The organism is Mycolicibacterium monacense, assembly GCF_010731575.1.
In the GTDB taxonomy this organism is placed as follows: domain Bacteria; phylum Actinomycetota; class Actinomycetes; order Mycobacteriales; family Mycobacteriaceae; genus Mycobacterium; species Mycobacterium monacense.
In genome coordinates this window covers 2122380-2353065 of the sequence record NZ_AP022617.1, presented here as the reverse complement: position 1 = coordinate 2353065, position 230686 = coordinate 2122380, and the positions used below count along the sequence as shown (strand labels likewise).

Annotated in this window: 211 protein-coding genes and 7 pseudogenes (2 of these 218 only partly in view); 141 read left to right on the top strand and 77 right to left on the bottom strand. The window is 67.5% G+C overall.

Going from position 1 to position 230686, the window contains the following annotated elements; translation table 11 throughout:
• The 5 genes from G6N49_RS11170 to mptB form a co-directional block, all read right to left on the bottom strand.
• A protein-coding gene (locus G6N49_RS11170; RefSeq protein ID WP_011855569.1) for a quinone oxidoreductase family protein crosses the window boundary here: on the bottom strand, positions 1–217 show its 5' end (the start). Its footprint begins 758 nt before the window's first position; the window shows 217 of its 975 coding nt (coding positions 1–217); it begins with the start codon at positions 215–217; the stop codon falls past the left edge of the window.
• 846 nt (positions 218–1063) lie between these two features.
• The gene (locus G6N49_RS11165; RefSeq protein ID WP_011855571.1) at positions 1064–2092 is read right to left on the bottom strand and encodes a COX15/CtaA family protein; all 1029 of its coding nucleotides are present in this window, start codon (positions 2090–2092) and stop codon (positions 1064–1066) included.
• A gap of 74 nt (positions 2093–2166) precedes the next feature.
• A complete protein-coding gene (locus G6N49_RS11160) occupies positions 2167–2943 on the bottom strand; it encodes an ABC transporter permease (protein WP_011855572.1) in 777 nt (258 codons plus the stop codon).
• On the bottom strand, positions 2940–3872 hold the full coding sequence (locus G6N49_RS11155) for an ABC transporter ATP-binding protein (RefSeq protein WP_011855573.1): 933 nt from the start codon (positions 3870–3872) through the stop codon (positions 2940–2942). Before G6N49_RS11155 ends, G6N49_RS11160 begins: the two co-directional genes overlap by 4 nt.
• Positions 3869–5599 carry a polyprenol phosphomannose-dependent alpha 1,6 mannosyltransferase MptB gene (gene mptB / locus G6N49_RS11150; protein WP_179967832.1) on the bottom strand — a complete coding sequence of 577 codons (1731 nt, stop codon included), beginning with the start codon at positions 5597–5599 and terminating at the stop codon, positions 3869–3871. Before mptB ends, G6N49_RS11155 begins: the two co-directional genes overlap by 4 nt.
• 132 nt (positions 5600–5731) lie before the next feature.
• Here mptB and G6N49_RS11145 point away from each other — a divergent pair, with 132 nt between their 5' ends.
• Genes G6N49_RS11145 through G6N49_RS11110 form a run of 8 tightly spaced genes read left to right on the top strand, consistent with a single transcriptional unit; the run spans position 5732 to position 12596 of the window.
• Positions 5732–6448 carry a helix-turn-helix transcriptional regulator gene (locus G6N49_RS11145; protein ID WP_011855575.1) on the top strand — a complete coding sequence of 239 codons (717 nt, stop codon included), beginning with the start codon at positions 5732–5734 and terminating at the stop codon, positions 6446–6448.
• A complete protein-coding gene (sufB, locus tag G6N49_RS11140; RefSeq protein ID WP_083045495.1) occupies positions 6445–7908 on the top strand; it encodes a Fe-S cluster assembly protein SufB in 1464 nt (487 codons plus the stop codon). The genes G6N49_RS11145 and sufB overlap by 4 nt, the downstream gene beginning before the upstream one ends.
• Positions 7909–9102, top strand: a complete 1194-nt coding sequence (gene sufD / locus G6N49_RS11135) for a Fe-S cluster assembly protein SufD (protein WP_064917133.1) — start codon at positions 7909–7911, stop codon at positions 9100–9102.
• Positions 9099–9890, top strand: a complete 792-nt coding sequence (gene sufC, locus G6N49_RS11130) for a Fe-S cluster assembly ATPase SufC (RefSeq protein ID WP_083045494.1) — start codon at positions 9099–9101, stop codon at positions 9888–9890. The genes sufD and sufC overlap by 4 nt, the downstream gene beginning before the upstream one ends.
• A 14-nt stretch (positions 9891–9904) precedes the next feature.
• A complete protein-coding gene (locus tag G6N49_RS11125) occupies positions 9905–11158 on the top strand; it encodes a cysteine desulfurase (protein ID WP_083045493.1) in 1254 nt (417 codons plus the stop codon).
• A gap of 3 nt (positions 11159–11161) precedes the next feature.
• The gene (gene sufU / locus G6N49_RS11120) at positions 11162–11623 is read left to right on the top strand and encodes a Fe-S cluster assembly sulfur transfer protein SufU (RefSeq protein ID WP_083045492.1); all 462 of its coding nucleotides are present in this window, start codon (positions 11162–11164) and stop codon (positions 11621–11623) included.
• A 28-nt stretch (positions 11624–11651) separates the two neighbouring features.
• The gene (locus G6N49_RS11115) at positions 11652–11990 is read left to right on the top strand and encodes a metal-sulfur cluster assembly factor (RefSeq protein WP_011559837.1); all 339 of its coding nucleotides are present in this window, start codon (positions 11652–11654) and stop codon (positions 11988–11990) included.
• Between the two features lie 39 nt (positions 11991–12029).
• Complete coding sequence (locus tag G6N49_RS11110) at positions 12030–12596, top strand: hypothetical protein (protein WP_322790267.1); 567 nt, start codon at positions 12030–12032, stop codon at positions 12594–12596.
• A 168-nt stretch (positions 12597–12764) separates the two neighbouring features.
• On the opposite strand, the gene G6N49_RS11105 is transcribed toward G6N49_RS11110, so the two are convergent.
• Positions 12765–14057 (bottom strand): HNH endonuclease signature motif containing protein, encoded by a 1293-nt coding sequence (locus G6N49_RS11105; protein ID WP_163647411.1) that lies wholly within the window; start codon positions 14055–14057, stop codon positions 12765–12767.
• A gap of 113 nt (positions 14058–14170) precedes the next feature.
• Positions 14171–14329 (bottom strand): annotated as a pseudogene (locus G6N49_RS29490) (STAS/SEC14 domain-containing protein); the annotation flags it as partial.
• 63 nt (positions 14330–14392) lie between these two features.
• Here G6N49_RS29490 and trxA point away from each other — a divergent pair.
• The 4 genes from trxA to G6N49_RS11080 all read left to right on the top strand — a co-directional run bounded on the left by trxA (position 14393) and on the right by G6N49_RS11080 (position 17681).
• Complete coding sequence (trxA, locus tag G6N49_RS11095; protein ID WP_011559840.1) at positions 14393–14758, top strand: thioredoxin; 366 nt, start codon at positions 14393–14395, stop codon at positions 14756–14758.
• 18 nt (positions 14759–14776) lie between these two features.
• Positions 14777–15610: an enoyl-CoA hydratase gene (locus G6N49_RS11090; RefSeq protein WP_083045517.1), complete on the top strand. Its 834-nt coding sequence runs from the start codon at positions 14777–14779 to the stop codon at positions 15608–15610.
• Positions 15611–15744: 134 nt separating this feature from the next.
• Positions 15745–17373, top strand: coding sequence for an ABC-F family ATP-binding cassette domain-containing protein (locus G6N49_RS11085; RefSeq protein WP_011559842.1), 1629 nt, complete (start codon positions 15745–15747; stop codon positions 17371–17373).
• A gap of 107 nt (positions 17374–17480) precedes the next feature.
• Positions 17481–17681, top strand: coding sequence for a helix-turn-helix domain-containing protein (locus tag G6N49_RS11080; protein ID WP_011855584.1), 201 nt, complete (start codon positions 17481–17483; stop codon positions 17679–17681).
• On the opposite strand, the gene G6N49_RS11075 is transcribed toward G6N49_RS11080, so the two are convergent.
• Positions 17674–18252: a TetR/AcrR family transcriptional regulator gene (locus tag G6N49_RS11075; RefSeq protein WP_011855585.1), complete on the bottom strand. Its 579-nt coding sequence runs from the start codon at positions 18250–18252 to the stop codon at positions 17674–17676. The genes G6N49_RS11080 and G6N49_RS11075 overlap by 8 nt on opposite strands.
• 24 nt (positions 18253–18276) lie before the next feature.
• Positions 18277–21090, bottom strand: coding sequence for an aconitate hydratase AcnA (gene acnA, locus G6N49_RS11070; protein WP_011855586.1), 2814 nt, complete (start codon positions 21088–21090; stop codon positions 18277–18279).
• Between the two features lie 171 nt (positions 21091–21261).
• Between acnA and G6N49_RS11065 the strand changes: the two genes are divergently transcribed.
• The 28 genes from G6N49_RS11065 (at position 21262) to G6N49_RS10930 (ending at position 57369) form a co-directional block, all read left to right on the top strand.
• Positions 21262–21798 carry an Rv1476 family membrane protein gene (locus G6N49_RS11065; RefSeq protein ID WP_011855587.1) on the top strand — a complete coding sequence of 179 codons (537 nt, stop codon included), beginning with the start codon at positions 21262–21264 and terminating at the stop codon, positions 21796–21798.
• A 224-nt stretch (positions 21799–22022) separates the two neighbouring features.
• Positions 22023–23450, top strand: coding sequence for an NlpC/P60 family peptidoglycan endopeptidase RipA (gene ripA, locus G6N49_RS11060; RefSeq protein WP_083045518.1), 1428 nt, complete (start codon positions 22023–22025; stop codon positions 23448–23450).
• Positions 23444–24169: an NlpC/P60 family peptidoglycan endopeptidase RipB gene (gene ripB, locus G6N49_RS11055; protein ID WP_083045519.1), complete on the top strand. Its 726-nt coding sequence runs from the start codon at positions 23444–23446 to the stop codon at positions 24167–24169. The genes ripA and ripB overlap by 7 nt, the downstream gene beginning before the upstream one ends.
• A 115-nt stretch (positions 24170–24284) precedes the next feature.
• Complete coding sequence (gene moxR1 / locus G6N49_RS11050) at positions 24285–25457, top strand: chaperone MoxR1 (protein ID WP_011559849.1); 1173 nt, start codon at positions 24285–24287, stop codon at positions 25455–25457.
• Positions 25454–26401 carry a DUF58 domain-containing protein gene (locus G6N49_RS11045; RefSeq protein ID WP_011559850.1) on the top strand — a complete coding sequence of 316 codons (948 nt, stop codon included), beginning with the start codon at positions 25454–25456 and terminating at the stop codon, positions 26399–26401. Before moxR1 ends, G6N49_RS11045 begins: the two co-directional genes overlap by 4 nt.
• Positions 26402–26494: 93 nt before the next feature.
• Positions 26495–27502, top strand: coding sequence for a VWA domain-containing protein (locus tag G6N49_RS11040; protein WP_011559851.1), 1008 nt, complete (start codon positions 26495–26497; stop codon positions 27500–27502).
• A 55-nt stretch (positions 27503–27557) separates the two neighbouring features.
• Positions 27558–28322, top strand: a complete 765-nt coding sequence (fabG1, locus tag G6N49_RS11035) for a 3-oxoacyl-ACP reductase FabG1 (protein ID WP_011855589.1) — start codon at positions 27558–27560, stop codon at positions 28320–28322.
• 19 nt (positions 28323–28341) lie between these two features.
• Positions 28342–29151 carry an NADH-dependent enoyl-ACP reductase InhA gene (inhA, locus tag G6N49_RS11030; protein WP_011559853.1) on the top strand — a complete coding sequence of 270 codons (810 nt, stop codon included), beginning with the start codon at positions 28342–28344 and terminating at the stop codon, positions 29149–29151.
• Positions 29152–29164: 13 nt separating this feature from the next.
• Positions 29165–30205 (top strand): ferrochelatase, encoded by a 1041-nt coding sequence (locus tag G6N49_RS11025; protein ID WP_083045520.1) that lies wholly within the window; start codon positions 29165–29167, stop codon positions 30203–30205.
• A gap of 138 nt (positions 30206–30343) precedes the next feature.
• The gene (locus G6N49_RS11020; protein WP_179967746.1) at positions 30344–32770 is read left to right on the top strand and encodes a GcvT family protein; all 2427 of its coding nucleotides are present in this window, start codon (positions 30344–30346) and stop codon (positions 32768–32770) included.
• 3 nt (positions 32771–32773) lie between these two features.
• A complete protein-coding gene (gene solA / locus G6N49_RS11015) occupies positions 32774–33919 on the top strand; it encodes an N-methyl-L-tryptophan oxidase (protein WP_083045522.1) in 1146 nt (381 codons plus the stop codon).
• The gene (locus G6N49_RS11010) at positions 33916–35073 is read left to right on the top strand and encodes an aromatic ring-hydroxylating oxygenase subunit alpha (protein ID WP_011855593.1); all 1158 of its coding nucleotides are present in this window, start codon (positions 33916–33918) and stop codon (positions 35071–35073) included. The genes solA and G6N49_RS11010 overlap by 4 nt, the downstream gene beginning before the upstream one ends.
• 3 nt (positions 35074–35076) lie before the next feature.
• Positions 35077–36567: an aldehyde dehydrogenase family protein gene (locus tag G6N49_RS11005; RefSeq protein ID WP_083045523.1), complete on the top strand. Its 1491-nt coding sequence runs from the start codon at positions 35077–35079 to the stop codon at positions 36565–36567.
• Between the two features lie 19 nt (positions 36568–36586).
• Positions 36587–38152, top strand: a complete 1566-nt coding sequence (locus tag G6N49_RS11000) for an APC family permease (protein ID WP_011855595.1) — start codon at positions 36587–36589, stop codon at positions 38150–38152.
• Positions 38145–39668 carry a GMC family oxidoreductase gene (locus G6N49_RS10995; protein WP_011559860.1) on the top strand — a complete coding sequence of 508 codons (1524 nt, stop codon included), beginning with the start codon at positions 38145–38147 and terminating at the stop codon, positions 39666–39668. Before G6N49_RS11000 ends, G6N49_RS10995 begins: the two co-directional genes overlap by 8 nt.
• A gap of 5 nt (positions 39669–39673) precedes the next feature.
• Positions 39674–41497, top strand: coding sequence for a putative nucleotidyltransferase substrate binding domain-containing protein (locus tag G6N49_RS10990; RefSeq protein ID WP_011855596.1), 1824 nt, complete (start codon positions 39674–39676; stop codon positions 41495–41497).
• A gap of 10 nt (positions 41498–41507) precedes the next feature.
• The gene (locus G6N49_RS10985) at positions 41508–42296 is read left to right on the top strand and encodes an IclR family transcriptional regulator (protein WP_011855597.1); all 789 of its coding nucleotides are present in this window, start codon (positions 41508–41510) and stop codon (positions 42294–42296) included.
• Between the two features lie 88 nt (positions 42297–42384).
• Positions 42385–43743, top strand: coding sequence for a Pup--protein ligase (pafA, locus tag G6N49_RS10980; protein WP_011559863.1), 1359 nt, complete (start codon positions 42385–42387; stop codon positions 43741–43743).
• Between the two features lie 187 nt (positions 43744–43930).
• The gene (locus tag G6N49_RS10975) at positions 43931–44761 is read left to right on the top strand and encodes a hypothetical protein (protein WP_170314012.1); all 831 of its coding nucleotides are present in this window, start codon (positions 43931–43933) and stop codon (positions 44759–44761) included.
• 31 nt (positions 44762–44792) lie between these two features.
• Complete coding sequence (locus G6N49_RS10970; protein WP_082947992.1) at positions 44793–45974, top strand: ESX-1 system-associated protein; 1182 nt, start codon at positions 44793–44795, stop codon at positions 45972–45974.
• A gap of 950 nt (positions 45975–46924) precedes the next feature.
• Entirely contained in the window at positions 46925–48292 is a 1368-nt protein-coding gene (locus tag G6N49_RS29485) for an EspK C-terminal domain-containing protein (RefSeq protein WP_235679512.1), read from the top strand.
• A 314-nt stretch (positions 48293–48606) separates the two neighbouring features.
• A complete protein-coding gene (locus G6N49_RS10960; RefSeq protein WP_041925047.1) occupies positions 48607–49887 on the top strand; it encodes an HNH endonuclease signature motif containing protein in 1281 nt (426 codons plus the stop codon).
• 659 nt (positions 49888–50546) lie between these two features.
• Positions 50547–51527 carry a helix-turn-helix transcriptional regulator gene (locus tag G6N49_RS10955; RefSeq protein WP_011855602.1) on the top strand — a complete coding sequence of 327 codons (981 nt, stop codon included), beginning with the start codon at positions 50547–50549 and terminating at the stop codon, positions 51525–51527.
• Entirely contained in the window at positions 51524–52501 is a 978-nt protein-coding gene (locus G6N49_RS10950; protein WP_011855603.1) for a helix-turn-helix transcriptional regulator, read from the top strand. Before G6N49_RS10955 ends, G6N49_RS10950 begins: the two co-directional genes overlap by 4 nt.
• 29 nt (positions 52502–52530) lie before the next feature.
• Positions 52531–52770: a Sec-independent protein translocase subunit TatA gene (gene tatA, locus G6N49_RS10945; RefSeq protein ID WP_011559870.1), complete on the top strand. Its 240-nt coding sequence runs from the start codon at positions 52531–52533 to the stop codon at positions 52768–52770.
• Positions 52771–52847: 77 nt separating this feature from the next.
• Positions 52848–53798, top strand: coding sequence for a twin-arginine translocase subunit TatC (gene tatC / locus G6N49_RS10940; RefSeq protein WP_011855604.1), 951 nt, complete (start codon positions 52848–52850; stop codon positions 53796–53798).
• Positions 53782–56538, top strand: a complete 2757-nt coding sequence (locus G6N49_RS10935; protein ID WP_011855605.1) for a DEAD/DEAH box helicase — start codon at positions 53782–53784, stop codon at positions 56536–56538. Before tatC ends, G6N49_RS10935 begins: the two co-directional genes overlap by 17 nt.
• Positions 56539–56580: 42 nt before the next feature.
• Complete coding sequence (locus G6N49_RS10930) at positions 56581–57369, top strand: DUF4333 domain-containing protein (RefSeq protein ID WP_011559873.1); 789 nt, start codon at positions 56581–56583, stop codon at positions 57367–57369.
• On the opposite strand, the gene G6N49_RS10925 is transcribed toward G6N49_RS10930, so the two are convergent.
• Both G6N49_RS10925 and G6N49_RS10920 read right to left on the bottom strand, forming a co-directional pair.
• Positions 57366–58316 (bottom strand): 5'-3' exonuclease, encoded by a 951-nt coding sequence (locus tag G6N49_RS10925; protein ID WP_011855606.1) that lies wholly within the window; start codon positions 58314–58316, stop codon positions 57366–57368. The genes G6N49_RS10930 and G6N49_RS10925 overlap by 4 nt on opposite strands.
• Positions 58313–59164, bottom strand: coding sequence for a hypothetical protein (locus tag G6N49_RS10920; RefSeq protein ID WP_011855607.1), 852 nt, complete (start codon positions 59162–59164; stop codon positions 58313–58315). The genes G6N49_RS10925 and G6N49_RS10920 overlap by 4 nt, the downstream gene beginning before the upstream one ends.
• Positions 59165–59189: 25 nt before the next feature.
• Here G6N49_RS10920 and G6N49_RS10915 point away from each other — a divergent pair, with 25 nt between their 5' ends.
• Positions 59190–60332 (top strand): M24 family metallopeptidase, encoded by a 1143-nt coding sequence (locus tag G6N49_RS10915; RefSeq protein ID WP_011855608.1) that lies wholly within the window; start codon positions 59190–59192, stop codon positions 60330–60332.
• On the opposite strand, the gene G6N49_RS10910 is transcribed toward G6N49_RS10915, so the two are convergent.
• Complete coding sequence (locus tag G6N49_RS10910) at positions 60329–60778, bottom strand: F420-dependent biliverdin reductase (RefSeq protein WP_167535181.1); 450 nt, start codon at positions 60776–60778, stop codon at positions 60329–60331. The two genes, G6N49_RS10915 and G6N49_RS10910, sit on opposite strands and share 4 nt — an antisense overlap.
• Before the next feature lie 10 nt (positions 60779–60788).
• Between G6N49_RS10910 and G6N49_RS10905 the strand changes: the two genes are divergently transcribed.
• The 4 genes from G6N49_RS10905 to G6N49_RS10890 are packed head-to-tail and all read left to right on the top strand — an operon-like array spanning position 60789 to position 64235.
• A complete protein-coding gene (locus G6N49_RS10905; RefSeq protein ID WP_011559878.1) occupies positions 60789–61571 on the top strand; it encodes an SDR family NAD(P)-dependent oxidoreductase in 783 nt (260 codons plus the stop codon).
• A 14-nt stretch (positions 61572–61585) separates the two neighbouring features.
• Positions 61586–62758: a bifunctional cobalt-precorrin-7 (C(5))-methyltransferase/cobalt-precorrin-6B (C(15))-methyltransferase gene (locus tag G6N49_RS10900; protein WP_011855609.1), complete on the top strand. Its 1173-nt coding sequence runs from the start codon at positions 61586–61588 to the stop codon at positions 62756–62758.
• A complete protein-coding gene (gene cobM / locus G6N49_RS10895) occupies positions 62755–63507 on the top strand; it encodes a precorrin-4 C(11)-methyltransferase (RefSeq protein ID WP_011855610.1) in 753 nt (250 codons plus the stop codon). Before G6N49_RS10900 ends, cobM begins: the two co-directional genes overlap by 4 nt.
• Positions 63507–64235: a cobalt-precorrin-6A reductase gene (locus G6N49_RS10890; protein ID WP_011855611.1), complete on the top strand. Its 729-nt coding sequence runs from the start codon at positions 63507–63509 to the stop codon at positions 64233–64235. Before cobM ends, G6N49_RS10890 begins: the two co-directional genes overlap by 1 nt.
• Here the strand turns inward: G6N49_RS10890 and G6N49_RS10885 are convergent.
• Genes G6N49_RS10885 through cobG form a run of 4 tightly spaced genes read right to left on the bottom strand, consistent with a single transcriptional unit; the run spans position 64216 to position 68575 of the window.
• Positions 64216–65295: a phosphotransferase family protein gene (locus tag G6N49_RS10885; RefSeq protein ID WP_011855612.1), complete on the bottom strand. Its 1080-nt coding sequence runs from the start codon at positions 65293–65295 to the stop codon at positions 64216–64218. The two genes, G6N49_RS10890 and G6N49_RS10885, sit on opposite strands and share 20 nt — an antisense overlap.
• Before the next feature lie 37 nt (positions 65296–65332).
• On the bottom strand, positions 65333–66808 hold the full coding sequence (locus G6N49_RS10880; RefSeq protein ID WP_041925048.1) for a precorrin-2 C(20)-methyltransferase: 1476 nt from the start codon (positions 66806–66808) through the stop codon (positions 65333–65335).
• Positions 66809–66816: 8 nt separating this feature from the next.
• A complete protein-coding gene (locus G6N49_RS10875; protein ID WP_011559884.1) occupies positions 66817–67443 on the bottom strand; it encodes a precorrin-8X methylmutase in 627 nt (208 codons plus the stop codon).
• A 10-nt stretch (positions 67444–67453) separates the two neighbouring features.
• Positions 67454–68575 (bottom strand): precorrin-3B synthase, encoded by a 1122-nt coding sequence (gene cobG / locus G6N49_RS10870; protein WP_011559885.1) that lies wholly within the window; start codon positions 68573–68575, stop codon positions 67454–67456.
• Positions 68576–68764: 189 nt separating this feature from the next.
• Between cobG and G6N49_RS10865 the strand changes: the two genes are divergently transcribed.
• Complete coding sequence (locus G6N49_RS10865; RefSeq protein WP_011559886.1) at positions 68765–69196, top strand: cyclic nucleotide-binding domain-containing protein; 432 nt, start codon at positions 68765–68767, stop codon at positions 69194–69196.
• A 1-nt stretch (position 69197) separates the two neighbouring features.
• Here the strand turns inward: G6N49_RS10865 and G6N49_RS10860 are convergent, their stop codons facing one another.
• A complete protein-coding gene (locus G6N49_RS10860) occupies positions 69198–70115 on the bottom strand; it encodes a TauD/TfdA dioxygenase family protein (RefSeq protein ID WP_011559887.1) in 918 nt (305 codons plus the stop codon).
• 147 nt (positions 70116–70262) lie between these two features.
• Between G6N49_RS10860 and G6N49_RS10855 the strand changes: the two genes are divergently transcribed.
• The 7 genes and pseudogenes from G6N49_RS10855 (at position 70263) to G6N49_RS10825 (ending at position 78541) form a co-directional block, all read left to right on the top strand.
• Positions 70263–70910: an ABC transporter permease gene (locus G6N49_RS10855; RefSeq protein WP_085976293.1), complete on the top strand. Its 648-nt coding sequence runs from the start codon at positions 70263–70265 to the stop codon at positions 70908–70910.
• Positions 70907–72082, top strand: coding sequence for an ATP-binding cassette domain-containing protein (locus tag G6N49_RS10850; protein WP_011559889.1), 1176 nt, complete (start codon positions 70907–70909; stop codon positions 72080–72082). Before G6N49_RS10855 ends, G6N49_RS10850 begins: the two co-directional genes overlap by 4 nt.
• The gene (locus G6N49_RS10845) at positions 72079–72846 is read left to right on the top strand and encodes an ABC transporter permease (RefSeq protein ID WP_011855615.1); all 768 of its coding nucleotides are present in this window, start codon (positions 72079–72081) and stop codon (positions 72844–72846) included. The genes G6N49_RS10850 and G6N49_RS10845 overlap by 4 nt, the downstream gene beginning before the upstream one ends.
• A 59-nt stretch (positions 72847–72905) precedes the next feature.
• Positions 72906–73863 (top strand): annotated as a pseudogene (locus tag G6N49_RS10840) (glycine betaine ABC transporter substrate-binding protein).
• Between the two features lie 287 nt (positions 73864–74150).
• Positions 74151–77747: a cobaltochelatase subunit CobN gene (gene cobN / locus G6N49_RS10835; RefSeq protein WP_083045354.1), complete on the top strand. Its 3597-nt coding sequence runs from the start codon at positions 74151–74153 to the stop codon at positions 77745–77747.
• A gap of 22 nt (positions 77748–77769) precedes the next feature.
• The gene (locus G6N49_RS10830) at positions 77770–78153 is read left to right on the top strand and encodes a PPOX class F420-dependent oxidoreductase (RefSeq protein WP_011559893.1); all 384 of its coding nucleotides are present in this window, start codon (positions 77770–77772) and stop codon (positions 78151–78153) included.
• Between the two features lies 1 nt (position 78154).
• The gene (locus G6N49_RS10825; RefSeq protein ID WP_011559894.1) at positions 78155–78541 is read left to right on the top strand and encodes a PPOX class F420-dependent oxidoreductase; all 387 of its coding nucleotides are present in this window, start codon (positions 78155–78157) and stop codon (positions 78539–78541) included.
• Here G6N49_RS10825 and G6N49_RS10820 read toward each other — a convergent pair.
• On the bottom strand, positions 78538–79245 hold the full coding sequence (locus G6N49_RS10820; RefSeq protein WP_041925049.1) for a dienelactone hydrolase family protein: 708 nt from the start codon (positions 79243–79245) through the stop codon (positions 78538–78540). The two genes, G6N49_RS10825 and G6N49_RS10820, sit on opposite strands and share 4 nt — an antisense overlap.
• A gap of 49 nt (positions 79246–79294) precedes the next feature.
• Between G6N49_RS10820 and G6N49_RS10815 the strand changes: the two genes are divergently transcribed.
• The 4 genes from G6N49_RS10815 to G6N49_RS10800 are packed head-to-tail and all read left to right on the top strand — an operon-like array spanning position 79295 to position 83890.
• Positions 79295–79768, top strand: coding sequence for an FxsA family protein (locus G6N49_RS10815; protein WP_041925050.1), 474 nt, complete (start codon positions 79295–79297; stop codon positions 79766–79768).
• 21 nt (positions 79769–79789) lie between these two features.
• Entirely contained in the window at positions 79790–81382 is a 1593-nt protein-coding gene (locus tag G6N49_RS10810) for an amidohydrolase (RefSeq protein WP_011855620.1), read from the top strand.
• Positions 81375–83096 (top strand): apolipoprotein N-acyltransferase, encoded by a 1722-nt coding sequence (lnt, locus tag G6N49_RS10805; protein WP_011855621.1) that lies wholly within the window; start codon positions 81375–81377, stop codon positions 83094–83096. Before G6N49_RS10810 ends, lnt begins: the two co-directional genes overlap by 8 nt.
• Positions 83093–83890 (top strand): polyprenol monophosphomannose synthase, encoded by a 798-nt coding sequence (locus G6N49_RS10800; RefSeq protein WP_011855622.1) that lies wholly within the window; start codon positions 83093–83095, stop codon positions 83888–83890. The genes lnt and G6N49_RS10800 overlap by 4 nt, the downstream gene beginning before the upstream one ends.
• A 7-nt stretch (positions 83891–83897) precedes the next feature.
• Here G6N49_RS10800 and rbpA read toward each other — a convergent pair whose 3' ends face one another.
• Positions 83898–84236: an RNA polymerase-binding protein RbpA gene (rbpA, locus tag G6N49_RS10795; RefSeq protein ID WP_011559900.1), complete on the bottom strand. Its 339-nt coding sequence runs from the start codon at positions 84234–84236 to the stop codon at positions 83898–83900.
• 123 nt (positions 84237–84359) lie between these two features.
• Between rbpA and G6N49_RS10790 the strand changes: the two genes are divergently transcribed.
• The 5 genes from G6N49_RS10790 to G6N49_RS10770 all read left to right on the top strand — a co-directional run bounded on the left by G6N49_RS10790 (position 84360) and on the right by G6N49_RS10770 (position 89226).
• Entirely contained in the window at positions 84360–84707 is a 348-nt protein-coding gene (locus G6N49_RS10790; RefSeq protein WP_041309668.1) for a hypothetical protein, read from the top strand.
• A 34-nt stretch (positions 84708–84741) separates the two neighbouring features.
• Entirely contained in the window at positions 84742–86373 is a 1632-nt protein-coding gene (locus G6N49_RS10785; protein ID WP_011855623.1) for a RecQ family ATP-dependent DNA helicase, read from the top strand.
• Positions 86374–86449: 76 nt separating this feature from the next.
• On the top strand, positions 86450–87691 hold the full coding sequence (locus tag G6N49_RS10780; RefSeq protein WP_011559903.1) for an alpha/beta hydrolase: 1242 nt from the start codon (positions 86450–86452) through the stop codon (positions 87689–87691).
• A 62-nt stretch (positions 87692–87753) separates the two neighbouring features.
• The gene (locus G6N49_RS10775; protein WP_011559904.1) at positions 87754–88473 is read left to right on the top strand and encodes a hypothetical protein; all 720 of its coding nucleotides are present in this window, start codon (positions 87754–87756) and stop codon (positions 88471–88473) included.
• A gap of 177 nt (positions 88474–88650) precedes the next feature.
• A complete protein-coding gene (locus G6N49_RS10770; RefSeq protein ID WP_234789198.1) occupies positions 88651–89226 on the top strand; it encodes a hypothetical protein in 576 nt (191 codons plus the stop codon).
• 3 nt (positions 89227–89229) lie between these two features.
• Here the strand turns inward: G6N49_RS10770 and G6N49_RS10765 are convergent, their stop codons facing one another.
• Complete coding sequence (locus tag G6N49_RS10765; RefSeq protein ID WP_011855625.1) at positions 89230–89910, bottom strand: hypothetical protein; 681 nt, start codon at positions 89908–89910, stop codon at positions 89230–89232.
• 76 nt (positions 89911–89986) lie between these two features.
• Here G6N49_RS10765 and G6N49_RS10760 point away from each other — a divergent pair, with 76 nt between their 5' ends.
• From G6N49_RS10760 to G6N49_RS10745, 4 genes are all read left to right on the top strand, one after another.
• Positions 89987–91495 carry a carboxylesterase/lipase family protein gene (locus tag G6N49_RS10760; protein WP_011855626.1) on the top strand — a complete coding sequence of 503 codons (1509 nt, stop codon included), beginning with the start codon at positions 89987–89989 and terminating at the stop codon, positions 91493–91495.
• Positions 91496–91556: 61 nt separating this feature from the next.
• Positions 91557–93560 carry a DUF7064 domain-containing protein gene (locus tag G6N49_RS10755; RefSeq protein WP_011855627.1) on the top strand — a complete coding sequence of 668 codons (2004 nt, stop codon included), beginning with the start codon at positions 91557–91559 and terminating at the stop codon, positions 93558–93560.
• A gap of 67 nt (positions 93561–93627) precedes the next feature.
• The gene (locus G6N49_RS10750; RefSeq protein ID WP_082947949.1) at positions 93628–93966 is read left to right on the top strand and encodes a YnfA family protein; all 339 of its coding nucleotides are present in this window, start codon (positions 93628–93630) and stop codon (positions 93964–93966) included.
• Between the two features lie 74 nt (positions 93967–94040).
• On the top strand, positions 94041–94253 hold the full coding sequence (locus tag G6N49_RS10745; protein WP_011559910.1) for a hypervirulence associated TUDOR domain-containing protein: 213 nt from the start codon (positions 94041–94043) through the stop codon (positions 94251–94253).
• 19 nt (positions 94254–94272) lie between these two features.
• On the opposite strand, the gene G6N49_RS10740 is transcribed toward G6N49_RS10745, so the two are convergent.
• From G6N49_RS10740 to G6N49_RS10725, 4 genes are all read right to left on the bottom strand, one after another.
• On the bottom strand, positions 94273–95160 hold the full coding sequence (locus tag G6N49_RS10740; RefSeq protein ID WP_011855629.1) for an SCO6745 family protein: 888 nt from the start codon (positions 95158–95160) through the stop codon (positions 94273–94275).
• Positions 95161–95273: 113 nt separating this feature from the next.
• A complete protein-coding gene (locus tag G6N49_RS10735; RefSeq protein WP_011559912.1) occupies positions 95274–95825 on the bottom strand; it encodes an RDD family protein in 552 nt (183 codons plus the stop codon).
• A 102-nt stretch (positions 95826–95927) separates the two neighbouring features.
• Positions 95928–96893: a DoxX family protein gene (locus G6N49_RS10730; protein ID WP_011559913.1), complete on the bottom strand. Its 966-nt coding sequence runs from the start codon at positions 96891–96893 to the stop codon at positions 95928–95930.
• Positions 96894–96943: 50 nt separating this feature from the next.
• Complete coding sequence (locus tag G6N49_RS10725; RefSeq protein WP_011559914.1) at positions 96944–97435, bottom strand: DUF6328 family protein; 492 nt, start codon at positions 97433–97435, stop codon at positions 96944–96946.
• A 108-nt stretch (positions 97436–97543) separates the two neighbouring features.
• On the opposite strand from G6N49_RS10725, the gene xylB reads away from it, so the two are divergent.
• Together xylB and G6N49_RS10715 are read left to right on the top strand one after the other, a co-directional pair.
• Positions 97544–98941, top strand: coding sequence for a xylulokinase (gene xylB / locus G6N49_RS10720; protein ID WP_011855630.1), 1398 nt, complete (start codon positions 97544–97546; stop codon positions 98939–98941).
• 121 nt (positions 98942–99062) lie between these two features.
• Entirely contained in the window at positions 99063–100280 is a 1218-nt protein-coding gene (locus G6N49_RS10715; protein ID WP_011559916.1) for an acyl-CoA dehydrogenase family protein, read from the top strand.
• A gap of 3 nt (positions 100281–100283) precedes the next feature.
• Here G6N49_RS10715 and G6N49_RS10710 read toward each other — a convergent pair whose 3' ends face one another.
• Positions 100284–100937: a GntR family transcriptional regulator gene (locus G6N49_RS10710; RefSeq protein ID WP_011559917.1), complete on the bottom strand. Its 654-nt coding sequence runs from the start codon at positions 100935–100937 to the stop codon at positions 100284–100286.
• 304 nt (positions 100938–101241) lie between these two features.
• Here G6N49_RS10710 and G6N49_RS10705 point away from each other — a divergent pair, with 304 nt between their 5' ends.
• The 5 genes from G6N49_RS10705 to G6N49_RS10685 are packed head-to-tail and all read left to right on the top strand — an operon-like array spanning position 101242 to position 105998.
• Positions 101242–102615 (top strand): NtaA/DmoA family FMN-dependent monooxygenase, encoded by a 1374-nt coding sequence (locus G6N49_RS10705; protein ID WP_011855631.1) that lies wholly within the window; start codon positions 101242–101244, stop codon positions 102613–102615.
• A complete protein-coding gene (locus G6N49_RS10700; protein ID WP_011855632.1) occupies positions 102612–103412 on the top strand; it encodes a sulfurtransferase in 801 nt (266 codons plus the stop codon). The genes G6N49_RS10705 and G6N49_RS10700 overlap by 4 nt, the downstream gene beginning before the upstream one ends.
• Positions 103409–104248: an ABC transporter permease gene (locus G6N49_RS10695; protein ID WP_011855633.1), complete on the top strand. Its 840-nt coding sequence runs from the start codon at positions 103409–103411 to the stop codon at positions 104246–104248. The genes G6N49_RS10700 and G6N49_RS10695 overlap by 4 nt, the downstream gene beginning before the upstream one ends.
• A gap of 29 nt (positions 104249–104277) precedes the next feature.
• Entirely contained in the window at positions 104278–105243 is a 966-nt protein-coding gene (locus G6N49_RS10690; protein ID WP_011855634.1) for an ABC transporter substrate-binding protein, read from the top strand.
• Positions 105240–105998 (top strand): ABC transporter ATP-binding protein, encoded by a 759-nt coding sequence (locus G6N49_RS10685; protein WP_011855635.1) that lies wholly within the window; start codon positions 105240–105242, stop codon positions 105996–105998. The genes G6N49_RS10690 and G6N49_RS10685 overlap by 4 nt, the downstream gene beginning before the upstream one ends.
• A gap of 8 nt (positions 105999–106006) precedes the next feature.
• Here the strand turns inward: G6N49_RS10685 and G6N49_RS10680 are convergent, their stop codons facing one another.
• Positions 106007–106636 carry a flavodoxin family protein gene (locus G6N49_RS10680; RefSeq protein WP_011855636.1) on the bottom strand — a complete coding sequence of 210 codons (630 nt, stop codon included), beginning with the start codon at positions 106634–106636 and terminating at the stop codon, positions 106007–106009.
• Positions 106637–106725: 89 nt separating this feature from the next.
• Here G6N49_RS10680 and G6N49_RS10675 point away from each other — a divergent pair, with 89 nt between their 5' ends.
• The 5 genes from G6N49_RS10675 to G6N49_RS10655 all read left to right on the top strand — a co-directional run bounded on the left by G6N49_RS10675 (position 106726) and on the right by G6N49_RS10655 (position 112414).
• Entirely contained in the window at positions 106726–107538 is an 813-nt protein-coding gene (locus G6N49_RS10675) for an acyl-CoA thioesterase domain-containing protein (protein ID WP_083045355.1), read from the top strand.
• A gap of 21 nt (positions 107539–107559) precedes the next feature.
• A complete protein-coding gene (locus tag G6N49_RS10670) occupies positions 107560–109041 on the top strand; it encodes an FGGY-family carbohydrate kinase (RefSeq protein ID WP_011855638.1) in 1482 nt (493 codons plus the stop codon).
• Positions 109042–109143: 102 nt separating this feature from the next.
• On the top strand, positions 109144–110109 hold the full coding sequence (locus tag G6N49_RS10665; protein WP_011559926.1) for an LLM class flavin-dependent oxidoreductase: 966 nt from the start codon (positions 109144–109146) through the stop codon (positions 110107–110109).
• Between the two features lie 15 nt (positions 110110–110124).
• Complete coding sequence (locus G6N49_RS10660) at positions 110125–111198, top strand: NAD(P)H-dependent amine dehydrogenase family protein (RefSeq protein ID WP_011559927.1); 1074 nt, start codon at positions 110125–110127, stop codon at positions 111196–111198.
• Positions 111199–111220: 22 nt separating this feature from the next.
• Positions 111221–112414 carry a cytochrome P450 gene (locus tag G6N49_RS10655; protein ID WP_011559928.1) on the top strand — a complete coding sequence of 398 codons (1194 nt, stop codon included), beginning with the start codon at positions 111221–111223 and terminating at the stop codon, positions 112412–112414.
• A 39-nt stretch (positions 112415–112453) separates the two neighbouring features.
• Here G6N49_RS10655 and G6N49_RS10650 read toward each other — a convergent pair whose 3' ends face one another.
• The 5 genes from G6N49_RS10650 to G6N49_RS10630 form a co-directional block, all read right to left on the bottom strand.
• Positions 112454–113749: an MCE family protein gene (locus G6N49_RS10650; protein WP_011855639.1), complete on the bottom strand. Its 1296-nt coding sequence runs from the start codon at positions 113747–113749 to the stop codon at positions 112454–112456.
• Positions 113750–113922: 173 nt separating this feature from the next.
• Positions 113923–115203 (bottom strand): amidohydrolase family protein, encoded by a 1281-nt coding sequence (locus G6N49_RS10645; protein WP_064915834.1) that lies wholly within the window; start codon positions 115201–115203, stop codon positions 113923–113925.
• 14 nt (positions 115204–115217) lie between these two features.
• Positions 115218–116192 carry an SDR family NAD(P)-dependent oxidoreductase gene (locus G6N49_RS10640; RefSeq protein ID WP_011559931.1) on the bottom strand — a complete coding sequence of 325 codons (975 nt, stop codon included), beginning with the start codon at positions 116190–116192 and terminating at the stop codon, positions 115218–115220.
• Positions 116189–117313: an acyl-CoA dehydrogenase family protein gene (locus tag G6N49_RS10635; protein WP_011855640.1), complete on the bottom strand. Its 1125-nt coding sequence runs from the start codon at positions 117311–117313 to the stop codon at positions 116189–116191. The genes G6N49_RS10640 and G6N49_RS10635 overlap by 4 nt, the downstream gene beginning before the upstream one ends.
• Positions 117310–118467 carry an acyl-CoA dehydrogenase family protein gene (locus G6N49_RS10630; RefSeq protein WP_011855641.1) on the bottom strand — a complete coding sequence of 386 codons (1158 nt, stop codon included), beginning with the start codon at positions 118465–118467 and terminating at the stop codon, positions 117310–117312. The genes G6N49_RS10635 and G6N49_RS10630 overlap by 4 nt, the downstream gene beginning before the upstream one ends.
• Before the next feature lie 132 nt (positions 118468–118599).
• On the opposite strand from G6N49_RS10630, the gene G6N49_RS10625 reads away from it, so the two are divergent.
• From G6N49_RS10625 to G6N49_RS10585, 9 genes are all read left to right on the top strand, one after another.
• Complete coding sequence (locus tag G6N49_RS10625; RefSeq protein ID WP_234789167.1) at positions 118600–120246, top strand: nitric oxide reductase activation protein NorD; 1647 nt, start codon at positions 118600–118602, stop codon at positions 120244–120246.
• A 141-nt stretch (positions 120247–120387) separates the two neighbouring features.
• Positions 120388–121239 carry a CbbQ/NirQ/NorQ/GpvN family protein gene (locus tag G6N49_RS10620; protein WP_011559934.1) on the top strand — a complete coding sequence of 284 codons (852 nt, stop codon included), beginning with the start codon at positions 120388–120390 and terminating at the stop codon, positions 121237–121239.
• A gap of 83 nt (positions 121240–121322) precedes the next feature.
• Positions 121323–122441 carry an ABC transporter substrate-binding protein gene (locus G6N49_RS10615; protein WP_011855643.1) on the top strand — a complete coding sequence of 373 codons (1119 nt, stop codon included), beginning with the start codon at positions 121323–121325 and terminating at the stop codon, positions 122439–122441.
• Positions 122442–122445: 4 nt separating this feature from the next.
• Positions 122446–123582: a spirocyclase AveC family protein gene (locus tag G6N49_RS10610; protein WP_011559936.1), complete on the top strand. Its 1137-nt coding sequence runs from the start codon at positions 122446–122448 to the stop codon at positions 123580–123582.
• On the top strand, positions 123575–124609 hold the full coding sequence (locus G6N49_RS10605; protein WP_041925055.1) for an SDR family oxidoreductase: 1035 nt from the start codon (positions 123575–123577) through the stop codon (positions 124607–124609). The genes G6N49_RS10610 and G6N49_RS10605 overlap by 8 nt, the downstream gene beginning before the upstream one ends.
• Entirely contained in the window at positions 124602–126104 is a 1503-nt protein-coding gene (locus tag G6N49_RS10600) for an aldehyde dehydrogenase family protein (protein ID WP_011855645.1), read from the top strand. Before G6N49_RS10605 ends, G6N49_RS10600 begins: the two co-directional genes overlap by 8 nt.
• A 166-nt stretch (positions 126105–126270) precedes the next feature.
• Positions 126271–127488 (top strand): cytochrome P450, encoded by a 1218-nt coding sequence (locus tag G6N49_RS10595; protein WP_064873350.1) that lies wholly within the window; start codon positions 126271–126273, stop codon positions 127486–127488.
• 123 nt (positions 127489–127611) lie between these two features.
• The gene (locus G6N49_RS10590) at positions 127612–128883 is read left to right on the top strand and encodes a cytochrome P450 (protein ID WP_011855646.1); all 1272 of its coding nucleotides are present in this window, start codon (positions 127612–127614) and stop codon (positions 128881–128883) included.
• Positions 128884–128903: 20 nt separating this feature from the next.
• Entirely contained in the window at positions 128904–130280 is a 1377-nt protein-coding gene (locus tag G6N49_RS10585; protein WP_011855647.1) for a WS/DGAT/MGAT family O-acyltransferase, read from the top strand.
• Between the two features lie 6 nt (positions 130281–130286).
• Here G6N49_RS10585 and G6N49_RS10580 read toward each other — a convergent pair whose 3' ends face one another.
• A complete protein-coding gene (locus tag G6N49_RS10580; RefSeq protein WP_011855648.1) occupies positions 130287–131090 on the bottom strand; it encodes a lysophospholipid acyltransferase family protein in 804 nt (267 codons plus the stop codon).
• A gap of 144 nt (positions 131091–131234) precedes the next feature.
• Complete coding sequence (locus tag G6N49_RS10575) at positions 131235–132539, bottom strand: TetR/AcrR family transcriptional regulator (RefSeq protein ID WP_011855649.1); 1305 nt, start codon at positions 132537–132539, stop codon at positions 131235–131237.
• Between the two features lie 330 nt (positions 132540–132869).
• Between G6N49_RS10575 and G6N49_RS10570 the strand changes: the two genes are divergently transcribed.
• A complete protein-coding gene (locus tag G6N49_RS10570; RefSeq protein ID WP_011855650.1) occupies positions 132870–133748 on the top strand; it encodes a mycofactocin-coupled SDR family oxidoreductase in 879 nt (292 codons plus the stop codon).
• Here G6N49_RS10570 and G6N49_RS10565 read toward each other — a convergent pair.
• Positions 133745–134401, bottom strand: coding sequence for a TetR/AcrR family transcriptional regulator (locus tag G6N49_RS10565; RefSeq protein WP_011559946.1), 657 nt, complete (start codon positions 134399–134401; stop codon positions 133745–133747). The two genes, G6N49_RS10570 and G6N49_RS10565, sit on opposite strands and share 4 nt — an antisense overlap.
• A gap of 186 nt (positions 134402–134587) precedes the next feature.
• Here G6N49_RS10565 and G6N49_RS10560 point away from each other — a divergent pair, with 186 nt between their 5' ends.
• Together G6N49_RS10560 and G6N49_RS10555 are read left to right on the top strand one after the other, a co-directional pair.
• Positions 134588–135376, top strand: coding sequence for a spirocyclase AveC family protein (locus G6N49_RS10560; RefSeq protein WP_011559947.1), 789 nt, complete (start codon positions 134588–134590; stop codon positions 135374–135376).
• A 10-nt stretch (positions 135377–135386) separates the two neighbouring features.
• Entirely contained in the window at positions 135387–136592 is a 1206-nt protein-coding gene (locus tag G6N49_RS10555; RefSeq protein ID WP_011855651.1) for a cytochrome P450, read from the top strand.
• A 3-nt stretch (positions 136593–136595) separates the two neighbouring features.
• On the opposite strand, the gene G6N49_RS10550 is transcribed toward G6N49_RS10555, so the two are convergent.
• Positions 136596–137624: a sugar-binding transcriptional regulator gene (locus G6N49_RS10550; protein ID WP_011559949.1), complete on the bottom strand. Its 1029-nt coding sequence runs from the start codon at positions 137622–137624 to the stop codon at positions 136596–136598.
• A 117-nt stretch (positions 137625–137741) separates the two neighbouring features.
• Here G6N49_RS10550 and eltD point away from each other — a divergent pair, with 117 nt between their 5' ends.
• The 8 genes from eltD to G6N49_RS10510 are packed head-to-tail and all read left to right on the top strand — an operon-like array spanning position 137742 to position 146591.
• Positions 137742–138830: an erythritol/L-threitol dehyrogenase gene (gene eltD / locus G6N49_RS10545; protein WP_011559950.1), complete on the top strand. Its 1089-nt coding sequence runs from the start codon at positions 137742–137744 to the stop codon at positions 138828–138830.
• 20 nt (positions 138831–138850) lie between these two features.
• On the top strand, positions 138851–140278 hold the full coding sequence (locus tag G6N49_RS10540) for an ABC transporter substrate-binding protein (RefSeq protein WP_011855652.1): 1428 nt from the start codon (positions 138851–138853) through the stop codon (positions 140276–140278).
• Between the two features lie 12 nt (positions 140279–140290).
• Positions 140291–141247, top strand: a complete 957-nt coding sequence (locus G6N49_RS10535; protein ID WP_011855653.1) for a carbohydrate ABC transporter permease — start codon at positions 140291–140293, stop codon at positions 141245–141247.
• A gap of 2 nt (positions 141248–141249) precedes the next feature.
• Positions 141250–142128, top strand: a complete 879-nt coding sequence (locus G6N49_RS10530) for a carbohydrate ABC transporter permease (protein ID WP_011855654.1) — start codon at positions 141250–141252, stop codon at positions 142126–142128.
• Complete coding sequence (locus G6N49_RS10525) at positions 142128–143249, top strand: ABC transporter ATP-binding protein (RefSeq protein ID WP_011855655.1); 1122 nt, start codon at positions 142128–142130, stop codon at positions 143247–143249. Before G6N49_RS10530 ends, G6N49_RS10525 begins: the two co-directional genes overlap by 1 nt.
• Complete coding sequence (locus G6N49_RS10520) at positions 143246–144373, top strand: ABC transporter ATP-binding protein (protein ID WP_011855656.1); 1128 nt, start codon at positions 143246–143248, stop codon at positions 144371–144373. The genes G6N49_RS10525 and G6N49_RS10520 overlap by 4 nt, the downstream gene beginning before the upstream one ends.
• Positions 144370–146115 (top strand): D-erythrulose 4-kinase, encoded by a 1746-nt coding sequence (derK, locus tag G6N49_RS10515; RefSeq protein WP_011855657.1) that lies wholly within the window; start codon positions 144370–144372, stop codon positions 146113–146115. Before G6N49_RS10520 ends, derK begins: the two co-directional genes overlap by 4 nt.
• The gene (locus G6N49_RS10510; RefSeq protein WP_011559957.1) at positions 146112–146591 is read left to right on the top strand and encodes a ribose-5-phosphate isomerase; all 480 of its coding nucleotides are present in this window, start codon (positions 146112–146114) and stop codon (positions 146589–146591) included. Before derK ends, G6N49_RS10510 begins: the two co-directional genes overlap by 4 nt.
• A gap of 15 nt (positions 146592–146606) precedes the next feature.
• Here G6N49_RS10510 and G6N49_RS10505 read toward each other — a convergent pair whose 3' ends face one another.
• Positions 146607–147083, bottom strand: coding sequence for a hypothetical protein (locus G6N49_RS10505; protein WP_011855658.1), 477 nt, complete (start codon positions 147081–147083; stop codon positions 146607–146609).
• Positions 147084–147359: 276 nt separating this feature from the next.
• On the opposite strand from G6N49_RS10505, the gene G6N49_RS10500 reads away from it, so the two are divergent.
• Positions 147360–148193: an EamA family transporter gene (locus G6N49_RS10500; RefSeq protein WP_011855659.1), complete on the top strand. Its 834-nt coding sequence runs from the start codon at positions 147360–147362 to the stop codon at positions 148191–148193.
• An 82-nt stretch (positions 148194–148275) separates the two neighbouring features.
• Here G6N49_RS10500 and G6N49_RS10495 read toward each other — a convergent pair whose 3' ends face one another.
• The 4 genes from G6N49_RS10495 to G6N49_RS10480 all read right to left on the bottom strand — a co-directional run bounded on the left by G6N49_RS10495 (position 148276) and on the right by G6N49_RS10480 (position 152445).
• A complete protein-coding gene (locus G6N49_RS10495) occupies positions 148276–149133 on the bottom strand; it encodes an ABC transporter permease (RefSeq protein ID WP_011559960.1) in 858 nt (285 codons plus the stop codon).
• Positions 149130–150005, bottom strand: a complete 876-nt coding sequence (locus G6N49_RS10490) for an ABC transporter permease (protein ID WP_011855660.1) — start codon at positions 150003–150005, stop codon at positions 149130–149132. The genes G6N49_RS10495 and G6N49_RS10490 overlap by 4 nt, the downstream gene beginning before the upstream one ends.
• Before the next feature lie 9 nt (positions 150006–150014).
• On the bottom strand, positions 150015–151205 hold the full coding sequence (locus G6N49_RS10485; protein ID WP_011855661.1) for a polyamine ABC transporter substrate-binding protein: 1191 nt from the start codon (positions 151203–151205) through the stop codon (positions 150015–150017).
• Between the two features lie 73 nt (positions 151206–151278).
• Positions 151279–152445, bottom strand: coding sequence for an ABC transporter ATP-binding protein (locus G6N49_RS10480; protein ID WP_011855662.1), 1167 nt, complete (start codon positions 152443–152445; stop codon positions 151279–151281).
• A gap of 322 nt (positions 152446–152767) precedes the next feature.
• On the opposite strand from G6N49_RS10480, the gene G6N49_RS10475 reads away from it, so the two are divergent.
• Positions 152768–153199: a type II toxin-antitoxin system Rv0910 family toxin gene (locus tag G6N49_RS10475; RefSeq protein ID WP_011855663.1), complete on the top strand. Its 432-nt coding sequence runs from the start codon at positions 152768–152770 to the stop codon at positions 153197–153199.
• Here the strand turns inward: G6N49_RS10475 and G6N49_RS10470 are convergent.
• Positions 153196–154659, bottom strand: a complete 1464-nt coding sequence (locus G6N49_RS10470) for an MFS transporter (protein WP_011855664.1) — start codon at positions 154657–154659, stop codon at positions 153196–153198. The genes G6N49_RS10475 and G6N49_RS10470 overlap by 4 nt on opposite strands.
• A gap of 112 nt (positions 154660–154771) precedes the next feature.
• On the opposite strand from G6N49_RS10470, the gene G6N49_RS10465 reads away from it, so the two are divergent.
• Together G6N49_RS10465 and G6N49_RS10460 are read left to right on the top strand one after the other, a co-directional pair.
• Positions 154772–155251, top strand: a complete 480-nt coding sequence (locus G6N49_RS10465) for a TspO/MBR family protein (RefSeq protein ID WP_011855665.1) — start codon at positions 154772–154774, stop codon at positions 155249–155251.
• A gap of 57 nt (positions 155252–155308) precedes the next feature.
• Positions 155309–155836 carry a phosphate-starvation-inducible PsiE family protein gene (locus G6N49_RS10460; RefSeq protein ID WP_011559967.1) on the top strand — a complete coding sequence of 176 codons (528 nt, stop codon included), beginning with the start codon at positions 155309–155311 and terminating at the stop codon, positions 155834–155836.
• A gap of 3 nt (positions 155837–155839) precedes the next feature.
• On the opposite strand, the gene G6N49_RS10455 is transcribed toward G6N49_RS10460, so the two are convergent.
• From G6N49_RS10455 to G6N49_RS10425, 7 genes and pseudogenes are all read right to left on the bottom strand, one after another.
• Positions 155840–156922 (bottom strand): isocitrate/isopropylmalate dehydrogenase family protein, encoded by a 1083-nt coding sequence (locus tag G6N49_RS10455; RefSeq protein WP_011855666.1) that lies wholly within the window; start codon positions 156920–156922, stop codon positions 155840–155842.
• A 62-nt stretch (positions 156923–156984) separates the two neighbouring features.
• Positions 156985–158037 (bottom strand): tartrate dehydrogenase, encoded by a 1053-nt coding sequence (locus tag G6N49_RS10450; protein ID WP_011855667.1) that lies wholly within the window; start codon positions 158035–158037, stop codon positions 156985–156987.
• A pseudogene (locus tag G6N49_RS10445) lies at positions 158034–159637 on the bottom strand (SLC13 family permease). Before G6N49_RS10445 ends, G6N49_RS10450 begins: the two are co-directional and overlap by 4 nt.
• A 98-nt stretch (positions 159638–159735) precedes the next feature.
• On the bottom strand, positions 159736–160155 hold the full coding sequence (locus G6N49_RS10440; RefSeq protein ID WP_011855669.1) for a hypothetical protein: 420 nt from the start codon (positions 160153–160155) through the stop codon (positions 159736–159738).
• Positions 160156–160279: 124 nt separating this feature from the next.
• Positions 160280–160465, bottom strand: coding sequence for a hypothetical protein (locus G6N49_RS10435; RefSeq protein ID WP_041925058.1), 186 nt, complete (start codon positions 160463–160465; stop codon positions 160280–160282).
• 175 nt (positions 160466–160640) lie between these two features.
• A complete protein-coding gene (locus tag G6N49_RS10430) occupies positions 160641–161057 on the bottom strand; it encodes a DUF5313 domain-containing protein (protein ID WP_011855671.1) in 417 nt (138 codons plus the stop codon).
• Between the two features lie 25 nt (positions 161058–161082).
• Positions 161083–161565 carry a MarR family winged helix-turn-helix transcriptional regulator gene (locus G6N49_RS10425; protein ID WP_011855672.1) on the bottom strand — a complete coding sequence of 161 codons (483 nt, stop codon included), beginning with the start codon at positions 161563–161565 and terminating at the stop codon, positions 161083–161085.
• Between the two features lie 37 nt (positions 161566–161602).
• On the opposite strand from G6N49_RS10425, the gene G6N49_RS10420 reads away from it, so the two are divergent.
• Positions 161603–162496 (top strand): nitroreductase family protein, encoded by an 894-nt coding sequence (locus G6N49_RS10420; protein WP_011855673.1) that lies wholly within the window; start codon positions 161603–161605, stop codon positions 162494–162496.
• Between the two features lie 9 nt (positions 162497–162505).
• Here G6N49_RS10420 and G6N49_RS10415 read toward each other — a convergent pair whose 3' ends face one another.
• Genes G6N49_RS10415 through G6N49_RS10395 form a run of 5 tightly spaced genes read right to left on the bottom strand, consistent with a single transcriptional unit; the run spans position 162506 to position 167051 of the window.
• Entirely contained in the window at positions 162506–162913 is a 408-nt protein-coding gene (locus tag G6N49_RS10415; RefSeq protein WP_011855674.1) for a 4Fe-4S dicluster domain-containing protein, read from the bottom strand.
• Entirely contained in the window at positions 162910–164508 is a 1599-nt protein-coding gene (locus tag G6N49_RS10410; protein WP_083045428.1) for an FAD-dependent oxidoreductase, read from the bottom strand. Before G6N49_RS10410 ends, G6N49_RS10415 begins: the two co-directional genes overlap by 4 nt.
• On the bottom strand, positions 164492–165229 hold the full coding sequence (locus G6N49_RS10405) for an ABC transporter ATP-binding protein (RefSeq protein WP_011855676.1): 738 nt from the start codon (positions 165227–165229) through the stop codon (positions 164492–164494). The genes G6N49_RS10410 and G6N49_RS10405 overlap by 17 nt, the downstream gene beginning before the upstream one ends.
• Positions 165226–166095, bottom strand: a complete 870-nt coding sequence (locus G6N49_RS10400; RefSeq protein ID WP_011559979.1) for an ABC transporter permease — start codon at positions 166093–166095, stop codon at positions 165226–165228. The genes G6N49_RS10405 and G6N49_RS10400 overlap by 4 nt, the downstream gene beginning before the upstream one ends.
• Positions 166092–167051, bottom strand: coding sequence for an ABC transporter substrate-binding protein (locus G6N49_RS10395; RefSeq protein WP_011855677.1), 960 nt, complete (start codon positions 167049–167051; stop codon positions 166092–166094). The genes G6N49_RS10400 and G6N49_RS10395 overlap by 4 nt, the downstream gene beginning before the upstream one ends.
• A gap of 181 nt (positions 167052–167232) precedes the next feature.
• On the opposite strand from G6N49_RS10395, the gene G6N49_RS10390 reads away from it, so the two are divergent.
• Entirely contained in the window at positions 167233–167859 is a 627-nt protein-coding gene (locus G6N49_RS10390) for a peroxidase-related enzyme (protein WP_011559981.1), read from the top strand.
• Between the two features lie 4 nt (positions 167860–167863).
• On the opposite strand, the pseudogene G6N49_RS10385 reads toward G6N49_RS10390, so the two are convergent.
• A pseudogene (locus G6N49_RS10385) lies at positions 167864–168106 on the bottom strand (NAD-binding protein); the annotation flags it as partial.
• 233 nt (positions 168107–168339) lie between these two features.
• On the opposite strand from G6N49_RS10385, the gene G6N49_RS29480 reads away from it, so the two are divergent.
• Positions 168340–168690, top strand: a complete 351-nt coding sequence (locus G6N49_RS29480) for a hypothetical protein (RefSeq protein WP_234789221.1) — start codon at positions 168340–168342, stop codon at positions 168688–168690.
• Positions 168691–168779: 89 nt separating this feature from the next.
• On the top strand, positions 168780–168953 hold the full coding sequence (locus G6N49_RS10375; RefSeq protein ID WP_163647410.1) for a hypothetical protein: 174 nt from the start codon (positions 168780–168782) through the stop codon (positions 168951–168953).
• A 105-nt stretch (positions 168954–169058) separates the two neighbouring features.
• Here G6N49_RS10375 and G6N49_RS29475 read toward each other — a convergent pair whose 3' ends face one another.
• On the bottom strand, positions 169059–169307 hold the full coding sequence (locus G6N49_RS29475) for a tautomerase family protein (RefSeq protein WP_011855679.1): 249 nt from the start codon (positions 169305–169307) through the stop codon (positions 169059–169061).
• Between the two features lie 38 nt (positions 169308–169345).
• Here G6N49_RS29475 and G6N49_RS10365 point away from each other — a divergent pair, with 38 nt between their 5' ends.
• On the top strand, positions 169346–170647 hold the full coding sequence (locus G6N49_RS10365) for a TrpB-like pyridoxal phosphate-dependent enzyme (RefSeq protein ID WP_011855680.1): 1302 nt from the start codon (positions 169346–169348) through the stop codon (positions 170645–170647).
• A gap of 61 nt (positions 170648–170708) precedes the next feature.
• On the top strand, positions 170709–171248 hold the full coding sequence (locus tag G6N49_RS10360) for a hypothetical protein (RefSeq protein WP_011855681.1): 540 nt from the start codon (positions 170709–170711) through the stop codon (positions 171246–171248).
• Between the two features lie 453 nt (positions 171249–171701).
• Here the strand turns inward: G6N49_RS10360 and G6N49_RS10355 are convergent, their stop codons facing one another.
• Positions 171702–172310: a cadmium resistance transporter gene (locus G6N49_RS10355; RefSeq protein ID WP_013471561.1), complete on the bottom strand. Its 609-nt coding sequence runs from the start codon at positions 172308–172310 to the stop codon at positions 171702–171704.
• A gap of 171 nt (positions 172311–172481) precedes the next feature.
• On the bottom strand, positions 172482–172871 hold the full coding sequence (locus G6N49_RS10350) for a heavy metal-responsive transcriptional regulator (protein WP_005148625.1): 390 nt from the start codon (positions 172869–172871) through the stop codon (positions 172482–172484).
• A 55-nt stretch (positions 172872–172926) separates the two neighbouring features.
• Between G6N49_RS10350 and merA the strand changes: the two genes are divergently transcribed.
• From merA to G6N49_RS10325, 5 genes are read left to right on the top strand one after another with little or no spacing between them, the layout of a single operon-like run.
• Entirely contained in the window at positions 172927–174330 is a 1404-nt protein-coding gene (gene merA, locus G6N49_RS10345) for a mercury(II) reductase (RefSeq protein WP_005148655.1), read from the top strand.
• Between the two features lie 26 nt (positions 174331–174356).
• Positions 174357–174998 (top strand): organomercurial lyase MerB, encoded by a 642-nt coding sequence (gene merB / locus G6N49_RS10340; RefSeq protein WP_005148656.1) that lies wholly within the window; start codon positions 174357–174359, stop codon positions 174996–174998.
• 32 nt (positions 174999–175030) lie between these two features.
• Positions 175031–175321: a mercuric ion transporter MerT gene (locus tag G6N49_RS10335; RefSeq protein WP_005148657.1), complete on the top strand. Its 291-nt coding sequence runs from the start codon at positions 175031–175033 to the stop codon at positions 175319–175321.
• Positions 175314–175868 (top strand): TlpA family protein disulfide reductase, encoded by a 555-nt coding sequence (locus G6N49_RS10330; protein WP_083045648.1) that lies wholly within the window; start codon positions 175314–175316, stop codon positions 175866–175868. Before G6N49_RS10335 ends, G6N49_RS10330 begins: the two co-directional genes overlap by 8 nt.
• Positions 175865–176713, top strand: a complete 849-nt coding sequence (locus tag G6N49_RS10325; RefSeq protein WP_005148659.1) for a cytochrome c biogenesis CcdA family protein — start codon at positions 175865–175867, stop codon at positions 176711–176713. The genes G6N49_RS10330 and G6N49_RS10325 overlap by 4 nt, the downstream gene beginning before the upstream one ends.
• Before the next feature lie 980 nt (positions 176714–177693).
• Here G6N49_RS10325 and G6N49_RS10315 read toward each other — a convergent pair.
• The 3 genes from G6N49_RS10315 to G6N49_RS10305 all read right to left on the bottom strand — a co-directional run bounded on the left by G6N49_RS10315 (position 177694) and on the right by G6N49_RS10305 (position 181538).
• Positions 177694–178722 carry a TniB family NTP-binding protein gene (locus G6N49_RS10315; protein ID WP_005148661.1) on the bottom strand — a complete coding sequence of 343 codons (1029 nt, stop codon included), beginning with the start codon at positions 178720–178722 and terminating at the stop codon, positions 177694–177696.
• Positions 178710–180674, bottom strand: a complete 1965-nt coding sequence (locus tag G6N49_RS10310) for a TnsB C-terminal domain-containing protein (protein WP_005148662.1) — start codon at positions 180672–180674, stop codon at positions 178710–178712. Before G6N49_RS10310 ends, G6N49_RS10315 begins: the two co-directional genes overlap by 13 nt.
• Positions 180675–180797: 123 nt before the next feature.
• Entirely contained in the window at positions 180798–181538 is a 741-nt protein-coding gene (locus G6N49_RS10305; RefSeq protein ID WP_011894084.1) for a TnsA-like heteromeric transposase endonuclease subunit, read from the bottom strand.
• A gap of 1114 nt (positions 181539–182652) precedes the next feature.
• Between G6N49_RS10305 and istA the strand changes: the two genes are divergently transcribed.
• The 13 genes and pseudogenes from istA to G6N49_RS10250 all read left to right on the top strand — a co-directional run bounded on the left by istA (position 182653) and on the right by G6N49_RS10250 (position 195594).
• Positions 182653–184161 (top strand): IS21 family transposase, encoded by a 1509-nt coding sequence (gene istA / locus G6N49_RS10300; protein ID WP_082947906.1) that lies wholly within the window; start codon positions 182653–182655, stop codon positions 184159–184161.
• A pseudogene (locus G6N49_RS10295) lies at positions 184158–184532 on the top strand (ATP-binding protein); the annotation flags it as partial. The gene istA and the pseudogene G6N49_RS10295, both read left to right, overlap by 4 nt.
• 120 nt (positions 184533–184652) lie before the next feature.
• A complete protein-coding gene (locus tag G6N49_RS10290; protein WP_083045659.1) occupies positions 184653–185834 on the top strand; it encodes a tyrosine-type recombinase/integrase in 1182 nt (393 codons plus the stop codon).
• Entirely contained in the window at positions 185831–186934 is a 1104-nt protein-coding gene (locus G6N49_RS29765; protein WP_322790266.1) for a hypothetical protein, read from the top strand. The genes G6N49_RS10290 and G6N49_RS29765 overlap by 4 nt, the downstream gene beginning before the upstream one ends.
• The gene (locus tag G6N49_RS29760; RefSeq protein ID WP_322790265.1) at positions 186931–187380 is read left to right on the top strand and encodes a site-specific integrase; all 450 of its coding nucleotides are present in this window, start codon (positions 186931–186933) and stop codon (positions 187378–187380) included. The genes G6N49_RS29765 and G6N49_RS29760 overlap by 4 nt, the downstream gene beginning before the upstream one ends.
• Positions 187317–188000, top strand: a complete 684-nt coding sequence (locus G6N49_RS29755) for a tyrosine-type recombinase/integrase (RefSeq protein ID WP_322790264.1) — start codon at positions 187317–187319, stop codon at positions 187998–188000. Before G6N49_RS29760 ends, G6N49_RS29755 begins: the two co-directional genes overlap by 64 nt.
• Positions 187997–188440, top strand: coding sequence for a DUF6262 family protein (locus G6N49_RS10280; RefSeq protein ID WP_083045661.1), 444 nt, complete (start codon positions 187997–187999; stop codon positions 188438–188440). Before G6N49_RS29755 ends, G6N49_RS10280 begins: the two co-directional genes overlap by 4 nt.
• 46 nt (positions 188441–188486) lie before the next feature.
• Positions 188487–188921 (top strand): annotated as a pseudogene (locus G6N49_RS10275) (ATP-binding protein); the annotation flags it as partial.
• A gap of 1029 nt (positions 188922–189950) precedes the next feature.
• Positions 189951–190862, top strand: coding sequence for a sterol desaturase family protein (locus G6N49_RS10270; RefSeq protein ID WP_064916353.1), 912 nt, complete (start codon positions 189951–189953; stop codon positions 190860–190862).
• 64 nt (positions 190863–190926) lie between these two features.
• Positions 190927–191675: pseudogene (locus G6N49_RS10265) on the top strand (helix-turn-helix transcriptional regulator).
• 383 nt (positions 191676–192058) lie between these two features.
• A complete protein-coding gene (locus G6N49_RS10260) occupies positions 192059–192508 on the top strand; it encodes a hypothetical protein (protein ID WP_064872578.1) in 450 nt (149 codons plus the stop codon).
• Complete coding sequence (locus G6N49_RS10255) at positions 192505–193866, top strand: hypothetical protein (protein WP_064872580.1); 1362 nt, start codon at positions 192505–192507, stop codon at positions 193864–193866. Before G6N49_RS10260 ends, G6N49_RS10255 begins: the two co-directional genes overlap by 4 nt.
• Positions 193867–194322: 456 nt before the next feature.
• Positions 194323–195594 carry a L,D-transpeptidase gene (locus tag G6N49_RS10250; RefSeq protein WP_225892155.1) on the top strand — a complete coding sequence of 424 codons (1272 nt, stop codon included), beginning with the start codon at positions 194323–194325 and terminating at the stop codon, positions 195592–195594.
• Between the two features lie 135 nt (positions 195595–195729).
• Here G6N49_RS10250 and G6N49_RS10245 read toward each other — a convergent pair whose 3' ends face one another.
• The 3 genes from G6N49_RS10245 to ripC form a co-directional block, all read right to left on the bottom strand.
• Positions 195730–196503 (bottom strand): CPBP family intramembrane glutamic endopeptidase, encoded by a 774-nt coding sequence (locus G6N49_RS10245; protein ID WP_234786799.1) that lies wholly within the window; start codon positions 196501–196503, stop codon positions 195730–195732.
• 140 nt (positions 196504–196643) lie between these two features.
• Complete coding sequence (locus G6N49_RS10240) at positions 196644–197234, bottom strand: copper resistance CopC family protein (RefSeq protein ID WP_234789219.1); 591 nt, start codon at positions 197232–197234, stop codon at positions 196644–196646.
• A 263-nt stretch (positions 197235–197497) separates the two neighbouring features.
• Positions 197498–198589, bottom strand: a complete 1092-nt coding sequence (ripC, locus tag G6N49_RS10235) for a peptidoglycan hydrolase RipC (protein ID WP_207545932.1) — start codon at positions 198587–198589, stop codon at positions 197498–197500.
• A gap of 294 nt (positions 198590–198883) precedes the next feature.
• Between ripC and ctaE the strand changes: the two genes are divergently transcribed.
• The 3 genes from ctaE (at position 198884) to G6N49_RS10215 (ending at position 202311) form a co-directional block, all read left to right on the top strand.
• Positions 198884–199477 (top strand): aa3-type cytochrome oxidase subunit III, encoded by a 594-nt coding sequence (ctaE, locus tag G6N49_RS10230; protein WP_064872589.1) that lies wholly within the window; start codon positions 198884–198886, stop codon positions 199475–199477.
• Between the two features lie 1042 nt (positions 199478–200519).
• Positions 200520–201248: a TlpA disulfide reductase family protein gene (locus tag G6N49_RS10220; protein WP_372507581.1), complete on the top strand. Its 729-nt coding sequence runs from the start codon at positions 200520–200522 to the stop codon at positions 201246–201248.
• A 70-nt stretch (positions 201249–201318) separates the two neighbouring features.
• A complete protein-coding gene (locus tag G6N49_RS10215; RefSeq protein WP_064872592.1) occupies positions 201319–202311 on the top strand; it encodes a cytochrome c oxidase assembly protein in 993 nt (330 codons plus the stop codon).
• A gap of 64 nt (positions 202312–202375) precedes the next feature.
• On the opposite strand, the gene G6N49_RS29850 is transcribed toward G6N49_RS10215, so the two are convergent.
• A complete protein-coding gene (locus tag G6N49_RS29850) occupies positions 202376–202567 on the bottom strand; it encodes a DUF305 domain-containing protein (RefSeq protein WP_372507582.1) in 192 nt (63 codons plus the stop codon).
• 34 nt (positions 202568–202601) lie between these two features.
• Positions 202602–202781, bottom strand: coding sequence for a DUF305 domain-containing protein (locus tag G6N49_RS29465; protein ID WP_225892159.1), 180 nt, complete (start codon positions 202779–202781; stop codon positions 202602–202604).
• A 394-nt stretch (positions 202782–203175) separates the two neighbouring features.
• On the opposite strand from G6N49_RS29465, the gene G6N49_RS10205 reads away from it, so the two are divergent.
• Positions 203176–203370 (top strand): hypothetical protein, encoded by a 195-nt coding sequence (locus tag G6N49_RS10205; RefSeq protein ID WP_131810920.1) that lies wholly within the window; start codon positions 203176–203178, stop codon positions 203368–203370.
• Between the two features lie 111 nt (positions 203371–203481).
• Here G6N49_RS10205 and G6N49_RS10200 read toward each other — a convergent pair whose 3' ends face one another.
• The 3 genes from G6N49_RS10200 to G6N49_RS10190 form a co-directional block, all read right to left on the bottom strand.
• On the bottom strand, positions 203482–204426 hold the full coding sequence (locus G6N49_RS10200; RefSeq protein ID WP_064872598.1) for a M56 family metallopeptidase: 945 nt from the start codon (positions 204424–204426) through the stop codon (positions 203482–203484).
• The gene (locus tag G6N49_RS10195; protein ID WP_064872600.1) at positions 204423–204812 is read right to left on the bottom strand and encodes a BlaI/MecI/CopY family transcriptional regulator; all 390 of its coding nucleotides are present in this window, start codon (positions 204810–204812) and stop codon (positions 204423–204425) included. The genes G6N49_RS10200 and G6N49_RS10195 overlap by 4 nt, the downstream gene beginning before the upstream one ends.
• 282 nt (positions 204813–205094) lie before the next feature.
• On the bottom strand, positions 205095–206126 hold the full coding sequence (locus tag G6N49_RS10190; RefSeq protein ID WP_064872602.1) for a M23 family metallopeptidase: 1032 nt from the start codon (positions 206124–206126) through the stop codon (positions 205095–205097).
• A gap of 391 nt (positions 206127–206517) precedes the next feature.
• Here G6N49_RS10190 and ctaD point away from each other — a divergent pair, with 391 nt between their 5' ends.
• From ctaD to G6N49_RS10160, 6 genes are all read left to right on the top strand, one after another.
• A complete protein-coding gene (ctaD, locus tag G6N49_RS10185) occupies positions 206518–208263 on the top strand; it encodes an aa3-type cytochrome oxidase subunit I (RefSeq protein WP_064872605.1) in 1746 nt (581 codons plus the stop codon).
• A 69-nt stretch (positions 208264–208332) separates the two neighbouring features.
• Positions 208333–208917, top strand: a complete 585-nt coding sequence (locus G6N49_RS10180) for a hypothetical protein (RefSeq protein ID WP_225892154.1) — start codon at positions 208333–208335, stop codon at positions 208915–208917.
• Positions 208918–209083: 166 nt separating this feature from the next.
• Positions 209084–210055 (top strand): c-type cytochrome biogenesis protein CcsB, encoded by a 972-nt coding sequence (gene ccsB, locus G6N49_RS10175; RefSeq protein ID WP_064872607.1) that lies wholly within the window; start codon positions 209084–209086, stop codon positions 210053–210055.
• A 104-nt stretch (positions 210056–210159) separates the two neighbouring features.
• The gene (locus tag G6N49_RS10170) at positions 210160–212340 is read left to right on the top strand and encodes an acetyltransferase SucT (protein WP_064872610.1); all 2181 of its coding nucleotides are present in this window, start codon (positions 210160–210162) and stop codon (positions 212338–212340) included.
• Between the two features lie 756 nt (positions 212341–213096).
• Positions 213097–215655 carry a heavy metal translocating P-type ATPase gene (locus G6N49_RS10165; protein WP_064872613.1) on the top strand — a complete coding sequence of 853 codons (2559 nt, stop codon included), beginning with the start codon at positions 213097–213099 and terminating at the stop codon, positions 215653–215655.
• On the top strand, positions 215652–216476 hold the full coding sequence (locus G6N49_RS10160) for an adenylate/guanylate cyclase domain-containing protein (RefSeq protein ID WP_064872615.1): 825 nt from the start codon (positions 215652–215654) through the stop codon (positions 216474–216476). Before G6N49_RS10165 ends, G6N49_RS10160 begins: the two co-directional genes overlap by 4 nt.
• Positions 216477–216896: 420 nt before the next feature.
• Here G6N49_RS10160 and G6N49_RS10155 read toward each other — a convergent pair whose 3' ends face one another.
• A complete protein-coding gene (locus tag G6N49_RS10155) occupies positions 216897–217853 on the bottom strand; it encodes a L,D-transpeptidase (RefSeq protein ID WP_064872618.1) in 957 nt (318 codons plus the stop codon).
• A gap of 175 nt (positions 217854–218028) precedes the next feature.
• Here G6N49_RS10155 and G6N49_RS10150 point away from each other — a divergent pair, with 175 nt between their 5' ends.
• Together G6N49_RS10150 and G6N49_RS10145 are read left to right on the top strand one after the other, a co-directional pair.
• Positions 218029–218802, top strand: coding sequence for a cytochrome c biogenesis CcdA family protein (locus G6N49_RS10150; protein ID WP_179959968.1), 774 nt, complete (start codon positions 218029–218031; stop codon positions 218800–218802).
• 114 nt (positions 218803–218916) lie between these two features.
• Positions 218917–220845: a bifunctional copper resistance protein CopD/cytochrome c oxidase assembly protein gene (locus G6N49_RS10145; RefSeq protein WP_064872674.1), complete on the top strand. Its 1929-nt coding sequence runs from the start codon at positions 218917–218919 to the stop codon at positions 220843–220845.
• Between the two features lie 570 nt (positions 220846–221415).
• Here the strand turns inward: G6N49_RS10145 and G6N49_RS10140 are convergent.
• The 5 genes from G6N49_RS10140 to G6N49_RS10120 form a co-directional block, all read right to left on the bottom strand.
• Entirely contained in the window at positions 221416–222075 is a 660-nt protein-coding gene (locus G6N49_RS10140; protein ID WP_064872623.1) for a DsbA family protein, read from the bottom strand.
• A gap of 154 nt (positions 222076–222229) precedes the next feature.
• Positions 222230–222832, bottom strand: a complete 603-nt coding sequence (locus tag G6N49_RS10135; RefSeq protein WP_179959969.1) for a hypothetical protein — start codon at positions 222830–222832, stop codon at positions 222230–222232.
• Between the two features lie 6 nt (positions 222833–222838).
• Complete coding sequence (locus tag G6N49_RS10130; RefSeq protein ID WP_263858058.1) at positions 222839–223201, bottom strand: DUF3703 domain-containing protein; 363 nt, start codon at positions 223199–223201, stop codon at positions 222839–222841.
• An 88-nt stretch (positions 223202–223289) separates the two neighbouring features.
• Entirely contained in the window at positions 223290–225407 is a 2118-nt protein-coding gene (locus G6N49_RS10125; RefSeq protein WP_064872627.1) for a heavy metal translocating P-type ATPase, read from the bottom strand.
• Positions 225400–225786 carry an ArsR/SmtB family transcription factor gene (locus tag G6N49_RS10120; protein WP_064872630.1) on the bottom strand — a complete coding sequence of 129 codons (387 nt, stop codon included), beginning with the start codon at positions 225784–225786 and terminating at the stop codon, positions 225400–225402. Before G6N49_RS10120 ends, G6N49_RS10125 begins: the two co-directional genes overlap by 8 nt.
• A gap of 271 nt (positions 225787–226057) precedes the next feature.
• Here G6N49_RS10120 and G6N49_RS10115 point away from each other — a divergent pair, with 271 nt between their 5' ends.
• Positions 226058–226819: a serine hydrolase gene (locus tag G6N49_RS10115; RefSeq protein WP_064872679.1), complete on the top strand. Its 762-nt coding sequence runs from the start codon at positions 226058–226060 to the stop codon at positions 226817–226819.
• Here G6N49_RS10115 and G6N49_RS10110 read toward each other — a convergent pair.
• On the bottom strand, positions 226816–227415 hold the full coding sequence (locus G6N49_RS10110; protein WP_064872681.1) for a methyltransferase family protein: 600 nt from the start codon (positions 227413–227415) through the stop codon (positions 226816–226818). The two genes, G6N49_RS10115 and G6N49_RS10110, sit on opposite strands and share 4 nt — an antisense overlap.
• Positions 227416–227692: 277 nt before the next feature.
• Between G6N49_RS10110 and G6N49_RS10105 the strand changes: the two genes are divergently transcribed.
• Positions 227693–228004, top strand: a complete 312-nt coding sequence (locus G6N49_RS10105) for a hypothetical protein (protein WP_064872632.1) — start codon at positions 227693–227695, stop codon at positions 228002–228004.
• Between the two features lie 290 nt (positions 228005–228294).
• On the top strand, positions 228295–228978 hold the full coding sequence (locus tag G6N49_RS10100; protein ID WP_064872634.1) for a DUF305 domain-containing protein: 684 nt from the start codon (positions 228295–228297) through the stop codon (positions 228976–228978).
• 19 nt (positions 228979–228997) lie between these two features.
• Here G6N49_RS10100 and G6N49_RS10095 read toward each other — a convergent pair whose 3' ends face one another.
• A complete protein-coding gene (locus G6N49_RS10095; protein WP_064872636.1) occupies positions 228998–230182 on the bottom strand; it encodes a HAMP domain-containing sensor histidine kinase in 1185 nt (394 codons plus the stop codon).
• Positions 230179–230686: the 3' portion of a response regulator gene (locus tag G6N49_RS10090; RefSeq protein ID WP_064872639.1), read on the bottom strand. It continues 248 nt past the right edge of the window; the window shows 508 of its 756 coding nt (coding positions 249–756); its start codon lies off the right edge, out of view — the gene reads right to left on this strand; it ends in the stop codon at positions 230179–230181. The genes G6N49_RS10095 and G6N49_RS10090 overlap by 4 nt, the downstream gene beginning before the upstream one ends.

Sequence of the window (230686 nt, the reverse complement as noted above, 5' to 3'; positions counted from 1 at the left end):
CGTCGCCGATGGCCTCGATGGTGCCGCAGACCTCGGTACCGACGACGAACGGCACCTCGCGCGGATACAGGCCCGACCGGAAGTAGGTGTCGATGAAGTTGACGCCGATCGCCTCGGCCTTGATCAGCACCTGACCCGGGCCGGGGGATGGGGGTTCCTTCTCGACGTGGGTGAGGACCTCGGGACCGCCGGTTTCGGAGACTTCGATCGCGTACATGGGAACCATCATCCACCGCCTAGCATGACCCGGGTGAGGCTCGCGCGTCCCGACCTGTTCCATCCGCGGATCGTGCTGGCCGGCTGCCCTGCCCTTCCCGAGGGTGACGGCGACGACGACGGACTCGTGGATGCGCTGCGCACGCGGGGTCTACACGCCCGCTGGCTGGCCTGGGACGATCCGGCGGTGCTCGACGCCGACCTGGTGATCCTACGGGCGACGTGGGACTACATCGACCGTCTCGACGAGTTCAAGGTGTGGACGCGGCAGGTGCGCAACCTGCTGAACAGCCCGGACGTCGTCGCCTGGAACACCGACAAGCGATACCTCGTGGAGTTGGCGCAGCGCGGGGTGCCGACGGTGCCGACCCGCCACTTCGGCAGCGGTGACCGCGTCGTCGTGCCGGACGGTGAGGTCGTGGTCAAACCCGCGGTCGGCGGGGGTTCGGTGGGGGCGCAACGCTTCACCGATCCCGCTGCCGCTGCCGCCCACGCGGCGCACCTGCAGGCGCAGGGCCGCGCGGTTCTCGTGCAGCCGTACGACGCGCGGGTGGAGTACGGGGAGACGGCGCTGGTGTTCCTCGGCAGCGCGCAGTCGCACGCGTTCACCAAGGCCGCGATCCTGCCGCCGGAGGGTCCGCCGGTGTTCGACGTGTCGGGCACCTACGCGCTGGAGACCCTGGCGCCCGCCGAACCGGATTTCGAACTGTGGGAGCTCGGGCACGCGGCGCTGGGGGCGGCCGCGGCGGCCCTCGGGATGGAGGCGGCCGAATTCCTCTACGCGCGGGTCGACGTCATCGGCGATCGCGAGGACGCGCGGGTGCTCGAGGTGGAACTGGTCGAGCCGTCACTGGGTTGGCGGCAACTCGACGCCGCCACGCGTGCGGACCGCGAGCGCGACTTCGCCATCGCCGTCGAGGTCGCGCTCGAGCGCCTCGGTCTCGGTCCGCTGTCGCATCGACGCCCATAGCGCCGCGGTGGCCGCCGTACAGGCGGCCGCCCCCGCCACGTGCACCGCGACGAGCGCGGCAGGCACACCCGTGACGAACTGGACGGCGCCGACCATGCCCTGGGCGGCGGCGATCCCGATCAGCACGCCCAGCCGGATCAGCACGGGCCGCGGCGCCCGCACCGCCAACAGTGCGAAGCCGAGTGCGACCAGAAGCGACAGGTAGGCGATGAGCAGCGACGAGTGCAGGTGCACCAGCGTGGTGATCTCCACCTGCAGCCGGGGGACCGGTTGCTCGATGCTCTTGTCGCCGGCGTGCGGACCCGCGCCGGTCACCAGGGTGCCGGTGACCAGGACGGCCGACAGGGTCACCGCGCTCAGCAACGTCAACTGGCGCAACGGTTTCGGGACAGTGCGCACGAGGGTGCCACCGTCGGGTTCCCCGATCTTGACGAACAGCAGGACCGCCAGCCACACCATCGCCATCGAGACCAGCAGGTGGATCGCGACGGTCCACCACAGCAGTCCGGTCAGCACCGTGACACCGCCGATCACGGCCTGGGCCACCGTCGAGGCGGGCATCAGCCAGGCGTAGACGAGGACCTCGCGGCGGCGCCGGGCACGCGTGACGGCCAGCACGGCCGCGGCGGCGGTCAGCACCACGAGGAACGTGATCAGCCGGTTGCCGAACTCGACGGCCTGGTGGATGCCGGGCACCTCGGCGTGCGGTACCGGGGTGAAGCTGCCGGGGAAGCACTGCGGCCAGGTGGGGCAGCCCAGTCCCGACGCCGTGACGCGGACGATCGCGCCGGTGACCGAGATTCCGCCCTGGGTCAGGATGACCGCGATCGCGATGGCGCGCTGGACCCGCAGACTGGGCAGCGGCAGCAGGTCGACCAGCCGCAGGAAGAGTCGTCTGACGGGCACGAATCCGATGGTAGAGCAGCCCTAACTACGAACCGTAGTAGGCCCGCCCTACACGACGGCTGCCTGCGTCGATGTCAGGTGAAGCGGAACCAGCGCAGCGCGCACAGCGCCGCCACACCGCCCCACGCGGCGAGGACGGCCAGCCCCAGCCAGTCGATCGACAGCGTCATCGCCTGGGTCAGCGCCTCGGTCAGCGCGCCCGACGGCGTGAGCCGGGCGGCCCACGCGAGCGCGCCGGGCACCGCCTGACCTTCGAGGGTCAACGCCCCCAGCCCCGCGAACACGAACCACAGCAGGTTGGCGACCGCCAGCACGATCTCGGCGCGCAGGGTGCCGCCGAGCAGCAGACCCAGCGCCGCGAACCCCGCGGTGCCCAGCGCGATGATCGCCGCGCCGAGGGCCAGCCCGACCACCTCGGGCCGCCATCCCAGCGCGATGCCGATGGCCCCCAGCAGGACCGACTGCAGGAAGACCACCGCCACCACCGCCAGCGATTTGCCGGCGATGATGCCCCACACCGGAAGTGCCGTCGCCCCAAGTCTTTTCAGCGCGCCGTAGCGACGGTCGAACGCCACGGCGATGGCCTGGCCCGTGAAGGCCGTCGAGATCACCGCGAGCGCCATGATCGCGGGGACGAACGTGCCCGCCCGGTCGTCGCCGAAGTCGCCCAGCGGCAACAGGATCAGGCCGACGAGCAGGGTGATCGGGATGAACATCGTCAGCAGCAACTGCTCGCCGTTGCGCAGCAGCAGCCGCAGTTCGAGGCCGAACTGGGCGGCCAGCATCTTCGGCACGGCGGCGGGCCGCGGATCGGGCGTGAAGGTGCCCGGGGCGAACTGGTTGGTCGTCATTTCCGCAACTCCCGGCCGGTCAGATCCAAGAACACGTCTTCGAGGCTGCGCTGCTCGACGCGCATATCGGTGGCCAGCACGTCCAGGCGTGCGCACCAGGCCGTCACCGTGGCCAGCACCTGGGGGTCGACGTGGCCTTCGACGAGGTATTCGCCCGGCGTGGTCTCGGTGGCCTTGTAGCTCTCCGGCAGCGCGGTCATCAGCAGCGACAGATCAAGCCGGGGCGGCGCGCTGAACCGCAGCTGGTTCTCGGCGCCGCTGCGCATCAGCTCGGCCGGTGTCCCGGTGGCGACCGCGACACCGTGGTCGATGATCACCAGCCGGTCGGCCAGTTCCTCGGCCTCGGTCAGCTGGTGGGTGGTCAACACGACGGTGACGCCGTCGCGGCGAAGCGCATCGATCATCTCCCAGACCACGATGCGGGCGTGGGCGTCCATGCCGGCGGTCGGCTCGTCGAGGAAGACGAGTTCGGGGCGGCCGACGACGGCGCAGGCCAGCGCGAGCCGCTGCTGCTGCCCCCCGGACAGCCGGCGGTAGGTGGTGCGTGCGACGTCGGTGAGCCCGAGGGTGTCGAGCAGCCATTGCGGGTCGAGGGGGTCGGCGGCGTAGGCGGCGACCAGGTCGAGCATCTCGCCGGCCCGGGCCGCCGGATAACCGCCGCCGCCCTGCAGCATGACGCCGATGCGCTCACGCACCTTGGTGTTGTGCGCCGCGGGGTCCATACCGAGGATCTCGATGGTGCCCGAATCGGGTCGCAGGAAGCCCTCGCACATCTCGACGGTGGTCGTCTTGCCCGCGCCGTTGGGTCCGAGCAGCGCCAGCACCTCGGCGTGGTGCACGTCGAGGTCGAGCCCGTCGACCGCCGTGGTCGACCCGTAGCGCTTGGTCACCCCGCGCAGTCGCACGGGGCTGGCCGACGTAGTGGTCACGGGGAATCAGCGTATGCGCCCGGTGCGGCCGACCGCGGTTGCGGTGGTCGCGGATCGGATTCGGCGGATTCCGGCGACGGGGGCGGCAGGCCGGGCATGGCCGGCGGATCGCCGTCGGGTAACGGCTGCCAGGGGAGCCGGCGCCAGGTCAGGGCCATCAGTACCGCGACCACGACCGTGCTGGCCAGCGTGGCCATCACGATCTGGAACAGCGCGAACCGGTCGCCGTTGGCAGTGGGGCCGAAGATGCCGACGATCAGTGTGACCGCGATCGTCGCGCCGCGGAAGCCCGGGCGGGTGGCCCACGTCGCGAGCGGGATGATCGCCCACAACAGGTACCAGGGCTGCACGACGGGGAAGAGCAGCACGGTCGCCCCCAGCGCCACACCCAGGCCGCCGACCGGATGCAACCGTCCCCGCAGCACCGCCAGCAGCAACCCGCTGACCAACACCGCGATGATGCTCACGCCGATGGCGCGGGTGAGCCCCAGGATCGCGGTGGTGTGGTCGCCCAGGCCGAGCAGGATGCCGACCTGACCGGTGCCCAGCGCGATCAGCGTCGGCGGGGACATCCAGCTGCGCACCACGTTGGCGGTGCCGAGGGTGAACAGCCAGCCGAACCCCAGCCCACTGGCCCAGCCGATGAGCGCCATCACCGCCACCGCGACGGCGGTGAGCGATCCGCCGGCGATGAGGAACGCCTTCACGGTGCCGCCCCAGCGGCAGGCCAGCGCCATCGCAACGAAGCCCAGAGCCAGCAGCGACGGCAGTTTGACCTGCGACGACATCGCGATCAGCACGGTTCCGGCGAGCAGCATGGCCATCGGGTACCAGCGCGCCCACTGCGCCCCTCCCGACGGCCAGTGCAACGGTCGCGGGACGAGCGGCCGGACCGCGTCCACGCCGCGCAGCGCGAACTCCGTGCCCGCCAGCATCAGGCCGAGCATCAGCGCCTCGTTGTGGATGCCGGCCACCAGGTGCATGAAGAGCAGGGGATTGCACGGGCCCAGCCACAATGCGCTGACCTCGGCGACGCCGCAGCGGCGGGCCAGCCGCGGGGTGGCCCAGACGATCAGGCCGACACCGGCCAGCACGACCAATCGGTGGAACAGCACCGCCCAGACGATGTTCTCGCCGGTGATCGCGGAGATGGTCTGCCCGATCCACAGGAACAGCGGACCGTAGGGCGCCGGGGTCTCACGCCACAGGCTGGGCACCGACAGCGTGAACACGTGGTCGAGTCCGAGGCCGGTGGCGGGCCCGACCTTGTAAGGGTCGAGACCCTGCAGCGAGATCTCGCTCTGCGCGAGGTAGGAGTAGACGTCCTTGCTGTACATCGGCGGGGCGATGAGCAGCGGTATCGCCCACAGCAACAGCGTGCGGTCGGTCTGGCTGCGTGACATCCGCCGGCTGCCGAGTGCGAAGCGGCCCAGCATCAGCCAGGCCAGCGCCATCATCACCGCGCCGGTCGTGGTCATCGTCAGCGAGACGGTCTGGATGCGCGAGGGCAGGTTGAGCAGCCGGACGCCGAAGGTCGGATCCTGGACGACGGGGCGTGCGCCGGCGCCCAGGGCGCCGATCGCCATCAGCACGGTGCCCGTCGCCCCGAACAACCGCGTCCGGCGCAGCGAGACCAGATCGGCCTCGGTGAGCGGTGAGCCGACCGTGCGCTCGTCGCCGTGCCAGCGGGCGATCGAGGAACTGAAGGACTGCAGTCGCCCGGCCATACGAGCCATTCGAGCAGACTAACCGGCGGGACTGTGCGCACTCTCACGCTCCGACTAAGGGTCGCCTTGGTGGAAGCGGCTGTCTAATTCCGTCACAATGGTGTTGTGAAAATCCCTACCGAGGCTGCCGGCGTGTCCGCTGCGCACGTCTCGGACGGGCATACCCGCAGCGCGATCATTCAGATGCTGCTGCAGGGGCCGGTGACCGCATCGGCGATCGGCGAGCGGCTGGGCATCTCCGCCGCGGGTGTGCGCAGGCACCTGGACGCGCTGATCGAGGCGGGTGACGCGCAGGCCACGGCGGCCGCGGCGTGGCAGCACACCGGCCGGGGCCGACCGGCCAAACGCTACCGGCTCACCGCCGCCGGACGCGCCAAGCTCGGCCACACCTACGACGATCTCGCGGCGGCCGCGATGCGGCAGTTGCGGGAGATCGGCGGCGACGATGCCGTCCGCACCTTCGCCCGCCGGCGGATCGACACCATCCTCTCGGGAGTAGCCCAGGGGGCCGATGGTGTTGAATCAACTGCCGGCCGGGTGGCCGAAGCGCTCACCGAGGCCGGCTACGCGACCACCACCACCCGGGTCAGCGGCCCGATCGACGGCGTGCAGATCTGCCAGCACCACTGCCCGGTCTCGCACGTCGCCGAGGAGTTCCCGGAGTTGTGCGAGGCCGAGCGCGAGGCGTTCTCCGAGATCCTCGGCACCCACGTGCAGCGGCTGGCCACGATCGTCAACGGCGACTGTGCCTGCACCACCCACGTGCCGCTGCAGCCAGACACGACACCACCCCTCCGGCGCACAGCCCGCACCGGATCCGTCCCGACCGACCAAGGAGCGTCGACATGACCGCCACCCCGGACACGACGAGCGTCACGCCTGAACACACGATCGGCGAGCCGCTGTCGCAGGAGGAGGCCATCGCCTCACTGGGCCGGTACGGCTACGGCTGGGCCGACTCCGACGTCGCAGGCGCCAGCGCCCAGCGCGGACTGTCCGAGGCCGTCGTCCGCGACATCTCGGCGAAGAAGAACGAGCCCGAGTGGATGCTCGACATCCGGCTGCGCGCGCTGCGCACATTCGACAAGAAGCCGATGCCGAACTGGGGCTCCAACCTCGAGGGCATCGACTTCGACAACATCAAGTACTTCGTGCGGTCCAGCGAGAAGCAGGCCGCCACGTGGGACGATCTGCCCGCCGACATCAAGAACACCTACGACAAGCTGGGCATCCCGGAAGCGGAGAAGCAGCGTCTGGTGTCGGGTGTCGCCGCGCAGTACGAGTCCGAGGTGGTCTACCACTCGATCCGGGAGGATCTGGAGGCCCAGGGCGTGATCTTCCTCGATACCGACACCGCGCTCAAAGAGCACCCGGACCTGTTCAAGCAGTTTTTCGGCACCGTGATCCCGGCCGGGGACAACAAGTTCTCCGCGCTCAACACCGCGGTGTGGTCGGGTGGTTCGTTCATCTACGTGCCGCCGGGTGTGCACGTCGACATCCCGCTGCAGGCCTACTTCCGGATCAACACCGAGAACATGGGTCAGTTCGAGCGGACGCTGATCATCGTCGACGAGGGTGCCTACGTGCACTACGTCGAGGGCTGCACCGCGCCGATCTACAAGAGCGACTCGCTGCACTCGGCGGTCGTCGAGATCATCGTCAAGCCCGGTGGACGCTGTCGGTACACGACGATCCAGAACTGGTCGAACAACGTCTACAACCTGGTCACCAAGCGGGCCCGCGCCGAGGCCGGGGCCACCATGGAGTGGGTCGACGGCAACATCGGCTCCAAGGTCACCATGAAGTACCCCGCGGTCTGGATGACCGGTGAGCACGCCAAGGGCGAGGTGCTCTCGGTCGCGTTCGCCGGCGAGGGCCAGCACCAGGACACCGGCGCCAAGATGCTGCACCTGGCACCGCAGACGTCGAGCAACATCGTCTCGAAGTCGGTGGCCCGCGGCGGTGGCCGCGCGTCCTACCGCGGCCTGGTCCAGGTGAACAAGGGTGCGCACGGTTCGCGTTCGAGCGTGAAATGCGATGCGCTGCTTGTCGACACGATCAGCCGCAGCGACACCTACCCGTACGTCGACATCCGCGAGGACGACGTCACGATGGGTCACGAGGCGACTGTGTCGAAGGTCAGCGAGGATCAGCTGTTCTACCTGATGAGCCGCGGGATGACCGAGGACGAGGCGATGGCGATGGTGGTGCGCGGCTTCGTCGAGCCCATCGCCAAGGAACTGCCGATGGAGTACGCGCTGGAGCTCAACCGCCTGATTGAACTGCAGATGGAAGGCGCGGTCGGATAAGTGACGCAGAATCTGACAGCCGCGGCAGAGGGAACACCGGCCGGCTCGGCGCTCAACAAGGGTGAGGTCTTCACGTCGTTCGACGTCAACGCCTTCGAGGTGCCCGGCGGTCGCGACGAGATCTGGCGGTTCACCCCGCTGCGCCGGCTGCGCGGACTGCACGACGGTTCGGCCGTCGCGTCCGGTACCGCCTGCATCGAGGTCTCGGAACGGCCCGGTGTGACGGTCGAGACGGTCCAGCGCGGCGACGAACGCCTCGGTCAGGGTGGTGTGCCCGCCGATCGCGTTGCCGCACAGGCGTTCTCGTCGTTCGAATCCGCCACCGTGGTGACCGTCGCACGTGACACCGTCGTGGCCGATCCGATCGAGATCACCGTCGCCGGTCCCGGCGAGGGCAGGGTCGCCTACGGGCACCTGCAGATCCGAGTCGAGGAACTCGCGAAGGCCATCGTGGTCGTCGACCTGCGCGGCAGCGGCACCTACGCCGACAACGTCGAGATCATCGTCGGTGACGCCGCGGGTGTCGGGGTCATCTGGCTCGCCGACTGGGCCGACGACATGGTCAACGTCAGCGCCCACCACGCCCGTCTGGGCAAGGACTCGGTGCTCGGCCACGTCAACGTCATGCTCGGTGGCGACGTCGTGCGGACGTCGGCGACCGTGCGGTTCACCGCGCCTGGCGGGGACGCCCAGATGCTGGGCACCTACTTCGCCGACGACGGTCAGCACCTCGAGGCGCGCCTGCTGGTCGACCACGCGCACCCGAACTGCAAGTCCGACGTGCTGTACAAGGGTGCGCTGCAAGGCGATCCGAACTCCGACAAACCCGATGCGCACACCGTCTGGGTGGGCGATGTGCTGATCCGCGCCGAGGCCACCGGCACCGACACCTACGAGGCGAACCGCAACCTGGTGCTCACCGACGGTGCCCGGGCGGATTCCGTGCCCAACCTCGAGATCGAGACCGGCGAGATCGTCGGCGCCGGACATGCCAGCGCCACCGGCCGTTTCGACGACGAGCAGATGTTCTACCTACAGGCCCGCGGTATCCCCGAGGAGCAGGCGCGGCGGCTCATCGTGCGGGGGTTCTTCGGCGAGATCATCTCGAAGATCGCCGTGCCCGCCGTACGCGAGCGCCTGACCGACGCCATCGAACGCGAGCTAGCCCTCACCGAAGGAAACAACCAGTCATGACCACACTCGAAATCAAGGACCTCCACGTCACCGTCGCCGCCGGCGCGGATGCCAGCGGCGCCGACGGCGGCGCCAAGGAGATCCTCAAGGGCGTCAACCTGACCGTGAACTCGGGGGAGACGCACGCGCTGATGGGGCCCAACGGGTCCGGCAAATCGACGCTGTCCTACGCGGTCGCCGGCCATCCGAAGTACACCGTGACGTCGGGGTCGATCACCCTCGACGGCCAGGACGTGCTGGAGATGACGGTCGACGAGCGGGCCCGCGCGGGGCTTTTCCTGGCCATGCAGTATCCGGTCGAGGTGCCCGGGGTGTCGATGTCGAACTTCCTGCGCACCGCCGCGACCGCGGTCCGCGGTGAGGCGCCGAAGCTGCGGCACTGGATCAGAGAGGTCAAGGGCGCAATGACCGACCTGGACATCGACCCGTCGTTCTCCGAACGCAGTGTGAACGAGGGCTTCTCGGGTGGCGAGAAGAAGCGCCACGAGATCCTGCAGCTGTCGCTGCTCAAGCCGAAGATCGCGATCCTCGACGAAACGGACTCCGGTCTCGACGTCGACGCGCTGAAGGTCGTCAGCGAGGGCGTGAACCGCTACGCCAAGGAAAACGACGGTGGCGTGCTGGTGATCACGCACTACACCCGCATCCTGCGCTACATCCAACCGCAGTTCGTGCACGTGTTCGTCGGCGGCCGCATCGTCGAGTCCGGCGGTCCGGAACTGGCCGACGAACTCGAGGCCAAGGGTTACGAGCGGTTCACCGCGCAGGCTGCTTCGACGGGCGTCTGAAGGGGGCTGTTGCCATGACCACCGCGGCGAGCCGGCTGGACGTGGCCGGGATCCGCGCGGATTTCCCGATCCTGCAGCGGGTGATGCGCGGCGGAAATCAACTGGCATACCTCGACTCCGGCGCGACGTCGCAGCGTCCGCTGCAGGTGCTCGACGCCGAACGTGAGTTTCTGACCACCTCTTACGGTGCGGTGCATCGCGGTGCCCACCAGTTGATGGAGGAGTCGACCGACGCCTACGAGGCCGGTCGCGCCGACATCGCGGCGTTCGTCGGCGCCGACACCGACGAGTTGGTCTTCACGAAGAACGCCACCGAGGCGCTCAACCTCGTCTCCTACGTGCTGGGTGACGACCGGTTCGAGGGTCACGCCGTCGGACCGGGCGACGTCATCGTCACCACCGAACTCGAGCATCACGCGAATCTGATCCCCTGGCAGGAACTCGCCCGGCGGACGGGCGCGACGCTGAAGTGGTACTCGGTCACAGACGACGGCCGCATCGATCTGGACTCGCTCGACCTCGACGAGCGCGTGAAAGTCGTTGCCTTCACCCACCACTCGAACGTCACCGGCGCGGTGGCCCCGGTGGCCGAGATCGTCAGGCGGGCTCGGTCCGTTGGCGCATTGACCGTGCTGGACGCCTGCCAATCGGTACCGCACCAGCCGATCGACTTCCACGCCCTCGACGTCGACTACGCCGCGTTCTCGGGTCACAAGATGCTGGGCCCCAACGGGATCGGTGTGCTCTACGGACGCCGCGAGCTGCTGGCCGAGATGCCGCCGTTCCTCACCGGCGGCTCGATGATCGAGACGGTCACCATGGAGGGCGCCACCTACGCGCCCGCTCCGCAGCGGTTCGAGGCGGGCACACCGATGACCTCGCAGGTCGTCGGGTTGGCCGCGGCCGCACGCTATCTGTCGACGATCGGGATGGCCGAGGTCGAGGCGCACGAGGCCGAACTGGTCGCCGCTGCGCTGGAGGGGCTTTCGGGCATCGACGGCGTCCGCGTCGTCGGGCCGCTGTCCCTGGTCGACCGCGGATCGCCGGTGAGCTTCGTCGTCGACGGGATCCACGCCCACGACGTCGGCCAGGTCCTCGACGACGACGCCGTGGCCGTGCGCGTCGGGCACCACTGCGCGTGGCCGCTGCACCGCCGCTTCGGCATCACCGCCACCGCCCGGGCGTCGTTCGCGGTGTACAACACCTCCGATGAGGTCGAGCGGCTGGTGGCCGGTGTCCGGCACGCCGTCGAGTTCTTCGGGAGGTGAGCGGTGCGCCTGGAGCAGATCTACCAGGAAGTGATCCTCGATCACTACAAGCATCCGCACCACCGCGGACTGCGTGAGCCGTTCGGCGCCGAGGTGAAGCACGTCAATCCCACATGCGGGGACGAGGTGACGCTGCGTGTCGCGCTTTCCGATGACGGCGACACCGTCGCGGACGTGTCCTATGACGGTCAGGGTTGTTCGATCAGCCAGGCGTCGACGTCGGTACTGACCGATCTGGTGATCGGGGAATCCGTCGGCGATGCGCTCAAGACGGTGGCGGCGTTCACCGAGATGGTCTCGTCCCGCGGCACAATCGAGGGCGACGAGAATGTGATCGGCGACGGCATCGCGTTCGCCGGCGTCTCGAAATACCCGGCACGCGTGAAATGCGCGCTGCTCGGCTGGATGGCTTTCAAGGACGCCGTGGCCCAGGCGTCCCACGATTCCCAGGAGGAGCGCCGATGAGCGCTTGCGCGAAGAGGAGACAACACAGATGACCGCACCCAACGAGGAACTGCTCGCCGACCTCGAGGAGGCGATGCGCGATGTCGTCGACCCCGAACTCGGTATCAACGTCGTCGATCTCGGACTCGTCTACGGACTCGACGTCGAGAAGAGCGACGCGGGCGATGTGGCGCTCATCGATATGACCCTGACGTCTGCGGCGTGCCCGTTGACCGACGTCATCGAGGATCAGTCGAGGACCGCTCTGGTGGGTGCGGGCCTCGTCAAGGACATCAAGATCAACTGGGTGTGGAATCCGCCGTGGGGTCCGGACAAGATCACCGAGGACGGCCGCGAGCAACTTCGCGCGCTCGGTTTCACGGTCTAGGTCGCCGACCCCGTCCGGCGGGGTGACAATCACGCTGTGATGACGGTTCCCGCCACCGGGTGGAGAGGTGGCCCGGTCGCTCGGGGGCTGTGGATCGGCGCTGCGGCGGGCGTGTTCTTCGGGGCGCTGGCGCTGCTCGACTCGGGGGTGCCCCTTGTCGGCGCCATCGTCTTCGTCGCCACCGGCGTCTTCCTCGGTGTCTGGACGACCCGGCGGATGGACCGCTACTGGCCCGGCGCCCGCGAACTGAGCCCCGCTGATCGGGTGACGGTCGTGCGGGCCGCCCGCCGCGGATATCCGATCCGCGACGAACGCCTGGCCCGCGGCGTCGTCGACTACGACGCCGGCCTGCGGGCCGCCGCTGAACGGCTCTACCCGTACCGCTGGGTGGTGGCGGTGGTGCTCGTCGTGGCGATCGCGACCGCGGTGGTCGACGCCGTCACCGGATCGGTGCGCGAGACCGTCGCCTCGTGCGTCTACCTCGCACTGTTGGCCATCGAGCTGACGTGGTGGCCGGCCCGGCGGCGGGAACTGCTGCTGAACTCGGCACTCGCGGCTGCGCTGGCCCAGCAGGTGCTGACGACCGAGACCACGGACGAAGGGTAGGTCGCGCCCGCGACGGCCGGCGCCTGCCGAAGTTGACATTAGCCATCGACATTGACGGCGGCCGGGCTCCTGGTGTGATGTGACGGCACGGCGCCGGCCACACATCGCGGACCAATGGCCCTCTGCGCCAACCTATTCAGTGTCGGCATGGCCGTCGCCCGGAGCCGTCTAGTTGGTGGTGGGTGGTGGGGGTTGGAAGGGTGTGTACCACCACCAGTCGGCACGCTCTCCGGATGGTCCGCGGTAGGGCGCGACGGTGGGTGGGGGGTGGTTGGGTGGGCGGGCCAACGAGCCGGACGTGAGGTGTCGCCCGGTGCTGTCGGTGACGGTGAGCTGGTCGGCGGGTCCGGTGATGGTGATGACGCCGCGGTGGTGGGCCCGGTGGTGGTAGGGACACAGCAGCACGAGGTTGTCCAGGTCGGTGGCTCCGCCGTCTTCCCAATGCTGGATGTGGTGGGCGTGCAAACCGCGGGTCGCCCCACACCCGGGGACCGCGCAGGTGCGGTGACGGTGTTCCAGCGCGCGCCGCAGTCGGCGGCTGATCATGCGGGTGGTGCGCCCAGCGCCGATGGGTTGGCCGTGGCGTTCGAACCACACTTCACAGGTGGCGTCACAGCCCAGGTAGCGGCGGTCGGCCTCCGAGAGCAGCGGACCCAGATGCAGGGCGGCGATGCGGTCGTCGAGGTCCAGGTGCACCACCACGGTGGTGCGCTGACCGTGCGGGCGGCGGGTCACCTCGGTATCCCAGCCGGCCTCGACCAGCGCGGCGAACGCATCAGCCAGGGCGGGCATCGGTGGGCGGCCACCGGCGGGAGTGCCGGCGGGGGTGCCGGTGGGTGTGTCGTGGTCGCGTTTCCACTGCGCGATCAACGCATCGTGATGAGACCGCAAAGCCGCGTCAAACACCGCTGCCTCGGCATGGGGCAGGGCGATACGCCAGTAGGTGTACTGCTCATCGCTGGTCTTGCGGATCGAGGCCTGCGCCACCGGCACCGGCTTGGGCTCGCCGTCGGCGTCCTTGTCGGGCTCGGGGGCGGGGCGGGGTTCGAGTTTGATCGCGGTGCGGAGCTGGGTGACCGAGGCGCTGCGGGCCAACTCTGCATAATGCTCATCAGACCCTGCGCCCGCGCCTTCGGCGATGACCCCGACCTGATCCAACGACAGCCGCCCGTCGCGCAGCGCCTGCACACAACGCGGGAACTCCGCAATCCGGTGGGCGATGGCGGCGATGGTCTTGCCGTTCCGCGACGACGACCCGGTTTTCCAGGCCATCAAATGCGCCACCGACTTCGCCCCGGTGATCCCACCCAACCCGTCGTGATCGATCTCAGCGGCGATCTCCACCAGGCGTGCGTCGATGGCGTTGCGCTGACCCGCCAACTCCGCCACCTCCTCGAACAACACCTCCAGACGCTCCTTCGGCAACAGCGCCACCGCGCCAGACGAAACGTTCGAGGACATAACCCCATACAAGCACCAGGGTCCGACAATTCGGGGTCGCGGTTGGTCGGACCGAAACGCGGCCAAGTCGGATTAACTGGACACGGAAGTCCAGATCCCGCAGCAGGCCGACTTCAGCCGGCGGCCCACTGCTTTGCTCGCTCGAGGTCGGCGAGTCCGAACAGTCTGACCTCGCCGGCGACCATCCATGCCAACAGGTGCAGCGTATGGGTGACCCAGTCCATGTCGGTGACGATCGCGATCCGCTTGAAAGCCGAGTGGTGCTCGACGAGGCGCGCCGGTTTGCGCACCCCCGTCGAGGGAACATAGGTAGATCTGACGACGTTAGGACAGGCATGACCACGCGAGACCTTACCGCAGATCAGTTCAACGAGACGATCACCGACAACGAGATCGTGCTCGTCGATTTCTGGGCCTCCTGGTGCGGGCCGTGTCGCGCATTCGCCCCGACCTTCGCCGCGTCGTCCGAGAAGCACCCGGACGTCGTGCACGCCAAGGTCGACACCGAGGCCGAGCAGCAGCTCGCCGCTGCCGCCGACATCCGCTCGATCCCGACGTTGATGGCGTTCAAGAAGGGCAAGCTGGTGTTCAACCAGGCCGGCGCCCTGCCGCCCGCCGCCCTCGAGGACCTGGTGCAGAAGGTCAAGGAATTCGACATCGACGCCGCGATGGCGCAGCAGGAGAACGCTCAGTCCGAGTGACAGGGGGCGCGCGATAGCGTGCTCTGCGTGACCGCTGAAGACTCGTACGTTCTCGTCGACCGCCCGCGTCCGCGGGTCGCGGTCGTGACGCTCAACCGCCCCGAGCGGATGAACTCCATGGCCTTCGACGTCATGGTCCCGCTGTGCGACGTGCTGAACGAGCTCACCTACGACAACGACGTGCGCGCGGTCGTGCTGACCGGTGCGGGCCGGGGATTCTCCTCCGGCGCCGACCACAAATCGGCCGGTTCGGTGCCGCACGTCGACGGGTTGACCCGGCCGTCCTACGGGCTGCGGTCGATGGAGATCCTCGACGACGTCATCCTGGGGCTGCGCAAGATGCATCAGCCCGTCATCGCCGCGGTCAACGGCGCCGCGATCGGCGGCGGGCTCTGCCTGGCGCTGGCCGCCGACATCCGGGTGGCGGCATCCGGGGCGTACTTCCGGGCAGCCGGCATCAACAACGGCCTGACCGCCAGCGAACTGGGCCTGAGCTATCTGCTGCCCCGGGCCATCGGCTCCTCGCGCGCGTTCGAGATCATGCTGACCGGCCGCGACGTCGACGCGGAGGAGGCGCAGCGCATCGGGCTGGTGTCGCGCACCGTCCCCGAACAGGACCTGCTCGACGTCTGCTGCGAGATGGCCGAGCGCATCGCGGCGTTCTCCCGTCCCGGTGTCGAACTGACGAAACGCACGCTCTGGAGCGGTCTGGACGCCGCCAGCCTCGAGGCGCACATGCAGGCCGAAGGTCTCGGCCAGCTCTACGTCCGCCTGCTCACCGCGAACTTCGAGGAGGCGGTCGCCGCGCGGAAGGAAAAGCGGCCCCCGGTCTTCACCGACGACAAACCGTGAGTGTCGCCACGGCCGCGGTAATGAGTTGGCGCCCGGTGCCGACCTGCAAGTAACCTCGAGAAAGCCGTCCGCGGCGTGCGGCTTCCCCGCGCCCGGATTCGTCCCACCCACGCTTGTATGGAGGAAACGCGCCCGTGATCACCGCAACGGACCTCGAGGTCCGCGCCGGGGCGCGCACGCTGCTCTCCATCGACGGCGCCGCCCTGCGTGTGCAACCCGGCGACCGGATCGGGCTCGTCGGCCGCAACGGCGCGGGCAAGACCACGACGATGCGCATCCTCGCCGGCGAAGGCGAACCCTACGCGGGCACGGTCACCCGCAGCGGCGAGGTGGGCTATCTGCCCCAGGACCCGCGCGAAGGCGACCTCGACATGCTGGCTCGCGACCGGGTGCTCTCGGCGCGCGGTCTGGACACCTTGCTCTCCGACCTGGAGAAACAGCAGGCGCTGATGGCCGAGGTCGCCGACGACGCCGCCCGCGACAAGGCGGTGCGACGCTACGGCGAGCTCGAGGAGCGGTTCGCCGCGCTCGGCGGATACGCCGCGGAGAGCGAAGCCGGCCGCATCTGCGCAAGCCTCGGACTGGCAGAACGGGTGCTCACCCAGCCGCTGCGGACGCTCTCGGGCGGCCAGCGACGGCGCGTGGAGCTGGCCCGCATCCTGTTCGCGGCGTCCGATACGGGTTCAGGGTCGGATACGACCCTGCTGCTCGACGAGCCCACCAACCACCTCGACGCGGACTCGATCGGCTGGTTGCGCACCTTCCTGCAGAACCACTCCGGTGGACTCGTGGTGATCAGCCACGACGTCGAACTGCTCGCCGCGGTGGTGAACCGGGTGTGGTTCCTCGACGCCGTCCGCGGCGAGGCCGACGTCTACAACATGGGCTGGCAGAAGTACCTCGACGCCAGGGCCACCGACGAGCAGCGCAGGCGCCGGGAACGGGCCAACGCCGAGAAGAAGGCCTCCGCGCTGCGCACGCAGGCCGCCAAGATGGGCGCGAAAGCGACCAAAGCCGTTGCCGCACAGAACATGCTGCGGCGTGCCGAGCGCATGATCTCCGAGCTCGACGAGGAGCGCGTGGCCGACAAGGTGGCCAAGATCAGGTTCCCCACGCCTGCGGTGTGCGGCCGCACGCCGTTGGTGGGCAAGGGGCTCACCAAGACCTACGGCTCGCTGGAGATCTTCACCGGCGTCGACCTGGCGATCGACAAGGGTTCTCGCGTCGTCGTGCTCGGGCTCAACGGTGCCGGTAAGACCACGTTGTTGCGGATCCTGGCCGGGGTGGAGAAGGCCGACGCCGGTGACATCGAACCGGGTCACGGCCTGAAGCTGGGGTACTTCGCGCAGGAACACGACACCATCGACGGCAACGCCTCGGTGTGGGAGAACATCCGGCACGCCGCACCCGACACCGGCGAGCAGGATCTGCGCGGACTGCTCGGGGCGTTCATGTTCACCGGCCCGCAGCTCGACCAGCCGGCGGGCACGCTGTCCGGCGGTGAGAAGACCCGGCTGGCGCTGGCCGGTCTGGTCGCGTCCACGGCCAACGTGCTGCTGCTCGACGAACCCACCAACAACCTGGACCCGGCCTCGCGTGAGCAGGTCCTCGACGCCCTGCGCAGCTATCAGGGCGCCGTCGTGCTCGTCACCCACGACCCCGGCGCCGCCGAGGCGCTGGAACCCCAGCGGGTGGTGCTGCTGCCCGACGGCACCGAGGATTACTGGTCCGAGGAGTACCGAGAGCTCATCGAGCTCGCCTAGCCGGATTACGAACCGATTGACGAAATCTTCCCTTCCGTCGATTAGCGGTTGCCCCACTGGGTAATTCTCAAGAGCAGTCGGGGCATCGCAACAGCGGGGAGATGTCAATGAAGAAGTCTGAAAAGTCCCGGGAAGAACTACTCAACGAGTTGCGGGCCGAATACGAGGGGGGCGCGAGCATCCGCGCACTGGTGGCCAAGACCGGCCGTTCGTACGGGTCGATCCACAGCATGCTGCGCGAGTCGGGTACGACGATGCGCAGCCGCGGTGGGCCGAACCACCGTTCGCGTCGCGCCAGCGTCAGCTGACGCCGGAGCCCTGCTGGCGCACGGACGCCTCGACGAGGTCGAGCACCGCGCCCAGCTTCTTCGGGTCGTCGCCGGAGGCCAGCCGGGCGACCAGCCCGTCGAGAACCAGGTCGAGGTAGGTCTGCAGCACCTCGCTGGGAACATCGTTGCGTAGCCGGCCGGCCTCCTTCTGCCGATGCAGCCGCGCCGTTGTGGCGGCGGACAACTCGGCGGACCGCTCCTCCCACCCCTGGTGGAACACCGGATCGTTGCGCAGCTTGCGCGCGATCTCCAACCGGGTGGCCAGCCAGTCGAACTGGTCGGGCGCCGCCAACAGGTCACGCATGACCTGGATCAACCCCTCGCGGGAGGCGACGTCGGCCATCCGCTCGGCGTCTTCGCGGGCCAGTTCGAAGAACAGCGTGTCCTTGTCCCGGAAGTGGTGGAAGATGGCGCCGCGCGACAGCCCGATGGTGTCTTCGAGCCGCCGCACGGTCGCCTTGTCGTATCCGTATCGCGCGAAGCAGCGCCGGGCGCCGTCGAGGATCTGACGGCGGCGCGCCGCCAGATGGTCGTCGGTGACCCGGGGCATCAGTCCAGCTCCTGCCAGCGCTGGTTACTTGGTCTTCAGCATGTTGCGCAGCACGTACTGCAGGATGCCGCCGTTGCGGTAGTAGTCGGCCTCACCGGGGGTGTCGATGCGCACCACTGCATCGAATTCGACCGTCTCGCCACCCTCTTTCGACGCCTTCACGTGCACCGTCTTCGGTGTCTTGCCCTCGTTGAGCGCCTCGATGCCGGTGATGTCGAACGTCTCGGTGCCGTCGAGCTTCAGCGACGCCGCCGACTCACCCTCCGGGAACTGCAGCGGGATGACGCCCATGCCGATCAGGTTCGAGCGGTGGATGCGTTCGAACGATTCGGTGATGACGGCGCGCACACCCAGCAGGCTGGTGCCCTTGGCCGCCCAGTCACGTGACGAGCCGGAACCGTATTCCTTACCGCCCAGCACCACCAGCGGGATGTCCTGCTCGGCGTAGTTCTGCGCGGCGTCGTAGATGAACGCCTGCTCGCCGCCGTTGGTGAAGTCCCGCGTGTAGCCGCCGGACACGTCGTCGAGCAGCTGGTTCTTGAGCCGGATGTTGGCGAAGGTGCCCCGGATCATCACCTCGTGGTTGCCGCGGCGCGATCCGTACGAGTTGTAGTCCTTCTTCTCGACGCCGTGGGATTCGAGGTACTGCGCGGCCGGGGTGCCCGGCTTGATGCTGCCGGCGGGGGAGATGTGGTCGGTGGTGACCGAATCGCCCAGCAGGGCCAGCACCCGCGCGCCGGTGATGTCGCTGACCGGCTGCGGTTCGGCGGGCATCCCGTCGAAGTACGGAGGCTTACGCACGTAGGTCGAGTCGTCGGCCCACTCGAAGGTGTCACCGCTCGGAGTGGGCAGGTTGCGCCACCGCTCGTCACCCTTGAACACGTCGGCATAGTTCTTCTTGAACATCTCGGTGTTGATCGCCGAGGCGATGGTGTCGTTGATGTCCTGCTGCGACGGCCAGATGTCCTTGAGGAAAACCGGGTTGCCGTCCTCGTCGGTGCCGAGGCAGTCGTTCTCGAAGTCGAAGTCCATGCTGCCGGCCAGCGCGTAGGCGATCACCAGGGGCGGGGACGCCAGGTAGTTCATCTTCACGTCCGGGTTGATCCGGCCCTCGAAGTTGCGGTTACCCGACAGCACCGCGGTCACCGACAGGTCGTTGTCGTTGACGGCCTTGCTGATCTCCTCGGGCAGGGGACCGCTGTTGCCGATGCAGGTGGTGCAGCCGTAGCCGACGAGGAAGAAGCCGAGCTTCTCCAGGTACGGCCACAGGCCCGCCTTCTCGTAGTAGTCGGTGACGACCTGCGAACCCGGCGCCATGGTGGTCTTGACCCACGGCTTGCTGGTCAGCCCCTTCTCGACGGCGTTCTTGGCCAGCAGCGCCGCACCGATCATCACCTCGGGGTTGGAGGTGTTGGTGCAGGAGGTGATCGCGGCGATCACGACCGCGCCGTGGTCGATGACGAACTCGCCGCGCTCGTCGGATTTCACGGTGACCGGTTTGGTGGGCCTGCCCTCGGCACCGTTGGCGGCGGAGACGACCTCGACCGCATCCTCCTCGGCGAACGACAGCGACACCGGATCGCTGCCCGGGAACGTCTCCTCGACGGCCTCGTCGACGTTCGAGTGGGCGGCGGAGTTGCCGTTCTCGACGTAGTTGTGGATGTCCTTGCGGAACGCGCTCTTGGCGTCGTCGAGGGCGATGCGGTCCTGCGGGCGCTTCGGCCCGGCGATCGACGGCACGACGTCGGACAGGTCCAGCTCGATGTACTCGGAGAACTTCGGCTCACGGCTCGGGTCGTGCCACATGCCCTGTTCCTTGGCGTACGCCTCGACCAGAGCCAGCTGCTCGTCGCTGCGGCCGGTCATCCGCAGGTAGTCGATGGTCACGTCGTCGATCGGGAAGATCGCTGCGGTGGAACCGAATTCGGGGCTCATGTTGCCCAGCGTGGCGCGGTTGGCCAGCGGCACCTCGGCGACGCCCTCGCCGTAGAACTCGACGAACTTGCCGACCACGCCGTGCTTGCGCAGCATCTCGGTGACGGTCAGCACGACGTCGGTGGCCGTGACGCCGGCACGGCGCTCACCGGTCAGCTTGAACCCGACGACGCGCGGGATGAGCATCGACACGGGCTGGCCGAGCATGGCCGCCTCGGCCTCGATGCCGCCGACGCCCCAGCCCAGCACGCCGAGGCCGTTCTCCATCGTGGTGTGGCTGTCGGTGCCCACGCAGGTGTCCGGGTAGGCCACCCCGTCCCGCTCCATCACGACGCTGGCCAGGTACTCGATGTTGACCTGGTGCACGATGCCGGTGCCCGGCGGCACCACCTTGAAGTCGTCGAACGCGCCCTGTCCCCAGCGCAGGAACTGGTAGCGCTCGCCGTTGCGCTCGTATTCGATCTCGACGTTGCGCTCGAAGGCGTTCGCGGTGCCGAAGAGGTCGGCGATCACGGAGTGGTCGATGACGAGGTCCGCGGGAGCCAGTGGGTTGACCTTCTGCGGGTCCCCGCCGAGGTCGCCGACCGCCTCACGCATGGTGGCGAGGTCGACGATGCAGGGCACGCCGGTGAAGTCCTGCATGATGACGCGGGCCGGGGTGAACTGGATCTCGATGCTCGGATCGGCCTCGGGGTCCCAGTTCGCGATGGCCTCGATGTGGTCCTTGGTGATGTTGGCGCCGTCCTCGGTGCGCAGCAGGTTCTCCGCGAGCACCTTGAGGCTGTACGGCAGTTTGTCGGTGCCGGGAACGGCGTCGAGGCGGTAGATCTCGTACGATTTGTCCCCGACGGTCAGGGTGTCACGGGCATCAAACGAGTTTATCGACGAATCCTTGCTGCTCACATCAACTCCCGGTTGTTCTCGCCGCGACGGGCTGTGTCGGCGGCACTTTCGATTCTAACAGTACGTTTGTCCTGCAAAACACCCCGGGGCGGCACCGAATCTTTGTCACGGTCCGGTCCGCATGCGCGGGTGCTGCCATCCGGGTACCCGCTCGCGCGGTACGGTCTGCCTGTGACCGCTGCGCATGTCATCCCGTTCCTGCCCGGGTTCATCCCGCCGGACGTCGACATGAACATGGTGATCGCCGACGTCGGGGACGACGGGGTCAGTGCACCCGGCGCCGATGTGGCGGCCCTGCGCCAGGTGGTCTCCGAGGCGCGGTCGGACGGCATCGATCTCAAGATCGTCGTCATCGACACCAACCCGCACATCGACACCCCGTTGCGGGACATCGCGACCGAGGTCGGTCAGGCCTACCCGGGGTCGACCGTGCTGGCGCTGAGTCCGTCGTACGCCGGGACCTACAGTTCGACCTTCGACCGCGTGACGCTCGAGGCGGGTCAGGATCTGGCCAAGACGGGCGATCCGGTGCAGTCGTCGAAGAATTTCGTCGGTCAGCTCACCACCCCGGACTTTCCCTGGACCGCGTTGACCATTGTCCTTGTTATTGGGGTCGCAGCGGCGACCGCGGCGACCCGGTGGTTACAGATTCGAGGCAAACGGGCGGCCGCGGCCGAAGCCGGTCCCACCCCCGCTGACCAGCGCTGACGCATCTGTCCGTCGCGCTGCGCAATTTCCAACATCACCATTCGATAACAGTTAATTCAATTACAAACATGTAGTTTGTGACTAAAGTTTCTTCAGCGTCGATTGTGACGTACGGTGCATTCGGTACCCAATGTTGTCGCTGTGCCTGATGTGACTTGTGTGCATCGGTGCCCCTCACGAACGTGCCGCCGCGTTCGCGTCGACCCCTAGGAGACTTGAGTCGAATGAGACGCACCGCTCGCGCCTCCGCATCCCGGCTTCTCGGCCGGATGTGCGCGTTGCCCCTGACCGTCGGAATGCTGATGTCCGCGGCGCTGTGGAGTGGAACTCCCGGGTCCGCGGACACCGAGAACGTCGCGACCCTGGTGGCCGCCGTCGCCAACGCCAACCAGAAACTGCAGGACCTCGGCGCCGCCGTGCAGAGCACGCAGGAGGGTGTCAACAAGGCGATCCTCGATGTGCAGAACGCCCGCGACGCGGCCGCCACCGCCCAGCGTGAGCTCGAGGCCAGCCAGCGCGGCATCGAAGACGCCAACATCGCAATCACCGCCGCCCAGAAGCGATTCGACACGTTCGCCGCCGCCACCTACGTCAGCGGTCCGTCGTCGTCGTACGTGACCGCCGCCGATCCCGCCGACGTACTGCACACCGCCTCCACCGCCCAGACCCTGTCGATCAGTTCGGCCCGGGTGATGGAGAGCCTGCAGCGGGCCCGCACCGAACAGGTCAACAAGGAGTCCGCCGCCCGGCTGGCGAAGCAGAAGGCCGACCAGGCCGCCGCCGACGCCGAGGCCAGCCAGCGCGCCGCCGTCACCGCGCTGACCGAGGCGCAGCAGAACTTCGGGAGCCAGCAGGCCGAACTCGACCGTCTCAGCGCCGAACGCGCAGCCGCCCAGGCCCGCCTCGCGGAGGTCCGCAAGGCCTCGGCATCCGTGGCGCCGGCCGCACCGGCCGCACCCGCCGCGGCCCCGCAGGCCGCCGCATCCGGTCCCGCCTCGAACTGGGACCGCGCGCCAGGCGCCCCGGCGCCGGCCGCCGGGAACTGGGACACCGCATGGGATCCCACGCTGCCCGCGATTCCGAGCGCATTCGTCAGTGGCGACCCGATCGCGATCATCAACGCGGTCCTCGGCATCACGGCCACCTCGGCGCAGTTGACCTCGCAGATGGGCCGCTCGTTCCTGCAGAAGATCGGCCTGCTGCCGACGCCGACGGGATACACCAACGCCGCGATCCCGCGGGTCCACGGCCAGCAGGCCACCGAGTACGTCATCCGGCGGGCCATGTCGCAGATGGGTGTCCCGTACTCCTGGGGCGGCGGGAACGCGGCCGGCCCCAGTCGCGGAATCGATTCCGGCGCAAACACGGTCGGCTTCGACTGCTCCGGGCTGATGCTGTATGCGTTCGCCGGTGTCGGCATCAAGCTCGACCACTACTCGGGCTCGCAGTACAACGCCGGCCGCAAGGTGCCCAGCTCGCAGATGCGCCGTGGCGACATGTTGTTCTGGGGTCCCAACGCCAGCCAGCACGTCGCGCTCTACCTCGGCAACGGACAGATGCTCGAAGCCCCGTACACCGGGTCGGTGGTCAAGGTGTCGCCGGTGCGTAGCAGCGGCATGACCCCGTACGCGACCCGGCTTATCGAATGGTGAGATTGTTGGAATCGTTGCGCCGCACGCTTTTTCACGGCGTGAAGAGCTTCGTTGTGGCAGCGGCCGCAGTCGCGATGCTGGTCGGGGTGACCAGCCCGGCGTCGGCGGCACCCGATGACGGTCAGTGGGACCCCACCCTGCCCAAACTGCTCAGTGCGGGGGCGCCTGGGGATCCGCTGGCGATTGCGAACGCCTCGCTGGCGGCCACCGCCCAGGCCACCCAGGTCACCATGGATCTGGGCCGGAAATTCCTGTCGAGCATGGGTATCGGCGGATCCTCCGCGTCTGCGGGTGTGGCGCCGGGGCGGGTGCGTGGCCCGCAGGCGATCGAGTACGTGATCCGGCGGGGTGCCTCACAGATGGGCACGCCGTACTCGTGGGGTGGCGGGAAGCCCAACGGCCCGAGCCGCGGCGTCGACTCCGGCGCCAACATCGTGGGCTACGACTGCTCGGGCTTCACCCAGTTCTCCTATGCCGGCGTCGGCGTGCTGATCCCGAAGTACTCGGGCGACCAGTACAACACCGGTCGCAAGGTCCCGACCTCCCAGGCGAAACGGGGCGACCTGTTGTTCTGGGGGCCGGGCGGCAGCCAACACGTCGCGATGTATCTCGGCAACGGACAGATGCTCGAATCGTCGGGCAGCGCGGGCAAGGTGACGGTCAGCCCGGTGCGCCAAGCCGGACTGCAGCCGTACGTGGCCCGCATCATCGAATCCTGAGCACAGCCTGAGGCGGACCGGGCAACGTCGACGGATTCCGGAGTGCCTGGAATAGTTGACGGCGGGCGCCCTCGCGTCCGCCGCAGGACCAGCGAAAACAGTGGGAGGAATCTCGATGACGTCACCGAGTGGGCCGCCGCAGGGCGCCGGAGGTTATTCCGGTCCGAACCCCGCGCAGGGATATCCCGCCGGTTCCCACGCCGCGCCGCAGGGTCCTGCCGGCGCACAGAGCCCCACCCCTCAGAACAACGGTGGCCTGCAGCCCGAGGTGCACACCCTGGAACGGGCGATCTTCGAGGTCAAGCGCATCATCGTCGGGCAGGACCGGCTGGTCGAACGGATGCTCGTCGGCCTGCTCGCCAAGGGCCACGTCCTGCTCGAGGGTGTCCCGGGTGTGGCGAAGACGCTGGCGGTCGAGACCTTCGCCAAGGTCGTCGGCGGCACGTTCGCGCGCATCCAGTTCACCCCCGACCTGGTGCCCACCGACATCGTCGGTACCCGCATCTTCCGCCAGGGCAAGGAGGAGTTCGACATCGAACTCGGCCCCGTGGTGGTGAACTTCCTGCTGGCCGACGAGATCAACCGTGCCCCCGCGAAGGTGCAGTCCGCGCTGCTCGAGGTGATGGCCGAACGCAAGATCTCCATCGGCGGCAAGACCTTCCCGCTGCCGCAGCCCTTCCTGGTCATGGCGACGCAGAACCCGATCGAGCAGGAGGGCGTGTACGCCCTGCCCGAAGCGCAGCGCGACCGCTTCCTGTTCAAACTCAACATCGACTACCCGACTCCGGAGGAAGAGCGCGAGATCATCTACCGGATGGGTGTGAAGCCCCCGGAGCCCAAGCAGATCCTCGCCACCGGTGACCTGCTGCGCCTGCAGGACGTCGCGGCCAACACCTTCGTGCACCACGCGCTCGTCGATTACGTGGTCCGCATCGTCACCGCCACCCGCGAGCCCGAGAAGTTCGGCATGCCCGACGCCAAGGCGTGGATCGCCTACGGCGCCTCCCCGCGTGCCTCGCTGGGCATCATCGCCGCCTCCCGCGCGCTGGCGCTGGTGCGGGGCCGCGACTACGTCATCCCGCAGGACGTCGTCGAGGTGATCCCGGACGTGCTGCGCCACCGCCTGGTGCTCACCTACGATGCGCTCGCCGACGAGGTCTCCTCGGAGACGGTGATCAACCGCATCATGCAGACCGTCGCGCTGCCGCAGGTGAATGCCATTCCGCAACAAGGTCCTTCGACCCAGCCCGCGGTCCCGGCCGGAGCGGGTGTGGCGGGCGGTCGGTGACCGAGTCCGACGGCCGTTCGGTCGATCTGCCGTCGCTGCAGCGCGGCCAGATCCGCGACCCCGCACTGTCGGCGGCGTTGCGCAAGCTCGAACTGACCGTCCGACGCAAACTCGACGGCGTCCTGCACGGTGATCACCTCGGTTTGATCCCGGGTCCGGGTTCGGAGCCGGGGGAGTCGCGGATCTACCAGCCCGGCGACGACGTCCGTCGAATGGACTGGTCGGTGACCGCGCGCACCACGGTGCCGCACGTGCGGGAGATGATCGCCGACCGTGAGCTCGAGACGTGGCTGGTGGTCGACATGTCGGCCAGCCTCGACTTCGGCACCGCGGGCTGCGAGAAGCGTGACCTCGCGGTGGCCGCGGCCGCCGCGATCGCGTTCCTCAACAGCGGTGGCGGTAACCGGCTCGGTGCGGTGATCTCCAACGGGCAGACCATGCGGCGTGTGCCTGCGCTGTCCGGTCGGATGCACGAGCAGGAGGTGCTGCGGACCATCGCGACCACCCCGAAGGCCCCGCCCGGGGTCCGTGGAAACCTCGCCGAGGCGATCGACGCGCTGCGCCGTCCCGAGCGCAGGCGGGGGATGGCGGTGGTCATCAGTGACTTCCTCGGTCCGATCGACTGGATGCGCCCGCTGCGGGCGATCGCCGGCCGCCACGAGGTGCTGGGAATCGAGGTGCTCGACCCGCGCGATGTCGAACTGCCCGAGGTCGGTGACGTCGTGCTGCAGGACGCCGAGACCGGGGTGACGCGCGAGTTCACCATCGACCACCAACTGCGTGAGGACTTCGAGCGGGCGGCCGCCGAACACCGGGCCGAGGTGGCCCGCACGTTGCGGCGCTGCGGAGCCCCGCTGCTGAGCCTGCGCACCGACCGGGACTGGATCGCCGACGTGGTGAGGTTCGTGGCGAGTCGACGCCGCGGCGCCATGGCCGGCCGATGAGCGCTTGCGCGAAGAGGAAACAACCGCGATGAGCGCTTGCGCGAAGAGCAAAGACGCCGATAGTCGATATAGAAACGAATTGACAAGCCGCACATGACTTTACCGTTGCTCGGCCCGATGTCCTTCTCGGGTTTCGAACATCCGTGGTTCTTCCTGTTCCTGATCGTCGTGCTCGCCCTGGCCGGGCTCTACGTCATCGTCGCCCTGGCCCGGCAGCGCCGGATCCTGCGGTTCGCCAACATGGAACTGCTGGAGAGCGTCGCGCCGAACCGGCCGAACCGCTGGCGACACCTCCCGGCGATCCTGCTCGTCGCCTCGCTGGTGCTGCTCACGGTCGCGATGGCGGGGCCGACCCGCGATGTCCGGGTTCCGCGCAACCGCGCGGTGGTGATGCTGGTGATCGACGTATCGCAGTCGATGCGCGCCACCGACGTGTCGCCGAGCCGGCTGGCCGCCGCCCAGGAGGCCTCCAAACAGTTCGCCGACGAATTGACCCCCGGTATCAACCTCGGCCTGATCGCCTATGCAGGCACCGCCACGGTGCTGGTGTCGCCGACCACCAACCGCGAGGCCACCAAGACCGCGATCGACAAACTTCAGCTGGCCGACCGCACCGCGACCGGTGAGGGCATCTTCACCGCGTTGCAGGCCATCGCCACCGTCGGCGCCGTGATCGGCGGCGGGGACGAACCGCCGCCGGCGCGCATCGTGCTGTTCTCCGACGGCAAGGAGACGGTGCCGTCGAATCCGGACAACCCCAAGGGTGCGTTCACCGCGGCCCGCACCGCGAAGGATCAGGGCGTGCCGATCTCGACGATCTCGTTCGGCACCCCGTACGGCTACGTCGAGATCAACGAGCAGCGCCAGCCGGTCCCGGTCGACGACCAGATGCTCAAGAAGATCGCCGACCTGTCCGAGGGGGAGGCGTTCACCGCGTCGAGCCTCGAACAGCTGCGTGAGGTCTACGCCAACCTGCAGCAGCAGATCGGCTACGAGACGATCAAGGGCGACGCCAGCGTGGGCTGGCTGCGTCTGGGCGCGCTCGTGCTGGCCCTGTCGGCGCTCGCCGCGCTGCTGCTCAACCGGCGCCTACCGGGATGACGCCCGACCCGAGTCGATTTCGGCGGGAGACGGGCCAGACGTTAAGTTGACGGACATGACCGACAGCGCAGTAGCCGAGACCGAAAGCCAGTCGACGGGCGGCAGACCGCCGTTCGTCTCCCGATCTGTGCTGGTCACCGGCGGCAACCGCGGGATCGGCCTGGCAATCGCCCAACGGCTGGCGGCCGACGGCCACAAGGTCGCGGTCACCCATCGCGGCTCCGGCGCCCCCGAAGGTCTGTTCGGCGTCGTGTGTGACGTCACCGACAACGAAGCCGTCGACCGCGCGTTCAAAGAGGTCGAGGAACACCAGGGTCCGGTCGAGGTGCTGGTCTCCAACGCCGGCATCTCCAAGGACGCGTTCCTGATGCGGATGACCGAGGAGCGGTTCGAGGAGGTCATCAACGCGAACCTGACCGGCGCCTTCCGGGTGGTCCAGCGCGCGTCGCGCAGCATGCAGCGCAAGCGGTTCGGCCGGATCATCCTCATCGGTTCGGTGTCCGGTATGTGGGGGATCGGCAACCAGGCCAACTACGCGGCCGCCAAGGCCGGTCTGATCGGCATGGCCCGCTCGATCTCGCGCGAACTGGCGAAAGCCAACGTCACCGCCAATGTCGTGGCCCCCGGCTACATCGACACCGAGATGACCCGGGCGCTCGACGAGCGGATCCAGGCCGGTGCGCTGGACTTCATCCCGGCCAAGCGCGTCGGCACCGCCGAGGAGGTCGCCGGGGCGGTCAGCTTCCTGGCGTCCGAGGATGCGAACTACATCGCCGGCGCGGTCATTCCCGTCGACGGCGGCATGGGCATGGGCCACTAAAAGAGATAGGGACTTTCACATGACAGGGTTTCTCGAGGGTAAGCGCATCCTCGTCACCGGGATCATCACCGACTCGTCCATCGCGTTCTACATCGCCAAGGTCGCCCAGGAGGCGGGTGCGGAACTGGTGCTGACCGGCTTCGACCGGATGAAACTGATCCGGCGGATCTGTGACCGGCTCCCGAACCCGGCGCCGCTGCTGGAACTCGACGTGCAGAACCAGGAGCACCTCGACACGTTGGCCGACCGCGTCACCGCCGAGATCGGTGAGGGCAACAAGCTCGACGGCGTGGTGCACTCCATCGGCTTCATGCCGCAGACCGGGATGGGCATCAACCCGTTCTTCGATGCGCCGTACGAGGACGTGGCCAAGGGCATCCACATCTCGGCCTACTCGTATGCGTCGCTGGCCAAGGCCACGCTGCCGATCATGAACCGCGGCGGCGGCATCGTCGGGATGGATTTCGACCCCACCCGCGCCATGCCCGCCTACAACTGGATGACGGTGGCCAAGAGCGCGCTGGAGTCGGTCAACCGCTTCGTCGCCCGTGAGGCCGGCCCGTACGGGGTGCGCTCCAATCTCGTTGCCGCGGGACCGATCCGGACGCTGGCCATGAGCGCCATCGTCGGCGGTGCGCTCGGCGCCGAGGCCGGTGAGCAGATGAAGCTGCTCGAGGAGGGTTGGGACCAGCGGGCGCCGATCGGCTGGAACATGAAGGATCCGACACCGGTGGCCAAGACCGTGTGTGCCCTGCTGTCGGACTGGCTGCCGGCCACCACCGGCACCGTCGTGTACGCCGACGGCGGCGCGCACACCCAGTTGCTCTGACACATGGAGTGCTGTGCTTTTTGACGCGCTGCTGGTGCTGTCCTTCGGTGGACCCGAGGGCCCCGACCAGGTGATGCCTTTTCTGGAGAACGTCACCCGGGGCCGCGGGATCCCGCGGGAACGGCTGGCCAGCGTGGCCGAACACTACCTGCACTTCGGCGGCGTCTCCCCGATCAACGGCATCAACCGGGCGTTGATCGCGGAGATCGAGGCCGAACTGGGCGCCCGCGGCGAGACGCTGCCGGTGTACTTCGGCAACCGCAACTGGGATCCCTACGTCGAGGACGCGGTGACCGCGATGCGCGACGACGGGGTGCGGCGCGCGGCGGTGTTCGCCACATCGGCGTGGGGCGGATACTCCAGTTGCACGCAGTACAACGAGGACATCGCCAGGGGTCGCGCGGCCGCCGGTGACGGTGCGCCCCAGCTGGTGAAGTTGCGCCACTACTTCGACCACCCGCTGCTCGTGGAGATGTTCGCCGAGTCGATCGGCGTTGCGGCGCAATCACTTCCGGCCGACCTGCGCGATGAGGCCAGGCTGGTGTTCACCGCCCACTCCATCCCGGTCGCCGCCGACGACCGACACGGCCCCAACCTCTACAGCCGCCAGGTGGCCTACGCGACCCGGCTGGTGGCCGCCGCGGCCGGATACTCCGAATTCGACCAGGTGTGGCAGTCGCGGTCGGGTCCGCCGCGTATCCCGTGGCTCGAACCCGACATCGGCGACCACGTGGCCGCCCTCGCCGAGCGCGGTACGAAAGCCGTCATCATCTGTCCGATCGGTTTCGTCGCCGACCACATCGAGGTGGTCTGGGATCTCGACAGCGAGGTGCGCGAACAGGCCGCCGACCTGGGCATCGCGATGGCCCGGGCCAGGACGCCCAACGCCGACCGGCGTTACGCCCGCCTCGCCCTCGACCTCGTCGACGAACTCCGCGGCGACCGCGACCCCCTGCGCGTCGCTGGTGTCGACCCCGCACCGGGGTGCGGATACAGCGTCGACGGCACCACCTGCGCGGATTCACCGCGCTGCGTCGCCCGCATCACCGGCTGAGCATTCCCTCGCCGTCTCAAACTCTCAGTGTGTTCGTCTTGCGCCCGTCGCTGCATCGGTGAATGATCGCTGTTGCGTCATAAACATCGTGTTGCAAAGAACGCAACAACTCCTTCGTTGAGTGAGAGCGGTCCGCCCATGCCCAAAATCGTCGTGATCGGTGCCGGGATCGTCGGCACGTCACTGGCCGACGAATTGACCGCGCGCGGCGCCACCGACGTCACCGTCGTCGACCGCGGACCCCTGTTCGCCACGGGCGGGTCCACCTCGCATGCGCCGGGTCTGGTGTTCCAGACCAACCCGTCGAAGACCATGACCGCCTTCGCCCGCTACACCGTCGAGAAGTTCTGCACACTCGACCATCCCGACGGCTGGGCGTTCAACCAGGTCGGCGGACTGGAAGTCGCGGCCACCCCGGAACGCTGGGCCGATCTGCACCGCAAGTCGGGGTGGGCGCAGGCGTGGGGGATCGAGGGACGGCTGCTGTCGGCCGACGAATGCGCGGCGTTGCACCCGCTGGTCGACCGCGACCGCATCCTCGGCGGATTCCACACGCCCACAGACGGTTTGGCCAAGGCCGTCCGCGCCGCTGAAGCGCAGGCCCGCCGGGCGATTGCGCGCGGCGCCGCCTTCCTGCCGCACACCGAGGTGCTCGGCGTCGTCGAGAAGGCGGGGCGGGTGGCCGGTGTGCGGACCTCCGACGGTGTGATCGATGCCGACGTCGTCGTGTGCGCGGCCGGTTTCTGGGGCGCCGAACTGGCACGACAGGTCGACCTGGTGCTGCCGCTGGTACCCATGGCCCACCAGTACGCCCGGACCGGTCAGATCGCGCCCCTGGTCGGGCGCAACACCGAGCGCGCCGAAGCCGGCCTGCCGATCCTGCGCCACCAGGATGCCGACCTCTACTTCCGGGAGCACGGGGACCGCATCGGCATCGGGTCCTACTGCCACCGCCCCATGCCGGTCGACATGTCCACGCTCATGGCCGACACCGCGGGCGAGGCGATGCCCTCGATGCTGCCGTTCACCGATGACGACTTCGCTCCGGCCTGGAGCGCGGCGACCGAACTGCTTCCCGCACTGGCAGATTCGAAGGTTGAAGAGGCGTTCAACGGGATCTTCTCCTTCACCCCGGACGGTTTCTCGATCATGGGGGAACACCGCGATCTGGCCGGGTTCTGGGTGGCCGAGGCGGTATGGGTCACGCATTCCGCGGGTGTGGCGAAGGCGACCGCGGAGTGGATTCTCGACGGCACCCCGGCGGTCGATGTCAGCGAATGCGACCTGTACCGCTTCGAGGACGTGGCCCGCAGCCCCGCATTCGTCATGCAGACCAGCTCGCAGGCGTTCGTCGAGGTGTACGACGTCATCCACCCCTACCAATTCCGTTCCGCACTGCGCGGTTTGCGCACCAGCCCGTTCCACGCACGACACCGCGAACTCGGCGCGCACTTCTACGAAGGCGGGGGCTGGGAGCGGCCGGCGTGGTTCGAGGCCAACGCAGGCCTCACCGCGGATCTCGACATCCCCGAGCGCGACGAGTGGTCCGCGCGCCACTGGTCACCCATCTCGGTCGCCGAGGCGCACGTCACCCGGGAGCGGGTGGCGATGTACGACATGACGCCGCTGACCCGTTACGAGGTCGCCGGTCCGGGCGCGGCGGCGTTCCTGCAGAGGATGACCACCAACAACATCGACAAGAGCGTCGGGTCGGTCACCTACACGCTGATGCTCGACGAAGCGGGCGGCATCCGCAGCGATCTGACCGTGGCGCGGCTGGGCCCCACAACGTTTCAGGTCGGCGCCAACTCGCCACGTGACTTCGACTGGCTCGACCGCCACCGACCCGACGACGTGGTGCTGCGCGACATCACCGGCGGCACCTGCTGCATCGGCGTGTGGGGTCCGCTGGCCCGCGACATGGTCCAACCGCTGTGCAAGGACGACCTGTCCCACAACGCCTTTCGGTACTTCCGCGCTCTGCGCACCTATCTGGGTGCCCTTCCGGTGACGATGATGCGCGTCTCCTACGTCGGGGAACTCGGCTGGGAGATCTACACGAGCGCGGACTACGGCGGTGCGCTGTGGGATCTGCTGTTCGAGGCCGGACGCGACCACGGGGTCATCGCGGCCGGCCGGGTCGCGTTCAACAGCCTGCGCATCGAGAAGGGTTACCGCAGTTGGGGAACCGATATGACGACCGAACACCGCCCCGCCGAGGCCGGCCTCGACTTCGCGGTGCGCATGGACAAGGGCGACTTCGTCGGCCGCGCCGCACTCGAACAGGCACCACCACCACAGAAGACGTTGCGCAGCATCGTGTTCGACGATCCCGCCGCCGTGGTGCTCGGCAAGGAGCCGGTGTACGCGGCCGGTGACTGCGTCGGCTACGTGACCAGCGCCGGGTACTCCCCGACGGTCGGGCGCACCATCGCCTACGCCTGGCTGCCCGCCGGTGCGGACACCGGTGACCCGGTCACCGTCGACTACCGCGGCACCCGCCACCGCACCACCGTCCACGCTGAACCGGTCCTCGACCCTGACATGCTGCGAATCCGGAGATAGCCCATGGCCCACTCGTCACATGCAGACGTCATCGTCATCGGCCTCGGTGGTATGGGCAGCGCCGCCGCCTACCACCTCGCCTCCCGCGGTCAGCGCGTGCTCGGACTGGAGAAGTTCACCCCCGCCCACGACAAGGGGTCCAGCCACGGCGGATCCCGCATCATCCGGCAGTCCTACTTCGAGGACCCCGCCTACGTCCCGCTGCTGCTGCGCGCGTACGACCTCTGGGACCGGCTCGCCACCGACTCCGCCCGCGAGGTGTACCGGATGACCGGAGGACTGTTCATCGGTCCACCCGACTGCCTCACCGTCGCCGGGAGTCTGCGCGCCAGCCGGCAGTGGGGTCTGGATCACGAGGTACTCGACGCCGACGAGTTCCGCCGCCGGTACCCGAACTTCACCCCACGCGAGGGTGATATCGCGCTCTACGAGGCCAAGGCCGGGTTCGCCCGCCCCGAGATGACGGTGCAGGCGCACCTCGACCTCGCCGAACACGCCGGGGCCACACTGCGCTTCGGCGAGGAGGTCACCGGCTGGACGGCCACCGCCGACGGCGTCCGGGTGACCACTGCCACGGGGACCTACTCGGCGGGCCAACTGGTGATCTGCCCCGGCGCGTGGGCACCGCAGCTGCTCGCCGAGTTCGGTATCCCCATCACCGTCGAACGCCAGGTGCTGTACTGGCTGGACCCGGTCGGCGGCAACGAGCCGTTCGTGGAGCACCCCATCTTCATCGCCGAGAACGAACGCGCCGAACAGATCTACGGCTTCCCGGCGATCGACGGACCGCACGGCGGGGTGAAGGTCGCGTTCTTCCGCAAGGGTGTCGAATGCACCCCGGACACCATCGACCGTGTGGTGCACGAGCGGGAGACCCGCGAGATGCGTGACGAGGCGGCGCGGCTGCTGCCCGCCCTGGACGGGCCGTGTGTGCACTCCGCGACGTGCATGTACTCGAACACACCCGACCAGCATTTCGTGATCGCCCGCCACCCCGACAGCTTCAATGTGACCGTCGCGTGCGGGTTCTCGGGGCACGGGTTCAAGTTCGTGCCGGTGGTCGGGGAGATCCTCGCCGATCTCGCCACGACCGGCGCCACCGACCACCCCATCGGACTGTTCGATCCTCGCCGCCTGGTGCACGCATGACGGCGACCGAACAGTCCGCGACGCTGCTCGCGACCCTCGGTGGTGAGTTCTACACCAGCGCCGCGGTATTCGCCGCCGAGCAGGCCGAGATCTTCGAGAACTCCTGGATCTGCGCCGTGCGCGCCGCCGACCTGGCCCAGCCGGGACAGTTCAAGAAGGTGCAGATCGGCCGGGAGAGCGTGCTGGTGGTGCGGGCCCGCGACGGGTTGCTGCGCGCGTTCCTCAACGTCTGCAGGCACCGGGGTGCGCAACTGTGCACCGAATCCGAGGGGCAGGTGCGGCGCACGCTGCGCTGCCCCTACCACGCGTGGACGTACGCGCTGGACGGCAAGCTCGTCGCCGCACCGAACATCGTGGCGCTCACCGACAACACCGGCGCGGCCATCGACCGCTACCGGTACGGGCTGGTGCCCGTGGCGCTCACCGAATGGCTCGGCTACGTGTGGGTGTGCCTTGCCGACGTGCCGCCGTCGTTCGAGGAGACGGTCGTGGGGGAGGTGACGTTGCGCCTCGGCGACGCGGCGGCCATCGACCGCTACGGCGTCGAGGGACTGAAACTGGGCCACCGCATCGTCTACGACGTCGCCGCGAACTGGAAACTCATCGTCGAGAACTTCATGGAGTGCTACCACTGCTCGTCCATCCATCCCGAACTCGTCGACGTGCTGCCGGAATTCGCACGCGGCATGGCCGCTCAGTCCTTCGTCGGCCACGGCGCCGAATTCGGTTCCGACATCACCGGATTCACCGTCGACGGCTCACCTGGCTTCGGCACGCTGCCCGGTCTGTCCGACGAACAGGACCGACGGTACTTCGCGATCACCGTGCGGCCGTCGGTGTTCGTCAACCTCGTCCCCGACCACATCATCTTGCACCGCATGTACCCGCTGGCCGCAGACCGCACCGTCGTCGAATGCGACTGGCTCTACGCCCCGGACGTCGTGGCCGCCGGGCACGACGTGACCCGGTCGGTCGAACTGTTCCACCGGGTGAACCAACAGGATTTCGAGGCCTGCGAACGCACGCAGCCGGCCATGTCGTCGCGGGCGTACCGACACGGCGGCGTGCTCGTACCCGCCGAACATCACCTCGCGGAGTTCCATCAGTGGGTAGTGTCCCGTCTCGGCATGTCGGACGGTTGCGCAAGGGGCTGACCCATGGACGGTGGACCGGACCTCTACATCGGGGGTTCATGGCGTCGTGCCGGTGACGGCGGCACCCGCGAGATCGTCAACCCGGCCGACGGCAGCGTGGCCGCCACGGTCGACGAGGCCAGCCCGGACGACGCCCGCGCGGCCGTGGCCGCGGCGCGTCAGGCCTTCGACGACGGCGCCTGGCCCGCCACCCCGGTCGCCGAACGCGCGGCGCTGCTCGACCGGATCGCCGACCTCCTCGTCCGCGACAAGGAGGATCTCGCGCTGCTGGAGACGCGCGACACCGGGAAGACGTTGCCGGAGAGCCGCATCGACATCGACGACGTCACATCGGTGTTCCGATACTACGCACGGTTGATCGCCGTGCAGTCCGACCGGGTCGTCGACGTCGGCGATCCGACGGTGGTCAGCCGCGTGGTGCACGAACCCATCGGGGTGTGCGTCCTCATCGCGCCGTGGAACTACCCGCTGCTGCAGATGTCGTGGAAGGTCGCCCCCGCGTTGGCGGCCGGATGCACCATGGTGATGAAACCCAGCGAGGTCACCCCGCTGAGCACCATCGCGTTCACCCGGCTGCTCGAGGAGGCCGGCGTTCCTGCCGGCGTGGTCAACCTCGTGCAGGGCAGCGGCGCCACCCTCGGCAGCGCCCTGACCGACACCCCCGACGTCGACTTCATCTCGTTCACCGGGGGTGTGTCCACCGGCCGCGCCATCGCCGAGGTCGCGGCCAGACACGTCACCAAGGTGGCGCTCGAACTCGGCGGCAAGAACCCCCACATCGTCTTCGCCGACATCGGCACGGGCGACGGCTGGGACAGCGCCGTCGACCACGTGCTCACCGGGGTGTTCCTGCACTCCGGTCAGGTGTGCTCGGCCGGCACCCGGCTCATCGTCGAGGAATCCATCGCCGACGACTTCGTCGCCGACCTCGCCGCGCGGGCGGCCAAGATCCGCGTCGGCGACGGGATGGACCCCGCCGGCGAGACCGGGCCGCTGGTCTCCGAGCAGCACCGCGCCAAGGTTGAATCCTATGTGGCGCTGGGCATCTCAGAGGGCGCCCGGCTGGTGTGCGGCGGTTCGCGGCCGAGCGACCCGGCGCTGGCCAAGGGCAGCTACTACCTGCCCACGATCTTCGACCGGTGCGACCGGTCGATGCGGATCGTCACCGAGGAGACCTTCGGTCCGATCCTCACGGTGGAGCGGTTCACCGACGAGTCCGAGGCGATCCGCCTCGGCAACGACACGCAGTACGGTCTCGCGGCCGGTGTACGGACTTCGGACACGGCGCGGGGCGAACGTGTGGTGCGGGCCTTGCGGCACGGCACGGTGTGGCTCAACGACTTCGGCTACTACACCGCCGCAGCGGAATGGGGCGGTTACGGCAAGTCGGGCAACGGGCGCGAACTCGGGCCCGCCGGGCTCGCTGAATACCAAGAGACCAAACACATCTGGCACAACGTCGCGCCGCAAAAGGCCGGTTGGTTCAAGGGCTGACCGCAGAAAGGACACCACCATGGTCATCAAAGAGCCTTCCGGCGCGAGCGGAGCGAGGGGGAATGTGTCGGCCGACAGCGGCCTGGACGACTTCGGCTACCGGGAGTCGCTGGACCGCAGCATCGGCAAATTCGCCAGCTTCGCCGCAGGGGTCAGCTACATCTCGATCCTCACCGGTACGTTCCAACTGTTCTACTTCGGATTCGGCACCGCCGGCCCGGCCTACCTGTGGTCCTGGCCGATCGTGTTCGTCGGGCAGATGTCGGTGGCGTTGTGCTTCATGGAACTTGCGGCGAAATACCCCGTCGCAGGTTCGGTCTACAACTGGAGCAAGAAGCTGGCGAGCCGGCTGGTCGGCTGGACGTCGGGGTGGCTGATGCTCACCGCCTCCATCGTGACGATCTCCGCGGTGGCGCTGGCCTATCAACTCAACCTGCCGCGACTGTGGAGCGGGTTCCAGATCATCGGCGACGGATCCGGTGAATACGACTACGCCGCCAACGCCGTGCTGCTCGGCACGATCCTGATCGCGTTCACCACACTGGTCAACGCGCTCGGGGTGCGGCTGATGTCGCTGATCAACAGCTCCGGGGTGTTCATCGAACTGATCGCGGCCGTGCTGATCGCGTTCCTGCTCGCCATCAACATCCAGAACGCCCCCGACATCTTCTTCTCCACCAACGGATACGGCGCCGACGAGAGCATGGGCTACCTCGGCGCGTTCCTGGTCGCGTCGCTGGCATCCGGGTACGTGATGTACGGCTTCGACACCGCCTCGTCGTTGGGGGAGGAGACCGTCGAACCCCGCCGCACCGCACCCAAGGCTATCGCCCGAGCCATCCTCGCCTCGTTCGTGATCGGCGGCGCCATCCTGGTCTTCGCGGTGATGGCCGCGCCGAACCTGCAGGATCCCGCGCTCGGGGAGAGCTCCGGCGGCCTGCAGTACATCGTCGAGCAGGTGATGTGGGGGCCGCTCGGCAAGGTGTTCCTGGTCTGCATCGTCATCGCCGTCACCGTCTGCACCCTGGCGGTGCACACCGCCGCGATCCGGTTGACCTTCGCAATGGCCCGCGACAACGCGCTGCCCTTCGGCGAGAAGCTGGCGACGGTCAACCCCAAGACCCAGACGCCGATCGTGCCCGCGGTGACCATCGGCATCATCGCTGTGTTCATCCTCGTCATCAACATCGGTCAGCCGAAGATCTTCACGGTGCTGACGTCGATCGCGATCATCATGATCTACCTGGCCTACCTGATGGTCACCGGACCGCTGCTCAAGAAGCGGCTGCAGGGGCAGTGGCCGCCGAAAGACCTCAAGGAGGGCGGCTACTTCACGATGGGCCGCTGGGGTCTGCCGGTGAACATCTTCGCCGTCGTGTGGGGGATCGGGATGGCGCTCAACCTGGCGTGGCCGCGCGCGGCCGTGTACGGGGAGCCCTGGTACAACACGTGGGGCGCGTTCGTCTACATCGGCGTGATCCTCGGCGCCGGGCTGCTCTGGTATGGCGTCAAGGGTCGTCACCACATCGGCTGTCTCGAATCCCACGCGGCGACAACGAAAGACGAGGCCGTCCTCGATGGGTGACACCGGCACCTTCGATTACGTCATCGCCGGGGGCGGAACGGCGGGCTGCGTGCTGGCGGCGCGCTTGTCGGAGGATCCCGACGTCACGGTGTGCCTGATCGAGGCGGGGCCCACCGACGTCGGCGACGACAAGATCCTGGTGCTCGCCGACTGGATGCACCTGCTCGACTCGGGTTACGACTGGGACTATCCGGTGGAACCGCAGGAGCGGGGCAACTCGTTCATGCGGCACGCCCGCGCGCGGGTCCTCGGCGGCTGTTCGTCGCACAACTCGTGCATCGCGTTCTGGCCGCCGGCCGAGGCGCTCGACGAGTGGGTGACCATGGGCGCCGACGGCTGGAGTGCCGCCGAGATCCTCCCGCTCACCGAACGATTGACCAAGACCGTCCAGTTGCGTGACGTCCCGCCGCACGATCCCTGCGGCAGCGCGGTGCTCGAGGCGGCCGCGTTGGTCGGGATGCCCACCGTCGCGTTCAACCGGGGCGAGACGGTCCGCAACGGCGCGGGCTGGTTCCAGATCAACGCCGGTGAGGACGGTATCCGCAACTCCACCTCACACGCGTTCCTGCACCCGATCCTCGACACCCGGCGCAACCTCGAGGTACGCACCGACTGCTGGATCGCCGAGATCCTGTTCGACGAGTCGAATGCCGCGACCGGGGTGCGCTACCAACGTCCCGATCTGACCGGGTACGACACCGTCTCGGCGCGACGCGAGGTGATCGTCTGCGCCGGCGCCATCGACACCCCGAAGCTGTTGATGCTCTCGGGGATCGGGCCCACCGCCCACCTGCGCGAGATGGGCATCCCGGTGCGCGTCGACAGCCCCGGCGTCGGCGCGAACCTCGACGACCACGTCGAGGGCCTGGTGTTCTGGGAGGCCGCCAAGCCGATGGTGACCACCTCCACGCAGTGGTGGGAGATCGGCCTGTTCACCACCCTCGACGAGGGGGTCACGCAACCGGACCTGATGATGCACTACGGCAGCGTGCCGTTCGACATGAACACGCTGCGCCGCGGCTACCCGACCACCGACAACGGATTCTGCCTGACCCCCAACGTCACCCAGGGACGCAGCCGGGGCACGGTGCGACTGCGTAGCCGCGACTTCCGCGACCGCGCCCGCGTGGACCCCAGGTATTTCACCGACCCCGACGGATACGACGAACGGATCATGCTGACCGGCGTGAAGCTGGCCCGCTCGATCGCCGAACAGGCCCCGCTGGCGCCGTGGGTGCAGCGCGAACTGGCGCCGGGCCCCGACGCCACCACCGATGACGAACTGCTCGACTACATCCACCAGTGCCACAACACCGTCTACCACCCCGCGGCGACCGCGCGGATGGGCGCGCTCTCCGATCCGATGGCGGTCCTCGATCCGCAGCTGCGCGTCAAGGGGGTGTCGCGGCTGCGGGTGGTCGACGCCTCCGCGATGCCGAAACTGCCCGCGGTCAACCCGAACATCACCGTCATGACGATGGCGGAGAAATGTGCTGACCTGATCCGAGAGTCGTGACCTCCGTGGGCTCGTCAGACACCGACGTCCGGGCGTTCCTCGGCGAGCACACGCCCTTTCAGTCGATGCCCGAGGAGGACCTCGACCGGCTGGCCGACGGCGCCCGCGTCGAGGAGTTCCCGCCGGGTGCCGTGGTGGCCGACTACGCAGGCCGTGTCCCCGACGACGTCTGGATGGTGTTCGACGGTCAGGTCACGCTGCACGCCAGCACAGACGGTGCGGTGATCGACACCGTCGATCCGGGCGGCATCTTCGGATACACCCCGATGCTCATCGGCGGCGGTATGCAGTTCCAGGCCCGGACCGCATTGCCGAGCAGGCTGATTCGCCTCCCCGCCGCACTGGTGCGGTCCCAGCTCGCCAGCCCGGCCGGGTTGGCGTTCCTGGCGTCGTCGGCCTGGAATGCGACCACCGCAGCACGGCCGCCCGGCCCTTCGGCCGGTCAGGCGGTCGGTGAGATGGTCGCCGGCGAGGTGCTGACCGTCGACCCGCACACCACTGTGCGCGAGGCCGTCACCCAGATGACCCGCCACCGCGTGTCCTACGCGCTGATCCGGTTGCCTGACGGCGGGTTCGGCATCTTCACCGACCGGGATCTGCGGACCCGCGTCGTGGCCGCGGGACTGCCGGTCGACGTGGAGATCAACCGGGTGATGAGCGCCCCCGCCCGCACCGTCACCGCCGACCTGACCGCAGAGACGGTGCTGATGGAGATGCTCGAAAGCGGTGTGCGGCACATGCCGGTGCTGACCGGGCGCGGTGACGTCGTCGGTGTGCTCGAGGACGCCGACCTGCTCGCGGCCTCGGCGCGACAGGGGTTCCTGCTGCGCAGGGCGATCGGTTCGGCCGTCGATGCCCGTGAGTTGCAGCGCGTCGGGCAGCAGGTACGGCGCATCGCCGGTGACCTGTTCCGCAACGGGACCAAGGCGTCGGCGGCCAGTGCGATCCTCTCCGTCGTCGTCGACAGTCTGGTGCGCCGCGCGCTCGAGATCGCGCTGGCCGAATCCGGCGGTGGCGTCGACGGTTTCGCGTGGCTCACGCTGGGCAGTGTGGCGCGGCGGGAGGCGATGCCGTCCTCCGACGTGGACAGCGCCCTGTCGTGGCGCGACGAATCCTCCTGTGATGCAGAGAAACTGCGGGCGGTGGCGGCCCGCACCCACGGGATACTCGACGGTTGCGGGCTGCCGTCGGACACCAACGGCGCCGTGGCCACCAAACCCGGATTCTCCCGGCCGGCGTCACAATGGCTGAGCGCGGCGCAGGGCTGGCTCGACGATCCCCTGCGCGACCGCGGTCTGATCATGTCGTCACTGATGATCGACGCCCGGGTGGTCTGGGGTGACCGGGCGCTGCACACCGTGCCGACGGCGTACCGCCGGCTGCGGGAGTACCCCGAAGCGCTGCGGCTGCAACTGCTCGACGCGGTGTCGGGGCGCGTGCGCACCCGGTCGCTGCGCGACGTGCTGGCCCGCCGCGGCGGCACCTTCGACCTGAAGAGCCACGCCGTCACCCCGATCGTCAACCTGGCCAGGTGGGGAGGTCTCACGGCTGGGCTGACGACCGCCACCACCCCGGCGCGGCTGACGGCGGCCGCGCAGACCAGGGCCATCAGCACCCAGGACGCCACCACCCTGTGCGACGTCTTCCTCATGCTGCAGCGCCTGCGCATGACCCATCAGGTCGAACAACTCAGCGCCGGGCAGACCCCCGGCGACGTCGTCACGATGTCGGAACTGTCGCCGCTCAACCGCAGTCTGCTCAACGAAGGCCTGCGCGAGATCGCCGCCGTACAGCGGCGGGTGCGCCAAACCGGCATCCCGCCCGTTTAGGCTGGCGCCGATGCCCAGGGATGACGACAGGCCGGCCGCCGCGGTGCAGTCCGTCGACCGCGCGCTCGTCGTCCTGGAGATCCTCGCCAAAGCAGGTCAGGCCGGCGTCACCGAGATCGCCGCGGCGCTCGATGTGCACAAATCCACGGTCTCGCGGCTGATCGCGGTGCTGGAGTCCCGCGGCTACGTCGAGCAGGTGTCGGGGCGGGGGAAATACCGGCTCGGCTTCGCGATCGCCCGGTTGGCGCGCGCCAGCAGCGGCCACCTCGACCTGGGCCGGCTCAGCCAGGACGTGTGCGACGGCCTGACCGACGACCTGGGCGAGACGACGAACGTGGCCATCCTCGACGAGAACCGCATCGTCAACATCGTCGAATCCATCGGCCCCGGTGAGATCACGCTGCGGACCTGGGTCGGGCAGAGTTGCCCAGCGCACGCCACCTCGAGCGGCAAGGTGCTGCTCGCCGGGCTCGACCCCGCCGAGGTGCGGACGCGACTGACCGACCCGCTGGTGTCGTTCACACCGGCCACCATCGCCACGGTGGGGCAGCTGCTCGCGGAGCTGGCCGAAGTGCGCGACCGCGGGTGGGCCAGCGTCACCGAGGAACTCGAGGTGGGTCTCAACGCGGTGGCGGCGCCGGTGCGGGATGCGAACTCCCAGGTCATCGCCGCGCTCAGCGTGTCGGGCCCGTCGTACCGGCTGGCTGAGGGAAAGTTCGGCGAGGTCGCCGAACAGACCATCGCCGCGGCGGACGCGATCAGCCGGCGGTTGGGCTGGATCGGCCCCGACACCGTGTGACAAACCGTCGCTTCGGTGTCAATGCCGACGGCGCGTTATCGGCCGCCTTGCATGCCGAAGCCGGGGCCGAACCCGTAAGCTCGATGAGGTGCAGCGACGAATCATGGGGATCGAGACCGAATTCGGCGTGACCTGCACGTTCCATGGCCACCGCCGGCTCAGTCCGGACGAGGTCGCCCGATATCTGTTCCGGCGGGTGGTGTCGTGGGGCCGCAGTTCGAACGTCTTTTTGCGTAACGGCGCGCGGTTGTATCTCGACGTCGGATCCCACCCGGAGTACGCCACCGCGGAATGCGACAACCTGATCCAGTTGGTCACCCATGACCGGGCCGGCGAGCGGGTGCTCGAGGACCTGCTCATCGACGCCGAACAGCGGCTGGCCGACGAGGGCATCGGCGGCGACATCTACCTGTTCAAGAACAACACCGACTCGGCGGGCAACTCCTACGGCTGCCACGAGAACTACCTGATCGTCCGCGCCGGCGAGTTTTCCCGGATCTCAGACGTGCTGCTGCCGTTCCTGGTCACCCGCCAGTTGATCTGCGGTGCGGGCAAGGTGCTGCAGACGCCCAAGGCGGCGACGTTCTGCCTGAGCCAGCGCGCCGAGCACATCTGGGAGGGCGTCTCCTCGGCCACCACCCGGTCGCGGCCGATCATCAACACGCGCGACGAACCGCACGCCGACGCCGAGAAGTACCGCCGGCTGCACGTGATCGTCGGCGACTCGAACATGTGCGAGTCCACCACAATGCTGAAGGTGGGCACCGCTTCGCTGGTGCTCGAGATGATCGAGGCCGGCGTGCCGTTCCGGGACTTCTCGCTGGACAATCCGATCCGCGCCATTCGCGAGGTCAGCCACGACCTGACCGGACGGCGCCCGGTGCGCCTCGCCGGTGGACGGCAGGCCAGCGCGCTGGACATTCAGCGCGAGTACTACTCGCGGGCGGTCGACTATCTGCAGACGCGGGAGCCGAATTCGCAGATCGAGCAGGTCGTGGACCTGTGGGGCCGTCAGCTCGACGCCGTCGAGAGCCAGGATTTCGCGAAGGTCGACACCGAGATCGACTGGGTGATCAAGCGCAAGCTGTTCCAGCGCTATCAGGACCGCTACAACATGGAGCTGTCCGATCCGAAGATCAGCCAACTCGATCTGGCCTACCACGACATCAAGCGGGGCCGCGGGGTGTTCGACCTGTTGCAACGCAAGGGGCTCGCGGCGCGGATCACCACCGACGAGGAGATCGACGCCGCCGTCGACACCCCGCCGCAGACCACACGTGCGAAGCTGCGCGGTGAGTTCATCAGCGCCGCACAGGAAGCCGGTCGTGATTTCACCGTCGACTGGGTGCATCTGAAGCTCAATGACCAGGCGCAGCGCACCGTCCTGTGCAAGGACCCCTTCCGCTCGGTCGACGAGCGGGTGAAGCGGCTCATCGCCAGCATGTAGTCCCGCCCCACTGACGCAGAATTTCGTGCAGTGGGGTTGAGGCGTGCTCAGGTAACATTTGCTGGACGATTCGTGAACGGGTGGCCGAGACGTGTCCTGAGGCAGATGAGGGTTTGATCTTGTCGGCGAAGCACTTGCTGGACGGTTCGACGGCGGGGCTTCGCGCGCTGGGTGAGTGGGGGTGGCGGTGACGGAGTTGAGGGTCAACACCGGTGAGCTGGCTAACGGGGGGAAGGGTCTGGTCAGCGGCGCTCAGGCGATACCGGAGCCGCTGCAGCCACTGGTGACGTCCGGTACGGATGCGCTGTCGTTGGCCCTGCAGAGCAAGACGCAGGAGATCGAACTGCCGCTCATCGAGGGCATGCCGAAGACCAAGGCCGAGGCGCTGGCGACGGCCGAGAACATCATCAGGGCCGCTGCGCTCTACGAGCAGTCCGATCAGCAGATCGCGGACCAGGTGCGGAAGGCGTTGGCGGAGCTCGACGGTGCCGGGGCCGGTGGCGGTGCCGGTGGAGCCGCCGGCGGTGGGGCCGGCGCTGTTGGTGCAGCGACTGGTGCGGCCGGGGGCGGTGCAGCCGGCGCCGCGGGTGCAGGCCAGGAGATGGGCCAGATGGGCCAGATGATGGGCATGCCGATGCAGCTGGCGCAGCAGGCGGCGCAGATCCCGATGCAGCTCGCGGGGATGGCGATGCAGATTCCGCAGGGGATCATGCAGGGCGTCCAGAGCGGGATGCAGCAGGTCGGCCAGATGACGAGCCAGTTCGGCGACATGGGCGGCGCCGAGAAAGACGAGAAGGCCAAGCTCGAAGACGAGCTGCGCGAGAAGAAGGACGAGCCGTCCGAGGAGAAGGAGCCGGAAGGTGCCGCGCCCGGCGAGGCGACGGGGGAGCGGGCGCCCGAGGTGGGTCCGCGCCATGCCGCTCCGGAGGCGCCGCAGACCGGACCCGCGCCTGAGCCGCAGCCACCCGCACCGAAGCCGGCGCCGACTCGGCCCGCTGATTCGTCAATTCTGTTGTGACCGTGAGTGTTCCTGACGCGAAGGTGCGCATATGAGTCTGCCTCCCCCTCCCAACCCGTATGGCGGTCAGCAACCGTATGGCGGGCAGCCGCAATACGGAGGCCAGCCGCAATGGGGTGGTCAGCAGCCGGGTGCTGGAGAGGGGCAGTTCAGTGGTCCGCCGCCGTGGGGTCCGCCGCCGCAGCAACCGCAGTGGGGCGGTCCGCCGCCCGGCCCGCCGCCGTCGAAGGGCGGCAAAGGGAAGTGGATTCTCGGTGGGGTGATCGTGTTGCTGGTCGTCGCGTTGGCGGTGACCGTGACGATATTGGTGACGCGTGATGGTTCGAATGGGAATTCGCCGACGCCGCCGGGGGATGGGCAAGCGTCGGAGTTCGCGAGTGCCAACGACACCGGACCGGTCAACATCATCACCGAGGACCCGACGTGTGATGCGTGGGGGAAGGTTGCGCGGGAGTTTGGAGACGTCCTCACAGAAACTAGATGGGAAGACAGAGACCGCGCCACCCCGGCGACCGCCTGGACGCCGGAACAGCGGAGCACATACACCGCTGTAGGGGAGGCGATGACTGCGGCGGCTAATGACGCAACGAATCTGGCCGCTCAGACTCCTCATAGAGCGGTGCGGGAACTTTATGAGCAGTTCACCGCCTATGCAAACTATTTCGTCCAGCGCATCCCCAATTATGCAGAAAGCGATGAAAACCTCGCAATTGTTTGGACGGAGGCAGGAAATTCGATCAGCAACATCTGCGGCGCGATAACAAGTACTGGGGCAGCTGCGGCACATCCCCTCCTGGGGGATCCGGCCCCGCCGACTGATATCGCTCCGGCGGAAAACGGGCGGAGTCCCATGTTCATGGATTCGCCCAATGCCATATGCGCCGATTGGCAATCTGCAGCGCTGAATTTTGATGCAGAGACATCTGCATGGCGCGGCGTGGACCCCAACCTAAGTGCAACAGATTGGTCACCTCAGGAGCAGGCGATCAATCGGGCGGTGGCGTCGGTGATGCGTGAGAATGCGGACAAACTCGAGCAGCTGGGACGTCGCAGTGGTAATCCCGTGATTGAGGATTTTGCCGTGTTGGCCGCGCAATATCGTCGAGGATTCGCCGGAGCGGTCCCGACTTACACTCCATCCGACAACTATTTGGCTGAGACAGCGTCAAGTTTGGTGAAGACTATAAGCTTCGCATGTAAGGCTGCGAATTGATTTCGCGTGCCGCGGGAGATAAACCGTCGGGCCCGTATGCTGCGGAGATGACGGGTTCTGGCGCTTGGCCCGAGACCGATGAATCGGTCTTCAATGATAGGGCGGAAGCGCTAAGGGGCAAGCTGACCGAACTTACAAGCGCAAACGAGACCTGGGAAGGCCATCGTTCGTCAATATTCAATGGTACCCATATATGGTCTGGTACCGGTGCAGGAAAAGCGAGTTTAAAGGCGGACAAGTCATCACAATCGATGCGTCAACACGAGGACCAATTACGTGCGGCAATCACCTGGTGCGATGAGGCGGCGTCGAAAATTGTCGGGGCAAAAGAGACGATTTCGACGAATGTGCGTTCAGCTCAGGCGGACATCGAAAGAATCCTGAGGGAGGCTGCAGAAAAAGACCAGGACCCGACGGCGGCCGTGCAGTCTTTGGTCAATCGTGAATATTTCGAAAACTTCGATACGGTCAGCCAGCTGGCGGTCGGTCTCGGCGGCGCCCCGGGCGTCCCGTTGGCACCGTTCGATGAGTCGGACGATGCAGGGTCGAAAAACCAGGCGGGCAGCGAACGTGAAGATCGAATTTCGACGTTCGGGCACCGTAGAGGGGATGTAATCAGCACCGAATGGTCGCCGCCTGGACGAACCGATGGTGGAATAAACGCTGCCGGGCCCGCGCTCACGAGAACCGGCGAAGTAAGGGCTCCTACGAGAACCGGCGAAGTAGTAAGCGCAGGATGGTCGCCCGAGGCCCCGCCCACGCAAGCAGATCCTTCGCCCGCACGTGAGGGACCCCGAAATGGCGATGTCGTCAATGCTGGATGGACACCGGCGCCGTCGCCCCCTAATGCGCCACCTTCCGGATCGCCAGCCACTCGACCAGCGTCTCCGAGCGTCCCTCTTCCTGCATCCGCAGGACCACAACCCCTAGGCGGGGCAGGCGGTGGTGGCGTGACCACCAGTGGGACATCTCCGGTCGCCAGCGCGCCGACTGCCGGTTCGACCGGTGGGTCTGATATCGATTTTGGCGGTGGGCGTTCGGACAGCGGGTCATCCGCGAGTCCGATTAGTGACGGCTCGTCAGCAATTGGCGATCAGCCGAGCGTCGATCCAAGCAACGGCGCGTCCGGTCCGTCTTCGGGTGCCGGTGGACAGCCGCCGATCCAGTCCCCGCCGATCGCGGACCGGCTGTCGAACATCGGTCCTGCGATGCAGCCTGCGTCGGCGCCCATGGCCGCGCCGGTCGCCCCGACGGATGTTGCGCCGCCGGCAGCGGCCGCTCCTTCCAACCCGACGACGAGCAGTGCAGCTCACGCGCCGGTTGCGCCCGTGTCACCTCCTGCGACGGGTGGAGGTGTTCCGATGGCCGGCGGTCCGGCGATGCCCCCACCGCCGATGCCGTTGGGTCCGCCGCCGACACCGTCGCCCGCCGCGCCGGTCGTGCCTGCGTCTGCCGTGCCGCCTCCCGTTGCAGCGCCAACATCAAGCGCCGGTTCCGTGGTCGGTGCTCCGGCTCCGGTGCCGGTGTCGGCGGCGCGTGCTGAACGCGATGCGATCGCTGGTTCCATGCGTCGGCAGTCGGCCGGTGACCCGGTGCAGGTTGCGCGTCGAGTTGCGGCAGCGCTGAATGCCGTCGAGTCAATGGATTTCGGCTTCTTCTGGGCGACGGGCGTCACGAAGGACGGCACGATTTTGGTGGCCAACAGTTACGGCATTGGCTACATCCCCGACGGTGTGAAGTTGCCTGACGGCGTGAGGATGGTCAGCGCCGACGAGTCGATCCCGATCGACGAGCGCGCGAAGTGGGCGACATTCCCGATGCTCGCGTTGCATGGTTGGGCCCAGCATCATGACGTGCCGTTGCGTGCCGTGGTCGCGACGGCCGAGCAGTTCGACGGATTCGACCCGGGCGCCGCGCGGGTCATCCTCACCCCCGACGACATTCCGGAGCGGGGTGACATGGCCGGCCGGTCCCGTCTGGAGGTGATCGCGCCCGGTGCGGCGCGTCAACTCGCCTCGGTCGACGACACCAGGCTCGGTGACTTGCTGCCACCGGCGCCCGCGGACACCACGCCGCCGGCTGACAATTCGTTGATGCTCTGGTTCGAGACGATGAAGCCGTTGATGAGCACCTCAGCTGAGCGGGGCGCAGCGCACCTCGAAGCGATGGTGTCCTACGCCAACCACGCCCAGGAACTCGCGCTGCACAGGGCTCAGACGGCGACCGACGCCGCCACGCAGCGGGCCGCGATCGCCGATTGGGTGTACTGGCAACACGTGAGCGTGATGAGCAACGACGCGATCGTCATAAGGCAGTAGGCGAAGCAAACATTCGCTTCGGATAGCGGCACGAGACGAAGGTGTCTGACGAAGCTTGGGGTACTGGGTGCGGACGCCGGCAAGCCGATCGTCCGCTTGCCGTGGCGCCGCTGCAGTGCCGGCTGGATCCGGCACCCGTACGCCAGACTGGCCCTTGTGCCGCCGCCTTGACCCCTAGCCCCGTCGAACGCCGAAAGGCTTGACCTGGCTCGCCTTTCGGATTTCGACGGACAGCGGCGTGTCGAATGCTTGGCGCTGGTGCAGTCCAGATGCACATGGCCGGAGTTGTCGGACCCTGGTGCTTGTATGGGGTCATGTCCTCGAACGTTTCGTCCGGCGCGGTGGCGCTGTTGCCGAAGGAGCGTCTGGAGGTGTTGTTCGAGGAGGTGGCGGAGTTGGCGGGTCAGCGCAACGCCATCGATGCACGCCTGGTGGAGATCGCCGCGGAGATCGATCACGACGGGTTGGGTGGGATCACCGGGGCGAAGTCGGTGGCGCATTTGATGGCCTGGAAAACCGGATCCTCGTCGCGGAACGGTAAGACCATCGCCGCGATCGCCCACCGGATCGCGGAGTTCCCGCGTTGTGTGCAGGCGCTGCGCGACGGGCGGCTGTCGTTGGATCAGGTCGGGGTCATCGCCGAAGGCGCGGGCGCAGGGTCTGATGAGCATTATGCGGAGTTGGCCCGCAGCGCCTCGGTCACCCAGCTCCGCACCGCCATCAGACTCGAACCCCGCCCCGAACCCGAGCCCGACAAGGACGCCGACGGCGAGCCCAAGCCGGTGCCGGTGCCGCAGGCCTCGATCCGCAAGACCAGCGATGAGCAGTACACCTACTGGCGTATCGCCCTGCCCCATGCCGAGGCAGCGGTGTTTGACGCGGCTTTGCGGTCTCATCACGATGCGTTGATCGCGCAGTGGAAACGCGACCACGACACCCCCACCGACACTCCTGCCGGTGGCCGCCCACCGATGCCCGCCCTGGCTGATGCGTTCGCCGCGCTGGTCGAGGCCGGCTGGGATACCGAGGTGACCCGCCGCCCGCACGGTCAGCGCACCACCGTGGTGGTGCACCTGGACCTCGACGAGCGCATCGCCGCCCTGCATCTGGGTCCGCTGCTCTCGGAGGCCGACCGCCGCTACCTGGGCTGTGACGCCACCTGTGAAGTGTGGTTCGAACGCGCCGGCCAACCCCTCGGCGCTGGGCGCACCACCCGCATGATCAGCCGCCGACTGCGGCGCGCGCTGGAACACCGTCACCGCACCTGCGCGGTCCCCGGGTGTGGGGCGACCCGCGGTTTGCACGCCCACCACATCCAGCATTGGGAAGACGGTGGAGCCACCGACCTGGACAACCTCGTGCTGCTGTGTCCCTATCACCACCGGGCCCACCACCGCGGCGTCATCACCATCACCGGACCCGCCGACCAGCTCACCGTCACCGACAGCACCGGGCGGGAACTGCAATCCGGCTCGTTGGCCCGCCCACCCAACCAACCCCCGCCCACCGTCGCGCCCTACCGCGGACCGTCCGGAGAACGTGCCGACTGGTGGTGGTACACACCCTTCCAACCCCCACCACCCACCACCAACTAGATCTCAGCCCGGGGACTACGTCGCACCCGAGAGCCGACCCTGCGAGCGCAGGTTCAGGAAAGCGCCCGCGCACAACTTCATTCGTCGCGCTGCCCGTCGGCGCCGTCCCTGCACCGGGCTCGAACCGGTGCCACTCGCCACCCCGACGACGCCGCAGCGCCCCATCACTATCGCCGCTGACGGGACTTACGGAATGAGCCGATTCGGCTTGGGCACTGACGTCCCCCCGGGCCGCGGTCAGAGTGGGTGAGGTGAAGGTGCCGGTGCAACAGTCATCGGGGCTACCGGGACGGTCGGTGTGGCTCGCCTGGTTCCGTCGAATCTGTGGCACCACTTTGAGCCGAGTGCCGAGTTCGGTAGCCAGCCTGGGGAAGCTGAATGGCGCGCCGCAATGGTCTGACGAGAGTCATCTCGGCCGACAAGGACCCAGCATCTCCGAATTTCCCAGCGGATGCGTGCGCTGACGTGCGACGACGATCGTCGCCCGAGGAAGAAACGCCTATGGCCATTGCGGGCGGCCATTTCGGAGCAGCGACTCTCCTGATTCCGCGCGATGGCGGGACTTGGTCGACGCGGTACGGGCGAACTCGCTTGATCCGTGGGCACACACCCCGCGTCACCGAGCCTGACCAACCGCCCGACGCCCTAAGCTCTTAGAAGTGGCGACCTCCAAAGTCGAACGGCTGATGAACCTGGTCATCGCGCTGCTCTCGACGCGCACCTTCATCACCGCCGACCGCATCCGGCAGGTCGTCGCCGGCTACGCCGACAGCCCCAGCGACGAGGCGTTCTCCCGAATGTTCGAGCGGGACAAGAACGAACTGCGCGACCTCGGCATCCCCCTGGAGACCGGCCGTGTCTCGCAGTTCGACCCCACCGAGGGCTACCGCATCAACCGCGATGCCTACGCCCTGCCCGCCGTCGAACTCACCGCCGACGAGGCCGCCGCCGTCGCCGTCGCCACCCAACTTTGGGAGTCACCCGAACTCATCACCGCCACCCAGGGCGCACTGCTCAAATTGCGCGCCGCCGGCGTGGACGTCGACGCCGCCGACGGGGTCGCCATCTCGACGGCCACGCTGCCTGGCGTCCGCGGCAACGAAGAAACGCTGCGAGCCATCCTCCAAGCCATCGACGACGGCCGGGCCGTCCAGTTCGGCCACCGCCGAGACCGCTCCGAGCCCTACACCACCCGCACCGTCGAACCCTGGGGCGTGGTCACCCACCGCGGCCGCTGGTACCTCGTCGGCCACGACCGCGACCGCGACGCACCGCGCACCTTCCGGCTGTCCCGCATCGCCGACGACGTCACCACCATCGGACCCCCTGGGGCCGTCCACAAACCCGACGACATCGACCTGCGCGAGGTCGTGCGCCGCGCCGTCGCCGAATGGCCCACCGGCACCCAGGCAAGGGTCTGGGTCGCCGATGGTCGCGCCACCGCGCTGCGCCGCCAAGCCGTCGTCGAGGGGCCCATGACCCTCGGCGGCCGAACCGGCGAGGTGATCACCGTCGAGATCGGCATGTTCGACCAACTGGCCCGCGAGATCGCCAGCTACGGCGCCGACGCCGTGGCCCTCGAACCGCAGACCCTGCGCGACGACATCATTGCCCGACTCAAAGCGCAGGCCACCGCATGAGCGCCATCTCGAGCCGGCTGGTCCGGCTGCTCAACATGGTTCCGTACTTCCAGGCCAACCCGCGCATCACCTACGCCGAGGCCGCCGCCGACCTCGGCGTCACCGTCAAACAGCTGCAGGACGACCTCAACCAGCTGTGGATGTGCGGGCTGCCCGGCTACGGCCCCGGTGACCTCATCGACTTCGAGTTCTCCGGCGACACCATCGAGGTCACCTTCTCCGCCGGCATCGACCACCCGCTGCGCCTGACCTCACCGGAGGCCACCGGCGTGCTCGTCGCGCTGCGCGCCCTGGTCGACGTGCCCGGAATGGTCGACCCCGAGGCCGCCCGCAGCGCCATCGCCAAGATCGAGCAGGCCGCGGGCGCCGCCGGGCACGACCTCGGTGACTCGGTGACCGCCGTCGACGAACCCGCCCCGATGGAGAGCGATGCTGCCGCCGCGGTCCGTACGGCCGTGCGCAACGCCCACGCGCTGCAGATCGAGTACTACTCCGCATCCCACGACATGCTCACCAGCCGCGTCGTCGACCCGATCCGCGTGCTCCTCGTCGCCGACCACACCTACCTCGAAGCCTGGTGCCGCTCCGCCGAAGGGGTGCGCCTGTTCCGCTTCGACCGCATCGTCGACGCCCGCGTCCTCAACGAGCCCGCCGCCCCGCCACCGCCCGCGGTCGAGGCCGGCCCCGACACGTCGTTGTTCGACGCCGACCCGGCGCTGCCGTCGGCGACCCTGCTCATCGACCGGTCGGCCTCGTGGATGTTCGACTACTACCCCCTGCGGGTGGTGCGCGAACTGGCCGACGGCGCCTGCGAAGCCGCGATGACTTACGCCTCCGACGACTGGATGGCCCGCTTCGTGCTCGGCTTCGGTTCGGCGGTACGGGTGCTCGAACCGCAGGAACTGGCCGCCAAAGTGCGCGAATCCGCCGCCGCGGCGCTGCTCGCCTACGAGAACGACCCCACCGGCGGGTAGACTCGGCCACGACTTCGAGGAGGTGCACATTGGGCGGTCTACAACCCTGGCACTGGGTTATCGTCATCGCGGTGTTCGTGCTGCTGTTCGGCGCCAAGAAGCTGCCGGATGCTGCGCGTTCGCTGGGCAAGTCCATGCGGATCTTCAAGTCGGAGATCAAGGAGATGCAGTCGGAAGGCAAGTCGGACAACCCGCCGGCCACCCCGATCACCTCCGAGCGCGTCGACACCAACCCGACGGCCGAGCAGCCCGACAAACGCTCGGCCTGATCCCACGCTTTCCGTCCCACGCGGCCTGATGCCGCGTCGTCAGGCGGCGTCCGTCGGCGGCCCCTAGGCAACTACACGTGCAAACCCCCGGATTCCTCAAGCGGCTCAACCCGCGGCAACGCCGCGCACGGGTCAATCCCGACGGCACCATGTCGTTGGTCGAACACCTTCACGAGCTGCGCAACCGGCTCCTGGTGGCCGCCGCGGCGATCGTGCTGACGACCATCTTCGGTTTCTTCTGGTACAGCCACGGCATCCTCGGCTTCCACAGCCTCGGCGAATGGCTGCGCGGCCCGTACTGCGCGCTGCCCGAGTCCGCGCGCGCCTCCATCACCGAGGACGGGCAGTGCCGCCTGCTGGCCACCGCGCCGTTCGACCAGTTCATGCTTCGCCTGAAGGTGGCGCTGATGGCGGGCATCGTGCTGGCCTGCCCGGTGTGGCTGCATCAGGTGTGGGCGTTCATCACCCCCGGCCTGTACCGCAACGAACGCCGGTTCGCGATGGCGTTCGTGACCATCGGGGCGGTGCTCTTCATCAGCGGCGCGATCCTGGCCTACGTGGTGCTCGCCACCGCCCTGGGATTCCTGCTGACCGTCGGCAGCGACGTGCAGGTCACCGCGCTCTCGGGTGACCAGTACTTCGGGTTCTTGATCAACCTGCTGCTGGTGTTCGGCTTCAGCTTCGAATTCCCGCTGCTGATCGTGATGCTCAACTTCATCGGGATGCTGCCCTACGAGCGCCTCAAGGCGTGGCGGCGCGGCCTGATCTTCGCGCTGTTCGTGTTCGCCGCCTTCTTCACACCCGGCTCCGACCCGTTCTCCATGCTCGCGCTGGCGTGTGCGCTGACCGTGCTGCTCGAGTTCGCGATCCAGGTCGCGCGCATCCACGACAAGCGCAAGGCGAAGCGGGAAGCCGCCGAAACCGTGCCGGAGGACGAGGCCGCGCCGATCGGCGGCGTCGAACCGATCGAACCGCCCAGCGCGGTGTCGAGCCCCTCCCGATCCACCATTCATGACGAATCCACCTGACACGCAACTCGCCGCATTCGCGGCGGGGATGCCGTTCGCGCTCGACCCGTTCCAGATCCGTGCGTGTGAGGCGCTCGAGAGCGGTCACGGTGTCCTGGTGTGCGCGCCCACCGGCGCCGGCAAGACCGTCGTCGGTGAGTTCGCCGTGCACCTCGCGCTGGCCGCCGGCGGCAAGTGCTTCTACACCACCCCGATCAAGGCGTTGAGCAACCAGAAACACGCCGACCTGGTCCGCCGCTACGGTCCCGAGAAGATCGGGCTGCTCACCGGGGACCAGTCCATCAACGGTGACGCCGACATCGTCGTGATGACCACCGAAGTGCTCCGCAACATGCTCTACGCGGATTCGCCCGCACTGCACGGACTGTCGCACGTGGTGATGGACGAGGTGCATTTCCTCGCCGACCGGATGCGCGGTGCGGTGTGGGAAGAGGTGATCCTGCACCTGCCCGACGAGGTCAGGCTGGTCAGCCTGTCGGCGACCGTGAGCAACGCCGAGGAATTCGGCGGCTGGATCCAGACGGTGCGCGGCGACACCACCGTGGTGGTCGACGAGCACCGGCCGGTTCCGCTCTGGCAGCACGTCCTGGTCGGCAAGCGATTGTTCGACCTGTTCGACTACCGCGCGCACAGCCCGGCCCGCAGCGGACGCGAACTCGTCGTCGACCCGGAACTGCTGCGCCACATCGCCCACCGGCGCGAAGCCGACCGCCTCGCCGATTGGCAGCCGCGCGGCCGGGGCCGCTCGGCGCACCGCAGCCGGCCCACGATCTACCGGCCGCCCGCCCGGCCCGACGTGATCGCCGCCCTGGACCGTGAGGGACTGCTGCCGGCCATCACGTTCGTGTTCTCCCGCGCCGGCTGCGACGCCGCGGTCAAACAGTGTCTGCGCTCACCACTGCGGCTGACGACGAACGAGGAACGCCAGCGCATCGCCGAGGTGATCGACCGCCGCTGCGCCGACCTCGCCGAAGCCGACCTGATCGTGCTGGACTACCACGAATGGCGCGAGGGACTGCTGCGCGGGCTCGCCGCCCACCACGCCGGCATGCTCCCGGTCTTCCGCCACACCGTCGAGGAACTCTTCACCGCCGGGCTGGTCAAGGCCGTGTTCGCCACCGAGACACTGGCATTGGGCATCAACATGCCCGCCCGCACCGTGGTGCTCGAGAAGCTCGTCAAATTCAACGGCGAACAGCACATGCCGCTGACGCCGGGGGAGTACACCCAGCTCACCGGGCGGGCCGGGCGGCGCGGTATCGACGTCGAGGGACACGCGGTGGTGCTGTGGACCCCCGATGTGGAACCCGTCGAGGTGGCAGGGCTGGCCTCGACACGCACGTTCCCGCTCCGGAGTTCGTTCGCGCCGTCGTACAACATGACCATCAACCTGGTGCACCAGATGGGTCCGGCGCAGGCGCGCCAACTGCTCGAGCAGTCGTTCGCCCAGTACCAGGCCGACCGCTCGGTGGTGGGTCTGCGCCGAGGCGTCGAACGCGGCGAACGGATGCTCGACGAGATCGCCGCCGAACTCGGCGGCCGTGACGCGCCGATCCTCGGCTACGTCCGGCTACGCGCGAAGATCTCCGAACGCGAACGCGCACAATCCCGTTCGTCGCGGCTGCAGCGCCGCGCGGCCGCCAACGACGCGCTCAGCGCACTGCGGCGCGGCGACATCATCAGCATCACCAACGGGCGGCGCGGGGGACTGGCCGTCGTCCTCGAATCCGCCCGCGACACCGACGATCCGCGCCCGCTGGTGCTGACCGAACACCGCTGGGCCGGCCGCATCTCCTCGGCCGACTACACCGGCGCGACCCCGCGCGTGGGCACCATGACGCTGCCCAAACGGATCGAGCACCGCAACCCGCGGGTGCGCCGCGACCTGGCGTCGGCACTGCTCTCGGCGGCGGCCGGGCTGGCGACGCCCGAATCCCGGGGCCGGCGCCGTGGCGCGCAGCAGGACGACGACACCGACCCCGAACTCGTGTCGCTGCGTGAGCAGATGCGCCGCCACCCGGCGCACCACCTGCCCGACCACGAGGACAAGGTCCGCATCGCCGAGCGGTACCTGCGGATCGAACGGGACAACGCGCAGATCCAACAGAAGGTCGCCGCCGCCACCAACTCACTCGCCCGCACCTTCGACCGGATCGTCGTCCTCCTCGGCGAGCGCGGGTTCATCGACACCACCGGTGACGACCCGAAAGTCACCGACGACGGCCGCCTGCTGGCCCGCATCTACAGCGAGAGCGATCTGCTGGTGGCGGAGTGCCTGCGCGCAGGCACCTGGGAGGGACTCGACGCCGCAGAGCTGGCCGCGGTGTTGTCGTCGGTGCTGTTCGAGTCCCGCGGCGACACGCCCGGCGTCCCGGCGGGGTCCGAGGCGCCGACGGCGAAGGTGCGTCGCGCGTTGTCACAGACCCGGCGGCTGTCGGCCGAGCTGCGCGCCGACGAGCGCCGTCACCGTCTCAACCCCGGCCGCGAACCCGACGAGGGTTTCGTCGCGGCGATCTACCGGTGGGCGACCACGGGTGACCTGACCACCGCGCTGGCCGCATCGGATGCCTCCGGGGGCGGGTCACCGCTGTCCGCGGGCGATTTCGTGCGATGGTGCCGACAGGTGCTCGACCTGCTCGACCAGGTCCGCAACGCCGCGCCGACGCCCGCCCTGCGCACCGCCGCGAAACGCGCAATCAACGACATTCGACGCGGCGTCGTGGCAGTTGATGCGGGGTAGTGTGTGTTGCCAGCGAGGCCGAGCGAGGACCAAGGAGACACGATGAGCGGACCGCAGGGACCTGATCCGACGCAGCCGTGGGCCGGTCAACAACCGGACGCGGGTACGGATCAGCCGGCCGGCGACCCGTCGAACAATCAGTGGCAGTCGCCCGGGCAGGGCGGCGAGCAGGGCACTTCCGAGACTCCGCAGTGGCAGCAGCCCCCGGCGTACACGCCGCAGCAGTACCCGCAGTATCAGCAGCCGACCGGCCAGCAGCCGCAGTATCAGCCCTACCCGCCGACCGAGCAGTACGGCCAGCCGCAGCAGTATGGCCAACCGCAGTACGGGCAGCCCGGTCAGTACGGTCAGCCGCAGTACGGGCAACCTCAATACGGCCAGCAGCCGCAGTACGGCCAGCAACCCCCGTACGGTCAGCAGCCGCAGTACGGCCAGCCCGGACAGACGGGCCAGTACGGGTCGTTCCCGCCGCCGGGCAGTGAAGACGGTTCGAAGCGTTCCCTCGGCGTGATCGGGGGCATCCTCGGTGCCCTCGTCCTACTGATCGTCATCGTCGTCCTCGTGCTCGGCTTCTGGAAGCCCGGCTTCTTCGTGACGACCAAGCTGGACGTCAACGCCGCCCAGTCCGGTGTGCAGCAGATCCTCACCGACGAGTCGAACGGCTACGGCGCCAAGAACGTCCGCGACGTCAAGTGCAACAACGGGGAGAGCCCCGAGGTGAAGAAGGGCGCCACGTTCGACTGCGAGGTCAGCATCGACGGCACCAAACGTGAAGTCACCGTGACCTTCCAGGACGACGACGGCACCTACGAGGTCGGCCGGCCCCGTTAGTCGAGGGCGTCGAGCGCCTTCTGCAACCGCCCGACCGACGACGTCACGCCGAGGTCGCCCGCCAACTGGGCGACCTTGCGCGGATGCGCTGCGGCCAAGGGCAACTCGTCGGTCTTCGTCGACATCGTGACGGGGGCGTCGGTCGCGACGCGTACCACCGGTTCGGCCGCCTCGATGTAGTCGGCGGCGGCGAGCATCTTCTTGCGGTACGCCTTCGACATCTTCGACTTCGGGTCGTTGGCGGCCGCGACGATCGCCTCCAGGGAGCCGAACTGGGCCAGCAGCGTGGCGGCGGTCTTCTCGCCGACGCCCGGCACGCCGGGCAGCCCGTCGGACGGATCGCCGCGCATCAACGCCAGCTCGGCGTAGGCCGCGCCGGCGCGTTCCTTGGGGACGGCGTACTGGTCGGCGACCTCGGCCGGTCCGAACAGCGTGGCCTTGCTCATCCCGCGGCCGAGGTAGAGGACCCGCACCTCGACCGGGTCGTCGCGCACCACCTGCAGCATGTCGCGGTCGCCGCTGACCACGATCACCCGGTCGCGTTCCTCGGCGGCGGCCAGGGTGCCGAGCACGTCGTCGGCCTCGTAGCCGGGCGCACCGGCGTGCGGGATCCCGAACGCGTCGAGCATCTCCATGATCATGTCGACCTGCGGGGTCAGCTCGTCGGGCACGACCTCGACATCGGTTCCCGCGGCCTGGGGTTCGGCGACGCGGTGCGCCTTGTACGACGGGACCAGGTCGACGCGCCACTGCGGCCGCCAGTCGTCGTCGCGGCACACCACCAGCCGGGACGGCCGCTCACGCCCGATCAGCATCGCGACCGTGTCCAGGAAGCCACGGACCGCGTTGACCGGCCTGCCGTCGGGGGCGGTGATCGACGACGGCAGCGCGAAGTACGACCGGAACCACATGCTCGCACCGTCGAGCAGCAGAAGCGGGGCGCTCATCGGACGCTCGCGAATACGTAGGAGGCGCTGGTGATCGGGCGGTCACCGTTGCCCTCGTCGTGCACCACGACCCGCACCGCGACGGTGTCACCGGCCCCCGCCACCGCTTCGGTGTCGGCCCGGAACGGGCCCACTTTGCCGCGGGCCATGAACATCACGTGCGACGACGTGCCCTGCAGTCGGTCGGTGCCGGCCACCGCGGCGGCGGCGTCGGCGGCCGCGGTCTCGAGGACGACGAACTGCGGCCCGATGTGCAGGGCGGCGTCCGGGGAGGCCACCTCGGCGGACAGTTCCGGGAGCGCCCAGTGCCCGTCGGGTCGCCGGTGCGCGCCGAACACCTGCCACAGCGGCGGCAGGTCGGGGGAGTCGACCACCTCGATCGCGTCGACCTCCATCTTCTGCAGGCCCGCCGGCGGTGTGCCGATGCTGACGCCCTGTCCCTCGATCAGGGCCAGGACGCGTTCGGGTCGGTCGGCGTCGACGATCTTCGCGCGGCTGTAACCCATCTGCCTGCCACGCCGGAGCTCCTCGGAGACGATCTCGATGCGCCGCACGTCGAGGCCGGGGTCGAGCAGCTGACACGAGTGCACGACCGGGTTGGGCACCGCCTCCAGATCAGACATGTGCCCGCTCTCCGGGGCGGCAATGCCCAACACCGACAACAGGAGTCCGCCGGTCGGGTTGCGCATGTCGCTGCGCAGGACCACGGTGTCGTCGACCGCGCGGGGATCCATGGACGCGTACAACCGGCCGATGTAGCGGTAACTGAGCAGGCCACCCCAGCGTCGCCGTAGTTCCTCGGCATACGCATCGTGGTCGTCGATGAGGTCGCGGATATCTCGGAGCATCGTCTAGAACAGTAGCCTTGTCCTCATGACCGGCAGCCGATTCGACACCGATGTCTACGCCCGACGACTCCAGTCCGCCGCCGCCGCGGCGCGTGACGCCGGATTGGCCGGCCTGGTCATCACGCCCGGTTACGACCTGCGCTATCTGGTGGGTTCGCGGGCGCAGACCTTCGAACGGCTGACCGCGCTGGTGCTGCCCGCTGACGGGGACCCGACGATCGTGGTGCCGCGGCTGGAGTTGGCGGCGCTGAAGGAGTCCGCGTTACCCGAACTCGGTGTGGCGGTGCGGGACTGGGTCGACGGCGACAACCCGTACGAACTGGTCGCCGAGGCGCTCGGCGGTGGGACGCTGCGCACCGCGGTGACCGATTCGATGCCCGCGCTGCACCTGCTGCCGCTGGCCGGGGTGCTCGGCGAGGTGCCGGTGCTGGCCACCGATGTGCTGCGCCGGTTGAGGATGCGCAAGGACGCCGCCGAGATCGACGCCCTGCGCAAGGCCGGTGCGGCCATCGACCGCGTGCATGCGCGGGTCCCGGAGTTCCTGGTGGCCGGTCGCACCGAGGCCGACGTCGCCGCGGACATCGCGGAAGCCATTGTCGCCGAAGGGCATTCGGAGGTGGCGTTCATCATCGTCGGATCCGGCCCGCACGGCGCCGACCCGCACCACGAATGCTCGAACCGCGAACTGCGGGCCGGGGACGTCGTCGTCGTCGACATCGGCGGCCCCTACGAACCCGGATACAACTCCGACTCGACGCGCACCTACAGCCTCGGCGAACCCGATCCCGAGGTGGCGCGCCGCTACGCCGTGTTGCAGCGCGCCCAGCGGGCCGCCGTCGAGGCGGTGCGTCCGGGCGTCACCGCCGAGCAGATCGACGCCGCCGCGCGTGACGTGCTGGCCGCCGAGGGGTTGGCCGAGGCGTTCGTGCACCGCACCGGCCACGGTATCGGCCTGTCGGTGCACGAGGAGCCCTACATCGTGGCCGGCAACGATCTGCCGCTCGAGGTCGGTATGGCGTTCAGCGTCGAACCCGGCATCTACTTCCCGGGGCAGTGGGGCGCACGCATCGAGGACATCGTGATCGTCACCGAGGACGGCGCGGAGTCGGTGAACAACCGGCCGCACGACCTGGTGGTGGTGCCTGCCGGACCGGCCGCGGCCGGTTAGTCCGAGGAGCGGTCGAGGAGCTGGGAGGAGCCCAGCACCCGCTCGACGCGTACCTCGATCACCACGCGCTCCGGGTTGACCCGCGGTGTTCGGTACCGCTGGGCGTAGCGCAGTTCGGCGTCCCGGACGGCGTCCGGATCGGAGTTCACGGTCGACTTGCCCTCCAGCGACAGCCAGCGGGCGCCGTCGACCTGGCTGAGCACCGCGACACCCCGTTGTTCGGCGTTGACCGCCTTCTGCGAGCCGCCGGAGGTGATCACCCGGGCGATGTGCGTCTTCGGGTCGAAGGTGAACCCGACCGCCACGACGTGCGGAGAGTTGTCCGACCGCAGGGTGGTCAGCATCGCGAGGTGGCGTTCGGTCAGGAACGCCAATGCATCGCTGGTCAGCCGGGTGGTCGCCTTGCGGCCCGATGTAGCCACGGGACCCACGCTAGCGCAGGACATACTGGCAGCCGTGAAGGACACGGATAGCGGTTTGGTGGTGATCTTCGGCGGCCGCAGCGAGATCGGCGTCGAGGTGGCGACGCGGCTGGCGCCGGGCGCGACCGTGGTGCTGGCCGCGCGTGGCGCCGACCGCCTCGACGAGCAGGTCTCCGCGGTGCAGTCGGCGGGCGCCGCGGCGGTGCACACCGTCGAGTTCGACGCCGACGACCTCGGCTCGCACGCCCCGTTGGTGGCGAAGCTGGTGGCCGAGCACGGCCCGATCGCCACCGCGGTCCTCGCCTTCGGCATCCTCGGCGACCAGGCCCGCGCCGAACGCGACCCCGCGCATGCGGCGGCGATCGTGCACACCGACTTCGTCGCACAGGTCAGCCTGCTCACGGTGCTGGCGACGACGATGCGCGAGGCGGGCCGCGGGCCGTTGGTCGGTGAGCGCCCCGCGCGAAGATCATCCATCGTCGTGTTCTCCTCGGTGGCCGGCGCCCGTGTCCGGCGAGCCAACTACGTCTACGGCTCGGCCAAGGCCGGACTCGACGGTTTCGCCAACGGGCTGGCCGACGCGCTGCACGGTTCGGGGGTGCACCTGCTGCTCGTGCGGCCGGGCTTCGTGATCGGGCGGATGACCGCGGGGATGGACCCCGCCCCGCTGTCGAGCACCCCGGCCCAGGTGGCCGAGGCGACGGTGAAGGCGCTCGCCAAGGGGCGCCGTGAGGTGTGGATCCCACGGTCGCTGGGTGCCGCGGTGGTGGTCATGCGGTTGATGCCGCGGTTCGTGTGGCGCAGGATGCCGAGGTGACGACGAGCAGGGTCGTGGTGGTCGGGATCGGCGCCGACGGGATGGCCGGGCTCGCCCGGGCGTCTGCTGACGAATTACGCCGGGCGACAACAGTTTACGGGTCGCGACGCCAACTCGACCTGCTCGACGACACCGTGACCGCCGAACGCCGCGAATGGCCGTCGCCGCTGATGCCCGCCCTGCAGGCCATCCGCGACGACCCGGCGGGTGACGTCCACATCGTGGCCAGCGGCGATCCGATGCTGCACGGCATCGGCGGCTCGGCGGTGCGGATGTTCGGACCCGACCGCGTCACGGTCCTACCGCATGTGTCGTCGGTGACGCTGGCCTGCGCCCGCCTCGGCTGGGCGGTACAGGACACCGAGGTCATCAGCCTGGTCACCGCCGCGCCGCGGACCGCGGTACGCCGTGGCGGCCATGCGGTCGTCCTGTCCCGCGACGAGTCCACGCCCGCGACGCTGGCCCGGTCGTTGACCGACACCGGGCGGGGAGAGTCTGAGATGACGCTGCTCGAGCAACTCGGCGGACCGGAAGAGCGCAGGCGTACCGGCACGGCCCGGTCCTGGTCGGCCGACCCGCCCGGGGACGTGGACGCCCTCAACGTCATCGCCGTCCGCTACCGGCCCGACGACCGGCAGTTGCAGGTGCTGCCCGACGAGGCCTTCGCCCACGACGGGCAGATCACCAAACAGTCGATGCGCGCGGTCACCCTGGCCGCGCTGGCACCGCGCCCGGGCGAGTTGTTGTGGGACGTGGGCGCCGGTTCGGGCAGCATCGGCATCGAGTGGTGCCGCAGCGGAGCGGGATGCCGGGCGATCGCGTTCGAGCGGGACGGGACGCGCCGGGAGCGCATCGCGGCCAACGCGGACGCCCACGGTGTCGACGTCGAGGTGCGGGGTGCGGCGCCGGAGTCGTTCGACGGGGTTCCGCAGCCGTCGGCGGTGTTCATCGGCGGGGGTCTGACTCGTCCCGGCCTGCTCGACGGCTGCGTGGATGCGCTGCCACCGGGTGGCCGGCTGGTCGCCAACGCCGTCACAGCGGAGTCCGAAGTCGTTCTCGTGCAGTGGTATTCGAAGATGGGTGGAGAGTTGCGCCGCTACCAGCACTACCGTGGTGAGCCGGTCGGGACGTTCACCGGCTGGCGCCCCGCCATGCCGGTGACGCAGTGGGTGGTGGTCAAACCGTGACGGTCTACTTCATCGGGGCCGGTCCGGGGGCCGCCGATCTGATCACAGTGCGCGGACAACGGCTGCTCGGCCGGTGTCCGGTGTGCCTGTACGCCGGTTCGATCATGCCCGAGGACCTGTTGGCGCTGTGCCCGCCGGATGCGCGCATCGTCGACACCGGCCCGCTCACGCTCGACCAGATCGTCGACGAACTCGCACAGGCGCACGCCGACGGCAAGGACGTGGCGCGTCTGCACTCCGGGGATCCGTCGATCTACAGCGCGCTGGCCGAACAGTGCCGCCGCCTCGACGCGCTGGGCGTGGACTACGAGATCGTGCCCGGGGTGCCCGCGTTCGCGGCCGCGGCGGCCGCGCTGGGCCACGAACTCACCGTGCCGGGCGTATCCCAGACCGTCACCCTGAGCCGGGTCGCCACACTGTCGACGGCCATGCCGCCCGGTGAGGATCTGCGCACCCTGTCCGCGTCGGGCGGCACCCTGGTGCTGCACCTGGCCGCCGCGCAGATCGACAACATCGTGCCCGAACTGCTCGCCGGCGGCTATCGCCCGGAAACACCGTGTGCCGTCGTGGCATTCGCGAGCTGGCCGGAGGAGATCGTATTGCGCGGCACCCTGGCCGACATCGCCGCGCAGATGCACGACGCCGCCGTCACCCGCACCGCGGTGATCGTCATCGGTGACGTGCTGGCGGCCGGCGGCACCGAGAGCTACCTGTACTCGTCGGGGCGCGTGCGGCGCGGGCGGCACTGATGCGGATCCTGCTGCTGGGCGGGACGGGGGAGGCGCGTGCGCTCGCAGCGGCCCTGCACCCCGACGTCGAGGTGATCAGCTCCCTGGCGGGCCGGGTCCCCGATCCGGCGCTGCCGGTGGGCCAGGTGCGCATCGGCGGGTTCGGCGGCGTCGACGGTCTGCGTCGGTGGCTGACCGACACCCCGGTCGACGCGGTCGTCGACGCGACGCATCCGTTCGCGGCGACCATCACCGCGACCGCCGCCGCCGTCTGCGCGGACCTGGGGTTGCCCCACCTGCTGCTGGCCCGGCCCGCGTGGTCCGCGGGCGACGCGATTTTGGTGAGCTCCGACCGGGAGGCCGCGACGACCGTTGCGGCGAAGGGTTTCTCGAGGATCTTCCTGACCACCGGGCGCACCGGCGTCGACGCCTTCCGCGACAGCGACGCCTGGTTCCTCATCCGAGCGGTCACCCCACCCGACGCCGAGGTCCTACCGCGCCACCACGAACTGCTGCTCTCGCGCGGCCCGTACCGCTACGACGACGAACTCGCCGCGCTGCGGACCCATCGCATCGAGGCGCTGGTGACCAAGAACAGCGGCGGGGACATGACCCGGCCGAAACTGGATGCGGCCGCGACGCTGGGCATACCCGTCGTCATGGTCGACCGGCCACCGGTTCCGCCGGGAGTCCGCACGGTGGGGACGGTGCCGGAGGCGGTGGCGTGGGTCAGGTCGCTGGCGCGATGAGGTCGAGGGTGCCCAACTCGCGGATCGCCTGACATCCGCGGGCGGCCATCACCAGCATCATCTCGTCGCCACGCTCGGTGGACGTGGCGAACGCACAGCCGAGCACTGTGATCAGCGGAGCCTGCAGCATGCCCAAACGGTAATCGCGCCAACAGGTTTCGCTGTCATATCCGGTCACGCCGTGGCTGAGCAGCCGCCGGTGGTAGGCGTCGACCAGATCGCGTTCGACGGCCGCCCTGGTCTCCGGCTGCAGGCTGGTCGCGGTGAAGTAGGACAGGTCCCTGGCCGGCAGCCCGGAGCCGAGGGTCTGCCAGTCCACCACGGTGATCCGTGACCGGTCCGGGTCGAAGAGCATGTTGTCGAGCCGGTAGTCGCCGTGCAGCACCGCGAACCGGTCCGGTTCGGACAGCAGCCACGGCGTCACCACCGACATTGCGGCGCTCAGCGTTTCGCGATCCTCGGGGCGCATCCGGTCGCCGAGACGGTCCAGCGTGATGCCCGTCGCCATGGTCGCCACTTCGCCGAAACCCTGCGCCGACGCCGGTTCCGGCTTGGGCATCGCGATACCGGGGAAATCCGCCCACTGCGGGTCGCACCACGTCGGACCGTGCAGATCGGCCAACGCCTCGACCGCGAGGCGCGCCTCCTCGGCGCTGCAGCCGGCGATCTGGTCGCCCTGCACCGCGGGCGCCATGTCCCCGAGCAGCAGCACGAAATCGACGCCCTCCCCGGCGATCTCGCAGTGATAGCACGGCGGGATCGGGATCTGCACCTGCTCGGCGAGATTCGTGTAGAACGCATGCTCGGAGCGGTAGCCGATCGCGACCCGGTCGCGCACCGCATCGTCCTGGGACGGCAGCTTGATCGCGAACGAGGTGGGCAGGTCGGGCTGCGGATCGGCGTAGGTGACCGACACCCGGTAGGTGGCGCCGGTCTGTCCGGTACCGATGGCCACGGTGTCGATCGCGCGGACCTCGACCGGCGAACCGTCGCGGGTCAACGCCGCTCCCAACCACTCCGGGGTGACATCTGCCGGCTTAGCGGGAATGAGGGCCTGCACGGCACCGCCTTTCGTCACAGTGTGACGCGTGACACTATCACCCCGGGTAGTAACGCGGCGTGAAGACCCGATCGCCCGCATCGTCGCTGTACCACTGGGTCTGCGACGATCCGACGATCAGCAGACACCGCATGTCGACGTCGGCGGGGTCCAGATCGGCCAACCGCACCACCTTGACGTGCTCCCGCTGTCCCGCGACGTCGCGGCCGATCACCACCGGCGTGCCGGGATCGCGGTGGGCCAGCAGCAGGTCGCGCATCGCGCCGACCTGCCAGGTGCGGGTCTTCGACGCCGGGTTGTAGATCGCCAGCACCAGATCGGCCTGCGCGGCCGCGGTCAGCCGGGCTTCGATGATCTCCCACGGTTTGAGCCGGTCGGACAGCGAGATCACCGCATAGTCGTGGCCCAGCGGGGCGCCGACGCGGCTGGCGACGGCCTGGGCCGCCGTCATCGCCGGGATCACCCGCACCTCGACACCCGGCCACTGCTTGGCCTCCTCGAGGACGGCGGTCGCCATCGCGAACACGCCGGGATCGCCGGAGGACACCACCGCCACGGCGCGCCCCTGTTCGGCGAGCGTGCATGCCAGCCGGGCGCGGGCCGGTTCGTCGGTGTTGTCGCTGGGATGGCGCTGCTGACCGTCCCGCAGGCCGACGCGGTCGAGGTAGGGGCCGTAGCCGATCAGATCCGTGGCCGCGGCGAGTTCACGGCGGCTCTGCGGGGTCATCCACTCCGCCGCGCCGGGGCCCAGCCCGACGACGGTGACGCTGCCGGTCACCGCGCGCCGGCGCCCGCCACCGGGGATCATCGCCAACGAGAAGTACGGCACCTTGTCGTCGCCGTCGACGTCGGCGGCGGACAGGGTCCGCTGATCGGGGGTACTGGCGCGTTCGACGTAGAAGGCCTCGTCGAGCCGGCCGGTCGCGGCGAGCGCGGCCCGCACCGCCGGATACGAGCGGCCCAGCTTGAGCACGACCGCGGCGTCGGTGTCGGCCAGTCGCCGCTCGAGTTCGTCGGCGGGCAGGGTGCCCGGCAGGATCGTGAGCACCCCTTCGCCCTGGACCAGCGGTGTGGCGATGGCCGCCGACGCCGCACTCACCGACGTCACGCCCGGCACGATCTCGGCGGTGAACCGCTCGGTGAGCCGGGTGTGCATGTGCATGTAGGAGCTGTAGAACAGCGGATCGCCCTCGGCGAGCAACGCCACGTCACGGCCGGCGTCCAGATGCGCGGCGATCCGCTCGGCGGCTTCGCGGTAGAAGTCCTCCATCGCACCGGCGTAACCGCCGGGATGGTCGGTCACCTCGGTGGTCACCGGATAGACCAGGTGCTCCTCGATCTGACCGTCGCGCAGATAGGGCTCGGCGATGCGGCGCGCGATGCTGCGGCCGTGCCGTGCACTGTGGTACGCCACGACGTCGGCCTGCCCGATCACCCGGGCCGCCTTGACGGTGACGAGTTCGGGGTCGCCGGGTCCCAGCCCGACTCCGTACAGCGTGCCGCGCGTCTTCATGGGCGGGTTCATTCGCGCTCACTCGCAATCGCATTGACCGCGGCGGCCGCCATCGCGCTGCCGCCCCGCCGGCCGGTCACCACCAGGTACGCCATCCCGCGGGGCCGCGCGATGAGTTCGTCCTTCGACTGCGCGGAGCCGACGAATCCGACCGGCCCGCCCAGTACCGCCGCCGGAACCGGCGCACCCTGGTCGATCAACTCGAGCAACCGGAACAGGGCCGTCGGCGCGTTCCCGATAGCGAGCACCGCTCCGCCCAGCCGGTCGGCCCACAGGTCGACCGCCGCCGCGGAGCGGGTGAACCCCAGCCGCGCCGCGAGTTCGGGGGCGCGCGGGTCGGCGACCAGGGACACCACCTCGTTGTCGGCGGGCAGCCGCGACCGGGTGATCCCGGCGGCCACCATCGACGAATCGCACAGCACCGGCGCGCCCGCGGCCAGCGCGGCCTGCGCACGGGAGACGACGTCGTCGCTGAACGCCACGTGGTCGGCCACGTCGACCTGACCGCAGGTGTGGATCAGCCGGACCACCACCCGGGCCACGTCGTCGGGGAACCGCGCCAGATCCGCCTCGTCGCGGATCGTCGCGAACGACTGCCGGTAGATCTCGGCGGCGTCGCGGATGTAGTCCAGCACGCCGCTCACCCTACGACGGGCGTCGGCGCGGCCGATAACCGTCCGGGCCCGCGATCAGCACCTCGCCGACCGGCGGGCTGCCGCAGGCGCGTTCGCACCCGACAAAGTGACGATGACCCGGCGCGGGGGCGTCGACCGCGGCGGCGGCATCGGCGCGCACGTCGGCGGCCGAACGTTCGCAGCCCGGGCTTCCCGTGCAGGCGCTGACGTCGAGCCAGGGGGAGTTCTCGTCGAACACCAGCCCCATCGGCGCCAGCACCCGAAGGGCCACGTCCGCGACGCCTTCGTCGAGGTCGCAGATCAGCAGGGACCGCCATGGCGTGATGACCACCGGCGCCTCGACCGCGCCGACGAATTCGGCGGTCCTGGCGGGCAGCACACCGAGCGGAATCCCGGCGCCCAGGGTGACCCGGCCGTCGTCCTGGGCGATCCAGCCGACCGGCGGACGGACCACCGGGGGCCAGGTCGCACCCGGCTCCGCGGTGACCGCGACGCCGGCGAGCAGATCCTGCGGTGTGGCGAGTTCACCGACGCGCCAGGCGTTGCCCCGTACCGCGACGAACCGGACCGCCACCTCGATGAGCGTGCGCACCGCATCGTCGAGGGACAGGCGCACGCCGGTGTCCCGGCCGGCCAGCAGCAGCGCCGCCAACTCGCCGTCGAGGGCGTGCACACCGACGTCGGTGCCCAGGCCGGAGATGTCGCCGCGACCGTCGTCGAGGCCGAACCAGAACCGGCCGGAGGACTCGGCGAGTACGGGTTCCCGCCGGATCGCCGCGTCGAGGTCGAGCACCAGGGGGCGCAGGTCGGCGAGCCCGCCGGAGCGCCCGGACAGGGGAGAGGCGACGATGTTGCGGACCCGCTCGTGGGTCGGCGACGGCAGCAGACCGGCCGCCGCGACCGCATCGGCCACCGCTCCGGTGTCGGTGATGCCGCGGATCTGGAGGTTGCCGCGCGACGTCAGTTCCAGATCCGGTGAGCCGAAGCGGGTGGCGGCCTGCGCGAGAGCGGTGAGCGCGGCGCCGGAGAGCATGCCGCCGGGCAGCCGGACCCGGGCCAGCGCGCCGTCAGCGGCCCGGTGCACCGAGAGGGCACCCGGGCACGCGTCCTGATCGCGGGATCGAGTCGTCACTGTCCGCCATTCTAGGAACGGGCGTCGTCCGTCACCGGCGGCGTCCCGCCCACGGATCGGGCACAGCCGTCCAGGATTTCTTTGATCGCGGCACTTTCAGCGAGATCCGGCGCCCGTTCTGATCTGCGGCGGCCCGCCATTCACTAGGCTCCGCGATGTCAGGGTCACATCGGGGAACAGGAGCCGGTCATGAAAGCCCGCGCCAAGCAAGACGAGGAAGACGTCCGCCGGCTTCGCGAGTTCGCCGAATTCGCGGACTTCTCCGACGACGATCTCCGGCGTCTCGTTCGAGCGGCACACCGCACCTCGACCTCGGCGCCGTGGCCGTTGATCCACGAGCAGACCCCGTCGGACGCCTGCTTCATCCTGCTGAGCGGATCAGCCTCGGTGTACCTCGGCCGCGACCGCGTGGCGGAGTTGTCGCCGGGTGAGGTCATCGGCGAATCAGCCCTGCGTCAGGGGAAGCTGCGGTCGGCGACCGTGACGACGACGGGTCCGGCGGAGGTGTTGCGCATCGGCCGGGAGGACTTCGCGCAGCTGCTCGACGAGATCCCCGCGCTGCGCGGAACGGTCGACGACACCGTCGCGCGTCACACGTCGGGGACGCCGGCGACCGAGTAGCTCAACTCGCCAGCGCGACCGGTGCCACCACTTCGGAGTAGCCCGAGGCGTCACCGGCGACGACCCGGCTGTGCTGCCCGTACACGTCGACGGGGATGTCGCCGGCCAGCGTGACGCGGCTCAGCCGCCGGTACTGGTCGTCGTAGTCGGCCACCGCGTAGTGCTGGGTCGCGCGGTTGTCCCAGACGGCCAGATCACCCGGTTCCCAACTCCACCGCACGGTGTTCTCCAGCTTGGTCACGCGGTTCTGCAGCAGCGCGAGCAGTGCGGTCGACTCGGCGACCCCCAGGCCGACGAACTGCTTGATGAAGTGGCCGAGCAGCAGCACCCTCCGGCCCGTCTCGGGGTGGATGCGCACCACCGGGTGTTCGGTCTCGAAGTACTCGGACACGAACTCCTCGCGGTACTCGCGTTCGGTGGCGGCCAGCGCCTCCCGACGGCCGTCGTAGTCGGCGGCGTAGTCGAACTGGTTGGTGTGCACCGCCCACAGGTTCTCCACCAGCGCCCGCAACGGTGCCGGCAGCTGGTCGTACGCGGCCTCCGTCGACGCCCACGTGGTGGTGCCCCCGTACGCCGGCAGGGTGACGGCGCGCAGCAGCGAGGCCTTGGGGATGCGATCGACGAACGTGACGTCGGTGTGCCAGCTGTTGGCCTTGTCGTAGCGCGAGTCGATCGGCAGGATCCGGTGCCCGCGCGAGGTCACCGTCGGATGGGCCGTGGTCGGGGTGCCCAGCCGTCGCGCGAACGCCAGCTGCCCGTCGTCGTCGAGGTGGTGCTGACCGCGGAAGAAGATCACCTTGTGTTCGAGCAACGCCTCGTTGATCGCGGTCACGGTCACCGGGTCCAGCCCGCCACCGACCCGGACCCCCTCGATCCGGGCCCCGATGTTGGCGCCCAGCTTCACCACTCGTGACGACATGCCGGTCAGGGTGGCCGCCGCGTCGAATCCGCACCATGGTTTGGCTCACGGCGAACCGAATCTCCTCGCGGCCCGGTCCGTTTCGTTTACGGTGACGCGGGGTATCGGCAAACTCGGCACTCAACGGGCCGAAACGCGGAGGTGGTCGTGCGGGAGCTGTGGGACTACCTCAGAACCCATCAGGCTCAGCTGATCTTCGACTCCTACCAGCACGTCAGCGCGGTGGTGCAGAGCGTGCTCATCGCGGCCGTGGTCGGCGTCGCGATCGGGGTGCTGACCTACCGCAACGCCACCGCGGCCAACCTCGCCACCGCGACGTCGAGTGTGATCCTCACCGTGCCGGCGTTCGCGCTGCTGGGTCTGCTGATCCCGCTCTTCGGGCTCGGCGTGGTGCCCAGCGTGGCGGCGCTGGTCCTGTACTCGCTGTTGCCGATCATCCGCAACACGATCGTCGGGCTCAACGCCGTCGATCCCGCGCTGACCGACGCGGCGCGGGGGATCGGCATGAGCCGACTGGCCACGCTCGGCCGTGTCGAACTGCGGCTGGTGTGGCCGTCGATCCTGTCGGCCATGCGGATCAGCACCCAGATGTCGATGGGGGTGCTGGCCATCGCCGCCTACGTCAAAGGCCCAGGACTCGGGAACCTGATCTTCGCCGGGCTCGCCCGCGTCGGCAGCCCCACCGCCGTCCCCATGGCGCTGACCGGAACCCTGCTGATCGTCATCCTCGCCCTCGTCCTCGACGCGGTGCTGGTGCTGATCGGGCGGCTCACCACATCGAAAGGCATTCGATGACAACACAGTACGGTGCGACGGTGACCGATCCGTCCGGGGTGCGCATCGAACTCGACCACGTGTCCAAGGTCTATCCGGGTGCCACCGAACCCGCGGTCGACGACGCGTCGCTGGACATCCCGGCCGGTGAGATCGTCGTCTTCGTCGGCCCGTCCGGGTGCGGCAAGACGACGATGATGCGAATGATCAACCGGCTCTCCGAGCCGACATCGGGCCGGATCCGCATCGGCGACGTGGACGCGCTGTCGATCAAACCGACGGAACTGCGGCGCAAGATCGGTTACTCCATCCAGCAGGCGGGTCTGTTCCCGCACATGACGATCCGCCAGAACGTCGGACTGGTGCCCGGGCTGTTGCGCTGGGACCGCAAACGCATCGCGTCGCGGGTCGACGAACTGCTCGATCTGGTCGGACTCGATCCGGGGCAGTACGCCGACCGGTATCCGCGCCAGTTGTCCGGCGGTCAGCAGCAGCGCGTCGGTGTCGCCCGGGCGCTGGCCGCCGACCCTCCGGTGCTGTTGATGGACGAACCGTTCGGCGCCGTCGACCCGATCACCCGCAGCACTCTGCAGGACGAATTGCTGCGCCTGCAAACCGAATTGCGCAAGACCATCGTGTTCGTCACCCACGACTTCGGCGAGGCGGTCAAACTCGGCGACCGGATCGCGGTGCTCGGGCCGCGGTCGAAGCTGCTGCAGTACGACACCCCGCAGAACATCCTCGCCAACCCTGCCGACGAGACGGTGGCCGGATTCGTCGGGTCCGGCGCCTCGCTGCGCCAACTGGGGTTGATGCGGGTCAAGGACATCGAGTTGCGTCAGCACCTCGCGGTCCACGCCGAGGACCCGGTCGAGCAGGTGCGCGACCAGTTGGCGGCCGGCGACGCCGACTGGGCGGTCATTCTCGACCAGCGGGACCGCCCGGTGAAGTGGGTGCGCGAGAACCGGCTGCGGCACGCCGCGTCGCTCTCGGAGGCCGCCGAGGACCTCGACGTCGTCAGCACACACTCCACCCTGGAGGACGCCCTCGAAGCCATCCTCGCCGAACAGCACGCGTCCGCGGTGGTCACCGGTGCCGGCGGCCGATACGCCGGTCTGGTCACCCTCGAGATGCTCATCGACACCATCACCCGGCTGCGCGCGGAGGCCAACGCGGAGAACCCGGAACCGTGACCACCGTCGCCGACCGCAACGCCCCGAAGGCCACCGCCGGGGAACGGCTGCGGCTGCTCATCCAGCCCGGCCTCGTGCTCGTCGTCGGCGCCGCGGTGGTGTTCTGGGCGTTCAACCGCGATCTCACCGCGACGCAGCAGGAGAACATCAACCCCGGCAACGTGGCCACGCTGATCTGGCAGCATCTGCTCATCACCGCGGCGGTGACCGCGATCGTGCTGGCGGTCGGGGTGCCGTTGGGCGTCCTCGTCACCCGACCCGGCGCAAAAGCGTTGCGGCCGTTGTTCATCGGCATCGCCAACATCGGGCAGGCAGCGCCCGCGATCGGCCTGCTGGTGCTGCTCTTCCTGCTCACCGCGCGGACCGGCTTCTGGATCGGCGTGCTCCCGATCGCGCTGTACTCACTGCTTCCGGTGTTGGCGAGCACCATCCTCGGCCTCGATCAGGTGGACCGCTCGCTCATCGACGCCGGACTCGGACAGGGGATGTCGCGGGTGGGTCTGCTCGCGCGGGTGGAGCTCCCGCTGGCGGTGCCCTACATCCTCGCCGGGATGCGCACGTCACTGGTGCTCGCCGTGGGCACCGCGACGCTGTCGTTCCTCGTCAACGCGGGCGGCCTCGGCATCCTCATCGACACCGGCTACAAGCTGCAGGACAACGTCACGCTGGTCCTCGGCAGCGTGCTCGCCGTGTGTCTTGCCCTGCTGGTCGACTGGCTCGGCGGGCTCGCCGAGTTCTTCCTGAACCCGAAGGGGCTGCGATGACCGGCGATTTCGGCGTGCTTGGTCGCGCTGGGCGCGACCGAGCACGCCGAAATCGCTTGATGGCGCTGGTGATGGCGGTGCTGTTGACCGTGAGCGGGTGCGGGCTCGGGTCGGGCAGCACCGTGCCGCTGATGGTGGGGCCGGGGTCGATCACGCCGGCGTCGGGTCTGGAGGGTGTGCGCATCACCGTCGGCTCCAAGGAGTACACCGAGCAGGTCATCCTGGGCTACATCCTGGAGTTCACGCTGATGGCCGCAGGCGCCGAGGTCCGCGACCTCACCGGCATCGTCGGTTCGCGCAGCACCCGGGAGGCCCAGCTGCGCGGTCAGGTCGACGTGGCCTACGAGTTCACCGGCAACGCGTGGATCAACTACCTCGGTCACGAGAAACCCATCCCGAACGCCCGCGAACAGTTCGAGGCGGTACGCGACGAGGACCTCGAGCGCAACGACATGGTCTGGCTCGACCCCGCTCCGATGGATGACACGTACGCCCTGGCGGCGAGTAAGGCGGTCGTCGAACGGACCGGCGTGCGCACCCTGTCGCAGTACGCCGACCTGGTCCGCACGAACCCCGCGGCGGCGAAGACCTGCGTCGACACCGAGTTCCGGGCGCGCCAGGACGGTTTCCCGGGGATGGCGGCCGCCTACGGGTTCGACCCGGCGCGCGCGCAGACCCCGATCCTGCAGGTGGGCATCATCTACCAGGCCACCGCCGACGGCCGGCAGTGCGACTTCGGTGAGGTCTTCACCACCGACGGCCGCATCGCCGCGCTGGACCTCACCGTGCTCACCGACGACAAACAGTTCTTCGCGCACTACAACCCGTCGGTGACGATGAAACGCAGCTTCTTCGAGGCTCACCCGGAGATCGCCGAGGTCACCGCCCCCCGTCACCGCGGCACTGACGAACGAGGCGATCATCGAGATGAACAAGCAGGTCGACGTCGAAGGGCGCGATCCCGCGGTGGTCGCGCGCGACTGGATGGTCGCCGAAGGGTTCGTCACCGCGCGCTGACCTGCGCCAACCCCATCGAAAGTGACATCGGTCACAGGTCCGGCGTCGGTGATCTGTCCCGCACAAACAGTGGCCTGCCGCCGTCGCTCGTCGTACGTTTCCAGTGAACCGATACCGCGGGTACCGGTTAACTGACTCGAAAGGGGTGCCCAGTGTTCGCATTGATCGCCATTGCTGTGGCGCTGTTCGTCCTCGTGACCCTGCTCGGCCTGCCCTACCAGCAGTCGTGGTACGGCCGGTGGGGTGGCTCGGACCAGTGAGCGGATGCGGTGGGGTACGAATGGTGAGTGACCCCGCCGCACCCCGCGCCGACCGTTCTGCTGCTGTCGACCTCTGACACCGACCTCATCACCGCCCGCTCCAGCGGGGCGCGGTATCGCTGGGCCAATCCCTCCCGGCTGGTCTCCGGCGAACTCGACGACCTGCTCGACGGCGCCGACATCGTGGTCATCCGGATCCTCGGCGGGTACCGCGCCTGGCAGGACGGCATCGACACCGTCTCGGCCCGTGGGCTGCCGACCGTGGTGGTCAGCGGTGAGCAGGCGCCGGATGCGGAGTTGATGAGGCACTCCACCGTCCCGCAGGGCGCCGCGCTGCAGGCGCACGTGTACCTCGCGCAGGGCGGTGTCGAGAACCTGCGTCAGCTGCACGCCTTCCTCTGCGACACGCTGCTGATGACGGGTTTCGGGTTCGCCCCGCCCGCCGCCACGCCGACGTGGGGCGTGCTCGACCGCGCCGTTCGCGCCACCGACGGCCCGACAATCGCCGTCCTGTACTACCGGGCTCAGCAGTTGGCCGGCAACACCGCCTATATCGAAGCGCTGTGCGATGCGATCGAGGCGCAGGGCGGGCGGCCGCTGCCCGTGTACTGCGCCTCGCTGCGCAACGCCGAACCGGAACTGTTGGCGCAGCTCGAATCCGCCGACGCGCTGATCACGACCGTGCTCGCAGCCGGTGCGGCCACCCCCGCCGCGGTGGGCGCCGGCGGCGACGACGACAGCTGGAACGTCGCCCACCTCGCCGCGCTGGATGTGCCCATCCTGCAGGGGCTCTGCCTGACGTCATCGTGGAGCGACTGGAGTTCCAAAGACGACGGCCTGTCGCCGCTCGACGTGGCCACGCAGGTCGCCGTCCCCGAGTTCGACGGCCGCATCATCACCGTGCCGTTCTCGTTCAAGGAGATCGACAGCGAAGGGCTGATCTCCTACGTCGCCGACCCCGAACGGTGCGCCCGGGTGGCCGGTATCGCCCTGCGTCATGCCCGGCTGCGACGGATCCCGGTGCAGGACAAGCGGATCGCCGTGGTGTTCTCGGCGTATCCGACCAAACACGCGCGCATCGGCAACGCCGTCGGACTCGACACCCCGGCGAGTGCGGTCGCGCTGCTGCGTGCCATGCGTGAGGCCGGCTACGACATCGGCGACGTGCCCGGGGTGGAGGCACAAGACGGTGACGCGCTCATCCACGCGCTCATCGAGCGCGGCGGCCAGGACCCGGACTGGCTCACCGACGGTCAGCTCACCGGCAACCCGATCCGGATGTCGGCCGACGACTATCGGAAGTGGTTCGCCACCCTGCCCGCCGAACTGACCGACGCCGTGGTCGAGCACTGGGGCCCACCGCCGGGCGAACTGTTCGTCGACCGCAGCCGGAACCCTGACGGCGAAATCGTCATCGCCGCACTGCAATCCGGCAACGTCGTGCTGATGGTGCAGCCGCCCCGCGGCTTCGGTGAGAACCCGGTCGCCATCTACCACGACCCCGACCTGCCGCCGAGTCACCACTACCTGGCGGCCTACCGCTGGATCGACTCCGGATACCCGACTGGTTTCGGCGCCCACGCCGTCGTCCACCTCGGCAAACACGGCAACCTCGAATGGCTGCCCGGTAAGACACTCGGGATGTCGGCGGCCTGCGGCACCGACGCCGCACTCGGCGATCTGCCGCTGATCTACCCGTTCCTCGTCAATGACCCGGGGGAGGGGACCCAGGCCAAGCGGCGCGCCCACGCCACCCTGGTCGACCACCTCATCCCGCCGATGGCCCGGGCCGAGACCTACGGTGACATCGCCCGACTGGAACAACTCCTCGACGAGCACGCGAACGTCTCGGCGCTCGATCCGAACAAACTCCCCGCTGTGCGCCAACAGATCTGGACGCTGATGCGCGCGGCCAAGATGGACCACGACCTCGGTCTCGACGAGCGTCCGGACGAAGACTCGTTCGACGACATGCTGCTGCACGTCGACGGCTGGCTGTGCGAGATCAAGGACGTCCAGATCCGCGACGGACTGCACATCCTCGGCGCGCCGCCCGCCGGCGAGGCCGAACTGGACCTCGTGCTGGCGATCCTGCGGGCGCGCCAACTGTTCGGCGGTGAGCAGACCCTGCCCGGCCTGCGCCAGGCCCTCGGCCTCGCCGAGGACGGCCACGACGAGAGGACCAGCGTCGACGCCGTCGAGGCCCGGGCCCGCCACCTCGTGGCGGCGCTGCAGGCGGCCGACTGGGACGTCGCCGCGGTGGACACCATCACCGACGATCCGCAGGTCGCCGCGATCCTGCGGTTCGCCGCCGCCGAGGTGGTGCCGCGGCTGGCCGGTACCGCGGCCGAGATCCGACAGGTGCTGCGCGCGCTCGACGGACGCTACATCGCGGCGGGCCCGTCGGGTTCCCCGCTGCGCGGACTGGTCAACGTCCTGCCCACCGGACGCAACTTCTACTCCGTGGACCCCAAGGCGGTGCCGTCGCGGCTGGCCTGGGAAACCGGTGTGGCCATGGCGGATTCGCTGCTCGATCGGTACCGCGACGACTACGGGACGTGGCCGCGTTCGGTCGGGCTCTCGGTGTGGGGCACCTCCGCCATGCGGACCTCCGGTGACGACATCGCCGAAGTCCTTGCGCTGCTGGGTGTTCGGCCGGTGTGGGACGACGCCTCCCGCCGGGTGGTCGACCTCGAACCGATCCCGCTGGCCGAACTCGGCCGACCGCGCATCGACGTCACCGTGCGCATCTCGGGGTTCTTCCGCGATGCCTTCCCACACGTGGTCGCCATGCTCGACGACGCGGTCACCCTCGTCGCGGAACTCGACGAATCCGACGAGGACAACTTCGTCCGCGCCCACACCCGCGCCGACCTCGCCCAGCACGGCGACCGTCGACGCGCCACGACAAGGATTTTCGGGTCCAAGCCGGGCACCTACGGGGCGGGCCTGCTGCAGCTGATCGACAGCCGCAACTGGCGCGACGACGCCGACCTCGCGGAGGTCTACACCGCGTGGGGCGGCTTCGCCTACGGCCGGGGTCTGGACGGCAGACCCGCCGCCGACGACATGAACCGCAGCTACCGGCGAATCGCCGTCGCCGCCAAGAACACCGACACCCGCGAACACGACATCGCCGACTCCGACGACTACTTCCAGTACCACGGCGGCATGGTCGCCACGGTGCGCGCACTGACCGGTAAGGCCCCCGCGGCCTACATCGGCGACAACACCCGTCCCGACGCCGTGCGCACCCGCACCCTGTCCGAGGAGACCAACCGGGTCTTCCGCGCCCGCGTGGTCAACCCGCGCTGGATCACCGCGATGCGCAGGCACGGGTACAAGGGCGCGTTCGAGATGGCCGCGACGGTGGACTACCTGTTCGGTTACGACGCCACCGCGCACGTCATGGCGGACTGGATGTACGACCGGCTGTCGCAGGAGTACGTGCTCGACGCGGAGAACCGCAAGTTCATGGAGGAGTCCAACCCATGGGCGCTGCACGGGATGGCCGAACGGCTGCTGGAGGCCGCCGGCCGCGGCATGTGGGCCGAACCGGACCCCGCCACCCTCGACGGGCTCCGCCAGGTGCTGCTGGAGACCGAGGGTGAGCTGGAGAAATAGACCGTCCCGCTAGGTTGATCACATGGCCCCCACCTTCGCCGAGATCGCCGGCTCCGAGTACATCCTGCTGACCACGTTCACCCGCGACGGCCGACCCAAGCCGACCGCGGTCTGGGCCGCGCCCGCCGGCGACAAGCTCCTGGTGATCACGCAGGAGAAGTCGTGGAAGGTCAAGCGGATCCGCAACACCGGGCGCGTCACGATCGCCAAGTGCGACCGCGCCGGCAAACCGCAGAGCGAATCGGTGGAAGCCGCGGCGACGATCCTCGACAAATCCGCCAACGGTGCCACCTACGATGCGCTCGGTAACCGGTACGGGCTGCTCGGCAAGACGTTCAACGTTTTCTCGAAGCTGCGCGGGGGCATGAAGAACAACGTGACCATCCAGCTCGAGCCCGCGGCCTGACATGGCGCCCACCTTCAAGGACGTCTACGGCGAGAAGTACCTGCTGTTGACGACCTTCACCAAGGACGGCCGACCGAAGCCCACGCCGGTGTGGGGGGTGCCCGACGGTGACAAGCTGCTCATCATCACCGACGACGGGTCATGGAAGACCAAGCGCATCAACAACACTCCGCGGGTCACGATCCAGAAGTGCGGTGTGCTCGGCAAACCCAAGGGTGCACCGGTCGAGGCGGTCGCCCGCAACCTGCCGTCATCCGAGACCCGGCGGGTCTGGAACATGGTCACCAAACGCTACTGGTGGCACGCGTGGTGGTGGGTGCCGCACGCGATCATCCGCGGCGGCGTCGACAAACTGCACAGCGCGATCGAGGTGACCAGCCCCGCCTAACCGTTCAGGTGGGTGTCGAAGAACGCGAACACCCGTCGCCAGGCGTCGTCGGTCGCGTCGGCGTGGTACCCGAACTGTGCGATGCGCATCAGCGGCTGCGCCGGAAGCTGGTTGGCGAAGCTGTGCCCGGCGTCCGGGTAGACCTTGACATCCGAAGGCACCCCCTTGGCCCTGAGCATCTCCTGCAGCTTCGGCCCGGCGTCCTTGCCCAGCGGGTCCCGTCGGCCGAAGCTCGCCACCACCGGGCACGACGCGTCGAGGGTCTCGTCGATGTGCTTCGGCAGCGGGGTGCCGTAGAACGGCGCCGATGCGCCGAAGTTGCCGGGCCCGAGCAGCAGGGCGAACTGTCCGCCCATGCAGAACCCGGCGATCCCGACCGCGCCCGAACACTGCGGCAGCGCGAGCAGGTGGTCGCGGGCGGCGAGCACGTCGTCGAACGCGCGGCCCCGTTGCTGCAGCGCCTCGCGGAACACCCGGGTGATGCACCTGGCCCGGCCGCCGCGTGAATACAGGTTCGGGGTGATGTTCACGAATCCCGCGGCCGCGATCCGCGCCGCGGTGGCCTCGACGTCCGGGCCGTAGCCGATGGCGTCGTGCACCACCACCACACCCGGCCAGGGCCCGTCGCCCTCGGGGACGCTCAGCGCGGCGTCGATCGGTCCGTCCGGGGTGTCGACGCGCACAGCGGTCACTGTGTTGATCATGGTTCCCGAATGTACGGAACCCGGCCGGCCTCCGAGACGTTGGAGGGCTATGGCAATGCGGCTGTTCCTGCTCTACGTGGTCATCGAGGTGGCGGTCATCGTCGCGCTCGTCTCGACCGTCGGCCTGGGCTGGGCGCTCCTGATCTCCCTGGCGACCTTCGTCCTGGGCCTCGCGCTGGCCGGGTCGCAACTCAAGAAGCAGCTGCGGCGTCTGCGTTCGGGTCTGACGGCGACGACGGCGCAGGGCGCGGTCACCGACGGCGCGCTGGTTGCGCTGGGCACCGTGCTCGTGGTGCTGCCCGGGCTGGCCAGCTCGGTCGTCGGCGCGCTGCTGCTGCTGCCGCCGACACGGACGGCCGCCCGTCCGATCGTCACCGCGCTGGCGGCGCGCCGCCTCGGGCGCGGAGTGCCGATCGTCGTGCTGGGTTCGGCGGCCGCGTCTCGCCGCCGCGACTACATCGACGGTGAGGTCGTCGATGTCGTGACCGTCGATCCCCCCGCGGTGGAGCGCCGGGTCGACTGACCCGGCTAGTCTGTCGGCTCCGTGACGACACTGTTGCTCAACGGGCGCGTGCACAGCCCCGCCCAACCCGATGCCACCGCCATGGCCGTACGCGACGGCACGGTGGCGTGGCTCGGCAGCGACGATGTCGGTCGCGCCCAGTTCCCGCAGGCCGACGTCGTGGACCTCGACGGCGGCTTCGTCGCACCGGCGTTCGTCGACAGCCACGTCCACGTCACGGCCACCGGACTCACGCTCACCGGTCTCGACCTTCGTCACGCCACCTCGCTGCGGCACTGCATCGATCTGCTCACTCAGCACGCGAGGACCCATCCCGACGGCGTGCTGTGGGGGCACGGCTGGGACGAATCCGGCTGGCCCGAGCGCACTGCGCCGACCACCGAGGACATCGACGCCGCCGTCGGGCGGCGGGCCGCGTATCTCGCACGCGTGGACGTGCACTCCGCGGTCGCCTCGACCGCGCTGCGCGAGGATGCCGAGGGTCTGGCCGGCGCCGCCGGATACCACCCGCAGCGGCCGTTGACCGCCGACGCGCATCACCTCGTGCGCGCCGCCGCACGCGCCCTGCTGACCGCCGGCCAACGCGATCAGGCGCGCCGCGCCGCACTCGACGCCGCGGCCGCGACCGGCATCGTCGCCGTCCACGAATGCGCGGGCCCGCAGATCGGCGGCCTCGAGGACTGGCTGGAACTGCGCGGGCTCGAGCACGGGGTGGAGGTGGCGGGCTACTGGGGGGAGGCGGTGACCGACGCCGACCACGCCCGCGGCCTGCTCGACCGTACGGGCGCCCGCGGACTGGCCGGGGACCTGTTCGTCGACGGTGCGCTCGGGTCGAGGACCGCGTGGCTGAGCGAGCCGTACGCCGACGCACCGGGGGAGTGCGGCAACACCTACCTCGACGAGGACGCCGTCACCAGCCATCTGCACGCCTGCACCCAGGCCGGCGTCACCGCCGGATTCCACGTCATCGGCGACGCGGCGGTCGGGACGGTGGTGGCCGCCCTCGCCCGGGTGGTCGCACAGTTCGGCGCCCCCGCGGTGGCCCGGTGCGGCCACCGCCTCGAGCATCTCGAGATGGTGACCACCGCCGAGGCCGAACAACTCGGAGCGTGGGGTGTGGTCGCCAGCATGCAGCCGGACTTCGACGCGCTGTGGGGTGGGCCGACCGGGATGTACGCCCAGCGGTTGGGCGGTGATCGAGCCGCCGGGCTCAACCCGTTCGCGCTGTTAGCATCCCATGGCGTGCCCCTCGCGTTCGGTTCGGACAGCCCGGTCACCGACATGAATCCGTGGTCGGCCGTGCGGGCGGCGAGCCACCACCAGACCCCCGGCAGCGCGATCTCGCTGCGGGCCGCGTTCGCCGCGGCCACCCGCGGCGCCTGGCGCGCCGCCGGTGTGCGCGACGGCGTCACCGGCACCCTGGTGCCCGGCGCCCCGGCGTCGTACGCGATCTGGGAGGCCGAGGACCTCGCGGTCAGCGCACCCGCCGACTCCGTCCAACGCTGGTCGACCGACCCCCGCTCACGTGTCCCCGCCCTGCCGCGCCTCGAACCCGGCGTCGCGCTGCCGTGCTGTCGCCAGACGGTGCACCGAGGTGTCGTCATCCATGGCTGACGCCCCGTCCGGCCGGCTGGCGGCCGTGGTGCCACGGTTGCGCGGCGTGCCGCGGGCCGTGGTCGACCGGATGTGGCAACTGGTCGCCGCCATCGGGGGCGGGATGCTGCTGTGCGTGAGCTTCCCGCCGTTCGGCTGGTGGTACTGCGCGTTCATCTCGGCGGCGCTGCTGGCGTGGGTCCTGCGCCAGGATTCGACGACGCGCGCGGGCGGATTCGGGTACGGATTCCTCTACGGCCTGGCGTTCTACGTCCCGCTGCTGCCGTGGATCAGCGGTCTGGTCGGCGCCGTCCCCTGGCTGGCGCTGGCCGCGGTCGAGGCGCTCTTCCCGGCGCTGTTCGCGCTCGCCGCGGTGACGGTCCGCCGGCTGCCCGGCTGGCCGCTGTGGTTCGCCGCGCTGTGGGCGGCGCAGGAGTGGCTCAAGTCCAGCGTGCCTTTCGGCGGGTTCCCGTGGGGGGTGGTGGCGTTCGGTCAGACCGACGGTCCGATGCTGTCGTTGGTGCGCCTGGGCGGGGCGCCGCTGCTGTCGTTCGCCGTCATGCTCACCGGCTTCGCGCTGGCCGCACTGACAGAAGAGATCGTCCGGTGGACCCGCCGCCATGACATCTCGGTCGCCGCGCCGCCCGCGGTCGTCCTCCCCGGGGCGGTCATCGCGGTGGTCCTGCTCGGTACGGCCGTCGTCTGGCCACAGGTCCGGCACTCGGCGACCGGTGCGGTCGACGACCAGCCCGTCACGGTCGCCGCCGTACAGGGGAACGTGCCGCGGCTGGGGCTCGAGTTCAACGCCCAGCGGCGGGCGGTCCTCGACAACCACGTCGAGGAGACGCTGCGGCTGGCGCAGGACGTACGGGCCGGCCGCGCACCGCAGCCGATGTTCGTGGTGTGGCCGGAGAACTCGTCGGACATCGATCCGCTGGCCAATCCGGACGCCGGTGCACAGATCTCGACGGCAGCGGCGGCGATCAACGCACCGATCCTGGTCGGTGCCGTCGTCCGGACCCCCGAACACACCCCGGACAACCCGGTGTCGACCAACACCGTGCTGGTGTGGAATCCGGGCACCGGCCCCGCCGACCGGCACGACAAGCGGATCGTGCAGCCGTTCGGCGAGTACCTGCCGTGGCGCGGCTTCTTCAGCAAGCTCTCGCCGTACGCCGACCGGGCCGGCTACTTCGTCCCCGGCGACGGCACCGGCGTGGTGAACGCGGCCGGGGTGCCGGTCGGGATCACCACCTGCTGGGAGGTCATCTTCGACCGGGCCGCCCGCGAATCCGTGCGCAACGGGGCGCAGGTGCTCGCGGTGCCCACCAACAACGCCACGTTCGACGAGGCCATGAGCCGTCAGCAGCTCGCGTTCGGCCGGCTGCGCGCCGTCGAACACGACCGGTATGTGGTCGTGGCGGGCACGACGGGCATCAGCGCGGTCATCGCCCCCGACGGCCGGGACCTCGCGCGGACGGCGTTCTTCGAACCCGCCTATCTCGACAGCCAGATCCGGCTCAAGACCGACATCACACCCGCCACCCGGTGGGGTCCGCTCGTGCAGGCGCTGCTGGTGATCGCCGGGGTGGGCGCCGTGATCGCCGCCATACTGCACAATGGGAATTTCGTGCCCACGCGGATTGCGGCGAGGTCGCGGCGGCGGCGACCCGCGGCCCGTGACCGTGACGACCGGTCCGGCGCACGCAGCAGCAGCAACGAAGGAGCCTCATGACCGACCCGGCCGCGGAAGCGCAGCGCCAGGCTCGCGCGGACATCCGCCCGAGTCAGCGGACGCTGGTCATCATCCCGACCTACAACGAGCGGGAGAACCTGCCGTTGATCGTCAAGCGGGTGCACGACGCGTGTCCGCAGGTGCACATCCTCGTCGTCGACGACGGCAGCCCCGACGGCACCGGTGAACTCGCCGACGAGTTGGCGCTGTCCGATCCCGACCGCGTGCACGTCATGCACCGCGCCAGCAAGGACGGGCTGGGCGCGGCGTATCTGGCCGGGTTCGCGTGGGGGCTGGGCCGTGGCTACACGGTGCTGGTCGAGATGGACGCCGACGGCAGCCACGCACCCGAGCAGCTACACCGGCTGCTCGACGCGGTCGATGCGGGCGCCGACCTGGTGATCGGCTCGCGATACGTTCCGGGCGGCACGATCCGCAACTGGCCGCGCCGCCGGTACGCGCTGTCCAAGACGGCCAACACCTATGCCCGCGTGCTGCTCGGGGTGGACATCCACGACATCACCGCCGGCTACCGCGCCTACCGGCGTGAGGTGCTCGAGAAGATCGACCTGGCGGCGGTCGATTCGAAGGGGTACTGCTTCCAGATCGACCTGACCTGGCGGACCATCAACAACGGCTTCGTCGTCGTCGAGGTGCCGATCACGTTCAGCGAACGTGAACTGGGTCAGTCGAAGATGAGTGGGTCGAACATCCGCGAGGCCATGCTCAAGGTCGCGGACTGGGGCATCCGCGGGCGCTTCGACCGCGCCCGCGGACTCGAATACCGGCGCTGACCGGCGCTCAGCTGCCGCGCCGCTTGGTCTTGATCAGGTCGAGGCGCTCCTTGAGCAGCTCCTCGAGTTCCTCGACGCTGCGACGTTCGAGCAGCATGTCCCAGTGGGTACGCGGCGGCTTGACCTTCTTCGGCTCGGGAACGTCACCCTCGATCAGGGTGCCCTCCAGGCCGTTGCGGCACAGCCACGTGCCGGGGATCTCGGCGTCGTCGGCGAACGGCACGTCGAACTCTTCGCCGTTGTCGGTGCGGTAGCGAGCGACCTGACGCGGCGCCAGGTCGTGGTTGCGGTCGGTCTCGTAGCTCACAGCTCCGAGGCGACTGCCTCTCAGGACACGATCAGCCATCGTCAACACTCCTCATCGAAAGATTCTTGCCGGATAATCAACGCGGCGGAGCCACGAACGGTTCCCGACTCGACCCTCCATGATACCGGGATCGGCGGGGTGACCCGTCTACAGTCTGAGTTCGTGGAGACCGAGACCGCGAGCAGACGGCGTACCCGGCCCCAGCCGTGCCGTTGGTGTGGCCGCGAGGTCGCCGACGCAGGTCTGGGCCGCCGGCGTCAGTACTGCAGGCAGTCGTGCCGGCAGCGGGCCTACGAGCAGCGCGCGATGGTGCGGGGCACCTCGCTGTCCCCGGACGCGGTCGTGCTGACCGCCGAGGAGGCCGCCCTGCTGGCCGACCGGGTCTTCGAGGTTCGGTGCGCGGCGGAGGACGTCGCGACGGCGGTCGACGAAGGCGCCGGATCCGACGAACTGCGTCAACTGTGCGATGCCTTGATGCGCGCGGCCAGGGCGGCCGACGGCTGGCGCTAGGTTTTTCCGGTCGCGCCCCGGGTAACTGGACGCGGTGGTTGCAGTAGGTGAGCGGGCGGCGGAACTGTGCCGCACGGCCCGGCGGGTGTTCGGCTGGGACGAACTGCACCCCGAACAACTCGAGGCGATGGTGGCCGTCCTTGCCGGCCGCGACGTGGTGGCGGTGCTGCCGACCGGTTCGGGTAAGTCCGCGATCTACCAGGTTCCCGCGGTGCTGCTCGACGGCGCCACCGTGGTCGTCTCGCCGTTGATCGCCCTGCAGGAGGATCAGATCGCCGGCCTGGCCGACACCCGTGCCCCCGAGGCCGTCGCGATCAACTCCCGGCAGCGCGCGTCCCAGACCGACGACAACTGGGCTGCGGTGCACAGCCACGAGGCTGAGTACATCTTCGTCTCGCCGGAGCAGTTGGCCAACGATGCTGTCGTCGGCAGGCTCGCCGAGGCGGCGGTGTCGCTGATCGTCGTCGACGAAGCGCACTGCGTGTCGGCGTGGGGGCATGACTTCCGGCCGGATTATCTGCGGTTGGCCGACGCGTTCGCCCAGTTCGGCAACGGGGCGCCGGTGGTGGCGCTCACCGCGACGGCGTCGGTGGTGGTGCGCCGCGAGATCGTGGAACGGTTGGGGCTGCGGGACCCGCTGATGGTCGTCGGCAACTTCGACCGGCCCAACCTGACGCTCGAGGTGGAGCAGTTCGTGCGTGACGCCGACAAGCGCGCCGCGGTGGTGGACACCGTCGCCGGGCTCGAGGTACCGGGGCTGGTCTACACCGCCACCCGCAAGGACGCCGAGCGCTACGCCGATGCGCTGGGTGAGCGGGGCGTCCGCGCGGCGGTGTACCACGCCGGACTGGCCGCCGCCGAACGCGAACGCGTCCACGAGAGTTTCCGTGAGGACGCCGTCGACGTGGTGGTGGCCACCTCGGCGTTCGGGATGGGGATCGACAAACCCAACGTGCGGTTCGTCGTCCACGCGTCGGTGCCCGATTCGCTGGACTCGTACTACCAGCAGATCGGCAGGGCCGGACGCGACGGCGGCGACGCGCGCGTGCTGCTGTTCTACCGGGCCGAGGATCTGGGGCTGGCCCGATTCTTCACCACCCACCGTCCCGACGCCGACCTCATCGAGGCCGTCTACCGGGCGCTCGACACCGACAAACCCACGCGGACCAAGGCGCTGCGCGAACGCCTCGACGCGCAGGGACGCCGGCTGACCAACGCGATCAACCTCCTGGAATCGGCCGATGCAATCCGTTCGACACGAAAAGGGTTCTACTCCAACGGGATCCCGCCTCGCGTTGCGGTGGAGGCCGCGATCGAGGTGGTCGAGGCGAGGGAACGCGTGGACCGCAGCCGCGTCGAGATGATGCGCGGCTACGCCGAATCGCGGCACTGCCGTCGGCAGTTCCTGCTCACCTACTTCGGCCAGCCGCTGCCCGGACCGTGCGGCAACTGCGACCGCTGCCGCGATGGTGAGGGTGCCACCGACGCGGACGCCGGTGGACAGCCCGCCATCCCGGTGGACACCGCCGTTTCCCACCGGGAGTGGGGGGACGGCGTGGTGATCGGGGGCGACACCGACCGTGTCACCGTGCTGTTCGACGACTACGGATACCGCACGCTGGCCATGGCGGCCGTCACCGGGAAGAACCTGCTCACGACGCGGTGACGGCACCGCTCGACGCGCTGTGGTCGGGGCCGGAACGCCGTACCATGAGGCGATCCGACGCCGAGGTAGGTAGCTGTTGGCCCCGTCACCGCCCGAGTCCGTTCCGGCCACCACCGGTGGCACGGGACACCGCGGCGTCTGGCGGTTCGGCGAGTTCGTCCTCGACACCGCGCGGTACGAATTGCGTTGCGGCCACAACGTCGTCAAGGTCGAGCCGCAGGTGTTCGACGTATTGACCCACCTCGTCGCCAACCACGACCGGTTCGTCAGCAAAGAAGAGTTGTTCGACACCGTGTGGGGTGGGCGGTTCGTCGGAGAGGCCGCGCTGACCAGCCGGATCAAGGCCGCCCGTCGGGCGCTCGGCGACGACGGCGAGTCGCAGCGCTACATCCGCACGGTGCGCGGCCGCGGCTATCAATTCGTCGCGACTATCGCGGCGGACGAACCCGCGCAGGCTCCGGCGCCCGAGGTGCCGGCGCCGCGTCAGCACATCGCGTTCTGCCGCGCCGCCGACGGGGTCCGGTTGGCGTACGCGGTCTCCGGCGAAGGGCCACCGCTGGTCCGGGCCGCCAACTGGATGACCCACCTCGGCTACGACATTGAGAGCCCGGTGTGGCGGCACTGGGTGCGCGACCTGTCGCGTGGCCACACCCTCATCCGGTACGACGAACGCGGCTGCGGGCTTTCCGACTGGGAGGTCGGCGATTTCACCTTCGACGCCTGGGTGGCCGATCTGGAATCCGTCGTCGAAGCGCTCGGGCTCGAGCGCTTCCCGCTCATGGGAGTGTCCCAGGGCGGGGCGGTGGCGGTGGCCTACGCCGCCCGCCACCCGGACCGGGTCAGCCGGCTGGTGCTCTGCGGCGCCTATGCGAAAGGCCGCGCGGTGCGCGCCGCCAACGAGGAGGAGAAGCGGGCGGCCTCACTGGATCTCGACCTCGCCCGGGTCGGTTGGGGTCGTGACGATCCTGCGTTCCGGCAGGTGTTCGCCGCGCAGTTCCTGCCCGACGGGACCCGCGCAGACTGGTCCGCGTTCGATCAGCTGCAGCGCCGGACCACATCCCCGGACAACGCGGTGCGGTTCCTCACCGAATTCGGCCGCATCGACGTCTGCGAGGAGGCCCAGTACGTGCGCTGCCCGACGCTGGTCCTGCACTCGCGCGACGATCACCGGGTGCCGCAACGCTTCGGCGAGGAGCTGGCGGCGTTGATCCCTGCCGCGCGGTTGGTGACGCTGAACAGCAACAACCACCTGCTGACGGGCACCGAACCGGCATGGCGGGTGTTCTGCACCGAGGTGGGCGCCTTCCTGGCCGGCTGATCTCCACGCAATCTCCACAGATTCTCCATGTACCGGCCCGACCGGCGCTCCATGCTGGTGACATGACACAGCACACCCGCACATTGCTTCTCGGTGTCAGCGCGATCTTCGCTCTCGGCACGCTGTCCGCGTGCTCCGGCGGCGAGTCCTCCACCGAGACGACGACATCGGCCCCGGCGCCCACCTCCGCGCAGGCCTTCCCTCCGTCGGCCAAGTACATCGCCGACATGGAGAAGGACGGCCGCCCCATGACGATCGGGATCGCCGTCGACGGCGACCGGGTCGCGGCATACGCCTGCAACGGCACCGACGACGAGGCCTGGTTCTTCGGCGACCAGACCGACGGCACGATCGATCTCACGTCGAAGTTCCGCGACACACTCGATGCCTCCTTCGAGGGCGGTGACGTCGAGGGCGACCTGACGATGGACGGTGTCACCTACACGTTCACCGCCGCGGAGGTGCCCGCACCGGCCGGTATGTACACCGCGGCACTCGGCGGCGTGCGCGAGTCCTGGGTGCTGCGGCCCAACGGTTCCGCGGTCGGCGTCCAGTTCGGCGGCCTCGGCGGCGACTTCGGCCAAGACGACGACCTGAACATCTTCGAAAAGCAACAGCAACTCAAGGATGCGCAGTTCCGCGCCGAGGTGCGCAACCGACGGCTGCTGCGGCAGGCCGGCCAACTCGAGCAGCGACCCGACGGCAAGTGGGGAGCGACCATCAACGGTCAGCCCGTCGAGGCGGTGATCGTCGACGGGAACTTCCGGATCCCACCGTCGTGACGGATCCGAGTCGGACGGATCCGAACAGACGGTGAGAGGCGCTGGCCTGCAGGGCAATCGGCGCCCTCGCCGGCTCCCTGCACCTGCAGACGGACGTTCTGGTGCGCCGCGGGTATGCCGTCGCGTCCGGAGCAGACGGAAGTGGTCCGACCGTCACCCGCGTACTCTGCGGGAATCATGGATGAGTGGTTCGACCGCAGCCCGTTCGTCGGGTTCGCGCCGTGGATCATCTACTGGGTGGTCGCCGACGGTCCGAGCACGTGGAAATTCGGCGCCCTGTGCGCGGTCCTGTCCGCCGTCATCCTCGGAATCGCCATGGGCCGAGGGGGTCCGCGCCTGCTCGACGTCGTCACGATCGTGTTCTTCTTCGGCGTCACGATGGTGGCGATGGGGGTCGGCGCCGCGGACCGGGACTGGATGGACACCTACGCCACCACCCTGTCCAGCGGGGTGCTGGCGGTGATGTCGCTGGTGTCGTTGGGGTTCGTGCCGTTCACCGAGCAGTACGCCAGAGAGTCGGTGCCGCTTCAGGATTGGGAGGAGCCGGCGTTCCGGCGCACCAATCAGGTGTTGACGCTGATGTGGGCGCTGGTGTTCGCGTTGATCGCGCTCCTCGGACTGCTCTCGGCGCAGATCCCGCACACCCGTGACTGGACCAACTACGTCATCCCCGTCGTCGTCATCGTCGGAGCGGTCGGGATGACGCACGCCTATCCGCAGCGCGCCCGGGAACGTGCGCGGCCGGCTCAGTGACAGTCAGCAGCTGAAGCGGGCGCCGATCTCCGGCGGCGGCGACACCTGCTCCAGACAGCCGAACGGTTCGATACCCGCGTCGCTGAACCGCGCCGCCGACTGGTGGGCGTAGTTCACGCAGAAGAGGCCCGACGGATCGGTGCGGCACCGGTAGTCGCCGAAGTTCAACGCCTGCCCGTAGGGCAGTTCGACACCGAACCCGTCGGAGAACGGGCCGGGGTCGGCGTGTGCCGAACCGACGTCGAGCGTCCCGCCCGGGAAGTCCACCCAGCCGCCCTTCCATTCGCCGTACACGTCGGCCGGGCGCGGCGGCGGTTCCCGCAGGTCGACCAGACAGGTCAGCGCGCCCTCCGCGCGGCGGTCGGTCATGCACTTCGACGTGCCGGTCGGGGTGGTGAACGCAACGCCGTCACCGAGGTCGGTGCCGGCCCCTTCGCGGCTCACCGTGTGGAAATCCTCGGGGGCGGCGGGAGGCGCGGCCTCGATCCACCGGATCACCTCGCCGATCGGCGCGCGGGCCGCCGGGGCGCTGGTCGGCGGGGGTTTCGCCGTCGACGACGGTGAGGTGCGCGTTGTGCCGGAGGGCGCCGACAGGGTCGGTACCGTCTGCCGCGCCTGCCCGTCGACCGCCTGGGAACAACCCGCGACCAGCACAGACGCCGCGAGCATCACAGCAATCCGCATGGTCGCCAGGCTAGCGGGCCGACACGCACACCCCGGTCAGGCGCGGCCGCGCGCCACCATTCGCTACCGTCAGAAGATGCACGAGCGTACCGTCCGCGCAACCATCAGCACCGGAACGATCGAGGGGTTCACCCGCGACCGGGTCCACCGGTGGCGAGCCATCCCGTACGCCCAGCCACCGGTGGGGCGCCGCCGGTTCCGCGCTCCACTGCCCGCCGAGCCCTGGCGTGGGGTCCGCTACTGCCACAGCGTGGGCAACTGCGCCCCCCAGGACCCGAAGTACACCCTCCTCGGCGTGGGCAAACGCCAGCAGATGAGCGAGGACTGCCTGACGCTCAACGTGGTCGCCCCGGAGAAGCCTGCGGACGGTCCGCTGCCGGTGATGTTCTTCATCCACGGCGGGGGATACGCGTTCGGCAGTTCGGCCACCCCGATCTACGACGGCGCGGCGATGGCCCGCCGTGGATGCGTCTACGTGTCGGTCAACTACCGCCTGGGCCCGCTCGGCTGTATGGACTTCTCGTCGCTGTCCACCCCCGAGAATCCGATCGACAGCAACCTGTTCCTCCGCGATCTGGTGATGGCGCTGCGGTGGGTGCGCGACAACATCGCCGTGTTCGGCGGCGACCCGGACAACGTCACGATCTTCGGGGAGAGCGCCGGTGCCCACGCCGTCGCCACGCTGCTCGCGGTGCCGCAGGCGAAAGGCCTTTTCCACCAAGCGATCTCGCAAAGCCCGGCCAGCGGTATGGTGCGATCCCACGAAGCCGCCGCGGTGTTCGCCGAACACTTCGTCGAGTTTCTCGGCGCCCGCCCCCAGGACGGCGCCGCCGCGCTGATGGCGGCCCGTCCCGCCGAACTCGGTGACGCGCTCGAGCACCTGATCCGTCGCGGTATGACCCATATGCCGGGCGCCTTCCCGGTCGGGCCGTCCTACGGCACCGACTACCTGCCCGTCGAGCCCGTCGCCGCGATGGCCGAGGGCAGCGCGCACCGGGTGCCGCTGATCGTGGGCAACAACCTCGAGGAGGGACGGCTGTTCAGCCGGTTCCTGCCCCTTTTGCCGATGTCGGAGCCGATGATCGAGACGCTGCTGGCCGACTCCGACGCCGAGCGCCGCGACCGGATCACCGCCGCCTACCCGGGCTATCCCAGCTCGTCGGCGTGCATGCAGTTGGGGGGAGACTTCGCGTTCGGCACCGCCACCTGGCAGATCTCCGAGGCCCATTCGCGCCACGCCCCGACCTACGTGTACCGCTACGACTACGCCCCGCGCACGCTGAAGTGGACGGGTCTGGGCGCCACGCACGCGACCGAACTGCTCGCCGTGTTCGACACCTACCGCACGAGGTTTGGAGCGCTGCTGACCGCGGCCGCCGACCGGCGTTCGGCCATCAAGGTGAGCGCGGACGTGCAGCGCCGGTGGCGGGCGTTCAGCCGCACCGGAACCCCCGGCGACGCGTGGGCGCCCTACAGCGCCGACCAGCGTGTGGTGCGCGTATTCGACCGCAAACCACGCATCGAACACGACCCGGACGCCCACCGGAGGCAGGCCTGGGAGGGTTTCACGCTGTCGGCACGCTGACCCGTCGCCACTGATTGACACCCGTCAACAGTGTGATGCAGCCCACTGCTAGGTTCATCGCGTGGCTCACACTGCAGACCTCGTCATCGAACGTCCCGCGGACCTCACCGCCGACTGGCTGACCACCGTGCTGGGCGCGGGAACCGTCACCCAATTCGGCTTCGACCGCATCGGCACCGGCCAGATGAGTGAGTGCTACCGCGTTTCGCTCACCTATGCCGACGCCGCGACCGCCGGGCCGGAATCGGTGGTCCTCAAGGTCGCCGCAACCGACGTCAACAGCCGCCAGACGGGATTGGCGCTCGGACTCTACGAACGCGAGGTGCGGTTCTACACCGACATCGCACCTGGACTGCCCGGTCCGGTCGCGCCCTGCTATCACGCCGCCTACAACGCCGAGACCGGTGCGTTCGACCTGCTGCTGGGCGATGCGGCGCCCGCCGTCGTCGGCGACGAGATCCGCGGCGCGACGGTCGAGCAGGCGACGCTCGCGCTGGCCGAACTCGGCCGGGTGCACGGTCCGCTGCTGGGCAACGCCACCCTCGCCGACGCCGACTGGCTCAACCGCGAGTCGCCGATGAACCAGGTGCTGCTCGGCCAGCTGTGGGCCGGCTTCGCCGACCGCTACGGGGATGCGATCGCGCCGGAGCACCGCGCGGTCTGCGAGCGGCTGGTCGCGGTGTTCGACGCCTACCTCGACGCCGAGTCCGCCGCGGACCGACCGCACGGCCTCATCCACGGCGACTACCGACTCGACAACATGCTGTTCGGCCAGGCCGGCGCCGACCGACCGTTGACCGTCGTCGACTGGCAGACCGTCACCTGGGGTCCGGCGTTCACCGACGTCGCCTATTTCCTGGGATGCGCACTGCCGGTGGAGGATCGGCGCGCACACTACGACGCGCTGCTGCGCGCCTACCACGAGGCGCTCGGCGCGCAGGCGCTGGTGGACCTCGACACCGTGCGCGACGGGGTCCGGCGCCAGAGCTTCTTCGGCGTGATGATGGCGATCGTCTCCTCGATGCTCGTCGCGCGCACCGAACGCGGCGACGAGATGTTCATGACCATGCTGCGCCGCCACTGCGAACACGTCCTCGACACCGACGCCCTCGCCGCGCTGCCCGAACCGGGCGACGACGAACCGCTGCAGCCCGCCGCCGCCGACGAGGGCTCACATCAGCCCGGCGACGAGGAGTTGTGGAACGAGAGCTGGTACTTCGACTTCGCCGACGGCGCACAGGATGTCGGCGGCTGGGTCCGGCTCGGGCTCTACCCGAACCGCAACGCCGCCTGGATCAACGCACTCGTGTGCGGACCCGGCATGCCGACCATCGGCATTGTGGACTTCGACGCCCCTCTGCCGGCCGACTACACCGAAACCACCACCGACACTGCGCATCTCGGTCTCGAACCGGTGGAACCCCTGCGCACCTACCGGGTCACCGTCCGCGGTCGTGGCGAAGCGCACGACGACCCCGCCGCACTGCTCCGAGGTGAAGCGGGCCGTCCCGTCGACCTGACCATGGATCTGACGTGGACGACCGTCGGCACGCCCTATCGGTACCGCATCACGACCCGCTACGAGATCGCCTGCACGGTCTCGGGCACGGTGACCGCCGACGGCCGCGAATACCGCTTCGACGCGGTGCCCGGACAGCGGGACCACTCGTGGGGGGTGCGCGACTGGTGGGCCATGGACTGGGTGTGGAACGCGCTGCACCTCGACGACGGCACCCATCTGCACGGGGTCGATCTGCGGATCCCCGAGATCGGGCCGATGAGCATTGGTTACGTGCAGCCGCCGGACGCCGCCCTGACCGAGACCACGCAGATGACCGCCGCGGCGACGTTCGCCGACACCGGCCTGCCGGTCACCACATCGCTGACGGTGCAACCCGGCGACCTCACCGTCGACGTCGACATCCGCGGTTTCGCGCCGGTGATGCTCACCGCCGCCGACGGCCGTGTCAGTCACTTCCCGCGGGCCTGGGCGGCGGTGACCACCGGCGACGGCCGCACCGGCATCGGCTGGGTGGAGTGGAACCGCAACATCGCCCGCTCCTGACACCGAGTGCGTGTCCGCTTCGCGACACGCCGCGAACATCCGGCAGTTTGCGCACGCTCGCGGCACGCTGACGGGCGTGCTCGTGCTGAAGTCCGCCGCCCTGTTCGTCCTCGCCGCCCTGCTCGAGATCGGCGGCGCCTGGCTGGTGTGGCAGGGGGTGCGTGAACACCGCGGCTGGATCTGGGCGGGGGCCGGGGTCATCGCGCTCGGCGCCTACGGATTCGTGGCCGCGTTTCAGCCCGACGCCCACTTCGGCCGCATCCTGGCCGCGTACGGCGGGGTGTTCGTCGCGGGGTCGCTGCTGTGGGGTGTGGTGGTCGACGGGTTCCGGCCCGACCGCTGGGACCTCACCGGTGCGCTGGTCTGCCTGGTCGGGGTGGGGCTCATCATGTACGCCCCGCGCTGAGTGGGGTTCCGACGGATATATGACGTCGCGCTCCCGGCCCGGGTGACCGCGGACCCCGTGGGTACCCGCCGGTCATGAGCGATCAGGAATTCAAGAAGGGCGACAAGGTCACCTGGCAGAGCCACGGCAGCACCGCCGAGGGCGAGGTCGTCGAGAAGATCACCTCCGAGACCGAGGCGGCGGGCCGGAAGGTCAAGGCGTCCAAGGACGAACCGCAATACCGGGTGGTCAGCGACAAGAGCGGAAACGACGCCGTGCACAAGCCAGGTGCGCTCGACAAGAAGTGACCACCACGCGTGACCCCGCTCAGCGCAGATGGGCGCTCGCATCCTCGAGGTCGTCACGGGACAGCCCCATCGGAGTTGCGCTGGGCACGATCTCCGCGGCGACCACGGCACGGGTGATCGGCGTCAGCGTCTGGAACAGCGTCTCGACCTCGTCGTCGTCGAGCGCGTCGAGGGCGGCGCACGCCAGCGCGTCGGTGGAGTCCTCGATCCGCTGTTTGAACGCGTGGCCGCCCGCGGTGAGTTCACCGGCGCCGTCGAGCAATCCGCGCTGTGCCAGACAGTCGGCGTGGTACTTCCACTGGGCGTCGTCGTAATCGCGGCTGCGCATGATCATCTCGCGCGGCACCCGGCCCGCGGCCGCGTGCAGCACGTTGCACTCACGGCCGCTCAACCCCGCCGCGGCCAGCACCGCGACGTGCCCGTCGCCGCGATGCTCGCGCAACAGGGTCGTCGCATGCCACAGGACGGCGACCGGGTCCTCCGGCCAGTCCAGTGATTTGTTCGCCGCGTACAGCGGCCTGCCGTCCACCGGGAGAGCCCGCGCGGCCTTCGCGGCCAGTGCGGCTGCGGTGCGCACCTGCTCGTCGTCACGCACACCGCATCTCTGGAGCGCGGCCACCGCCGACCGCTCCCTGGCCGCCAGCGCCGCCTCCGGCGGAGCGACCGCCCAGGCCGCGGGCAGCGCCTTGGCCACCCGTTCGGGGGCGAAGTTGTAGAAGATCGCGGTCACCACGTCGGCGGGGACCCGGCCCAGCGGTGCCGAGCGGGCGGCGAAATACCCCATCCAGAATCCGCGGTAACCGAGGCCGTCGAGGGCCGAACGGGCTTCCGGGGCGAAGTACGTGACGGCGTGCACGGGTTCGATACGGTCGAACAGGCGGCGGGCCAGTTCCGGAGCTCTACTCACATCGGGAAGTCAACCATCACCGCCGGCAGGGCCGGTGTGCAGGTCGTCACGGCCCGAACAAGAAGTCCCCCGACGGTTGTCGGGGGACTTCCTAGTATGGCGCTCAGGGCATTTCAGCCCTTGACCACCTGTGTGCCACCGGCCATCTCGTCGTGCTTGCCCTGTTTGGTCGGGCTGTTGTTGATCGTCACCGCGATCACCACGATCGCGATCACGCCGAGCAGGCCACCGATGAACGGGATGATCGGCAGCAGGGTGAACAGGTTGCGGATGGCCGACTGCGACGCCGTCGGCTTGGCCGCACCGCCCGGACCGCGCACGCTCATGCCCAGCAGCTTCTTACCCGGGGTCCAGCCCTGCGTCACCTCGAAGACGACGTAGTACAGGAACGACAGCGCACCGGTGAACAGGCCGGTGATCCAGACGTTGGACATGGCATCGACGAGGGCGAGGACCAGACCGCCGACGAGGCCGACGATGATGCCGTCGATCAGCCGGGCCAGGAAGCGCATCCCGAGGGTGCCCGGAACCTGACCGCCGAACGGTGGGGGATATCCGCCGGGTTGGCCGTACTGCGGCTGCTGCCCGTATTGCGGCTGACCGTACTGAGGTTGCTGGCCGTACTGGGGCTGGCCCGGTTGAGGGGGGTAGTCACCGGTTGTCATGGCATCCGCTCCTGCCGCGTAGTGGGTGGGAACGAATCTACCGCCGAAAGACGACGAACCGGGCGCTTCGGCGCGCCCGGTTCGACAAGATCAACGACGGTGTCAGCGCAGTCGGCGTTTGGCGTCCTTGCGGGCCTGCTTCTGGGCCTGCTTGGCCTGCTTGCGGGTGGTCTCGGCGAGTTCGTTGGCCCGTTCACGCGCCAGCAGCGCCAGTTCGGCGCTGCGTCCCTTCGCGGCGTCGGCGAGTTCGGGTGCCCGATCGCGGGCCACTTCGGCCCATTCGCTGCCGCGCTCACGAGCCACCTCGGCCAGCACCGCGCCGCGCTTGCTCGCGACGTCGGCCAGTTCCGCGCTGCGCTTGCTCGCCACTTCGGCGAATTCCGCACCGCGCTTGCTCGCGATCTCGGCGAACTCCGCGCTGCGCTTGCTCGCCACCTCGGCCAGCTCGGCACCGCGCTTGCTCGCCACTTCGGCCAGTTCGGATCCGCGCTCACGGGCGACGCCGGCCAGTTCGCGACCCCGCTCGGCGCCGACGTGCAGACCGTGGCCGAGCTTCTCGGCGAATTCGCTGTCGGCCAGCGATCCGCCTGCGGCCGCGCCGACCGGCAGCGCAGCGGTGACCTTGTGCGCCGCGCGGCGGCTGCGCCAGCCCAGCGACGGTTTGCCCTCGGTGTCGACGGCCGCGATGATCAGGCCACCGATCAGGCTGACGTCGGTGAGGAAGGCGCGGCGCTCGTCGGCTTTGCGTTCCGGATCGGTCTCGTTCCAGAACATGTGGCCGCCAAGGCTGCCCGGCACCACGCTGAACGCCAGCGCCGCGGAGGCGAGACGCGGGAGCTTGCCGGAGGCCAGCAGCAGCCCGCCGCCGATCTGTACGCCGGCGGTGATGCGGGCGACGGTCTCGGGGTTGGTGGGCACGTTGGTGCCGACCGGGTCGGGCAGTTTGCTCAGCCCTTCGATCGTCGGTTTGGCCGCATCGGCAGCCGGTTTGGGGCTCCGCAGAGCCTCCACTCCGCGCCCGATGAACACAGCAGACAACATTGGTCGCGCGATACGTCGGATAAGCATGTTCCGGGGTGTTCCCACGCTGAACTGGTCACAAACGCCCTTGATCGGCCCTACTTGTCCCGGCGCTGCCGCACCGGTAGCCAGAACCACGACGACGCCAGTGCGAGCAGGGTCACTCCTGCGGCCGTCCACGCGGCGGCGGCGCCGAGCACCGCGTCGAAGATGATCGCCGCGACTCCGGTCAGCGCCATCGCGAGCAGGAGCAGCCCGACCATCGCCAACATGTGGGACGACGCCACCAGCGCATCGAGCCGGTGCCTGCGGAACAGCACCCGGTGCATGCTCACCGGCGCCACGAGCAGCACCGTCGAGCCGATCGAGCACGCCACCGTGAGCAGGTAGACCAGCCGGGCGCCGTCGTCGAGTGCGCCGAAGCGGTCCTGGAAGGGCAGGATCAGCAGGAAGCCGGTCAGCACCTGCACACCGGTCTGCGCGACCCTCAGTTCCTGGAGCAGACTGAACCAGTTGCGGTCCAGCCGCTCGGTCTCGGTCTCGTGGCGCCCCGGATCCCATCGCTGGCGGCCCGTGCTCTCGCCGGTCATCCGACGATTCTCCCAACCCGTGGTCGCCCAGATCGGTCTTCGGCTCGAATCGTCGGCGCCTGACTAGGGTGGGTTGGGCCCGAGTCGCTGTTCTTCGAGGAGGTCACCGTGGCACTGGTCGCCGGCATCGATTCGTCGACCCAGTCGTGCAAGATCCTGGTGTGCGACGCCGACACGGGCGAGATCGTCCGCTCGGCGACCTCCCCGCATCCCGCAGGCACCGAAGTGGATCCCCGGATGTGGTGGTCGGCCCTGCAGGCCGCGGAGACCGCTGCCGGGGGCCTCGACGACGTCGGCGCGGTGTCGGTCGGCGCCCAGCAGCACGGCATGGTCTGCCTCGACTCCGCAGGCGCCGTGGTCCGGAATGCGTTGCTGTGGAACGACACCCGGTCTGCCGGGGCGGCGGCCGACCTGGTCGACGAACTCGGCGGCCCCGTCGCCTGGGCCGACCGCATCGGCGTCGTACCGGTCGCCGCGATCACCGCGGCCAAGCTCCGGTGGCTGGCGGACACCGAACCGGACAACGCCGACGCAACTGCGGCGGTGTGTCTACCTCACGACTGGTTGACGTGGCGGTTGTCCGGGTCCGACGACATCGGCGACCTGCACACCGACCGCAGCGATGCGAGCGGTACGGGTTACTTCTCCGCGCAGAGCGGTGACTACGACGACGACCTGCTCGAGTTGGCGATGCGGGGTCGCCGCCCTGCGCTGCCCACGGTCCTCGGGCCGCACGATGTCGCCGGCCGGACGGCGTCGGGCGCCCTGCTCGGTCCGGGCGCGGGGGACAACGCGGCCGCCGCGCTGGGGCTCGGTGCGGCCGCCGGCGACTGTGTCGTGTCGCTGGGGACCTCGGGTGTGGTCAGCGCGGTCGCGACCACCGCACCGCATGACCCCGACGGTCTGGTGGCCGGGTTCGCCGATGCGACGGGCCGTCAACTTCCCCTGGTGTGCACGCTCAACGGGGCGCCGGTGCTGGCGGCGACGGCGGGCATGCTGGGTGTCGAGTTCGACGAGTTCGACGGCCTGGCGCTCACGGCGCCTGCCGGTGCCGAGGGTCTCACCCTGGTGCCGTATTTCGACGGTGAGCGCTCACCCAACCTGCCGGACGCCGCGGGCGCACTGCACGGGCTGACCACCCGCAACTTCACCCAGGCCAATGTCGCGCGTGCGGCGGTGGAGGGTCTGCTGGCGTCGATGGCCTTCTGCATCGACAAGATCTCCGAACAGGGCATCGACGTGCAGCGGATCATCCTGGTCGGTGGCGGTGCGCGCTCGGAGGCCGTCCGCCGGATCGCCCCCGCCATCCTGGGCCGACCCGTCCACGTCCCGACACCGGCCGAGTACGTGGCGCTGGGGGCCGCCCGCCAGGCGGCCTGGGTGCTGAGCGGCCGGGATGCGCCGCCCGACTGGGCCTTCGGCGGGACGGCGTCCTACGAGGCGGACCCGACCCCGCACGTCAACGAGCGGTACACCGCGGCCCGGCTGCTGACGCTGGGGCAGTGATCCGCCGGTGAACACCCCTGCGCCGCACGGTCTCTGACCGGCGGCGGACGCGGGCGCGCGCAGGCCTGCACCCGCATGACACGATGGGCGGCGACGACCGCGTCACGACAGGAGACCCGCGATGGAGCCCACTTTCTCGCTCGAACTTCCCGACGATGTCGTCTCGGTGCGCGACTGGGTCCACGAGTTCGCCCGCGACGTGGTCCGGCCCGCGGCCGCCGAGTGGGACGAGCGGGAGGAGACCCCGTGGCCGATCATCGAGGAGGCCGCCAAGGTCGGGCTCTACACGCCGGAGTTGTTCGCCCAGATGGCGGGGGAGAGCAGCGGAATCGGGCTGATCACCGTGTTCGAGGAACTGTTCTGGGGTGACGCGGGTATCGCGCTGTCGATTCTGGCGACCGGCCTGGCGGCGGCGGCGCTGGCGTCGAACGGCACACCGCAGCAGATCGGCGACTGGCTGCCCGCGATGTTCGGCACACCCGGTGACACGAAGGTCGCCGCGTTCTGTTCGTCGGAGCCGGGCGCGGGGTCCGACGTCGGCGCCGTGCGTACGCGCGCGGTCTACGACGAGGCCGCCGACGAGTGGGTGCTCAACGGGACGAAGACATGGGCGACCAACGGCGGCATCGCGAACGTGCACGTGGTGGTCGCGTCGGTGTATCCGGACCTCGGCACCCGCGGGCAGGCCAGCTTCATCGTGCCGCCCGGCACGCGCGGGCTCTCGCAGGGCCAGAAGTTCAAGAAGCACGGGATCCGGGCGTCACACACCGCCGAGGTGGTGTTGGACAACGTCCGCATCCCCGGCGAGTTGGTCCTGGGCGGGCGGGAGAAGTTCGAGCAACGGATGGCACGGGCCAAGGAAGGTCAGCGCACCGCTAGTCAGGCCGCGATGGCGACGTTCGAGCGCACCCGACCGTTCGTGGGCGCGATGGCACTCGGGGTGGCCCGCGCCGCCTACGAGTACGCACTCGACTACGCCTGCCAGCGCGAGCAATTCGGCCGCAAGATCGGTGAGTTCCAGGCCGTCGCCTTCAAACTCGCCGATATGAAGGCCCGTATCGACGCGACCCGGATGCTGGTGTGGCGGGCCGGGTGGATGCACCGCAACAACAAGGCGTTCACCTCGGCCGAGGGGTCGATGGCGAAGTTGTACGCCAGCGAGACCGCGGTCTATGTCACCGACGAGGCGATCCAGATCCTCGGCGGCAACGGGTACACCCGCGACTACCCGGTGGAGCGGATGCACCGCGACGCGAAGATCTTCACGATCTTCGAGGGCACCAGCGAGATCCAGCGCCTGGTCATCGGCCGTGCACTGACCGGCCTGCCGATCCGCTGACGGTCAGTGCCGGTGCCGCACGTGGGCGGCGATGCGCAGATCGCGCATGCGTTCGAGGTGGGCGGTCATGAGTTCACTCGCCGCGGCGGCGTCGCTGTCGCGGATGGCGGCCATGATCTGCTCGTGTTCGGACAGCCCGCGCCCCACCACCTTCGGCGCCGAACTGTCCGGCCGGTAGTCGGTGAGCATGTCGTCGAGGTGGCCCAGGGTCGATTCGATGACGGCGTTGCGGGCGGCGCCGCGCAGCGCGAGATGGAACAGCCCGTTGAGTTCCGGGAAGAGCGCGGGGTCCTCCTCGTCGCGACGCAGCGTCAGCGTGTGCTCGAGTCGCTCGAGGTCGACGGCCCCGCGGCGGCGAGCGGCGAGCGCGGCGGCCTGCGCCTCCAGCGGGATCCGGGCCTCGTAGATCGCCGCGACCTCCTCGGCGGATCGCTGCCGGACGATGAAGCCGCGTTCGTGGCGTTCGATGAGCCCGTCGTGGGCCAGCCGCGCCAGCGCATCGCGCATCGGCGTGCGGGACACCCCGTAGAGCTTTCCGAGCGTGGTCTCCAAGAGCACTGTGCCAGGCTCGAATCGGCCGCCGAGCAGATCCTGTTTGACGCGCAGGTAATGCGCATCGGCGCGCGATACATGCTCGCTGTCAACGCTTTTGATCACCGTGATCTCATCCTCCCGTACGTTTGACGGCCCCGCGCGACAGCGTATACGCTCGCGTACGTGATGTGGCCTGAGCGGACCGCACCCCTCGGTGCCGAACACCTCGTGCGCCGTCGCTACGTCGATCTGCTGCTCATCAACAGCTGTCTGTGTTGTCGCTGACGTTTCCGGGTCTCTGCTGCCGTTGCCGGTAGCCGGTGCCGTTGTCTCGTTCACCACCTCAATCAGAGCTTGCGTACCCGCGTTGCCGTGCCATCCTGGCGCGCCGGGTGACACACCTCGTGCTTGAAAGGCATTGCGCCACATGACCGATTCCCGTCGTATGCACCTTGGTCTGACCATCTGGCCGACCGGGTTCCACCCCGCCGCGTGGCGGGTGCCAGGTGCTTTCAGCAACGGAAACTCCAACCCGGGCCTGCTCGCCGACGCCGCCCGCACCGCCGAACGCGGTGTCTTCGACTTCTTCTTCATCGGTGACCGCCTGGTCGGCCTGCCGTCATCGCAGTTCGCGAACCCCAACGAGGTGCTGCGGCCGGAGGCCCTGACTCTGGCGTCGTTCATCGCCGCCTCCACCACCCGCATCGGTCTGATCACAACGGTGAACACCACCTATTCGGACCCCTACAACGTCGCTCGCGCCACCGCCACCATCGACCACCTCAGCGGCGGTCGGGTCGGGTTGAACATCGTCACCGGCAAGAACGTCGAAGCCGCCCGCAACTTCGGCCGAGATCAGCACTGGGACAACGAACGTCGCTATGACTGGGCGTCGGAGTACATCCAGGTGCTGCAGCTGCTGTGGGACAGCTGGGAGGACGACGCGCGCGTCGCCGACGCCGGTACCGGCCAGTTCGTCGATCCCGGACGCGTGCACCGCATCGACTTCCGCGGCGAGTTCTTCTCCGTCGACGGTCCGCTCAACGTCGAACGGCCGGTCCAGGGCCAGCTGCCGATCGTCAACGCCGGGGCCTCCGAACGGTCCCGCGAACTCGGCGCGAAGTTCTCCGATCTGCGGTTCACCAACTCCTCGACCCTTGGACTGGAGGGTGCCCGCGCCTACTACGCCGACCTGAAGTCGCGCCTGCCGCGGTACGGACGCCGACCGCAGGACCAGCTCATCATCCCGGGTGTGGCCGTGTACGTGGAGGAGACCAAAGCTGCGGCACATCAGGCATATTCGGATCTGCAGCGTCGGCTCAACACCGGCCCCGGCGGTCGGGCGCAGCTCTCCGAGGCGCTGGGCGTGGACCTGTCCGCGGTGCCGGCGGACGCGGCGCTGGCCGATGTGGTCGACATGGCAGCGCTGGATGCCGCGGCGCGTGCGGTGGTCGACTCGGCCGCCGAACTCTACGGTCACGACCGCGCTTCGGTCGCCGAGGTCACCGCGTCCCTGCTCCGCGGCGGCATGTTCAAAGAGGCGGTCGGATCACCGGCCGAAGTTGCCGACGTGCTCGAGGAGTGGTTCACCACCGGTGCCGCCGACGGATTCATGATCTTCCCACCCCGGGTGCCCTACGGTATCGGCGCATTCGTCGACCTCGTGGTGCCCGAGTTGCAGCGGCGGGGCCTACACCGCAGGGAGTACACCGGCACGACGCTGCGCGACCACCTCGGGTTGGCGCGTCCGTCGAACCGATTCGCCGCCGAGGAGTCCCACGCTGTCGGGGTGGCGCGATGACCGCGCCGGTGTTCATCACCGCCGACGCGCTGGCGGCAAGACTGGCTGCCGGTGAGGACGTGCGCGTGCTCGAGGTCCGGCGCGACGACACCGCCGTGCCGCCCGGCCATGTTCCCGGCGCGGTTCCGGTGAGCCTCGTCGAGGATCTGGCCCGCACCGACGCGCCTGCCACGGCCGGTCGGCGCCCGTTGCCCGGTGTCGCCGAACTGCAACGCGCCGTACGCAGGTGGGGGATCACCGCCGGCACCTCGGTGGTCGTGTACGACCACGACGTCGACTTCGCGGCGGCACGGGGATGGTGGGTACTGCGCTGGGCGGGGCTCGACGATGTCCGCATCCTCGACGGTGGCTGGCCGGCCTGGGCGCGGGCCGGTCATCCGGGCGGAGACCTCGCGGGCGACGTCCCCGAGGGTGATGTGACGCTGCGGCCCGGATGTCTTCCCGAACTCGACGCTGACGGCGCCGCGCAGCTGGCGGACGCCGGTGCGTTGATCGACGCCCGCGGCGGCGACGCTTTCGAGAAGGGACATATTCCCGGGGCGCGCAACGTGAGCTCCCGTGCGACGCTCACCGACGAGGGCGCGCTGCGGGACCCCGACGCGCTGCGCCGGCTTTACGGACTGGACGCCGCCGAGGTGCCAGGACTGTACTGCGGTGGCGGGGTCGCCGGCGCCCATGCGGTCGCGGTGCTCGCACACCTCGGTGTGACCGCACCCCTCTACGTCGGGTCGTTCTCCGCCTGGAGTGCCGACCCGGTCCGGCCGGTCGGCACCGGCGGCGGGCAGCGGGTCTCATGACCGAGACCCGGGGCCGTGCCCGCACCCGGCTGTCCCGCGGGACGGCAGAGACCGACGACGCATTGACGCGGTCGGACCGGCGGGACGCCCAGCGCCTGCGGCGGATCGTGACGCTCGGCCGGATCGCGATCGCGGTGCTGTTCGTGGGCGGCTGGCAGCTGTCGTCGGAGCGGCTGATTCCCGCGTTCTACGTCTCTTCCCCCGCTGCGGTCCTCGAGCGGCTCGGCTCGCTGATCCGCACCGGTGAGCTGTGGCCACATCTGACCCAGACTCTCCTCGAGGTGGCGCTCGGACTGCTCATCGGCGTACCGCTGGGGGCGGTACTCGGGGTGGCGCTCGGCTTCTCGACAATCCTGGGCGGGTGGCTGCTGCCGTACATGATGGCGCTGTACAGCCTGCCGCGTGTTGTGCTCGCACCGCTGTTCATCATCTGGTTCGGCGTCGGACTGATCTCCAAGGTCACGATGGTCGTGACGATGGTGGTCTTCGTCGTGTTCTACAACGTCTACCAGGGCGTGCAGGAAATCGATCGGGATCTGCTGGACGTCGCGAAGTCGTTGCGCGCCAGTCGGCTTCAGACCCTGCGCTGGATCGTGGTGCCGTCGCTGGTGCCGTGGCTGATCACCGGTCTACGGCTGTCCATCGGGATCGCGCTCATCGGAGCGGTGATCGCCGAGCTGATCGCGGCGAGCCAGGGTCTCGGCTACTACATCAAATATTCGTCGAACCTGCTCGACGTCACCGGGGTGTTCGCCGGCCTGGCGGTCATCACCGTGGTCGCCATCGCGCTCGAACAACTTCTCAAACGCATCGAACGCCGCGTCGCGCCGCGCTAGGTGCTGTGCCCACCCAGAAAGGAACCCCAATGTCTTCGAGCAACTTCCGGCGTCTGACCGCCGTGCTGGCCGTCACCATCGCAGTGAGCGCGGGCTGCTCCGGCAGTGGAGGCGGCGGTGACACCGCCGCGCTGAAGGTGGGCATCGTGTGCGGTGGCATCAGCCTGGCCGCCCTGACCATCGACGAGGGCGAGATCGACGGGGTCGACGCCGAGCAGGTGTGCTTCGACAGCGGTTCGGACGCAGTGCAGGCGCTCAGCGGTGGGAGTATCGACGCCTTCATCGGGGCGGGAGAGCACGTCGTGCGCAACCGCATCAAGGGACTCGACGTGAAGGGTTACGCGGTGCTCAGCCACACCCCGCCGTACTCGTTGGTCAGCGGCAGCGAGTCACCCGTGCGGGAGGTGTCCGAACTCGCGGGCAAGACGGTCGCGGTCACCGCACCGGGCAGCCTCTCGGACACCGAACTGCAACGCGCGGCAGCCGAATCCGGCGTCGACTACGACAGCATCCGGGTGATCGGCGCCGGTACCGGCGCCACCATGCAGGCGACGATCGAAAAGGGCGGCGCCGCAGCGGGAATGGTCAGCGACCCCACGTTGACGACCATGCTCCAGTCGGGGAGGTTCCAGCTGACCTGGAAACCGGAATTCCCCTACATCGCGCTGGCGGTGATCGCGAAGCAATCCTGGGCCGACGCTCACAGAGACACCCTGGCGGCGTTCGTACAGGGCGCCCGCGCCACCCAGGAACGTTCGCTCGGTGATCTGCCCGCCGCGGTCGCCGTGGCCGAGAAGCAGGCGCCCGGGCTGGACCGGACCATCCTGGAAGAGGTCGTCGAGACCACGCTCGAACAGGCACCCGAGGGTCTGGTGGTCCCCGAGTCCACCTACGCCGACACCGTGGCGCTGCTCGAGGAGGTCGGGCAGGTGGACAAGGGCAAGGCACCCGCCTTCGGCGAGGCATTCGACTTCTCGCTGCTGGAATCGCCGTGACGGCAGTCGAATACCGCGGCACCCAGATCTCCTACCGCACCCGTACCGGGCGTCGGCTCGCCGTCGACCGCGCCGACCTCACCGTCGCCTCGGGGGAGTTCCTGGCGCTGGTGGGTCCGAGTGGGTGCGGAAAGTCGACGCTGCTCAAAGCGGCCGCCGGGCTCGTCGAACCGACCGCCGGACAGGTCCTGGTCGGCGGCGCCCCGGTCGGCGAGTCGCCGGCCAGAGTCGGCATGGTCTTCCAGAACGATGCGTTGCTGCCGTGGCGTTCGGTCATCGAGAACGTGCGTCTGCCGCTGCAGATCGACGGCGGGCGGCGCGGCGAGCAGGATGGGCGGATCGCCGAACTGCTGGACCTCGTCGGCCTGTCGGAGTTCGGCGCCTACCTACCCCGGCAGCTGTCGGGCGGCATGCGCAAACGGGTCGCCCTCGCCCGCACCCTGGCCTCGGACCCCACGGTGTTTCTGATGGACGAACCGTTCGGCCCGCTCGACGCGCTGACCCGGCGTGAGATCAGCGCAGACTTCCTGCAGCTGTGGGAACGGCTGCGCACCACCGTGATCTTCGTGACGCACGATGTCGACGAAGCGCTGCTGCTGGCCGACCGGGTGGCGGTGATGAGCCCGTCACCGGGGCGCATCGTCGAGGAGTTCGAAGTGCCGCTGCAGCGGCCGCGCGACATTCGCGAGTTGCGGTTCACCGCCGACTATCACCGCCTCTACGACGCGATCTCCGATGCGCTCGGGGTCGCGTAGCGAGGAACTCAGGAGTACGCCGGATACGGGTTGTCGCGCAGCACCCGGGCCAGATGCACGGCGTTACGGGCCGCGGATTCGGTGGTGCCGGCGACGGCCTCGGGTGTCTCGTCGAGGTCCTTGAAATCGCGGCTGCCCATCGCCTCGTCGTTCCAGTACGTGCAGCCCTGCGCCGCGATCGTGAAGCCGATGTCGTTGAGCGCCTGGAACAGGTCGGCCACGATCTTGTGGGCGCCGTCCTCGTTGCCGACGACCGCCGCGAGCGCCACCTTGCCGACTTGACGGGGCCGGCCGGCGTCGTCGGTCTCGGACAGCTCGGCGTCGAGGCGTTCGAGCACCCGCTGCGCGACACTCGACATGTGCCCCACCCAGGTGGGGGTGGCGATGACGAGGATGTCGGCGGCGACGATCTTCTCCAGGATGGCCGGCCATTCGTCACCCGGTCCCATATCGGCCTCCACGCCGGGCAGCAGATTGTGGTCGACGCAGCGCACCGACTCGCACTCGACACCGGCCTTGCGCATCGGCTCGAGGAGTTGGTCGGCGATCACGGAGCTACTCGACGGCGCCGGGCTGGGCTTGAGGCTGCACGTCAGGGCGAGCGCACGCAGGGGCCGGTTCTGTTCAGCAGTGGTCATGTCGGGCGACTACCCGCCGCAACCCCGCCAGAATCACAGCGCGGTGGCCGTCACCGGCTCGTCACGACTGCCTGTGCGACGATGCCGGAGTGAGTGAGTCACCCGCGCACTTCGAAAGCGCCGACGACGGCGCCTATCTGCCGACCCGGTTCGCCCAGAGCCACTGGGGCGAGGACCACCTCAACGGACCGGCAGTCGTCGGTCTGGCCGCGCGGGTGCTCGAGAGCGAGTACGGCCGCGACGGATTCCTGCCCACCCGGCTGACCGTCGACCTGTTCAAGGCGGCGCGCGGCGTGCCGACCACAACCAAGACCAACCTCGTTCGCGACGGCAGGCGGGTCCGGAACTCCGAATGCGAACTGGTGCAGGACGGCGTCACCGTCGCCCGCGCCACGCTGGTGCAGTACCGGCGGGCCGAGGCGCCGCGCGGCACGGAGTGGATCGCCCCGGGGGATTTCGAGGTCCCGCCCGCGGTCGATCCGTCACGGATGATCCATCTCGGCAGCGACGGGCCGGGCTGGACCAACGCGATCGTCGACCATCAGAACACCGCCCGCAAACGCACGTGGAGCCGCTCGATCCAGGTGGTCGCAGGCTCCGAGAACTCGCCGTTCGTGCGGGCGGTGGTGGCCGCCGAGGGCACCAGCCTGGTGACCAACCTGGGTACCGCGGGGGTGGGCTACATCAACGGCGACCTGACCGTCGCGCTCGCCCGCCTCCCGGTCGGCGAGTGGATCGGGGTGCAGGCCGATTCGCACTGGGTGGCCGACGGCATCTCGGTCGGCACCGCGACCCTCTACGACGGGGCCGGGGCGTTCGGTTCCGGCATGGTGACCGCGGTCAGCAATCCGGCCGCGCAGATCGACTTCGGCAACGACCCCTTTCCGTCCAGGACGCACTGACTCACACGTAGGGTTTGGCACGTGGATCTGCTGCTCGGTATCGACATCGGAACGGGGAGCACCAAGGGCGTACTCGTCGACCTGAGCGGTGCGGTGATCGCCTCGGAGACCATCGCCCACGCCATGAGCCTGCCGCGTCCGGGCTGGGCGGAGGCCGACGCGGAGAACCTGTGGTGGCGCGAGGTGTGCCAGATCAGCGCCGCCCTCATGGCGCAGCTGCCGAGCGGCGGATCGGTCGCGGGGATGGGCGTCAGCGGGGTGGGGCCGTGCCTGGTGCTCTGCGACGATCAGCTACAACCCCTGCGGCCGGCCATCCTGTACGGCATCGACACCCGCGCGACTGCTGAAATAGATTCTCTGACAGCAGAATTCGGCGAGGATAACCTGCTCGAGCGGGCGGGCACGCTGCTGTCCAGTCAGGCCGTCGGCCCGAAGATCGAATGGGTGCGCCGGCACGAGCCCGAGGTGTTCGACCGGGCCACCGGTTGGTACGGCTCGAACTCCTACATCGCCGCCAAGCTGACCGGCGAGTACGTCATCGACCATCACACCGCGAGCCAATGCGATCCGCTCTACGCCACCCGCCGATTCGACTGGAACCACGACTGGGCGCGGCGCATCTGCGCGCACCTGCCCCTGCCCCGCCTGGTGTGGCCGAGCGACGTCGTGGGCACCGTCACCGCCGAGGCGGCCGCGGCCACCGGCGTTCCGGCCGGTACCCCGGTGGTCGCAGGCACCATCGACGCGTACTCGGAGGCGTTCTCGGTGGGGGTGCGCCAACCCGGCGATCAGATGCTGATGTACGGCTCGACGATGTTCCTCGTCCAGGTCATCGACGAGTACTTCAGCGATCCGACACTGTGGACCACCACCGGAGTCGAACGCGGCAGTCTCGCACTGGCGGCCGGGACGTCGACGGCGGGCAGCCTGATCGGCTGGCTCCAGGCCACCACGGGCGGGGCGTCGTTCGACGAACTGACCGCCGAGGCCGCGGCGGTGCCACCCGGCAGCGAGGGGCTGCTGATGCTGCCGTATCTCGCCGGTGAGCGCACTCCCGTATTCGACCCGCGGGCGCGGGGCGTGGTGGTGGGACTGACGCTGCGCCACGGCCGCGGACATCTGTTTCGTGCTGCCTACGAGGGCATCTCGTTCGGTATCCGGCAGATCCTCGAGCGTTTCGACGACGCCCACTCCGCGGCCAGGACGGTGGCCGTCGGCGGCGGGCTGCGCAGCCCGGTGTGGGCGCAGGCGATCAGCGACATCACCGGGCGCCCGCAACTCGTCCCGGAACAGGCGATCGGCGCCAGCTACGGCGACGCCCTGCTCGCCGCCATCGGCACCGGGCTCGTGGACCCGGACACCGACTGGGCGCGGATGGCGCGCGAGATCGAACCGGATCCGCGCAACGGCGCGCTCTACGACGACCTGTACGGCACCTGGCTCGAGCTGTATCCGGCGACCCGCTCCCAGGTGCACCGGCTGGCGGCGGCCGACCCCGACTGAGACGTCGCCGTCGACGGCGTCTTTCGGTGCCAAAAGCCACCTGGGAACAAATCTTAGGTTAGTGTCGGTCGGCGTGACCCGTCCGATCTCGATCCGGTGTTGATGTTCACTCTCCGGTTCGACATGCGCGCACCTACGGGCGGGGCGCCGGTCACCGATCTGTATGCCGCCGCGATCGAGATGTGCGCGTGGTCCGAGACCCGCGGCGCAGTGGTCGCGGTGCTTTCCGAGCATCACGGCGCCCACGACAATCACCTGCCCGCGCCCCTGCTCCTCGCCTCCGCGATAGCGGCGCGGACGACGCAGTTGGCGATCCTCTTGGCGGCCGTACCGATCACCTTCTGGGATCCCGTTCGCCTTGCCGAAGAGATCTCTGTGCTCGACATCATCAGCAAGGGCCGGGTCTCTTACGCGTTCGGCATCGGCCACCGCGCCGAGGAGTACCGCCACTTCGGTGTCGACATGAAGACCCGCGGCGCGTTGGCCGAGGAATCGCTGGCACTGCTTCGACTGCTGTTGCGCGGGGATCCGATCGACCTCGGCGGGCGGCTGGTCCACGTGACCCCGCCGCCCATCACGCCGGGCGGGCCCCACATGGTCGTCGCCGGTGGCAGTCGGGCCGCCGCTCGACGCGCTGCTCGGCACGGCCTCGGATTCCTGTCCCAGGTCGCCTCACCGGGGCTGCGGGAGTTCTACGAAGCCGAATGCCGCGCTCACGGTTTCGAGCCCGGCGCCGTCGTGTTCCCCATCGAGGGCGCACCGACGACGGTCTTCGTCGCCGACGACGTCGATGCGGCGTGGGGTGAGTTGGGCCCGTACCTGCTCCATGACGCGGTGACGGCGGCGTCCTACCGCCACGGCGACTCGGTGGCGAGTATCTCATCCGCGCGGAGTGTGTCCGAACTCAGGGAGGCCGGCGGCCCCTACCGGATATTCACCGTCGAGGAGGCCGCCACCTACGTCCGCGACGGCAGACCGCTGCCGTTGCTGCCCCTATGCGGCGGCGTGCCGACCGACGTGGCCTGGCCCTATCTCGAGCGGGCCGCGCTGGCATCCGAGCGTGCCTGATCTACAGGAGGATTCGTGACATCACCGCTGAGGGTCGTGGTCTGGTCGACGGGCGGCGTCGGTTCGATCGCCATCGACGCGATCCGGGTCAGACCCGATCTCGAACTCGCCGGGGTGTGGGTGCACTCCGACGAGAAGGTGGGAAGGGACGCGGGCGAACTGGCCGGCGGAGGTCCGATCGGGGTGACGGCCACCAACGACGCGGATGAGCTGATCGCCTTGGCGCCCGACTGCGTGGTGTACGCCGCGAGCGGACCGCAACGCGATGCCGGCGCGGTGCCCGACTACCTGAAGTTGCTCGCAGCGGGCATCAACGTCGTATCGACGTCGTCCACCAGCCTGGTCTACCCGCCGGCCTATTACTCACCCGACTGGCGCGACCAAATGGAGGAGGCTGCGAAGGCGGGGAATGCCTCGTTCTACGCCTCCGGCATCTTCCCTGGCTTCGGCTCTGATCAACTGGCCCTGCTGCTCGCGACACAGTCGAAGAAGATCCGGTGTCTGACGGTGACGGAGGTCTCGCTCAACGACCACTATCCGGTTGCCGACGTGATGATGAACGGCATGGGGTTCGGCCGTCCGCTGGACTTCGAACCGCTGTTGAAGACGCCGGGTTTCATCGAGATAGCCTGGCGGGCACCGATTCACCTGATGGCAGCCGGTCTGGGGGTCGAGGTGGAAGAGGTTCGCGGCACCCTCGACCGCTGCGTCACCGACCGGGATATCGAGGTGGCATTCGGCACCATCGAGGCAGGCACCTGCGGCGCGGTGAGCACCAGGGCCGCGGGTGTGGTCAACGGCCGGGAAGCCATCGTCGTCGAGCACATCATCCGGATGGCACGTGATGTGGCGCCGCACTGGTTGGCATCCGAGTTCGACGCCACCTACCGCGTCGACATCGACGGCGACCCCGATATCCACTGTGCGATGAATGTGGGTGCGCCCGAGGGGCGGGCGGCGGGTCACGCCGCGATGGCGGCCACCGCGATGCGGGTCGTCAATGCAATCCCGTATGTGGTTGCGGCGCCGGCCGGCCTACTGAGCTCGCTGGATCTGCCGAACACCCTGCCGCACCACGCTTTCGACTGACGACCGCCCTAGGAGACGGCACATGACCGGAGCCAGCACGGATCTTTATTACGACCCCTTCGATTTCGACATCGACGACGATCCGTACCCGATCTGGAAGCGGATGAGGGACGAAGCCCCGCTCTACCACAACGACAAGTACGACTTCTACGCATTGAGTCGGTACGAAGACGTTGCCGACGGACTTCACGACTGGGACACCTACCGGTCCGGCCGCGGTACGACGATCGACGTCATCATGAGCGGTGTTGAGGTCCCGCCGGGGGTGATCCTGTTCGAGGACCCGCCACTGCACGACCTCCATCGGCGCGTGCTCTCCAAGGTTTTCACCCCTCGACGGATGGGGGCCATCGAGCCGCTGACCCGGCGATTCTGCGTGCGCGCCCTCGACTCCATCGCCGACGCCTCGCGTTTCGACTTCATCACCGACTTCGGGGCGCTGATCCCGATGCGGACGATCGGCTATCTACTCGGCATTCCCGAACAAGGTCAGCAGCAGATTCGCGACAACACCGATTCGGCGATCGGATTGAGGGACGGCAGTTTCCAGTCGGTGTCTGCCGCCACGTTCGAGAACGCGTATCAGCTGTTCGCGGACTACATCGAATGGCGAGCCGACCATCCGTCCGACGACCTGATGACCCAGTTGCTCAATGCGGAGATCGAGGAGAACGGCAGACTCCGACCACTGACGCGGGTCGAAGTCCTGACCTACACCAGCATGATCGCCGGCGCAGGCAACGAGACGACCACGCGGCTCATCGGGTTCATCGGTCAGCTCCTCGCCGAGCATCCCGACCAGCGCCGTGAACTCGTCGACGACTTCTCCTTGATCCCACGGGCGATCGAGGAGGTGCTGCGCTATCAGGCGCCGTCTCCGGTGCAGGCACGGCACGTCGCCCGGGACACCCGATGCCACGGGCAGCTGATCGCCGAGGGTTCGATCATGTTGCTGCTCAACGGTTCTGCCAACCGGGATGAGCGGCAGTACCCCGACGGCGAGACCTTCGACATCCACCGCACCGGGGCGCACCTGTCGTTCGGTCAGGGACTGCACTTCTGTCTCGGCTCGTCGTTGGCTCGAATGCAGGCCAGGGTCGCGCTCGAAGAGGTTCTCCTGCGCTGGACCGACTGGGAAGTCGACTATGACAACGCGGCCATGGCCCATACCTCGAGCGTGCGAGGCTGGGGGAGGCTGCCGGTGATGGTCGGCTAGCCCCGTCAGGCGGAATGCCCGGTACCCGGCTGCGGCCGGCTACGGTGCGTCCTGGCCATAGGGTCCTGCGAAGATCTGCGAAGAGGTACTGACCGGTGCCTGCGGCAGCCACGGCGCAGCCGGCGGGGGTGGCGACACCGGGAGCAGCGGTCCGGACACCGTCGGCAACGTCGCGCCCGGCGGCACCGCGCCCGGTGGCGGCGCAACACCGATCGACATGGGACTGTACGAATAGTTCAGGAAGTAGGGGTCGCCCGGGGCCGGTATGAGTTTGGCATTCTCATCACCCCACCGGGTGCCCTGCAGGAGTGTCTTCTTCAGGCGCGGATAGGTGATGTCGAAGGTGGCGAACAGGTTGATGTAGTCACCACGGGTGATCCGGTCGCCGTAATAAGGGCCGTAGGGGAAGGCCGTCGCGAAGGCCAGCGCGAGGTTGAGGTCGGGTCCGATGTCGGCGAGCGCCCCGAGAGCCGGCCCCAGATTCTCCAGATCCTTGACCAGATCATCACCGGCGTCCTCAACCAGAGCGGTTGCGGTGTCACCCAGTTTCCCGAGCTTGTCCAAAGCGGCCGTCAGCCGGGGCCGTTCGCTGATCAGCACGTCCAACGCCGGCGGAATCTCTTTGAGCGCCCGGTCGATCGTGTCGCGCTGACCGGCGAACGTGCCGGCAACGCGGTTCAACTGCTGGATCGACGCGATGATGTTCTCACGCTGCGCATCGAGGACTCCGACGAAGTTGTCGAGCCGGGTGATCAGTTGGCGGATCTCGGGTTCACGACCGGACAACGCGAGGTTGAAGTTGTGGATGATGTCGCCGATCTGTCCGAGCCCGCCGCCGTTGGCGACGACCGACAGCGACGACAACGTCCGTTCGGTGCTCGGATAGGTCGACGAGTCACTCAGGGGGATGGTGGCACCGGCTTGCAGTCGACCCTCCGGCGATTCCCCCAGCGGCGGGTTGAGCGCCAGGTGCATCGACCCGAGCAGGCTGGTCTGGCCGACCGTGGCCACCGCGTTGGCAGGCACCACGACGTCGGGTTTGACCGAGATCTGCACTTCGGCATGCCAGTCGTCGACGGTCATCTTGCGGACGCTGCCGACGACGACGTCGTCGATCAGCACCGGCGCATTCGATTCCAGCGTCGCGACATTCGCGATCTCGACCGTGTAGGACGTGGCGCCCGGCCCCGTCCCCTCGGCCCCGGGCAGCGGCAACGAGTTCACCCCCTGAAAGGAGCACCCGGTCAGCGTCAACGCAAGACAGAACCCGGTCGCCGTCACCCGCTTCCCGACACACGGCGGCCGATCATCGGAAGAGAACCCCAAATCGACCATCCTGCTCCACCTCAGCCGTCAGCCGCCCTGCAGAACCATATCTTTGGTCTTGCCGAAACACAATGACCAGACAAGCCCCTGTTGAAAGACTCCAAACTGCTGTTGCCCGAACAAAAGTTAGGCAATCTCGCATCCTGTCGAGCCGCCGCGAGCAACCGCTCCACGCCGGATGCCTAGGTGGACAGCTTCGAAGCCAGATCCAGAACCGTCACGGTGTCGGTGCCGGTCTTCTTCAGCCGCTCGGATGAGCGGAACCCGAGGTCGACGTCGGTGGCTTGAGCGCGCAGCGCCCCGACCGTGAGCTGCTCCTTCGGAATGTGGCTGAACATGTCGAACGAGTAGAGCCGCATGGCATTCAAGTGGGTGATCTTGTCGATCTCATCGTCCGGAACGCCGTTGAAATAGATCGCCAGCGTCTCGGGGGACAGGGGCCACGTCGAGTCCGAATGCGGGTAGTCGCACTCCCAGGTGACCATGTCGAGGTTGAGTTTGTGGCGGTTCTCCACGCCGAACTCGTCATCGATGAAGCACAGCGCGACCCGGTCGAGGAAGACCTCGCTAGGCATCTTGTCGCCGAAGTCCTGGTGTGTCCACGCACGATGCATTTTGTAGGTCCGGTCGATTCGCTCCAGGAAATAGGGCACCCAACCGATTCCGCCCTCGGACAGCGCGAATTTGAGATCGGGGAATCTGCGCAGCATCGGCGACCAGATGAGATCGGCGGCGGCCTGCACGATGCTCATCGGCTGGAGTGTGATCATCGTGTCCACCGGAGCATCGATCGAGGTGATGACCACACTCGATGACGAGCCGATGTGCAGATTGACCACGGTGTTGGTTTCGCTACAGGCCTGCCAGAACGGGTCCCAGTGCGGGTCGTGCAGCGACGGATAATCGATCTTGGTGGGGTTCTCGGAGAACGAGACCGCATGGCAGCCCTTCTTCGCCACCCGCCGTACCTCCTCGGCCATCAGGTTCGGATCCCAGATGGGCGGCAGCGCCTGCGGGATCATCCGGCCCGGATAGGTCCCGCACCACTCGTCGATGTTCCAGTCGTTGTAGGCGCGCAGCACGGCCAGGCCCAGGTCCTTGTCCCGGGCACGGGCGAAGTATTGACCGCAGAACTGCGGGTAGGACGGGAAGCACAACGCCGCGGCGACGCCGTTGGCGTTCATGTCGCGAATTCGCTCGTGGATGTTGTAGCAGCCTTCGCGGATCTCGGAGAGTTTGGTGGGCTCGGCGCCGTACTCGTCGGGCGGGCGTCCGGCGACAGCGTTGAGGCCCACATTGGTGGCCTCCTGACCCTCGAACACCCAGGCGTCGGTGCCATCTGCGCGCTGGATCAACTTCGGTACATCGTCCTTGTACTTGGCCGGGATGTGGCCGTCGAACATATCCGGTGGCTCGACCATGTGATCGTCGACCGACACGAGGACGAAGTCGTTCATATCCATTTCGATCTCCTCAGTTACTTCTTGGCGGATTCCGGGAAAGCGACCTCGGCGTTGTCCGGCATGGGGCTGATGCCACGGCGATCGCAGACCTCGAGGACTTCGTCGACGATGGAGTCAGGCACGATGAACTTCTCGGTTGCCGATATCGCGTCGAGGTGTGCAAGGATGTCGTCGGCGGTCGGCTGGGTCTCGGCGTCGGCCAGCCAACCTTCGCTGAGCCCGACGAAGACTCGCGCGTAGCGGCCCGCGCATGCGGAGTAGTTGCGATGGGTGGATTCACACGCGCGACTTGCGAGGAAAACCACGAGCGGAACGACGAGTTCAGCCCGGATGGCGCGCATGAAGCCGGATTCGGCGAGGAACTTCTCGTCGCCGACCGTCTCGGTCACCATTCGTGAGAACCCGGTGGGCAGAACGGTGTTCGAGAGAATGCCGTGTTCGGCGCCCTCAATGGCGATGACGTTCGACAGCCCCACCAGACCGGTCTTGGCCGCGGCGTAATGAGCCTCCATCGGCTGGCCGAAGTTGCCTGCCGACGATGAGATGAAGACGAACCGGCCGGATTTCTGCTTCGCCATGACCTTGAACGCGGGCTGGCTGAGGTAGAAGCCGCCATCGAGGTGGACGCTGAGCATCCGACGCCAATCGTCGGCGGTGAGCTGGTCGAACGGGATGCTGTTGAAGATGCCCGCGTTGCTGACGACGGCGTCGACGCGGCCGAAGGCGTCGACGGCGGCGTCGACGATGGACTGGCCGCCTTCGGGACTGTCGACCGAATCGTAGGACGCCACGGCGCGGCCGCCGCCCTGGGTGATCTCCTCGACCACCTGGTCGGCGACACTGGCGTCGGATCCCTCTCCGTGCATCGTGCCGCCCAGGTCGTTGACGACGACCGCCGCGCCGCGCCGCGCCAGTTCGAGCGCGTAGAGCCGGCCGAGCCCGCGTCCGGCGCCGGTGACGATCGCCACCTGGTCTTTGAAATCAATCACGCTGTGTGTGCCTCCGACCGGCGTTGGTGAAGATGCGCCGCGGCCAGTGCGGCGCCGAGCTGTTGTAGATAGGTCCCGGGCCCGCCCATGAAGCGACTGAAACTCAGCAATCGCTTGAGATAGAGCTGCGCGTCGTGTTCCCAGGTGAACCCGATTCCGCCGAACACCTGGATCGCCCGGTCCGCAACGCCGGTCAGGTGCCCGGCGAACGCCTTGACTCGCAGTGCGGCGCGGTGGCGATCCTCCGGGTCCGCGTGGTCGGCGGCCCACAGTGCGTACAGCACGCCGCTGCGCGCGAGCTCCACGATTTCGTGCATGTCCACACAGAGGTGCGCGACCGCCTGGAAACTGCCGATGGGCCGACCGAACTGGTGGCGCACCTTGGCGTAGTCGACGGTCATCGCGAGGACTCGGCCGGCCGCCCCCACCGCGTCACACCCGTGTGCAATGAGAAGATCGTCGACGAGCGCCCGGACCGCCTGCCCGTCGGAGACTCCCACGACCTGCCCAGGCGCATCGTCGAGACACACCCGAAACAACTTGCGGCTCTGATCGATTCCCGAAATCGGCGTGATCGAGACGGCCGGCGACGAGGTCGCGACGGCGATGAGGTCGGTGCGCTCCGAGTCGCCGACGGGTACCAGGAGGACATCCGCGGCCGCCGCGTCGGAGACGCGATCGAGTTCACCGCGAAGCGTCAGACCGGCGCCGTCGCGGTGCACCGTCGGCGTCCTCTCGCCCGCGAGGGCGACGGTCGCGATCGTGGACCCGTCGGCCAGCGCGCCGTACAGTGCCGCCGCTTCGTTCGTGACTCCGAAACGGCCGAGGGCACGCGGTGCTGCCACCGCACTGGACAGCCACGGCCCCGGGTGCAGCGCCGCGCCCAGCTCCTCGAGTGCGACTCCCGCCTCGAGCATCGACGCGCCCTCGCCGCCGAACTCGGCGGGAATCAGCAGCGCGGTGGTGCCGAGCGCCGCCAGCCCGTTCCAGACCGCGTCCGTCGTACCCGTCGGGTCGGTGAGCATGGGGCGGACGTGGTCGGCCATGGATGCCTTCTCGGCAAGGAAACGGCGGACGGTGTCGCGGAGCGCCCGCTGCTCGTCGGTGAGTTCGAGGTTCATGAGCGGGGCAACCCCAGCACGCGTTGAGCGGTGATGTTCTTGTTGATCTGCGTGGTGCCGCCGGCGATCGTCAGCGCGTGGGATGTCAGGCGGAACTCGTCCCACTTTTGAGCCGCACTGCCGGCGTCCACTGTGTCGAAGGCCAGTGCGGCGAGGTCCTTGCCGATCTCACCCCAGACCGTTTTGGCCAGGCTTGCCGTCGCGAACGGGTCCCCGCCGTGCATTCCCGCGGAGATCGAACGCTGACAGAGCACTTCGAGGTTCTTGATTCGCAGGTCGAGCTCGCCCAACCGCTGCAGGACGGACGGTTCGTCGAGTGAGCCGGTGCCGGTGCCGCAGTTCACGGCGAGATCCGCGGCGAGGTCGGTGAGCCGCAGTTGCATCTCGGCGTACAGCCGGGCCGCGCCGGCGCGTTCGAAGCTCAGCGTGGTGGTGGCGACGTGCCAGCCCTTGTTCAAAGGACCGAGGAGTGCGCCTGCGGGTACCCGGACATCGTTGAAGAAGACCTCGGCAAAATCGGCTGCGCCGTTGAGCGTGACGAGCGGGCGCGCCTCGATGCCCGGCGACGACATGTCCACGATGAAGCACGAAATCCCTTTGTGCTTGGGCGCATCCGGATCCGTCCGGACGAACAGCTGGCACCAGTCCGCGCGATGGCCGAGCGAGGTCCAGATCTTCTGGCCGGACACCACGAAGTCGTCACCGTCGCGGACCGCTCGGGTGCGCAACGACGCCAGATCCGAACCGGCTTCGGGTTCGGACATCCCCTGACACCAGATGTCGTCGGCGCGCAGCATGCGGGGGAGCAGGGTGGCCTTCTGGGACTCGGTGCCGTATTGGATGATCGCCGGGGCAATGTTGTTCATCCCGATGATGTTCAACGGCAGCGGAACTCGTGCCCGGGTCGTTTCCTCGGCGTAAATCAGTTGCTCCACTGGCGTTGCGTCACGCCCGCCGTAGTCCGATGGCCATGACACCGCTGCCCAGCCGGCGTCGGCCATGGTCGCGTTCCAGGCGCGCAACGTCTGGAAGGCGTCGTCATCTGCGCCGCGTCGGGAGTCGCTGTCGATCACGTTCCGGGTCAGGTGCGCAGACAGCCATGTGCGCAGGTCTTTCCGAAATTGTTCAGCTTCTTGCGGGTATGAGAAATCCACGCTCTCCAACCGACCTCGTTCGATTGACTCCGATGAGACCGAACTCTACGGTGGAACAGATATTTGGTCAACGAGGGCGCGGAGGTCACGGTGGCAGACGACGTCGACGACGGCAGCCTTCGGGGCCTGGGCATGTTGGCATCGGTGCTTGCGGGTCAACCCGTGGCGGTGGCCCCGCTGCCGTCAGGAGAGCCATCGTGGACCGACGGGCAGACCGTGTTCGTCGATCCGACCGCAGGCGGCCGCGCGAATCTCGATTCGGTTGCGGTGCACGCGTCGCTGATAGCTGCGGGCAGCCTCGACTCCGAGATCATGGCGAAGCTGGTCATGCGTCCTCGGATAGCCAGGCGGTATGCGGTCGTCGAAGGTCATCGGGCGTTGTTCGCCAACCGGGATCTGCTGCCGGGCGCGCTGGCCTCGCTGGCCGACCCGCACGTCGCGGGCCGCAGCGATTCGCCGGCGGCGTCGTTGTCGTTGGCGTCGGGCAAGGAGGCGCTCGACGAGGCCCCTGCGGTGTTCGGTGTCGTCCGTGCCAGGAAGGTCATCGCCGCGAACAGCAAGGCTGCCGTGCAGGCCGACCACGAGACCGTTGGCCACGTCCCGCGTCGGGAGGCCACGGAAGATCTCGAAGAACTCGACGATGGCGAGGTGGACGACACTGACGACCCGGACCTGTTCACCAGTCCCGTCGGCGGTGGGGGCTCCGTCGGAAAGTGGTTGAAGAAGCTGCTGTCGTCGGCGCGCAAGAGCGGCGGCAGCGGTGGCGGTCCACCCGGTGCTGATTCACCCACCCACCGGACGAATTCGGCGAACCGAGGCGCCTACGCGGTGTCGTCGACGGCCACGGCATCCGGTGACGACGTCCCCGATGTCATGACCGACGGCCTGAAGTATCCCGAGTGGGACGGGAAACGCAAGGCGTACCGACCCGACTGGTGCACGGTCCGTGAAGTCGAAGCGAGGATCAAAGCCTCGGCTCCCCAGGCGATCGAGAGTGCCGTCAATGTGCGTAGGCCGCTGGCCCGACTGGGGATGGGGCTGCACCGGCGGCACCGGCAGTTCCAAGGCGATGACATAGACATCGACGCGGCCATCGAAGCGCGCGTGGAGGTGATCGCGGGATCGGTGCCCGACGAGGCCGTCTACCTCGACAGCCTGCGTCGGCGTCGTGATCTGTCCGTTCTCCTCCTGCTGGACGTCTCGGGATCGACAGCTGAGCCCGGGACCGTCGGCCGAACGGTGCATCAGCAGCAACGCACCGCGGTCGCGAACCTCACGGTCGCACTCAACGACCTCGGCGACCGGGTGGCGCTGTACGCCTACTACTCACAGGGGCGCACCGCGGTCACCATGGTGCCCGTCAAGCGGTTCGACGATCACCTCGACGCGAGGGTCGTCAGGCGGTTGAACAGCTTGGAACCGGGTGCCTACTCCCGGCTGGGCGCCGCGATCCGCCACGGGTCGGCTGTCCTGGAGTCCCGCGGCGGAACGTCGCGCCGACTGTTGGTGGTGATCTCCGACGGGCTTGCCTACGACCACGGCTACGAGCGGGCATACGGGGCTGCTGATGCCAGACGTGCGCTGACGGAGGCCCGCCGCCGCGGTACGGGGTGCGTCTGCCTCACCATCGGCGCGAGCACGGACGTGGCGTCGCTGCAACGGGTGTTCGGCAGCGCGGCGCACGCGACGATCGCCGGTCCGGACCAACTCGCCGGTGTGGTCGGCCCCCTTTTCCGGTCGGCCCTTCGTTCTGCGGAGGTACGGCGTCGTGTGTCGTAGTAGATCGGGGAAGTTCGTGCTTATCGCAAGTCGCAGAACGCAGTACGCCGACAAGGCGCGCATCCGCAGGTATTGAAACAAACATCTGTTCCGCATTAGGGTGGATCGGACCGCAAGGGTGCGGACGACGAAAGGGACGCCATGGCCGCCGAGATAGGGCTCGCGTATCAGAATCACGCAATGCCGCAGACCGAGTCACCGCGCCCGTACTACCAGGCCGTCGGTAATGAGGAGACGGTCTTCAAGGCGGCCTATCGGCAGGGGCTGTCGTTGGTCCTGAAGGGGCCGACGGGGTGCGGGAAGACCCGCTTCGTCGAGGCGATGGCCCACGACCTCGGCCGGGAGCTGATCACCGTCGCATGCCATGACGACCTCACTACCGCCGACCTCGTCGGCCGTTTCCTGCTGAAGGGTGACGAGACGGTATGGGTCGACGGTCCGCTGACGCGCGCGGTGCGCGAAGGTGCGATCTGCTATCTCGACGAGGTCGTCGAAGCGCGCCAGGACACCACCGTCGTCCTGCACCCGCTCGGTGACCACCGGCGCCAACTTCCGATCGAACGCCTCGGAATCACGTTGGACGCGGCGCCGGGGTTCGGCCTTGTCGTGTCGTACAACCCCGGTTACCAGAGCGTGCTCAAGGATCTCAAGGACTCCACCCGGCAACGTATGGTCGCCATCGAGTTCGGATTCCCGGCGCCCGAGGTCGAGGAGGGCATCGTCGCCCGCGAGGCCGGTGTGGATCACGCGACCGCGGCCGAACTGGTCCGGTTCGGTCAGGCGATCCGTCGACTGGAGACCGGGGGACTGCGTGAGGTCGCATCAACGCGTGTGCTCATCGCAGCGGGCCGGTTGGTTCGCGAAGGTCTGACGATGCAGGAGGCTGCCAGGGCGGCAATCGCCGGGCCGCTCACCGACGATATGCAGGTGGCGCGTGGCCTGCACGAGATGATCGACATCTACCTCGGCCAACAGGCCGGATCCGACGATTGACGCTGCGCGGCGTTGCCCGCTAGGGTCTGAACAAATATTAGGTCGACCATGGACCGGCGGATGGCCGGTCCCCAGGAGGTCAGATGTCCTACGAAAGCACCGCCGAGCCGATCAAGGTCGGCTACCTCATGGACTTCAAGCTGCCGCCCGGGTTCCCCGAGGAGTTGATGGCCTCATTCACCCGATGCTTCGATCTGATCTTCGAGGAGGCGCACGAGCGGGGGCTGATGGATCGGCCGGTACAGATGATCTATCGCGAGGTGGAGGGTCTGCCGAAGGGATCGGTCAAGGCGGTCATCGATGCCTACGGCGAACTGGTCGACGAGGGCTGCCTGGTTGTGTTCGGACCCAACATCACCGACAACTGCGTGGCGACCAAGGAGGCGATCGAGGAACGCTTCAAGGTGCCGGCGATCAGCGTCACCGGAACCGACGACTGGCTGGGTGAGTGGACGTTCGCCTTCCCGCAGGGCTCCATGACCGACGAGCCGATCTTCCTTGTCGATCTGATGGCCAAGCGCGGGCTGAAAGAGATCGGCGTCCTGGTCGAGCAAAGCCTCATCGGTGAGAGTTATCTGAAGAACCTGCGAAGTGCGTGTTCCCGCAGGGGTCTTCGCATCGTCGCCGAGGTCAGCATCGCTCAGACCGCCCAGGACATCAACGACGCCGTCCTCGCTCTGCACGACGCCAAGGCCGAGGCGATCGTGCACCTCGGCTTCGGTTTCGGGATCGTCTTCATCAACCCCGCGCTGGAGGCGGTCAACTGGGACCCACCGCGTTTCACCACCACCGCGTTCCAGAACGCGTGGGTCAATCCGATCATCTGGAATGCGTTCCTGGGTTGGACCGGCGTCGACCAGTACGACGAGGGCAACCCCATCGGACAGGACTTCCTCGACCGCTATGCGAAGAAGTACGACGGCAGTCGCCCGGAATATTGCGTATCGGTGGTGAACCGCGACGTCGCCGCGACTCTGGTGCGCGCGTTCACCGATGCGCATCCGCTGAGTCCGCGGGGAGTCAAGGAGGCCCTCGAGCGGGTCAAGATGCTGCCCGCGGCCTCGGGCGCGCCGGGAACCCGGGTCTCCTTCGGCAAATGGACGCGGCGGGCGTGGATGGGCGCCGGCTATCTGGTCGCCCGGACGCTCGACCCCGACGGCACCAACTCCCATCTCGTCGATCGCTTCGGAGAGGAGTCCTGAGCCGATGACCACGAAGGATCCGCTGGTATCCGACGGGCAGACCCGCGAGAAGCCCACTGAGAAGCGAAACTGGGGAGGGTGGATCGGATTCCTCGCGCTGGTCGCGTTTCTCAGCTTCTTCGCGCTCTCCTCGCGTCGAAATCTCGATCCCCGCGTCGCTAATCCGGACGTCGAAGGCAGACCGCGGCCCGTCGAGTTCATCTTCGGCTGGGACGACTGGATCTACCTGCACGAAGTCGGCACGGTACTGGCCCTGATCGCACTCGTCGTCGTCTTCATCGTCGGCTGGAAGCGCAATCCGGGCAGTCCGGTGATGCTGATGTTCCTGTGCACCACGCTGATCGTGTGGCAGGACCCGATCATGAACTGGGCGCCGTTCGCGGTGTACAACCCTGAACTGCTCCACTGGCCAGAGTCCTGGCCGCTGGTGTCGTTGTCTCCCACGGTGGAACCGTTCCTGGTGTTCGGCTATGTGATGTTCTACTTCGCGCCCTACTTCCCATCGGTGTGGATCCTGCGCAAATTGCAGGCGAAGAAGGGGCCGCAGTCGTTCTTCTCACGGCATCCGCTGATCAGCCTCGGCTCGCTGGCCCTCGTCATCGGTTTCATCTTTGATGCATGTCTCGAGATCTTCCTCGTGCGCACCGGGATGTACATCTACTCGCAGGTCATCCCGTTCGGATCGGTGTTCGCCGGCACGACGTTCCAGTTCCCTCTCATCTGGGAGTCGTTCGCCGTCTGCTTCGTGATGGTTCCGGCCGCCATCCTCTGTTACCGCGACGACACCGGTAAGTCGGTGGCCGAGAAGCTCTCTGCCAGGGCGAAGTTGTTCCGTTCCAAGCCGGCGCTGGGCACCTTCCTGGTGATGTTCGTGATCATCAACGTGTCGTACTTCGCCTACGGAGCGTGGTTCGCGGTGATCAAGGCCAGCGGAGCCGCTACGTCGGTGGCCTGCCCGTGGCCCTATCCAGAGGCGAAAGTGTATGACCCGCAGGGTTATTACGAGAAGGCCGGGGCGGAGGGGCCATTCTCGGTCGGCATCTGGTCGACGTGGATGAGTGGGCAACCCGACGGGCGGCCCGACGTCGAGCCTCCGCCACCGGGCGAAGGTGCCTGCGCAGTTGAGAACCAGAATGGGTGAGCCGCGCCGCCGCGACGAGCGGACAGTCGTCATCACGGGTGCATCGCGCGGACTTGGTTTCGCCTCGGCCGTACGCCTCTACCGCGAGGGGTGGCGCGTGGTGGCCGCGATGCGCACACCCGGTGAGTGCGCTGCGTTACTACGCGAGGCCGCCGGAGCCACCGATGACGACGACCGTCTGGTCTGCGTGCAACTCGACCTCATGGACACGGCCTCGGTCGCCGCGGCGGCCAAGTTGATCGAGGAGGCCGTCGGCGCGCCATATGCCCTGGTGCACAACGCCGGGATCTCCGCTGCGGGAGTGGTGGAGGAGACCGACATCGAGTTGTGGCAGAAGATGTTCGCGACGCACGTGATGGGTCCGGTCGCGCTGACGAAGGCGTTGCTCCCGGCGATGCGCGCGGCGGGCCGCGGGCGAATCGTACTCGTGTCGAGTGCAGGTGGAGTGCGAGGCCAGCCTGCCATCGCACCGTACTCGGCGGCGAAGGGGGCGCTGGAGCGTTGGGGTGAGTCGATGGCGGGGGAGATCGCACCGTTCGGTCTCGGCGTGACCGTTCTGGTGACCGGTACCTACGACACCGACATCATCACCGACGCGGGGACCACCGACGACCGGAACTTCGAAGGGCCGTATGCCCGCATCCATGCCACCATGAACACCCGCGGGCGGTTCGCGATGCGGTTGGCGCGGCCACCGGAACGATTCACCGACGGACTGGTCAAGGCGTTGGCGGACGAGAAACCGTTCCGCCGTCGCGGTGTCGGGCCCGACGCATCCATGCTGTTGATGTTCAACCGGATTCTCCCGGCCGCGGGAATGCACCACATGTCGAGGCTCGTGATGGGAATCCCTCGGCAGGGTGCCATGACGGACGGGGCCTACCCGTTGACGACTGCGCAGAAGGCAATGGTGTTCGCGGCCAAGGTGCTGCCCGAGCCGGTTCTCATGCGGTTGGTGTCGCTGGCCACGCGGCTCACGCCCACCAAGGAGGAACCTCGACAAGAGGGGAGTGCCAACGATGCCTGATGTGAATGTGACGTCCGAGTCGCGGATGTTGATCGACGGCAAACTCGTCGACGGTGAGGCGGGAACCTTCATCAATGTCAACCCCGCGAACGAGGAGGTGCTCGGCGAGGTCGCCGACGCGTCGAGAGCGGATATGCAGCGGGCGATCGACGCTGCGCGCCGGGCGTTCGACGAGACGGACTGGTCCACCAACGGCGAACTCCGCAAGCGCTGCCTGCTGCAGTTGCACGAAGCGATCGAAGGCGAGTTGGCGGAGTTGCGCGAGGAGCTCATCCTCGAAGCGGGCGCGCCGCGCGCGGTGACCTACGGCCCGCAGTTGGACGCGCCGCTCGAAGACGGGCTGAAATATCCTGCGCGGCTGATCGACGAATTCACTTGGGAGACCGATCTCGGCGACAAGGTCGTCTCGGTAACCGGTGTGAACACCCGACGCAAAGTGTGGCACGAACCGGTCGGGGTCGTCGGCGCCATCGTGCCGTGGAACTTTCCGTTCGAGGTCACCGTCAACAAACTCGGCCCGGCGTTGGCGGCGGGCAACACGGTGGTCCTCAAGCCGGCGCCGAACACTCCGTTCAACGCGACACGGCTCGGACGTCTGATCGCCGAGAAGACCGACTTCCCAGCCGGTGTCGTCAACGTCGTCACCGCATCCGATCACTTCGTCGGCGAGGAACTGACCATCTCACCGAAGGTCGACATGATCTCGTTCACCGGGTCGACCGTGGTGGGCAAGAGGATCATGGAGAAGGGTGCCGCGACCATGAAGCGGCTGTTCCTCGAACTCGGAGGTAAGTCGGCGACGATCGTTCTGGAGGACGCGGACTTCAACACCGCCTGCCTCATCGGCATCGGCCCGCTCATGCACGCCGGCCAGGGGTGTGCGGCACCGACCCGAATGCTCTTGCCGCGGTCCCGATACGACGAGGGTGTCGCGCTTCTCAAGGCCCTCTACGAGAACATGAGGGCCGCGGACCCGCAGGATCCGGGCACCATCTGCGGCCCGGTCATCTCCGGTAGGCAGCAGGCACGCATCCTCGGATACATCCAGAGGGGCGTCGACGAAGGCGCGACCCTGCTCGTGGGCAGCACCGAGGCACCCAAGGAATTCGACAAGGGGTTCTGGGTCAGTCCGACACTGTTCACCGACGTCGACAATTCGATGACGATCGCGCAGGAGGAGATCTTCGGGCCGGTGCTGGTCGTCATTCCGTACGAGGACGAGGAAGACGCGATCCGGATCGCCAACGACAGCGTGTACGGCCTCGCCGGCAACGTGATGTCGAGCTCGTTGGATCGTTCGCTCGCCGTCGCGCGCCGGCTGCGCGCCGGTTTCATCGGGCTGAACGGGACGGCGGGCTACGGGGCAGACACACCTTTCGGTGGTTACAAGGACAGTGGCGTCGGACGCCAGAACGGGATCGTGGGATTCAGCCAGTACACGGAGGTGAAATCTGTTGCCTACCCGGCCGACGAGCGCTTGCGCGAGGAGCAGTAGATCCCGACGAGCGCTTGCGCGAGGAGCAGTAGATCCCGACGAGCGCTTGCGCGAGGAGCAGTAGATCCCGACGAGCGCTTGCGCGAGGAGCAGTAGATCCCGACGAGCGCTTGCGCGAGGAGCAGTAGATCCCGACCAGGGGGCCTAGCAGCTTGAAGGAGCAATGATGGAACAGCTTTTCGACGATCTCGACGATTTCGGCGCCTTCGACGACGCGATATCGGGTGACGTTCGCGACCCGTACACCGAATTGGCGCGACTGCGCCGTGAGGAGCCCGTCCAGCGCCTGGAGACCTCCGGGATGCTGCCGCACGAGGAATCGCTGCCGATGTTCATCGTCTATCGGCACGAGGAAATTCAGCAGATGCTCCGCGACAACGAAACGTTCTCGTCGAGAGGCGTGATCGATGCGTTCGGTCCGGTGCTGGGCGAAGGCGTGATGCTCGGGATGGACGAACCGATTCACGGCAGGCTGCGCTCGTTGGTGTCCAAGGCGTTCACCCAGAAGGCACTGGCCAAGTGGGAGGACGAACTCGTCGGGCGCGTGGGGAACTCACTGATCGACAAGTTCGCGTCCAAGGGCAAGGCGGACCTGGTGAAGGAGTTCACCTTCGACTACCCGAGCCAGATCATCGCGGGACTTCTCGGACTGCCCCGCGAGGACTATCCGCAGTTTCAGCGCTGGTCGATCTCCCTGCTGAGTTGGATCATGAACCCGGAACGCGGGTTGGCCGCATCGGCCGCCCTGTGCGACTACTTCGCGCCGATCCTCGAAGCACGCCGCGCGGAACCGAAGGACGATTTGATCAGCCGACTGGCGGAGGCCGAGATCGACGGGGAGAAGCTCGCGGACGAGGAGATCTACTCGTTCCTCCGGCTGTTGCTGCCCGCAGGCGTGGAGACGACATATCGATCGCTGGGAAGCCTGCTCTTCGGGCTGCTGTCGGATCCCGCACAGCTGGATGCGATCCGTGAGGACCGGTCGCTGCTGCCTCAGGCCATCGAGGAGGGTGTGCGGTGGGAGCCGCCGCTGCTCACGATCACGCGTGTCGCGACGCGCGACACCGAACTGGGCGGGGTGAAGATTCCGGCAGGCGCGACGGTGATGCCGATGCTGGGTTCTGCGAACAGGCAGGAGGAGCGCTACCCGGATCCAGACAAGTTCGACATCTTCCGGCAGGCCAAGGCCAACCTCGGATGGGGCTACGGCGTCCACGTCTGCCTCGGAATGCATCTGGCACGTCTCGAGATGCGCACCGCGATCAACCTCCTGCTGGACCGTTTGCCCAACCTGCGAATGGATCCCGACGGCGACGACCCGCACATCCGCGGACAGGTGTTTCGGTCGCCGACGTCGCTACCCGTGTTGTTCGACCCCGCATAGGAGGACCGGTGCCGTGTGCGCGAGATCGTTCACACCGCGTGTGACGCGTTCGGTCGACTCGGTGTCTACCAACCTGCTTTTGTTCTGCGACAGCCGGGCGTCAGTGCCCATTAGGGAGGCAATGTGAGCGATTTCGAGTCGGTCGACTACTTCACCGACATGTCCCTGGTCCCCGACCCGTACCCCTACTTCGACTACCTGCGAGCCAAGTGCCCGGTACAGCGGGCCACTCCGTACGGCGTGATGGCGGTGACGGGACACCAGGAGGCTCTGGCGGCGTACAAGGACCCCGCGATGTCCTCGTGTGTCGCCGTGGCGGGACCGTTTCCGCCGCTGCCGTTCACACCGGAAGGCGACGACATCACCGCGCAGATCGAGGAGCACCGAACTGCCATCCCGATGGCAGAGCACGTGGTGACGATGGACGCTGAGCAGCATGCGAGAACTCGCGGCCTGTTGAGCAAGCTGATCACCCCGAAACGGCTTGCCGAAAATCAAGATTTCATGTGGCGACTGGTCGACCGGCAGATCGACAAGTTCCTCGAGCGTGGATCCTGCGAGTTCATGACGGACTTCGCGAAACCGCTGTCGATGCTGGTGATCGCGGACCTGCTCGGTGTTCCTCTCGAGGACCACGACGAATTCAGGCGGGCCCTCGGCGACGAGGTCGTCGGCGACATCGGCGCCGAGGACACCGTTGCGCACAACCCGCTGATGTGGCTGGACGAGAAGTTCGCCTCATATGTCATCGACCGCAGGCGCGAACCTCGCGAGGACGTGTTGACCGAACTGGCTGCGGCGACCTACCCGGACGGATCGGTGCCGGATGTCGACGAGGTCGTCAAACTCGCGACATTCCTGTTCGCGGCCGGAATGGAGACGACGACAAAGCTTCTCAGCACCGCGATGCGGGTGATGGGCGAGCGCCCCGACATCCAACAGGTTCTTCGCGATGAGCGGACCCGCATACCGACATTCCTCGAAGAGTGTCTGCGGACGGAGAGCCCGGTCAAGAGCCACTTCCGATTGGCGCGCACCACGACGACGCTCGGTGACGCGGACATTCCAGCCGGCACCATCGTCATGCTGCTACCCGGTGCCAGCAACCGTGACCCACGCAAGTTCGAGAATCCACACGAGTTCCGGCCCGACCGAGGCAATGTGCGTGAGCACGTCGCGTTCGGACGCGGGCCGCACTCATGTCCCGGCGCGCCGTTGGCACGCGCCGAAGCGCGCATCTCGATGAACCGCCTGCTGGACCGCATGGCGAACATCCGCATCTCCGAAGAGATGCACGGACCCGCCGGTGAGCGGAAGTACGAGTACGACCCGACGTTCATCATGCGGGGGCTCTCGGCTCTGCACATCGAGTTCGAACCCCTGCCGGACCCCTGAGGGTGTACGAGAGGTGAGCGATGAAGCGCCTGAACGGGATGGACGCGCTGCTGCTCTACAGCGAAACGCCCAACGTCCACACCCACACGCTCAAGATCGCGATCCTCAGTCCGGCGGACTCTGACCCTGACGCCGGTTTCGGGGCGTTCCGCCGAGGCCTCGAACGACGGCTGCCACTCCTGGAGCCTCTGCGCTACAAACTCGTCGAGATACCGGGGCGGCTGCACCATCCGATGTGGCTGGAGAACTGCAGCGTCGACCTCGACTACCATCTGCGGCGCGTGAGGGTGCCCGCCCCCGGCGGCAGGCGCGAGCTCGACCGTGTCATCGGCGAAATAGCCAGTACGCCATTGGATCGGCGATATCCACTGTGGGAGTTCTATTTCGCCGACGGCCTGGCTGACGGCCGATGGGCGCTGATCGGCAAGGTGCACCATGCCCTCGCCGACGGCGTGGCCTCAGCCAACCTGCTGGCCCGGCTGATGGACGGCGCAGGTGATGTCGCGTCGAGCACCGCCGAACCGTGTGCGCCACCGTCGCCTCGACAACTTCTGCGCGCCGCCGGCCGCGATCATCTGCGTCAGCTTGCCGAGATGCCCGAAACGGTTCGCGATGTCGCCGCGGGCTCCTGGCGACTGCACCGGCGGGCACGCCAACGCGGTGAGCAGCCCGACTTCGCGCAGTTGATGCACGCTCCGGCAACGTTTCTCAACCACGTGGTCTCGCCGGCTCGTGCGTTCGCCAGCGACACGCTACCGCTGGGACTCGTCAAGATCACGGCCAGACACCTGGGGATCACGATCAACGACCTGGTGCTGGCGATGGCGACTGGCGCTCTGCGCACATTGTCGCTGCGCTACGACGGGGCCGCCGACCGACCCATCGTCGCGTCGGTTCCGCTGAGCACCGACCAGTCGAGCGAGCGGATCACGGGCAATGAGATCGGTGGTCTCGCCGTATCTCTCCCGGTGCACATCGACGACCCGCTGGAGCGTCTCCGACTGGTGTCGAAGGCGACCACGATCGCCAAGGAGAACCAACGGCTGTTCGACCAGGAGTTGTACGGGCGGCTGATGGGTTACGTACCCCCTGCCGTCGCCACGCGAGTTCTACAGTGGGTTGCCGAGCACGACACCGACCACCGTCTCATGAACATTCCGATCTCGAACGTTCCAGGACCGCGCAACTATGGTCACTTCGACGGAGCCCGCGTCGATGAGATCTGTTCGGTGGGTCCGTTGGCGCCCGGGTGCGGTATGAACATCACCGTGTGGAGCTATGTCGACCAGCTGAACATCTCGGTGATCACCGACGACGTGACCGTCGGAGACACGTCAGAGGCCACCGACGCTCTCCTCGAGGCATTCCATGAAATTCACTGCGCTGCCGGCATCTAGCGGCTGTCATCCCAGAACGGGTAGGCGCCGTTGCTCGGCGAGCTCGTTCAACGCGCTCTGCATGACCGCTCGGACGTGGGCGTCCACCTCCGCGACGTCCGGGTCGGGGCCGAACTGTGTGGCGACGTCGATCGGAGCCAGCACCTGCGTGACGATCTTCGTCGGCAACGGGAGATTGATCGGAACGACGGCGCTGACCCCGAAGGGAAAACCCACCGAGATCGGGAGGATGTCGGAGCGGAACCGCTCGAGTCCGAGCCGTTTCGCGAGCCAGGTGCCGCGAGTGAGGAACAGTTGACTCTGCTGACCCCCGATGGACACGACCGGCACGATGGGCGCACCCGCCGCCAACGCGGTCGCCACATAGCCCGTTCGACCGTTGAAGTCGACGACGTTGGCGCGCAGCGTCGGCCGATAGGCGTCGTAGACACCACCCGGGAAAACCAGCACGACCGCGCCCGACTGCAGCGCCTGTGTGGCGACCGCCCGATGGGCGGGGATGAGCCCGATGCGCGACACCCAGTCACCGATGGGGCCGGTGAACAACGCGTCGTGTCCCAACGTGAGCACCGGCCGGTCGTAGCCGAAGCGGTCATAGTAGGCGCTACTGAACGTCACGGTGTCGAGCGTGAGAATGCCGCCCGAATGGTTGGACACGGTCAGTACTCCACCGCTGCGTGGGAACGACTCCATACCGCGCACTTCCCAGCGGAACCAGTGCTTGCCGACAGGGCGGGCGGCGTCGAGGAGCTTGCGGGTCGAATTCGGATCCCAGCGAGACGGGTCGTATCGGTCTGCGGCATCGTTCATCGAGTGAGTCCTTACCTGATCACGCTTGTGCCACCGACCCGTGGGCCACTGCTACACCCCGCCGACGTCCGAGCGCACTCCGCTCATGCTACATCAGAACAAGTATTTGGTTCGAAACCGGGGGTGACGGAGGCCGGGGCGGCGTCAGGCGTTGCGTTCGACGACGCCACGAAGTGTCGTATCGCGGACGTGAATCAGTGCCCGGCGCGTTCCGAGGTCGCGCAGGATGTTCTCCGGGATCCAGCCGATTCCGATGACGCCGCGCGCCAACAGATCGTTCGGCGGGCTGTCGACGCGCACCTCGCCGGATCGGATGCCCTCGGCCAGCAGACTTCTCATCTGTCGCACACGTTTTGAGAACAACCACCCGGGGTTCGGCGTACCGGGAGGCGACTGCCTCATCCAGGCCAGCTGAATCCGAAACTCGTCGCCGAAGCGGTCCAGCGCGTTGGTGTTGATCCAGCTCAACGCGTCCAGCTTCTCGATCGTTGTCGCGTCGGCACTGAGCACCTCGGTCCAGCCCATGGCCACCTTCTCTCCGAAGGACCGCATGATCGACACGAGCAACTCGTCCTTGGAACCGATCAGCCGGTACACCGTGCCGGTACCCATGCCGGCTGCCGAAGCGATGTCCCGGATGGTGGTGACTTCATAACCCCGACGCCCGAATTCCGTCCGGGCGACTGCGCGCACGTGTGCCGCCTTGTCGTCGGCCTCGGTCTCGTTGTCGTTCCAAGACTGCACGACGGCGTCGGCGGCCGAGAACGCGGCCGACTGGTCGAGCATCTGATCAGTCGGAGGCTCGGCTGCCAGGCCCTCGAGCTCGATTCGGGTCAGCAGAGTGGCCACCTTTTCGACGGGCGTGTTCTGGCGTATGACGTCGAGACCCGCCTGCAGCATCGTCTGCACCATCCGGTCGGCCAGCACCGGAAGATCGACGTCGGACCTGATGCAACCGCTCCATCTGGCTGCCCGCAGTGTCTGCAGCATGGCCTGCAATACCGCGGTCGGTCGCCGCTGCGCCAAAGTCGCCAGTTCGGGGTTGGAGCTGCGGCCCTCGTAGAACGACATCTGCAGCGCGGCGCGGTGCGTCACGGCACATTGCGCGATCGCCACGCTCAACTCGAGAACCCGGTCGAAGGCGGAGTGTGACGACGGGTCGTCCAGCGTGGCCTGTGCGTGTTCGGCGATCCGGTCGAGATCGGCGTGATAACGCCGCAGTAGTTCGACGAGGATCGACTCTTTGGATTCGAAGTGGTGATAGAGGCTGCCGGGCAGAATGCCGGCGGCGTCGGCGATCTCCTGCAGTGATGTGCGCAATCCTGACGTCGCGATCATGCGGGCCGCGGTCTGCAGTATCTCGGTGCGGCGCGTGCCGTCGTCATATGAGCTGCCTGCGACGGACCCGTTGTCGGAAGTGCGCTTCGCTGCATTGCGCTTGTTCGTCACTGTGCGACACTCCACGACTCCGCCAACTACCAACGGCTCCCTACGCGGGCTCGTCCCGCTGACCCAATCTTTGGTGAAGAGTATCAGATACGAGAGGCGGGACACCGCCTCCTGCCTGGTGAAACATCGGTCGCCCGTCACGACGTGGAAGACCCGTTTGGTAGGACACGTTCCGCTGTGAGTGGCCGGCCGTGGACGTGAAAGGCTGAATTGGTACCAAACGTTTGTCCCACAACCTGTTGATCGGAGCCGCTCGAATGGCATAGCTTTGGTGATTGTTCGCGCGAGATTCGCTCGCGTCTCACGACCCACGGAGCACGGGAGCGCCACATGACCGGAAAACTCGACGGCAAGGTCGCTTTCATCACCGGCGCGGCCCGCGGCCAGGGGCGGGCGCACGCGATCGCGATGGCCAGGGAGGGTGCCGACATCATCGCGGTCGACATCTGCCGCGACATCCCGTCCAACCCGTATCCACTCGCCACCCCGGAAGACCTCGCCGAAACCGAGCGTTCCGTCAAGGAGATCGGCAGACGCGTCGTCGCGCGGATCGCCGACGTCCGGGAACGCCACGAACTGCGCGATGCGGTCGACGCCGGTCTGGCGGATCTGGGCAGGATCGACATCGTCGTCGCGAACGCGGGAATCCTTCCGATGGCGATGGGCAATCCCGACCCGATGGGGTTCGTCGACGCCTCCGACGTCGACCTGCTCGGGGTGATGAACACCGTCGCGGTCGCCATCCCGCACCTTCCGGACGGCGCCTCGATCATCGTCACCGGCTCGACCGCGGGCATGATCCGCGGGACCACCACCAGCCCGGACATGGGTCCCGGGGGCGCCGGCTACGGATGGAGCAAGCGGATAGTCATGGAGTACGTCGACGAGATGTGTCTCCACCTGGCGCCCAGGATGATTCGTATCAACGCGATCCATCCGACGAACTGCAACACCCACCTGTTGCAGAACGAGGGCATGTACGGCGTGTTCCGGCCTGATCTGAAGGCCGAGGGCAAGACGCCCACCCGCGAGGACGCCGAACCGCTGTTCAACCTGTTCCAGGCCATGCCGATCCCGTACATCGAACCGGAGGACATGGCCAACCTCGGCGTGTTCCTCGCCTCCGACGACAGCCGCTACATCACCGGTCAGCACATCCGCGTCGACGCCGGGTCGCTGCTGAAGTGGCCCAACGGACCCGGTGGCTAGGGGCGGTGCAGGAAGCCGTGCAGGATGGCCTGGACGAGTTCGTCCACGATGGCCTCTCGCGACGGCGGGCTGCTGCCGAAGAAGGTGCTGCGCAGCGCCACCATGCCGACGATCATCGCCACGGTCGAATGTGCGGGAAGGTCCGGTTGACGCGACCGCTTCCCCCGCAATCGCATACCTTCGGCGCTGATCCGGCCGAGCATGCTCAGCGCTCGGCGGATATCGGCGATACCCGCGGCTTCGATCTCCTCGTCGTCGAGTCCGTCGGAGGCGACGAGGGTGAGCAGCAGACCCTGGTGCTCGACGAGCACGTCGTAGAGCCTGCCGACGAACTGGCGGGCCAACTGCTCCTCATCGGTCTCCTCGGGGACGACGGCCTGCCACGTCTGCGCGAAGTCGTCGAGGAAGGTCGTGAACGGTACGACGAGGGCTTCGCGGAACAGCCCGGCCTTGGAGCCGAAGTGGCGGAACAGCAGGTACTCGCTGACGTCCGCGGCTTCTGCGATCTCTCGGGTGGTGGTGGCGCGGTAATCCTTGCGCGCGAACAGATCCCGGGCGGCGTCGAGCAGCAACCGACGCGCCTCGCCCCGAGGCCGGCGGCCGGCCCGGGCCGCGACGGAGGTCGGCTGATCGGACGAATCTCGCTGTGGCACCGTCGTTCACCCTAGCTGGGTCTTGACCGCGAGCATATTAATAGTGTCCACTATTAATCGATCGGTGGAAGGGGCTGGAATGGGCGCAGTCATCATGCTCGGCACGCTGTTCGGGCTCATCGTCGTCATTGTCGGTGCGGTCGTCTTCCTGGACCCGGAAGCGCGTGAGCGCACGGCGCGCGACCGGTGAGCACCGAGCTCACGCCCGCGCTGATCGCCGGGCTGTCGTTCGCCTACGTCGGCGGAGTCGTGTTCCTCGGCGTCGGGGTGTTCCTGAGCGTGCGGCGCGGCCGGCTGCACCCGCTGCTGCTGGTGTCCATCTCGGCGATCTCGTTCTCGTGGATCGAGGCACCGTACGACTGGGCGGTGTACGCCCAGTTCCCACCCGCGCTCCCGCGGATGCCCTCGTGGTGGCCGTTGAACATGACCTGGGGCGGTGGCCTGCCATCGGCCGTGCCCATCGGGTACATCGCCTACTTCGTGCTGCCCGCGGTGATCGGCGCAGCACTCGGACGACGGATCGTCGCGCGGTTCGGGTGGCGAAGGCCCCAGACGCTGTTGGCGGCCGGCCTGCTCGTCGGTTTCCTCTGGGCCCTGCTGTTCAACGGGTTCTTCGGTCCGCGGCTCGGTGTCTTCTACTACGGCTACGTGATCCCCGGACTGGCGATCTTCGAAGGTGGCAAGTACCAATACCCGATTTACGACGCGATCGCGATGGGCATCCAGGTGATGGTGTTCGCCTATCTCCTCGGGCGCACGGACGGACAGGGGCGCAACGTCATCGAATCGTGGTCCGACCGGGTGTCGAAGACCCGGTGGCAGTCTGCGGTCGTGTCGATCGTGGCCGTGGTCGTCGTCGGACACACGGTGTACGGCGCCGTCTTCGCCCCGCACCTGGTGACGAAGCTCCGCGGTGACGTGACATCGGGACCGACGGAGCAGTTGTTCCCTGGTGTGCCCAATCAACCACGATGAGGTTCCCGCCGTGACAGGTGATCCTGCGGTCGAGTTGTACTACGACCCCTTCGATTTCGTGATCGACGACGATCCGTACCCGGTCTGGAAACGGATGCGCGCGGAGGCGCCGCTGTACCGCAACAGCCGATACGGGTTCTACGCGCTCAGTCGCTACGACGATGTCGTGCGCGCTCTGCCGGACTGGCAGACCTATCGGTCGGGTCGCGGTACCACCGCAGACATCCTGTTCAGTGGCATCGAGGTGCCGCCGGGAATCCTTCTCTGGGAGGACCCGCCGCTGCACGATCTGCACCGGCGGCTGCTGTCGCGGGTGTTCACCCCCCGGCGCATGCTAGCCGTCGAGGACCTCGTTTGCGGCTTCTGTTCGCGCGCACTGGATCCGCTGCGGGACGCGGAGGGTTTCGACTTCGTCACCGATCTCGGCGCGATCATGCCCATGCGCACGATCGGCTATCTGCTCGGCATCCCCGAGGAGGGTCAGCAGCAGATCCGCGACCTCAACGACAAGAGCATCACCGTCGGCTCGCAGGGGAGCGGAACCGGCGAGGTCAGCCAGACCATCTTCGAGGAATCCCTTGGCGTGTTCGCCGAGTACATCGAATGGCGGTCGACGCACCCGTCCGACGATCTGATGACCGAACTGCTCAACGCGGAGGTCGAGGAACCCGATGGAACGCGCCGGCAGCTCGAGCGCACCGAGGTTCTCGCCTACACCGCGATGATCGCCGGTGCCGGCAACGAGACGACGGCGCGGCTCATCGGATTCATGGGTCAGCTCCTCGGTGAACATCCCGATCAGCGGCGCGAACTCGTCGCCGACCCGTCGCTGATCCCCTCGGCGGTGGAGGAGACGTTGCGGTACGAGCCGCCGTCCCCGGTTCAGGCACGTTATGTCGCACGGGATGTCGAGTTGTACGGGCGCACCGTCGGCGAAGGGTCCTACATGCTGCTGCTCAACGGGTCGGCCAACCGCGATGAAACCCGGTTCACCGATCCCGACCGCTACGACATCCACCGCAAGGCAGGCCATTTGAGCTTCGGGCAGGGACTGCATTTCTGCCTCGGCTCGGCGTTGGCGAGGCTCGAGGCGCGGGTGGCGTTCGAGGAGGTCCTGGCGCGGTGGACGGACTGGGACGTCGACTACGCCAACGCCACCAGGGCGCGGACGTCCAGCGTGCGCGGGTGGGCGAAACTGCCGGTGAGGACGCGCTGACGCTCAGTCGGTCCTACCGTCGACCGCCTCGAGGATGGCCGCCGCGGTGCCCGGGTCGGTGACCAACTGGTTGAAGTAACCGCCGCGCGCGCCGGCGACGATCGAGGACACCTTGTCGCTGCCGACGGCGACGGCGATCGTCACGGGGACGTGGCGTAACACCTCGAGTTCGACGGCGATCAGACGGTCGCTGCCCTCGAAGTCGACCTCGTTGCCGTCGCGGTCGTAGAAGCGCGAGCACACGTCGCCGACGGCCGCACGCAGTGAGTTCGACCGGGTCGGGACGAACTGGGGGATGTCCGAACGCATGAGCGGCGGCGCCCCGACACCCATCAGCGCGCACCGGGCGTGCGGCCACAGGTGCAGCACGCGTTGGATACTCGGATCGTTGAGCAGCGACGGATACAGTTCCGGCCCGGGCAGGGCGGGGGCGAACAGGTAGTTCGGCCTGCCGTTGACCCGATTGGCGACCCGGCGGGTGATCTCGTTGGTCTGGTACCACTCCTCGGGCTGGTCGTTGCCGCCGACGGTCGGGGCCACCAGCACGCCCGGCAGCGGTACGAGGTCGTACTGGGAGACCTCGTATACCGTGCGCCCGCTCGACACCAGCAACACGTCCCCGGGTAGCAGTCCGGCACCCGACAACGCCCGTCCGACCGCCGGCGCCAGCGCGGCCCCCATCACGTCGACGATGCCGCGCCCCGGGCCGGGATGAGGCAAGGGATGGCTGAGGAAGACGGTCGTCAGCGACAGCGCCCGGGCCACCCGGTCTGCGAGATCACCGGAGGCGACCTCCGCGGGCGGCACGACCTCGATGCGCACGATGCCGCGGCGTTTGGCCTCGGCGAGCAGGCGGCTCACCGTCGCCCGGCTGGTGCCGAGCTGGGAGGCCACCTCGGCCTGGGTGGCGTCCTCGGTGTAGTAGAGCTTCGCCGCGGCGTAGAGCAGCGAAGCGGGGAAATGGCCGGCGTCGGAGTCCGGGATCGGACTGTCGACACCGGGCGCGGACGCGGGCTGTGCGGGCCGGGGCACGCCTAGAAGTATGACATTGAACGCCTGACGCTGAACAGATTCTCCCTGAACAGATGTTCTGGACAGATGTGCACCGCATTGGTTAGTGTGAGCGCAACCACACAGGAGGAGCGCTCGATGTCCGACCAGATCCCGGAAAAGATGCAGGCAGTGGTCTGTCACGGACCGCGTGACTATCGACTCGAGGAGATCGCCGTACCGCAGCGCGGACCCGGCGAAGCGCTGATCAGGGTCGAAGCGGTCGGCATCTGCGCCAGCGATCTGAAGTGCTACCACGGCGCGGCGAAGTTCTGGGGCGACGAGAACCGCCCCGCGTGGGCCGAGACCATGGTCATCCCCGGACACGAGTTCGTCGGCACGGTGGTCGAACTCGACGACGACGCCGCCCAGCGGTGGGGGATCGCCGTCGGTGACCGTGTGGTCTCCGAGCAGATCGTGCCGTGCTGGGAGTGTCGCTTCTGCAAGCGCGGCCAGTACCACATGTGTCAGCCGCACGACCTCTACGGTTTCAAGCGCCGCACGCCCGGCGCCATGGCCAGCTACATGGTGTATCCGGCAGAAGCGTTGGTGCACAAGGTGTCCAAAGACATCAAGCCCCATCATGCCGCCTTCGCCGAACCGCTGTCGTGCTCCCTGCACGCGGTCGAACGCGCCCAGATCACCTTCGAGGACACCGTCGTCGTCGCGGGGTGCGGACCGATCGGGCTCGGCATGATCGCGGGTGCGCGGGCCAAGAACCCGATGCACGTCATCGCGCTCGACCTGGCCCCCGACAAGCTCGAACTGGCCGAGAAGTGCGGCGCCGACATCACGATCAACATCGCCGAACAGGATGCGGTGGCGATCGTCAAGGAGCTCACCGACGGCTACGGCGCCGATGTCTACCTCGAGGGCACCGGCCACACGTCGGCGGTTCCGCAGGGGCTCAACCTGTTACGCAAGCTCGGCCGCTACGTCGAGTACGGGGTGTTCGGCAGTGACGTCACCGTCGACTGGAGCATCATCAGCGACGACAAGGAACTCGACGTGCTCGGCGCGCATCTCGGGCCGTACTGCTGGCCGGCCGCCATCAAGATGATCGAATCCGGCATCTTGCCGATGGACGAGATCTGCACCCATCAGCTACCGCTCACCGACTTCCAGAAGGGTCTCGACCTCGTCGCGAGCGGTAAAGAGTCCGTCAAGGTTTCGTTGATCCCCGCCTGAGCGCCGAAGGAACACACCAGATGAGTCGAGATCGGTTCGCGCAGCAACGTCAGCTGTCGCGCCGGAACATGTTGGCCGCCATGGGAATCGCCGGAGCGGCGGCCGCGAGCCTGCCGGTGCTCTCGGCCTGCGGCGTCGGCGGCAAGACCAGCGCCCCGAACGGCGCCTCGGAGGTGAGCGGCGGATTCGACTGGCGTAAGGCTGCTGGGTCGACGATCAACATCCTGCAGACCCCGCACCCGTATCAGCAGAGCTACCAGCCGCTGCTCAAGGAGTTCACCGAGCTCACCGGGATCAACGTCAACGTCGATCTCGTGCCGGAGGCGGACTACTTCACCAAGCTCAACACCGAACTGGCGGGCGGCACCGGCAAGCACGATGCGTTCATGCTGGGTGCCTACTTCATCTGGCAGTACGGTCCGCCCGGTTGGATCGAGGATCTCAACCCGTGGCTGCAGAACGCCTCGGCGACCAACGCCGAGTACGACTTCGAGGACATCTTCGAGGGTCTGCGCACCTCCACGCGGTGGGACTTCACGTTGGGCAACCCATTGGGCACCGGCGGTCAGTGGGCGATCCCGTGGGGGTTCGAGAACAATGTCGTCGCCTACAACAAGGCCTATTTCGACCGGCGGGGCATCAGGAAACTGCCCGACAACTTCGACGATTTCATCCAGCTGGCCGTGGACCTGACCGACCGCTCGGAGAACCGGTACGGCATCGCCACCCGCGGATCGAAGTCGTGGGCCACGATCCACCCGGGCTTCATGACGCAGTACGTCCGCGAAGGCGCCGTCGACTACACGTTCGACGGCCGCGATCTGGTCGCCGAGATGGACAGCGACAAGGCCGTCGACTTCACCGAGAAGTGGATCCGGATGCAGCACGAGGCGGGCCCCACCTCGTGGACCACCTACGACTACCCGAACGCCACCGGTGATCTCGGTGACGGCAAGGCGATGATGGTCTACGACGCCGACAGCGCGACGTATCCGAAGAACAAGCCCGGCGCGAGCGCACAGGCGGGGAACCTCGGCTGGTATCCGGGTCCGGCCGGCCCCGACGGCAACTACAAGACCAACCTGTGGACCTGGACGTGGGCGATGAACGCCAACTCCCGCAACAAACTGCCGGCCTGGCTGTTCATCCAGTGGGCCACCGGCAAGGAGTCGATGAACAAAGCCGTCGAGGGCGGCATCTACGCAGATCCGGTGCGGCAGTCGGTGTTCGACACGACGTTCAAGCGGATCGCCGCCGATCAGTACGGCTACCTCGAGACCTTCGAGACGGTGATCCCCACCTCCAAGATCCAGTTCACCCCGCAGAAGAAGTTCTTCGACACCACCAAGGACTGGGCCGTTGCGCTGCAGGACATCTACGGCGGGGACGACGCCGCGTCCCGGCTGCGCAGCCTGGCCAAGACCAACACCTCCAAGGTCAACCTCTAGGAGCCGTGTCCCATGACCACTCAGACCCCCAAGGCGCCGGAGGCCTCGCCCGAACAGCGGGCACAGGATCCGGGCCGGCCACTGCCCGAGGTGCCGACCTGGCGACGCAAGCTTCGGCCGTACCTACTGTCGATTCCGGCCCTGGTCATCGTCATCGGCATCCTGTACCCGTTCTTCGTCGGTGCCTACTACGCGTTCCTCAACTACGCGGCGGTCAACCCCGACCCCCACTTCGTCTGGTTCGAGAACTTCGCCTCCGTTCTCGGTGACCAGATCTTCTGGGAGAGCGTCAAGGTCACCGGCATCTTCGCCGTGGTGGCCACCACGATCGAGACCGTCCTCGGTGTCGGGTTGGCGCTGCTGCTCAACCGGTCGAGCATCATCGGCAAGATCTTCGAGAAGGTGCTGATCCTGCCGTTGATGATCGCGCCGGTGATCGCGGGCGTGATCTGGAAGCTGATGTTCAACCCGCAGTTCGGCATCCTCAACCACGTTCTGGGCCTGGGCAACACGTTCGACTGGTTGTCGGCGGGCAATGCGCTGTGGTCGGTCATCCTCGTCGACCTGTGGATCTTCACCCCGTTCGTGGCGATCCTCGTGCTCGCCGGCATCCGGTCACTGCCCAAGGAACCCTTCGAGGCGTCGGAGGTCGACGGCGCGAACTGGTTCTACATGTTCCGCAAGCTGATGCTGCCGATGCTGTGGCCCTACATCCTGGTCGCCGTCATCTTCCGGTTCATGGACAACCTCAAGGTGTTCGACCACATCTACGTGCTCACCGCGGGCGGTCCGGGTGTCGCCACCCGCACCCTGCAGATCGGCGCGTTCGAGGATTCGATCATCAACCTCGACTACTCGCGCGGCAGCACTTACATGCTGCTGCTCTGGATCATCGTGTTCATCACCGCGCGCTACCTCGTCAGCGTGCTCGGCAAAGCGCAGCGCCGTGCTGCCGGAGCGGAGTCGTAACCATGGCACTCTTCCGCAGAAGTGAATTGACGCCCGGCCAGAAGCGGTTCTCGATCGGCTCGGTCGCGGCGGACGTGGGGCTGGTGTTCTGGTTCCTGTTCTCGCTGTTCCCGATCTTCTGGATGCTCATGCTGGCGCTCAAGAACGCCGAACAGCAGACCACCACGTACTTCTCGTTCAGCCCCACGTGGTCGAACTTCGCGACGGTGCTCTCCGACAAGGGCACCGAGATGACCAGCGTGGACTTCAAGGCATCGCTGCTGACCAGCCTGATCAACTGTGGTGGCGCGGTGATCGTCTCGCTGGTGATCGGTATCCCGGCCGCGTACGCGGCCGGCCGCTGGCAGTACAAGGGCAGCAACGACCTGATGTTCCAGATGCTGTCGTTCCGGTTCGCCCCCGAACTCATGGTCATCGTGCCGCTGTTCGTGATCTACAACCAGATCGGGCTGTTCGACACCAAGGTCGGCATGATCTGGGTGCTGCAGCTGGTGACCATGCCGCTGGTGGTGTGGATCCTGCGGTCCTACTTCCAGGATCTCCCAGAGGATCTCGAGCAGGCCGCACTGCTCGACGGCTACACCCGCAAGCGGGCGTTCCTCATGGTGGCGTTGCCGATCGTGCGGCCCGGTATCGCGGCGGCCGCGCTGCTGGCGTTCATCTTCGCCTGGAACAACTACGTCTTCCCGCTCATCCTGGCCGACAGCAATGCCGGCACCGTCACGGTCGCCATCACGAAGTTCCTCGGTGGCGGCGGCCAGGCGTACTACAACCTCACAGCCGCGGCGGCGATCATCGCGGCCCTCCCGCCCCTGATCCTGGCGCTGACCATTCAGCGCTACCTGGTACGGGGCCTGTCATTTGGGGCGGTGAAAGCCTGATGGCCACGGTATCTGTCGCCGATCTGCACAAATCCTTCGGCAAGACGCGAGCCGTCGACGGCGTGACCGTCGACATCGCCAACGGCGAGTTCTTCGTGATCCTCGGGCCCAGCGGGGCGGGCAAGACCACCACGCTGAAATCGATCGCGGGGCTGGTCGACATCGACGGCGGGACGGTGCACATCGGGGGCCGCGACGTCACCCACGTCGAGCCCTACCACCGCAATGTCGCGATGGCGTTCGAGAGCTACGCGCTGTACCCGCAGAAGACGGTCAGCGAGAACCTCGCCTCCCCGCTGAAATCCGGTCGCACCGGGCGCTATTCCGAGGCCGAGCGCACCGAGCGGATCGACCAGGTGACGACCACGCTGGGGATCAACCACCTGCTGAAGCGCTATCCCCGGGAGCTGTCGAACGGTCAGCGGCAGCGGGTGGCCCTGGGCCGGGTGCTGGTGCGCCCCGCCGACATCTACCTGCTCGACGAACCGCTCAGCCACCTCGACGCGAAGCTGCGCGCCGCGATGCGCGCCGAGCTCAAGCAGCTCGGGGCGATGTCGAACACCACGACGCTCTATGTCACGCACGACTACCAGGAGGCGCTGGCGCTGGGCGACCGGATCGCGGTGATGCGTGAGGGCCGCCTGGTGCAGATCGGCACACCCGAGGACATCTGGCGCCGGCCCGCCGACACCTTCGTCGCGCGGGCGCTCGGCCAGCCCGAGATCAACCTGCTCGACGGGGTGGTCGACGACGACCGGATCCGGCTCGGAGACGGCTCGCTGGACGTGGCCATCCCGGCCGGCGCCGTCGCCGACCGCGGTGACCGCGTACGGGTCGGTCTGCGGCCCAGCGACATCCACGTCACCGACGGCGAAGGAACGCTGCGGGGCCGGGTGCTGCTCGCCGAGCGCCTCGGCCGCAACATCGAGTTGACCGTCGACTGCGGCGGCACCCAGCTCATCGTGTTGACCTCCGGGCGCCACGGGGTCGGGGAAGGCGACAACGTCACGATGAGGGTTGCCGACTCCGACGTCCACGTCTTCGCCGTCGGCGACGGCGACGGCGACACCCCTCGACTGGGACCTGCCGATCACACATCGACATTGGAGGCAGCACAGTGAGTCTGACCGCCGAGAAGCCGCGGACCGCCACCGCGCAGAGCCTCACGCTGACCGACCTGGTGAAGACCTACGCCTCGCGCGGACGGGAGAGCGTCACCGCGGTCAAGGGCATCGATCTGGCCATCGAACCGGGTGAACTCGTCGCGCTCCTGGGTCCGTCCGGTTGCGGGAAGACCACGACGCTGCGGATGATCGCCGGTCTGGAGACCGTCACCAGCGGGTCCATCAAGATCGGCGACCGTGAGATCTCCCAGCTGCCCGCCGCCAAACGCGGCATCGGGGTCGGCTTCGAGAGCTACGCCCTGTACCCGCCGATGTCGGTGCGCGAGAACCTGCTGTACGGATTGAAGGCCCGCAAGGTCAAAGGCGCCGAGCAGATGGTGGATTCGATCAGCCGCCGCCTCGAGATGGACGATCTGATGGATCTGCGCCCGGCCGGGCTGTCGAGCGGTCAGAAGCAGCGGGTGGCGCTGGCCCGCGCGCTCGTGCGCAACCCACCGGTACTGCTGCTCGACGAACCGCTCAGCCATCTCGATGCCTCCGCCCGGCAGCGGGTGCGCCGCGAACTCAAGGTGCTGCAACGCGAATTCGGCTACACCACGATCGTGGTGACCCACGACCAGGTGGAGGCCCTGTCGCTGGCCGACCGTCTCGCGGTGATGGACGCCGGTGTGGTGCAGCAGTTCGGCACACCCGACGAGGTGTTCGACGATCCGGCGAACCTGTTCGTCGCGCAGTTCGTCGGCGAACCGCAGATCAACGTCCTGCCCGGGGTCGCCCGGGTGCGCGACGGCCGGGTGTCGGTGCAGATCGGTGACCGCGCAGGAAGTCTGGTCACCGCGGCCACCGACGTCGCCGACGGCACCGCGGTCACGGTGGGTCTGCGGCCGCAGGACTGCGCGATCACCGGGGACTCCGCGGCCGGGATCGCCACCACCGTCGCCTACTTCGAACACCTCCTCGAGTTCGGCCTGGCCACCAGCACCGTCAACGGGATGGAGGAGGGCATCGTCGTGCAGACACCGGCCGCCGAGACCTACGAACCCGAACAGAAGGTGATCGTCACGGCGGCGCCGGAACGGGTGTACCTGTTCGACCCCGAGACAGGGGAGCGTCTGCGGTGACGAAGCTGTTCAACGATCCCGCCCGGTTCACCGAGGACATGCTCGTCGGATTCCTCGACGCGAATTCGCGCTACGTGGCCGGGGTTCCGGGTGGGGTGGTGCGTGCGCACAAGACCCGTCCCGGCAAGGTGGCGGTCGTCATCGGCGGCGGGTCCGGGCACTACCCCGCGTTCTGCGGCACCGTCGGGCCGGGCTTCGCCGACGGTGCGGTGGTCGGCAACATCTTCACCTCGCCGTCCACGGAGGAGGCCGCATCGGTCGCCCGCGCCGCGCACGGCGATGCCGGTGTCCTGCTCATCACGGGCAACTACGCCGGTGACGTCATGAACTTCGGGTTGGCCGTCACCGCGTTACGCGGCGAGGGGGTCGACGCCCACTACTTCGCCGTCACCGACGACATCGCCAGCGCGCCGAAGGGTGAGGAGGCCAAGAGGCGCGGTATCGCAGGCGATTTCACCGTGTTCAAATGCGCGTCCGCCGCCGCGGAGGAGGGTCTCGACCTCGCCGGCGTGGTGCGGGTGGCCGAGGCGTCCAACGCGGCGACCCGCACGCTGGGTGTCGCGTTCGACGGCTGCACGCTCCCCGGCGCGGACCATCCGCTGTTCACGGTGCCCGAGGGACAGATGGGCGTCGGCCTGGGAATCCACGGTGAGCCCGGCGTCGCCGAGGAGGCCATGCCCACCGCTGCCGGTCTGGCCGGCACCCTCGTCGACGGTGTGCTCGGTGACGCCCCGGCGGGCGCCGCGTCGAAGCGAATCGCGGTGATCCTCAACGGACTCGGGCGCACCAAGTACGAAGAGCTGTTCGTCGTATGGGGGGAGGTGGCACGGCTGCTGCGGGACCGCGGCTACGAGATCGTCGAACCCGAGGTCGGTGAGCTCGTCACCAGCCTCGACATGGCCGGCTGCTCGTTGACCGTCATGTGGCTCGACGACGAACTCGAGCGGTACTGGCGGGCACCCGCGGACACCCCGGCTTACCGCAAAGGTGCTGCGGCAGTTGATGACTCCGGTGATCGGCGCAGCGATGCCGACATCCGGACGGCCACCGCCGCACCCGCGGTCGGTGAGCGGTCCGACGACGCCGGACGTGACGGCGGCCGGACGGTAGCCCGGATCTTCGAGGCCCTGGCCGCGATGCTCGCCGACGCCGAGGACGAACTCGGCCGCATCGACGCGATCGCCGGCGACGGCGACCACGGCCGCGGCATGGTGAAGGGTTCGGCGGCGGCCCGGGCCGCGGCCGCCAATGCGGTCGAGCAGGGCGCCGGGCAGGGTTCGGTGCTCGCCGCGGCCGGTAAGGAGTGGGCGGCCAAGGCCGGCGGCACATCCGGGGTTCTGTGGGGTGCGCTGCTCAGCGCGTTGGGCACCCGCCTGGGCGACACCGGTCGGCCGGACGCGGCGACGGTCGCCGCGGGTATGCGGGACGGTTACGACGCGCTGGTCCAGCTGGGCGGTGCCGCACCCGGTGACAAGACGATGCTCGACGCGCTGTTGCCGTTCGTCGAGGAACTCGAGCGGCGGGTCGCCGACGGGGAGCGCTGGCAGCAGGCCTGGGCGGTGGCCGCGCAGACGGCGGAGGACGCCGCACGCGCCACCGCCGATCTGCGACCCAGGGTGGGCCGGGCCCGCCCACTGGCCGAACGCAGCATCGGGACCCCCGACGCCGGCGCGACCTCGCTGGCGATGTGCGCGCGCACGGTCGCCGAAAGCCTCACCGTGAAAGGGGACAGTCCGCAATGACGGCGCAACAGACGTCCAAACTCCGAATCGTCGTCGGATCCGACGACGCCGGCTACGAATACAAGGAAGCCCTCAAGGGGGACCTGAAAGCAGACGACCGCGTCGCCGAGGTCACCGACGTCGGTGTGGGCACCGACGAGGACACGGCCTATCCGCACATCGCGGTCGCGGCGGCCCGGATGGTCGCCGACGGCAAGGCCGACCGTGCCCTGCTGGTGTGCGGTACCGGTCTCGGCGTGGCCATCAGCGCGAACAAGGTGCCGGGCATCCGTGCGGTCACCGCCCACGACAGTTTCTCGGTCGAACGGTCGGTGCTGTCCAACGACGCCCAGGTGCTCTGCTTCGGACAGCGGGTCATCGGACTCGAGTTGGCTCGCCGCCTGGCCCGCGAATGGCTGAACTACGAGTTCGATCCGGCCAGTAAGTCCGCGGACAAGGTCGAGGCGATCTGCGGGTACGAACCGCGCACCGACTGAGGTCCGCGGCGGCCGTCAGTTGAAGGTCAGCGGGTCGGCGACGGCGAAGCAGCGCTGGGTGCTGGTCATGATGAGCACCTCGTCCACGGCGTCGGCGTCGATCTTGGGGAACTCGAACAGGTGGAGGTCGTCCCGGTCGAGGATCGCGCGTTTGGCGACGTCGACTCCGGTGCTGGTCCGCACCAGCACGGTGACGGCGGTCGCCTCCTGGGTCAACACCGTGACCAGGACGCCGCGGCCTTCGGGTTGCCGGCCCCAAGCCTGTGACGGCGGGCATGCGGGGTCGCCGTCGGCGTTCGGTGGGACCCCGTGGTTGGCCGCGGAGACCGAGGCGTTGTGCTGGACTTCGGGGGCGGAGGAGGCCGCCATGGTTCGGGGCTCGACGGGTCGGGCCGCCGTGTCGTCGGTCGGGTAGGCGGCCAACCTGTACCCACACCCGCTGACCGAGAGCATGGTTGCGGCGACCGCGACGGACGCCTTACCGATGTTCACGAGTCCCCCTCGCTGCCATCCCCGACCAGACGCGGGTACCCGCTGACACCCGCGTCAATCCACTCATGGTCTCCCCATCGGACGCCTCTAGAGGCGTGAATCGCCGAAATTGCGTCTGTAAAGGACAAAAGCCGGAATCGGAATCATTTTGACCTTGATTCGTGGATCAGCCCGGAGGCTGTTACCGCCGAATCCGCGGAAACTCGTTGGACGCCGCCGGTCGGCTTGCCGTATCAATGCATCGTGACCAGCACCGAAGCCCGCGCCGGTGCTGCCATGGCGGTGGCTGCGATGCTGTCGGTGCAGTTGGGCGTCGCGGTCGCGGTCGGACTCATCGACGAGATCGGCCCCGAAGGCGCGGCCTGGTTGCGCCTGGCGTGGGCGGGCCTACTGTTCCTGGTCTTCCTGCGCCCGCGGCGGGCCGATTTCACCGGCCGCAGCCTGATGGCCTGCGCGGCGCTCGGTGTCGTCACCGCCGCGATCACGCTCCTGTTCATGGCTGCACTGGACCGGATTCCGATGGCCACCGCCAGCGCGCTGGAGTTCCTGGGACCGCTCGGGGTGGCGGTCGTGCGGGGGAGCGGTCTGGCGCGGGTGCTCTGGCCCGGGCTGGCCGCGATCGGTGTGCTGCTGATGACGCAGCCGTGGACCGGCGCGGTCGATCCCGTCGGCGTTTCCTACGCCCTCGCCGCGGCGGTGTGCTGGGCCGGTTACATCCTGTTGACCCAGCGCGTCGGTGATCAGGTCGCCGGGATCAGCGGGCTGGCGGTGTCGATGCCCGTCGCCGGTCTCGTCGGCACGGTCGTCGTGGGACCGACGGTGTTCGACCGGCTGACACCGCAGCTGCTGCTGATCGGGCTCGGGCTGGCGGTCATGCTCCCGATGTTCCCGTTCGCCCTGGAGCTTCTCGCGTTGCGCCGCCTCAGCGCGGCCGCGTTCGGGACCCTGATGAGCCTGGAACCCGCGTTCGCGTTGATCATCGGTTTCGTCGCGCTGAGCCAGGTGCCGGGGGTGGCCGCGGTGATCGGCATCGTGTTCGTCGTCGCCGCGGGCATCGGGGCGGCACGCGGCGGCGGGCGGGGGACACCCGTGCCGGTCGAGGTCGGCTGACGCCGCGCTCTCGCGAAACAGCATTCCCTGCTGCCAAGCGGGGCGCTTGACGACAGGGAATGCTGTTTCGCCGGAAACCGGCCTAGACGTCGATGCGCTTGCGGCGGTAGAGCGTGCCCGCCGCCAACAGGATCAGGCTGACCACGAGGATCGCCGTCGCGATCACGTTGATCTGCGGTGGCACCGCGGCCTTGACCGCCGCGTTGACGTAGAGCGGATACGTCACAGTGGACCCGCTGACGAAATAGGTGATGATGAAGTCGTCGAGCGACAGCGCGAACGAGAGCATCGCCGCGGCGACGATGCCGGGGACGATCAACGGCAGCGTCACCTTGAAGAACGTCCGGGTCGGACTCGCGCCCAGATCCATCGACGCATCCTCGAGTGTCCAGTCGAAGCCCCGCACCCGGGCGCGCACCGTCATCGCGATGAAGCTGACCTCGAAGGCGATGTGGGCCAACACGATCGTGACGTATCCGGTCGCCCAGCCCAGGTCGAGGAACAGCACCAGCAGCGATGCGCCCATCACCACCTCGGGCGCGGTGAGCGGAAGCACCAGGAACGTGTCGACAGCACGCTGTCCGCGCCAGCGCTGACGTACCAGCGCGATGGCCACGAGCGTGCCGAGTACCAGCGCGATGAGCGTCGACACCCCGGCGACGTTGAGGCTCAACTTCATCGCGTTCGTCAGCGCCGGGTACTTGAACGGGTCGAGCCAGTTGTCGAGCGTGAAGCCCTGCCAGCTGTAGTTGAACTTCCCCTTGGGGTCGTTGAACGAGAACAGCACGATCACGAAGATCGGGATGAACAGGTACAGCAGCACCAGGCCGGCGACGATCCGCAGGCTCCAGTCACCCCACTTCGGAGTTCCCCGAACGGTTTTCGGTCGGGGCGGCTGCTCGGCCGCGGCGGCGACCGCGGCGCCGGCTTGGGTGGTCATACCAGGTCCTCCGTGCCCAGCGCCCGCGTGTAGAGCAGCACACCGGCCAGGATCGTGCCCATCAAAACCAGGCTCAGCGCCGCGGCCGCCGGATAGTCCTTGACGACGAGGAACTGCTGTTGGATCACGTTGCCTATCATCGTGGTCTGCGTACTGCCGAGGTATTCGGCGTTGATGAAGTCGCCGGCCGCGGGGATGAACACCAGCAGGCTGCCCGCCAGCACACCGGGCAGCGACAGCGGCAGGATCACCTTCGCAAAGCTGCGGGTGTTCGACGAGTACAGATCCCTCGACGCCTCGATGAGCCGCGGGTCGATCTTCTCGAGGCTGACGTACAGCGGCAGGATCATGAAGATGATCCAGTTGTAGATCAGCCCGCCGATGACCGCCCAGCTGGTGGACAGCAGGCGGCCGTCGCTGGGCAGCAACCCGATCGCGCCCAGCGCGCTCACCACCAAACCGTCGTCGGCCAGAATGGTTTTCCATGCGATCGTGCGGATCAGGAACGTCACGAAGAACGGCAGGATGACCAGGCCGAGGATCAGGTTCTTGAACCGGCCGGCCTTGAACGCGATGACGTAGGCGAGCGGATAGGCCAGCAGCAGACACACGATCGTCGCGGTCAGCGCATAGCCGAACGACCGCATGATCTGGTCGGAGTACCTGCTGAACGCCTCACTGTAATTGGCGAAATCCCACGAGAAGGTGAGGGTCGGCAGGAACACCGACCCGCTGGTCGACGACAGCGACGTGCGCGCCAGCGAGATCAGCGGCCACACGAAAAAGATTGCGAGATAAGCCAGCGCGGGCAGGATCATCAGATAGGGAGCGATCCTGCTGCGCTGCCGGCTACTGCTGGCTACACCTGCCATGGGTGGGCGTCAGCCCCCGGTCACTGCGGCGTACATGGTGTTGTACTCCTGCGTCTGCTCATCGGTCAGCGCCGCCCAGGACTTGAGGTTGTTCACCGTCGACTCCGGCGGGTTGATCAGCGGGTTGGCCGCCACGCCGGGATCGATCTTGTTGAGCTCGTCGGTCATCTCCGACAGCACCGGCACGAACTGGGTGAAGGCGATCAGCTTCGCGTAGTTGGCGCGGTCGTAGACGTAGTCGATCCACGCCTCGGCGGCGGCCTGGTTCTGGGTGGTGTAGGGGATGACCATCGTGTCGATGAACCACGTGCCACCGGACTGGGGAACGATGAACTCCAGGTCGGGGTTGTCGGCCTTCAGCTGCACCACATCACCCGAATACGCCTGTGCGATGGCGACATTGCCCGCCGCGAGGTCGTCGGCGTAATCGTTGCCGGTGAAGCGGCGGATCTGCCCCTTGTCCTTCTGCTCACGCACCAGGTCGACGGCCTTCTGTACCGCCTCGGTGGACGGCCGCTCGGGGGAGGCGCCCTGCGAGAGCATCAGCATGCCCAGACCGTCCTGGGTGTCCGAGAGCAGGCTGACCCGGCCCTTGAACGCCGGATCCCACAGGTCCTCGATCCGGGTGATCTCACGTCCGGTGGCGGCCTTGTTGTAGGCGAGGCCGACCATGCCCGTCATGTACGGCGCGGTCTTGTTGCGGCCCGGGTCGATGGCCGAGTTCAACAGGTCGGGACGCAGGTTCTTCTTGTTGGGCACCCGGTCGGCACGGATCTCGTTGAGCCACCCGAGTCCGTTGATCCGGGCCGCCATGAACTCGGTGGGGATGACCAGATCGGCGCCGATGTCCTGCTTACGCGACAGCGGCTCCTTGACCTTGGCGAACCATTCCTCGTTGTCGTTGAAGTCCTCTTTGTAGTCGACGGTGATCCCGGACGCGGTCTGGAAGGCGGCGACGAACCCGTCGGCCATGTAGAGCGGCCAGTTCGAGACCCGCAACGTCCCACCGGCGGGGCCACCGTCGTCGGTGGTCGTGGACTCCGAGCCGCCGCTGTCCGAACCGCAGGCGGCCAGGACCGACGGGCCCAACGCCAGCGCGGCGGCCGCGGCGGCGCCGCCGCCGAGGAACCGGCGCCGTGACGCCCGGGTGGCGGCGAGGCGGGCGGCCAGTTGCGGGTCGAACTCTGACGAACGGGGCATGAGGGGTGTGCCTTTCGTGATCTTCTGGAGGTGAGAAGGGCCGGGGGGCGGAAAGTGCGGGACGGTACGAGGGTCAGGACTCGTCGAGCATCTCTTCGAGATCCTCGGTGGTCGGGATGTCGGCGGCCGGCAGCACCAGCGAGGCGTCGGGCGACCAGCAGACGTACACCTCGTCGCCGGGCCGGAGCAGCGGCATCTGTTGTTCGGTGCCGACGTGCGCGACGATCGGGGAATCGTCGGGTGCGACCAGCGACAGGCGCACCACCGGACCCTGGAACGTCATGTCCCGCACGGTCGCCCGGACTGCGGCCACGTCGCCGACCGGAGGCTCCATCGACACCCGCAGGCGTTCGGGCCGCACCATCAGCGTGGCGTGTCCGCCCGCCTCGATGGCCGTGTCACCCGGCCTGGCCTTGAGCTTGCTGCCGAGGACGTCGATCTCGACGTAGTCGCGGTTGAGGCGTCCGGTCTGGCGCCCCGACCAGAGGTTGGCCTGCCCGATGAAGTTGGCCACGAACACCGTCGCGGGCCGGTCGTAGATGTCGGTCGGCGTGCCGATCTGTTCGACGTTGCCCGCGTTCATGACCGCGATGCGGTCACTCATCGTCAACGCCTCCTCCTGGTCGTGGGTGACGTAGATGAACGTGATCCCCACTTCGCGCTGGATGCGTTTGAGTTCGAACTGCATGGCATGGCGCAGTTTGAGGTCGAGCGCGCCGAGCGGTTCGTCGAGCAGCAGTGCGCTGGGGTAGTTCACCAGTGCTCGGGCGAGCGCCACGCGCTGCTGCTGGCCACCGGAGAGCTGACCCGGTTTGCGCTTGGCGAAGTCGGTCAGGCGGACCACCTCGAGCAGTTCGTCGACGCGGCGTTTGACCTCCGATTTGTCCTTCTTCATGCTCCGCGGGCCGTAGGCGACGTTGTCCCACACGCTCATGTGCGGAAACAGCGCGTAATGCTGGAACACCGTGTTGACGTTGCGCTTGTGCGGGGGCACGCGCGACACGTCGGTGCCTTCGAGGCGAATCGCGCCCGACGTCGGTGTCTCGAATCCGGCGATCATCCGCAGCGTCGTGGTCTTACCGCACCCGGACGGCCCCAGCATCGAGAAGAACTCGCCGGAGGCGATGGAGAAGTCCGCGTCGGCGACGGCGACGTAGTCGGCGAACCGCTTCGTCACATGGTCGATCTCGATGACCGGGCCGCTCTTGTCGGGGGCGACCCCGTCGACGGTCTGGTTCACCGAAGTGGTGTGTGTGCCGGTCAGAAAGCAGCCTCCTCAGATCCCAGCCCTGCGGACTGTGCGTAAACAATCGCCGATCCCGGCACCCTTCGCAAGTGATTCCGCAACGATTTAACATTTCTACAATGGAATCCTTCATCACGAGGGGGTTCCGGCAGAAGAATCCGTGCTTTCGGCATGCGTCGACCTGGCCGGTCAGGGGCTCTGGCCCGGCGCGCGGAACAGCGGATGGGTGCGATCAGTTTCGCAGTGTGACGTGCGTCGCGTTCGGAATCCGCGCAGGTCGTTTACCTGGCCGCGCGAGCCGGGTACTGGGGAGGGCATGGCATCCGTTGACGTTGCGGTCTCGTCCGACCTGACCCCGGAGAAGGCGTGGGAGCTGGCCTCCAACCTGCGGCGGTTCGACGAGTGGCTGACGATCTTCGGGGGTTGGCGCAGCGAGGTGCCCGCCGAGATCGAGGTCGGCACCTGCGTGTCGTCGCTGATCAAGGTCAAGGGATTCCGCAACACCATCCACTGGCGGGTGACCCGTTACGACGAGCCCAAGGAGATCGAGCTCATCGGGACCGGGTTCCCGGCGATCTGCATCGCGCTGTCGCTCCACGTCGAGGAGGAGCCCGACAGGGGCTCGAACTTCCGGGTGGTCGCCGACCTGTCCGGTGGCCTCCTCAACACGCGGGTCGGTTCCCTGGTCGCAAGAGTCATCGAATCCGACGTGCGCAAATCGGTGAGCAACCTCGCGTCGCTGCGCTAACCCCATTCGTGGTTCATCGCCCGTGACTGCACGAGGGCGTCGGGGTCCACTACCTGTCGGCGGGTGCGGGTGAGTGCGATCAGTGTCAGTGCGAGCGCCGCGGTGACGGCACCCGCGACGAAGACGACCACGAAACTGCTCTCCATCGGCACCTGAGTGCCCGGCGCCGTGCGGCCCAGCAGCACCGCGACCACGGCCGCGGCCAGAGAACTGCCGACCGTCCGCGCGATCGCGTTCATCCCGGTCGCCACGCCGGTCTCGCCCGCCTCGACCTCGGCGACGACCAGTGCAGGCAGCGCGCCGTAACCCAGGCTGATGTAGGCGTTGGCCAGGATCCCCGCCACGATCACCTGCCACGGCTGATCGTGTGCCACGGCCAGCAGGACGAACCCGACGACACCGGCCATCGCCGCGACGACGAGCACCCGGCGGGCGCCGTACCGGTCGATGAAGCGGCCGCTGACCAGCGCGACGGCGAACCCCGTCACGGCACCGGGTAGCAGGTACACCACGCTCGACTGCAGCACGCTCGCGCCGAACCCGTATCCGGCCGCCTCGCGTGGGATCTGCACGAACTGCGTCAGTCCGAGGAACGCGAAGTACAACCCCATCCCCACGAAGATCGTGGCGAGGTTGGTCAGCAGCATCGCCGGTTTGGCGAGCATGCGCGTGGACACCAAGGGGTGGATGCGCCGCTTCTCCCACATCCACCACGCGACCAGTGCGGCCGCACCGCCGAGTGCACAGGCCAGGGTCCGGCCCGACCCCCAGCCCCACGCGTTGCCCTGGGTGATGGCCAGCAGCAGCGCCGACAGGCCCGCAGCCAGGCCGACGGCGCCCAGCCAGTCGATCGTCCCCTCGGCACGGCGGCGCCGCGCGGGCACCAGGAACACGACGATCGCGAGGACGACGACGGTGAACCCGGTGGTCAGCCAGAACACCCGGTGATAGTCCGCGTCGCCGCTCATCAGCAGCCCGACGACCACCAGTCCGACCCCGCCGCCGAAGCCGAGCGTGCCCGACATGACCGCCATCGCCCCGGCCAACCGTCCGTGCGGCAGTTCCTCACGCAGCACCGCCACGCTGATCGGGTAGAGCGCGTAGGAGGCGCCCTGCAGCACCCGCGCGACGATCAGCAGCGGCAACGACGACGTCACCGCCGCGAGAACCGATCCGATCAGCACCACGACGAGGACACCGAGAAGCACACGTTTCTTGCTGTACAGATCGGCCAGGCGACCGAGCAGCGGTGTCGCCGCGATCGCGGCCAGCAGGTTGGCGGTCACCGCCCAACTCACCGCGACCGTGGAGGCGCCGAGTTGATCGCCGATCACCCCGAGCACCGGCACCACCGCGGTCTGCAGGACGGCGACGGTGAGGACGACGACGCTCAGACCGCCCACCAGCAACGCCGGGCGCACCGTGCCGGTGGTCGAGCGCGCAACCCCCGTGCCCACCACCAGAACTCCGATCGTTAGACCATCTCGACGTCTTAGACGCTAGCTCAGCGGCACCCGAGATTGCCCGGCGGCGGTGCGGGGTACGAGGGCTGGACTCGTCGAAAGGGAATTCATGCGTGCTTCAACTCTCGCCAAGACCGCCGGCACGGTGTTCGCCACCGGCGCGCTGGGTGGACTCGCCAGCCGACCGGGCCAGTCGCTGTGGTACGTCAAGCTGAAGAAGCCGAGTTTCCAGCCGCCGAGTCAGGCGTTCGGGATCGTGTGGCCGATGCTCTACGCGGACATCGCGGCGGTCTCGGCGGCGACGATCGACCACTACAACGACACCGGCCAGCCGGAGAAGGCACGCGCCTACACCACGGCGTTGGCCGCCAACCTGATTCTCAACGGCAGTTGGTCGTGGCTGTTCTTCAACCGGCACAAGCTGGCGGTGTCGGCGGTGGCCGCCGGCGCGCTCGCGGCCAGCAGTGCGGACCTGACGCGGCGCGCCGTCGAGGCGAAGGGTGCGCAGGCGGCGCCGCTGGCCCTCTATCCGCTGTGGTGTGGCTTCGCCACCGCGCTGTCGTCGCGCATCTGGTGGCTGAATCGCTGACCGGTGGGCGAACCGCCCGATAGCCTGACTGCCTCGGACGGCGGTGGGAGGGCGGCGGTGGCGGAACGGACCAAGGACAAATCGGAAGAGCAGGAGCGGCAACGCTTCGCCGACCGGGCGCTCGGAATGCTCGAGGATGCGGTCTACTGGGCCATCGCGTCGGTGCTGGTGATCTGTTCGGTCGCACTGCTGGTGTCGCAGTTCAACACGATGCTGCGGTTACGCAACACCCCGGCGTCGACGGTGATGCTCGAGGTGCTCGACGGGTTGCTGCTGATCTTCATCTTCGTGGAACTGCTCTACGCCGTCCGCACGTGCCTGCGCTCGCATGAAATCGTCGCCGAACCGTTCCTCATCGTCGGAATCCTGGCCGGTATCAAGGAGATCGTGGTGCTCTCCGTGGAAGCGGCCACCCTGCTGGAGCAGGGCCCGGCGTTCGCCAGGGCGGTGGTGGAGATCGGTGTCCTCGGTGGTGTGGTCCTGGTGCTGGCGCTGGCGGCGTTCGTGTTGCGGGAGCGGCGCCGCGACACCGAGGACGCCGGTGAGAAGGCCGCCGACGGCAAAGACGGGATCGAGGCGACGTAGCGGTCACGCCGAGGCGAGCACCGAGAGCACGTGTTCGGTGAAGCCGGTGGTGGTCGCGGCCCCGCCGAGGTCAGGGGTGTGCACACCGTCATCGAGGCTGCGGCACACCGCATCTCGTATCCGGGTCGCGGCATCGGCCAGTGCGCCACGATGGTGTCGCTCTGCCAGCCACTCGAGCAGCATCGCCGTGGACAGAATCATCGCGACCGGGTTGGCGATGTTGCGCCCGGCGATGTCCGGTGCGGAGCCGTGGGCGGCCTGTGCCATCGCCTTGGTGTCGGACAGGTTCACCGACGGCGCCATCCCCAGTGACCCGGCGAGCTGGCCGGTGAGGTCGGACAGGATGTCGCCGAACATGTTCTCCGCCACGATCACGTCGAATTCGGCGGGACGCGCGACCAGCAGGGCCGCGAGCGCGTCGATGTGTTCGAGGCGGACCGTCACGTCGGGGTACTGTTCGGCCACCCGCACGCAACTGTCGCGGAACAGGCCGGTGGTCTTGGACAACACGTTGGCCTTGTGGGCGACGGTGACCGAGCGGCGCCGCGTGCGCGCGAGCCGAAACGCCTGGTGCGCAATGCGTTCACAGGCTTCTCGGGTGAAGACGGCGACCGCCATCGCGACGTCGGCGGTCGGCATGAACTCGCCTGGGCCGTCGTACATGTTGCGGTCGGAGTAGAAGCCCTCGGTGTTCTCGCGGACCACGACGACGTCGAGGGTGGGACAGACCGCGGGGATGGCGCCGCTCAACCGGCGGGCCGGACGGATGTTGGCGTAGAGCCCGTAGCGTTTGCGGATGGTGCCGCCGGGGGACAGCGCGTCGCGAAACGGCGCCGGATAGCCCGCGTTGTCGTGCGGGCCGAGCAGCCACGCGTCGAGGCGGTCGAGTTCGGCCAGCGTGGCTTCCGGCAGGGGAGTGCCCTCCGCGGTGATGGCCTCGGCGCCCATGCGCAGCCGCCGCCAGTCGACGGGGACCGACACCGCGGCCAACGCCCGCTCGCTGATCTGCACTGCGGCCGAGACGATCTCCGGTCCGATACCGTCGCCGGCCACGACTCCCAGCCGCAACGGATCCTCTGTCGCCATATCGGTACCGGCACCTTCCTGTTCGGGTTCCTTCAGTGTGCCGTACCGGTGCCGACGGCTCGTCAGCGCAACTGGGCGGCCAGCGCGTCGGTGACCTCGGCGGTCGACGCGTGCCCGCCGAGGTCGGCGGTGCGCGTCTGCGGTTGCGCCAGTGTGCGTTCGACGGCGGTCATCACGTCGGCCGCGGCCGACGCGTGCCCGAGGTGTTCGAGCATCAACGCCGCCGACCACACCGCGCCGATCGGATTCGCCACCCCCCGCCCGGCGATGTCGGGCGCCGATCCGTGCACGGGTTCGAACATCGACGGGTTTTGCTTGGTGGGGTCGAGATTCGCCGACGGGGCGATCCCGATCGACCCCGCCACGGCCGCCGCGAGGTCGGACAGGATGTCGCCGAACAGGTTCGAGCCGACCACCACGTCGAACCGTCCCGGCTGCAGCACGAACTTCGCGGCCAGCGCGTCGATGTGCTCGCTGTCGAACCGCACGCCCGGATGGTTGGCGGCACGCTCGGCGACCACTTCGTCCCAGAACGGCAGGGTGTGGACGATGCCGTTGGATTTCGTCGCCGAGGTGACATACCGGCGCCGGGTTTCGGCGAGGTCGAACGCGTAGTCGGCGATGCGGGTGACGCCGACCCTGGTGAACACCGACTCCTGCACCGCCATCTCGTCGGGGAAACCCCGGTTGATCCGTCCGCCGATCTCGCTGTACTCACCCTCGACGTTCTCCCGGACGACCACGAAGTCGACGTCGGTGGCGTCGCGCAGCGGGCTGGCGACCCCGTCGAACACCCGGATGGGCCGCAGGTTCACGTACTGACGGAATGCCCGCCGGATCGGGATGAGCAGACCCCACAGCGAGACGTGGTCGGGCACGCCCGGCCAGCCGACCGCGCCGAGCAGGATCGCGTCGAAGCCACTCAGGGTCTCCAACCCATCGGCCGGCATCATCGCCCCGTCGCGCTCGAACCGTCGGCAGGACCAGTCGAATTCCTCATAGGACAGGTCGATCCCGTGGCGCGCGGCGACCGCGTCGAGCACGGTGCGCGCCGAGGCCGTCACCTCCGTGCCGATCCCGTCGCCGGGGATGACGGCGATACGGTGTGCGCTCATGCTCCGAGCCCGAGCAGGGCGATCATCAGCGGCAGGAAGAGGATGATCAAGATGGCGCCGGCGACGTCGAACGTGACACCGGAGCGGATCATCGTCGTGATCGGGACGGCGCCGGAGCCGTAGACGATCGCGTTCTGCGGTGTCGAGACCGGCAGCATGAAGCCGAAGGATGCGGCGAACGTGGCCGCCAGTGCGGGTACGAACGGGTTGACGCCGGCGGCTATGGCGACCGGAATGACGATGGGGACGACGACCGCCGCCGACGCGGTATTGCTCGTGGTCTCCGAGACGACGATGGCGAGCAGGACGGCGAAGATGGTGATCGCCACGACGCTCGACAGGCCGAGCGCGTCGGCGACCGAGTTGCCGATCGTCTCGGCCAGTCCGGAGTCGGCGAGCAGCGATCCGAAGATGATGCCCGTGCCGAAGAGGACGATCGTGCCCCAGTCGATCGCGGCCGCATCCCTCCAGCGCAACGTGAACTCGCGCTGTTCCCACTCGGTGGGCAGCAGGAACAGCAGCGCCGCGCCGAAGACCGCGACGGTGCCCTCGTCCAACCGGTCACTGACCGAGGAGTAGATGTCGGAGTCGTTGCCGAAGGCCAGCGCGATGATGCCCGGCAGTATCCACAGGAAGACCGTCACCCCGAAGGCGATCAGCGTGTTCTTCTCGGCCCTCGAGAGCCTGCCCATCTCCTCGCGCTCGCGGGCCACGTAGTCGGCGACGCCGTCGATGTGCTTGAGTTCTGGCTTGTTCAGGAGGAGCAGGACGACCGCCAGGATCGCGAACATCAGCAGGCAGATCGGTGCGGCCATGACCATCCACTGGCCGAAGCTGATGCGTTCGCCGGTGGCCTCTTCGATGAGGCCGCGGCCGATGAGGTTCGGAGGGCTGCCCACGGTGTCAGCAGACCGCCGACGCTGGCGGAGTAGGCGAGCATCAGCATGAGTGCCGCACCGACCCTCAGCCGCAGCGGGTCGAAATCGTCGGCCACGTTGCCCTGCTTCTGCAGCAGTTTGGCGATCACGCCGAGGATGCCGATCGCGGTGGGCAACAACATCGCGACGGTCGCGGTGTTGGAGACGAACGCCGACAGCAGACAGGTGATCGCCCCGAAGGCCAGGATGACACCGGTGGTCGACTGACCCGCCCGCGGCAGCGCGAGGATGCGGAACGCGAATCGCCGTGCCAGACCGTGCTTGAGCATGGCCTGGGCGAGGATGAAGGCGCCGATGAACGTGAAGATCGTCGACGATCCGAACGGTGCCAGTACGTCGTCGGCGGGTGCCACGCCGAGGAAGACCACGACCGCGACGCCGAGCAGACCACCGATCGGAATCGGCACCGCCTCGGTCACCCACAGCACGATCACGCCGAGCAGCACGGCGGCCAGCGTCTGTTGCTGCGGCGGGAGGTCCAGCGGCAGCAGCAGGAAGACGACCGTGAGGGCGGGCGCGAGGAACAGGCCGACGGTGCGGCGCCCCTTCTCGAAGCGCTCCTCGGCCGGCGTCAGGCGCTGTTCACCGAGACTGCGATAGGTGGCGCTGCCGAGCAACGCCTTGTCCACGTCGGTGCGTTTGACCGGATTGTCGGCGGTCATGCTGCCCCCTTCGAGGCCGATCGGCTCCCCATGGTGTGAGGTGTCTCACACGCGCGGAGGATGCCCGATCCTGGCCGGAAGTAACCGCCGACCGGAAGTCAGTGCCGGCTGAGCACCTTTCGGTCGCCCACCGGCGCGTCGAGGGTGATGTCGGTGGCGGCGAGCACGGCCTTGGCGGTGCACATGCGGTTGGCCGCTTCCGGAAGAAGGCCCTCGTGCAGTTCGACGGTGACCGTGTCGACGGTCTCGGTGGCAACGGCCCGGACGCCGTAGCAGGCGGGCGTGCCCGAGACGAAATAGACGCGGAGACCGGTGGCATCCTCGAGCGGGCTCCACGCCTCGAAGTCGAGGGTCTCGCTGTTCACGATGTCGGACCGGCCGGCGAACAGGACTTCGGTCGAACTCAGCGGGCGCTCAACGGGTTCGGTGGTGGTCGGCGCGGCCGAGGCGACCCCCGGTGTGAAACCGACGCTGAACAGTGAACCCGCCACGGCGGCGGCGACCAGGACAACCCGCATGGCGTGACAGTACGTGTGGAGTGGTCTGTGCCGCGGGCTGCCGATGGGCGCGCCACGTCACGATTGGGACTCGGTTGGGTCGCGAAAGGTGTTGTCCACCGACCCTATTCGCCGCGCGATGCGGTCAGTCGCGCGACCAGATGGCTACGAAGCCGTGCGGGATGCCGGTGTGGCGGGAGATGAGTTCACGGGCCGCCATCTCGGCCTCGGCCCGGTCGGCGCGGTGGGTGACGGCGCTGAGTTCGGGGACGGTCACCGACCAGCCGGTCGCGTCACGGGTCATGACGATCTCGAAGGCTTGGCCCGCCATGGGCGGTAGGGTCCGGCGGCGTGCGCCGCGCGAGGTCGTCCGACGGCGGCATCCGTGGCTGCTCCGAATCGTGGCAGGCATGTTCGTGGGCTTTCTGCAGCGGGGATCGGGCCGTCGGACAATGTACTGCCAGGCAGGAGCCTTCTCCAAATCGCCGCAGCGCGTGTGCTACCGGTCAGAACGGACTGCTGTTCTCCTGCCATTTGGCCTCTTCGGGGCGTGGTCCGAAGCGCCGGATGTAGTCCTCGTGGATGTGCGCATCCTTCTGGCGCTGGATCACGTCGACCAGCTTGGGATCGAGGTTGTGCTGGGCCAACCGGTGGCGCCGCCACACCTTGTTCAGGGCGAGCGCCATCAGCAGCGCCCAGATGTAGATCGGTGCGGTCATCTCCAGGCGCACGTAGAAGGACGTCGGCAGCAGCCAGAACGGGGCCAGCACCAGCAGCGGCGGAATCGCCATGCGGATCATGTGCCGGCGGACGGCGCCGTGCCCGGCGAGGTCCTCGGCGACCCACGTGCGCATCGTTGCGGGCAGACGCCGACCGTAGAAGTAGGGGATGCGCTGGAAGAACGAGGGTTTGGCGTCGGCCATGGGGGCTCCTGTGCGTCGTGGGTGGTCAGAGGTCGAGTGCGCCGGCAGCCTGGGCCGCGGAGTTGATACGGGTCAGTGCGCGATGCAGTTCTTCGAGTTCGGCGAGGTCGCCGCCGAGGCGGGCGACGACGGCGGGCGGGATGGCCAGCGCCCGTTCGCGCAGCGCGATTCCGGCCTCGGTGAGTTCGACGTTCATGGCGCGTTCGTCGACGGTGCTCCGGGTGCGGGTGATCAGCCCGAGGGTCTCCAACCGTTTGAGCATCGGCGACAACGTCGCCGAGTCCAGTTGCAGCGCCTGCGCGATCTGTTTGACCGACAGCGGGGAGTCCGCCGATTTGCGGTGGTCCCACAGCACGAGCATCACCAGGTACTGCGGGTGGGTCAGACCGAGCGGATCGAGCAGCGGGCGGTAGACGCCCAGGACGGCGCGATTGGCGACCGCGAGGGCAAAGCAGACCTGACGCTCCAGAGCGAGCGGATCGAGATCCGTGGCGGTCGACGATGACATGCTTGAATCGTACGCAAATTGTTAGGGCACTAACAATATGGCTGTGGTCACAGGTGCCACTATCATCGGTCAACGACTGCGTTCGGCGGAGGTGAGAGACCTGGCGGGTTCATTGCCAGACGTCGCGACGCTCGAGCGCGTCCTGGACGCCGCCGCGCACGCCCCCTCGGCGCAGAATGCGCAGCCGTGGTCCTGGCGTGTCACGCCCGGCGGCGTCGACCTCTTCGCGGACTGGAGTCGCCGGCTGGGCGACGGTGGTCAGGACCGCCGCGACGTCCTGCTCAGTTGCGGTGCGGTGTTGCATCACTGCGCGGTGGCATTGGGTGCCGACGGGTGGGCTCCGAGAATTCGCCGGTTTCCTGCGCGGGACGATGCCGACCACCTGGCGCTCATCGAGTTGATCGAGGCGCCGCCGAGCGTCGGTGACATCGAACTGGCCGAGGCGATTCCTCGCCGTCGGGCCGATCGTCGCCCGTACCGGGCGCAGCCTCTTCCCGAGGGCTCGCTGGAGTTGATGCACGTCCGCGCGGACCGGGACGGTGTCCGGTTCGGTGTGGTGCCGAGAACCGGTTGGGGCAGGTCATCCGACGGTGACGTCGTGTTGCAGTACGGCAGTCCGGCCGCCGCGCCGGCCGACGAGGCGGCGCTACTGGTGCTCGCCACCGACACTGACGGGGACCTCGCGCACCTGCGGGCCGGCGAGGTGATGAGTGACGTCCTGCTGGCGGCCACGTCGATGGGCTTGGCATCGTGTCCGCTCACCACGCCGCTCACCGACACCCGCAGTCGATTGTCGTTGGCCTGCGAGGTCTTCGATGGTGAGGCGTACCCGCAGGTGTTGATCCGGCTGGGTTGGGCGCCCGCCGACGGCTCTGCACTGCCGGTGCTCGAGCGGCGTTCGGTGTCGGAGACCACCACCTGGATGCTGTGAGAACACCCGTCAGTCAGCGGGGTGATTCCACGGCGAGCCCGCCAGGGTCGACGGCGGCGGGAGACGCGACTCAGGGAGGGGCGGAACGGCTTTGAGCACCGGATTGCGGTCCAGCAGCGCTCCTGGGGTGCGCCCGTGGCCCCAGCCGACCATCTCGCGATAGCCGCCGAAAAGGCCGTTGCGGAGCACGGCATCCACGTCGGCGTGCGGACTGTCCGCACCGACGGGCGCCGACACCGGGGAGACGTACAGTGCATCGACCGGGCAGTAGGCCTCACACATGAAGCAGGTCTGGCAGTCGGACTGTCGGGCGATCACCGGGACGCCGTCCTCGCCGCGTTCGAACACGTCGGTGGGGCATACCTTCACGCACACATCGCAGGCGACGCAGGCGGCGGTGTGGACGATCTCGATCATGCCACCGCCTCCGCTGAGATCAACTGCGGGGCAACGGGATCGGCATCGTTCCACACCGTGTCGAGCCCGCCGGTCAGGATCCGGTGGTTCAACCGGTGATCGGTGTGCGGTCGATCCTCGCGCCGGTGCAGCCCCCGGGTCTCCTCGCGCGCCAGTGAGGCGGCGGTGATCCACCGCGCCGCGGCGACCATGGCGACCGCCTGGCGGGGTTTGTACGACTCCCGAGCCGGTACCGGCGCCAGCCCGTCGGCGATGTCCCGCCACACCTGCTCGAGGACCGCGGCGGATTCGGTCAGGCGCTCATGGGATTTGAGGTGGCTGCGCATCGGCGGCAGGACGTGCTGCTGCGCGGCCCGCACCACCTCGTCGACGGTCGGTGCGTGCCGCGGGCCAGGTCGCAGACCCACCCGGTCGGCCTTGACGGCATCACCCGCGGTGCGGCGACGGCTGAACTCGGCGGCGCCGCGTCCCGCGAAGGTTCCCGACGCGATCGCCCACGATCCGTTGTGGCTGCCGCCACCGCTGATCGAACCGGTGACGAGCTCCCGGGTGGCCGCGTCTCCCGCGGCGAACAGACCGGGAACCGTGGTCGCACAGTCGGGCCCGGTCAACCGCAGGCCGCCGGTGCCGCGCACGGACCCCTCGTAGACCATGCGGACCGGGTAGGCGGTGACGAACGGATCGATCCCGGCCTTGTCGAGGGGCAGGAAGTAGTTCGGCTGGGCGTCGCGCATGGTCTGGCGGATGTGCACGGGTGCGCGGTCCAGCCGGGCGAACACCCGCTGCCCGTGCGCGAGAGCCCACTGCGCGTCCTTGCGACCGCCCAGCCCACGTTCGGTGGGGAAGGGCCTGCCGTGCTCGTCGTAGAAGCTGGCCCACTGCAGCATGCGGCCCTTGGTGTGGGTGCCCCACTCCGGCGCCAGCGCGTAGGCGGTGCAGAACTCCATCCCCGACAGCGCGGCACCCACCTCGGCGGCCATCAGCAGCCCGTCGCCGGTGTCGACGTTCGTGCCGAAGGTCCCGGACAGGAACGCGGTGCCGCCGGTGGCCACCACCACGGCGCCGGCCGAGATCCGCCACGAACGGCCACCGTTCTGGCGGGCGATGCCGTTGGCCCCGTTGACGATTCCGTCGGCATCGGTGGTGAGTGCGGTGGCCGGGTGGTGGTCGAGGATGTGGACGCCGCTGCGGTGGGCCTTGCGGCGCATCCGGCGCATGTACTCCGGACCCTGCAGGCTGCTGCGCAGCTGGCGGCCGTCGTCTCCCACCGGGAACGGATAGCCCCATCGGGCGAGCTGTTCGATCCGCTCCCACGATGCCGACAGCACCCGGTGCATCCAGTCGGCGTCGGTGAGCCCACCGGCGGCGGCCTCGCGTTCCCGCACGGACTCTTCCCGTCGCGGTCCGGGCGGGATCAGCCACAGATTGTTGCCGCCTGCGGCGGTGGCACCGCTGGTGCCGCAGTAGCCCTTGTCCACCAGGGGGACTCGGCGTCCCGCCTCGGCAGCGGCGATGGCCGCCCAGGTGGCCGCCGGGCCGCCGCCGATCACCAGGACGTCGGTGTGGTGGACGTCGGGGTCACCGGCCGCGGTCATGCCCGACCTCCTCGCGAACCCCGAGCTCGGCCAGCAGAACCCGGCGTAGGTCGTCGAAGCCCTCGTCGCCGCGACTGCGGGGGAACGGAAGGTCGACGCGACGGTCCAGCGACACCCGCCCGTCGGAGAGCACCACGACCCGGTCGGCCAACAGGATCGCCTCGTCGACATCGTGCGTGACATGCAGTACCGCCATGTGCCGACGCGCCCACAGATCGTGCAGCAGCCGGTACATCTTGAGCCGGGTCAGGGCGTCGAGCGCGCCGAACGGTTCGTCGAGCAGCAGCAGGTCGGGTTCGCGCACCAGCGCCCTGGCCAGCGAGACACGCTGGGCCTCACCACCGGACAGCGACAGCGGCCACGCGTCGGCTTTGTCGGCCAGGCCCACCTCATCGAGCGCGGCCCGTCCGCGGGCGGTCCGGCTCGGCGCGTCGGGGCCGGCGTCGGCGAGTGCGAAGGTGACGTTGGCCAACGCGCGACGCCAGGGCAGCAGCCGTGGATTCTGGAACACCACTGCGCGCGAGCGTGGCACCACCACCGAACCGTCGGCCTGGTGGTCGAGGCCGGCGAGGATCCGCAGCAGCGTGCTCTTGCCCGAGCCGGACCGTCCCAGCATCGCGACGAATTCGCCGTCGGCGATGTCGAGGTCGAGGGCGTCGAGCACCTGCTGTGCGCCGAACGCGCGCCGCAGGCCGCGGACGGTGACCACCGCAGCGCTCATGCCGTGCCTTCGAATCCGGTGAAGCCGTTGCGCCACGACAGCAGCAGCCGCTCCAGGAGCCGCACCAGCGAGTAGGACGCCAGACCGGCCACCGCGTAGATCACGATGACCAACAGGGAGACGTCGAACTGCAGGTTCGTCTGCGCGCGCGACATCAGGAAGCCGATGCCCTCGGTGGTGTTGATCATCTCGGCGAAGATGAGGCTCAGCCAGGCGCTGGACAGCCCGAGGCGCAGGCCGACAAGGAAGTTCGGCATCGCACCGGGCAGGATCACCTGGGTGATCAGGGTGATGCGACGGGCCTCGAGGGTCTGCGCCATCTCCACCAGCTGCTGGTCCACCCCGCGGATGCCGGAGTAGGTGTTGATGTAGATGGCGATCGCGACGCCGAGGGTGATGAGCACGATCTTCGGACCCTCACCGATACCCATCCAGATGATCAACAGCGGGGTGAGCGCGAAGTTCGGCACCGCCTTGAGGATCTGCATCGTCCAGTCGAGCAGGTCTTCACCGGTGCGGGTCAAGCCGGCCAGAACCGCGAGCAGCACACCGAAGACGATGCCGAGCACGGTTCCGGTGAGCACCCGCGTCGCCGATGTCCCGACGTGAAGCGCCAGCTGGCCGTCGGTCAGCAGCTGCCACGCGGTGGTGGCCACGTGCCCTGGAGGCGGGAAGAGGTCGGGGTTGAGCAGTCCGGTGGCTGAGCCGATGGTCCATGCCGCCAGGATCAGCACCGGACTCATCGTCCGACGGACGGTGCGCGGGATCCGGGCCCAGACGCCGCGGCGGCGACGGTGCCCGGCGACGACGTCGATCAGTCGCGGTGTGGCGGCGTCCGCGCGTACCGCTTCGACGACGGCGGTCATGACTGGGCCCCGGCCCATTCGCGTACCGAGTACTGGTTCTCCAGGGAGCCGTCGGCGTTGAGGAAGTCGTAGGCCGCCTCGAGCTGATCCACCCCCTGTGCGGGGAACGGTTCGGTGTTGAACTCGTCGGGCCGTGTCGACTCCTTGACGAATTCGACGTCGGTCCCGTCGGTCTGCGCGACCCAGGTGGCGTACTCGTCGAAGTTCTTCTGGATGTCGCTGTTGACCGCGGTGACGGCCTGACGCCAGGCGTCGGCGAACTCGGGATGTTCGCCCGTGAACGTGGTCAGCGCGATGTTGGTGCCGGTGCTGCCCAGTCCGTGCCGGGACAGGCTGTCGATGATCGGGAAACCCTTGTGCTGCAGTTCGATCGCGCTGGCGCCGGTCACGACGGTGGCGTCGATCTGCCCCGAGCTCAGACCGGCGATCGATTCGGGTGTCGGTACATCGCGGACCTGGATCTTGCCGGTGAGCCCGGCCGCGTCGATCAGCTGTTTGGCCGCGCGGTCCCGGATGGTGCCCTGCGGTGCGGTGACGGTCTTGCCCACCAACCCCTGGATGTCGGTCGGTCCACCCTTGGCGCCCACGAGCCAGGCGTCGCTGCTGATCGAATCAAGCGCCAGTAGAACGACTTTCGGGTCGCGGCTGCGGGCCCGCAGGGCTGGGTTGTCGCCGATGGCGGCGACGTCGATCGCACCGGCGAACAACGCCGAGGCGACGTCGCTGCCGGACTGGAAGAACGAGTACTCGATGTTGTCGACGCCGGCGTCTTTGAGTTGCTCGGCGAGGATGCCCTGCTTGTCACCCCATCCGAGCGACCCGGCGGGCGTGCCGGTCGGCGATGTCGCGCCGATGCGCAGGGTGTAGCCGCCCGAGTTGTCGTCGGTGCTGCTGCAGGCGACGGCCGAGGCGAGGACGGCAAGGGTCAGGGCGGTACGCGCGAGGTGGCGAAGCATGGATGGGCCTCCGAGAGGGTGCACGTGGGAACACGATCGAACCCCAGTAGATGTCGAAGGCCCCTGCGGCGGCGACGGTTCGGATCAGTCTGACGGGAAGGCGTCGTGGCACCCGCCGGAATTAAAGTCAGCCCACGCATAACGATTGGCGAGTCCGGCGGCCGCGGGCACAGTGTCGGTCATGACCACGACCGCCGAACGTGCCGCCGAAACGACCTCCAGCCTCACGCCGAGCCGGATCTCTCGCCTCGAGGTGCCCGAGGTCGATGAGCTGCAGAACCCCGCGGTGAAGGGATTCTTCACCCGCCAGCAGCGCGAGGAAGGCCTGACCTCCAACTGGTTCCGTGCGCTGTCGCTCAACGAGGACGACCTCGGCCGGCTCAACGGTTATCTGCTGCCACTGCTGGGCACCGATGGACGCGGCGGGCTCACGGCCCGTGAACGCGAGGTGATCGCCACCGTGGTGTCGGGTGAGAACCGTTGCGCCTATTGCCATACCAATCACGCGAACAAGCTCGGTAAGGTCGCGGGGGACTGGTCGTTCGGTCAGCGGGTCGCCATCGACCATCACCAGGTGGCCGAACTGACCGACCGGGAGCGTGCGCTGGCCGACCTGGCGATCGCGGTGAACAACAACCCGCAGTCACTGCGCGACGAGGACTTCGACCGGCTACGGCGGTTGGGGCTCGACGACCATCTGATCCTCGAGGGTATCTCGATTGCCGCGTTCATCGGCGCGACGAACCGGATCGGGGTGGCGTTGTCGGTGCCGCCGAATCCGGAGTACACCGGCGTGCCGCAGCACTGATGGATCAGGGGCCGCCGGGGTCTCCGACGATGACTCCGGCGGCTTCTTCGATGGGTTTGATCACCGAGGTGAAGTCCGAATCCGGACCGGTCGCGTCGATAGTCGCCTCCCAGACTAGAGCGACGGCCTGTGCAATGTCGAGTGAAAGACCCAGTTCGGCAACCTGTTCCAGACAGAGCCGGACGTCCTTGACCATCAAGCCGGTGGCGAAGCCGAAGTCGAAGGTGCGGGGAAGGACGGCGCGGGGGGGACGGGTTCATCCGTCAGTTCGTCGCGGTGCCGCTCGGTTCGGGCGCCACGGTCGAAGGGCAGGTCACTGGGGAAGAGACCCATGGCGGGGTGCAGCTCCGGGCCGTCGGTCTGACCTCGTAGGCGCTTGCAGAGTGGCGCGTCGCACGGGCCGTGGGGCCGCTGTGTTGCTCGGACGGCGGCCCGCTGGCCGCGCCATCGGCGAGTATGGGGTTGGGCGCCGGCGGGCGGATGCGGCAGGCGGTGTATGCCGACGACCGCGCGCTGGTTGATTACGACGAGAGCGATGCACGACGGGTGTTCGTGCACCTGTGTTCGGCCGCGCAGTGGACTGCCATCACCGGTGAGGTCGCGCCGCCGACGCCCGTGGACCGCGACGCTTACGTGAACGCCGGACTACCGTGGTTCGACTACTACGACGCCGACGCGCGGGATCTCGCGCCGTCGACAATCCTGTCCCGTGTCGAGACCGTCGGTAAAATGATTGGCGCTGAGGAGGTTCCGTTCGTACCCGTCGATCCCAAGACGGTGATCGAACTGGGTGGGCACCATCCGAAGGTGGTTCCCGACGGCACGTGGTAGTCGGGCACCTCGACACGGTGCGCACAGTGCGCCATCCTGGAGTAGGTGCCGCGACCGCGACCGGGTGACGACACCACCGGGGAGTGGACATGATCGAGTGCCGTAAGTGCGCGGCAGGACTGTGCAGCCACGGGCCGCAGTGTTCGATGATGATCCGCTGGTACGACGACGCGTGGGACGGCACGTTCTGGCGACGCTGTGAGTGCACCGCCTCCGTCGACGCGCCGGGGTATCCCGTGACGGTGCGCCGCCGACCGACATGACCGTGCCCCGCGCCGAGAAGCCCGGCGTCACACGTTGACGGTGAAACCAAGATCGACATCACACGCGGCCTGTCCGCCACGGATGCCCAGTTCGCCAACGCACTCTCACGCAAAGACGATGGTCACGTGGTCGGAGGGGATGCCCAGACGGATCAGCGCGTTCACGATCTCCCGATAGAGATTTCGCTTCGCCTGCACGGAACGGCCGGCGAAGCAGTCGATCGCCACGCAATGATCGCGACCTCCTCGGCGGCGCTGTACTGACACCGAACTTCGATCTGCGGTGCCGGCCGAGACGATCCGCGGATCGTCGATGACATCTTCCTGCCACGGCGACCTCGTCTTGAAAAGCACATTTCAGCCTCACAAACGCGAGCGTTAGGGTGTCCCGCATGACGGAACAGCTCGACGCCACCCATCCGGACCTCGTCACCGTCGAGGTGCCGACGCACTGGTACAACCTGGCGGCCGAGCTGGGCGAGCCGATCCCGCCGCATCTGCATCCCGGCACCAAAGAACCGGTCAGCCCGGACGACCTCGCGCCGCTGTTCGCCAGCGGGTTGATCGCCCAGGAGGCATCCACCGAGACCTACATCGAGATCCCGCAGGCGGTGCGGGAGATCTACACGATGTGGCGGCCGTCTCCGCTGATCCGCGCACGGCGCTTCGAGAAGGCCCTGAACACCGGCGCCCACATCTACGTCAAGTACGAAGGTGTCAGCCCGGTCGGCAGCCACAAGACCAACTCCGCGGTGGCGCAGGCGTACTACAACTCCATCGACGGCGTGCGGAAGCTGACCACCGAGACCGGCGCCGGCCAGTGGGGTAGCGCGCTGTCGTTCGCCGGGGTGCAGTTCGGCTTGGAGATCGAGGTGTGGCAGGTCCGTGCCTCGTATGAGTCCAAGCCGTATCGGGGGCATCTGATGCGGACCTACGGCGGCACGGTGCACTCGAGCCCGTCGACGCTCACCGAGGCGGGCCGCGCCATCCTGGCCAAGGATCCGCACACCACCGGCAGCCTCGGCATGGCTGTCAGCGAGGCGGTCGAGGTTGCCGCGGCCGACCCGGAGGCCCGCTATGCGCTGGGCAGCGTGCTCAACCATGTGGTCCTGCATCAGACCGTCATCGGCCAGGAGGCCGTCGCGCAGCTGGCGTTGGTGGAGCCGAACGGCGCCGACGTCGTATTCGGTTGCGCCGGAGGCGGTTCGAACCTCGCCGGGCTGTCGTTCCCGTTCCTGCGGGAGAAGGTCCACGGCCGGTCGAACCCGCGGATCGTGGCCGCAGAGCCAAGTGCATGCCCGTCGATCACCGAGGGTGAGTACCGCTACGACCATGGCGACGTGGCCGGGCTGACCCCGCTGCTCAAGATGCACACGCTGGGAATGGATTTCGTGCCCGACCCGATCCACGCCGGCGGACTGCGCTACCACGGGATGGCACCGGCGCTGAGCCACACCGTGGAGCTGGGTCTGGTCGAGGGCGTGGCGATCTCGCAGCGCGACGCGTTCGCTGCCGGGGTGCAGTTCGCGCGAACGCAGGGCATCGTGCCGGCTCCGGAGTCGACGCATGCCATCGCGGCCGCAGCTGCACATGTCGCCGATGATCCGCGCGAGCAGGTCGTGGTGATCGGACTGTCCGGGCATGGTCAGCTGGATCTGCCGGCCTACGCGGAGTACCTCGACGGCAAGCTCTGAGCAGGCGGTTTGTGGTCGCGGCTATCCTCGACACCAGGCGTTTCTTGAGGAGGTGAGCCCTTTGTTCCGTCTGTGGTCGCGCGACCAGTCGATCGAGACGACCCTCAAGCAGATCGAACACGGGGTACTCGACGACGTCTATCTGCCGCTGTGGGTACGTCGCGTGGCGTGGGTGGCGACCATCGTGCTGCTCATGACCGGGATCACCGCATGGGTGGTAGGCGTGGGCTTACCGCTGGCCGCATCCGCATTGGGTGCCGGCGCCGCGATCTGTTCGATCATGTCGCTGCGGCGTCGCCGGTTCCGGTGGTGCGTCGCGGCGGCCTATCTGTCCGGGGTGTCGACGGTCGCCGGGGTCGGCGCATTCTGGTGGTCACGTACCAGCTCGGCGGGTCCGGTCCTGGCGACCTCGACCGCTGTGGCCACGGTGGCCGCGGCGACGCTCACGGCGGTGTGGGTGTCGGTGACGATCACCCCGGTGACGGATTCGCACCCGGACATGCGGCAGCCCTCGAAGCGCAAGTGGGGCGTCCGCGAGAGCGGCGCCACCATCACCTGGCCGCCGCCGTGCGCGGGGCCGCACCATCCCAATCCCAAGTAGCTCGAACCGTCAGAGTCTCCCTCTCGACGATGGCGATTCATGTCCGTTCTCATTGAATCTGGGGCACATTTACTAGTCTGACCTGCATTGCCCCAGATTGGATGAGAATTTCGATCGCGACGTTTCTCATTGAATCTGGGGCAACCCTGCTTCCGCGCCCGGCTGCGAGCGCAGCAGGGTAGCCGGAATGGTCTCCTGTCGATTCCGTTGGCTCGGGTACGTCTTCGGTATAACTACTGTGATCGTGTCTCTCGTGACACACGATCATGATTCTGTGGTGCGCTCGCTCGTGTTGGTAGTTCGGGTGCCGGCTGCGGCCTTTGAGCACCTTGGCCACCGCCCGTTTTAGATTGTCATAGCGGATACGGGCCGGGACATCACCAAAGTGGTTGAACGCCAACACATGCCGATGCAGGAGCGCCTCCTGGCCCTGAGTGGTGAAGTTGCTCCGAGCTAGAGGGCGAACGCTCCGCCTTTGATGAGGATGAGGGCCCCGATTGTGATCAGTGCAACGGGCAGAACGATGTGGCCCCAGCGTGAGAGTGCTTTGGCGATGATCGGGTGGGAGGCGAAATATCGGCCGGCCGCGCACCAGATGGCCACACCGATGAGGAACACGATGATGTAAACACCGATGGTGGCGATCGTTGAGACGGCGAAGATCGGAACGTACACGCCGATGTTGTCGCCGCCGTTGGCGAAGGTGATGACTGCGACCTGCCAGGTGCCAGGCGTCAACAGTGTTGCGGGATCATCGGTCGGCGCCGGTTGGGTGCGGCGATCCCGCCAGGCCAGCCATGCCGCCCGCAGCCCCAACACGATGGGCAGCAGCCCGAAGTACGGCAGTGCGGCTGGAGGAAGCAGCGTGGCACCCAGGAGTGCGCCGCCGACCGAAACTGCCAAGATGGCGGTGAAGCCGAGGTACTGACCGGCGGTCACTCGGATGGCTGCGCCACGATGACCGGGCGCCTGGCCGAACATCACCGCGAGGACCACGATGTCGTCGATATTGGTGATGGCGAAGGTGGCGATCGCCTGAACGAGTGTGGCTGGGCTCAGCACGGCCAATGCGACCAGCTTCGAGTGAAATCCCACCGCATCGGGTGAGCCTACTGCTCAGCAGGCCCCGCGCTCCCGCGCACCAACGACCTCCAGTGGGGCGGAAATTCATGACGACTGCCGGGGTCAACGGACTTGACGAAATACATGCCTCCGGTGCCACGGAGGTGGCTCCTAGAGGTATCGACATACGTCATCGGCGCTGCATGATTCCGGGTCGACGCTTTCGGCGCCCTGCCGCAGCCGGGCGATGGTCTCGCGCAGTGCCACCAGTGCGCTGATCTGCTCGTCGAGGTCGGTCAGTCGGATGTCGAGCAGGTCGCGCACGTGCGTGCACGGCGCGTGGCCGCTGTCACGGATGTCGAGGATCTGCCGAATCTGGGCGAGGCTGAACCCGGCGGCCTGTCCCCGTCGGATGAAGCCGACCCGGGCGATCGTGTCGGCGGCATAGTCGCGATACCCCGCCGGGGAACGTTCGGCGGGCGGGAGCAGGCCTTCGTCTTCGTAGTAGCGCAGCGTCGCGGTGGTGGCCCCGGTCGCCTCGGCGAGCTTCCCGATTCTCACGATGTCTCCTCAGAACACTTGACCTTCAAGCCTACTTGAAGGTCAGGATGGGTGCATGAGTCAGGGATTGGACCTCGCGGTCATCGGTTCCGGCGGCGCGGCGATGGCCGCGGCGATCCGCGCTACCGCGCTCGGTAAGTCCGTCGTCATGATCGAGCGCGGCATCTTCGGTGGCACGTGTGTCAACACCGGCTGCGTGCCGTCAAAGGCCCTGATCGCAGCGGCCGAGGCCCGGCATACCGCAGCCGACACTGCCCGGTTCCCGGGGATCGCCACCACGGCCGGCCCGGTGGACATGGCGGCCCTGATCGCCGGCACGCACGATCTGGTGGAGTCGCTGCGCTCAGAGAAGTACCTCAACGTGGCCGAATCGTATGGCTGGCAGCGCATTCAGGGCCAAGCGCGGTTCGCCGGAACCCCGGACGCGCCCGTCATCGAGGTCGGCGATGCCACCATCGAGGCCGAGCACTACCTGATCGCCACCGGCGCGAACCCAGTCATCCCGCCCGCATTCGAGGGCGTCGCCTACCTGACCTCGACCACCGCGATGGAAGTCACCGAGGTCCCGGAGTCGCTGCTGGTGATCGGCGGCGGCTACGTCGCGTTGGAGCAGGCGCAACTGTTCGCCCGGCTCGGGTCAACGGTGACGGTGCTGGTCCGCTCCACGCTGGCATCGAAGGAAGAGCCGGAAGTCGGCATGGCGCTGCTGGAGGTGTTCGCCGACGACGGCATCCGGGTGGTGCGCCGCGCCACGGTGAGCGAGGTCGAGCAGGCCGACGATCAGGTCACGGTCACCGCGACCATCACCGGCGGAACGCAGCAGTTCCGTGCCGCGAAAGTCCTCGTCGCCACCGGCCGCCGTCCGAACACCGACGGCCTGAATCTCGAAGCGGTGCAGGTCAAAACCGGCGAGAACAACGAGGTCGTGGTGAGCGACGGGCTGCAGTCGTCGAACCCACGGATCTGGGCGGCCGGCGACGTGACCGGGCACCGCGAGTTCGTCTACGTCGCCGCCCATCACGGCGCGATGGTCGCCGACAACATCTTCACCGACGCCGGCCGCAGGGTCGACTACCGCCATCTGCCCCGCGTGACGTTCACCAGCCCCGCGGTCGGTGCGGCCGGGACGACCGAGGCCGAGCTCCTCGCCGCCGGGACACGGTGCGACTGCCGGGTGCTGCCGCTAAAACATGTGCCGCGTGCGGTGGTCAACCGAGACACCCGCGGTTTCATCAAACTCGTCGCCGACGCCGGCACCGGCCGCATCCACGGCATCACCGCCGTCGCCAAGGATGCTGGCGAGATCGCCGCCGCCGCGGTCTACATCCTCGACGCCGCGATGACCGTCGACCAGGTCGCCGGGTCCTGGGCCCCGTATCTGACCATGGCCGAAGGCATCAAAATCGCCGCCCAGTCCTTCAGCGCCGATATGTCCCGACTGTCCTGCTGCGCATCCTGACGCATGGCTCACTCGAAAGGTTCCTGATGCCCAATTTCCTTGACCGCCTGACCATTCCGGAAGAGTCCGGGCTCGACCCGACGATGCTGGTGCCGTTGCTGCGGCTGCTCGCCGCCGGCGAGCCGGTCACCGTGGAGGCGCTCGCCGCGGCCGTCGGCCTCCCGGTTGACGAGGTGACCCGGCGTCTGGCCGCGGTACCCGACACCGAATACGACGAGCAGGGCCGCATCGTCGGCCAGGGCCTGACCCTGCGCCCGACCCGCCACCGATTCACCGTGGCCGGCCAAGAGCTCTACACCTGGTGCGCCCTGGACACCCTCATCTTTCCCACCATCCTGGACCGGCCCGCCAGCATCGAATCCGAATCACCCGTCAGCGGGCACCCGATCAGGGTCTCGGTCGGCGAAAACGGTGTCACCAGCGTGCAGCCCGAGACCGCGGTGGTCTCGCTGGTCAACCCCGACGACCTCACCTCGATCCGGTCCTCATTCTGCAACCAGGTGCACTACTTCACCTGCGCGCAGGACGCCGCGCCGTGGCTCGCCGAGCACCCCGAAGGTCAGATCGTCAGCGTCGCTGAGGCCCACCAACTCGGCGCAGCCCTGACCACACAAATCCTTACCCAGCTCCATACCCCGCCAACTGCCCACCCCGGCTGCTGCAGCTGACCAGCCGCACCCAACCTGATGAGGAGAAATCAATGAATCAACGTCCACGAAGAAATCCCGTGCTGCTGGGTGCGGCAGCGGTGCTGGTGACGGCCCTGTGTTGCGCCGCGCCAGTCCTGATCGCCGGCGGCGCGCTCGCCGCCGTGTGTGGACTGCTCGAGAATCCATGGGTCATCGGGGCAGCCGTCGCGCTGCTGCTGGCGGCTGTGGTCGCCTTCGCCCGCCGCGGTCAACGCGGCGATCACTGCTGTCCCGCCGACAGCCATTCACCCGCGACGCACACGCTCGACGACCTGACGAAAGGAAGCATCGACAATGTCTGAAACGCGTTCGTTTACACCCCACAGGTGGGCGGGCGTTACGGCTGTGATGCTGGCAGCGGGCGCGCTGACCGCGTGCGGCCAATCGGCCACAACCAGCAATCCGACCTCACCGCCACACGCCAACGCCACAACCCAGGCGACGGCGGCGACACTGACCACGGTGGACGGCAAAACCGTCGAACTGCCCGCTGCCGCCCCGACCGCGATCCTGTTCTTCTCCTACGGGTGCGGCGAATGCGTCGGCGGCGGTAAATCCCTGGCCGCTGCTCGGGCGGCCGTGGAGGAAGCCGGAGGCAGCGCCAAGTTCCTAGCCGTCGACATCGTCCCCACCGAGAAACCCGCCGATGTTCGCCACTTCCTGGACCAGATCGGCGGCACCAGCCTGCCCGCGGTCGTCGATACTAACGGGGCCCTGACCAGCCGCTACCAGGTGACCGCGCCGACCACCGCCCTCGTCATCGACCCGTCCGGGCAGATCAGCTACCGCGGCCACGCCCCGTCCCAGGATCAGATCCTGGCCGCCCTCGGCAGCAGCGCCGCACGGTGAACCTGCTCGCGCTCGCGTTTACCGCTGGCATGCTCGCCCCGGTCAACCCCTGCGGGTTCGCGCTGCTACCGGCGTGGATCACCGGCACCATCGCCACCGGCGGCACCGATGCGGTGCTCGTGCGGCTGGCCCGGGCACTGCGCACCGGGGCCGTCCTGACCATCGGGTTCACCGGCACCCTCACCCTCGCCGGTATCGCGATCAGTGCCGGTGCCCGGACCCTGGTGACGGCTGCTCCCTGGCTCGGGATCACGATCGGGCTCACCCTGGCCATCTTGGGCGGCTTCATGCTCACCGGCCGCACCATCGGTCTGCGTATGCCTGCCCGGACGCGTCATCGGCCGGACTCCCCAACAGCCGGTGGTGTGCTCGCGGCCGGAATCGGCTACGCCCTGGCGTCACTGTCCTGCACCTTCGGGGTACTGCTCGCGGTGATCGCCCAGGCCCAGGCCACCAGCGGATGGGGCGGTCTGCTGGCAGTGTTCACCGCATACACAGCCGGTGCCGCCACCATCTTGATGCTGGTCAGCGTCGGCACCGCCATCGCCGGCACGGCCCTGACCCGGCATCTGGGTATCCTCGCCCGCCACGGGACCCGCGTCACCGCCGTTGTCCTCATCGCCACCGGCGCCTACCTCGCGTGGTACTGGCTGCCCGCGGCCACCGGGCACACCGCCAGCGGCGGCAACCTGCTCACCGGCTGGTCGGCCACCGCGACCGGATGGCTGCAGGACCACGCCCTCCCGGCCAGCGTCATTGCCGCCTTCGCTGTGGTGGTCAGCGCGGTGGCCGCGTACTGGACCACCCACCGCCGGCCAATCACCGGCAAGCAGCGCCGCCGGTGATGATTCACCGGCCGATACACCCAGCCAGATACCACTGTCCCTAACGATTAGAAAGCCGATAGATACAACCGTCGGACACAGTCAGATGCACACCACAAGTGCCTTACTGATAAGGCACATTCAAGACTGCCGACCCCTAAGCGCGACACGCCAGTTCTGCGCCGTCTGAGCGTGTCGTCAATACGGCAGTGGCGAATAGGCGTCGGTACTGCGCCCATTGCTCGACGGGGGTGGCGTCGGCATGGTGGGCGCCGGTGCGTTCGTTGATGCGGTCGAGCAGTAGCGTCGGCCAGGCGGGTTCCGTTGGCGTCCTGGGCTGTTCAACCCGAGGGCGAGCTGTGAGCAATGTTGCGGCTACGGCGATCACATCGGGGTAGGCCACCACGTGCGCTTCTAGGCCATTCTGCAGAATCCCCGCCGCCACGTGACGCTCTGCGTGAGCCCAGAAGACCAGGATGTGGCGGGCGTCGCCCAAGGCGTCATGAAGGTCGACCTCTGAATACTGACGGGCCAAGCGCCGATGCGTGCGCCCGGCACTGAGCACCGTGGGCCGGTCACGAAGATCCACCTGGTCGTCAAGAACGCGCGTTGGTGAACCGATCCAGCGTCGGTGACGGTGGCATACGGAGACATGTGCAGGCAGGTAGCAGTAGACGGGTTCGTGTATTCCCTTGCGTGCCATACATCTTTGACACAAAGGGCGGCGGAGATATTGCTTGAGCGCGGTGGGGTCGCCAGCAAGCCCGCAGAGACGGGACCGGATTACCTGCTCAGGTTGGCCGCTGACGACGGCCAACCAGTCCGGTCGCGGCCGGGCTGCGCATGATTCGGCGACATGGCCGCGCAGTGTGGAGACGCCGATATGGTTGGCGCGGGCCAGCCTGTCGATGTAGGACGATACGGCTTCCCAACGGAACGGTGCGATCGTTCGCGGGAGCCGCTGGCGTGGTCCGCGCGGCCACGGCCTGACAGTTGCCACGTCAGCTGGCCGTGCGGGCCGCGGCCGTGTGGGCGGCGTAGTCGATCAAAATATCGTCCATGGCCTCGCGGGTGATGTGCTCGGTGCCGTCGAGCATCGCTTGGATTGCTGAAGCCCGGATCAAGTGGGCCAGGCTGCCGATCATCCCGCCGGTGCGGCGGTGCAGGTAACGGGCCTGGGCGACAAGGCTTCCCGGTTCGTGTCGATGCAGACGCAAGGTACCTTCCATGGCGGCGACGAGTTGTCGCCACTCCTTGGCGTCGGGGAATGCGCTGGTGTGGATCACCCCGCAACGGCCGGCCAACTGCCGTCCCCGCGTGCCGGTGAACAGCCCCGAGCGTTCCACTTCGATCCCGGCGTAAACGAATGTCGCAGGCAGATGCTCGGTGAAGTATTTGAGGTGGTCGGACAGTTCTTCGCCGGCGCGGGTGTCGAGGTTGAGGTTGTGGATTTCATCGACCACCACGATGTCGGTACGGGCATCGATGAGCACCTGGCACACGGCATCGGAAATATCGGTCACGTTCATCCGCTGATTGAGCGTGGGAAGCCCCAGAAACCGTGCGAACTCCATCGCCAACTTGCGGGGCGACCCTTTCGGCGGGGCCGTCACATACACCACCGGAATCCGGCTCTCATCGCCGGGAAACCGTGCACGGGTGCGCAATTCGTGAAACCGACCCAGTTGCTTGATCGCCGTAGTTTTCCCCGTCGCTGCCCCGCCGGAGATGATCAGCCCGCGCCGGGCCCCGATCTCGCGCTGGTTGAGCAATGTCAACAGCCGGCCCTGATGGGTGATCGCTTCGATCGCCGACGTGGTGACCACCACCAGCTCCGAATGATGCGCAACCCGGGCCTCGTTGTAGGCCGTCCGCTCGTCCTCACCGAGGCTGGCCCACTCGTCGTCGGCGAGCAACGTGAACTCCGGCGGATCGGCATCAACAAAACGCCGCCAGCCCTCCAGCGTCGTGGTCGGCTGGCGGCGATCCTCTAACTGACCCACCGCCGCAATCTCGGTCACAGTCGCCACGTTTGGGCCTCCTTGCGTGCATCAAACACCGGCAGGGGTATGACCTCCGCCATCTCGCCGTCATCGTCGAAAGTCTCGTTGTCGGCGGCCCGTTCCGACGGTGACGGGCCATGATGTTCGGATGATTCCGTCGGGTCCGGCCAGTCCCGGCCGGCGCTCGCGGCGCTGGTCCGTCCAGTCACTCGGCGCTCGGCTTTCGTCTGCTGCTGCGGCCCAGCGGCGGCGCGGTCCAGCAAGTCCTCCGCGATGGCCGCAATCTCCGCTTCCTGGGTCTTCTGGGCCCCTCTGCGGTCGGCTACGGAGCGGGCGTGGCGCCACAGTGTCTCGCCGAACGGCACCGGCGAGGACCGAAGGTGCGTCCACGTCGCGGCCAGCCATCCGTCTTCGTGGTGATTGCGCACCCAAATCCTCGACACGTCATACGGGTCGTAGTGCACTTCCCACTGTCCGTTACGGGCATCGACCCCGGAATGCTGGCGCCGGTATGGGTTGAGCGCCTTGGCGTCATAGGTGCGATGGTTGATCCGGACCCCGTAACTGTTGATTGTGCGCCACTGCACGGGAAGCAATTCGATATAGTCGTCGGCGTCCAGTGGGACCGGTACATAGCCAGCCACCTCAACGAGGGCAGTGTATTTCTCGTTGGGAGACAACGCTTTCCCCGGCGTCACCGGATCCCGCAGGCCATCGTGGGGGCGGTTCTGCCACACCGCGATGATCCACTCGTCCAGCAGCGCCTGCAGCTCAATCATCGACCACACCGCGTCGTCCTCGGCGTTTTTCCCACGCCGCTCCACCGATGAACCGACGTAACCGGCCACGTACTGTGCGAACAGGGTGCCCACCGACTGCAATGTCCGCTCGATCTTCGGCTTATCGGTCGGGCAGTCGGGATGAGCCGGCTGCAGATTGATCCCCAATGTGCAGCACGCTTGCCGAAATGTTTGGGACAGATACGCTTTCCCGTGATCGCAGACGATCGTCTCGGGAGCGATCACCGGCCTGGCCGCAGCATCGGCCAGGCGCTGATCGACACTGGTCAGGCTGTGGTGCGGAAGTACCGACCGGGACATCCGCAGCGCATCGGCCCATCCCGGGCGCATCGGTTCGGGCGTCAATGCCCGCGCCAAGAGCAGTGACGCGTCCACTGCTTTGGTCGTCGGTCGCAGCACCGCGGCCGGGATGGACCGCGTAGCGTTGTCGACCATCGCAGTCAGCTCGACTCGGTCTACCATGCCGTCATCGAGCACTACCCGTACATCCAGAAGGGTTGAATCGATTTCCACCATCTCGCCGGGGCGCACCACGGTGATCGACCCGAATGGGCCATCGGGCTGCTTGGACAGCGATCGCCGCGTCCGTGCTGACCCGAACGTGTGCCGTCCTTCCGCGAGGCGCTTGACCAGCCGGTAGAAGGTGGGCTGCGACGGCATCGCGGGCGCGTCGTCGGCACCATAGGTGGCCACCAGCGTCTTGGCGACCCGCCGTTGCAGACGCTGCACCGTTCCCGTTGACAGGTCGGTCTCGCCCTCGATCGCATCCCGCACCGCGGCGACGACACGGTCGTCCACACGGCCGAATACCGCGCGCCGCCGATTATGGCGCCCGTCAACCACTCCCAGGAGCCCGTCCCGTTCGTAGGCAAATCGGCGACGCTGCAACGCATTCCGACTCACGTCGTGGCCGGCGGCACGCAGCTCGTCCAACTTGGCCAGCTCACGCTGCCGCAGAGATCGTTTCGCCGTGTCGAACTCTGGGCGGGGACGAATGCCCGCGGCCGTCCCAGGCGGGCGGCCGCTGAGGATCTCCACGATGTGGCGCTCCCACCACCGTGCTTGCTCGACGGCTGCCTCGGGAATGCCAGCCAGCATTTCCTCAGAACACAGTGGCGGTCGCGACCCCGACACCAATTCCAATGCCGGATCAACCATCAGCTGCGAGAGCGGCACCACAATCTGCTCGCCGACAGCGTCAACCAGTCGAGCTGATCCGCCCGACAGGGTTACGACGGTGAAAACACCTGCTGATAAACGGATTTCGTCTCCCTCTCGGACGACACCCGTTCGCACGTCAGGTCACCACCCGGTCCCGAGGCCAATCGCCGTGTCGTCGCCAAGTGCCGCTCCTTGCAGATCGGCAACTAAACGGCCGTGCCAGAGCAGATGAAACAGTACGGGCAGCACCACCAAAGGAGTCCCGACCGCGTGCACACCAGCCATCAACGGACGGACCCGAGCGAAGACCTCCGCCAGTTGATCAGCCAAACCGATCTTCAATACTCGCGGATGCCGATAACCCGACAACCAACGTAGATTCGCCCGCAGCACTGGATCGAGGGAACCGACACGCAGGTAATCCCAACCGACCATCGCGCACGTGGCGGCAGACCGATCGAACACGTCCCGATCAGCGTCAGAGATCCGGTCGTCCTCACGAACGTCGACTACGACGACAGATCCATCGCGGCGCCGCACGAAGTAGTCAGGAGCATGCCGCGTGCCGTCACGCCAATGAATCCAAAATGGTTGCGACAGAACACCAACAACATCCGGATCGGCATCCAACGCCATCAACTGGTCACGTTCTACCCAGGACTCGTGACCTACATGTGCGCCGGTTGTGGCGAACCACCACAGCCCGGGAAAGTTACGCTGACCTCGAAACGAGGGGAAATTCCGCACTGGTGAACAGTCCAACTCAAACCGGGTTGCAGCACATCGGTCCAGCGATTGCCGCGTGCATCCCTCGCGGGTGTTGAACTCCAAGTCCACTGCACTCGCTACACCTGGCCCAGCCGAAACAGCCGACGTCAGCACACATAAACGCTAAGCCTCGTGCCCCAGATTCAATGAGAAAGACACGCACTTACCCCAGATTCAATGAGAATGCCCCAGAATCAATGAGAACGGACAATTCATCACGTGATGAATCGGTCGCCAGCCCACGGGGCCGCAGGGCGGGCGATCGTCAGCGCCCGCTTTCGTTCTCGCAGTTACAGAGCTATCGGAGTAGCTGAACGGCGCAATGATTGATTGCATCGACGGGCGATCACGCGTTGAGTGCTTCCTCAAACCGACGATGCTTGGGCGGCAACGACAACGTCGAGTGCGCCGCGAAGAGGCTAGGCGGCACATGGCAATTCGTCACGGTGACGTATTGAAGCGAGTGGGTGGGGGTGGTGAAGAGCGGCGGCCGGACCGCCCTCGGCGTCAAGTGAATGACGGCGGTTTCGATCTGCGAGGCGGTCGACTGTCGCGCGTCGAGATCTACACCAGGGTCGCAAACCGATCGTTATGACGACCCTGAGGTAGAACTCGGCGCAGCAGGATCAGTTAGGCGGGGGTTAGGCGGGACGCAGGTGTCCGATCCAGATCATCTGGAGAGTGGGACATGTCGCCGACCTCGGAGCTCTCAAGCGATTCTGGACGACTTTCTCCCGATCTGTCCACAGAAACACAAGAGTGCCGGACAGAGTTCGAAAAGACCTGAGAGTGTCGGACACCCGCTTGCCCCCGCCGCGACGCCGACGCCGCACGGCTGGCTGTGGCATCGCTTCACTTGGCGAACGACCTCATGGACGGTCATAGGGGAGTGGGGCTTCGTTGACGCTGCGCCCGAGTGCAGTCGGCGAAAACATGGATAGCAGTCGTTATCCACGACAAAGTTCTGTCTACCCTCTAGTTGTCGCCTGCAGGCAGGAGGCGTGTGGCTGTCGGTGGGCCGTGGCAGGGGCCTGTGAGGTGCGCTGGGGCGGATCTCACCACCGTGTCCGTGGCCATGACAAAGTCCTCCCTGGTGGCCAAGTAGAGGTCCCCGCTGGTGGCCAGATAAAAGTCCCCACCCCGTGTTCGTCGTGTCGATCAGGAACTGTGGGCCCCGATGGTGACGGTGAAGGTGCCAACCACACACCATCACCACCGGGGAGTTCCATTGAAGTCTGCGAAGGACCGCATGGACATCATTTCTGCCTATCAACAAGTCGGGTCGTATCGGGGTGCCGCCGACCTCTGCGGCACTACGCCCAAGACCGTCAAACGCGTCGTGGAGAAGTTCGAAGCCGGCGATAACGCACCGCCGCGAGCGCAACGGGCCCACAACTACGACGCGGTGACTGATCTGGTCACCGAGCGTGTCGAGAAGTCCCAGGGTCGGATGTCGGCCAAGCGGATGCTGCCGATCGCGAGGGCCGCCGGTTATGAGGGGTCGGCCCGTAACTTCCGCCGCCTGGTAGCCGAGGCGAAGACGTTGTGGCGCAACGAGCATCACCGCGGCCGTCGCCCCGCAGTGTGGTCACCGGGTGAATACTTGGTGATCGACTGGGCCCAAGCGGCACCGGGGTTGTTCCTGTTCTGCGCGGTGTTGGCTTTTTCCCGGTGGCGCTTCGTGGCGTTCGCCACCGACCAGAAGGCATCGACGACGTTGGCGTTGATCGCCGAAACCTTTACCGCGATCGGTGGGGTTCCGGCCCGGGTGCTGGCCGACCGGATGGCCTGCCTCAAGGGTGGCGTGGTCGCCAACGTGGTGATCCCGACTGCCGAATACGTCCGGCTGGCCGCCCATTACGGCTTCGCGCCGGACTTCTGCCACGCTTCGGATCCCGAATCCAAGGGTGTCGTGGAGAACTTGTGCGGCTACGCCCAACGTGACCTGGCCGTCCCGCTGCTCACCGAGGCTGCCATCGCGGGGCGCGGTGTCGATCTGCGGGCGGCCAACGCCGCGGCCAGGGCGTGGTGCGCCGAAGTCAACGCTGCGGTGCATTCAGAGATCCAGGCCGTACCCGAGGAACGTCTGCTCGTCGAACGTGAACTGCTGCAACCACTACCGTCGCTGCGGTTGCAGATCGGGGCGCCGTCGGTGCTCCGCAAGGTCGACCGCTTGTCGTGTGTTCGGTACGGCTCGGCCCGCTATTCGGTGCCCACCCGGCTGATCGGATCCAGTGTGGCCGTCGTGGTCGATCACGGTGCGGTCTGCCTCCTCGAGCCAGCTACCGGGATGATCGTGGCCGAGCACGAGCTCACCGCACCAGGCACCGCGTCGATCCGCGACGCGCACTACGACGGGCCACGGCCAGCACCGCATCGGGGCCCTCGACCCCGAACGACGACCGAGCAGCAGTTCTGCGCCCTGGGTGCCGAGGCCGAGGCGTTCCTCATTGGCGCTGCGGCGATCGGCAACACCCGACTGGGCTCGGAGTTGGAGGTCCTACTCGGCTTGGGCGCTGCCCACGGCACCGACGCACTCACCGCGGCGTTGCGCCGTGCGGTGGCCTTCCGCCGGTTCCGTGCCGCCGACGTGCGTTCCATCCTGGCCGCCGGCGCGGGAACCCCGCAGCCCCGCCCTGCCGGGGATGCGTTGATCCTGGACCTCCCGGTCGCCCCGACCCGATCGTTGGACGCCTACACCGTCACCTCGGCCGTAGACGGTGGGGTTACGTCATGACCACCACATCAGCGAAGCCAGTCAACCCCGTTGCACCGCAATCGGTTCCGCCGCTTGCCGCTGACCTCGACGCCGGTCTGCGGCGACTCAAACTGGCTGCGATCCGCCGCACCGCACCCGAAGTCCTGATCACCGCGAAGACCCAGCGATGGACCCCTGAGGAGGTGTTGCGGACTCTGGTGGAGACCGAGTTGGCGGCGCGGGATGCCTCCAACGTGGTCAACCGGCTCAAGGCGGCCGGCTTCCCGGTCGCCAAGACACTCGAATCGTTCGACGTGGCTGCCTCCTCGATTCAGCCGAAGGTGTTCGACTACCTCTGCAGCCTGGAATGGATTCGTACACAACAGAACCTGGCCATCATCGGACCCGCCGTTATCAACGGGTAGTAACACGCTCGAATCTATGTATGCGACAGGGAGGTTAGAGCCAGGTTTGTCATCGTTGTTGCCGGTTTATCGGCGGGTGTTCTTCGACGTGAAGGAACGGCAACGATGGCGTATCCGGTGGCAGTGTCTCCTGCGAGGGGGCAGCGGACCTGGACCGTGCTCGGGCAGGATTATGCAACGGTCGGTCCCGTTGAGGAGTGGATAGAAGCTCACCGACACCTGTGGTCGCCGAACACCGTGCGCGGTTATGCGACTTCGTTGGCCCAGTGGTGGAGCTTCCTGGAGCAACGCGGGCAAGCCGACGGTTGGTACGAGGTCGGTGTCCCAGCCGTCACGGCGTTCCTTTCCTGGCAACGCAATGGCCGCACAGTTGAACACCGGCTGGCGGAGTCGGACCTGGCGCCGACCGCTGCGACCTTGGAAGTTCGCCTGGCAGCGTTGATTTCGTTCTACCGATGGCATCAAGCAACCTCCGGTGTGTTGGTGGCGGAGCGGTTACTTCGAGGAACACCGCGGCACCGACCAGCCCGAGGCTTGCTGGCGCATCTGGATGCGCGTTCGGCCCCGGCGGCAACGTCGCTGGTGCGCGTGCGACGCGACCGACGCAGGGACAGACCGCCCTTACTGCTGCCTGAACAGATCCAGGCGATCCTGGATGGCTGCGCGGTCTTCGATGCCGAGTCCGGATCGTGGCGAGGCAACCTGCGGGACCGGTTCGTGTTCGCGCTGCTTGCGGAGACTGGGATGCGTCTCGGGGAGGCGTTGGGCTTGCGGATCGGCGAGTTCGTCCTCGGCCGCGGCGGCACCGCGTATGTGGAGATCGTGCCGCGCTCGGATAACCCGAACGGTGCGCGGGTGAAGATGATGCGACCGCGACGGGTCTATGTCGGTGCTGACCTCGAGCGGCTGTTCGCTGACTATCTCACCGATATCGCCTGCCGCGCAGCTGAATCCGGTATCGGGCTGACAGATCAGTATCCGCTGCTGGTGAATGTGGCGCGACCCCCGCTGCTGGCGGCTCTGCGTGAGACGACAGTGCGGGAGAAGGTGGCCACGCTGCGCCGGCGCGGCATCGGGACGCCTGGGTGGACACCGCATTGGTTCCGCCACACCCATGCCACCGCATTGTTGCTCGCGGGGACACCGGAATGGGTGGTCTCTCGGCGCCTCGGGCACGCCCACGTGCAGACGACCCTTGACCTCTACGGCTGGGTCCGGGACGACGACGCGCTGCGAGCGGCGGCCAACTGGGCTTCCTATGCCAGCAGCTGGCGGGTGGCCGAATGATCGACGAGCGTGGGCACCGTCACCTGCGAAGAGCCGAACACCTCGATCCGATCTGGCGACTCTGGGACGGGCTGCCGGCGCAGTGGCGTGGCCCGGTGCTGGGACCTGGCATCGAGAACTGGGCATCGCTTACCGAGAATGACTGGCCACACCTCGATCTGAGCGGATTACCCGACCCCTTCGCCGCGGAGCTGGCGTGGATGGCGCACTGGCAGGCCGGTGATGGCACCCGGGTGTCGGTGCTGGCGATGGCGCAGTTCGCCAACATCATTCGACGGGCCATCGCCGAAGGCCGTACGTTCGCGCCGTCGATCCGGGCGATGGATTACAACGCCGCCGCGGCATTACAGGGCTGGTTCTATGCCAGCAGGGGCAAGCGACTGCCCTCACCCAGAGGCCGCGCCCGGGTTCACGGCCTGTTCGGGTTTGCACGACACGCACTGATCGCCGCCTGTCACGACGGCCCGTGGTGGCAACTGGATTTCTGGCACCCGCGTTGCGATCCGCGGATCCCCCTCACCGACCGCGAACCGGTCGCCAACTACGGCTGCCCACCCGGACACATCCAGCTGCCCTGGCTGCGGGCCGCCGTGAAGTGGCACCTGGGCACCTCCCTGGAATCCGGGATGCTGCGCTGGACCACGGTCAGCCAAGAACGGATGAGAAGCTTCCGCCGCTTCGACAACTGGCTGACCACCAGCTTCGACGACCCCACCGACATCCTGGGTGACCCCACGACAGCGGTCGAGCAGGCAGCCGCGTTCGCACGGTGGACCGCCGTGGCCGCCAACCGCGTCACCCGCGAATCAGACACCCGCCACCTCGGAAGACCGGTGCCGACCCGAGGGATCAACGACGACCTGCGAGCCGTGGCCGGCCTCCTGGACTTCGTCGCCGCCAACCCCGGCGAAGCACGCACCGTTCTGGGTGCCGACCCCTGGCAACACGTCACCGCAGCACACGCCGCCAGCTGGTTCGGCCGTGTCACCCGGATACCGCATCAACGCGGCTTCAACGACGCGAACTACATCGACGATCACGCGCTCGCCCAGATCACCGCTGCGCTGCCGTTGATCGGATTGCCCGCACCGAGCAGATGACCATCACCCGCGGCGATGGCACCACCATCACCGTAAGCGGGCTCGACGACCCGCAAGCGATGCGGATGATCCTGCTGCAGATCCTCACCGGCCGTCGGGCCAGCGAGATCCGCACCTGCGACTTCGACTGCCTCACCGCTGCGCCCAGTACCACCGCGGCCGCAGACGACGACCAAACGCTGAGCAGGTTCCGTTACGCGCAAAGCAAGATCGACGTCGCGCCAGACACCATCCTTGTTGACCACGAAGTCACCGAAGTCATTGCTGAACAACACCGTTGGCTCCAAGACCAGCATCCGGGCGGCAGCAGGCGGTACCTGTTCGCGCGGCGCCTGGGCAACCGCCGCGGCGACAAACCCTATCCAGCAGGCACCTACAACTGGTGCTACGCACCCTCAGCGACCTCGTTCAGATCACCGACGCCAAGGGCCACGTCGTGCGGTTGAGCCACACCCACCGCTTCCGACACACCAGGCTGACCCGACTGGCCGAACTCGGCCTGCCAGTCCACGTACTGCAGCGCTACGCCGGACACGCCACCCCCACCATGACCATGCACTACATCGCCGCCCGCGACGAACACGCCGAGCAGGCGTTCCTGGCCACCGCCAAGCTCCGATCCGACGGCACCCGCATCCAACTCTCCAGCGACGACCACGACAGCCTGCACCTGTTCCGCCGCGCAGACCGGTTCCTGCCCAACGGCTGGTGCACCCTGCCACCGCTGCAGTCCTGCGACAAAGGCAACGCCTGCCTGACCTGCTCGGTATTCGTCACCGACCACACCCACCGAGACGTTCTGCAACGTCAACTTCGCGAAACCACCGATCTGATAAACCGGGCCGCAACAGAATTCGAGCAACGACACGGCCATCCCATGCCCGAGGACAACGTATGGCTCACTAGGCGCCGCACTGAACACCACGCTCTGGAACGACTCCTCGACGCCCTCGACCACGAACCCGACTCCGCGGCCCACGGCGCGATCACCGAGTGTCATCAACCCAGCGCTGGACCCGTCCCGCTGACTCTCGACCTCACCCGCCACCGCAGGAGCACCCCATGACCGACTCCCGAGAACGCCGAATCACCGCCCTCACCGAGGCAGCGAAAGCCAAGTCCGAGAATAAAACCCGAGACGCTGACCAAGCCATCCGCCGACTGGTCAAACGCGGCGAACCGATCACGTTCCAAGCCGTGCAACGTGAGGCAAGCGTCTCCCACGCCTTCCTCTACAACCACCCCGAACTGCGCAAACGAATCGAGCATCTACGCGGCGCCCGCCGCAAGGCCACCACCGACCAGCGCGCCGACACCGATGACACCCTCGTCATCACGTTGACCCGCCAGCTCGCCGAACTCAAGAAACAGCACCGTCGGCAACTGCAAGCGCTCCGCGACGCCCTCGAGCGGGCACACGGCGAGAACCTCGACCTACGGCGCGAACTGGCCCGCCGCGGCATCCAACCTTCGCCAAACGTTGCATCGATCGCAACAACGTCCTGAACTGGGAGAACACAGCCATTCTGCGCTCCAACCCTCGATAACGCCCGGGACCGGCAAGTCCCACACCCTCATCGGCCTCGGAGTCGCTGCCATCCATGCCGGACATAAGGTCCGCTACTTCACCGCCGCGGACCTAGTGGAAACCCTCTACCGCGGCCTGGCCGACAACACCGTCGGCAAGATCATCGAATCCCTGCTGCGGGTCGATCTGATCATCCTCGACGAACTGGGCTTCGCCCCACTGGACGACACCGGCACCCAGCTGTTGTTCCGGCTCGTCGCTGGCGCCTACGAACGCCGCTCCCTGGCCATCGGATCGCACTGGCCGTTCCAAGAATGGGGCCGATTCCTGCCCGAGCAGACCACCGCGGTCAGCATCCTCGACCGGCTCCTGCATCACGCCACCGTCGTCATCACCGACGGCCAGTCCTACCGGATGAAGGACGCCCAACACCGGAAGGAGACCGCCCCACCAACCTAGAAATCACCGCACGGGGTGGGGACTTCTATCTGGCCACCAGCGGAGACTTCCACTTGGCCATTGACACACCGGCGATGTTTTCAGTCACGTGAACCGCCCCGGTGAGTCCGGAGTGATGTGGATATGCCGGGGCGGTTCAACGGGTCCCGCGACCTGCACAAGTGACGGGTTGACATGAGCCAGGGACGACGCAGCGCTCGGACCGGCGGATCGTGGCTCGCTCGCTTCGAACGCAGCTTGAACTGAGGCAATGGGCACCCGCGAAGGTCGTTGTCGATCCCCGCTATGGGTTCGGCTGGCCGCGCTTTGGTACTGCGGGTCCGCTTGTGGCCGACGTCGCGGCGACGCTGAAGGCGGGGGAGCAGGGGGGCTGGTGTTCGTAATCTCCCGCGAAGAAGCCCGAACCGCCGCACGCGTCCTCCTGGGCCGCGCGCCTGAGTTTTACCTCGACGAAGTCTTGCCGATAAGACTCTGCACCGCGCTCCATCGAGGCGTTGGGTACATAGTCCACACTCCACCAGAGTTGTAGGCCCAGGGCTCTGACGACACAGTGTGGCTGCGAGATGCCGGTCGTAGGCAGTGGTTCGCAATCGGCCGTGTTGCAACGATTTGAAGACTCCGAGCGCGCTGCGCGATATCAGCACAGAGGCCATGAGCGGTACGCCGGGTGTGTGGCGGGTCCATGGTGGCAAGACACCTCGCCTCGAGCGCTGTAGGCATTCGTCAACGCCGAAGCATGTGATGCTCATCCGTCGGGCGACGCTATCCTTGGCGCCGGCCCGACAACGGTAAAGAGGACGCTGCTCACAGTGTCAATTCGCCCGCCGAGGCTCTTGCTCTTGTGCGACCGTTGTTTCAAGAACTCGCCTCCAGTTGGCCGTAGCTACCGGGGGTCGGCGTGACCACGTCTGGATTGTCACGCGGGCGAAAGCAATGCAGTGGGGGGCAACCGGACGTCACGTTTCCCGCCTCGTGAAGTCGCCGGATCTGTTCAAGCGCCAGACCCGGAATATGTCCCACGCTGGGGGCATGGTTACTTCGTTCGTCCGGTACGGCTATGTGCCGGTGATGTTGTTCGGTGTCAACGGTGCGGCGATTGCTCTGGCGCACGCGCCGTGGGCGGAGGTCTGGATGGCGGCCCTCATACTGATCGCGGTAGGCTTATCCTTCGCTGCGGAGCGGACGTTGCCCTATAGCGCAGAGTGGAACGAACCGATCGGCGACGGAGGCCGTGACTTCGCCCACGCGTTCATCAATGAGACCTCGCTGCTATTGACAGTTCTCGTCGTGCCTTTGCTGGCGATGCTTAATTCCTTTGGCTCGTTGTGGCCCTACTCGCTGCCGTTCGTGCTTCAGGTTCTTATCGCAATAGTTGTAACCGATGTCGGTGTGACGGCGGTACATGTGGCCAGTCACAGGGTGGGCTGGCTGTGGCGTCTTCACGCTGTCCACCACAGCGTGAAACGCTTCTACGGCTTCAACGGTCTAATGAAGCATCCACTGCACGGGGCGCTGGAACTCGCTGCCGGCATTTTGCCGCTGCTCATCCTCGGCTTGCCGAAAGCGATCGCGGAGGTTCTCACGGTGGCGATTGCCGTTCAATTGCTGTTGCAGCACTCCAATGCTGACTACCGCGTCGGACCGCTACGTAAAGTACTCGCGCTCAACGAAGGTCACCGCTTCCACCATCTCAAGTGGGCTGGGATTGGTGACGTCAACTTCGGACTTTTTACCCTGGGAATGGATCACGCCCTCCGGACATTCTCCTTCGATTCCGAACGCCGGTTTCGTTCGGACGACCTCGGCATGGCCGCCAAACCTCACTATCCGACGCGGTACCTCGCCCAGCTGGCTGAACCCTTCCGTGCAAGCGGTAGATGCCAATCCGGCAAGGAGACCGATGGCGGCGAAACAGCCGTTTCAGAGGAGGTCGTGCGGTAACCCGGTCGAATCGGGTCGGCAGGCGTGAAACACGCCCGTGGCGATTGTGCACTCGCCATACTTCGTGACGTGGCTGGGCAATGCGCTGATCGAGCCCGGGAGGCTCATCTTCCGTGGACAGCTGGGTTCTGCCCACGCGCACGGGCACGCCGCCTTGCAGATCGTGACCATCGACGATGGCGCTGCCCTCCTCGTCGACGCCGATGGGCGAGGCCTGTCGGCGCCCGCCGCAATCATCCCCGCAGGTGCGGAGCATTCCATCGAGGCTCAGGCCTGTCAGGGAATGATGCTGTACCTGGAGCCCACAAGGTCATCGGTAGTGCAGTCACGGCCCTTTTCGGCAGCACGAATCGCAACGATGTCCGAGAGTGGGTGCGGCTCGGAAATAAGCTCGTCAATATCAATGTTGGTAAGCAGCAGCATCTTTCGTCCGCGGCAAACGAGGTCATCGCTTACCTGGTCGGAGTCGAGGGCCAACCTCGATGTGCCTTGCATCCGGGTGTGGAGGCTGCCGTGGACTTGCTGCCCGGAATCATCGAAGGTCCGGTGAAGCTCTCTGATGTCGCACGCACAGTGCACCTCTCTGCTGACCGTCTTGGGCGGCTTTTCGCGCACGAGGTTGGAATGTCGTTCCCGGCGTACGTGCGGTGGTGCCGCCTCATCCGCGCGATGGAGGTGGTGCGGGATGGCGGGACTATCACCGACGCTGCGCACGCTGCCGGATTCAGCGACAGCGCACACGCCAACCGCGTCTTCCATGAGATGTTTGGGCTGGCACCTATCGATGCCCGGCGAGGTGTACGACTCACCTGAGAAAACTCGGTACCGGCGGTTCCGGTATGTTCATCCACACGAATTACGGAGACAGTGCGTAATTGCCGGAGAATCGCGGCTGCGGATCACGCGCGTGCTGTCGGATGGGCTGGCGTCGATGGGGGTGTCGCTGATGGTCATGACGGTCGGTACCGAACTGTGTTGATCGACGTCCCGGTGAGTGAAGCGGGTCGCGATGCCGATCTGCCGAGTAGCTCCTACCTCGCTACTGACGTTGGGCTGTGGATGTCGCTTCCGGCTTTCGCGCCCGCGCTAGTCATCGTCGGTGTCGCTTTCTACATTGCCCGTCGCAACAGACGTCGCGAGCCTGGAGGCGACGCAGGTCCCACGCAGAGTCCCGCCGTCGACAGGAACGAGAACCCGTGAGCGCTCGGACAGCCCGGTGCGGCGTCGTCATCGCCGCTGCAGCGACGTTGTCTGCCCTATTGGGTTGCGGATCCACGACGACGGATTCGACGTCGTCGACCAGCCAGGCGGCGTCGACGGCAGCCACGACGATCTCCACGCAGCCGCCTCGTACCGAACAGGCGCCACCGGCTGCTGACGGCACCGTTGTCGAGGTCTCGATCGCCGGGGGCACGGTCACGCCGACGAACGGCCAAGCGCAGGCCACCGTCGGAAAGCCGATTGTGCTGCAGGTGACCAGCGACGTCGCCGACCAACTGCACGTTCACTCCGTACCTGAGCACACGTTCGACATTGAACCGCGTCCAGATCAGGCCTTCGAGTTCACTGTGGACGTGCCCGGCCAAGTCGATGTCGAGCTCCACGACCTCAACCGCAATGTCGTCACCATCCAAGTTCGGCCGTGACCCCGCGCGCCGGCATCCTCGCGCACGGCGTGGGCGGTTCCACTGACCTTCCTGTACCGCTGTCGTTCGCCCTCATCGGTGCGGCATGGGCGCTGACTGCGACTTTCGCGATCGTTGCTCTCGCGTGGAGGCGCCCGCGCTTCGACCCGGCGAAGCCGGGCCGCGAACTACCTGCCTGGGTCACCCGTGCCGTCGACTCTCCGACGTCACGCTGGATCATCGCGCTTATGGCACTGTTGTTCGCGCTTTGGGTTCTGGCGGCCGCCATATGGGGCCCCGACGGAAGCGACAACGCTCTGCCCGGCGCGTTCTACGTCCTACTCTGGGTCGGGCTGGTTGCCGTTTCGGTCTGCGTTGGTCCGGTCTGGCGACTGCTGTCGCCGATGCGCACCATCTACCGCATTTGCGGTCTCGCTCGACGGAAGGGAGCCGATGCTTCGGGCCGCTCCTATCCGCAACGATGGGGTTATTGGCCGGCCGCTTTGGGGCTTTTCGCCTTCGTCTGGCTTGAATTGGCAAGCCCTGACCCAGGTTCCCTGACTGCGATCAAAACATGGTTACTGATCTACGCGGGGGCGATTGGGGTCGGTGCGTGGGTCTTTGGTGCTCGGTGGTTCGCACGGGCAGACCCGTTCGAGGTCTACAGCATGGCGGTCTCGCGGCTATCACCCTTTCGGCGTTCGCCGGCATCGGGACGAGTGGAACTCGTCAATCCCCTCGATCATCTGCCGACGTTGCCAGTGCGTCCCGGAATCGTCGCAGTTCTGGCGGTGCTGCTGGGCTCTACCGCGTTCGACAGTTTCTCCCAAGCTCCAGCATTCCGAAACTTCGTCGATCGCACCGCTAAAAGGGTTCCGCTCTTCGAAGAAGTCGGCGGTGCGACAGTGCTGAGGACAACGGCATTGATCGTGTTCGTCGCCATTGTTGGTGTGACCTTCTGGGGTGCCGCGCGAGCCACCGGCGGCATCGATCCCCAGAAGCGCCAAGAACTTCCCGGCCAGTTGGCGCATTCGTTGGTTCCCATCGTTGTCGGTTACATTTTCGCCCACTACTTGTCTTACCTCGTCGAACGCGGACAGGAAACTGTCGTGCGCTTGGCTGACCCGTTTGGCCTGGGTTGGCAACTGTTCGGATTGGCACCGAATGATGTCAGTTACATCCTGTCTCAACACCCGTCAGTGCTCTGGACGATCAAGGTCGTGTGCGTGGTCGTGGGGCACATGGTGGCGGTCGTCTCCGCGCACGATCGCGCTCTGCGGATGCTGCCGCAACAGCATCAGATCACCGGTCAAGTGGCGATGATGCTGACGATGGTCGGCTACACGTTCACCGGTCTCTACCTTCTGTTCGGAGGCTGATAACCACCTCTTTCGGAATTTCTATACGTCCTACTGAGGTGCATAGTAGATTGTGGAGGCCGTCAGGTGAGGTGGGACCGATCCCGACGAACTGCTGCGGCGGGAATTCTGTCGGGGGATTCCGCCACAGTGTGGCGAACCGAGCTGGCGAAGCGCCGTCCAACGCTCCCGTCAAGCTTTGGACGGCGGCGGCGAGCCGATAAGTAGGCGCCTGGCTTTTGCAGCGATGCTTCCCATGCTGTATCTGCATCGGCGACGGCATGATGGTGCACCCGTCCACCGACGGAACGCCCGTCGAGTCGCTCCGATCGCGACGGCACCGATGTACAACGTAAGCCGCTGCTGAGCTCGCGGCGGCCTTTTTACTGGCTCGCCGCGCCGAACCGGCACCTGGTCGCGCCACCAATTACTATGTGGATACGTAATAGCAGGAGTGGGACCCGACGGATAGTTGTGATGAAAGTGTTGGCTGGACGCCGAAAGGTAGTTGCGCTGAGTGTGTTCTCGGCTGTCGCGGTGCTCGTGAGCGCATCGCAGACAAGTGCTCTCAAGTCTCGGCTGTCGAATACGGTGGTTGCGCCCGGTGCCCTGGAGGTTGAGCAGACGCCGCAGGCGGCGCCCGAGCCTCCCGTGATCGAGATTCTTCCCCGCACAGGCGCCAGCGATGTGGTCCCCGTCGGCGCAGTGAAGGTGACCGCGACAGTTGGCACCCTGACTGATGTGCGGATGCAGAACGAACAGGGCCGGGTCGTCGCGGGTCGAATGGTGGGGGGCGGACGTGCCTGGGAGCCCGCCGAGCCGCTCGGATACGGGCGGTCCTATACGCTCAGCGCGACCGGCCGGGGGGCTGACGCCCGCACTGTTACGTCTGTCTCCGAGTTCTCTACTGTCGCGCCGCAATCCCAGGTCGGAGTTCGGCTGGGCATGACCAACGGAGCGTCGCTGTCGGAGGGTGGTGTGTACGGTGTCGGAACCGTGATCGTGGCAACCTTCGACGCGGACATCGTGGACCGGGCGGCGGCCGAATCTCGCCTCCAGGTCATAACGTCGCCGCAGTTGGCGGGCTCCTGGATGTGGGTCAACGATCGCAAGGCGCACTGGCGGCCGCGTGAGTATTTTCCTTCCGGCACTGAGGTCACGGTCAAAGCCGATCTCTACGGTACTGATCTGGGTGGTGGACTGTTCGGAGAACAGGACAGGCAGGTCAGTTTCCGGATTGGGCCGTCTCGTGTCACCATCGCCGATGACACGACCAAACAGGTCAGTGTTTACGAGAACGGCGCTTTGATCCGCACGATGCCGACATCGATGGGCCGAGGAGGGACGCAGACTGTCGGCGGCAAGACAATTGCGTTCTGGACGCAACCTGGCGTTTATACGGTGATGGAGAAACAAAATCCCGTCTTGATGGACTCGTCGACCTACGGATTGCCCGTCGATTCGGCATCGGGGTACAAGATCAGCGTCCCACACGCGGTGCGGATCAGTCCCGACGGCATCTACCTCCATGAGCGCGAAGCGACCGTGTGGGCGCAGGGAAACACCAACGTTTCGGCGGGCTGTTTGAATCTGAGCGCGGAGAACGCCGAGTGGTACTACAAGTTTGCCAATCCAGGCGATGTTGTCGAGATCCGGAATACCGGCGGCGCACCGCTGGAACAGTGGCAGAACGGAGATTGGTCTGTGCCCTGGGACGAATGGGTGGGTGGCAGCGCGTTGCGCCCCTGATCAGTATTCGATGAGTCACGCGACGTGCGACGCCTATTCCGCTGGTCCCCTTGGGTGCGACTCGGACCTGAGACAGAAACTGGCTCAAGCCGCTTGACACGAATAGGAGCATCAAGGGTGGTGTTGCAGGTGAACTTAGGACAGCCAGTCCAGTCGATCCGCGACCACTGCATAGCCGACGTAGGCCACCGTGTTGATAACCCCGTGGGCGATGATCAGTGGCCACAGCCGACCGGTGCGTCGCCACGTGTAGCCGAATACCAGACCCATCACGACATTGCCCAGCCCGGCGCTGAAGCCTTGATACAGGTGGTAGGTGCCGCGTAAAAGGCTTGACAGCACCAGCGCGGTGGCCGGGCGGACCCGCAGTTGGTGCAGCCGGGTGAGCAGAAAACCCACAACGATGATCTCTTCGGCCCAGGCGTTGGCGAACGACACCAAAATAAGGACGGGGATGCGCCACCACGTGTCGTTCAGTTCCGAGGGCACTACCGATGCGCTGAGACCCAATGCGCGGGCCGAAAGGTACAGCGCCAGGCCGGGCAGGCCGATAACGGCCGCGAGCCCGATGCCACCGAGCAGGTCGAGCCGGCACCGTGGTCGGCCCAACCCGATTGCTGCCGGGCCAAAACCACTGCTCCACAATAGGTATACCGCGAGAAAGCCCCAAGCGACCAATTGGAACACGGTCGCCAGATTGAGGCCGAGATCGATGAGGTCGAACGAGGAGCGGCGCGGGTTGAGCGCTACGGTCTGCCCCGCCAGGCCGAGCAGCACCGCCTCGATCAGATCCAGGATCGCGGTATAGGCGCTCAGAGCGAACGTCACCATCAACACAACGACGATCTCGATCCGCAGCGGCCGCCGCTGGTCGTCCGTTAAGGCGTCGGGGGCAGTCACTGAAGCCACGGTAGCCTGCCGGGTCCACACCTGCTTCTTGCACAACCCGTCGAGAAGGGCAGCCGTCAGCGTCCGGATCGCCTGGGGCGCCCCACTTCTTGATTGCGGTTACCCGATCGGAAGAAGGTGATGTGTCTTGCCTTTCCAAGTCAGGGCCCGGGTTCATCTCCAGGGTGTTCTGCTGCGTTCTTCCGGCGGTGTCGCCTACGTTGCCAGAACGCAATCACACCTCCAAGCGCCAGACCGGCGCCGGCCGCTGTGAGTACAGACGCCTTGGTGTCCGAACCTGCGATCGCCGGGGGGGAGGGCTCAGCGGTGCTGGGTGCTGCACGGGCTGGCGCGGTGGTGGGTGACGGCTCTTCGGGGACGCCGGCGATGGTGAAGGTGTACGAGCCGGAGACGGGGTGGCCATCTGCTGAGACCACGCGGTAGCTGACGGTGTACAGGCCGTTTTTGAGTCGGTCGGGCCCGACGGCGACCGTGAGGCGCGGCCCTTCGACGTTTGCCGAGCCCGACACCCAGTTGCGACCATCGGCGCTGGTGACGGCGACGTCAGCGAACGATGGATTGACCTCCTCGGAGAAGTTCAGCACGACGGCGGTCAATGGGGACGCTACGCTCGCGTCCTTGGCCGGGTCGGAACCCACGAGTGAGGTGTGCGCGGCAGCGACCCCTACTCCGGACAGCAAGAAGGCTAGCGCCACCAGTGTGGTCATGACGGTGCGCGTGGCCAGGTTCACGGTCCTCCTCGAGCTTTGCGTCCGTCGTGCCAACACGCGGACCGAGTACATGAGTGTAAGTTCCCTCTGGCAACGCCGGCGTCATTCACGCATGCCTCAACGCCAGCACCCGCTGGACGGCAGCGCTTAGACCGCAAGACCAAACCCCCCGATGTCGTCGAATCGTCAAAACGGTAGGACCCACCCTCTACGGTACCGACGGACTCGGCGACTGGAATGTTCCGTGCGAACTAGTAGTAAGCGGGCAACACCACGTAGCTGACTTAGTAGCGGCGCACGTTGTAGATCGGCGCCGACGAGATCGGCGCCACCTTCACCGGAGTGCCGTAAGTCGAGGCGTGCACCATGTTCCCATCGCCGATGTAGATGCCCGCGTGTGAGGCGTCCGAGTAGAAGGTGACTATGTCGCCGGGCTGTACCTCGGTCTCCGCCACGGGTTGTCCGCCCGCCGCGAGCGCCTGACTCGACCGCGGGAGCGACTTGCCGTTCTGCAGAAACGCCCACTTGATGAGCCCGGAGCAGTCGAAGGCATCTGGTCCTGTCGCACCCCATGAATAGGGCGCACCCACACGGGTCAACGCCGCCTGCACGACCGCGGCCCCGCCGGGTGAGCTCGACGGACCCGGCCCCACCGGTGGTATCGCCTCGGGCATCGCCATGATGGCCGGGTTGGCCGCTGGTGGGACCGGCGGCGCGGGCGGCACCGGCCCAGGGTCGGCAAGCGCTGCACGTTGATCGGGAGTCAGTGCGCGATATAGCCCCTCTACCTCGGCGATCTGTGTTCGCAGCCGGCTCTGCTTCAATTGCAGGCCCGCGCGGACGGCGGACGCCTCCTCTGCGGCAGTACGAGCTGCCAGCGCTGATGACTGCGCCGCGAGCGCGGCTTCGTCGGCACGGGTCGATGCGGCGCGAAAGGCCCTGATGCGGTCCGACATTTGAGTGGCCATTACCTTGCTCGACGAGAGTTCGTCGAGTAGCCGTTGCGGAGACTCCGCGGTCAGCGCCGCGCTGATCGTGCTGGTCGAACCACCCATGTACGACGCGGCCGCCACCTGGTTCACGGCGGCCTGATACTCACCGAGGTCGGCTCGCGCCGCCGTCATCGCCTCGAGTTCGGCGCGTTGCCGATCCTCGGCCCTCCGCTGCGCCGCGAATTTCGCTTGGAGGTCCAGTTCGGCCGAATACACCGCTTCCGTGGTCCGCTCGGCTTCTCGAGAGAGCTCCGTCACTCGAGCCAGGGCGTCGGCAGCCGGGTCGGCCCACCCAGTGCCCGCCGAGTCGCCGAGAGTCAGTGCCAGCACGATCGCCACGACGAGAGCTCCCGCGGATCGGCATACCGCGGCAGGGCGGTTCATCCTCAAAACACAGTCCTCACACCGCAGGGCCATCTATGGTCTAGCTACGTAGGTCACGGAAAGATTACGAGTAACCGCGTTCAATGTCCACGCCGACGGCGATGCGCATCGGCCCTACGACTCCATCGCGCGTGCTCCGTCGCACCAGGCGCGACTCAAAGGCGCACTCCCGCTGAATGTTCCGGTCGAATCGCACCACGGCGCCCAACGCCGCAACAATCGCACATTTACTGTGTGCAATAGTAGGTAGCGACTCAGTAGACCGTCTGCGGACGTGGCTTGACGAGGGACGACATGACAAGTGGCACCGCCATCACGGCACGGGTTCATTCCCTGAATCGGCCCAACATGGTCGCCGTGGGGACGATCGTGTGGTTGTCCAGTGAGTTGATGTTCTTCGCCGGTCTGTTCGCGATGTACTTCACCGCTCGTGCCCAGGCCGAGGAGTGGCCGCCGCCGCCCACCGAGCTGAACCTCGCGCTCGCGGTGCCGGTGACCCTGATCCTCATCGCGTCGTCGTTCACCTGTCAGATGGGCGTATTCGCCGCCGAACGCGGCGACGTGTTCGGCCTGCGCCGGTGGTACGTCGTCACCTTGCTCATGGGATTGTTCTTCGTGCTCGGCCAGGCATACGAATACATCAGCCTGGTGCGTGAGGGAACCACGATCGCCGGCAGCGCGTACGGGTCGGTCTTCTACATCACCACGGGTTTCCACGGGTTGCACGTGATCGGCGGTCTCGTCGCCTTCATCCTGCTGCTCATGCGCACGCGCATGAGCAAGTTCACCCCCGCCCAAGCGACGGCTGCCATCGTGGTGTCCTACTACTGGCACTTCGTCGACATCGTGTGGATCGCGCTCTTTGCCACTATCTACTTCGTGAGATGAACAGGGGCACGCCGCGCTGGTGGTGTAGACGGCCCCCGCGGGCCGGGAGGTGGCCCGCGCAGGCGGCGCTCATCGTCGCGTCGCCGCCACCCTCGTCGGACTCGCCTCGACCGGCGCGCCGTCCGTCGCCGCGGAGCCGTCGTCGGCGCAGACCTCCTCGATCACCCCACACGCCCCGCTGTCTCAACACCCACCAAACACTCCTAGGACGACACGCACCCCGGCCAACAACCCGAAGGCGCGAGCCCGGCGCTGTGGATCCTGGCCGGCGCCGTCGCCGGAGTGATGGCCATCGCCGTCATCATGCTGAGATCGGGCAAACCCGTACGCCATCACCTCACCCGGGGCCCGTGGTCTGAACGGCGAGTGGATGATCAGCCACCAAACAAGACAGATTAGGTGCCCCTTTTCGGTCGGCGCCTTGTCCTGCCCATGGAGATCGGCATCGTCTTTACGCGTTGCCAGTTAAGCCCACGGTCATCGTCTCGGTGAGGTCGTCGGCGGCCGCGACCACCTCGTCACGCCAGCACGCCGGCCGCAGCGCTGACCGTGACCGGCGACTCCACCTAGCCCGACGTCGCCCTCGGTGACCGACGTCTGCAAGTCCGGAACGAGCAGATCGTCGTTGGGGGGATGCCCTTATCGGCGACTGCTTCGGATCGGTGCGCCTGCCGCAGCGTTGGTAGACCGTCGCACGCTCCGCCGATCGCCGCCATGCCGACGATTGCCAACAGCGTTAGCGTCATCCACCAGACGCTCCTGCGCCGATAGATCGCCCGCATGGTCGATACGCCTCTTCGATGTCATCCCGTCATTCGCCGTGAAGCCATTGCGTTACCATTTTACGTAGTCTCTACGTAGATCGTGCCGTGCGGACCGGCCCCGGCCGCAGGGCCGTCGCCGGTGCTCGCCCGAGCGGCCGCCGGCGCCGAACGTCCAGTCAGGGAGGTCGTCGTGTCCTTGCCACAGGTCACGCACGACACCGCGCGGCTTCGAGTCGGCGTCCCGTATCGGAGAAAGCCCCCCGTGAGTGGCACTTGAAATGACTCATCGACTCACCGATGCGCCCCGAACGTCGCCGTCGAGGCTGGACATGGACACGGGCGTTGCGCGTCGGGGACGGAGGCGACCCTCGACACACCGGTTACCGGTGATACGGCGTGGCATCGCCGCGGGTTTGAGCGCGGTACTACTCTGTGTCGCAGTTTCGGGATGCTCCAGCGGAGACGACGCCGTCGCGCAGGGTGGCACGTTCGAGTTCGTGTCGCCGGGTGGGCAGGTCGACATCTTCTACGATCCGCCGCAGAGTCGTGGTCGCCCGGGGCCGATACGCGGACCCGACCTGATGGACCCCAACCGCACGTTGTCACTTGATGACTTTGCCGAGCAGGTGGTGGTGATCAACGTGTGGGGTCAGTGGTGCGGCCCCTGTCGCACCGAGATGCCGGAATTGCAAAGGGTGTACGACGCGACCCGGAACGAGGGAGTCGCCTTCCTGGGCATCGACGTCCGCGATAACAATCGCCAAGCTGCGGTTGACTTCATCGTCGATCGCAAGGTCACCTTCCCGTCGATCTACGACCCACCGATGCGCACGATGATCGCCTTGGGCGCGAGATATCCCACCACCGTCATCCCGTCCACCATCGTCTTGGACCGGTCGCATCGCGTCGCCGCGGTGTTCCTGCGAACGCTGCTCGGCGAGGATCTCGAACCGGTGGTCCGTCGCCTCGCCGCCGAGACCGCGAGCGGCTCAGGGTCCCCGCGATGAACGGCGACCCCGCCCTGGCTGCACGTCGCCGGGGGGCCCGGCCGACACTCGGGCGCAACGCTGCGACGCGATGGTGGGCGGCCCCGTGATCGGTCAGGTGGTGCTCCCCACCTCACCGCCGTCGATATGGGCGATGCTCGGTTGGTTACCGCCACCGGTTCCGATACTGCCGGTATTGGCAATTGTTTTGGCGGTGTGGTACCTGCTCGCCGTTCGAGTCGTCAGATCTCGTGGCCGCCGGTGGGCGTGGTCGCGCACCGCGAGCTTCCTGGCCGGCTGCATCGCCTTGGCGGCGGTGACGGGTCTGGCCATCGACGGCTACGGCTACCGGCTGTTCAGTGCCTTCATGTTCCAGCACCTGACGCTGTCAATCCTCGTTCCGCCGCTGCTCGTGCTGGGTGCGCCCGGCCGGCTGCTACTCAGGTCCACGCCCCATCGTGGACTCGGACGCTACGTCGTGATCTCCGCGCTGGGCGGACTGCGCTGCCGGGCGAGCAGGATCGTGCTGCACCCCGGCTTCACCATTCCGGTGTTCCTGTTGAGCTACTACGGCTTGTACCTTTCCGACCTCTTCGACGCGGCGGCGGCCAGCGTGGCCGGACACGTCACACTGCAGGTGTTCTTTCTCGCCAGCGGCCTATTGTTCATCCTGCCGATCCTGTCGACCGGTCCCCTGCCGGTCCGGCAGAGCAACCTGGGCCGCTTCTTCGACATCTTCGTCGAAATGCCGCTGCACGTCTTCATCGGCGTCATCCTGATGATGGCACCGCGGACGCTCACCGAGACCTTCGCCCAACCTCCGCCGAACTGGAACGTCGACCCGGTCGCCGACCAGGGGGTCGCCGGCGCCTTGGCGTGGTCCTACGGCGAGCCCGTCGCACTGCTGACGACTTTAATCTTCGCCATCCGATGGCGCCGAGATGAGGAGTCGGAGTCGGCGAGGAGGGAGGCCGACGTCGAACGCGACGAGGCGGAACTAGCTGCCTACAACGCGTTTCTGCGCGGTCTGCATCGTCAGCGGCGACCACCTACCGACGTGCCGAGCACCGCCAACGACGACTGACGCCACGACGACAACGCGCCGGCAGCTGATCCGGAGCCGAACCGGGTCGCCGCAGCGACACTCGTCAGCGCTGCAGCGGCGTCATGAGGGACATCTCGAACTGCTGACCCTTGATGAGCGACCGTGCGTTCGCCATCGCCCGAGGATTTGAGCCTGCTTGCAGGTGGTCACGTGCGGCCGAGATCGTGAAACGGTGCTGCTTGATCATCACGTCGAGATACGGGCCCGCCGCCCCCGCCCCGTTCGCCCCGGTCACGCGACGGACGTCGGAATCGGCGGCGAGCGGATGTTCACCCGACGCAACCGCAACGCTGGGCGCCTCCGCCGCAGGACCGGGGCTCGACGTTCTTGGGGGCGGATCCCCAATCCGCGAGAAGTGACTGCAGCTCATTGACATAGGTGGTGCTGCTCGTGTTGATTCGTCTGGCGATGTCGCTGACCTCGGGTGCGATGCCGAGCTTGCCGGTCATCTGGATGCTCAGTGCGGCAGCTTAAGCGCTGTGGTCGATGATGTCGCGTGCGAACAGCACGTCGAACTGAGTGTGCGGTTGAACGGCGATGGTGCCCGCGGCGCTCGGGGGATCCGGGGGCGGAACACGGTTCGCGTCGGCACATCCCGCAACGACGAGCGTCGTCGCAGCATGCCACTCATGCCGCGCGGACCGGGTGGCCGGAGGCCGTTGTCGGATCGTCGCGCACACAGTCCCTTTTCAGCGCCGTCGGCTTTCTATGATGGCGACGATCGTTTGCCGTAGGTGCTTCGGTCAGGAGGCCGCCTCCACGGGGTTGGTGACCAGAGCCGCGCCTGGCACCGGGTGACGTGAAGCGATGGTCACATACGTAGTGACATAGTAGATTGATGGAGTGAAGAGTGCAGTGGCCGTGTCCTGCCAGGGACCACGGTCGAGGTGGAGCCAGCAGCATGAAGCGCCGCCGACGGGTCGACTGGCCCGCCGATGGATTGCGGCGGCGCTGCTGCTGGCGCTGGGCTTGGCGGCGTTGGCCTTGGTGGTGGCCGACCCAGCCGCCGCTCACCTCCCGGGCATCGCAGACGTCTAGCTGGCGGCGGGAAACACTGAGTTGTGACAACGATTCTAGCGCGATGATGTCGTGCGGCATGGCCTCGAGTGCGCCAACACTGTCGGGAAGCGGTTCGGCGCGGTGAGCCGCTCAGGCGATGCAGATCAGCACGCCTGAAAGTGACAGCGTGACGATCGCTAACGGAGTGGCAGCCATCGCCGCTACTGCACCACTGAGGGTGATTTGGCTCTGAATCCGGGCGAACCGTCGCGGTGGGTCCGATAACCGCTCGGCGCGGGCGAGCACGGCGATATTGGCGGCGGCCATACCGTGCGCCGGGGTGGCGGCGCCTGAGAGGGTCAACAAGCCCGCGAGCAGCGGCTGACGCCCGTGGCGACGAGCGGCCGCATCGTCGGCGCACATCTCCAGCAGAGAGCTTATTTGGCTAGCTGCGCTCGCGACGAGTCCGCATCTGGGTAGCGCGGCGGTCAGGCCGCGCGCCGCGGCGACTACGTAGGCGTGTCGTCCGTCGAGGTGCGCACGCTCGTGGGCAACGACGGCCGCCAGTTGGGTTTGATCGAGTGCGGCCAGAGCTGCGGTGGTCACCACGATCGCCGGTGGGCGGCCCGCCACGCAATAGGCCGCAGCCTCGGAAGCGTCGATGACCACGACGTCGTTCCCGTACGACCTGCCGACCAGTCGCACGGCGTCGGCGTGTGCGAAGGTGTGGGTGCGCATGGATCTCAAAGCTCGGCCGAGTCGCATGGCGACGGCGACGAGACTCCCCGCGGCGATGGCGAGTGCGACGGTTGCAACGATTCGGGCCGGCCATCCGGCGTGGCCGACGAGAATGGCGCGGAGCCGCTCCAGGCATGAGACGAGCAGCGCGTCGGGGCTGTCCCAATGTCCAGCGGCCTCGATGAGAAGCATTGCGATGGCGGCGATCGAGCAGGCGATTACCGTCAGAACGGCGGTGGTCCAAGCGGCTATTGCAAGGCGTGGAGCGCCAGCATCGGCGGTGATGTGCGTCAACAGCTTCGGTCCGATGGCCAGGACGCCTACGACGTACAGAAGCAAAGCCGCCGCGACGGTCATCGGCGACCACCTGACTGGCGGGCGAGCCGGCGCAGCGCAGCGCGCAAGTCAGCGGATTCCTCCGCGTCGATCTGCGCCACGAAATGGCTCAGGACCGCCTCAGATCGACCCCCGCCGCTCAGTGCCTCGAGCATGAGTCGCGCACTGTGCTCCTCGCGCGTCAAGGTTGGCCGGTAGCGGTATGCCTTCCCGTCACGTTCACGCGACAGCCACCCCTTGCTGTGCAAGTTGTCCATCGTCGACATCACCGTGGTGTAGGCGATGTGCCGTTCGGCGCTCAACTCGTCGAAGATCTCTCTGACCGTGGTGTGAGTTCCGGGGTCACGATTCCAAAGGCGATCCATGATCGACGCCTCGAGTTCTCCGAAGCCACGCACCCGCGCCATGATCGAACCTCCTGAATTGGTCAGTAGGTAGTTTACGGGGTCGATCGGCGAGTAGGGCGCTGAACTGGACCCATGGTGTCGACTCGAACACGGCGGCGAGCCAGGCGCAGCGATGATGCGACTGGTGTCAAGTCAGGAGCTGAGCTGATAATTCTCAGCTTCGGACAGGTGTCGCGATGCTGCTGGGTTCCGACGCCGGGCCGTCGACCCCTCACCGCCCGACCTCCCCCCGAAAGCTATTACGACATGACGGTGCTCGTCGCGAGCAGGTCGGGCGACGGCCTAGCCGTTGGCCACACCCCGCTGCCGCAACCAGGCCATCGGGTCGGTCTTTTCCGACCCGCTGCGGTGAACCTCGAAGTGCAGGTGCGGCCCGGTCGAATTGCCTTTGTTGCCCATGGTGGCGATCTGGTCGCCAGCCATCACTCGCTCGCCCGTTTGCACCATGGTGGTGTCGATGTGACCGTAGAGCGTGACCGTGCCGTCCGTGGCACGAATCTTGACCCACATGCCGAAACCGGGTGTCGGGCCGGAGGCGATCACCTCGCCGTCGGATGCGGCGTAGATCGGAGTGCCGACGGCGTTGGCGATGTCGAGTCCGGCGTGCAGGGTACCCCACCGAGCTCCGAAGCCCGATGTCAGGATGCCGCGGGTGGGAAAGGCGACCTGTGGCCGCCGAAGTCGCGCCTCCCGCTGTGCCCGCTCTTGGGCGAAAGCCGTGCCATTGGCCAGTTCCTGTCGATGGATTCCGGCATCGAAACCATTCGCCACAGGGACGATCTGCATCCCCGAGGCATCGGGATCAGGGAGTGCAGCTGGGGACGCCGCAGTGTCGGCGACCAAGACTGGCTGCGGCGCCTCGGTGGCGTCGACGGCTGCGTTCGCGGCGGCGGCCACCGCGCCAGCGGCGATGGCCGTGATCACCAGCCTGCTGTGCGTCGCACCGGTGGACTCGGGGGTCCGTCGGTGCGACCCGGCAGAAGCGCGGACGGTGGCGCCCGACGGTGTCCGGCGAGCCGGCCGTGCGCCTTTCTTTGCACGAGCCCGGCGTACGGAGATCGGTGTGGTCGACTGGGTTCTACTCGACGCGCCCGGCGGTGGGAGCAACAAACGTGGCGACTCATCAGCCAAGTCGTTGAGGTCGTCGAGTTCGGGTGCGCTCAACACCTCGAAGTCGATGGCGAACGGATCGCCGGGACGGCTGGCCATATCTGGCAACGCGCCGAACTCTCCAAAGGCAATGATCTCGGTGACGTCGGAGGCCCCACGGTTGGCCGGCGCGTCTGATCGCGCGCTCCGCCGGTGATGCACCACTTCGAGACGATCCTTTGCCGTTACCGGTTCGTTATCTGGTTGGCGAGACGCTAACCGAACACCCGCGAATGGGCAAGCCACCAGCCGCCGTCCTACGCTCCAGCCCACATCGCCACTGGCGTCGATGGGTTGGGGCGCAAGCGGTTTGATCGAAACCTACGGAAGAACGCGAACATCGTATTGACCTCGTACGTACGTAGTAGAACAAGAATTGAACGCGGGTGCGAGCGCGCGGCACGCGCTCCGGCGGGACAGCCGTCGCCGTGCGATGTGGCTCACCGACGGGGTCGGCAGTTTCGGCTACGCAGGCTAGTACTACCTAGCTCAGTAGGTTAAAGTACGTATTTAGTCAGTAGATTGCAGGCGCGGTTCTAGATCGTGGGAGGACTTTATGGTTGCCAATGCGCCACCGGCCGGGGAACTGGAGGCACGCCGCCCCTTTCCTGCCCGGGTGGGTCCCAGGGGCAACCTGATCTACAAGTTGGTGACCACGACCGATCACAAGTTGATCGGCATGATGTACGTCGTCACCTGCTTCGTGTTCTTCTTCGCCGGCGGTCTCATGGCGCTGTTCATCAGGACTGAACTCGCGGTGCCGGGTCTGCAGTTCCTGTCCAACGAGCAGTACAACCAGCTGTTCACCATGCACGGCACGGTGATGCTGCTGTTCTACGCGACCCCGATCGTGTTCGGGTTCGCCAACCTGGTGCTGCCGCTGCAGATCGGCGCCCCGGACGTGGCGTTCCCGCGCCTCAACGCGCTCTCGTTCTGGCTGTTCCTGTTCGGCGCGCTGATCGCGTTGGGTGGCTTCATCACCCCCGGTGGCGCGGCGGACTTCGGTTGGACGGCCTATACGCCGCTGTCGAATGCCATCAACAGTCCGGGAGCCGGCGCCGACCTGTGGATCCTCGGCCTGATCGTCGGCGGGCTGGGAACGATCCTGGGCGCAGTCAACATGATCACCACGGTGGTCTGCATGCGGGCCCCGGGTATGACGATGTTCCGGATGCCGATCTTCACCTGGAACATCCTGGTGACGTCGATCCTGGTGCTGCTGGCCTTCCCGCTGCTGACCGCCGCCCTGTTCGCGCTAGCTGCCGACCGCCACCTGGGTGCGCACATCTACGACCCGGCCAACGGCGGTGTGCTGCTGTGGCAGCACCTGTTCTGGTTCTTCGGCCACCCCGAGGTGTACATCATCGCGCTGCCGTTCTTCGGGATCGTCAGCGAGATCTTCCCGGTGTTCAGCCGCAAACCGATCTTCGGATACACCACGCTGATCTACGCGACCATCGCGATCGCCGCGCTGTCGGTGGCGGTGTGGGCGCACCACATGTACGCCACCGGCGCGGTGCTGCTGCCGTTCTTCTCCTTCATGACGTTCCTCATCGCGGTGCCCACCGGGATCAAGTTCTTCAACTGGATCGGCACCATGTGGAAAGGCCAGTTGACGTTCGAGACACCGATGCTCTTCTCGGTGGGCTTCCTGCTGACGTTCCTGCTCGGCGGTCTGTCGGGTGTGCTGCTGGCCAGCCCTCCGATCGACTTCCAGGTCACCGATACCTATTTCGTCATCGCGCACTTCCACTACGTGCTGTTCGGCACCATCGTGTTCGCGACGTATGCCGGCATCTACTTCTGGTTCCCGAAGATGACCGGACGTCTGCTCGACGAGCGCCTGGGCAAGCTGCACTTCTGGCTGACGTTCATCGGCTTCCACACCACCTTCCTGGTGCAGCACTGGCTCGGTAACGAGGGCATGCCGCGCCGCTACGCCGACTACCTCCCTGCCGACGACTTCACCACGCTGAACATCGTGTCCACGATTGGCGCGTTTATCCTGGGTCTGTCGGCGCTGCCGTTCGTGTGGAACGTGTTCAAGAGCTGGCGCTACGGCGAGCCGGTCACCGTCGACGACCCGTGGGGTTACGGGAACTCCCTGGAGTGGGCCACCAGCTGCCCGCCGCCGCGGCACAACTTCACCGAGCTGCCCCGGATCCGTTCGGAGCGCCCGGCGTTCGAGCTGCACTATCCGCACATGGTCGAGCGGATGCGCGTTGAGGCCCACGTTGGCAAGGCCCACGGCCCCGACGACGGTGACGTGACGCGCCTCGACGACGCGCAAGTGCGCACCTAACCCGGCTTCGCGAATGATGGTGAAGAGCGCGCGCTATCTATGCCTGATGGGCGGCAACCGACGAGACGCTTGCAGGCAGACGCAGATTCGACCGCCGGTCAGGCCTGGGCCGGCTGGTGGAACGCGCTGGCGGATTACATGATCCGGGGAGACTTCGAGATGGCCGAGGTGATGTGGGAGGCCGCCGAACCCTGCCTTTCGGCGGCGCAGCGTTTGGCGGCACTCACGGCGCCACACGCCGGCGAGCCGAGCCTGGCCATATTGGTGGTGGTCACCGCCTTGTCCCGCAGCGGCCACGCCCTGCCGTCCGACCTGCACGTGGAGTTCCACGACTGGTTGCGTCAGCATCTAGGTGCAGCGTCGCACGCCGAGTGGTCCCTTCTCGAACTGCGCGTCATGGCGGCCGACGTGAAGGCGACTGCCGACGTGGCCATGATCGACGGACGTTACGGCGACGCGACCCTGTGCTACTTCGTTCTCGACGACGCTGGTGTGGCGGATGCCTCCCAGGAACAGCAAGCCGACGCGTTGAAGAGATGGCTTTTGGCCAACCGGCCGAGCCCATCGCTCCGAACGGACATGCGCCTCAATGGATTCGGATATCTCCTTGAGGACCTCGAACCTCCGCCATGCGCCGGGCCAGGCACGCAGTGACCGTTTGCGGGTCGCGGCAGCCGACCGCCGGCCGGATCGAACGGTGTGAAGCGACATCGGACTCGCCGACACGATCGCACGGAGGTGAGAGCGGAGGCAGACGAGTGGGGTTGTGGTTTAGCTACGTCACGCCGAGAGCCTTCAACGGCAACATGAGAATCCCGTCGTGAACGCAGTTGGCACACGGGTATCGCTGGCGCTTTATTCGGACTGGGCGTACACGTCGGCGATGGTCGGACTGGTTCTCGCGTTGTTGGTGCTGGCGGCGACGTTTGCGAACAGCCGGAGTCAGGCACTCGAGAGGTCTACGGCGTCCGTGGGAATAGCGCCCGACAGCCCACGTCCGGGTGTCGTCGCCGACGTCCCGAGGCGGTCGGTCGTGGAACGTGCGGAGCGTGCTGGAGTTGCCCTCGTCGTCGTGGGTGCATGGTTCCTGCTGGTGTGCATCGTGCTGCGTGGCCTGGCCACCTCGCGCGCGCCGTGGGGCAACATGTACGAGTTCATCAACCTGACCTGCTTTTGTGGGTTGGTGGCGGCGTTGATCGTGTTGCGGCGTCGTGATCTTCGGCCGCTGTGGGTGTTCGTCCTGGTTCCGGTGCTGATTCTGCTCGCGGTGTCGGGCAAGTGGCTGTATACCGACGCCGCGCCGGTCATGCCTGCGCTGCAGTCGTATTGGTTGCCCATTCACGTGTCGGTGGTGAGCCTTGGCTCAGGGGTGTTTCTCGTCGCCGGTGTGGCGAGCATTCTCTTCCTAGTGAAGACGTCGCGGCTGGGTGACCCCGGGCGCGAAGGACTATCTGCGGGCGTCGTGTCCAGGTTGCCCCATGCGCAGGTCTTGGACCGAATCGCCTACCGCACCACCATTTTCGCGTTCCCGGTCTTCGGGTTCGGCGTCATCTTCGGCGCGATCTGGGCCGAGGAGACGTGGGGACGCTTTTGGGGATGGGACCCCAAGGAGACGGTGTCGTTCGTCGCGTGGGTCGCGTACGCGGCGTATTTGCATGCCAGGTCCACCGCGGGGTGGCGTGACAGGAGGGCTGCATGGATCAACGTGGCCGGCTTCGTGGCGATGGTGTTCAATTTGTTCTTCATCAATTTGGTGATTGCTGGGTTGCACTCGTACGCCGGGGTGGGCTGACACCGGGGCCACAGCGTGCGCACGTACCCAACAGACCCATCTCATGTCGCCGACGTCATGACCGCGGCTGAACTGACGACTCCCGCGGTGTCGTGTCAACGACTATGTTGACCTTCGCCCCACCTCGGACGGTCACGCGTACCGGTTCGGGGCCCCCGGCGCCTACCTCGATGGGCACCAGGGCGTCCGGATTCTACCGTCATGACCTCGACGGCCTGCGCGGCATCGCCATCGCCCTGGTCGCGGTGTTCCACGTGTGGTTCGGTCGGGTCTCCGGTGGCGTCGACGTCTTTCTCGCGCTGTCCGGATTCTTCTTCGGCGGCAGGCTGCTGCGCGCCGCCCTCACCCCGACCGCATCCCTGGCACCCGTACCCGAGATGCGCCGCCTGGTCCGGCGCCTGCTCCCCGCGCTGGTGGTAGTGCTCGCCGCGTCTGCGGTGCTGACGATCCTCGTCCAGCCCGAGACCCGGTGGGAGACGTTCGCCGATCAAAGCTTGGCGAGCCTCGGCTACTACCAGAATTGGGAGCTGGCGAGTACCGCGTCGGACTACCTGCGCGCCGGCGAGGCGGTCAGTCCGCTGCAGCACATCTGGTCGATGTCCGTGCAGGGCCAGTTCTACATCGCATTCCTGCTGCTGGTGTTCGGCCTAGGCTTCCCGTTGCGCCGCCTCCTTGGCAGGCACCTGCGGATCTGCCTCGTCGGTCTGTTGTCGGCGCTCACCATCGCCTCGTTCGTCTACGCGATCATCGAGCATCAGGCCGACCAGGCCACCGCCTACTACAACAGCTTCGCCCGGGCCTGGGAGCTGCTCCTCGGTGCGCTGGCGGGGGCGCTGGTGCGCCACGTCCGGTGGCCGATGTGGCTGCGGACCACCGTCTCGGTGATCGCGCTGGCAGTGATCCTGTCGTGTGGCGCGTTCATCGACGGCGTCGCGGAGTTCCCCGGACCGTGGGCGCTGGTGCCGGTCGGGGCGACCATCCTGTTCATCCTCAGCGCCGCCAACCGCGCCGCCGATCCGCGTTTCGCCAGCGGCGACGGCCGGTTGCCGCTGCCCAACCGCCTCCTGGCCACCGCACCGTTCGTCTCCCTAGGCGCGATGGCCTACTCGCTGTACCTGTGGCACTGGCCACTGCTGATCTTCTGGCTCGCCTACAGCGGACACACCCAGGCCAACCTGGCCGAGGGCGCGGGTGTCCTGCTGGTCTCCGGTGTGCTGGCCTGGTTGACCACCCGCTTCGTCGAGGACCCGCTGCGGCTGCGCGCCACGAGTGCGCAGAAGGCCAAGTCCGCCGTGCCGCTGCGCACCCGGCTGCGCAGGCCCACCATTGTGCTCGGCTCGATCGTCACCCTGCTGGGCGTGGCCCTGACCGCGACGTCGTTCACGTGGCGCGAGCACATGACGATCCAGCGCGCCAACGGCAAGGAACTGTCCGGCCTGTCGTCTCGCGACTATCCCGGCGCGCGAGCGCTGATCAACAACGCCAAGGTCCCCAAGCTGCCGATGCGGCCCACGGTCCTCGAGGCCAAGGACGACCTGCCGCAGAGCACCACCGACAACTGCATCAGCGACTTCGCCGACCCGAGTCTGCGCGAGTGCACGTACGGTTCCGAGATCGCGACCCGCACCATCGCGATGGCCGGCGGCTCGCATGCCGAGCACTGGATTACCGCACTGGACCTGCTCGGCCGACGCCACGGCTTCAAGGTCGTGACCTACCTCAAGATGGGCTGCCCCCTATCAGCAGAGCGGGCGCCCCGCATTCCGGGGTCGGGAGAGCCGTACCCGCAGTGCTTCGACTGGGTCCAAGCCGCCATGCGCGAGATCGTCGCCGATCGGCCAGATTACGTGTTCACCACCGTGACACGACCACGGGACACCCGGCCCGGTGACGTCATGCCAGAGGCATACCTGCCGATCTGGCAGGCGTTCGCCGACAACGGGCTCAAGGTGCTTGGCATGCGCGACACACCTTGGCTGGTCCGCAACGGCGACCCCTTCGTTCCGAGCGACTGCCTTGCCAACGGCGGCGACGCGACGACGTGCGGCACGCCACGAGCACTCGTCCTCGACGACGTCAATCCCGCTGCGAATCTCCCGAAACGTTTCCCGCAGATGAACATGATCGACATGAGCGGCGCGCTGTGTCGATACGATTACTGCCGAGCCGCCGAAGGAAACATTCTGATCTACCGAGATTCTCATCACCTGTCGGCCACGTACGTACGCTCCTTGGCGCCAGAACTCGGGCGCAGGATCGGTGCTGTGACCGGATGGTGGCCCTAGCTGAGTCCTGACGCGCGCACTTCGGCGCCTCCCAGCTACGGGACAGCCTGACCTCGGAGACGCCGACGGGTGCGCCAAGCATCGAGGTGAGCGCACCACGGGTCGTTCTCAAGTGAGGCCGTCAGGGCTCCCTCGCTGCCGGCGTTCTTTCCGAGCGGTTCACGCTTCCCACCCCGCACACTCGAACCATCGCGACGCCACCAACAAGTACTATGTAGCTACGTAGGTGATGCGGCCGCGGAAACAGTTCTCATGATTCCGTTGCGGCGGCCGACACTAGACAGGGGGGAGAGGCCTCGCCGTTGGCAGGCCCAGGGCACGGCATATGCAGCTGATCCGGGGCGGTGCGGAATCAACACGACGGGCCGCCGCTGACGGCGAGATGGTCAGTGCCCTCGTTGAGTGGGCCGTGGCGCGCGGGTGGACGGCGCGGACCAGTCCCGATGGGTGCTGTCACTTCTACGACCCCCAGGGTGAACCCCCAGGGTGAATACGTCGCCTACTGGCCGTCGAAGATTTCCACGAGCCCCGGTCACCGTTGGTAGACGTTTGGGCTCCGATCATTCGTAGATGTGCCGGCATCGCCTCGCGACGCAGACAAGAGCGTCGCTACCCCGCTGCGTGCGGGCGCTGGCAGCGCTGCTCGCTGTCGGTGACGGCCGAGCGAATCTGCAAGTCCGAATTGTCGATTTTCACCACTAGGCCCGGCCATCGGAGTGTTGCGCGCAGGCAAGGGTTGACGAGTCATATGCATACATGCGTATTATTGCATGCATGACAGATCGCGACGGTGGGACGGTGAGCCGGCGCGGCGCCGACGGCATGCGCGCTAATGAGACTCTGGCACTCGACCTCGCAGCGCTGCTTCCCGGTAGCGACGAGCGCTGCACTGACCGGCTGACGCGCGGCCTGGGGGACGATGGAGTTATCGAACGGGTCCACGTCATCGATGGCGACACGTCGGAACCCCGCCTGTGCGTGCACTACGACGCCGAGGCTGCCACCGCAGCAGAAGTGCAGCAGCGGGCTCTGCGGGCGGCCGACACGATCAGATCGACGTATGGGCACCTGCGGTGGTTGACCACGGGCACTCATGACGATGAGGCGCTGCGAACTGCGCTCGTCGACACGCTGTCTTCGATTCCTGGCGTCGTCGCCGCAGCGGCGACACCAGATTCAGTCGAGCTGGAGTTCGAGCGGACGACGGTGACCGCCCAGGAACTCGTAGACGTGATCGCCGCGCAGGGTGCGCCGTCGGGGAGCGCCGCGGACGTCGACGCCGCCGTCGCGCACGACGGAGACGGCGCCGACCATCAGCACGGTCACGGCGGGATCTTCGGCGAGCGCACCGAACTGGTCTTTGCGGGACTGGCGGGCGCCCTGCTACTCACGGGCTGGTTATTGGCCGCCTTCGCCGATACGCCGCGTTCGGCCGAGGTGGTGGTCTACGGCCTGGCGTTTTTCTTCGGTGCGTTCTTCACGGTGCAGGAAGCCTTTGCCAGTGTGCGGCAGGGCCGGTTCGAGATCGACTTCCTCATGCTCGTCTCCGCTGCGGGTGCGGCGGCGCTCGGCGAAGTCGCCGAAGGCGCGCTCCTGCTGTTCCTCTTCAGCGTCGGACACGCACTCGAGGGCTATGCGATGGGCCGGGCTCGCCGGGCGATCGAAGCGCTCGCCGAACTCGCCCCCAAGACGGCGCTGGTGCGGCGCGGCGGCACGGGCGACACCGTTGAAGTGTCCGTCGCGGACCTGCGCATTGGGGACATCGTCGTTGTGCGCCCCAACATGCGTCTGGCCGCAGACGGCTTCGTCGTGGCAGGCAGCAGCAGCATCGATCAAGCCCCGGTGACCGGGGAAAGCGTCCCCGTTGACAAGATCCCGGTTTCGGACGTGGCGGCAGCCGCGGCGTCACCCGAGCTCATCGACGCGGCATCACGGGTGTTCGCCGGCACCATCAACGGCGCCGGCGCCATCGAGGTTCAGGTGACTCGGCTCGCCGGTGACTCCACCCTGGCCCGAGTGGTGCGTCTGGTGGCCGAGGCGCAAACCAAGACCACTTCCACGCAGCGCTTCACCGACCGGTTCCAGCGCATCTTCGTGCCCGTGATCCTGGTGGGTGTGGTGCTGCTGCTCTTCGCCGGGTTCGTGGTCGACGAGCCGTTCACTGACACGGTGTACCGGGCGCTTGCCGTTCTGGTGGCGGCCAGCCCGTGTGCGCTGGCGATCGCCACGCCCAGCGCGGTGTTGTCGGCGGTAGCGCGAGCGGCGCGGGCCGGCATCCTGATGAAGGGCGGTGCCGCGTTGGAGGAACTTGGCCGGGTCAGCGTGCTGGCCTTCGACAAGACCGGCACCCTCACCGAGGGGCGGCCCCGGATCGCCGATGTCTGCGCCACCGCAGACAGCGACGACGCCGAACTGCTGCGGATCGCCGTTGCCGTTGAGGAGCAAAGCGACCATCCGCTCGCCCGAGCTATCGTCCGCGACGGCCGCGAGCGTCTCGCCGGGGCGGTAACACCCCGCGCGACCGACGTCCGTGCCGTGATCGGCCGCGGCATCGTCGCGTCCGTCGAGGGGGTCGAGGTCTGCATCGGCAAGACCGAGTTGTTCACCGACGCCGCTCAGCCCCCGCCGGCTGAGCTGGCGGCCGAGGTGAATCGTCTCGAACAGGCGGGCCGCACGACGATGCTCGTCCGCGCGGGCGACCGCTGGTTGGGCGCGATCGGATTGATGGACCTTCCTCGGCCGGAGGCGTCGGCGGTCATCGCGCGTCTTGCCGCACTCGGCGTGAAGAACACCGTGATGCTGTCGGGGGACAACCAGCGGGTGGCCGATGCCGTCGCCGCCGAAGTCGGTGTCGCCTACGCCCGCGGCGATCTGATGCCCGAGGACAAGGTGGCCCAGATCGCCGCCCTGCGGGAACGCCACGGCCGCGTCGGGATGGTCGGCGACGGCGTCAACGACGCGCCCGCAATGGCCGGCGCGAGCGTGGGTATCGCGATGGGGGCGGCGGGCTCCGACGTGGCGTTGGAGACCGCTGACGTTGCGCTGATGGCCGACGACCTGCGCGCGTTGCCGTTTGCGGTGAGCCTGAGCCGCCGCTCCTCGCGCGTCATCAAGCAGAACCTGTGGGCAAGTCTCGGAATCGTCGCGGTCCTCATCCCGGCGACGGTCTTCGGCCTGGGCATCGGTCCCGCCGTGCTCATCCACGAAGGCTCGACGCTCATCGTCGTCGCCAATGCGTTGCGCCTCCTCGGGATGCCTATGCAGTCGGTCACCCCAGCAGCGCCGCGCGTTGAGCGTGCAGAAGAGACGCCATGACGATCGACCCGTCCGGTGCCGCAGATGAATTCGAGCATGCCGACGTGAACACGGTGGTCATTTTCGTGGACATCGCTGGGTTCACTGCGTTCACCGAAACCCACGGTGATCATCGCGCTGCCGAACTGGCAGATCGGTTCGCCACCACAGCTGCCAGGGTCCTCGGGCCCGGCGACGACATGGTCAAGACCCTCGGCGATGCCGTGATGATCACCAGTTCGGACCCCACCGCGGCGCTGGCCTTCCTCCGGCGACTCCACGACGAGACCAGTCGCATCGACGGCTTTCCATTGTTGCGCGCCGGCCTCTGTGTTGGGCCGGTGGTGAAGCGCCGCGGAGACGTCTTCGGGTCGACGGTCAACACTGCAGCCAGACTGGCCGCCGTCGCCCGGCCAGGCCAGATTGTCGGCAACGCCGCGGCCGCGGCCGCGCTACGGGGAACCGACCTCCTGGCGATGACGTCGTTGGGCCCGCTTCGGTTGCGGAACGTCGGTGCCCTGGTGGAAGCGTTCGCCCTCGACGTCGGAACCCGCCACCAGGAGCACGTCGATCCGATATGTCGGATGCACGTTACGACAGACGCCCAACCGTTGACGATCGCGCACGAGGAAGACACTTACCGGTTCTACTTCTGTTCGACGGCCTGTTTACGCCAATTCGCGCGTCGCGTCGGTGAAGTGCGCCCGCCCTCTGGCGATGAGGACCCGACGCCGACCACGCAGTCGTTCGTCGGTGAAATTGCGGCGCACTTCGGCGCGCTGGCGTCCTCACCGCGCGGGCGGAATGCCGAGTCGACCTCACCTCCGTCAACCTCCTCGTAGAGGGCGGAAGATGACGTCGTGTCACGAATAGTGTTCGCCGACAACGTTATTCGCTTCAGGACCTGACCGGTCACCCGGTGGCGGGAAACGGACCCGCTGCTCATCGACACCCATCGCCGAGGGACGGTGGTTTCCTCGATAAGTCGCCGACATGGATCGTGTGTCGTGGCGTGAGCGCGCGTCATACTGGCGCTGCCGCGTTCGATGAAACCACCGACGGCCCTGGACGAGGACAGGGCCGTCAGCATCGTCTGTGCGGGATGGCGCTGCCGAGGACCTCTATGGGTACCGGGTTACGATCGGTGGGGAGCGCGTTTGGTGATGTGGGTGACGATCGCGCTCTTGGTCTTGCGCGCGCGGTCTTGCGAAGGTGCCGAGCGGGGTGCGGCGTGTGACCGCTGGGCGTTTCTGGCTTGGACGTCAGATCTGCCAGTCCTGGGCTCCGTCATTTTCGTCGTAGATGCCGACGGAGTTCTTGACGACGACCGGGTCCCCGCTGCCGAAGTTGTCGTAGAACCATTGCGCATTGGCTGGACTCAAATTGGGGCACCCGTGGCTGACGTTGCGCTTGCCCTGATCGGCGACTGACCAGGGCGCGCCGTGAACGAAGATGCCGGCGTTGTTGATGCGCACCGCGTCTTTGACCTTGAGCTTGTACCCCTCGGCTGCGTCGATCGGCACACCGTAGGTGGAGGAGTCCATCACCATGTCCGCGAACTTCTCGAGCACGTAATAGGTGCCGTTGGGTGTTTCGTATCCCGGCTTTCCCAAGGACACCGGCATGGTCTTCTCCAGTGTGCCGTTGCGCATGACCTCCATTTGGAGGGTGGCGTTGTCAATAGTCGCCACCAACGAGTCGCCGGTGCGGAAGCTCGATTTCGTGCCGCTGGCATCGATGCTGACCGTGGTGTTGGCGGGCCAGAAGTCGATGGGCCGCCATCTGAGTTGAGTCGCGCTCATCCAGTAGAACTTCCCGGGAACCGCGGGGGTGGAGGAGATGTGGACGGCTTGTTCAGCCAGCGTGCGGTCGGCGATGGGCCGTTGGAAATTGATGATGATGGGTTTGGCGACGCCGACCGTCGAGCCGTTCGTCGGGTTGAACGTGGGGGGAGCAAAGACCGGTGGGCCGAGGTAGGGCGCCGGGTTCTGGCCGGCGGGTGTGTCTTCGGTAGCCGTCGGCGATGGGCCGGGAAAAGTGCCGGATAGCGGTGGGAGGAAGGGATTCGGCGCTGCCGAGTCGGGGACCGTGAGGGGGTCGCCGGGTGCGGGCACGGGTATCTGTGGCTCGGCGGAGGCCGACGGCGCCGTCAGCACGGTCACAGCCGCTAGAGCGGTCGTCATCATGGCCAAGATTTGCCTGGCTGCCGAGCACCGCATACGGGCCTCTCCGTTCCACTGGTCGCCCACCGATGCTCGCGGCGGCTGACGACGATTTGTTGCTACGTAGTTTAATAGTAGATGATGTGGCGTCTCGGGCGCCGCAGTGTGGCTGCGGAACTGCGTCGTCGATGCGTGAATTCGGAAACGGTGGATGCGGAGGGTGTCGGACTTCGTGGATGGTGTCACCGCGATCGCTACGTCTGGTCACGTGCTCCTCGCGGTGTTCGTGTCGGCGTTAGCTGGGTTGGTGTCGTTCGCGTCGCCCTGCGTCGTACCTCTCGTACCCGGGTATCTGTCCTACCTGGCCGCGGTGGTTGGCGTGGATGATGACCAGGCGCGTGCCCAGCCGCCGGGCAGGGCACGTCTGCGGGTGGCAGGGGCCGCGGGGTTGTTCGTTGTCGGGTTCACGGCGGTGTTCCTCATGGGAACCGTCGCGATTCTGGGACTGACGACGACGATTATCGCCAATGGGGTGCTGTTGCAGCGCATCGGCGGAGTCGTCACGATCGTGATGGGTCTGGTGTTCATGGGTTTCATCCCTGCGCTGCAACGCGACGCGCGGTTTACGCCCACGTCGTTGTCCACGCTGTGGGGTGCGCCGCTCCTGGGGGCGGTGTTCGGGCTGGGCTGGACCCCGTGTTTGGGCCCGACGCTGACGGGTGTCATCGCTGTGGCATCTGCCACCGAAGGGCCCAACGTCATGCGCGGCATCGTGCTCGTCGTCGCCTACTGTGTGGGTCTGGGCGCTCCGTTCGTGCTGTTCGCGCTGGCATCCGGACGGGCAATGAGGGCACTGGGCTGGCTGCGACGAAACGCTCGGCGAATTCAGGTCTTCGGCGGCGTGCTCCTCGTCGCGGTCGGCATCGCCCTGCTGACCGGGCTGTGGAACGAGGTGGTGTCATGGGTGCGCGATGCGTTCGTCAGCAACACCACACTTCCGATATGACGCAGTCGCTTTCGAGCCCTCCGCGCCGTCGCTCTTTCCGAGGACACCTGTGCTGATCGTCAAGCGCCGAGGCGGTCATGGCGAATCGACCGCGGGATCGGAATGGGGACGGTGATGGCCACGTCTGCTGCCCCCCGACGCTGGGTCGTGCGGGCTGTGTTGCTCGGGGCTGCACTGCTAGCGGGCGTTACCGCTGCCGCGATCGGCGCCCAGGCACTGCCCGAGGCGCTGGCGGTGACCGGGCTGAGCGATCCCGGGCCGATCACCACCTACGGGCTGTCCTTCCTGCGCGCCGCCGGAGAGATCGCTGCGATGGTGGCGATCGGACACTTCCTGTTCGCGGCGTTCCTCGTTCCGCCGCAGGCAAGTGGAGTGCTCGGCGTCGACGGGTACCGGGCGCTTCGGATCGGCGCTGCCGCTTGCGCGATCTGGGCGATGTGCGCTGCGCTGTTGGTGGCGCTGACGATCTCCGACGTGTCGGGGGTGCCGTTGACCGAGCTCACACCGCTGGACATATGGTCGGCGGCCGACCTCGTCGAAACCACCGCGGCGTGGCGCACCACCTCGATTCTGGCAGCGGTGGTCGCGGTAGCGAGCCTGCCGGTGCTGCGGTGGTCGTGGACGCCTGCCCTCCTGGCGGGCGGCCTGGCGACGTTGATGCCGCTGGCCGTGACAGGGCACTCCTCGTCGGGCGGCTCACACGACATCGCGACCAACAGCCTGATCATTCACCTGGTTGCCGGGACATTGTGGGCCGGCGGATTGCTGGCGCTGCTCGGGCACGCGCTGCGCGGCGGCAGCCACACCGACATCGCCGCCCGGCGTTTCTCGGGTCTGGCGCTGTGGTGCTTCGCGTCGATGGCCGTGAGCGGATTCGTCAACGCGGCGGTCCGGATCGACGTGTCGACCATCTTCGACAGCACCTACGGGCTCCTCGTCGTGGGCAAGGTGACAGCGCTGGCCGGCCTCGGTGTGATCGGCTGGCGACAGCGGCGGTCGTCGATCGTTGCGCTGCAGCGTGATCCGACGTCGCGCCGACCGCTGCTGCGGCTCGCACTCACAGAAGCCGCCCTGTTTGGCGTCGCAGTCGGCCTGGCGGTCGGGCTCGGTCGCACGCCACCGCCGCCCGTGACGCGCGAACCCGTTCCGGCCGAGGCTGCGCTCGGCTTCGACCTCACCGAGGCGCCGACGATCGCGCGGGTGTTCGTCGAATGGCGGTTCGACCTGATCTTCGGCACGGCGGCGGTCGTCATGGCCGGCATCTACCTTGCTGCGGTGTATCGGCTGGCTCGCCGCGGTGCCCCGTGGTCGACGCGGCGCACCGTATCGTGGCTGATCGGCTGCGTCGTTTTGCTGTTCGCCACGTCGTCAGGACTCGGCATGTACATGGCGGCGATGTTCAGCATGCACGCCGTCGCTCAATTGGTGCTCACAATTGTGGTGCCGGTGTTGCTCGTGCAGGGCGCACCGGTGACCCTCGCGCTGAGGGCCTTGCGGGCAGCCGAACCCAATGCGGTGCCGGGGCCACGCGAATGGCTGGTCAGCGCGCTGAATTCGTCACTGCTGCGTTTTATCGCTCATCCGTGGACGGCGCTGACGCTTCTCGTGGTGGGCCTGTACGGGCTCTGCCTCGAAGTGGTTCTCGATGCTGCCGTAAGCGAACATGCCACGCACATGCTGATGATCGGGTACTTCCTGCTCAGCGGTGCACTGTTCTTCACCGCCGTCGGCGGCGTCGAGCCGCTGGTGCCACGGCCGATGCCCAAGCGGGGCCGGATCGCGATGCTGTTTCTCGCGCTGTCGCAGTTCATCATTGCCGGGGTCGTGGTGATGAACATGCGTGAGGTTCTCGGTGGCGCCTTCTACCGCTCCTTGAAACTGAGCTGGCATGCGAACTTGCTGGGCGACCAGCGGCTGGGAGGTCAAGTGATTGCCGCCGGCGGGGTTGTGGCAATGCTGGCGGTGCTCGCGGTACTGATCGCGCGGCGCCGCCGCTCGACTGCGATCGAGCAGAGGACGGCTGCGCCGAGCCTGGGCTCATGACGACGAGGACCGCATTGTTGGCATAGCGGCTGCAGCACATTGGTCTCGGGCTAGGCGCGTGCGCGGCCCCGACCCGGTATCGCGCAATGTTCTCGCCCGTTCACAGGGACGCCCTTCTCCCTTTCGGGCCATGCCCAGGCCGCCGGATTGTCCCGTCTGCGGTGAGAGCTCGGGCGCCGACCACAGCACCCTCGAGCCGTGTTCGTCAGGATCCGGCAGTCGGCCGATCAGATGACGCGGGGCGTGGGGTGCGGGGCCCGGCCGCCGCATCATCATCATCATCATCCGAACCAGTGCAGCTGGCCAACCGCTTGCATCTCGGACTGATGGTCGCCCACCACGCAGAGGCGATTCGAGATGGCGCGTACTGAGGTCGAAGCGAGATATCACCGCGACGGACCGACTTCGCGCAGAAGGCATCTCCCTGTCACCCAACGCGAGATCGGTGTACTGCGGTCGATGTCGACCCCTCAGATCGCCGTCGACGCGGGGTGCTGCTTTCATGTTCGCGCCCGCACACGTCCCGAGGTATGGAACCGGTGCGCCGAGAGCTTTCGGCAGTCACCGCGGCTATCCGTTCAATGCCTGTTCGACTGCGGCCTTCAAGTCGTCGTAGCTCCTGAATTCCACTTCGGTTCCGTCGATGAAGAAGGTCGGTGTGCCCTTGACCCCGAGGGCCTTGCCGTCAGCGACATCGACATTGACACGATCGAGTGTGGCGGGGTCGTTGTAGGCGGCATCGAACGCCGCCATGTCGAGCCCGAGTTCGGCTGCGAATCCGCGGAATCGGGAGTCCGCAGGAGTTTGTTGTTCGCCCCACTCGCTCTGCGTCTCGTACATCTTCTTGTACATCGGTTCGAACTTGTCCTGTTGGGCGGCCGCCTCGACCGCGCGCGCCGCCCGCTCTGCGTTGAAGTGAGACTGAATGGGGAAGTAGCGGATGACGAAGTTGACGCGGTCCCCGTACTCGGCGCGCAGCTGTTCGACCATCGGGAAGGCCGCGCGACACGCTTCGCATTCGAAGTCGAGGAACTCGACGAAGGCGACATCGCTGTTCGGCACGGTGGTGAGGCGGCGACTGTTGTCCCGGACCAGCTGACCGACGTCTTCACCCTGGCCTTGCGCGGAGGTCGGGGCGTCCTTGTCCTGGGCCGAGAGATACACGCCAACCCCGATGATCATGGTGATGACCGCGAAGACGGTCAGCAGAATGCGTGTGAGAGGTGCCATTGGAATGCGTCCTTCATCAGTTTCACCGAACGTCTGTGATGCGCCGGCGCAGCCCCGTACCGCAGCACCGACCCGAACCGCGCCCGCGGTTGAGCATCGCGTGTCCGACTATATACGGAGGAAGACCGTAGATCGGTCATGCCTTCGGCTGGCGCTAGATCGGACGCTGGGGCGCGGATTCGATGGACGGCCGTCGAGTGAGACGCCACATTCCCCACCAGGCGACCGGTGCGAGAGCGACGACGGTCCACATTCCGGGCACGTAGCCGGCCCCGCCGGGATCGAGCCACGGGAACACCGCAAAGTGCGCCAACTCCGTGAGGCCCAAAGAGGCGAAGAACGTCCATGCCAGGTATCGGCCGATCGGGCGGCCGCGCCGCATGAGGACGGGAACCAACAGCCAGGCGCCCGCGGAGACGGCGACGAGCAGCACAACGGGCACCGAGTTCACCGCAGGGGTCGGCACACCCGTGACCGCCGCTAGGAATGCGAAGAACCCCATCTGCTTCTCTTCGACGCGGTGGGCCAGGAACAACAACAGGGCGATCCAATACGGTGCGCGAATGTCGGCCCAGCCGCCGCCACTCGGCCACACCAGCCACAGAAGCAAGCCCCCGACGAACCCGGCGGTAAAGATGAGCATGGTTGCCAGCCCGAGCGCCCAATAGCCCACGCTCAACGCCGCGGTCGTTAGCGCGACTGCGGCGGCGACGGCCGGCCACGGCCGCGTGTTCTGGTTCGACGTCGTGACCGCCATTGTCCTTCAGTCCCTTCGCCCGCCCACGAGTGCGGCAAGATCGGCGGGCGCGGCCATCGGGGTCATGAGGCCCGCGTCGACCCGATCGGTGTTGCCCCCGGGATAGCGCACGGTCAGCGATCCCGGCGCAGCGACAATCAGGCGAACAACCTGGCCGAAAGCTTCGCGACGGTCTCGGTGGCGCAGCGCCAAGGCCAGCATCGCCGCGTGATTGCAGGTGTGTAGCCAAGGGTCGGGTTGCGACACGATGTGTGCCCGTTCCCAATGCCGCCACCGCTGCCTGGCGGATGGTGTGCGCTTTGCAGCGGCCATCTCCCGCCGATACGCCTCCCGGGGGCGGCGCGACGGCGCTGCGCCCGACCGGCACAGACGACGAGTGTGCGCGGTGCTGCTCAACACCAATTCCGGTTCGGCAGTAGGTCGATCGCCGCGGCGAAGGCATTTCGCGGTCGCACCATCACCAGTGGTGTTCACTTCGACGGGTCGACTCGTCACGGGGATTCGTGGGTTCCGCAGCGCAGCAGGTGCATCCGCCGCTGCAGGTTTCCCGACGATCAAGGACCACCGGTGCGGGCGCCGGCGTCGGGGCGCAGCAGGCATCGACGGGTGTCGGGGAGGTGGGGAGGGTGACGTGGTGCGCCGCCGCTGCAGCTATCCGCTGCGGTTCGACGCCGGGTAGGGGATGGGTGCGTGCGGCGCGGATCGCGTTGAGGATGACGAGTACTTCTGCCGCCTCGTGGATCAATACCACGGTGGCCAGCCCGAGAACCCCGAAGGCGGCGAGGGGAATGAGGATGGTGATGATCGCCAGCGACAGTCCGATGTTCTGCAGCATGATTTTGCGGGCTCGGCGGGCGTGAGCGAGGACTTGGGGGAGGTGACGCAGATCCTCGCCCATCAGCGCGACATCGGCGGTTTCGATGGCGACGTCGGTGCCCATCGCGCCCATAGCAATGCCGATGTCGGCGGTGGCCAGTGCGGGGGCGTCGTTGACCCCGTCGCCGACCATGGCGATGGGCCGGCCGCCGGAGAGTTCGGACAGCAGGCGTGCTTTGTCTTCGGGAAGCAGGTCGGCGTGCACGACAGTGATGCCGGCGGCTTCGGCCACGGCCGTTGCCGTGCGGGAGTTGTCGCCGGTCAGCATCGCGGTGGTGATGCCCAGCTCGTGTAGTTGCCGTATCACTTCCGGCGCTTCGGGGCGCAGCTCGTCGCGGACCGCGATCGCCGCCACCACCACGGTGTCGCATTCGAGCAGGACCACTGTCGCCCCGGCCGATTGGAGGCGCACGACGTCGGCGGCGAATTCTCCGGCCGCGACCCAGCCCGGCTTCCCCAGACGGATCCTGCGACCGTCGACGCGGCCACTGATGCCATGGCCGACAACGGCGGTCACGTCTTCAGCCGCGACGATGTCGCGGCCTGCAGCGTCGGTAATTGCCCGGGCCAGGGGGTGCCCACTACGGGACTCGACTGCGCAGGCGAGGCGCAGGGCTTCGGCCTCGCTGACGCCGCTGGCGGTCACCGTCTCTATCACTTGGGGGCTGTTTCGGGTCAGCGTGCCCGTCTTGTCAAGGGCAATCACGGCGATGCGTCCGAGTTCCTCGACGGCGGCGCCTCCCTTGACGAGGGCGCCTTGTCGACTGGCAGCGCCGATGGCGGCCACAACGGTGAGTGGCACAGCGATGGCCAGAGCGCAGGGTGAGGCGGCGACGAGGACCACGAGCGCGCGTTCGAGCCACAGCATCGGCTCGCCCACCAGCGCGCCAAACGCCGCAACAGCGGCGGCCAGAACCATGATCGCTGGGACGAGAGGGCGGGCGATCCGGTCCGCCAACCGCTGACCCGCACCCTTGCGCTCCTGAGCCTGTTCGACGATGTGAACGATGCGGGCGAGCGAGCTGTCGGCGGCGACGGCGGTGACGGCGACTTCGACCGCCCCGCCGCCGTTGATCGCACCGGCATGCACCTCACCGCCGGGTCCTGCCTCGACTGGAACCGATTCTCCGGTAATCGCCGACACGTCCAAGCTGGTGCGACCGGAGGTGATGACGCCGTCGGTGGCGGCACGGTCTCCTGGCCGTAACACCATCACGTCGTCGATGAGCAAATCGTCCGGGCGCACAGGGATTTCGTGGCCGTCGCGGATCACGGTCGCCGATGGCGGCACGAGCGACAGCAGGGCGCGCAGGCTTCGGCGGGTTCGGGTGACGGCGTAGTGCTCGAGTCCTTCGGCGATGGAGAACAGGATTCCGAGCAGCGCGGCTTCTTCGACCTGTCCAAGCGCCACGGCGCCGACCGCGGCGATCGTCATCAGCGTGCCAACGCCGACGCGGCCGTGTCGAAGACTGCGAACGGCTCCCGGCGCGAACGTTGCGGCCCCGGCGGCAACCGCCGCGAGCTCAAGCCCCATGCCGATGGAGGAAAGACCGCTTCGGTGCAACGCCCAGCCGCCGAGGAGCAACGCCGCCGCCAGGGCCGCCAGCTGCAGTTCGCGGACTCCCCACCACTTGTCCGGTCCCGATCCGGGCTCGGTGTCGACTCCATTGGCCGCGGGCCCGCAGCATGGGTCAGACATGGCGTGCCTCGGAGGCCGGTTGGCGGTATCCGTGCGCCAGCACGGCCTCGGTCAAGGATCGGCCGCGGTCGGTGAGTCGGTACATCACCATCCGGGCTTGCCGCCGAGAAGTCACCAGACCGGCGATCTTGAGCTGCCGCAGGTGGTGGGATACGAGGTTCTGCGACTGCCCGACCACCCAGGCCATGTCACATACACACAGTTCCTCGCCGGCAAGCAGCGCTGAGGCGATGGTCAGTCGCGTCGGGTCGCTCAGAGCCCGCGCTGCGGTTGCCAGTGATTCGGCGTCGACGAGTAACGGTAGCCGGGAACGAATTCGCTCGGCATGGGGCAGGTCCAAGCACAACAGATCGCAGTGATCAAGCTGCGGCTCGCTCATCCGAACATACTAACGAACGTTGATATCGCCTGATAGGGGTGGGACTTCACGGGGGCCGGCGTGTCGGCGGAGCTGCACGCCGCCCGCGTCGAACGCGACACGCGCCGACGTCGGGCTACCTACTGCGTGCCAGGCACACCTACAATCCGCCGGCCTGAATGTACGGAGATGGATAGTAGGAACCGGTGCTTACCCGGCGTGCCGTCGGCCCTGATGCCCGTGGGGCTGACAAGCTATGCGCGTGCGAGCCGTCGTCACCGGACTTGTCGCTATGACCGTGTTGCTCTGCGCGCCGACACCCGTCGCCGCCGCTGAGATCGGACAGCGCATCGCACAGGCAGACGCCTACCTCGCCACTCGTCCCGGCACGGTGGGCTACGTGCTTCGCGACCGGACGACCGGACAGGCTCACCGCAACGACGCGGCTACCACGATGATGTGGACCGCATCCACTATCAAGCTAGCGATGGTGGTTGATTTGTTGACTCGGGCTCGCGCCGGCCAGATCGCCTTGACCCCGGCCGACCGCCAACTCATGGCCAACATGATGCACTCATCGGACAGCGACGCTGCCGATACGCTTTGGGAACGCTACAGCGGACCCGACAACATGACGTTCAACCGCAATTTCGCCACGTACGGACTTACCAGCCTGCAACCGCAGCAGGGGTTCAGCGGCACCTACCCGTACTGGGGTTTCCAAAAGGCCACGAGCGAAGACCTCGACCGGCTGATGAACTACACCCTCACCAGCTTGCCTGCGGCCCAAACCGCGGCCATCGTGTCGGAGATGCAACACCTCGACGCCAACCAGCAGTGGGGAGTGTGGGGAGCGGGCGCGGCCATGACTCCCGGCAACAAGAACGGGTGGTCCCAAGAACAGGGCGGCTGGGTCGTCAACAGCGTCGGTTTCGCCGGCCCTCGACAACGGTACACGTTGGCGATCATGAACTCGCTCAACGGCGAAGGCGCCTACGACGACGGCGTGGAAACGACCACGCGGCTGGCGCAGATTCTGCTGGCGCCCGCTTAGCGGGATTCACCACCAACGGACCTTGGAAAACGTCCCAGAACAGGGAGGAACCTGCCGACGGCTTGACCATAGGACCGGTAGGCGTCCCCGTGCGTGTGAACGAGGTATGGCTCCTCCACCACGCGGACCTGCAATTCGATCGCCACGACCAGAAGAATCAATGCAGCCAGCGCCAACACATTCGGGACCATCAACGCCACGCCGGTCGCGAACGACAGCATCGCCGTGAAGATCGGGTTGCGCACGACCGCGAACGCGCCGCGGCGCACCAGAGTCGTGGACTCCTGCACATCGACGCCTATCCGCCACGAATTACCCATGTCGTTCTGCGCGTACAGCGTTCCGGCGAGACCCCCGAGTGCCAACACGGACCCTAATACCTGAAGCCCCCAGACCTCGAAAGCAGCGAGTGGGGCTAGCACGCCAAACACCTGCAAAGCCGGCGCGAGGAGGCCGAGCACCATGGCCACGACGAAACCGACGCCGGCGGCCCATTCTGGTGAGCCCGGCCGGCCGCTGATTCCGTGGAAGCCGGTGGAACCAGTAAGCCGATAGTGGCGCCAACTCCGCCAGCCGAACCCGAGTGCGACAAACATCAAATACAGAACTAGAGCACTTATCGCAGCCACCACAACCACCTCCAAAGTCAAACGTATGCAAACATTGCAATATGTGCAACTATCCGAAGGATGAGAGCGATCCGCAGGCCCGGCGCTAACTCTGATGGCGCGAGTCGCGTAAGCCGCCATATCCCCGCGTCTAATCGGTGAGACTTCCCCGGGACACCGGTTCTGCTGGTGCGGACATGTCCGTAGTTGGCGGTGATGCCCCCTGCCGATGACATCACCGGCTCGGTACGCGCACCATTGGCACATGAGAGTGGAGATCGTCTATGTCGAAGGGTGTCCGAATTGGCGGGAAGCCGGTGCCCATTTGGGCGCGGCAGCAGCTGGACTGGTCGACGTCGAGATCACGTATCGGCGGGTCGCTACGGATGATGAGGCGGCGGCCTTGTCGTTCGCGGGCTCTCCAACGATTCTCGTCGATGGCATAGACGCTTTTGACGATGCGGTCCCGGCGATGGAGTTGGCGTGCCGGCTATATCAGACCGATGCCGGTTTGATGGGTTTGCCGACGGTTACCCAGCTCGCGGAGGCATTGCGGCGGCGGCTGCCGATCGACTGATCGCGGCGTGCGGGCAGGCCAAGGCTTCGGTCAGAATTGCGGCATGAATCTACCGAGCTGCACACGGACTCCTTCCGGTCGCGGGCAATGACTGAACCGGCTGCGGCGTGACGCTGAATCGCCCGAGCGCGCGGCGCGTACCGACGGGTTGGTGAGGCGTCTTCATCGAATCTTCATCGGAACTCGAACCGACCCATACGCGGAGTCCTGAGGCTGGACCGAGGCGGCGAGAGCGCTTGCCGTGTGTGTGGACGCATGGTGTCAGGAAGATGTATGAGAAAGGATGTGCGATGCAGCACAAGCGATATGGATTTGGGTTTGCGGCGTTAGCGGCGGCGGCCCTGTTCGTCAGCGCCTGTTCGAATGCGACAACAGACTCTCAGTCATCGACCAGCAGCCCGGCGGCACCATCGGCCTCGCCCAGCGCTGCCAGCAGCGACGCTACCCATAACGACGCTGATGTGACGTTCGCCCAAGGCATGATTCCTCATCACCAGCAGGCGATCGAGATGAGCGACATGCTTCTCCGCAAGCAGGGCATCGATCCCGAGGTCATCTCACTCGCTGACGAGATCAAGAATGCTCAAGGCCCCGAGATCGAGCAGATGCAGGGTTGGCTCCAGGAGTGGGGGGCGTCGTCCTCGCCTGCACCTGCGACCAGCACCGCTATGCCTGGCCACGACATGCCTGCTCACCAGATGCCCAGCGGCGACATGGGCAAGATGCCTGATATGGGCGGCAGCGGTCACGGCATGATGTCGGAAGCCGACATGGCTGCGCTGCAGAACGCGCAGGGCGCGGAGGCGAGCCGACTTTTCTTGACGCAGATGATCGCCCATCACAAGGGCGCAATCATGATGGCGCAGCAGGAGATCGACAACGGCCAGTTCCCCGCGGCGGTGGAGATGGCGCGCAACATCGTGACTTCTCAGCAAGCGGAGATCGACACTATGCAGGGCATGCTGGACAAGTAACAGGTCAGAAGCACGACGGTTAGGTCCGCGTTGAGGCAGCCGTAACAGGCAGCTCTTCGGCGCGCACCTCACCGATGGGTAAGTCGACGGTGAATGTTGCGCCGCCGCCGGGGCCCGCGCTCGCTACGGAGATGGCTCCGCCGTGGGCCTCGACCAGCGCTTTGGCGATGGCGAGCCCTAAACCGGCGCCGCCGTGCTCGCGGTCGCGGGCGGAGTCTGCCCGATAGAACCGCTCGAACACCCGGTTGACGTGCTCGGCGGCAATCCCTTCACCGGTGTCGGCGACGGCGATCCTCAACCGGTCGCCGTCGCGGACACAGTTGACTTCGACCGACCCGCCGGAAGGCGTGTGCCGCAGCGCATTTTCCAGCAGATTGCCCAGGACTTGGGAGAGTCGTTGCTCGTCGGCCCACAACGGCGGTAGCGCCTTCTGGAGGCATACGCGTAGTGCGACTCCTTTGTTGTCGTAGCGTTCCTGCGCCGCGGCGACGCACCGGTGTGTTAAGCGGTCGACGTCAATGTTGGTGTACGACATGGAAACTGAACCTTCCTCGGCCTTGGCCAGGGCGGCGACGTCATTGGAGAATCGCACCAGCCGGCGGGTTTGGTCGCGCAGCATGGCCGCCGTCTGCGGCGTCAGAGTGCGCACCCCGTCTTCGAGTGCTTCGATATATGCCTCTAGCACCGCGACCGGTGTGCGGATCTCGTGCGCCAAGTCTCCAAAGAGCTGCTGTCTTGTCGAATCAACGGTTTGGAGCCGGGAAGCCATCTGGTTGAAGGCAGTGGAGAGCGCGTCGAAATCGTCGCCCAGGCGCGGCGATGACACGCGGACGTCGTAATTCCCTTGAGCGACATCGGTGGCAGCGGAGGCAACTTCGGTGATGGACCGTTGGAGCCGTCGACTGAGATAGAAGCTGACGGCCAGCGCGGCCAGTGCCGACACCGCCAGCGCACCCCCGATGGACATCACCGTCGCGTAGCCGTAGGCCTCCTCGGCGTGGACTTCCTCTGGCGAGTTCATCGGCACCCCCGCGCGGTGAAGATGCTCGCGAAACAGGGGAGGGCCGACAACGGCGGCGACCACCGCGGTCGTCACGGCCCCGGCTGCCAGCACGATGGCTTGGGCCGCCAGCAGCCGAAGGCCGATACCAGGACGGCCCCGCCGTCGACGTCGGCGAGCTGTGGACGCAGGCGGGGGAGTCACTGTCCGGTCCCCATCCGGTATCCCACACCTCGCACCGTGGCGATGTAGCGCGGGCGTGCGGCATCATCGCCGAGTTTGCGCCGCAGGTGCCCGATGTGGACGTCGACGAGGTGCTCGTTGCCGACCCAGGGTCCGTCGCGAACGATCTCGAGAAGTTGCCGCCGGCTCAGCACGACTCCGGGCCGGCCGGAGAGCGCTTCGAGGATGTCGAACTCTGTGCGGGTCAACAAGATTAGTTCGTCGTCGATGCGAGCCTCACGGGCGGCGACGTCGACACTCAGCGCACCGAACCGACGCGGTGGTGCCACCTCACGTTCGGCCGTTGCGGTGGCCGATTGCAGGACGCGGGGCCGCCGCAGCATGGCCCGCACGCGCGCCACAAGCTCGCGCGGGCTGAAGGGTTTGGTGATGTAGTCGTCGGCGCCGACAGTGAGGCCGAGGACTGTATCGAGTTCGGTATCACGAGCGGTGAGCATGACGACGTAGGCGTCGGAAAACGTGCGC

Excerpts from the sequence above, each read along its gene's own strand:
- G6N49_RS11160 (WP_011855572.1), bottom strand. The coding sequence starts at position 2,943 with ATGACGACCAACCAGTTCGCCCCGGGCACCTTCACGCCCGATCCGCGG.
- mptB (WP_179967832.1), bottom strand. The coding sequence starts at position 5,599 with ATGGCCGGGCGACTGCAGTCCTTCAGTTCCTCGATCGCCCGCTGGCAC.
- sufB (WP_083045495.1), top strand. The coding sequence starts at position 6,445 with ATGACCGCCACCCCGGACACGACGAGCGTCACGCCTGAACACACGATC.
- sufC (WP_083045494.1), top strand. The coding sequence starts at position 9,099 with ATGACCACACTCGAAATCAAGGACCTCCACGTCACCGTCGCCGCCGGC.
- G6N49_RS11125 (WP_083045493.1), top strand. The coding sequence starts at position 9,905 with ATGACCACCGCGGCGAGCCGGCTGGACGTGGCCGGGATCCGCGCGGAT.
- G6N49_RS11115 (WP_011559837.1), top strand. The coding sequence starts at position 11,652 with ATGACCGCACCCAACGAGGAACTGCTCGCCGACCTCGAGGAGGCGATG.
- G6N49_RS11110 (WP_322790267.1), top strand. The coding sequence starts at position 12,030 with ATGACGGTTCCCGCCACCGGGTGGAGAGGTGGCCCGGTCGCTCGGGGG.
- G6N49_RS11105 (WP_163647411.1), bottom strand. The coding sequence starts at position 14,057 with ATGTCCTCGAACGTTTCGTCTGGCGCGGTGGCGCTGTTGCCGAAGGAG.
- trxA (WP_011559840.1), top strand. The coding sequence starts at position 14,393 with ATGACCACGCGAGACCTTACCGCAGATCAGTTCAACGAGACGATCACC.
- G6N49_RS11080 (WP_011855584.1), top strand. The coding sequence starts at position 17,481 with ATGAAGAAGTCTGAAAAGTCCCGGGAAGAACTACTCAACGAGTTGCGG.
- G6N49_RS11075 (WP_011855585.1), bottom strand. The coding sequence starts at position 18,252 with ATGCCCCGGGTCACCGACGACCATCTGGCGGCGCGCCGCCGTCAGATC.
- ripA (WP_083045518.1), top strand. The coding sequence starts at position 22,023 with ATGAGACGCACCGCTCGCGCCTCCGCATCCCGGCTTCTCGGCCGGATG.
- ripB (WP_083045519.1), top strand. The coding sequence starts at position 23,444 with ATGGTGAGATTGTTGGAATCGTTGCGCCGCACGCTTTTTCACGGCGTG.
- moxR1 (WP_011559849.1), top strand. The coding sequence starts at position 24,285 with ATGACGTCACCGAGTGGGCCGCCGCAGGGCGCCGGAGGTTATTCCGGT.
- G6N49_RS11040 (WP_011559851.1), top strand. The coding sequence starts at position 26,495 with ATGACTTTACCGTTGCTCGGCCCGATGTCCTTCTCGGGTTTCGAACAT.
- fabG1 (WP_011855589.1), top strand. The coding sequence starts at position 27,558 with ATGACCGACAGCGCAGTAGCCGAGACCGAAAGCCAGTCGACGGGCGGC.
- inhA (WP_011559853.1), top strand. The coding sequence starts at position 28,342 with ATGACAGGGTTTCTCGAGGGTAAGCGCATCCTCGTCACCGGGATCATC.
- G6N49_RS11020 (WP_179967746.1), top strand. The coding sequence starts at position 30,344 with ATGCCCAAAATCGTCGTGATCGGTGCCGGGATCGTCGGCACGTCACTG.
- solA (WP_083045522.1), top strand. The coding sequence starts at position 32,774 with ATGGCCCACTCGTCACATGCAGACGTCATCGTCATCGGCCTCGGTGGT.
- G6N49_RS11010 (WP_011855593.1), top strand. The coding sequence starts at position 33,916 with ATGACGGCGACCGAACAGTCCGCGACGCTGCTCGCGACCCTCGGTGGT.
- G6N49_RS11005 (WP_083045523.1), top strand. The coding sequence starts at position 35,077 with ATGGACGGTGGACCGGACCTCTACATCGGGGGTTCATGGCGTCGTGCC.
- G6N49_RS11000 (WP_011855595.1), top strand. The coding sequence starts at position 36,587 with ATGGTCATCAAAGAGCCTTCCGGCGCGAGCGGAGCGAGGGGGAATGTG.
- G6N49_RS10995 (WP_011559860.1), top strand. The coding sequence starts at position 38,145 with ATGGGTGACACCGGCACCTTCGATTACGTCATCGCCGGGGGCGGAACG.
- G6N49_RS10985 (WP_011855597.1), top strand. The coding sequence starts at position 41,508 with ATGCCCAGGGATGACGACAGGCCGGCCGCCGCGGTGCAGTCCGTCGAC.
- G6N49_RS10970 (WP_082947992.1), top strand. The coding sequence starts at position 44,793 with ATGAGTCTGCCTCCCCCTCCCAACCCGTATGGCGGTCAGCAACCGTAT.
- G6N49_RS10960 (WP_041925047.1), top strand. The coding sequence starts at position 48,607 with ATGTCCTCGAACGTTTCGTCCGGCGCGGTGGCGCTGTTGCCGAAGGAG.
- G6N49_RS10950 (WP_011855603.1), top strand. The coding sequence starts at position 51,524 with ATGAGCGCCATCTCGAGCCGGCTGGTCCGGCTGCTCAACATGGTTCCG.
- G6N49_RS10935 (WP_011855605.1), top strand. The coding sequence starts at position 53,782 with ATGACGAATCCACCTGACACGCAACTCGCCGCATTCGCGGCGGGGATG.
- G6N49_RS10930 (WP_011559873.1), top strand. The coding sequence starts at position 56,581 with ATGAGCGGACCGCAGGGACCTGATCCGACGCAGCCGTGGGCCGGTCAA.
- G6N49_RS10925 (WP_011855606.1), bottom strand. The coding sequence starts at position 58,316 with ATGAGCGCCCCGCTTCTGCTGCTCGACGGTGCGAGCATGTGGTTCCGG.
- G6N49_RS10920 (WP_011855607.1), bottom strand. The coding sequence starts at position 59,164 with ATGCTCCGAGATATCCGCGACCTCATCGACGACCACGATGCGTATGCC.
- G6N49_RS10915 (WP_011855608.1), top strand. The coding sequence starts at position 59,190 with ATGACCGGCAGCCGATTCGACACCGATGTCTACGCCCGACGACTCCAG.
- G6N49_RS10910 (WP_167535181.1), bottom strand. The coding sequence starts at position 60,778 with ATGTCCTGCGCTAGCGTGGGTCCCGTGGCTACATCGGGCCGCAAGGCG.
- G6N49_RS10890 (WP_011855611.1), top strand. The coding sequence starts at position 63,507 with ATGCGGATCCTGCTGCTGGGCGGGACGGGGGAGGCGCGTGCGCTCGCA.
- G6N49_RS10880 (WP_041925048.1), bottom strand. The coding sequence starts at position 66,808 with ATGAAGACGCGCGGCACGCTGTACGGAGTCGGGCTGGGACCCGGCGAC.
- G6N49_RS10865 (WP_011559886.1), top strand. The coding sequence starts at position 68,765 with ATGAAAGCCCGCGCCAAGCAAGACGAGGAAGACGTCCGCCGGCTTCGC.
- G6N49_RS10860 (WP_011559887.1), bottom strand. The coding sequence starts at position 70,115 with ATGTCGTCACGAGTGGTGAAGCTGGGCGCCAACATCGGGGCCCGGATC.
- G6N49_RS10850 (WP_011559889.1), top strand. The coding sequence starts at position 70,907 with ATGACAACACAGTACGGTGCGACGGTGACCGATCCGTCCGGGGTGCGC.
- G6N49_RS10830 (WP_011559893.1), top strand. The coding sequence starts at position 77,770 with ATGGCCCCCACCTTCGCCGAGATCGCCGGCTCCGAGTACATCCTGCTG.
- G6N49_RS10825 (WP_011559894.1), top strand. The coding sequence starts at position 78,155 with ATGGCGCCCACCTTCAAGGACGTCTACGGCGAGAAGTACCTGCTGTTG.
- G6N49_RS10820 (WP_041925049.1), bottom strand. The coding sequence starts at position 79,245 with ATGATCAACACAGTGACCGCTGTGCGCGTCGACACCCCGGACGGACCG.
- G6N49_RS10815 (WP_041925050.1), top strand. The coding sequence starts at position 79,295 with ATGGCAATGCGGCTGTTCCTGCTCTACGTGGTCATCGAGGTGGCGGTC.
- lnt (WP_011855621.1), top strand. The coding sequence starts at position 81,375 with ATGGCTGACGCCCCGTCCGGCCGGCTGGCGGCCGTGGTGCCACGGTTG.
- G6N49_RS10800 (WP_011855622.1), top strand. The coding sequence starts at position 83,093 with ATGACCGACCCGGCCGCGGAAGCGCAGCGCCAGGCTCGCGCGGACATC.
- rbpA (WP_011559900.1), bottom strand. The coding sequence starts at position 84,236 with ATGGCTGATCGTGTCCTGAGAGGCAGTCGCCTCGGAGCTGTGAGCTAC.
- G6N49_RS10775 (WP_011559904.1), top strand. The coding sequence starts at position 87,754 with ATGACACAGCACACCCGCACATTGCTTCTCGGTGTCAGCGCGATCTTC.
- G6N49_RS10770 (WP_234789198.1), top strand. The coding sequence starts at position 88,651 with ATGGATGAGTGGTTCGACCGCAGCCCGTTCGTCGGGTTCGCGCCGTGG.
- G6N49_RS10765 (WP_011855625.1), bottom strand. The coding sequence starts at position 89,910 with ATGCGGATTGCTGTGATGCTCGCGGCGTCTGTGCTGGTCGCGGGTTGT.
- G6N49_RS10760 (WP_011855626.1), top strand. The coding sequence starts at position 89,987 with ATGCACGAGCGTACCGTCCGCGCAACCATCAGCACCGGAACGATCGAG.
- G6N49_RS10745 (WP_011559910.1), top strand. The coding sequence starts at position 94,041 with ATGAGCGATCAGGAATTCAAGAAGGGCGACAAGGTCACCTGGCAGAGC.
- G6N49_RS10735 (WP_011559912.1), bottom strand. The coding sequence starts at position 95,825 with ATGACAACCGGTGACTACCCCCCTCAACCGGGCCAGCCCCAGTACGGC.
- G6N49_RS10730 (WP_011559913.1), bottom strand. The coding sequence starts at position 96,893 with ATGCTTATCCGACGTATCGCGCGACCAATGTTGTCTGCTGTGTTCATC.
- G6N49_RS10725 (WP_011559914.1), bottom strand. The coding sequence starts at position 97,435 with ATGACCGGCGAGAGCACGGGCCGCCAGCGATGGGATCCGGGGCGCCAC.
- G6N49_RS10715 (WP_011559916.1), top strand. The coding sequence starts at position 99,063 with ATGGAGCCCACTTTCTCGCTCGAACTTCCCGACGATGTCGTCTCGGTG.
- G6N49_RS10705 (WP_011855631.1), top strand. The coding sequence starts at position 101,242 with ATGACCGATTCCCGTCGTATGCACCTTGGTCTGACCATCTGGCCGACC.
- G6N49_RS10700 (WP_011855632.1), top strand. The coding sequence starts at position 102,612 with ATGACCGCGCCGGTGTTCATCACCGCCGACGCGCTGGCGGCAAGACTG.
- G6N49_RS10695 (WP_011855633.1), top strand. The coding sequence starts at position 103,409 with ATGACCGAGACCCGGGGCCGTGCCCGCACCCGGCTGTCCCGCGGGACG.
- G6N49_RS10690 (WP_011855634.1), top strand. The coding sequence starts at position 104,278 with ATGTCTTCGAGCAACTTCCGGCGTCTGACCGCCGTGCTGGCCGTCACC.
- G6N49_RS10680 (WP_011855636.1), bottom strand. The coding sequence starts at position 106,636 with ATGACCACTGCTGAACAGAACCGGCCCCTGCGTGCGCTCGCCCTGACG.
- G6N49_RS10665 (WP_011559926.1), top strand. The coding sequence starts at position 109,144 with ATGTTCACTCTCCGGTTCGACATGCGCGCACCTACGGGCGGGGCGCCG.
- G6N49_RS10655 (WP_011559928.1), top strand. The coding sequence starts at position 111,221 with ATGACCGGAGCCAGCACGGATCTTTATTACGACCCCTTCGATTTCGAC.
- G6N49_RS10650 (WP_011855639.1), bottom strand. The coding sequence starts at position 113,749 with ATGGTCGATTTGGGGTTCTCTTCCGATGATCGGCCGCCGTGTGTCGGG.
- G6N49_RS10645 (WP_064915834.1), bottom strand. The coding sequence starts at position 115,203 with ATGGATATGAACGACTTCGTCCTCGTGTCGGTCGACGATCACATGGTC.
- G6N49_RS10635 (WP_011855640.1), bottom strand. The coding sequence starts at position 117,313 with ATGAACCTCGAACTCACCGACGAGCAGCGGGCGCTCCGCGACACCGTC.
- G6N49_RS10625 (WP_234789167.1), top strand. The coding sequence starts at position 118,600 with ATGTTGGCATCGGTGCTTGCGGGTCAACCCGTGGCGGTGGCCCCGCTG.
- G6N49_RS10620 (WP_011559934.1), top strand. The coding sequence starts at position 120,388 with ATGGCCGCCGAGATAGGGCTCGCGTATCAGAATCACGCAATGCCGCAG.
- G6N49_RS10615 (WP_011855643.1), top strand. The coding sequence starts at position 121,323 with ATGTCCTACGAAAGCACCGCCGAGCCGATCAAGGTCGGCTACCTCATG.
- G6N49_RS10610 (WP_011559936.1), top strand. The coding sequence starts at position 122,446 with ATGACCACGAAGGATCCGCTGGTATCCGACGGGCAGACCCGCGAGAAG.
- G6N49_RS10605 (WP_041925055.1), top strand. The coding sequence starts at position 123,575 with ATGGGTGAGCCGCGCCGCCGCGACGAGCGGACAGTCGTCATCACGGGT.
- G6N49_RS10600 (WP_011855645.1), top strand. The coding sequence starts at position 124,602 with ATGCCTGATGTGAATGTGACGTCCGAGTCGCGGATGTTGATCGACGGC.
- G6N49_RS10595 (WP_064873350.1), top strand. The coding sequence starts at position 126,271 with ATGGAACAGCTTTTCGACGATCTCGACGATTTCGGCGCCTTCGACGAC.
- G6N49_RS10585 (WP_011855647.1), top strand. The coding sequence starts at position 128,904 with ATGAAGCGCCTGAACGGGATGGACGCGCTGCTGCTCTACAGCGAAACG.
- G6N49_RS10580 (WP_011855648.1), bottom strand. The coding sequence starts at position 131,090 with ATGAACGATGCCGCAGACCGATACGACCCGTCTCGCTGGGATCCGAAT.
- G6N49_RS10570 (WP_011855650.1), top strand. The coding sequence starts at position 132,870 with ATGACCGGAAAACTCGACGGCAAGGTCGCTTTCATCACCGGCGCGGCC.
- eltD (WP_011559950.1), top strand. The coding sequence starts at position 137,742 with ATGTCCGACCAGATCCCGGAAAAGATGCAGGCAGTGGTCTGTCACGGA.
- G6N49_RS10540 (WP_011855652.1), top strand. The coding sequence starts at position 138,851 with ATGAGTCGAGATCGGTTCGCGCAGCAACGTCAGCTGTCGCGCCGGAAC.
- G6N49_RS10535 (WP_011855653.1), top strand. The coding sequence starts at position 140,291 with ATGACCACTCAGACCCCCAAGGCGCCGGAGGCCTCGCCCGAACAGCGG.
- G6N49_RS10530 (WP_011855654.1), top strand. The coding sequence starts at position 141,250 with ATGGCACTCTTCCGCAGAAGTGAATTGACGCCCGGCCAGAAGCGGTTC.
- G6N49_RS10525 (WP_011855655.1), top strand. The coding sequence starts at position 142,128 with ATGGCCACGGTATCTGTCGCCGATCTGCACAAATCCTTCGGCAAGACG.
- G6N49_RS10510 (WP_011559957.1), top strand. The coding sequence starts at position 146,112 with ATGACGGCGCAACAGACGTCCAAACTCCGAATCGTCGTCGGATCCGAC.
- G6N49_RS10500 (WP_011855659.1), top strand. The coding sequence starts at position 147,360 with ATGGCGGTGGCTGCGATGCTGTCGGTGCAGTTGGGCGTCGCGGTCGCG.
- G6N49_RS10495 (WP_011559960.1), bottom strand. The coding sequence starts at position 149,133 with ATGACCACCCAAGCCGGCGCCGCGGTCGCCGCCGCGGCCGAGCAGCCG.
- G6N49_RS10490 (WP_011855660.1), bottom strand. The coding sequence starts at position 150,005 with ATGGCAGGTGTAGCCAGCAGTAGCCGGCAGCGCAGCAGGATCGCTCCC.
- G6N49_RS10485 (WP_011855661.1), bottom strand. The coding sequence starts at position 151,205 with ATGCCCCGTTCGTCAGAGTTCGACCCGCAACTGGCCGCCCGCCTCGCC.
- G6N49_RS10475 (WP_011855663.1), top strand. The coding sequence starts at position 152,768 with ATGGCATCCGTTGACGTTGCGGTCTCGTCCGACCTGACCCCGGAGAAG.
- G6N49_RS10465 (WP_011855665.1), top strand. The coding sequence starts at position 154,772 with ATGCGTGCTTCAACTCTCGCCAAGACCGCCGGCACGGTGTTCGCCACC.
- G6N49_RS10455 (WP_011855666.1), bottom strand. The coding sequence starts at position 156,922 with ATGGCGACAGAGGATCCGTTGCGGCTGGGAGTCGTGGCCGGCGACGGT.
- G6N49_RS10450 (WP_011855667.1), bottom strand. The coding sequence starts at position 158,037 with ATGAGCGCACACCGTATCGCCGTCATCCCCGGCGACGGGATCGGCACG.
- G6N49_RS10440 (WP_011855669.1), bottom strand. The coding sequence starts at position 160,155 with ATGCGGGTTGTCCTGGTCGCCGCCGCCGTGGCGGGTTCACTGTTCAGC.
- G6N49_RS10435 (WP_041925058.1), bottom strand. The coding sequence starts at position 160,465 with ATGGCGGGCCAAGCCTTCGAGATCGTCATGACCCGTGACGCGACCGGC.
- G6N49_RS10430 (WP_011855671.1), bottom strand. The coding sequence starts at position 161,057 with ATGGCCGACGCCAAACCCTCGTTCTTCCAGCGCATCCCCTACTTCTAC.
- G6N49_RS10425 (WP_011855672.1), bottom strand. The coding sequence starts at position 161,565 with ATGTCATCGTCGACCGCCACGGATCTCGATCCGCTCGCTCTGGAGCGT.
- G6N49_RS10420 (WP_011855673.1), top strand. The coding sequence starts at position 161,603 with ATGGCTGTGGTCACAGGTGCCACTATCATCGGTCAACGACTGCGTTCG.
- G6N49_RS10415 (WP_011855674.1), bottom strand. The coding sequence starts at position 162,913 with ATGATCGAGATCGTCCACACCGCCGCCTGCGTCGCCTGCGATGTGTGC.
- G6N49_RS10410 (WP_083045428.1), bottom strand. The coding sequence starts at position 164,508 with ATGACCGCGGCCGGTGACCCCGACGTCCACCACACCGACGTCCTGGTG.
- G6N49_RS10405 (WP_011855676.1), bottom strand. The coding sequence starts at position 165,229 with ATGAGCGCTGCGGTGGTCACCGTCCGCGGCCTGCGGCGCGCGTTCGGC.
- G6N49_RS10400 (WP_011559979.1), bottom strand. The coding sequence starts at position 166,095 with ATGACCGCCGTCGTCGAAGCGGTACGCGCGGACGCCGCCACACCGCGA.
- G6N49_RS10395 (WP_011855677.1), bottom strand. The coding sequence starts at position 167,051 with ATGCTTCGCCACCTCGCGCGTACCGCCCTGACCCTTGCCGTCCTCGCC.
- G6N49_RS10390 (WP_011559981.1), top strand. The coding sequence starts at position 167,233 with ATGACCACGACCGCCGAACGTGCCGCCGAAACGACCTCCAGCCTCACG.
- G6N49_RS29480 (WP_234789221.1), top strand. The coding sequence starts at position 168,340 with ATGCGGCAGGCGGTGTATGCCGACGACCGCGCGCTGGTTGATTACGAC.
- G6N49_RS10375 (WP_163647410.1), top strand. The coding sequence starts at position 168,780 with ATGATCGAGTGCCGTAAGTGCGCGGCAGGACTGTGCAGCCACGGGCCG.
- G6N49_RS10365 (WP_011855680.1), top strand. The coding sequence starts at position 169,346 with ATGACGGAACAGCTCGACGCCACCCATCCGGACCTCGTCACCGTCGAG.
- merA (WP_005148655.1), top strand. The coding sequence starts at position 172,927 with ATGAGTCAGGGATTGGACCTCGCGGTCATCGGTTCCGGCGGCGCGGCG.
- merB (WP_005148656.1), top strand. The coding sequence starts at position 174,357 with ATGCCCAATTTCCTTGACCGCCTGACCATTCCGGAAGAGTCCGGGCTC.
- G6N49_RS10335 (WP_005148657.1), top strand. The coding sequence starts at position 175,031 with ATGAATCAACGTCCACGAAGAAATCCCGTGCTGCTGGGTGCGGCAGCG.
- G6N49_RS10330 (WP_083045648.1), top strand. The coding sequence starts at position 175,314 with ATGTCTGAAACGCGTTCGTTTACACCCCACAGGTGGGCGGGCGTTACG.
- G6N49_RS10290 (WP_083045659.1), top strand. The coding sequence starts at position 184,653 with ATGGCGTATCCGGTGGCAGTGTCTCCTGCGAGGGGGCAGCGGACCTGG.
- G6N49_RS29765 (WP_322790266.1), top strand. The coding sequence starts at position 185,831 with ATGATCGACGAGCGTGGGCACCGTCACCTGCGAAGAGCCGAACACCTC.
- G6N49_RS29760 (WP_322790265.1), top strand. The coding sequence starts at position 186,931 with ATGACCATCACCCGCGGCGATGGCACCACCATCACCGTAAGCGGGCTC.
- G6N49_RS10280 (WP_083045661.1), top strand. The coding sequence starts at position 187,997 with ATGACCGACTCCCGAGAACGCCGAATCACCGCCCTCACCGAGGCAGCG.
- G6N49_RS10270 (WP_064916353.1), top strand. The coding sequence starts at position 189,951 with ATGGTTACTTCGTTCGTCCGGTACGGCTATGTGCCGGTGATGTTGTTC.
- G6N49_RS10250 (WP_225892155.1), top strand. The coding sequence starts at position 194,323 with ATGAAAGTGTTGGCTGGACGCCGAAAGGTAGTTGCGCTGAGTGTGTTC.
- ripC (WP_207545932.1), bottom strand. The coding sequence starts at position 198,589 with ATGAACCGCCCTGCCGCGGTATGCCGATCCGCGGGAGCTCTCGTCGTG.
- ctaE (WP_064872589.1), top strand. The coding sequence starts at position 198,884 with ATGACAAGTGGCACCGCCATCACGGCACGGGTTCATTCCCTGAATCGG.
- G6N49_RS10220 (WP_372507581.1), top strand. The coding sequence starts at position 200,520 with ATGACTCATCGACTCACCGATGCGCCCCGAACGTCGCCGTCGAGGCTG.
- G6N49_RS10215 (WP_064872592.1), top strand. The coding sequence starts at position 201,319 with ATGGTGGGCGGCCCCGTGATCGGTCAGGTGGTGCTCCCCACCTCACCG.
- G6N49_RS29465 (WP_225892159.1), bottom strand. The coding sequence starts at position 202,781 with ATGACCGGCAAGCTCGGCATCGCACCCGAGGTCAGCGACATCGCCAGA.
- G6N49_RS10200 (WP_064872598.1), bottom strand. The coding sequence starts at position 204,426 with ATGACCGTCGCGGCGGCTTTGCTTCTGTACGTCGTAGGCGTCCTGGCC.
- G6N49_RS10195 (WP_064872600.1), bottom strand. The coding sequence starts at position 204,812 with ATGGCGCGGGTGCGTGGCTTCGGAGAACTCGAGGCGTCGATCATGGAT.
- ctaD (WP_064872605.1), top strand. The coding sequence starts at position 206,518 with ATGGTTGCCAATGCGCCACCGGCCGGGGAACTGGAGGCACGCCGCCCC.
- G6N49_RS10170 (WP_064872610.1), top strand. The coding sequence starts at position 210,160 with ATGTTGACCTTCGCCCCACCTCGGACGGTCACGCGTACCGGTTCGGGG.
- G6N49_RS10165 (WP_064872613.1), top strand. The coding sequence starts at position 213,097 with ATGCGTATTATTGCATGCATGACAGATCGCGACGGTGGGACGGTGAGC.
- G6N49_RS10160 (WP_064872615.1), top strand. The coding sequence starts at position 215,652 with ATGACGATCGACCCGTCCGGTGCCGCAGATGAATTCGAGCATGCCGAC.
- G6N49_RS10155 (WP_064872618.1), bottom strand. The coding sequence starts at position 217,853 with ATGCGGTGCTCGGCAGCCAGGCAAATCTTGGCCATGATGACGACCGCT.
- G6N49_RS10145 (WP_064872674.1), top strand. The coding sequence starts at position 218,917 with ATGGCCACGTCTGCTGCCCCCCGACGCTGGGTCGTGCGGGCTGTGTTG.
- G6N49_RS10140 (WP_064872623.1), bottom strand. The coding sequence starts at position 222,075 with ATGGCACCTCTCACACGCATTCTGCTGACCGTCTTCGCGGTCATCACC.
- G6N49_RS10135 (WP_179959969.1), bottom strand. The coding sequence starts at position 222,832 with ATGGCGGTCACGACGTCGAACCAGAACACGCGGCCGTGGCCGGCCGTC.
- G6N49_RS10125 (WP_064872627.1), bottom strand. The coding sequence starts at position 225,407 with ATGTCTGACCCATGCTGCGGGCCCGCGGCCAATGGAGTCGACACCGAG.
- G6N49_RS10120 (WP_064872630.1), bottom strand. The coding sequence starts at position 225,786 with ATGAGCGAGCCGCAGCTTGATCACTGCGATCTGTTGTGCTTGGACCTG.
- G6N49_RS10115 (WP_064872679.1), top strand. The coding sequence starts at position 226,058 with ATGACCGTGTTGCTCTGCGCGCCGACACCCGTCGCCGCCGCTGAGATC.
- G6N49_RS10110 (WP_064872681.1), bottom strand. The coding sequence starts at position 227,415 with ATGTTTGTCGCACTCGGGTTCGGCTGGCGGAGTTGGCGCCACTATCGG.
- G6N49_RS10105 (WP_064872632.1), top strand. The coding sequence starts at position 227,693 with ATGAGAGTGGAGATCGTCTATGTCGAAGGGTGTCCGAATTGGCGGGAA.
- G6N49_RS10100 (WP_064872634.1), top strand. The coding sequence starts at position 228,295 with ATGCAGCACAAGCGATATGGATTTGGGTTTGCGGCGTTAGCGGCGGCG.